Origin of the sequence: Rivibacter subsaxonicus, from assembly GCF_004217215.1 — a bacterium.
Lineage (GTDB): Bacteria > Pseudomonadota > Gammaproteobacteria > Burkholderiales > Burkholderiaceae_C > Rivibacter > Rivibacter subsaxonicus.
On sequence record NZ_SHKP01000005.1, the window covers coordinates 517543 to 738535 of the forward strand.

The 220993-nt window shown below is 70.1% G+C and carries 213 protein-coding genes, 1 tRNA gene and 1 riboswitch (2 of these 215 running past the window's edge); of the genes, 103 read left to right on the forward strand and 111 right to left on the reverse strand.

The genetic code is table 11. The features are described from left to right. From EV670_RS08355 to EV670_RS08365, 3 genes are all read right to left on the reverse strand, one after another. On the reverse strand, window positions 1-27 hold the 5' end (the start) of the coding sequence (locus EV670_RS08355) for a DUF1269 domain-containing protein (RefSeq protein ID WP_130431378.1). It extends 489 nt beyond the left edge of the window; only the first 27 of its 516 coding nucleotides appear in the window; its start codon is at window positions 25-27; its stop codon lies beyond the left edge, outside the window. A gap of 180 nt (window positions 28-207) precedes the next feature. Next, entirely contained in the window at window positions 208-693 is a 486-nt protein-coding gene (locus EV670_RS08360) for a MerR family transcriptional regulator (RefSeq protein ID WP_242616882.1), read from the reverse strand. Further along, window positions 693-989, reverse strand: coding sequence for an SCP2 sterol-binding domain-containing protein (locus EV670_RS08365; RefSeq protein WP_130431379.1), 297 nt, complete (start codon window positions 987-989; stop codon window positions 693-695). Before EV670_RS08365 ends, EV670_RS08360 begins: the two co-directional genes overlap by 1 nt. A gap of 142 nt (window positions 990-1131) precedes the next feature. On the opposite strand from EV670_RS08365, the gene EV670_RS08370 reads away from it, so the two are divergent. From EV670_RS08370 to EV670_RS08405, 8 genes are all read left to right on the forward strand, one after another. Beyond that, a complete protein-coding gene (locus EV670_RS08370; RefSeq protein ID WP_130431380.1) occupies window positions 1132-2013 on the forward strand; it encodes an SDR family oxidoreductase in 882 nt (293 codons plus the stop codon). Beyond that, entirely contained in the window at window positions 2013-3623 is a 1611-nt protein-coding gene (locus tag EV670_RS08375; RefSeq protein ID WP_130431381.1) for an acyl-CoA carboxylase subunit beta, read from the forward strand. The genes EV670_RS08370 and EV670_RS08375 overlap by 1 nt, the downstream gene beginning before the upstream one ends. 33 nt (window positions 3624-3656) lie before the next feature. Further along, window positions 3657-4811, forward strand: coding sequence for an acyl-CoA dehydrogenase family protein (locus tag EV670_RS08380; protein ID WP_130431382.1), 1155 nt, complete (start codon window positions 3657-3659; stop codon window positions 4809-4811). A gap of 177 nt (window positions 4812-4988) precedes the next feature. Continuing rightward, window positions 4989-5795, forward strand: a complete 807-nt coding sequence (locus EV670_RS08385) for an enoyl-CoA hydratase/isomerase family protein (RefSeq protein ID WP_130431383.1) — start codon at window positions 4989-4991, stop codon at window positions 5793-5795. Beyond that, window positions 5792-7720, forward strand: a complete 1929-nt coding sequence (locus EV670_RS08390) for an acetyl/propionyl/methylcrotonyl-CoA carboxylase subunit alpha (protein ID WP_130431384.1) — start codon at window positions 5792-5794, stop codon at window positions 7718-7720. The genes EV670_RS08385 and EV670_RS08390 overlap by 4 nt, the downstream gene beginning before the upstream one ends. Beyond that, the gene (locus tag EV670_RS08395; RefSeq protein WP_130431385.1) at window positions 7721-8596 is read left to right on the forward strand and encodes a beta-keto acid cleavage family enzyme; all 876 of its coding nucleotides are present in this window, start codon (window positions 7721-7723) and stop codon (window positions 8594-8596) included. Next, window positions 8593-9396 carry a crotonase/enoyl-CoA hydratase family protein gene (locus EV670_RS08400; RefSeq protein WP_130431386.1) on the forward strand — a complete coding sequence of 268 codons (804 nt, stop codon included), beginning with the start codon at window positions 8593-8595 and terminating at the stop codon, window positions 9394-9396. Before EV670_RS08395 ends, EV670_RS08400 begins: the two co-directional genes overlap by 4 nt. A gap of 68 nt (window positions 9397-9464) precedes the next feature. Continuing rightward, window positions 9465-10781, forward strand: a complete 1317-nt coding sequence (locus EV670_RS08405; RefSeq protein ID WP_130431387.1) for an MFS transporter — start codon at window positions 9465-9467, stop codon at window positions 10779-10781. 24 nt (window positions 10782-10805) lie between these two features. Here the strand turns inward: EV670_RS08405 and gatB are convergent, their stop codons facing one another. From gatB to gatC, 3 genes are read right to left on the reverse strand one after another with little or no spacing between them, the layout of a single operon-like run. After that, entirely contained in the window at window positions 10806-12281 is a 1476-nt protein-coding gene (gene gatB, locus EV670_RS08410) for an Asp-tRNA(Asn)/Glu-tRNA(Gln) amidotransferase subunit GatB (RefSeq protein ID WP_130431388.1), read from the reverse strand. A 2-nt stretch (window positions 12282-12283) separates the two neighbouring features. Further along, window positions 12284-13819 (reverse strand): Asp-tRNA(Asn)/Glu-tRNA(Gln) amidotransferase subunit GatA, encoded by a 1536-nt coding sequence (gatA, locus tag EV670_RS08415; protein ID WP_130431389.1) that lies wholly within the window; start codon window positions 13817-13819, stop codon window positions 12284-12286. 16 nt (window positions 13820-13835) lie between these two features. Then, window positions 13836-14135, reverse strand: coding sequence for an Asp-tRNA(Asn)/Glu-tRNA(Gln) amidotransferase subunit GatC (gene gatC, locus EV670_RS08420; RefSeq protein ID WP_130431390.1), 300 nt, complete (start codon window positions 14133-14135; stop codon window positions 13836-13838). A gap of 296 nt (window positions 14136-14431) precedes the next feature. Here gatC and EV670_RS08425 point away from each other — a divergent pair, with 296 nt between their 5' ends. From EV670_RS08425 to EV670_RS08450, 6 genes are all read left to right on the forward strand, one after another. Next, a complete protein-coding gene (locus tag EV670_RS08425) occupies window positions 14432-15475 on the forward strand; it encodes a rod shape-determining protein (protein ID WP_130431391.1) in 1044 nt (347 codons plus the stop codon). 107 nt (window positions 15476-15582) lie between these two features. Continuing rightward, window positions 15583-16557, forward strand: coding sequence for a rod shape-determining protein MreC (gene mreC / locus EV670_RS08430; protein ID WP_130431392.1), 975 nt, complete (start codon window positions 15583-15585; stop codon window positions 16555-16557). 100 nt (window positions 16558-16657) lie between these two features. Continuing rightward, entirely contained in the window at window positions 16658-17179 is a 522-nt protein-coding gene (mreD, locus tag EV670_RS08435) for a rod shape-determining protein MreD (protein ID WP_130431393.1), read from the forward strand. Window positions 17180-17235: 56 nt separating this feature from the next. Beyond that, window positions 17236-19365: a penicillin-binding protein 2 gene (mrdA, locus tag EV670_RS08440; RefSeq protein WP_130431394.1), complete on the forward strand. Its 2130-nt coding sequence runs from the start codon at window positions 17236-17238 to the stop codon at window positions 19363-19365. After that, a complete protein-coding gene (rodA, locus tag EV670_RS08445; protein ID WP_130431395.1) occupies window positions 19362-20522 on the forward strand; it encodes a rod shape-determining protein RodA in 1161 nt (386 codons plus the stop codon). The genes mrdA and rodA overlap by 4 nt, the downstream gene beginning before the upstream one ends. A 122-nt stretch (window positions 20523-20644) precedes the next feature. After that, a complete protein-coding gene (locus EV670_RS08450) occupies window positions 20645-21151 on the forward strand; it encodes a peptidase associated/transthyretin-like domain-containing protein (protein ID WP_130431396.1) in 507 nt (168 codons plus the stop codon). Window positions 21152-21157: 6 nt separating this feature from the next. Here EV670_RS08450 and EV670_RS08455 read toward each other — a convergent pair whose 3' ends face one another. From EV670_RS08455 to EV670_RS08465, 3 genes are all read right to left on the reverse strand, one after another. Then, window positions 21158-22255, reverse strand: coding sequence for a patatin-like phospholipase family protein (locus tag EV670_RS08455; RefSeq protein WP_130431397.1), 1098 nt, complete (start codon window positions 22253-22255; stop codon window positions 21158-21160). A gap of 116 nt (window positions 22256-22371) precedes the next feature. Continuing rightward, on the reverse strand, window positions 22372-23886 hold the full coding sequence (locus EV670_RS08460) for a sensor histidine kinase (protein ID WP_130431398.1): 1515 nt from the start codon (window positions 23884-23886) through the stop codon (window positions 22372-22374). 148 nt (window positions 23887-24034) lie between these two features. Beyond that, window positions 24035-24706: a response regulator gene (locus EV670_RS08465; RefSeq protein ID WP_130431399.1), complete on the reverse strand. Its 672-nt coding sequence runs from the start codon at window positions 24704-24706 to the stop codon at window positions 24035-24037. A gap of 139 nt (window positions 24707-24845) precedes the next feature. On the opposite strand from EV670_RS08465, the gene recA reads away from it, so the two are divergent. The 3 genes from recA to EV670_RS08480 all read left to right on the forward strand — a co-directional run bounded on the left by recA (window position 24846) and on the right by EV670_RS08480 (window position 27179). Continuing rightward, window positions 24846-25877 carry a recombinase RecA gene (gene recA, locus EV670_RS08470; RefSeq protein ID WP_130431400.1) on the forward strand — a complete coding sequence of 344 codons (1032 nt, stop codon included), beginning with the start codon at window positions 24846-24848 and terminating at the stop codon, window positions 25875-25877. A gap of 5 nt (window positions 25878-25882) precedes the next feature. Beyond that, window positions 25883-26305 (forward strand): nuclear transport factor 2 family protein, encoded by a 423-nt coding sequence (locus EV670_RS08475; RefSeq protein ID WP_130431401.1) that lies wholly within the window; start codon window positions 25883-25885, stop codon window positions 26303-26305. A gap of 355 nt (window positions 26306-26660) precedes the next feature. Continuing rightward, window positions 26661-27179 carry a regulatory protein RecX gene (locus EV670_RS08480; RefSeq protein ID WP_130431402.1) on the forward strand — a complete coding sequence of 173 codons (519 nt, stop codon included), beginning with the start codon at window positions 26661-26663 and terminating at the stop codon, window positions 27177-27179. Window positions 27180-27188: 9 nt separating this feature from the next. Here EV670_RS08480 and argC read toward each other — a convergent pair whose 3' ends face one another. Further along, window positions 27189-28124 carry an N-acetyl-gamma-glutamyl-phosphate reductase gene (gene argC / locus EV670_RS08485; RefSeq protein ID WP_130431403.1) on the reverse strand — a complete coding sequence of 312 codons (936 nt, stop codon included), beginning with the start codon at window positions 28122-28124 and terminating at the stop codon, window positions 27189-27191. 151 nt (window positions 28125-28275) lie between these two features. On the opposite strand from argC, the gene EV670_RS08490 reads away from it, so the two are divergent. The 13 genes from EV670_RS08490 (at window position 28276) to EV670_RS08550 (ending at window position 39974) form a co-directional block, all read left to right on the forward strand. Then, on the forward strand, window positions 28276-28884 hold the full coding sequence (locus tag EV670_RS08490; protein WP_130431404.1) for a DUF2889 domain-containing protein: 609 nt from the start codon (window positions 28276-28278) through the stop codon (window positions 28882-28884). Between the two features lie 65 nt (window positions 28885-28949). Then, the gene (sucC, locus tag EV670_RS08495) at window positions 28950-30110 is read left to right on the forward strand and encodes an ADP-forming succinate--CoA ligase subunit beta (RefSeq protein WP_130431405.1); all 1161 of its coding nucleotides are present in this window, start codon (window positions 28950-28952) and stop codon (window positions 30108-30110) included. Window positions 30111-30127: 17 nt separating this feature from the next. Continuing rightward, window positions 30128-31021: a succinate--CoA ligase subunit alpha gene (sucD, locus tag EV670_RS08500; RefSeq protein WP_130431406.1), complete on the forward strand. Its 894-nt coding sequence runs from the start codon at window positions 30128-30130 to the stop codon at window positions 31019-31021. A 138-nt stretch (window positions 31022-31159) separates the two neighbouring features. After that, window positions 31160-31876: a TerC family protein gene (locus EV670_RS08505; protein ID WP_130431407.1), complete on the forward strand. Its 717-nt coding sequence runs from the start codon at window positions 31160-31162 to the stop codon at window positions 31874-31876. 20 nt (window positions 31877-31896) lie between these two features. Then, a complete protein-coding gene (locus tag EV670_RS08510; RefSeq protein ID WP_130431408.1) occupies window positions 31897-33009 on the forward strand; it encodes a serine/threonine-protein kinase in 1113 nt (370 codons plus the stop codon). Window positions 33010-33058: 49 nt separating this feature from the next. Further along, on the forward strand, window positions 33059-33865 hold the full coding sequence (locus tag EV670_RS08515; protein ID WP_242616883.1) for a Stp1/IreP family PP2C-type Ser/Thr phosphatase: 807 nt from the start codon (window positions 33059-33061) through the stop codon (window positions 33863-33865). Window positions 33866-33935: 70 nt separating this feature from the next. Beyond that, window positions 33936-34616, forward strand: coding sequence for an FHA domain-containing protein (locus EV670_RS08520; protein ID WP_130431409.1), 681 nt, complete (start codon window positions 33936-33938; stop codon window positions 34614-34616). A 216-nt stretch (window positions 34617-34832) separates the two neighbouring features. Next, on the forward strand, window positions 34833-35633 hold the full coding sequence (locus EV670_RS08525) for an MBL fold metallo-hydrolase (RefSeq protein WP_130431410.1): 801 nt from the start codon (window positions 34833-34835) through the stop codon (window positions 35631-35633). 43 nt (window positions 35634-35676) lie between these two features. Then, the gene (locus tag EV670_RS08530) at window positions 35677-35862 is read left to right on the forward strand and encodes a hypothetical protein (RefSeq protein ID WP_130431411.1); all 186 of its coding nucleotides are present in this window, start codon (window positions 35677-35679) and stop codon (window positions 35860-35862) included. A 185-nt stretch (window positions 35863-36047) separates the two neighbouring features. Then, on the forward strand, window positions 36048-36554 hold the full coding sequence (locus EV670_RS08535) for a pilin (RefSeq protein ID WP_130431412.1): 507 nt from the start codon (window positions 36048-36050) through the stop codon (window positions 36552-36554). A 278-nt stretch (window positions 36555-36832) separates the two neighbouring features. After that, window positions 36833-37339: a pilin gene (locus EV670_RS08540; RefSeq protein WP_130431413.1), complete on the forward strand. Its 507-nt coding sequence runs from the start codon at window positions 36833-36835 to the stop codon at window positions 37337-37339. Between the two features lie 261 nt (window positions 37340-37600). Next, a complete protein-coding gene (locus EV670_RS08545) occupies window positions 37601-38107 on the forward strand; it encodes a pilin (RefSeq protein WP_130431414.1) in 507 nt (168 codons plus the stop codon). A 145-nt stretch (window positions 38108-38252) separates the two neighbouring features. Beyond that, on the forward strand, window positions 38253-39974 hold the full coding sequence (locus EV670_RS08550) for a PglL family O-oligosaccharyltransferase (protein ID WP_130431415.1): 1722 nt from the start codon (window positions 38253-38255) through the stop codon (window positions 39972-39974). A gap of 15 nt (window positions 39975-39989) precedes the next feature. On the opposite strand, the gene EV670_RS08555 is transcribed toward EV670_RS08550, so the two are convergent. Genes EV670_RS08555 through moaC form a run of 3 tightly spaced genes read right to left on the reverse strand, consistent with a single transcriptional unit; the run spans window position 39990 to window position 41148 of the window. Next, window positions 39990-40358 carry a HepT-like ribonuclease domain-containing protein gene (locus EV670_RS08555; RefSeq protein WP_207225030.1) on the reverse strand — a complete coding sequence of 123 codons (369 nt, stop codon included), beginning with the start codon at window positions 40356-40358 and terminating at the stop codon, window positions 39990-39992. Beyond that, entirely contained in the window at window positions 40321-40629 is a 309-nt protein-coding gene (locus tag EV670_RS08560) for a nucleotidyltransferase family protein (protein ID WP_130431417.1), read from the reverse strand. The genes EV670_RS08555 and EV670_RS08560 overlap by 38 nt, the downstream gene beginning before the upstream one ends. Before the next feature lie 12 nt (window positions 40630-40641). Then, a complete protein-coding gene (moaC, locus tag EV670_RS08565) occupies window positions 40642-41148 on the reverse strand; it encodes a cyclic pyranopterin monophosphate synthase MoaC (protein WP_130431418.1) in 507 nt (168 codons plus the stop codon). A gap of 166 nt (window positions 41149-41314) precedes the next feature. Here moaC and tfpZ point away from each other — a divergent pair, with 166 nt between their 5' ends. Further along, a complete protein-coding gene (tfpZ, locus tag EV670_RS08570) occupies window positions 41315-42124 on the forward strand; it encodes a TfpX/TfpZ family type IV pilin accessory protein (protein WP_130431419.1) in 810 nt (269 codons plus the stop codon). After that, window positions 42111-43832: a M48 family metalloprotease gene (locus EV670_RS08575; protein WP_130431420.1), complete on the forward strand. Its 1722-nt coding sequence runs from the start codon at window positions 42111-42113 to the stop codon at window positions 43830-43832. Before tfpZ ends, EV670_RS08575 begins: the two co-directional genes overlap by 14 nt. Before the next feature lie 39 nt (window positions 43833-43871). On the opposite strand, the gene EV670_RS08580 is transcribed toward EV670_RS08575, so the two are convergent. Continuing rightward, window positions 43872-44225, reverse strand: coding sequence for a phage holin family protein (locus tag EV670_RS08580; RefSeq protein WP_130431705.1), 354 nt, complete (start codon window positions 44223-44225; stop codon window positions 43872-43874). A 273-nt stretch (window positions 44226-44498) separates the two neighbouring features. On the opposite strand from EV670_RS08580, the gene EV670_RS08585 reads away from it, so the two are divergent. Continuing rightward, on the forward strand, window positions 44499-45464 hold the full coding sequence (locus EV670_RS08585; RefSeq protein WP_130431421.1) for a TerC family protein: 966 nt from the start codon (window positions 44499-44501) through the stop codon (window positions 45462-45464). A 69-nt stretch (window positions 45465-45533) separates the two neighbouring features. Here EV670_RS08585 and EV670_RS08590 read toward each other — a convergent pair whose 3' ends face one another. Together EV670_RS08590 and EV670_RS08595 are read right to left on the reverse strand one after the other, a co-directional pair. Then, window positions 45534-45959, reverse strand: a complete 426-nt coding sequence (locus EV670_RS08590; RefSeq protein WP_130431422.1) for an organic hydroperoxide resistance protein — start codon at window positions 45957-45959, stop codon at window positions 45534-45536. A gap of 77 nt (window positions 45960-46036) precedes the next feature. Beyond that, complete coding sequence (locus tag EV670_RS08595) at window positions 46037-46570, reverse strand: MarR family winged helix-turn-helix transcriptional regulator (protein WP_130431423.1); 534 nt, start codon at window positions 46568-46570, stop codon at window positions 46037-46039. A gap of 291 nt (window positions 46571-46861) precedes the next feature. Between EV670_RS08595 and EV670_RS08600 the strand changes: the two genes are divergently transcribed. Next, window positions 46862-47296 carry an SWIB/MDM2 domain-containing protein gene (locus tag EV670_RS08600; protein WP_130431424.1) on the forward strand — a complete coding sequence of 145 codons (435 nt, stop codon included), beginning with the start codon at window positions 46862-46864 and terminating at the stop codon, window positions 47294-47296. A 147-nt stretch (window positions 47297-47443) separates the two neighbouring features. Here EV670_RS08600 and EV670_RS08605 read toward each other — a convergent pair whose 3' ends face one another. The 4 genes from EV670_RS08605 to uvrA all read right to left on the reverse strand — a co-directional run bounded on the left by EV670_RS08605 (window position 47444) and on the right by uvrA (window position 58104). Continuing rightward, window positions 47444-48322, reverse strand: coding sequence for an amidohydrolase family protein (locus EV670_RS08605; protein WP_423213576.1), 879 nt, complete (start codon window positions 48320-48322; stop codon window positions 47444-47446). After that, window positions 48322-48930 carry a 2-hydroxychromene-2-carboxylate isomerase gene (locus EV670_RS08610; RefSeq protein ID WP_130431426.1) on the reverse strand — a complete coding sequence of 203 codons (609 nt, stop codon included), beginning with the start codon at window positions 48928-48930 and terminating at the stop codon, window positions 48322-48324. Before EV670_RS08610 ends, EV670_RS08605 begins: the two co-directional genes overlap by 1 nt. Window positions 48931-48978: 48 nt before the next feature. After that, window positions 48979-55041: a CHAT domain-containing protein gene (locus EV670_RS08615; RefSeq protein WP_130431427.1), complete on the reverse strand. Its 6063-nt coding sequence runs from the start codon at window positions 55039-55041 to the stop codon at window positions 48979-48981. 99 nt (window positions 55042-55140) lie between these two features. Next, window positions 55141-58104, reverse strand: a complete 2964-nt coding sequence (uvrA, locus tag EV670_RS08620) for an excinuclease ABC subunit UvrA (RefSeq protein ID WP_130431428.1) — start codon at window positions 58102-58104, stop codon at window positions 55141-55143. A gap of 147 nt (window positions 58105-58251) precedes the next feature. Between uvrA and EV670_RS08625 the strand changes: the two genes are divergently transcribed. The 10 genes from EV670_RS08625 (at window position 58252) to EV670_RS08665 (ending at window position 70646) form a co-directional block, all read left to right on the forward strand. After that, window positions 58252-58662 carry a hypothetical protein gene (locus tag EV670_RS08625; protein WP_130431429.1) on the forward strand — a complete coding sequence of 137 codons (411 nt, stop codon included), beginning with the start codon at window positions 58252-58254 and terminating at the stop codon, window positions 58660-58662. 114 nt (window positions 58663-58776) lie between these two features. Next, complete coding sequence (locus EV670_RS18740) at window positions 58777-62367, forward strand: hypothetical protein (RefSeq protein WP_207225032.1); 3591 nt, start codon at window positions 58777-58779, stop codon at window positions 62365-62367. A gap of 85 nt (window positions 62368-62452) precedes the next feature. Next, a complete protein-coding gene (locus tag EV670_RS08630; protein ID WP_130431430.1) occupies window positions 62453-63376 on the forward strand; it encodes a MipA/OmpV family protein in 924 nt (307 codons plus the stop codon). 139 nt (window positions 63377-63515) lie between these two features. Beyond that, window positions 63516-64391, forward strand: coding sequence for a branched-chain amino acid ABC transporter permease (locus tag EV670_RS08635; RefSeq protein WP_130431431.1), 876 nt, complete (start codon window positions 63516-63518; stop codon window positions 64389-64391). Between the two features lie 12 nt (window positions 64392-64403). After that, window positions 64404-65480, forward strand: a complete 1077-nt coding sequence (locus EV670_RS08640) for a branched-chain amino acid ABC transporter permease (RefSeq protein WP_130431432.1) — start codon at window positions 64404-64406, stop codon at window positions 65478-65480. After that, entirely contained in the window at window positions 65477-66295 is an 819-nt protein-coding gene (locus tag EV670_RS08645; RefSeq protein WP_130431433.1) for an ABC transporter ATP-binding protein, read from the forward strand. The genes EV670_RS08640 and EV670_RS08645 overlap by 4 nt, the downstream gene beginning before the upstream one ends. Then, window positions 66292-67068, forward strand: coding sequence for an ABC transporter ATP-binding protein (locus tag EV670_RS08650; protein ID WP_130431434.1), 777 nt, complete (start codon window positions 66292-66294; stop codon window positions 67066-67068). The genes EV670_RS08645 and EV670_RS08650 overlap by 4 nt, the downstream gene beginning before the upstream one ends. A gap of 88 nt (window positions 67069-67156) precedes the next feature. Beyond that, entirely contained in the window at window positions 67157-69016 is a 1860-nt protein-coding gene (locus tag EV670_RS08655; protein WP_130431435.1) for an AMP-dependent synthetase/ligase, read from the forward strand. Between the two features lie 30 nt (window positions 69017-69046). Continuing rightward, complete coding sequence (locus tag EV670_RS08660) at window positions 69047-70222, forward strand: ABC transporter substrate-binding protein (protein ID WP_130431436.1); 1176 nt, start codon at window positions 69047-69049, stop codon at window positions 70220-70222. Between the two features lie 157 nt (window positions 70223-70379). Further along, window positions 70380-70646: a hypothetical protein gene (locus EV670_RS08665; RefSeq protein WP_130431437.1), complete on the forward strand. Its 267-nt coding sequence runs from the start codon at window positions 70380-70382 to the stop codon at window positions 70644-70646. A gap of 21 nt (window positions 70647-70667) precedes the next feature. Here EV670_RS08665 and EV670_RS08670 read toward each other — a convergent pair whose 3' ends face one another. The 4 genes from EV670_RS08670 to EV670_RS08685 all read right to left on the reverse strand — a co-directional run bounded on the left by EV670_RS08670 (window position 70668) and on the right by EV670_RS08685 (window position 74147). Continuing rightward, window positions 70668-71525 (reverse strand): Tll0287-like domain-containing protein, encoded by an 858-nt coding sequence (locus tag EV670_RS08670; protein ID WP_165393273.1) that lies wholly within the window; start codon window positions 71523-71525, stop codon window positions 70668-70670. A 179-nt stretch (window positions 71526-71704) separates the two neighbouring features. Further along, window positions 71705-72607, reverse strand: a complete 903-nt coding sequence (locus EV670_RS08675; RefSeq protein ID WP_130431439.1) for a bile acid:sodium symporter family protein — start codon at window positions 72605-72607, stop codon at window positions 71705-71707. A gap of 119 nt (window positions 72608-72726) precedes the next feature. Next, window positions 72727-73197 carry a thioesterase family protein gene (locus EV670_RS08680; RefSeq protein ID WP_130431440.1) on the reverse strand — a complete coding sequence of 157 codons (471 nt, stop codon included), beginning with the start codon at window positions 73195-73197 and terminating at the stop codon, window positions 72727-72729. Between the two features lie 2 nt (window positions 73198-73199). After that, window positions 73200-74147 carry a crotonase/enoyl-CoA hydratase family protein gene (locus EV670_RS08685; protein ID WP_130431441.1) on the reverse strand — a complete coding sequence of 316 codons (948 nt, stop codon included), beginning with the start codon at window positions 74145-74147 and terminating at the stop codon, window positions 73200-73202. Between the two features lie 118 nt (window positions 74148-74265). Here EV670_RS08685 and EV670_RS08690 point away from each other — a divergent pair, with 118 nt between their 5' ends. The 4 genes from EV670_RS08690 to EV670_RS08705 all read left to right on the forward strand — a co-directional run bounded on the left by EV670_RS08690 (window position 74266) and on the right by EV670_RS08705 (window position 77500). Then, window positions 74266-74838 (forward strand): NnrU family protein, encoded by a 573-nt coding sequence (locus tag EV670_RS08690; RefSeq protein ID WP_130431442.1) that lies wholly within the window; start codon window positions 74266-74268, stop codon window positions 74836-74838. Further along, complete coding sequence (locus EV670_RS08695) at window positions 74838-75464, forward strand: DNA-3-methyladenine glycosylase I (RefSeq protein WP_130431443.1); 627 nt, start codon at window positions 74838-74840, stop codon at window positions 75462-75464. The genes EV670_RS08690 and EV670_RS08695 overlap by 1 nt, the downstream gene beginning before the upstream one ends. Window positions 75465-75595: 131 nt before the next feature. After that, window positions 75596-75922, forward strand: a complete 327-nt coding sequence (locus EV670_RS08700) for a hypothetical protein (RefSeq protein ID WP_130431444.1) — start codon at window positions 75596-75598, stop codon at window positions 75920-75922. A 63-nt stretch (window positions 75923-75985) separates the two neighbouring features. Beyond that, on the forward strand, window positions 75986-77500 hold the full coding sequence (locus tag EV670_RS08705; RefSeq protein WP_130431445.1) for a hypothetical protein: 1515 nt from the start codon (window positions 75986-75988) through the stop codon (window positions 77498-77500). 25 nt (window positions 77501-77525) lie between these two features. Here EV670_RS08705 and EV670_RS08710 read toward each other — a convergent pair whose 3' ends face one another. Beyond that, window positions 77526-77765 (reverse strand): hypothetical protein, encoded by a 240-nt coding sequence (locus tag EV670_RS08710; RefSeq protein WP_130431446.1) that lies wholly within the window; start codon window positions 77763-77765, stop codon window positions 77526-77528. Between the two features lie 90 nt (window positions 77766-77855). Here EV670_RS08710 and EV670_RS08715 point away from each other — a divergent pair, with 90 nt between their 5' ends. Next, entirely contained in the window at window positions 77856-79379 is a 1524-nt protein-coding gene (locus tag EV670_RS08715; protein ID WP_130431447.1) for an MFS transporter, read from the forward strand. Between the two features lie 10 nt (window positions 79380-79389). Further along, window positions 79390-80331 carry a M48 family metallopeptidase gene (locus EV670_RS08720; protein WP_130431448.1) on the forward strand — a complete coding sequence of 314 codons (942 nt, stop codon included), beginning with the start codon at window positions 79390-79392 and terminating at the stop codon, window positions 80329-80331. Between the two features lie 6 nt (window positions 80332-80337). Here EV670_RS08720 and EV670_RS08725 read toward each other — a convergent pair whose 3' ends face one another. From EV670_RS08725 to EV670_RS08740, 4 genes are read right to left on the reverse strand one after another with little or no spacing between them, the layout of a single operon-like run. Continuing rightward, entirely contained in the window at window positions 80338-82116 is a 1779-nt protein-coding gene (locus EV670_RS08725; RefSeq protein ID WP_130431449.1) for an ATP-binding response regulator, read from the reverse strand. Next, window positions 82113-82775, reverse strand: coding sequence for an alpha/beta hydrolase (locus tag EV670_RS08730; RefSeq protein WP_130431450.1), 663 nt, complete (start codon window positions 82773-82775; stop codon window positions 82113-82115). Before EV670_RS08730 ends, EV670_RS08725 begins: the two co-directional genes overlap by 4 nt. Before the next feature lie 19 nt (window positions 82776-82794). Next, a complete protein-coding gene (locus EV670_RS08735) occupies window positions 82795-84075 on the reverse strand; it encodes a serine hydrolase domain-containing protein (RefSeq protein WP_165393274.1) in 1281 nt (426 codons plus the stop codon). Between the two features lie 8 nt (window positions 84076-84083). Next, window positions 84084-84890, reverse strand: a complete 807-nt coding sequence (locus tag EV670_RS08740) for an exodeoxyribonuclease III (RefSeq protein WP_130431452.1) — start codon at window positions 84888-84890, stop codon at window positions 84084-84086. A gap of 41 nt (window positions 84891-84931) precedes the next feature. Between EV670_RS08740 and pyrE the strand changes: the two genes are divergently transcribed. Both pyrE and EV670_RS08750 read left to right on the forward strand, forming a co-directional pair. Next, complete coding sequence (gene pyrE / locus EV670_RS08745; protein WP_130431453.1) at window positions 84932-85645, forward strand: orotate phosphoribosyltransferase; 714 nt, start codon at window positions 84932-84934, stop codon at window positions 85643-85645. Between the two features lie 41 nt (window positions 85646-85686). Further along, window positions 85687-86469 (forward strand): hypothetical protein, encoded by a 783-nt coding sequence (locus tag EV670_RS08750; RefSeq protein WP_207225033.1) that lies wholly within the window; start codon window positions 85687-85689, stop codon window positions 86467-86469. Between the two features lie 27 nt (window positions 86470-86496). Here EV670_RS08750 and EV670_RS08755 read toward each other — a convergent pair whose 3' ends face one another. Then, window positions 86497-87453 (reverse strand): CysB family HTH-type transcriptional regulator, encoded by a 957-nt coding sequence (locus tag EV670_RS08755; RefSeq protein WP_130431454.1) that lies wholly within the window; start codon window positions 87451-87453, stop codon window positions 86497-86499. Between the two features lie 143 nt (window positions 87454-87596). On the opposite strand from EV670_RS08755, the gene EV670_RS08760 reads away from it, so the two are divergent. From EV670_RS08760 to EV670_RS08775, 4 genes are read left to right on the forward strand one after another with little or no spacing between them, the layout of a single operon-like run. Further along, window positions 87597-88373 (forward strand): hypothetical protein, encoded by a 777-nt coding sequence (locus EV670_RS08760; RefSeq protein ID WP_130431455.1) that lies wholly within the window; start codon window positions 87597-87599, stop codon window positions 88371-88373. Window positions 88374-88411: 38 nt separating this feature from the next. Further along, window positions 88412-90040, forward strand: a complete 1629-nt coding sequence (locus tag EV670_RS08765; protein ID WP_130431456.1) for a thioredoxin fold domain-containing protein — start codon at window positions 88412-88414, stop codon at window positions 90038-90040. A 10-nt stretch (window positions 90041-90050) separates the two neighbouring features. After that, a complete protein-coding gene (locus EV670_RS08770) occupies window positions 90051-90530 on the forward strand; it encodes a MaoC family dehydratase (RefSeq protein WP_130431457.1) in 480 nt (159 codons plus the stop codon). Next, entirely contained in the window at window positions 90527-91042 is a 516-nt protein-coding gene (locus EV670_RS08775) for a flavin reductase family protein (RefSeq protein ID WP_130431458.1), read from the forward strand. Before EV670_RS08770 ends, EV670_RS08775 begins: the two co-directional genes overlap by 4 nt. A gap of 52 nt (window positions 91043-91094) precedes the next feature. Here EV670_RS08775 and EV670_RS08780 read toward each other — a convergent pair whose 3' ends face one another. From EV670_RS08780 to EV670_RS08795, 4 genes are all read right to left on the reverse strand, one after another. Further along, window positions 91095-91682: a PEP-CTERM sorting domain-containing protein gene (locus EV670_RS08780; RefSeq protein WP_165393275.1), complete on the reverse strand. Its 588-nt coding sequence runs from the start codon at window positions 91680-91682 to the stop codon at window positions 91095-91097. Window positions 91683-91831: 149 nt separating this feature from the next. After that, on the reverse strand, window positions 91832-93652 hold the full coding sequence (locus EV670_RS08785; RefSeq protein ID WP_130431460.1) for an ABC transporter substrate-binding protein: 1821 nt from the start codon (window positions 93650-93652) through the stop codon (window positions 91832-91834). Next, window positions 93649-95475 carry an ABC transporter substrate-binding protein gene (locus EV670_RS08790; RefSeq protein WP_242616885.1) on the reverse strand — a complete coding sequence of 609 codons (1827 nt, stop codon included), beginning with the start codon at window positions 95473-95475 and terminating at the stop codon, window positions 93649-93651. Before EV670_RS08790 ends, EV670_RS08785 begins: the two co-directional genes overlap by 4 nt. Then, window positions 95472-97286 (reverse strand): ABC transporter substrate-binding protein, encoded by a 1815-nt coding sequence (locus EV670_RS08795; protein ID WP_130431461.1) that lies wholly within the window; start codon window positions 97284-97286, stop codon window positions 95472-95474. Before EV670_RS08795 ends, EV670_RS08790 begins: the two co-directional genes overlap by 4 nt. 255 nt (window positions 97287-97541) lie before the next feature. On the opposite strand from EV670_RS08795, the gene EV670_RS08800 reads away from it, so the two are divergent. The 7 genes from EV670_RS08800 to EV670_RS08825 all read left to right on the forward strand — a co-directional run bounded on the left by EV670_RS08800 (window position 97542) and on the right by EV670_RS08825 (window position 107554). Beyond that, window positions 97542-98480 (forward strand): ABC transporter permease, encoded by a 939-nt coding sequence (locus EV670_RS08800; RefSeq protein ID WP_130431462.1) that lies wholly within the window; start codon window positions 97542-97544, stop codon window positions 98478-98480. After that, window positions 98477-99538 (forward strand): ABC transporter permease, encoded by a 1062-nt coding sequence (locus EV670_RS08805; RefSeq protein WP_130431463.1) that lies wholly within the window; start codon window positions 98477-98479, stop codon window positions 99536-99538. The genes EV670_RS08800 and EV670_RS08805 overlap by 4 nt, the downstream gene beginning before the upstream one ends. Window positions 99539-99543: 5 nt before the next feature. Further along, window positions 99544-101244 (forward strand): ABC transporter ATP-binding protein, encoded by a 1701-nt coding sequence (locus EV670_RS08810; protein ID WP_130431464.1) that lies wholly within the window; start codon window positions 99544-99546, stop codon window positions 101242-101244. 372 nt (window positions 101245-101616) lie between these two features. Continuing rightward, the gene (locus tag EV670_RS18670) at window positions 101617-101781 is read left to right on the forward strand and encodes a hypothetical protein (RefSeq protein WP_165393276.1); all 165 of its coding nucleotides are present in this window, start codon (window positions 101617-101619) and stop codon (window positions 101779-101781) included. Window positions 101782-102008: 227 nt separating this feature from the next. Next, window positions 102009-103298: a solute carrier family 23 protein gene (locus tag EV670_RS08815; RefSeq protein ID WP_130431465.1), complete on the forward strand. Its 1290-nt coding sequence runs from the start codon at window positions 102009-102011 to the stop codon at window positions 103296-103298. A 15-nt stretch (window positions 103299-103313) separates the two neighbouring features. Beyond that, the gene (locus EV670_RS08820) at window positions 103314-105452 is read left to right on the forward strand and encodes a GGDEF domain-containing protein (RefSeq protein WP_130431466.1); all 2139 of its coding nucleotides are present in this window, start codon (window positions 103314-103316) and stop codon (window positions 105450-105452) included. Further along, window positions 105449-107554 (forward strand): GGDEF domain-containing protein, encoded by a 2106-nt coding sequence (locus tag EV670_RS08825; protein ID WP_130431467.1) that lies wholly within the window; start codon window positions 105449-105451, stop codon window positions 107552-107554. The genes EV670_RS08820 and EV670_RS08825 overlap by 4 nt, the downstream gene beginning before the upstream one ends. 86 nt (window positions 107555-107640) lie before the next feature. Here EV670_RS08825 and EV670_RS08830 read toward each other — a convergent pair whose 3' ends face one another. Then, complete coding sequence (locus EV670_RS08830) at window positions 107641-108612, reverse strand: Bug family tripartite tricarboxylate transporter substrate binding protein (RefSeq protein WP_130431468.1); 972 nt, start codon at window positions 108610-108612, stop codon at window positions 107641-107643. Between the two features lie 130 nt (window positions 108613-108742). Here EV670_RS08830 and EV670_RS08835 point away from each other — a divergent pair, with 130 nt between their 5' ends. The 3 genes from EV670_RS08835 to cspE all read left to right on the forward strand — a co-directional run bounded on the left by EV670_RS08835 (window position 108743) and on the right by cspE (window position 111195). Then, a complete protein-coding gene (locus tag EV670_RS08835; RefSeq protein WP_130431469.1) occupies window positions 108743-109726 on the forward strand; it encodes a Bug family tripartite tricarboxylate transporter substrate binding protein in 984 nt (327 codons plus the stop codon). A gap of 19 nt (window positions 109727-109745) precedes the next feature. Next, on the forward strand, window positions 109746-110789 hold the full coding sequence (locus tag EV670_RS08840) for a DUF697 domain-containing protein (RefSeq protein WP_130431470.1): 1044 nt from the start codon (window positions 109746-109748) through the stop codon (window positions 110787-110789). 196 nt (window positions 110790-110985) lie between these two features. Beyond that, on the forward strand, window positions 110986-111195 hold the full coding sequence (gene cspE, locus EV670_RS08845; RefSeq protein ID WP_130431471.1) for a transcription antiterminator/RNA stability regulator CspE: 210 nt from the start codon (window positions 110986-110988) through the stop codon (window positions 111193-111195). 64 nt (window positions 111196-111259) lie between these two features. Here the strand turns inward: cspE and EV670_RS08850 are convergent, their stop codons facing one another. Both EV670_RS08850 and EV670_RS08855 read right to left on the reverse strand, forming a co-directional pair. After that, complete coding sequence (locus EV670_RS08850) at window positions 111260-111484, reverse strand: hypothetical protein (protein ID WP_242616886.1); 225 nt, start codon at window positions 111482-111484, stop codon at window positions 111260-111262. Between the two features lie 106 nt (window positions 111485-111590). Then, complete coding sequence (locus tag EV670_RS08855; protein WP_130431707.1) at window positions 111591-112013, reverse strand: Lrp/AsnC family transcriptional regulator; 423 nt, start codon at window positions 112011-112013, stop codon at window positions 111591-111593. Between the two features lie 221 nt (window positions 112014-112234). On the opposite strand from EV670_RS08855, the gene EV670_RS08860 reads away from it, so the two are divergent. Both EV670_RS08860 and EV670_RS08865 read left to right on the forward strand, forming a co-directional pair. Next, a complete protein-coding gene (locus EV670_RS08860) occupies window positions 112235-113296 on the forward strand; it encodes an ornithine cyclodeaminase (protein WP_130431473.1) in 1062 nt (353 codons plus the stop codon). Window positions 113297-113447: 151 nt separating this feature from the next. Further along, window positions 113448-113891 carry a CBS domain-containing protein gene (locus tag EV670_RS08865; RefSeq protein WP_130431474.1) on the forward strand — a complete coding sequence of 148 codons (444 nt, stop codon included), beginning with the start codon at window positions 113448-113450 and terminating at the stop codon, window positions 113889-113891. Window positions 113892-113941: 50 nt separating this feature from the next. Here EV670_RS08865 and EV670_RS08870 read toward each other — a convergent pair whose 3' ends face one another. From EV670_RS08870 to EV670_RS08900, 7 genes are all read right to left on the reverse strand, one after another. Beyond that, window positions 113942-114148: a DUF6494 family protein gene (locus EV670_RS08870; protein WP_130431708.1), complete on the reverse strand. Its 207-nt coding sequence runs from the start codon at window positions 114146-114148 to the stop codon at window positions 113942-113944. 30 nt (window positions 114149-114178) lie between these two features. Then, window positions 114179-114658, reverse strand: coding sequence for an aminoacyl-tRNA deacylase (locus tag EV670_RS08875; RefSeq protein WP_130431475.1), 480 nt, complete (start codon window positions 114656-114658; stop codon window positions 114179-114181). A 118-nt stretch (window positions 114659-114776) separates the two neighbouring features. Continuing rightward, window positions 114777-115661 carry a 2-hydroxy-3-oxopropionate reductase gene (glxR, locus tag EV670_RS08880; RefSeq protein ID WP_130431476.1) on the reverse strand — a complete coding sequence of 295 codons (885 nt, stop codon included), beginning with the start codon at window positions 115659-115661 and terminating at the stop codon, window positions 114777-114779. A gap of 22 nt (window positions 115662-115683) precedes the next feature. Next, window positions 115684-116472 (reverse strand): HpcH/HpaI aldolase family protein, encoded by a 789-nt coding sequence (locus tag EV670_RS08885; RefSeq protein WP_130431477.1) that lies wholly within the window; start codon window positions 116470-116472, stop codon window positions 115684-115686. Between the two features lie 22 nt (window positions 116473-116494). After that, window positions 116495-117454 carry a 2-hydroxyacid dehydrogenase gene (locus EV670_RS08890; protein WP_130431478.1) on the reverse strand — a complete coding sequence of 320 codons (960 nt, stop codon included), beginning with the start codon at window positions 117452-117454 and terminating at the stop codon, window positions 116495-116497. Beyond that, window positions 117451-118416, reverse strand: a complete 966-nt coding sequence (locus tag EV670_RS08895) for a Bug family tripartite tricarboxylate transporter substrate binding protein (RefSeq protein ID WP_130431479.1) — start codon at window positions 118414-118416, stop codon at window positions 117451-117453. Before EV670_RS08895 ends, EV670_RS08890 begins: the two co-directional genes overlap by 4 nt. Window positions 118417-118536: 120 nt before the next feature. Further along, window positions 118537-119301 carry a FadR/GntR family transcriptional regulator gene (locus EV670_RS08900; RefSeq protein ID WP_130431480.1) on the reverse strand — a complete coding sequence of 255 codons (765 nt, stop codon included), beginning with the start codon at window positions 119299-119301 and terminating at the stop codon, window positions 118537-118539. Window positions 119302-119482: 181 nt separating this feature from the next. Between EV670_RS08900 and EV670_RS08905 the strand changes: the two genes are divergently transcribed. Together EV670_RS08905 and garD are read left to right on the forward strand one after the other, a co-directional pair. Then, on the forward strand, window positions 119483-120454 hold the full coding sequence (locus EV670_RS08905; RefSeq protein WP_130431481.1) for a Bug family tripartite tricarboxylate transporter substrate binding protein: 972 nt from the start codon (window positions 119483-119485) through the stop codon (window positions 120452-120454). Between the two features lie 20 nt (window positions 120455-120474). After that, window positions 120475-122067 carry a galactarate dehydratase gene (garD, locus tag EV670_RS08910; protein WP_130431482.1) on the forward strand — a complete coding sequence of 531 codons (1593 nt, stop codon included), beginning with the start codon at window positions 120475-120477 and terminating at the stop codon, window positions 122065-122067. A 33-nt stretch (window positions 122068-122100) separates the two neighbouring features. Here garD and gudD read toward each other — a convergent pair whose 3' ends face one another. From gudD to EV670_RS08930, 4 genes are all read right to left on the reverse strand, one after another. Beyond that, window positions 122101-123444 (reverse strand): glucarate dehydratase, encoded by a 1344-nt coding sequence (gene gudD / locus EV670_RS08915; RefSeq protein ID WP_130431483.1) that lies wholly within the window; start codon window positions 123442-123444, stop codon window positions 122101-122103. A 31-nt stretch (window positions 123445-123475) separates the two neighbouring features. Next, on the reverse strand, window positions 123476-124450 hold the full coding sequence (locus tag EV670_RS08920) for a Bug family tripartite tricarboxylate transporter substrate binding protein (protein WP_130431484.1): 975 nt from the start codon (window positions 124448-124450) through the stop codon (window positions 123476-123478). 115 nt (window positions 124451-124565) lie between these two features. Beyond that, complete coding sequence (locus EV670_RS08925; protein WP_130431485.1) at window positions 124566-125609, reverse strand: LacI family DNA-binding transcriptional regulator; 1044 nt, start codon at window positions 125607-125609, stop codon at window positions 124566-124568. Window positions 125610-125652: 43 nt separating this feature from the next. Beyond that, window positions 125653-128136 carry a DEAD/DEAH box helicase gene (locus EV670_RS08930; RefSeq protein WP_130431486.1) on the reverse strand — a complete coding sequence of 828 codons (2484 nt, stop codon included), beginning with the start codon at window positions 128134-128136 and terminating at the stop codon, window positions 125653-125655. Window positions 128137-128219: 83 nt separating this feature from the next. On the opposite strand from EV670_RS08930, the gene EV670_RS18745 reads away from it, so the two are divergent. Next, a complete protein-coding gene (locus EV670_RS18745) occupies window positions 128220-129146 on the forward strand; it encodes a hypothetical protein (protein WP_207225050.1) in 927 nt (308 codons plus the stop codon). Between the two features lie 312 nt (window positions 129147-129458). After that, complete coding sequence (locus EV670_RS08940; RefSeq protein WP_130431487.1) at window positions 129459-130307, forward strand: PA4780 family RIO1-like protein kinase; 849 nt, start codon at window positions 129459-129461, stop codon at window positions 130305-130307. A 15-nt stretch (window positions 130308-130322) separates the two neighbouring features. Here EV670_RS08940 and EV670_RS08945 read toward each other — a convergent pair whose 3' ends face one another. The 3 genes from EV670_RS08945 to EV670_RS08955 all read right to left on the reverse strand — a co-directional run bounded on the left by EV670_RS08945 (window position 130323) and on the right by EV670_RS08955 (window position 132220). Next, window positions 130323-130631 carry a cupin domain-containing protein gene (locus EV670_RS08945; protein WP_130431488.1) on the reverse strand — a complete coding sequence of 103 codons (309 nt, stop codon included), beginning with the start codon at window positions 130629-130631 and terminating at the stop codon, window positions 130323-130325. 72 nt (window positions 130632-130703) lie between these two features. Continuing rightward, window positions 130704-131780 carry a 5'-methylthioadenosine/S-adenosylhomocysteine nucleosidase gene (locus tag EV670_RS08950; protein ID WP_130431489.1) on the reverse strand — a complete coding sequence of 359 codons (1077 nt, stop codon included), beginning with the start codon at window positions 131778-131780 and terminating at the stop codon, window positions 130704-130706. Window positions 131781-131839: 59 nt separating this feature from the next. Next, window positions 131840-132220, reverse strand: coding sequence for a phosphopantetheine adenylyltransferase (locus EV670_RS08955; RefSeq protein ID WP_130431490.1), 381 nt, complete (start codon window positions 132218-132220; stop codon window positions 131840-131842). Window positions 132221-132343: 123 nt separating this feature from the next. On the opposite strand from EV670_RS08955, the gene EV670_RS08960 reads away from it, so the two are divergent. The 3 genes from EV670_RS08960 (at window position 132344) to EV670_RS08970 (ending at window position 134198) form a co-directional block, all read left to right on the forward strand. Beyond that, complete coding sequence (locus tag EV670_RS08960; RefSeq protein ID WP_130431491.1) at window positions 132344-132754, forward strand: OsmC family protein; 411 nt, start codon at window positions 132344-132346, stop codon at window positions 132752-132754. A gap of 381 nt (window positions 132755-133135) precedes the next feature. Then, window positions 133136-133438 carry a hypothetical protein gene (locus EV670_RS18995; protein ID WP_207225034.1) on the forward strand — a complete coding sequence of 101 codons (303 nt, stop codon included), beginning with the start codon at window positions 133136-133138 and terminating at the stop codon, window positions 133436-133438. A gap of 397 nt (window positions 133439-133835) precedes the next feature. Then, window positions 133836-134198, forward strand: a complete 363-nt coding sequence (locus EV670_RS08970) for a hypothetical protein (protein WP_165393277.1) — start codon at window positions 133836-133838, stop codon at window positions 134196-134198. 201 nt (window positions 134199-134399) lie between these two features. Here the strand turns inward: EV670_RS08970 and EV670_RS08975 are convergent, their stop codons facing one another. Both EV670_RS08975 and EV670_RS08980 read right to left on the reverse strand, forming a co-directional pair. Next, complete coding sequence (locus tag EV670_RS08975) at window positions 134400-134825, reverse strand: DUF1330 domain-containing protein (RefSeq protein ID WP_130431493.1); 426 nt, start codon at window positions 134823-134825, stop codon at window positions 134400-134402. 130 nt (window positions 134826-134955) lie between these two features. Beyond that, the gene (locus tag EV670_RS08980) at window positions 134956-136206 is read right to left on the reverse strand and encodes a threonine/serine exporter family protein (protein ID WP_165393278.1); all 1251 of its coding nucleotides are present in this window, start codon (window positions 136204-136206) and stop codon (window positions 134956-134958) included. 182 nt (window positions 136207-136388) lie between these two features. Here EV670_RS08980 and EV670_RS08985 point away from each other — a divergent pair, with 182 nt between their 5' ends. Beyond that, complete coding sequence (locus EV670_RS08985; protein WP_207225035.1) at window positions 136389-137498, forward strand: ATP-binding protein; 1110 nt, start codon at window positions 136389-136391, stop codon at window positions 137496-137498. A gap of 19 nt (window positions 137499-137517) precedes the next feature. Here the strand turns inward: EV670_RS08985 and EV670_RS08990 are convergent, their stop codons facing one another. The 10 genes from EV670_RS08990 to EV670_RS09035 all read right to left on the reverse strand — a co-directional run bounded on the left by EV670_RS08990 (window position 137518) and on the right by EV670_RS09035 (window position 151064). Continuing rightward, the gene (locus EV670_RS08990; protein ID WP_130431496.1) at window positions 137518-138615 is read right to left on the reverse strand and encodes an alkene reductase; all 1098 of its coding nucleotides are present in this window, start codon (window positions 138613-138615) and stop codon (window positions 137518-137520) included. Between the two features lie 156 nt (window positions 138616-138771). Then, window positions 138772-140595: an OPT/YSL family transporter gene (locus tag EV670_RS08995; RefSeq protein ID WP_130431497.1), complete on the reverse strand. Its 1824-nt coding sequence runs from the start codon at window positions 140593-140595 to the stop codon at window positions 138772-138774. 109 nt (window positions 140596-140704) lie between these two features. Beyond that, window positions 140705-142591, reverse strand: a complete 1887-nt coding sequence (locus tag EV670_RS09000; protein WP_130431498.1) for an ATP-binding cassette domain-containing protein — start codon at window positions 142589-142591, stop codon at window positions 140705-140707. Between the two features lie 28 nt (window positions 142592-142619). Continuing rightward, window positions 142620-143570, reverse strand: a complete 951-nt coding sequence (gene gshB, locus EV670_RS09005; RefSeq protein ID WP_130431499.1) for a glutathione synthase — start codon at window positions 143568-143570, stop codon at window positions 142620-142622. A gap of 20 nt (window positions 143571-143590) precedes the next feature. Beyond that, a complete protein-coding gene (locus tag EV670_RS09010; RefSeq protein WP_130431500.1) occupies window positions 143591-144766 on the reverse strand; it encodes a benzoate/H(+) symporter BenE family transporter in 1176 nt (391 codons plus the stop codon). A 6-nt stretch (window positions 144767-144772) separates the two neighbouring features. After that, window positions 144773-146698 carry a potassium transporter Kup gene (locus EV670_RS09015; RefSeq protein WP_130431501.1) on the reverse strand — a complete coding sequence of 642 codons (1926 nt, stop codon included), beginning with the start codon at window positions 146696-146698 and terminating at the stop codon, window positions 144773-144775. 164 nt (window positions 146699-146862) lie between these two features. Further along, window positions 146863-148158 (reverse strand): glutamate--cysteine ligase, encoded by a 1296-nt coding sequence (gshA, locus tag EV670_RS09020; RefSeq protein WP_130431502.1) that lies wholly within the window; start codon window positions 148156-148158, stop codon window positions 146863-146865. A 159-nt stretch (window positions 148159-148317) separates the two neighbouring features. Further along, window positions 148318-149841 carry an ammonium transporter gene (gene amt, locus EV670_RS09025; RefSeq protein WP_130431709.1) on the reverse strand — a complete coding sequence of 508 codons (1524 nt, stop codon included), beginning with the start codon at window positions 149839-149841 and terminating at the stop codon, window positions 148318-148320. Window positions 149842-149868: 27 nt separating this feature from the next. After that, window positions 149869-150207, reverse strand: a complete 339-nt coding sequence (locus EV670_RS09030) for a P-II family nitrogen regulator (RefSeq protein ID WP_130431503.1) — start codon at window positions 150205-150207, stop codon at window positions 149869-149871. 74 nt (window positions 150208-150281) lie between these two features. Further along, the gene (locus EV670_RS09035) at window positions 150282-151064 is read right to left on the reverse strand and encodes a TorF family putative porin (protein WP_165393279.1); all 783 of its coding nucleotides are present in this window, start codon (window positions 151062-151064) and stop codon (window positions 150282-150284) included. 232 nt (window positions 151065-151296) lie between these two features. Here EV670_RS09035 and EV670_RS09040 point away from each other — a divergent pair, with 232 nt between their 5' ends. The 3 genes from EV670_RS09040 (at window position 151297) to EV670_RS09050 (ending at window position 154121) form a co-directional block, all read left to right on the forward strand. Beyond that, the gene (locus tag EV670_RS09040) at window positions 151297-152811 is read left to right on the forward strand and encodes a YifB family Mg chelatase-like AAA ATPase (RefSeq protein WP_130431505.1); all 1515 of its coding nucleotides are present in this window, start codon (window positions 151297-151299) and stop codon (window positions 152809-152811) included. Between the two features lie 99 nt (window positions 152812-152910). Beyond that, entirely contained in the window at window positions 152911-153411 is a 501-nt protein-coding gene (locus EV670_RS09045) for a PEP-CTERM sorting domain-containing protein (protein ID WP_130431506.1), read from the forward strand. 182 nt (window positions 153412-153593) lie between these two features. Further along, window positions 153594-154121: a hypothetical protein gene (locus EV670_RS09050; protein WP_130431507.1), complete on the forward strand. Its 528-nt coding sequence runs from the start codon at window positions 153594-153596 to the stop codon at window positions 154119-154121. Here EV670_RS09050 and EV670_RS09055 read toward each other — a convergent pair. The 3 genes from EV670_RS09055 to metH all read right to left on the reverse strand — a co-directional run bounded on the left by EV670_RS09055 (window position 154049) and on the right by metH (window position 160391). Next, on the reverse strand, window positions 154049-155593 hold the full coding sequence (locus EV670_RS09055; protein WP_130431508.1) for a DUF1501 domain-containing protein: 1545 nt from the start codon (window positions 155591-155593) through the stop codon (window positions 154049-154051). The genes EV670_RS09050 and EV670_RS09055 overlap by 73 nt on opposite strands. A gap of 8 nt (window positions 155594-155601) precedes the next feature. Then, a complete protein-coding gene (locus tag EV670_RS09060; RefSeq protein WP_130431509.1) occupies window positions 155602-157356 on the reverse strand; it encodes a DUF1800 domain-containing protein in 1755 nt (584 codons plus the stop codon). A 266-nt stretch (window positions 157357-157622) separates the two neighbouring features. Beyond that, window positions 157623-160391: a methionine synthase gene (metH, locus tag EV670_RS09065; RefSeq protein WP_130431510.1), complete on the reverse strand. Its 2769-nt coding sequence runs from the start codon at window positions 160389-160391 to the stop codon at window positions 157623-157625. An 84-nt stretch (window positions 160392-160475) separates the two neighbouring features. Continuing rightward, a riboswitch (S-adenosyl-L-homocysteine riboswitch) is annotated at window positions 160476-160586 on the reverse strand. Window positions 160587-160677: 91 nt separating this feature from the next. Between metH and EV670_RS09070 the strand changes: the two genes are divergently transcribed. After that, the gene (locus EV670_RS09070; protein WP_165393280.1) at window positions 160678-161166 is read left to right on the forward strand and encodes an OmpA family protein; all 489 of its coding nucleotides are present in this window, start codon (window positions 160678-160680) and stop codon (window positions 161164-161166) included. Between the two features lie 12 nt (window positions 161167-161178). On the opposite strand, the gene EV670_RS09075 is transcribed toward EV670_RS09070, so the two are convergent. From EV670_RS09075 to EV670_RS09085, 3 genes are all read right to left on the reverse strand, one after another. Next, complete coding sequence (locus EV670_RS09075) at window positions 161179-162234, reverse strand: homocysteine S-methyltransferase family protein (RefSeq protein WP_130431512.1); 1056 nt, start codon at window positions 162232-162234, stop codon at window positions 161179-161181. Between the two features lie 44 nt (window positions 162235-162278). Next, entirely contained in the window at window positions 162279-162596 is a 318-nt protein-coding gene (locus EV670_RS09080; RefSeq protein ID WP_130431513.1) for a BTH_I0359 family protein, read from the reverse strand. An 82-nt stretch (window positions 162597-162678) separates the two neighbouring features. Next, on the reverse strand, window positions 162679-163746 hold the full coding sequence (locus EV670_RS09085; protein ID WP_165393281.1) for a DUF3108 domain-containing protein: 1068 nt from the start codon (window positions 163744-163746) through the stop codon (window positions 162679-162681). Between the two features lie 100 nt (window positions 163747-163846). Between EV670_RS09085 and EV670_RS09090 the strand changes: the two genes are divergently transcribed. The 7 genes from EV670_RS09090 to glcF all read left to right on the forward strand — a co-directional run bounded on the left by EV670_RS09090 (window position 163847) and on the right by glcF (window position 171537). After that, window positions 163847-164836 carry a fumarylacetoacetate hydrolase family protein gene (locus EV670_RS09090; RefSeq protein WP_130431515.1) on the forward strand — a complete coding sequence of 330 codons (990 nt, stop codon included), beginning with the start codon at window positions 163847-163849 and terminating at the stop codon, window positions 164834-164836. 85 nt (window positions 164837-164921) lie between these two features. Then, complete coding sequence (locus EV670_RS09095; RefSeq protein WP_130431516.1) at window positions 164922-165671, forward strand: PhaM family polyhydroxyalkanoate granule multifunctional regulatory protein; 750 nt, start codon at window positions 164922-164924, stop codon at window positions 165669-165671. Between the two features lie 38 nt (window positions 165672-165709). Continuing rightward, window positions 165710-166909 (forward strand): FIST signal transduction protein, encoded by a 1200-nt coding sequence (locus EV670_RS09100; RefSeq protein ID WP_130431517.1) that lies wholly within the window; start codon window positions 165710-165712, stop codon window positions 166907-166909. 5 nt (window positions 166910-166914) lie between these two features. Continuing rightward, window positions 166915-167487, forward strand: coding sequence for a hypothetical protein (locus tag EV670_RS09105; RefSeq protein ID WP_165393282.1), 573 nt, complete (start codon window positions 166915-166917; stop codon window positions 167485-167487). Window positions 167488-167603: 116 nt separating this feature from the next. After that, on the forward strand, window positions 167604-169121 hold the full coding sequence (locus EV670_RS09110; protein ID WP_130431519.1) for an FAD-linked oxidase C-terminal domain-containing protein: 1518 nt from the start codon (window positions 167604-167606) through the stop codon (window positions 169119-169121). A 34-nt stretch (window positions 169122-169155) separates the two neighbouring features. Further along, window positions 169156-170286: a glycolate oxidase subunit GlcE gene (gene glcE, locus EV670_RS09115; protein WP_423213577.1), complete on the forward strand. Its 1131-nt coding sequence runs from the start codon at window positions 169156-169158 to the stop codon at window positions 170284-170286. A 3-nt stretch (window positions 170287-170289) separates the two neighbouring features. Beyond that, complete coding sequence (gene glcF / locus EV670_RS09120) at window positions 170290-171537, forward strand: glycolate oxidase subunit GlcF (RefSeq protein ID WP_130431521.1); 1248 nt, start codon at window positions 170290-170292, stop codon at window positions 171535-171537. A gap of 5 nt (window positions 171538-171542) precedes the next feature. On the opposite strand, the gene EV670_RS09125 is transcribed toward glcF, so the two are convergent. From EV670_RS09125 to EV670_RS09140, 4 genes are all read right to left on the reverse strand, one after another. Next, window positions 171543-171821: a hypothetical protein gene (locus EV670_RS09125; protein WP_130431522.1), complete on the reverse strand. Its 279-nt coding sequence runs from the start codon at window positions 171819-171821 to the stop codon at window positions 171543-171545. Between the two features lie 16 nt (window positions 171822-171837). Next, a complete protein-coding gene (locus EV670_RS09130) occupies window positions 171838-172083 on the reverse strand; it encodes a hypothetical protein (RefSeq protein ID WP_130431523.1) in 246 nt (81 codons plus the stop codon). Between the two features lie 31 nt (window positions 172084-172114). Continuing rightward, window positions 172115-172372 (reverse strand): translation initiation factor IF-1, encoded by a 258-nt coding sequence (infA, locus tag EV670_RS09135; protein ID WP_130431524.1) that lies wholly within the window; start codon window positions 172370-172372, stop codon window positions 172115-172117. A 234-nt stretch (window positions 172373-172606) separates the two neighbouring features. Then, a complete protein-coding gene (locus EV670_RS09140) occupies window positions 172607-173584 on the reverse strand; it encodes a DMT family transporter (protein WP_130431525.1) in 978 nt (325 codons plus the stop codon). 126 nt (window positions 173585-173710) lie between these two features. Here EV670_RS09140 and EV670_RS09145 point away from each other — a divergent pair, with 126 nt between their 5' ends. Then, window positions 173711-174748 carry an RNA methyltransferase gene (locus tag EV670_RS09145; protein WP_130431526.1) on the forward strand — a complete coding sequence of 346 codons (1038 nt, stop codon included), beginning with the start codon at window positions 173711-173713 and terminating at the stop codon, window positions 174746-174748. A 58-nt stretch (window positions 174749-174806) separates the two neighbouring features. Here EV670_RS09145 and EV670_RS09150 read toward each other — a convergent pair whose 3' ends face one another. Together EV670_RS09150 and EV670_RS09155 are read right to left on the reverse strand one after the other, a co-directional pair. Continuing rightward, complete coding sequence (locus EV670_RS09150) at window positions 174807-175187, reverse strand: hypothetical protein (RefSeq protein WP_130431527.1); 381 nt, start codon at window positions 175185-175187, stop codon at window positions 174807-174809. A gap of 141 nt (window positions 175188-175328) precedes the next feature. Further along, window positions 175329-175694: a translation initiation factor Sui1 gene (locus EV670_RS09155; RefSeq protein WP_130431528.1), complete on the reverse strand. Its 366-nt coding sequence runs from the start codon at window positions 175692-175694 to the stop codon at window positions 175329-175331. An 83-nt stretch (window positions 175695-175777) separates the two neighbouring features. Here EV670_RS09155 and EV670_RS09160 point away from each other — a divergent pair, with 83 nt between their 5' ends. Continuing rightward, window positions 175778-176884, forward strand: coding sequence for a DUF2855 family protein (locus EV670_RS09160; RefSeq protein WP_130431529.1), 1107 nt, complete (start codon window positions 175778-175780; stop codon window positions 176882-176884). 50 nt (window positions 176885-176934) lie between these two features. Here EV670_RS09160 and EV670_RS09165 read toward each other — a convergent pair whose 3' ends face one another. From EV670_RS09165 to glpD, 9 genes are all read right to left on the reverse strand, one after another. Further along, the gene (locus EV670_RS09165) at window positions 176935-177573 is read right to left on the reverse strand and encodes a ProQ/FINO family protein (protein WP_130431530.1); all 639 of its coding nucleotides are present in this window, start codon (window positions 177571-177573) and stop codon (window positions 176935-176937) included. Window positions 177574-177641: 68 nt separating this feature from the next. Further along, window positions 177642-178628, reverse strand: a complete 987-nt coding sequence (locus EV670_RS09170; protein ID WP_130431531.1) for a Bug family tripartite tricarboxylate transporter substrate binding protein — start codon at window positions 178626-178628, stop codon at window positions 177642-177644. Window positions 178629-178737: 109 nt separating this feature from the next. Next, window positions 178738-180471 carry an ABC transporter substrate-binding protein gene (locus EV670_RS09175; RefSeq protein WP_130431532.1) on the reverse strand — a complete coding sequence of 578 codons (1734 nt, stop codon included), beginning with the start codon at window positions 180469-180471 and terminating at the stop codon, window positions 178738-178740. 111 nt (window positions 180472-180582) lie between these two features. Continuing rightward, a complete protein-coding gene (locus EV670_RS09180; RefSeq protein WP_130431533.1) occupies window positions 180583-180891 on the reverse strand; it encodes a DUF2160 domain-containing protein in 309 nt (102 codons plus the stop codon). An 11-nt stretch (window positions 180892-180902) separates the two neighbouring features. Beyond that, window positions 180903-181736: a carbohydrate ABC transporter permease gene (locus tag EV670_RS09185; RefSeq protein WP_130431534.1), complete on the reverse strand. Its 834-nt coding sequence runs from the start codon at window positions 181734-181736 to the stop codon at window positions 180903-180905. Beyond that, window positions 181729-182610 (reverse strand): carbohydrate ABC transporter permease, encoded by an 882-nt coding sequence (locus EV670_RS09190; protein WP_130431535.1) that lies wholly within the window; start codon window positions 182608-182610, stop codon window positions 181729-181731. Before EV670_RS09190 ends, EV670_RS09185 begins: the two co-directional genes overlap by 8 nt. 106 nt (window positions 182611-182716) lie before the next feature. After that, entirely contained in the window at window positions 182717-183787 is a 1071-nt protein-coding gene (locus tag EV670_RS09195) for an ABC transporter ATP-binding protein (protein WP_130431536.1), read from the reverse strand. Window position 183788: 1 nt separating this feature from the next. After that, on the reverse strand, window positions 183789-184865 hold the full coding sequence (locus EV670_RS09200; protein WP_130431537.1) for an ABC transporter ATP-binding protein: 1077 nt from the start codon (window positions 184863-184865) through the stop codon (window positions 183789-183791). Further along, complete coding sequence (gene glpD, locus EV670_RS09205) at window positions 184865-186490, reverse strand: glycerol-3-phosphate dehydrogenase (protein WP_130431538.1); 1626 nt, start codon at window positions 186488-186490, stop codon at window positions 184865-184867. The genes EV670_RS09200 and glpD overlap by 1 nt, the downstream gene beginning before the upstream one ends. 131 nt (window positions 186491-186621) lie before the next feature. Here glpD and EV670_RS09210 point away from each other — a divergent pair, with 131 nt between their 5' ends. Beyond that, window positions 186622-187386, forward strand: coding sequence for a DeoR/GlpR family DNA-binding transcription regulator (locus EV670_RS09210; protein WP_130431539.1), 765 nt, complete (start codon window positions 186622-186624; stop codon window positions 187384-187386). A 17-nt stretch (window positions 187387-187403) separates the two neighbouring features. Continuing rightward, entirely contained in the window at window positions 187404-188891 is a 1488-nt protein-coding gene (glpK, locus tag EV670_RS09215) for a glycerol kinase GlpK (RefSeq protein WP_130431540.1), read from the forward strand. Window positions 188892-188904: 13 nt separating this feature from the next. Here the strand turns inward: glpK and EV670_RS09220 are convergent, their stop codons facing one another. Next, window positions 188905-190941, reverse strand: coding sequence for a S9 family peptidase (locus EV670_RS09220; protein ID WP_130431541.1), 2037 nt, complete (start codon window positions 190939-190941; stop codon window positions 188905-188907). 79 nt (window positions 190942-191020) lie between these two features. Between EV670_RS09220 and EV670_RS09225 the strand changes: the two genes are divergently transcribed. Then, the gene (locus EV670_RS09225) at window positions 191021-191917 is read left to right on the forward strand and encodes an EamA family transporter (protein WP_130431542.1); all 897 of its coding nucleotides are present in this window, start codon (window positions 191021-191023) and stop codon (window positions 191915-191917) included. A 7-nt stretch (window positions 191918-191924) separates the two neighbouring features. Next, window positions 191925-192572, forward strand: a complete 648-nt coding sequence (locus EV670_RS09230; protein ID WP_130431543.1) for a glutathione S-transferase family protein — start codon at window positions 191925-191927, stop codon at window positions 192570-192572. 7 nt (window positions 192573-192579) lie between these two features. Here the strand turns inward: EV670_RS09230 and EV670_RS09235 are convergent, their stop codons facing one another. From EV670_RS09235 to EV670_RS09245, 3 genes are read right to left on the reverse strand one after another with little or no spacing between them, the layout of a single operon-like run. Continuing rightward, on the reverse strand, window positions 192580-192999 hold the full coding sequence (locus EV670_RS09235; protein ID WP_130431544.1) for a VOC family protein: 420 nt from the start codon (window positions 192997-192999) through the stop codon (window positions 192580-192582). Window positions 193000-193013: 14 nt separating this feature from the next. Beyond that, the gene (locus EV670_RS09240) at window positions 193014-194240 is read right to left on the reverse strand and encodes an amino acid aminotransferase (protein ID WP_130431710.1); all 1227 of its coding nucleotides are present in this window, start codon (window positions 194238-194240) and stop codon (window positions 193014-193016) included. Between the two features lie 11 nt (window positions 194241-194251). Then, window positions 194252-194737, reverse strand: a complete 486-nt coding sequence (locus tag EV670_RS09245) for a glutathione peroxidase (protein ID WP_130431545.1) — start codon at window positions 194735-194737, stop codon at window positions 194252-194254. 145 nt (window positions 194738-194882) lie between these two features. Between EV670_RS09245 and EV670_RS09250 the strand changes: the two genes are divergently transcribed. Then, complete coding sequence (locus tag EV670_RS09250) at window positions 194883-195782, forward strand: response regulator (protein WP_165393283.1); 900 nt, start codon at window positions 194883-194885, stop codon at window positions 195780-195782. Window positions 195783-195789: 7 nt separating this feature from the next. On the opposite strand, the gene EV670_RS09255 is transcribed toward EV670_RS09250, so the two are convergent. Continuing rightward, complete coding sequence (locus EV670_RS09255; protein WP_130431547.1) at window positions 195790-196809, reverse strand: ABC transporter substrate-binding protein; 1020 nt, start codon at window positions 196807-196809, stop codon at window positions 195790-195792. A 38-nt stretch (window positions 196810-196847) separates the two neighbouring features. Between EV670_RS09255 and EV670_RS09260 the strand changes: the two genes are divergently transcribed. Beyond that, complete coding sequence (locus EV670_RS09260; RefSeq protein ID WP_130431548.1) at window positions 196848-197273, forward strand: DUF1801 domain-containing protein; 426 nt, start codon at window positions 196848-196850, stop codon at window positions 197271-197273. On the opposite strand, the gene EV670_RS09265 is transcribed toward EV670_RS09260, so the two are convergent. From EV670_RS09265 to EV670_RS09275, 3 genes are all read right to left on the reverse strand, one after another. Next, a complete protein-coding gene (locus tag EV670_RS09265) occupies window positions 197270-198058 on the reverse strand; it encodes an ABC transporter permease (protein ID WP_130431549.1) in 789 nt (262 codons plus the stop codon). The two genes, EV670_RS09260 and EV670_RS09265, sit on opposite strands and share 4 nt — an antisense overlap. After that, window positions 198051-198800 carry an ABC transporter ATP-binding protein gene (locus EV670_RS09270; protein WP_130431550.1) on the reverse strand — a complete coding sequence of 250 codons (750 nt, stop codon included), beginning with the start codon at window positions 198798-198800 and terminating at the stop codon, window positions 198051-198053. Before EV670_RS09270 ends, EV670_RS09265 begins: the two co-directional genes overlap by 8 nt. Window positions 198801-198852: 52 nt before the next feature. Continuing rightward, window positions 198853-198928, reverse strand: a tRNA-Arg gene (locus EV670_RS09275). Window positions 198929-199103: 175 nt separating this feature from the next. Here EV670_RS09275 and EV670_RS09280 point away from each other — a divergent pair. After that, window positions 199104-199991 (forward strand): c-type cytochrome, encoded by an 888-nt coding sequence (locus EV670_RS09280; RefSeq protein WP_130431551.1) that lies wholly within the window; start codon window positions 199104-199106, stop codon window positions 199989-199991. A 77-nt stretch (window positions 199992-200068) separates the two neighbouring features. Continuing rightward, window positions 200069-200899 carry a hypothetical protein gene (locus tag EV670_RS09285; RefSeq protein WP_242616888.1) on the forward strand — a complete coding sequence of 277 codons (831 nt, stop codon included), beginning with the start codon at window positions 200069-200071 and terminating at the stop codon, window positions 200897-200899. 4 nt (window positions 200900-200903) lie between these two features. Here the strand turns inward: EV670_RS09285 and EV670_RS09290 are convergent, their stop codons facing one another. The 4 genes from EV670_RS09290 to purU form a co-directional block, all read right to left on the reverse strand. Beyond that, window positions 200904-201458, reverse strand: coding sequence for a DUF2946 family protein (locus tag EV670_RS09290; RefSeq protein ID WP_130431552.1), 555 nt, complete (start codon window positions 201456-201458; stop codon window positions 200904-200906). A 104-nt stretch (window positions 201459-201562) separates the two neighbouring features. After that, a complete protein-coding gene (locus EV670_RS09295) occupies window positions 201563-202582 on the reverse strand; it encodes a YheT family hydrolase (RefSeq protein WP_130431553.1) in 1020 nt (339 codons plus the stop codon). Between the two features lie 25 nt (window positions 202583-202607). Next, on the reverse strand, window positions 202608-203048 hold the full coding sequence (locus EV670_RS09300) for a YybH family protein (protein WP_130431554.1): 441 nt from the start codon (window positions 203046-203048) through the stop codon (window positions 202608-202610). A 19-nt stretch (window positions 203049-203067) separates the two neighbouring features. Then, window positions 203068-203955 carry a formyltetrahydrofolate deformylase gene (gene purU, locus EV670_RS09305; RefSeq protein ID WP_130431555.1) on the reverse strand — a complete coding sequence of 296 codons (888 nt, stop codon included), beginning with the start codon at window positions 203953-203955 and terminating at the stop codon, window positions 203068-203070. Window positions 203956-204004: 49 nt separating this feature from the next. On the opposite strand from purU, the gene EV670_RS09310 reads away from it, so the two are divergent. After that, window positions 204005-204610 carry a sigma-70 family RNA polymerase sigma factor gene (locus EV670_RS09310; RefSeq protein ID WP_130431556.1) on the forward strand — a complete coding sequence of 202 codons (606 nt, stop codon included), beginning with the start codon at window positions 204005-204007 and terminating at the stop codon, window positions 204608-204610. 82 nt (window positions 204611-204692) lie between these two features. Continuing rightward, window positions 204693-205403: an anti-sigma factor gene (locus EV670_RS09315; RefSeq protein WP_130431557.1), complete on the forward strand. Its 711-nt coding sequence runs from the start codon at window positions 204693-204695 to the stop codon at window positions 205401-205403. Between the two features lie 123 nt (window positions 205404-205526). Here EV670_RS09315 and waaF read toward each other — a convergent pair whose 3' ends face one another. The 3 genes from waaF to EV670_RS09330 are packed head-to-tail and all read right to left on the reverse strand — an operon-like array spanning window position 205527 to window position 207749. Beyond that, complete coding sequence (gene waaF, locus EV670_RS09320) at window positions 205527-206594, reverse strand: lipopolysaccharide heptosyltransferase II (RefSeq protein WP_130431558.1); 1068 nt, start codon at window positions 206592-206594, stop codon at window positions 205527-205529. 10 nt (window positions 206595-206604) lie between these two features. Further along, on the reverse strand, window positions 206605-206820 hold the full coding sequence (locus tag EV670_RS09325) for a zinc-finger domain-containing protein (RefSeq protein WP_130431559.1): 216 nt from the start codon (window positions 206818-206820) through the stop codon (window positions 206605-206607). Window positions 206821-206825: 5 nt separating this feature from the next. Next, window positions 206826-207749, reverse strand: a complete 924-nt coding sequence (locus EV670_RS09330) for a branched-chain amino acid transaminase (RefSeq protein ID WP_130431560.1) — start codon at window positions 207747-207749, stop codon at window positions 206826-206828. Between EV670_RS09330 and EV670_RS09335 the strand changes: the two genes are divergently transcribed. Further along, window positions 207742-208578: a PEP-CTERM sorting domain-containing protein gene (locus EV670_RS09335; RefSeq protein WP_130431561.1), complete on the forward strand. Its 837-nt coding sequence runs from the start codon at window positions 207742-207744 to the stop codon at window positions 208576-208578. The two genes, EV670_RS09330 and EV670_RS09335, sit on opposite strands and share 8 nt — an antisense overlap. Before the next feature lie 46 nt (window positions 208579-208624). Here the strand turns inward: EV670_RS09335 and EV670_RS09340 are convergent, their stop codons facing one another. The 12 genes from EV670_RS09340 to alr form a co-directional block, all read right to left on the reverse strand. Beyond that, a complete protein-coding gene (locus EV670_RS09340; protein ID WP_207225036.1) occupies window positions 208625-209023 on the reverse strand; it encodes a hypothetical protein in 399 nt (132 codons plus the stop codon). After that, window positions 209013-209816 carry a metallophosphoesterase family protein gene (locus EV670_RS09345; RefSeq protein WP_130431562.1) on the reverse strand — a complete coding sequence of 268 codons (804 nt, stop codon included), beginning with the start codon at window positions 209814-209816 and terminating at the stop codon, window positions 209013-209015. Before EV670_RS09345 ends, EV670_RS09340 begins: the two co-directional genes overlap by 11 nt. Window positions 209817-209819: 3 nt before the next feature. Beyond that, a complete protein-coding gene (locus EV670_RS09350) occupies window positions 209820-210164 on the reverse strand; it encodes an antibiotic biosynthesis monooxygenase family protein (RefSeq protein WP_130431563.1) in 345 nt (114 codons plus the stop codon). A 73-nt stretch (window positions 210165-210237) separates the two neighbouring features. Beyond that, window positions 210238-211869: a choice-of-anchor I family protein gene (locus EV670_RS09355; RefSeq protein ID WP_242616889.1), complete on the reverse strand. Its 1632-nt coding sequence runs from the start codon at window positions 211867-211869 to the stop codon at window positions 210238-210240. Between the two features lie 165 nt (window positions 211870-212034). Further along, the gene (locus EV670_RS09360; protein ID WP_130431564.1) at window positions 212035-212292 is read right to left on the reverse strand and encodes an SHOCT domain-containing protein; all 258 of its coding nucleotides are present in this window, start codon (window positions 212290-212292) and stop codon (window positions 212035-212037) included. Window positions 212293-212399: 107 nt separating this feature from the next. Then, window positions 212400-213923 carry a BCCT family transporter gene (locus tag EV670_RS09365; protein WP_130431565.1) on the reverse strand — a complete coding sequence of 508 codons (1524 nt, stop codon included), beginning with the start codon at window positions 213921-213923 and terminating at the stop codon, window positions 212400-212402. A gap of 59 nt (window positions 213924-213982) precedes the next feature. Beyond that, window positions 213983-215344: a DNA repair protein RadA gene (gene radA, locus EV670_RS09370; protein ID WP_130431566.1), complete on the reverse strand. Its 1362-nt coding sequence runs from the start codon at window positions 215342-215344 to the stop codon at window positions 213983-213985. Window positions 215345-215371: 27 nt separating this feature from the next. After that, window positions 215372-215785 carry an alternative ribosome rescue aminoacyl-tRNA hydrolase ArfB gene (gene arfB, locus EV670_RS09375; protein ID WP_130431567.1) on the reverse strand — a complete coding sequence of 138 codons (414 nt, stop codon included), beginning with the start codon at window positions 215783-215785 and terminating at the stop codon, window positions 215372-215374. Window positions 215786-215798: 13 nt separating this feature from the next. Next, window positions 215799-216332: a hypothetical protein gene (locus EV670_RS09380; protein ID WP_130431568.1), complete on the reverse strand. Its 534-nt coding sequence runs from the start codon at window positions 216330-216332 to the stop codon at window positions 215799-215801. Window positions 216333-216348: 16 nt separating this feature from the next. Next, entirely contained in the window at window positions 216349-216600 is a 252-nt protein-coding gene (locus EV670_RS09385) for a GlsB/YeaQ/YmgE family stress response membrane protein (RefSeq protein ID WP_130431569.1), read from the reverse strand. Window positions 216601-216644: 44 nt separating this feature from the next. Continuing rightward, window positions 216645-217049, reverse strand: coding sequence for a DUF2177 family protein (locus EV670_RS09390; protein ID WP_130431570.1), 405 nt, complete (start codon window positions 217047-217049; stop codon window positions 216645-216647). A 51-nt stretch (window positions 217050-217100) separates the two neighbouring features. After that, complete coding sequence (alr, locus tag EV670_RS09395) at window positions 217101-218216, reverse strand: alanine racemase (RefSeq protein WP_130431571.1); 1116 nt, start codon at window positions 218214-218216, stop codon at window positions 217101-217103. A 252-nt stretch (window positions 218217-218468) separates the two neighbouring features. Between alr and lplT the strand changes: the two genes are divergently transcribed. From lplT to EV670_RS09410, 3 genes are all read left to right on the forward strand, one after another. Further along, a complete protein-coding gene (gene lplT, locus EV670_RS09400) occupies window positions 218469-219746 on the forward strand; it encodes a lysophospholipid transporter LplT (RefSeq protein ID WP_130431572.1) in 1278 nt (425 codons plus the stop codon). A gap of 20 nt (window positions 219747-219766) precedes the next feature. Then, on the forward strand, window positions 219767-220657 hold the full coding sequence (locus EV670_RS09405; RefSeq protein WP_130431573.1) for a DMT family transporter: 891 nt from the start codon (window positions 219767-219769) through the stop codon (window positions 220655-220657). Between the two features lie 244 nt (window positions 220658-220901). Beyond that, a protein-coding gene (locus EV670_RS09410; protein ID WP_130431574.1) for a hypothetical protein crosses the window boundary here: on the forward strand, window positions 220902-220993 show its start. Its footprint extends 334 nt past the window's final position; 92 of the gene's 426 nt are visible here — the first part of the coding sequence; it begins with the start codon at window positions 220902-220904; its stop codon lies beyond the right edge, outside the window.

A 220993-nucleotide genomic window follows, 5' to 3' on the forward strand; every position in this document is an offset into this window, starting at 1 on the left:
TATCAGCCAGTAGACGCGTCTGCGCATGGTCACCTCCTTAAGGGTTGTGCGAGGACGGATCCCAACAGCCGATGCTGTACACCCATTCCGCGCCCGAGGCAAGCCGTGATCTGAAGCGCACCAAGGCGCCGGAGAGCATGCGGTGCTCGTCGGTCATCCGGGACGAAGGGAAGCCCCGGATCGCGAGAGGGGGTCCTCGATGCAGCGTCAGCCGTCCTTGCCGGCGCGCGCGCGTGCCTTCAGGTGTTGCTTGACGGTGGCGTTGATCACCCGCAGCTCGGCCAGCGTGGCCTCGATCTGGGCCTTGCGTTGCTCGAGTTCGGCGATCGCCGCGTCGGTCTTGTCGGCCACGAACTGCAGCTGCTGCACGCGGCCCTCGCCGTGGTCGCCGTAGAGGTCGAGGTACTGCTTGATCTCGGCCAGCGAGGAGCCGATCGCCTTCGCGCGCAGGATCAGCAGCAGGCGCGCGCGATCGCGTCGCGTGTAGACGCGGGTGCCGTTGACGCGGCGCGGCGCCAGCAGTCCCTTGTCCTCGTAGAAGCGGATCGCGCGCAGCGAGATGCCGAGCTCCTCGCACAGCTCGCCGATGCCGAACAGCTCGTCGCCGCCGCGCTCGTGGTGGGCGGCGACGAAGGCGCGCGCGTTCCGGGCGTCGGCCGGCATCGAGAGTCTGAGCTGCGGCAGCGCTGCCATTACACGAGACGCTGCAACTTGAGCGCCACGCTCATGTCGCCCGAGACCTTGAACTTGCCCATCATGAAGCCGGTCGCCGGCTCCAGATCGCCGGTCAGCAGGGCCGAGAGATTCTCGGTCGTGATGGCCACGGTGCAGTCGGCGTCGCGGCTGTCGTTGCTCACGGTGTTGGGCGTGGACCTGCCGTCCAGGTAGACGCAGCCGTCGGCACCGCAGTCGAACTTGAGGGTGGCGTTCAGGCCCGAGTCGGCGCCGGCCTTGGCGCGCAGCGCTTCGGTGCATTCTTGAAAGTTCATGCAGAGTTCTCCAGGGTAGGCAACATTCGCGGCCGATCCTAGGCGGCGCGCATGCCGCAAGCATCCGCGTATTCACCAATGAGGCAGTCGATTGACGTATACGTCACCCTAAAGCCTAATGCGGCGTCCGGAGGTTCGTCATATGTCCACCCCTTCTCGCTATGCCAGCGTGCTGCGGCCCGGCCTGTTCGCCGGCCAGTTGCACTGGGTCACCGGTGGCGGCAGCGGCATCGGCCGCTGCGTCGCGCACGAGCTTGCAGCGCTCGGCGCCACGGTCCTCATCAGCGGCCGCACGCAGGAAAAGCTTGATCGTGTCGCCGCCGAGATCCGCGAGGACGGCGGCACGGCTCATTGCCGCGCCTTCGACATCCGCGACGAGGAGCAGGTCAAGGCCGCGGTGGCCTCGGTGGTGGCCGAGCTCGGGCCGGTACACGGGCTGGTCAACAACGCTGGCGGCCAGTTCCCGGCGCCGTTGCAGGCCATCAGCAAGCGCGGCTTCGACGCGGTGGTCAGCAACAACCTGACCGGCGGCTTCCTGATGATGCGCGAAGTCTTCCTGCAATCGATGCAGCAGCACGGTGGCGCGATCGTCAACATGACGGCCGACTTTCGCAACGGCATGCCCGGCATGGGTCACTCGGGCGCGGCGCGGGCCGGCATGAGCAACCTGACGCAGACCGCGGCCTTCGAATGGGCCAGCAGCGGCGTGCGCGTCAACGCGGTCGCGCCGGGCTGGATCGCCAGCAGCGGCATGGACACCTACGGCGGCGCGATGAAGGCGATCATCCCGAAGCTGCGCCAGCATGTGCCGCTGCGCCGCATGGGCGTCGAGGCCGAGGTCAGCGCGGCGATCTGCTTTTTGCTGTCGCCCGGTGCGGCCTTCATCACCGGCGTCACGCTGGCGATCGACGGCGGCGCGCCGCTTGGCGATCCGATCTTCCCGAGCATCGACCACGAGCGCTCGAAGCCCTTCGACGGCTTCCACCGCGCGGTCGAGCCCGAGGTGCTGAAGGGAGCCAACTGATGCCGGTGCTGGCCTCCCGCATCGATGCCAGGGGTGAACGCTTCAAGGCCAACGCCGCCAAGATGGGCGAGCGGCTGGCGCAGGTGCGCGCGCTCGAGGCCAAGGTGGTGGCCGAAGGCGAATCCAAGCGCGCGAAGTTCGAGGCTCGCGGCCAGCTGCTGCCACGCGAGCGCGTGGCGCGGCTGATCGACCGCGGCAGCGACTTCCTCGAGATCTCGACGCTGGCCGGCCTCGGCATGCACGACGACGACGGCAAGAAGAGCGTGATGGGCGGTGGCAGCATCGTCGGCATCGGCATCGTTGCCGGCAAGCGGGTGCTGGTCTCGGCCAGCGACAGTGCCATCAAGGGCGGCACGGTGGCGCCGATGGGGCTGAAGAAGGCGCTGCGCGCGCAGGAGATCGCGCGCGAGAACAAGCTGCCACTGGTCTACCTGGTCGAGTCGGGCGGCGCGAACCTGATGTACCAGAGCGAGATCTTCATCGAGGGCGGGCGCAGCTTTGCCAACCAGGCGCGACTGTCGGCGGCCGGCATTCCGCAACTGGCGGTGGTGCATGGTTCATCCACCGCCGGCGGTGCCTACCTGCCGGGGCTGTCGGACACCGTGATCCTGGTACGCGGCCGCTCCAGCATCTTTCTCGCCGGTCCGCCGCTGGTGAAGGCCGCAATCGGCGAGGACGCGAGCGAAGAGGAACTCGGTGGCGCCGAGACCCACGCCACGGTCACCGGCCTTGGCGAGCATCTCTGCGAGAACGACGCGCATGCCATTGCGCTGGCGCGCGAGGTGATCGACAAGCTGCGCTGGGATGTGGTGCCGGAGGGCGGCGTCTTCGACGAGCCGAAGTTCGCGGCCGAAGAACTGCTCGGCATCGTCCCGGCCGACGATCGCGAACCGTACGACGTGCGCGAAGTCATCGCGCGCCTGGTCGACGGCTCCGACTTTCTCGAGTTCAAGCCCGGCTACGGCAGCGACACGGTCTGCGGCCACGCCCGCGTGCATGGCCAACTGGTCGGCCTGATCGGCAACAACGGCCCGATCCAGCCCAACGGCTCGACCAAGGCCGCGCAGTTCATCCAGCAGTGCGACCAGAGCGGCACGCCGCTGGTCTTTTTGCAGAACACCACCGGCTACATGGTCGGCGCCGTCGCCGAGCGAGCCGGTGCGATCAAGCATGGCAGCAAGATGATCCAGGCGGTGGCCAACGCCCGGGTGCCCAAGTTCACCTTCCTGATCGGCGGCTCTTTTGGCGCCGGCAACTACGGCATGTGCGGGCGCGGCTTCGACCCGCGCTTCATCTTTGCCTGGCCCTCGGCGCGCACCTCGGTGATGGGCGGCGCGCAGGCCGCCAAGGTGATGGACATCGTCGGCCGCGGCAAGCTCGAGCGTTCCGGCATGCCGGTCAACGAGGAAGCGCTGCAGGCGATGAGCGACCAGCTGCGGCTGCGGCTCGACAAGGAAAGCGACGTGCTGTTCGGCACCGCGCGCCTGTGGGACGACGGCGTGATCGACCCGCGCGACACGCGCCGCATCCTCGGCCTGTGCCTGGCGATCACGGCCGAGGCCGCTGCACGCACGCTGCGCCCCAGCACCTTCGGTGTCGCGCGCTTCTGAACGGCAGCAACAACCAATCAATCGGAGACCTCGATGAACTTCACCGCCGAACACCGCGCCCTCGCCGACACCGTGATGAAGTTCGTCGAGAAGGAGATCAACCCCTTCGTGCCCGAGTGGGAGGCGGCCGAGGAGTTCCCGAGCCACGCGATCTTCAAGAAGCTCGGCAACCTCGGCCTGCTCGGCCTCAAGTACCCGGAGGAACTCGGCGGCGCCGGGCTCGATTTCAGCTACTCGATGGTGATGGCCGAGGCGCTCGGCGTAGCGCATTGCGGTGGCGTGCCGATGGCGATCGGCGTCCACACCGACATGTGCACCCCGGCGCTGGCGCGCTTCGGCTCGCCCGAGCTGCAGAAGGAGTTCCTCGCGCCCTCGATCGCCGGCGACGTGGTCGGCTGTCTCGGCGTCAGCGAGCCCGGCGGCGGCTCCGACGTCGCGGCGGTCAAGACCACCGCGCGCAAGGAAGGCGGCGACTACGTCATCAACGGCTCCAAGATGTGGATCACCAATGGCCTGAAGGCCGACTGGTGCTGCCTGCTCGCCAACACTGGCGACGGCCCGGTCCACAAGAACAAGAGCCTGATCATCGTGCCGATGGATGCCCCCGGCATCACCAAGCAGAAGATCAGGAAGATCGGCATGAACAGCTCGGATACCGCGCAGCTGTTCTTCGACAACGTGCGCGTGCCGCAGCGCAACCTGATCGGCCAGGAAGGCATGGGCTTCACCTTCCAGATGCTGCAGTTCCAGGAGGAGCGGCTGTGGGGCGCGGCGTCATCGCTCAAGGCGCTCGACCGGCTGATCGACCTGACCATCGACTACACCCGCCAGCGCCACACCTTCGGCCGGCCGATCCTCGACAACCAGGCGGTTCACTTCAAGCTGGCCGAGCTGCGCTGCGAGGTCGAGGCGTTGCGCGCGCTGACCTACCGCGCGGTCGAGATGTACGTCAGCGGCAAGGACGTCACCAAGCTCGCCTCGATGGCAAAGCTCAAGTGCGGCAAGCTCAGCCGCGAGGTGCCCGATGCCTGCCTGCAGTTCTGGGGCGGCATGGGCTTCACCTGGGACAACCCGATCTCGCAGGCCTACCGCGACTCGCGTCTCGTGAGCATCGGCGGTGGGGCGGACGAGATCATGCTGGGGATCATCTGCAAGCTCGAGGGGACCTTGCCGAAGGCGGTGAAGTGAGGCTGGGCATGCGGATCGCAGCGCGTGATCGGGCCGCCGGGGCGCTCTGCTGCGCTCATGTCCCCCGCCGGCCTGCGGCCGGCTCCTCCTTTACTTCGCTCCGCAGAACGCCCCACCGTCCCGATCTGGAGCCGACGTGGGCCGCGCGACCCGATCAGAAGCCGGCGGAGCACTGAGATGAGTCCGTTCGAGACGATCGCTGTCGCCGGTGACGCCGGCGTGCTGCACCTGACGCTGAACCGCCCCGCGCAGCGCAACGCGATGTCGCTGCAGATGGTGCAGGAGCTGCGCGCCTCGCTCGCAGCGGCCGAAGCCGATGCGGCGGTGCGCGTGATCGTGCTACGCGGCGCCGGTGGCCACTTCTGCGCCGGTGGTGACATCGGCGACATGGCGGCCGCGCGCGGGCGCGTCGGTGAAACAGGCGCTGACCCGATGGCCGATGTGAGCCGCGCCTTCGGCGAACTGTGCGTCGCCTTCGCGTCGACGCCGAAGGCGCTGGTCGCAGTGCTCGAGGGCACGGTGATGGGCGGCGGCTTCGGACTGGCCTGCGTGGCCGACGTCGCGATTGCCGACGAGAGCGCGAGCTTTCGCCTGCCCGAAACCTCGCTCGGCGTCGTGCCGGCGCAGATTGCGCCCTTCCTGGTCGAGCGGCTCGGCTACTCCGAGGCCAAGCGGCTGGCGGTCAGCGGCGGCCGGCTCGATGCGCGCGAGGCGCTGGCGCTGCGTCTGGTGCACGAGGTGCATCCGAGCGGCGAAGCGCTCGACGTCGCGCTGGAGCGGGTTCTGCACGGCATCCTGCAATGCGCACCGGGCGCGATCGCGGCGACCAAGGCGCTGATCGCCAAGGCGCGGCTGCAGAGCCCGGGCTCGCTGGTCGACGAGGCCGCTCAGGTCTTCTCGCGTGCGGTGCTCGGGCCGGAAGGCACGGAGGGCACGCTGGCCTTCATGCAGAAGCGCAAGGCGAGCTGGATGCCGGGCTCATGAAGAAGATCCTGATCGCCAACCGCGGGGAGATCGCCTGCCGGGTCATGCGCACCGCGCGCGCTCTCGGCTATCGAACGGTCGCTGTGTTCAGCGACGCCGATGCCGCCGCGCCGCATGTGGCGCTGGCCGACGAAGCGGTGCGCATCGGCCCGGCACCGGCAGCCGAGTCCTACCTCTCGTTCGAGGCCGTGCTCGGCGCCGCGCGCGCCACCGGTGCCGATGCACTGCACCCGGGCTATGGCTTCCTCAGCGAGAACGCGGCCTTCGCGCAGGCCTGCCTTGACGCCGGCGTCGTGTTCATCGGACCGCCGGCGTCGGCGATCGAGGCGATGGGCGACAAGGCGCGCGCCAAGCGCCGCATGATCGAGGCCGGTGTGCCTTGCGCCCCCGGCTATCTCGACGCCGATGCGGGCGACGAGCAACTGATCGCCGCGGCGCGCCAGCTCGGTCTGCCGCTGCTGGTGAAGGCGGTGGCCGGCGGCGGCGGGCGCGGAATGCGGCTGGTGCGGCATGAGGTCGAACTGCCCGCCGCGATCGCCGGCGCCCGCCGTGAGGCGCTGAGCGCCTTTGGCGACGGCACGTTGATGCTCGAGCGGCTGATCGAGGGCGGCCGTCACATCGAGATCCAGGTCTTTGCCGACGCGCATGGCCACGCAGTGCACCTCGGCGAGCGCGACTGCACCGCGCAGCGCCGGCGCCAGAAGGTGATCGAGGAGGCACCGTCGCCGATCGTCGACGCCGCGATGCGCGCGCGCATGGGCGCCGATGCGGTGGCAGCCGCGCTGGCGGTGGGCTATGTCGGCGCCGGCACGGTCGAGTTCATCGTCGATGCGGATCGTCGCCACTACTTCCTCGAGATGAACACCCGGCTGCAGGTCGAGCACCCGGTCACCGAGTGCATCACCGGCTTCAACCTGGTCGAGTGGCAGCTGCGCATCGCCGCCGGCGAGCCGCTGACGGCCTGGCTGCCGCGGCTGCAGGAGGACGTTCGATTCGAGGGCCACGCGATCGAGGCGCGGCTCTACGCCGAGGACCCGTATGGCGGCTTCCGACCGCAGACCGGCCGCATCGCCCACTGGCGGCCCGGGCGCGCGCTGCAGCTCGGCGTGCGCATCGACAGCGGCATCTGCGAGGGCGGCGAGATCACGCCCTTCTACGACCCGATGGTCGCCAAGATCATTGCTCACGGCCGCACGCGCGAGGACGCGATCCGCCGGTTGACGGCGGCACTCGATGACGCGCCGCTGCTTGGCGTCGTCAACAACGGCCGCTTCCTGCGCGAGCTGATCAACCACGAGGCCTTCGCCGGTGCCGCGATGCACACCGCGCTGATCGACCAGTGGGCCGAACAGGGCGAGCCGCTGCTGCAACGGCCGCTGCCAAGCGACGAGGACTGGGCGCTGGCCGCTGCCGCGCGCGCCTTGCGCGACGGCGCCGGCGCGCGGCCGGCGAGCCTGGTCGGCTTTGGCATCGAGCTGCAGTGCGGCGACGAGCGACGCACGCTGCGGGTCGGGGCCGGTGGCATCCGCCTGCTGTCGATGGCGGATGGGCAGGTGCGCTACGAGCTGGACGGCGTGCAACGCCAGGCGACCCTCGTCGACGATGGCGAGCAGCTCCACGTGGTGCGCGACGCGGCGGTGTTCACGTTCAGCGAGCCGTCGCCCTTCCCCAGCAGCGGCAACGCCGCCGACCCCGCGCGCGCGCTGGCGCCGGTCGCCGGCCTCGTGGCGCAGGTGCTGGTCGCCGTCGGTGACCGTGTCGTCACCGGCCAGCCGCTTGCCTGTGTGGAGGCGATGAAGATGGAGATGTGGATCAACGCCGCCGCAGCCGGCACGGTGCGAGCGGTGCATGCCAAGGCGCGCGCGCAGGTCGCCGCGGCCGAACTGCTGGTCGAACTCGATATCGAAGAAGCGAAGGAGTCCTGAATGGACAAGGCCATCCTCACCTGCGCGCTGACCGGCGTGCTGACCAACCCCAAGCAGCACCCGGTGCCTGTGACTCCGGCGCAGATGGCCGCCGAGGCGCGCGCCGCCTTCGAGGCCGGCGCGTCGATCATGCATGTGCACCTGCGCATGCAGGAAGAAGGCTACGGTCACATGCCGAGCTGGGACCCGGAGGTCGCGGCGAGCGTCGTCGATGCGATCCGCGCCGCCTGCCCCGGCGTGATCATCAACCTGACGACCGGCGTGATCGGCAAGGACATCTCTGGCCCGGCCGCCTGCATCCGCCGCGTGCGACCCGAGATCGCTGCCTGCAACGCGGGTACGCTGAACTATCTGAAGATCAAGGACGACGGCCAATGGGCCTGGCCGCCGATGGTCTTCGACAATCCGGTCGCCAAGGTGCAGGCCTTCCTCGACGTGATGAACGAAGTCGGCACGAAGCCCGAGTTCGAGTGTTTCGACGTCGGCATCGTGCGCTCGGTCGGCATGTACCAGAAGGCCGGCATGGTGACCCACCCGGAGTACAACTTCGTGATGGGCGTGGCCTCCGGCATGCCGGCCGACGCCGATCTGCTAGCGCTGCTGCCGCGCTGGATCGAGCCCGGCTCCACGTGGCAGACCACCCTGATCGGCCGCGCCGAGATCTGGCCGGTGCACCAGCGCACCGCCGAACTCGGCGGCATGCTGCGCACCGGACTCGAGGACACCTTCTACCTGCCCGGCGGCGCGCGTGCACCCGGCAACGGCGAACTGATCGAGGCGCTGGCCGACTGCGCTCGCAAGGCCGGGCGCGCGGTGGCGAGCCCGGCCGAGGCGCGCGCGATGCTGGGCCTTGCGGCATCGGAGTCGCGGCAATGACGAGCAACGTCCTGTTCGAGCGCGGCGCGCGGGTCGCGGTCATCACGATCGATCGGCCCGCCGTGCGCAACGCGGTCGACGGCCCCACCGCGCTGGCGCTGGAGCGCGCCTTCCTCGACTTCGATGCCGACGCCACGCTCGACGTGGCGGTGCTCGCCGGCGCTGCCGGCAGCTTCTGCGCCGGTGCCGACCTGCGGGCGATCGCCGAAAGCCTCGACGCACCCGGCTCGCGCGCCAACCCGCTCAACGAAGACTTGGCGCAGACCGCGCCGATGGGCTGCACGCGGCTGGCCCTCTCGAAGCCCGTGATCGCCGCGATCGAGGGCCACGCGGTGGCCGGCGGCCTCGAACTGGCGCTGTGGTGCGACCTGCGCGTCGCCGCCGAGGACGCGGTGCTCGGCGTCTTCTGCCGACGCTGGGGCGTGCCGCTGATCGACGGCGGCACGGTGCGGCTGCCGCGCCTGATCGGCGAAAGCCGCGCGCTCGACCTGATCCTCACCGGCCGCGCGGTCAACGCCGCCGAGGCGCTGCACATCGGCCTCGTCAACCGCATCGTGCCGCGCGGCATGGCGCTGGAGGCGGCGATCGAACTCGCGCTGCAGATCGCGGCGCATCCGCAAACCTGCCTGCGCAACGACCGCGCCAGCGCGCTGGCCCAAGCCGGGCTGCCATGGCGCGAGGCGATGCGCCAGGAGTTCGAGCTCGGCCGGCAGACGCTGGCCGCTGGCCAGGTGCAGGCCGGTGGGGCGGCCTTCCTGCGCCGGCGGGCGCGCGGCGACGACCGGGAGGACGGCGCGTAAGCCCGGCCGTCGGCCGTCACGCGGGCGTGGAACACTCGCGGCTCCACAGCCGCGCACCCGGATCCGCCATGGCCCTCTTTCCCCAGGAAGCGCTCAACGAAGGGGTCGCCAAGCGCGAGGTCTTCGGCTGGGCGATGTACGACTTCGCGAACTCGGGATACACGACGGTCGTGCTGACCGCGGTGTTCAGCGCCTACTTCGTCGGCGTGGTCGCCGGCGGTGCCGACTGGGGCACGCTGGCCTGGACGCTGCTGATGGCCGCCGCCAACGCGATCGTGATGCTGAGTTCGCCGGCGCTCGGCGCCCATGCCGACCTGCACGGCGCCAAGAAGAAGCTCCTGGTCTTCACCACCATCGCCTGCGTGCTCGGCACCGCGGCACTGGCGCTGGTCGGCCCGGGCCAGTTGGCGCTGGCCACGGCGGCGGTGCTGGTGGCGACGGTGGCCTACTCCTACGGCGAATCGCTGATTGCGGCCTTCCTGCCCGAACTCGCGCGGCCCGAGTCGCTCGGCCGCGTTTCCGGCTGGGGCTGGAGCTTCGGCTACTTCGGCGGCATGCTCGCGCTCGGCATCAGCCTGGCCTGGGTGCTGGCGGCGCAGGCGCGCGGCGAGACCGCGGCGCAGTTCGTGCCGGTGACGATGCTGATCACCGCCGCAATCTATGGCGGTGCCTCGCTCGTGACCTTTGCGTTGCTCAAGGAGCGCGCGCAGCCGCAGGTGGTGGCCGGCGGTGCGGCCGTCGGCGGCATGACGGCCGCGCTGCAAAGACTCGCGCAGACCTGGCACGAGGCGCGCCGCTATCGCGACTTCAGCTGGTTCCTGGCCTGCTGCGTCAGCTACCAGGCCGGCATCGCGGTGGTGATCACGCTGGCCGCGGTCTATGCCGAGCAGGCGATGGGCTTCAAGCAGGCCGAGACGATGATGCTGATCTTCCTGGTCAACATCGCGGCAGCGCTCGGGGCCTTCGCCTTCGGCTACTGGCAGGACCGCATCGGCCACAAGCCGGCGCTGTCGTTCACGCTGGCCGGCTGGGTGCTGATGGTGGTGCTCGCCGCCGCGGCGCGCGGGCCGGCGCTGTTCTGGGTCGCGGCGGTCGTGGCCGGCCTGTGCATGGGCTCGAGCCAGTCGGCCGGTCGCGCGCTGGCCGGCACCTTCGCACCCGAGGCGCAGCGCGCCGAGTTCTTCGGCCTGTGGGGCTTCTCGGTGCGGCTGGCAGCCATCATCGGCCCGCTGACCTACGGCCTGATCACCTGGCTCACCGCCGGCAACCATCGCGTCGCGATCCTCAGCACCGCCGCGTTCTTCATCGTCGGCTGGGTCTTGCTGCAGAAGGTCGACGTGGACCGCGGCGAGCGCAGCGCGCGCGCCGCGGCGGTGGCGGCGTAGCCGTCACGCGCCGCTGCTGCGCGATCAGCCGAGCTTCTTCTTCAGCAGCTCGTTGGCCTGGGCCGGATTGGCCTTGCCCTTGCTCGCCTTCATCACCTGGCCGACCAGCGCGTTGAAGGCCTTTTCCTTGCCGGCGCGATATTCCTCGACCGACTTCGGGTTGGCGGCCAGCACCTCGTCGACGATGGCCTCCAAGGCGCCGCTGTCGTTCATCTGCTTGAGACCAAGTCGCTCGATGAGCGCGTCGACCTCGCCGCCCGCGCTCCAAAGCGCCTCGAAGACCTGGCGCGCGCCGTTGTTCGACAGCGTGCCGTCCTGGATGCGCCCGATCAGCGCCGCCAGCGTGGCCGGCTTCACCGGCGCCGCCTCGATGCCGCGCTCCTCGGCGTTGAGCCGGCGCGAGACCTCGCCCATCAGCCAGTTGGCGACCAGTTTCGGTTGCTTGCAGGTATCGCGCGCGGCCTCGTAGTAGCGCGCAAAGGCCACGCTCTGCGTGACCATCGCCGCGTCGTAGGCGGCCAGGCCGTCCTCGCGCTCGAAGCGCGCCGCCATCACCGCCGGCAACTCCGGCATCTCCGACTTCACGCGCTCGACCCAGCTCGGTGCGATCACCAGCGGCGGCAGGTCGGGGTCGGGGAAGTAGCGGTAGTCGTGCGCGTCTTCCTTGCTGCGCATCGCGCGCGTCTCGCCGGCGTCGGGATCGAACAGCACCGTCGCCTGCTCGATCGCGTGGCCGTCCTCGATGCGGTCGATCTGCCACTGGATCTCGGCCTCGATCGCCTGCTGCAGGAAGCGAAAGCTGTTGAGGTTCTTGATCTCGCGCCGGGTGCCGTAGGGCGCGCCGGGTCGGCGCACCGAGACGTTGGCGTCGCAGCGGAAGCTGCCTTCCTGCATGTTGCCGTCGCAGATGCCGAGCCACACCACCAGCGCGTGCAGCGCCTTAGCGTACTCCACCGCCTCGGCGCTGGAGCGCATGTCGGGCTCGGAGACGATCTCGAGCAGCGGCGTGCCGGCGCGGTTGAGGTCGATGCCGCTGACCGGGCCGTGATGGCCGTGGACGCCATGACCACCATCCAGCCCTTCGTGGATCGACTTGCCGGCGTCTTCCTCGAGGTGCGCGCGGGTCAGCCGCACCTTGCGCGCGACGCCGTCGAGCAGGAAGTCCACATGCCCGCCCTGCACCACCGGCAGCTCGTATTGGCTGATCTGGTAGCCCTTGGGCAGGTCGGGATAGAAGTAGTTCTTGCGCGCGAAGATCGACAGCGGCGCGATAGCTCCGCCGACCGCGAGGCCAAGGCGAATGGCGCGCTCTACCGCGCCGCGGTTCATCACCGGCAGCGCACCCGGCAGCGCCAGGTCGACCGCGCAGGCTTGCGTGTTGGGCGCGGCGCCAAAGGCGGTCGACGCGCCGCTGAAGATCTTCGACGCGGTCGAGAGCTGGGTGTGCGTCTCGAGGCCGATCACGACCTCGTAGCCGCGGATGAGCTTGGGCTGACTCATGTTCAGAATCCCTCCGGCGCGCGGAGGTGGAAATCGGTCGCCTGCTGGAAGGCATGTGCCGCGTGCAGCAGCTGCGCCTCCTGCCAGTAGTTGCCGATCAGCTGCAGGCCCACGGGCAGACCGGAAGGACTGCCCTTCTCGGCGTTCTGCATGCCGGCCCCGCCAAAGCCGGCCGGCACGCTCATGCCGGGCAGCCCGGCCAGGCTGGCCGGCAGCGTGAAGATGTCGGCCAGGTACTCGGCCACCGGATCGGTCTGCGAGCCGATCGCGCGCGCCACCGTCGGCGCCACCGGGCCGGCGATCAGGTCGCAATGCTCGAAGGCGGCCTGGAAGTCGTCGGCGATCATGCGGCGCAGCTTCTGCGCCTGCAGGTAGTAGGCGTCGTAGTAGCCGTGGCTCAGCACGTAGGTGCCGATCATGATGCGGCGCTTGACCTCGGCGCCGAAGCCCTCGCTGCGGCTCTTGCGATAGAGCTCGAGCAGGTCCTCGGCATCCTTGGCGCGATGGCCGTAGCGCACGCCGTCGAAGCGGCTCAGGTTCGAACTCGCCTCGGCCGGCGCGATGATGTAGTAGACCGGGATCGAGAGTTCGGTGCGCGGCAGGCTGACGTCGACCAGCGTAGCGCCGAGTTGCTCGTACTGCGCCAGCGCGGCCTTGACGGCGGCATCCACATCCGCCGCGACACCGGTACCGAAGAACTCGCGCGGCACGCCGACGCGCAGGCCCTCGAGCGGCCGCGACTCGGTCGCACCTGCGCGCGGCGTACGCAGCGCGGCCGCGAAGTCCGGCACCGGCTGCTCGGCGCTGGTCGAGTCGCGCTCGTCATAGCCGCTCATCGCCTGCAGCAGCAGCGCGCAATCCTCGGCGCTGCGCGCGATCGGCCCGGCCTGGTCGAGGCTGGAGGCGAAGGCGATCATCCCGTAGCGCGAGCAGCGGCCATAGGTCGGCTTGATGCCGGTGACTCCGGTCAGCGCGGCCGGCTGGCGCACCGAGCCGCCGGTGTCGGTGCCGGTGGCCGCGGGCAGCAGGCGCGCGGCCACCGCCGTCGCCGAGCCGCCCGAGGAGCCGCCGGGGATGCGCGTCGTATCCCACGGGTTGTGCACGGCACCGAAGGCCGAGTTCTCGTTGGCGCCGCCCATCGCGAACTCGTCGCAGTTGAGCTTGCCGACGCAGACGGTGCCGGCGGCCTTGAGCTTGGCCACGACGGTCGCGTCGAAGGGCGAGCGGTAGCCGCCGCTCTGGCCGACCAGGATCTTCGACGCCGCGGTGCTCGTGAAGTCGGTGCTGACGAAGATGTCCTTGTGCGCCAGCGGCACGCCGTCGAGCGTGCCGAGCGACTGGCCGGCGGTGCGGCGTGCGTCGGCGGCGCGCGCCTGCGTCAGCGCCTGATCGCGGTCGACGACCAGGAAGGCACCGAGCGATTGATTCGCGTCGATACGGCCCAGCAGGTGCGTCGTCAGCTCGGCACTCGAAAAGCGCTTCGCTTCGAGGCCGGTGGCAATCTCGGCGACGCCGAGTTCGTGAAGTTGCTTGCTCATGGGTCTGGAGACGGCCTTACTCGATCACGCGCGGCACGAGGTAGAGACCCTCCTCGACGGCGGGCGCGCTGCGCTGGTTGAGCTCGCGCTGGTTGGTCTCGGTCACGGCGTCGCCGCGCAGCCGCAGCTCGACCTCGCCGATCGCCGACAGCGGCGTGTAGAGCGGGGTCACGCCGGTGGTGTCGACCGCGCGCATCTTCTCGACGATGTCGAAGAAGCCGTTGAGCTGGCTGAGCATCGCAGCCTGTTCGGCCGGGCTCAGTTCGAGCCGGGCCAGCAGCGCGATGCGGCTCACGTCGGAGGGGGTCAGGGCCATGGTCGGGGAGGGTTCTGGAGCATCGGCGTGGCGGGCTTCGCGAAAGGCGCGAAACAGTTCGCTACAGACGCGTGCAAAGCCTGTGGCGGCGCGGGTTTGGCAGGGTTCGTCGGGTATTATCTCCGGCGATTCGAGGCTGGCTTGTCCACAGGTTGCTCGTGCTGTGCCATACCGGCGGCGGCGTGCCTCGTACGAGACCGGCTTTACCACCCCCTACACCCGGCGCCGCCAGCGCCGTCGCAGCTGTTGCGCAAGCGCGCAGTTCCGGCCCCGCAGGCGCCTCGAATTCACCCGTCATGTTCGGATCCTTCCGCCGCTACTTCTCGACCGATCTCGCGATCGACCTCGGCACCGCCAACACGCTGATCTACGTCCGCGGCAAGGGCATCGTCCTCGACGAGCCCTCGGTCGTGGCGATCCGCCACGAGGGTGGCCCCAACGGCAAGAAGACGATCCAGGCGGTCGGCGCCGAGGCCAAGGCGATGCTCGGCAAGGTGCCCGGCAACATCGAGGCGATCCGCCCGATGAAGGACGGCGTGATCGCCGACTTCACCGTCACCGAGCAGATGCTCAAGCAGTTCATCAAGATGGTGCACCCGCGCTCGGTGCTCAAGCCGAGCCCGCGCATCATCATCTGCGTGCCCTGCGGCTCGACCCAGGTCGAGCGGCGCGCGATCCGCGAGTCGGCGCTGGGTGCCGGTGCCTCCGAGGTGTACCTGATCGAGGAGCCGATGGCCGCCGCGATCGGCGCCGGCCTGCCGGTCAGCGAGGCCTCGGGCTCGATGGTCGTGGACATCGGCGGCGGCACCACCGAGGTCGGCGTCATCTCGCTCGGCGGCATGGTCTACAAGGGCTCGGTCCGCGTCGGCGGCGACAAGTTCGACGAGGCCATCATCAACTACATCCGGCGCAACTACGGCATGCTGATCGGCGAGCCCACCGCCGAGTCGATCAAGAAGAACATCGGCAGCGCCTTCCCGGGCTCCGAGGTCAAGGAAATGGAAGTCAAGGGCCGCAACCTCAGCGAGGGCGTGCCGCGCAGCTTCACGATCAGCAGCAACGAGATCCTCGAGGCGCTGACCGACCCGCTCAACCAGATCGTCTCCAGCGTGAAGAACGCGCTCGAGCAGACCCCGCCCGAACTCGGCGCCGACATCGCCGAGCGCGGCATGATGCTCACCGGCGGCGGCGCGCTGCTGCGCGACCTCGACCGCCTGCTGGCCGAGGAAACCGGCTTGCCGGTGCTGGTGGCCGAGGACCCGCTGACCTGCGTGGTGCGCGGTTGCGGCATGGCGCTGGAGCGCATGGAGCGCCTCGGCGCGATCTTCACTTCCGAGTGAGTCGCCAGCTGCTCGATCCGGGCCGGCGCGTCGCGGACGTGGCCGGCCTTGTCATATCCGGCACTCGTCCCGAACTCCCCTCCCCCATCGTCTAGCGCGAGTTGTTCATGCCGCTGGGCACCCTGGATCGCACCCCGCCACCCTTCTTCAAGCAGGGCCCGTCGGCGCTGACCAAGCTGGTCTTCTTCGCGGCGCTGGCGCTGTTCCTGATGGTGGCCGACACCCGCTTTCGGCTCACCGGGCCGCTGCGCGCGACCGTCGCGACGGTGCTGCATCCGGTCGAGCTGGCGCTGCTGGCGCCGGTGCGCGGCTGGATTGCGGCGAGCGAGTATCTGGGCGGCCTGCAGCAGGCGCGCGAGCGCGAGGACCGCGCATTGCAGCAGCAGGCCGGCGTGGCCGAACGCGCGCTGCGCACCGAACAGCTGGCCGCCGAGAACGAGCGCCTGCGCGAGCTGCTCGAGCTGCGCAACGCGCTCAAGGTGCGTGGCACCGCGGCCGAGCTGCTCTACGAGGCCTCCGACCCCTACTCGCGCAAGATCGTCATTGACCGCGGCGCCAAGGACGGCATCGTCACCGCCTCGCCGGTGGTCGACGCGGCCGGCGTGCTGGGCCAGGTCACGCGGGTCTATCCGCTGATGTCGGAGGTCACGCTGCTGACCGACAAGGACGCCGCGGTGCCGGTGCTCAACACCCGCACCCAGGTCCGGGCGGCGGCCTTCGGCGATCCCGGCTCGGTGGCTGCCGGCGCCGGCATGGAGTTGCGCTTCATGGCCAGCAATGCCGACCTGCAGGCCGGCGACGCGCTGGCCACCTCGGGCATCGATGGCGTCTACCCGCCGGGTCTGCCGGTCGGCCGCATCGTCGGCGTCGACCGGCGTGCCGGCTCGACCTTCGCCAAGGTCAGCGTGGTGCCGGTGGCGCGGCCCGACAGCGTGCGCCATGTGCTGGTACTCGAGCCGATGGCGCAGCAACTGCCACCACGGCCGGAGGAGGCTGCCACCAGCGCGCCACCGCCGCGCCGGCCGGCGCGCGGCGCGAGCCGTCCGGGGCAATCCGACCGCGACCTGGGGGCACGCCGATGATCATGCAGACCCTTTGGCCCCCACGCTCGCGGGGCTCGCTGCCCCCCAAGGGGGCGCGGTCCGGCTTGGGGCGGACCGGCGCCGGTCCGGGGGGCGCGTCATGATCATGCCGCGCGGTTCGGACCAGCTCCTGCTGCCGGTCAACCCGGTCTTCATGTGGGCGTCGTTGCTGGTGGCCTTCGGGCTCAACCTGCTGCCGCTCGGGCGGCTGGCGGCGATGCCCGACTTCCTGGCCCTGGTGCTGGTGTTCTGGAACGTGCACCAGCCGCGCCGCGTCGGCATCGGCGTGGCCTTCGTCTTCGGCCTGTTCATGGACGTGCACGAGGGCGCGCTGCTCGGCCAGCACGCGCTGGCCTACACGCTGCTGAGCTTCTTCGCGACCACCATCCATCGCCGCGTGCTGTGGTTCAGCCTGCCGGCGCAGGCGCTGCAGATCCTGCCGCTGTTCTTCGCCGCGCATGCGGTTTCGACGCTGGTGCGGCTGGCCACCGGCGGCACCTTCCCCGGCTGGAACCTTTTGCTGGCGCCGCTGCTCGAAGCGCTGATGTGGCCGCTGGTATCGCTGGCCCTCCTGGCGCCTCAGCGCCGCCCCCCCGACCCCGACCAGAACCGACCCATTTGACGGGCTGTGGCCGCCGCACGACCGCTGTCGCGCCGCCTGCCGCATGATTGCCGCGCATGACCGAACTCAAGAACCTAGAGCGTGAAATCGGCAAGTTCCGCTTCCGGCTGTTCGTCGCGGCCGGCGCGGTGCTGCTCGGCTTTTCGCTGCTGGTCGCGCGCCTGGTCTGGCTTCAGGTCGTGCGCCACGACGATCTTTCGACGCAGGCCGAGAACAACCGCATCGCGGTGCTGCCGATCGTTCCCAACCGCGGCCTGATCCTCGACCGCAACGGCGTCGTGCTGGCCAACAACTACTCGGCCTACACGCTGGAGATCACGCCCAGCAAGACCGAGGACCTCGAGCAGACCATCGACCAGCTGGCCGAGCTGGTCGAGATCACGTCGCGCGACCGCAAGCGCTTCAAGCGCCTGATGGACGACGGCAAGAGCTTCGAGTCGCTGCCGATCCGTACCAAGCTCAGCGACGAGGAGGTCGCGCGCTTCACCGCGCAGCAGTTCCGCTTTCCGGGCGTCGAGATCAAGGCCCGGCTGTTCCGCTACTACCCCTACGGCGAGCTCGCCAGCCACGTGCTGGGCTATATCGGCCGCATCAACCAGGCCGAGAAGGAAGCGATCGACGAGACCGACGACGCCGCCAACTACAAGGGCACCGAGTACATCGGCAAGCTCGGCATCGAGCAGAAGTACGAGGATGAACTGCACGGCCTGACCGGCTTCGAGGAGGTCGAGACCAGCGCCGGCGGGCGTGCGGTGCGCCGCCTGCGCGCCACCTCGGCGACTCCCGGCAACACGGTCAAGCTGTCGATCGACATCAAGCTGCAGGCGCTGATCGAGGAGATGTTCGGCGATCGTCGCGGCGCGCTGGTCGCGCTCGATCCGCGCACCGGCGAGGTGCTGGCCTTCGTCAGCAAGCCCACCTTCGACCCCAACCTCTTCGTCGACGGCATCGACGTCGAAAGCTGGAAGGAGCTCAACGAGAGCATCGACAAGCCGCTGCTGAACCGGGCCTTGCGCGGCACCTACCCGCCGGGCTCGACCTTCAAGCCCTTCATGGCGATCGCCGCGCTCAACAGCGGCAAGCGAACGCCGAGCCAGACGATCATGGACAACGGCTCGTTCTGGTTCGGCAACCACAAGTTCCGCAGCCACGGCGACGGTGGCCTCGGCGTGGTCGACATGTACCGCTCGATCGTCAAGTCGAGCAACGTCTACTACTACCAGCTCGCCGCCGACATGGGCGTCGACCTGATGCACGACGAGCTCGATCCCTTCGGCTTCGGGCGCCGCACCGGCATCGACCTCAACGGCGAGGTGACCGGCGTGCTGCCTTCCACCGCCTGGAAGAAGAAGGCCTACAAGAAGCCCGAGCTGCAGCGGTGGTACGCCGGCGAGACCATCTCGCTCGGCATCGGCCAGGGCTACAACAACTTCACGATGCTGCAGCTGGCCTACGCGATGGCCACGCTGGCCTCCGGCGGCCAGCGTTTCGAGCCGCGCGTGGTGCGCGAGATCGAGAACGTGGTCACGCGCGAGCGCCGCATCGTGGCCAGCAGCGCGATCGAATCGATTCCGCTCAAGCCCGAGCATGTCAGCGTGGTGCGCAAGGCGCTCCACGGCGTGACGCAGGAAGGCACCGCCGCGCGCGTCTTCGCCGGCGCGCCGTACCAGAGCGGCGGCAAGACCGGCACCGCGCAGGCGGTCGGCGTGCGGGCCGACGCCAAGTACGACAAGAACAAGATCGGCGAGTACCTGCGCGACCACTCGCTCTACACCGCCGTGGCGCCGGTCGACGATCCGCAGGTGGCGCTGGCGGTGATCGTCGAGAACGCCGGCTTCGGCGCCGAGGCGGCGGCGCCGATCGCGCGTCGCGTGCTCGACTACCTGCTCGCCGGGCGCTACCCGAGCGCCGAGGACATCGCGCTGGTGCGCGAGGGCAAGGGTGCAGCGCCGACCGGCGTCTCGCGCCTCGTGGCCGAGATGCCGCTGCCGCCGGTCGGCGGCGCCGGCAGTGGCGCGACCGCGGTGGCCGAGGCGGGCAGCGCGGAGGCAGCGCCCGCGGCCGCGTCGGCGCCGGTGGCGCCGGCTGCATCTGCGCCGCCGGCCGCCGCCAAGCCGGCCCCGCCGCGTGCCTCGGCCCCGGCGCGGGTCGCGGTGCATGTCCCGACCGGCGGGGCTCCGCGATGAGCAGCAGCATCGTCTTCGAGAAGCCCTCGCTGTGGCAGCGCATCGCGCCGATGTTCGACTTCGACGGTCCGCTGCTGCTGGCGGTGGCGCTGCTGGCCGCGGCCGGCCTGCTGACGATGTATTCGGCCGGCTTCGACCACGGCACCCGCTTCGTCGACCATGGCCGCAACATGCTGCTGGCCGGTGGCGTGATGTTCATGGTGGCCCAGCTCTCGCCGCAGCAGTTGCAGCGGCTGGCGGTGCCGCTCTACGTGGCGGGCGTGGCGCTGCTGGTCGCGGTGGCGCTGTTCGGCATCACCAAGAAGGGCGCCACGCGCTGGCTCAACCTCGGCGTGGTGGTGCTGCAGCCGAGTGAGATGCTGAAGATCGCGATGCCGCTGATGCTGGCCTGGTGGTTCCAGCACCGCGAGGGCCAGTTGCGCCCGCTCGACTTCCTGGTGGCCTTCCTGCTGCTGGCGCTGCCGGTCGGCCTGATCGTCAAGCAGCCCGACCTCGGCACCGCGATCCTGGTGCTGGCCGGTGGCATCTACGTGATGTTCTTTGCCGGGCTGAGCTGGAAGCTGGTGCTGCCGGTGGTGGCGATCGGCGCCGTCGCGGTGGTGGCGCTGATCATCTTCGGCGGCGCGGCCTGCGAGAGCGGCGTGCAGTGGCCCGGCCTGCACACCTACCAGAAGCAACGCATCTGCACCCTGCTCGACCCCACCGCCGACCCGCTCGGCAAGGGCTTCCACATCCTGCAGGGGATGATCGCGATCGGCTCGGGCGGCGTCACCGGCAAGGGCTTCATGAACGGCACCCAGACCCACCTGGAGTTCATTCCCGAGCGCACCACCGACTTCATCTTCGCCGCCTTCGGCGAGGAGTTCGGCCTGATGGGCGCGATCGCTCTGCTGATCGGCTTCACCTTCCTGATCTTCCGCGGCCTGATGATCGCCGCCGAGGCGCCGACGCTGTTCTCGCGCCTGCTCGGCGGCGCGGTGACGCTGAGCTTCTTCACCTACGCGATGGTCAACATGGGCATGGTCAGCGGCATCCTGCCGGTGGTCGGGATCCCGCTGCCCTTCATCAGCTATGGCGGCACGGCGATGGTGACGTTGGGGCTGGGCCTGGGCATCCTGATGTCGATCGCGCGCTCAAGGCGGCTGATGCAGAGCTGAGCAGGAACGCACGTTTGGCCGTCGGTGGCCGACCACAAGACCACGGCGGGACCTTTGCCGACTCCTAGGATGCGTGCCGCACCTCGCGTGCGACACAAACAAACATCAGGGAGAGTTCTTCAGTGAAGCGTTTTGCGATCACCGCGCTGGCCGCGGTCTGCCTCAGCGGCTGTGCCTCGATCTTCAACGGCAGCACGCAGCCGGTCAGCTTCAAGAGCGAGCCGGCCGGCGCATCGATCAGCGTTGTCAACCGCGCCGGCGTGAACGTCGGCAGCGGCAGCACGCCGGTCACGCTCGAACTGCGGCGCGGTGCGGGCTACTTCAAGCCCGAGGTCTACAAGGTGCGCTTCGAGAAGCCCGGCTTCGCGGCCCAGGAGATCACGATTACCGGCTCGATGAGCGGCTGGTACATCGGCAACATCGTCTTTGGCGGCCTGATCGGCATGCTCGCGGTCGATCCGGTCACCGGGGCGATGTACAAGTTCGAACCGGAAGAACTCTCGGCCACGCTGCAGCCGGAGCCGGCCAAGGCCGCCCAGGCCGGTGCCAGCCTGACCGTCGTCTCGACCCTCGACCTGACACCCGAGCAGCTCAAGCGCGCGCAGCCGCTGTTGGCAGCCGCCCGCTGAGCCTCCTCAGCCCGGCCGCGCTGCGTCCTGGTCGACGCGGCGTCGCCGCTGCTTGGCGAGGAAGGTCTTCTCCACGTCCAGCGTCGACTTCACGCCGATGTCCTCGCGGTGCCGCTCCAGCCAGCGATCGGCGGCCTTGCGGCCGAGGTTGAACAGCTCTTCGAGGAAGGCGGCATCGGTGTTGAACTTGCTGCTGGCGTTGTAGGGCGCCAGGCCCTCGTCGTCGCCGATCATGTGCAGCCGCAGGTCCTTGTAGCGGCCGGGGTCGAGCCGGCCCTCGCGCACCAGGCGCGAGACGAAGGCGATCGCGCGCATCTCGCCGACCAGGCTCGCGTTGAAGGTGATCTCGCTGAGGCGGTCGATGATCTCGACGCTGCGGGTCGGCTTGCCCAGCCGCTGCAGCGGATTGATCTTGACCAGCAGCACGTCCAGCGAATCGGTCTGGTAGATCAGCGGAAAGATCGCCGGGTTGCCGGTGTAGCCGCCGTCCCAGTAGGGCTCGCCGTCGATCTCCACCGCCTGGAAGATGAACGGCAGGCAGGCCGAGGCCAGCAGCGCGTCGATGCTGAGTTCCTTGCCGGTGAACACGCGTGCCTGCCCGGTATGCACGCTGGTGGCGGCGATGAACAGCGGGATCGCGCAGTCGTGCAGCGCGTCCTCGTCCACGTGGCGCTTGAGCACCTCGCGCAGCGGGTTGAGGTTGAGCGGGTTGAACTCGTAGGGGCTGAAGGCGCGAAAGAAGCTCGAGACCCACTGGTAGCTCGGCAACTTGTCGAAGTTGAAGTTGGTCGACGTGGCGCTGGTCTGCGTGAGGCTGTAGGGCGAGAAGATCTGGCCACCGAGGCTGACCTCGCGCCAGAAGTCCTTGAGCGCGCGGCGCGCGCCGTCGCGCCCGCCGCGATGCCAGCCGGTGGCCAGCACGCCTGCGTTGAGCGCGCCGGCGCTGGTGCCGGAGATCGCGCTGAAGCTCAGGCTCTCGTCATCGAGCAGGCGATCGAGCACGCCCCAGGTGAAGGCGCCGTGCGAGCCACCGCCCTGCAGTGCGAGGTCGATCGAACGCGGCGGCGCCGGCGGCGCGGCGGGGTGTTCGGGCAGGGTGGACATCGGCGACTCCGGTGGCAGGGCCAGCATGATTCGCGCTGACCTAGGGTTTCCACCAGTCTATGGGCTATGCCCGGCGCCGGTGGCGACAACACCTTCCGGCCCTAGGGGTTTTGCTTCTACAGCGGATGCACCTCGTTCGGATCGATCTCGAGTTCGCGCAGGTCGGACTTATCGGGCGGCGCGGCCTGGAAGCGCAGCGTGAACAGCGCTCCGGGGCCGCCGGCGCCGGCCGCCTTGTTCGCGTCCTCGAGGCTGAGACTTGCGTCGTGGCGCTGGGCGATCTCGCGCACGATCGTGAGGCCGAGCCCGGAGCCGTCGACGTTGGTGCCGAGCGCCCGGTAGAAGGGCTGGAACACGAGCTCGCGCTCGGCCGCGGGAATGCCGGGGCCGGAGTCCTCGACCTGCAGCACGACCACCTGGCCGAAGGGATCGCCGATCACGCGCACCGTCACCGTGCCGCCGCGCGGCGTGTACTGCAGCGCGTTGTCGACCAGGTTGCGGATCAGCTCGCGCAGCAGCAGCGCATGGCCGAGCACGATGGCCGGGCGACCCTGCGGCCCTTCGTAGCCGAGGTCGATGCGGTGCTCGAGCGCGCGCGGCACGAAGTCGCGCACCGTTTCGGTCGCCAGGCGTGCCAGGTCGACCGGCTCGGCGCTGCTGGCGAGCTGCCGATCCTCGGCGCGCGCCATCGCCAGCAGCTGGTTCACCATGTGGGCCGCGCGCTGGCTGGACAGCGCGATCTGCTGCAGCGAGCGCTTGAGCGCCTCGGGCTCGCGCTCGCCGAGGTCGATCTCGCGCTGGGCCAGCTCGGCCTGCATGCGCAGCCCGGCCAGCGGGGTCTTGAGCTGGTGCGCGGCGTCGGCCAGGAAGCGCTTCTGGCTCGCGAAGGAATCGTCGAGCCGCGCCAGCAGGTCGTTGATCGCGCGCACCAGCGGCGCCACCTCTTCGGGCGCCTGGCGCTCGTCGATCGGGCTCAGGTCGTCGGCCGCGCGGCGGCGGATGCGGTGCTGCAGCTCGCCCAGCGGCGCGATGCCGCGCGCCAGTGCCAGCCACACCAGCAGCACCGCCACCGGCAGGATCACGAACTGCGGCAGCATCACGCCCTTGATGATCTCGGTGGCCAGCTGCGAGCGCTTGCCAAGCGTCTCGGCCACCTGCACCAGCGGCGCCTGCTCGGCGCTCACGCCCGGCAGGTCGGCCCACAGGTAGGCCACGCGCACCGGCTCGCCGTGCAACTCGTCGTCGCGAAAGCGGAGTTCGCCGGGCGCCGCGGGCGCCTCGTCCGTCGGTACCGGCAGCGAGCGGTCGCCGCTCAGGAATTCGCCGCGCGTGCCGAGCACCTGGTAGAAGATGCTGTCGACCTCGTCGGCGTGCAGCAGCGCGGCCGCCGCCGGCGCCAGTGTGAAGCCGGCCGCGCCGGCGGGCGCCACCTTGTCGACCACGACCTGGCGCGCCACGGCGCGCGTGGTCTCGCCGAGCAGGCGGTCATAGGGACGGTTGGCGATGCCCTGCGCCACCAGCCAGGTGAGCGCCACGCTCATCGGCCACAGCAGCAGTAGCGGGGCGAGCATCCAGTCGAGGATCTCGCCGAACAGGGAGCGCTGTTCGCGGGCTTGGCGGCGATGCGGCATGGGTGCGGGTCGCTCAGGGCTCAGCGACGGGCGTCTCTCACGACGCGGCCTCCGCAGCCGTGTGGCATGCAGAGCTCGAGGGGTCGGCCGCTGGCGCCGCTCGCGCTACGTCGATCCCCGCCAAGGCGGGGCCCCTCGCCGAGTGCGCTCACGGCGCGATCTTCTCCAGGCAATAGCCCAGCCCGCGCACGGTGGCGATGCGCACCGGGCCATGCTCGATCTTCTTGCGCAGCCGGTGGATGTAGACCTCGATCGCGTTGTTGCTGACCTCGTCGCCCCACTCGCAGAGCTTCTCGACCAGCTGGTCCTTGCTGACCAGGCGGCCGGAGCGCTGCAGCAACACCTCGAGCAGCGAGAGCTCGCGCGCCGAGAGTTCGATCATCTGCTCGTTGAGGTAGGCCACGCGGCCGGTGGCGTCGAAGCTCAGCGGCCCGTGCTTGATCAGCGTGGCGGCGGTGCCCAGCCCGCGGCGGGTGAGCGCGCGCACCCGCGCCTCCAGCTCGGCCAGCGCGAAGGGCTTGGCCATGTAGTCGTCGGCGCCGAGGTCGAGGCCCTTGACGCGCTGCTCCACGCTGTCGGCCGCGGTGAGGATCAGCACCGGCAGGCTCGAGCCGCGCGCGCGCAGGTTGCGCAGCACCTCCAGGCCGCTGAGCTTGGGCAGGCCCAGGTCGAGGATCACCAGGTCGAACTCGTGATCGGCGAGCGCGGCGTCGGCCTCCGAACCGGAGGCCACGTGGTCGACCGCGTAGCCGCCCTTGCGCAAGGTGCGCAGCAGGCCGTCGGCCAGCACCTGGTCGTCTTCTGCGATGAGGATGCGCATGGCCGGTCCGTCTCCTCTTGTTTGTCGGCGATTGTAGGGAGCCGCCCGAATGGTGGGCTAAAACCACTGTACAAACATCCAGCTTCGGCCATAATCGGCAGCAACGAGACCCGCCCGCGAAAGCCCTGGAGACACGCACATGGACGCCCCCGTCAAAGCCCTGAACACCGAAAAAGCCAAGGCCCTGGCGGCCGCCCTCGCCCAGATTGAAAAGCAGTTCGGCAAGGGCACGATCATGCGGCTCGGCGAGGGCGAGGTGATCGACGACATCGAGGTCGTCTCCACCGGCTCGCTGGGTCTTGATGTCGCGCTCGGCGTCGGCGGCCTGCCGCGCGGCCGGGTGATCGAGATCTACGGCCCCGAGTCATCGGGCAAGACCACGCTGACGCTGCAAGTCATCTCAGAGATGCAAAAGCTGGCCGGCACCTGCGCCTTCATCGACGCCGAGCACGCGCTCGACTCGCAGTACGCGCAGAAGCTCGGCGTCAACCTGCAGGAACTGCTGATCTCGCAGCCCGACACCGGCGAGCAGGCGCTCGAGATCGTCGACGCGCTGGTGCGCTCGGGCTCGGTCGACCTGATCGTCATCGACTCGGTCGCCGCGCTCACGCCCAAGGCCGAGCTCGAAGGCGAAATGGGCGACAGCCTGCCCGGCCTGCAGGCGCGCCTGATGAGCCAGGCGCTGCGCAAGCTGACCGCGACGATCAAGAAGTCGAACTGCATGGTGATCTTCATCAACCAGATCCGCATGAAGATCGGCGTCATGTTCGGCTCGCCCGAAACCACCACCGGTGGCAACGCGCTCAAGTTCTACGCCTCGGTGCGGCTCGACATTCGTCGCATCGGCAGCATCAAGAAAGGCGAAGAGGTCATCGGCAACGAGACCAAGGTCAAGGTCGTCAAGAACAAGGTCGCGCCGCCGTTCAAGACCGCCGAGTTCGACATCCTGTTCGGCGAAGGCGTCTCGCGCGAGGGCGAGATCATCGACATGGGCGTGATCGCCAAGGTGGTCGAGAAGTCGGGCGCCTGGTACGCCTACAACGGCGAGAAGATCGGCCAGGGCAAGGACAACAGCCGCGAGTTTCTGCGCGAGAACCCCGACATCGCGCACGAGATCGAGAACAAGGTCCGCGAGTCGCTCGGCATCTCGCTGCTGCCGCCGCGGGCCTAGCACGAGTGAGCCTGGCGCGGCAAGACGGCGTCCGCCGGCTCTGGCAGGCCTTCGAGGCGCGCGACTGGGCCGCGGCCCAGGCCCTGTTCGCGCCCGATGCCGTGTGCGACTGGTGGACCAGCGGCGAGCGCTTCACCGGCGCCGCCGCGATCGTCGGCGTCAACGCGGCCTATCCCGAGGGCTGGCACATCGAGTTGCTGGCGGTCGACGAACTGGTCGATGGCCGAATCCACAGCCTGGTGCGCGTCGATCAGGACGCCCAGAGCTTCTATGCCAACTCGTTCTTCGGCTTCGATGCCGAAGGGCGGATCACGGCTGTCGAGGAGTTCTGGGCGACCTTCGAGACACCGCCCACGTGGCGCGACGGTTTGCCTGGCCGCACGCGGTTGCCGCCGCGGCCGGCGACACTGCGCCCGACAAGTAGTTAGACGTCATGAATCCTCCGCTCTCCCGTGAACGCCGCACCCGGCTCGCCTCGTATCGAGTTCTCGCGATGGTGGTAGCTGTTCTCGGATTTGTCATCGCGCTGGAAGTGTCAGAAGGCTCAACGGATCGAGAGATGTGGGTCCTGGTTGCTCTCGCTTTCTGGGGCGTCGCTGCGATCGTCGGAATCTTGTTTGTGCCAAGGTGGTTGGCATATGTTTATAGAACAACGTGTAAGCCCAAATAGTGCGTGCGTCCCCACGCCTGGTCTGAGGTCTAACAGGTTGCTCGAGCCGACCCGCTTCGCAATTCCGCCGTCGCGGTCGGCTCAGCGCCGGCGTTGAAGGCCCCGACGCCCCGATGGCGCGCGCTGCGCAATCACTCAAGGCCAAGGCACTGGGCCTGATCGCCCAGCGCGAGCACAGCCGCGTCGAGCTGCGGCGCAAGCTGCGCATCTGGATCGAGCGGCGGCAACGTGCGCTCGCCGAAGCCGGTGCAGTGCCGGGCGCGACTGAGGCGTCCGCGGCAGCGCCGGACGTGGCCGAGATCGAGCCCCTGCTCGACTGGCTCGTGCAGCGCGACCTGCTCAGCGTCGAGCGTTTCGTCGAAACCCGAATCAATGTTCGCGCCGCCCGCTTCGGCAACCTGCGCATCCGCCAGGAGTTGGCGCAGCATGGCGTCGAACTCGATGCCGAAGCCGCGCAGGCGCTCAAGGCCAGCGAGTTCGAGCGTGCGCGCGCGGTGTGGGCGAAGCGCTTCGATGGACCGCCGATCAACGCGGCGGCGCGTGCGAAGCAGCAGCGATTCCTCGCTGCGCGCGGCTTCAGCGCTGACGTAGTACGCCGAGTGCTCGGCGGCCGCTCGGGCGACGACGACTGAAGGCGCCGGTCAGCGCCCCAGCATCAGCCTCATGTTCTGGACCGCGGCGCCGGAAGCGCCCTTGCCCAGGTTGTCCAGGCGCGCCACCAGCAGGGCCTGGCCGCGCGCGGCGTTGCCGTAGACGCGCAGCTCGAGCCGGTTGCTGTCGTTGAGCGCCTCCGGTTCCAGCTTGCCGGCTTCGGCCGCCAGCTCCGATCCGGGCACCACGCGCACGAACTCGGCACCGGCGTAGCGCGCGGCCAGCGCCGCCTCCAGGTCGCCGGGCTGCGGCCGGCCGTTGAGCAGGTCCAGATGCAGGCTCACCTGGACCAGCATGCCCTGACGGAAGTTGCCGACGCTGGGCACGAAGATCGGCCGCCGCGAGAGGCCACCGTAGCGCTGGATCTCGGGCACATGCTTGTGCTCCAGGCCGAGGCCGTAGAGCTCGAAGGGAGGCGCGCTGCCCTCCTCGTAGGCCTCGATCATCGAGCGCCCGCCGCCCGAGTAGCCGCTGACCGCGTGCACCGCCACCGGGTAGTCGGCCGGCAGCAGGCCGGCGTCGACCAGCGGGCGCAGCAGCGCGATCGCGCCGGTCGGATAGCAGCCGGGGTTCGACACGCGCCGCGCGGCCGCCACCGAGCGGGCCTGGTCAGGCGCGAGCTCGGGAAAGCCATAGACCCAGTCCGGCGCGACCCGGTGCGCGGTGCTGGCGTCGACGATCTTCGGCCCGCCGCCCGGAAGCGAATCGGCCAGCGCCGCCGATTCGCGCGCCGCGTCGTCGTGCAGGCACAGCACCACAAGGTCGACGCCGGCCATCAGCTCGCGCTTGGCGCCGGCGTCCTTGCGCCGCGTGGGGTCGATGCTGACCAGCTCGATGCCGGCTTCGCCCTGCAGGCGCTCGCGGATGCCCAGGCCGGTGGTGCCGGCTTCGCCGTCGATGAACACTCGAGCAGTTCTGGAATTCATGGCAGCTGGCCGGTTGACTAGGCAGGGAAGAGCCGAATGCTAGCGCCGACGCGCCCGATTGGTGCGGTGCACCATGCTAAAGTTTGCATCCTTCTGGCTGCCGCCCCATCCCGAGGCACCGCAGCCGCTCGACCGTCCGCCGGTCTGCCCCATGGCCCTGCCGCCCGCCGCGCCCACCCGAAGCCTCAAGCACCGCCGCAGCATCGACGTGCAGATCTTTGCGCGTGACGATGGCCTGTGGGAGGTCGACGCGCGGCTCATCGACGTCAAGACGCGCGACCTGCCGATGGCCGCCGGCCTGCGTCCGGCCGGCACGCCGCTGCACGAGATGCTGCTGCGGCTGGTGATCGACACCCGGCTCAACATCCTCGCGGCCGGCGCCCAGACCTTCTGGATGCCCTACCCCGGCCACTGCGACGCCTACGAGCGGCCCGACGGCAGCGACATCTACGCCCGGCTGGTGGGCCTGAACCTGCTCAAGGGCTTCCGCGCCGCGGTCAAGGAACGGCTCGGTGGCGCCCAGGGCTGCACCCACATCACCGAGATGAGCCAGGTGCTGCCGACCGCGGTGATCCAGGCCTTTGCCGGCGAGGTGCTCGACACCCGCGAAGGCAGCGCCGACGGCACGCCGCCGTTCCAGATCGACCGCTGCCACGCCCTGCGCAGCGACGGCGAGGCGGTGCGCCTGCACTATCCCAAGTGGTACCGCGCCCGCCCGGCCGAAGGCTCGGCGCAAAATCCGCCCCCTGTCGCGCTCTGAGTCACGGCCCGGCCGGCTCGAAGCGCACCCGAATCCTCTCTTTCTTCGTCAGCGAAAGTCCACCCATGAAGATCCACGAATACCAAGGCAAGGAGATCCTGCGCCAGTTCGGCGTGCCGGTGCCGCGCGGCATCCCCGCCTTCACCGTGCAGGAGGCCGTCGAGGCCGCACAGAAGCTCGGCGGCCCGGTCTGGGTGGTCAAGGCGCAGATCCACGCCGGCGGCCGCGGCAAGGGCGGTGGCGTCAAGCTCGGCAAGAGCATCGACGAGCTCAAGAGCCTGGCCGGCCAGATCCTCGGCATGCAGCTGGTGACGCACCAGACCGGCGCGGCCGGCCAGAAGGTCCGCCGCCTCTACATCGAGGAAGGCGCCGATATCAAGAAGGAGTACTACGTCTCGCTGGTCACCGACCGCGCGTCGCAAAAGGTCGCCTTCATCGCCTCCAGCGAAGGCGGCATGGACATCGAGGAAGTGGCCCACAGCACGCCCGAGAAGATCATCACCGAGGTGATCGATCCGCTGACCGGCCTCGGCGAGGCGCAGGCGCGCAAGATCGCCACGGCGATCGGCCTGCCCGAGGGCTCGCACGCGCAGGCGGTCGACCTGTTCCAGAAGCTCTACAAGTGCTACATGGACACCGACGCCTCTCTGGTCGAGATCAACCCGCTCAACTGCGACAGCAAGGGCAATCTGATCGCGCTCGACGCCAAGTTCAACTTCGACGCCAACGCGCTGTTTCGCCATCCGGAGATCGTGGCCTACCGCGATCTCGACGAGGAAGATCCGGCCGAGATCGAGGCCAGCAAGTTCGACCTCGCCTACATCCAGCTCGACGGCAACATCGGCTGCCTGGTCAACGGCGCCGGGCTGGCGATGGCGACGATGGACACCATCAAGCTGTTCGGCGGCGAGCCGGCGAACTTTCTCGATGTCGGTGGCGGCGCCACCGCCGAGAAGGTCACCGAGGCCTTCAAGATCATGCTGAAGAACCCCGAGGTGCGCGGCATCCTGGTCAACATCTTCGGCGGCATCATGAAATGCGACACCATCGCCGAGGGCGTGATCAGCGCCTGCAAGGCGGTCAATCTCTCCGTGCCGCTGGTGGTCCGCATGAAGGGCACCAACGAGGACCTGGGCAAGAAGATGCTGGCCGACAGCGGCCTGCCCATCATCAGCGCCGACACCATGGCCGAGGCCGCGACGAAGATCGTCGCCGCCGTCAAGTAAGCCCAGGAGAACAAGACATGTCGATCTACATCAACAAGGACACCCGCGTCATCACGCAGGGCATCACCGGCAAGACCGGCCAGTTCCACACCCGCGGCTGCCGCGACTACGCCAACGGCAAGAACTGCTTCGTCGCCGGCGTCAACCCGAAGAAGGCCGGCGAGGACTTCGAGGGCATCCCGATCTACGCCTCGGTCAAGGAAGCCGCGGGCCAGACCGGCGCGACGGTCAGCGTGATCTACGTGCCGCCGGCCGGCGCCGCCGCGGCGATCTGGGAGGCGGTCGAGGCCGACCTCGACCTGGCGATCTGCATCACCGAGGGCATCCCGGTCCGCGACATGCTCGAGGTGCGCAACCGCATGAAGGCCAAGGAGGCCGCCGGCGGCAAGAAGACGCTGCTGCTCGGCCCCAACTGCCCTGGCCTGATCACGCCCGACGAGATCAAGATCGGCATCATGCCCGGCCACATCCACCGCAAGGGCCGCATCGGCGTGGTCTCGCGCTCGGGCACGCTGACCTACGAGGCGGTGGCGCAGCTCACCGAGATCGGCCTCGGCCAGAGCTCGGCCGTCGGCATCGGCGGCGACCCGATCAACGGCCTCAAGCACATCGACGTGATGAAGGCCTTCAACGACGATCCGGACACCGACGCGGTGATCATGATCGGCGAGATCGGCGGCCCCGACGAGGCCGAGGCCGCGATGTGGTGCAAGGCGAACATGAAGAAGCCGATCGTCGGCTTCATCGCCGGCGTCACCGCGCCGGCCGGCAAACGCATGGGACACGCCGGCGCGCTGATCAGCGGCGGCGCCGACACCGCCGACGCCAAGCTCGAGATCATGGAAGCCTGCGGCTTCACCGTCACCCGCAATCCCTCGGAGATGGGCAAGCTGCTCAAGGGTCTGCTGTAATCCGGCGCCCGGTCCGCCAGCAACGGAGGCCGCGCGAGCGGCCTTTTTGCTTGCCGCCTCTGTAATTCCACGCACCCGGCGCACGCCGGCCGCTTCTACACTGGCGCGCTCAGCCTGCAACGAACAAGAGAAACCTCCATGGAACAGTTCATGGCACCCGAGTTCTGGGTCGCGGTCGGTCAGATCATCATGATCGACATCCTGCTCGGCGGCGACAACGCGGTCGTCATCGCCCTGGCCTGCCGCAAGCTGCCGCCGGACCTGCGCACCAAGGGCATCCTGTGGGGCACGGCCGGCGCGATCATCCTGCGCGTGATCCTGATCTTCTTCGCGCTGACGCTGCTGAAGATTCCCTACCTCAAGCTGGTCGGCGGCATCCTGCTGATCTGGATCGGCATCAAGCTGATGGTGCCCGACGACGAGGGCGGCCACGCCAACATCGCCGGCAGCGACCGGCTCTGGGGCGCGATCAAGACCATCATCATTGCCGACCTCGTGATGAGCGTTGATAACGTGATCGCGATCGCCGGCGCGGCCGAGGCGGCCGGTGGCGAGCACCAGATGCCGCTGGTGATCTTCGGCCTGCTGGTCAGCATCCCGATCATCGTCTGGGGCAGCCAGCTGGTGATCAAGCTGATGGACCGCTTCCCGTTCATCATCACCGCGGGCGCCATGCTGCTCGGCTGGATCGCCGGCACGATGTCGGTGACCGACCCCGCGCTGGCGCGCTTCTTCGAGCCGACCGACACCCTCAAGTACGCCTTCGGGATTGGCGGCGCGCTGCTGGTGCTGGCGCTCGGCAAGCTGATCGCCGCCCGCCGCCCGGCCAGCGCAGATCCGGCGACCCCGGTCTGAGCGCGGGCACCGCCGGACCGATGCTGACCTACATCGCGATCGCCGGCCTCGCCCTGGGTTGCGCCGGCGTTCTGGTCTGGTGGTTGCAGCGCCGCCAGGCCCGGCGCCTGCCGCCGGTACCCGGCGCGACCGGCTACGCCTCGACCACCTACGCCGACACCCAGCTGGGCGAGGGCCGCGGCGACACCATCCTCGACATGGCGCTGGCCACCGCGCCCGGCAAGCGCCTCGGCCGCTACCGCATCGAGCGCGAACTCGGCCGCGGCGCGATGGGCAGCGTGATGCTCGGCATCGCCGACGACAGCGGCCAGCCGGTGGCGCTCAAGACGATGGCGCTGTCGCGCGAGTTCCACGGCGAGGCGCTGGCCGAGGCGCGCACCCGCTTCTTCCGCGAAGCCGAGATGGCCGGCCGCCTGCGCCACGAGGGCATCGTGCGCGTCTACGAGGCGGGCGAGGACGGCGGCCTGGCCTTCATCGCGATGGAACTGCTCTCGGGCCAGGATCTCAGCGCCAACGCCCAGCCGGCCACGCTGCTGCCGGTGGCGCAGGTCGTGAGCTGCATGGCCCGGGTGGCCGATGCGCTCGACTTCGCGCACCGCCAGGGCGTGACCCACCGCGACGTCAAGCCGGCCAACATCATGGTCGACTTCGCGCGTGACTCGGTCAAGCTGACCGACTTCGGCATCGCCCACATCGCCGACGCCACCAACACCCGCACCGGGCTCGTGCTAGGCACGCCGAGCTTCATGTCGCCCGAGCAGATGGCCGGCGAGCGCGTCGACGGCCGCAGCGACCTCTATTCGCTCGGCGTCACGCTGTTCCAGCTGCTCACCGGCCGCCTGCCCTTCGAAGGCGGCTCGATGGCGTCGCTGGTGCGAGCGATCGCCAGCGAAACCCCGCCCGACGTGCGCGAACTGCGCCCGGAACTGCCCGCCATGCTGGCCGATGTCGTTGCGCTGGCGCTGCAGAAGCGTCCCGAGACCCGCTACACCACCGGCCGCGAGCTCGCCGCCGACCTACGCGCCGTGCTGGCCGGCCTGGGCGCGAACCTGGAGTCCCCGCCCCACGACCCGGGGCCGGCCGGTGTGGAATTCGACGCGCCGCCGCCACCGACGCCCGGGCACAATCGCTAGCCACCGAGCCCAGGCCGCACCAAGACGCGCCGTCGCCAAGACCACACCCATGTCCGCTGCCGCACTGCCCCTGCTGCGCTTCGAGTTCTTCTGTGCCACCGACACCGGCCGCTCGCGCAACAACAACGAAGACTCGGTCGCCGTCGACGAGACGGCGTTGCTCGCGGTGCTGGCCGATGGCATGGGCGGCTACAACGCCGGCGAGGTCGCCAGCGGCATGGCCACCTCCTTCATCAAGGCCGAACTCGGCCGCTGGCTGACCGAGGCCACCGCCCAGGCCACCGACGCCGACGTGCGTCGCGCGATGGACATCTGCGTGGAGAACGCCAATCGCGCGATCTTCAACGCCGCCAACTCCAATCCGCAGTACGCCGGCATGGGCACCACGCTGCTGCTCGCGGTGATGCGCGAAAGCCGGGTGCTGGTCGGCCACGTGGGCGACTCGCGCGTCTACCGCTGGCGCGACGACGAACTGGTGCAGATCACGCGCGACCACTCGCTGCTGCAGGAGCAGATCGACGCCGGCCTGCTGAGCCCCGAGCAGGCGGCGATGTCGCAGCACCGCAACCTGGTCACGCGCGCGGTCGGCGTCGAAGACACCGTGCTGCTCGAGACGCACCTGCACGAGATGCGCGGCGGCGACACCCTGTTGCTTTGCTCCGACGGTCTCTCGGACATGCTGAGCGACCCGCAGATGGCCCAGCTGTTGCTCGACCACGACGCTTTGCCCGAGGCAGCGCAGGCCCTCGTCGATGCGGCCAACGATGCGGGTGGGCGGGATAACATATCGGTGATCCTGGTGCGCGCCCACGCCAACTCGTCGTCGGCGCGTGGCTGGTGGCCCTTTCGTCGCTGAGGCGGTGCGAGGCGCCCGGTCGGTGCGGGCTTAGAACAGCAGAGACAACAGCAGAGGCAGGGACAGGCGCATGGGCAAGCTGGTCGTTTCACTCGACGGGGTCGTCATCAAGGAAGTCCAGATCACCAAGGACAAGACGACGCTCGGCCGCCGGCCCTACAACGACATCGTGATCGACAACCTCGCCGTCAGCGGCGAGCACGCCGTGCTGCAGATGGTGGGCGGCGATGTCTTCATCGAAGACATCAACAGCACCAACGGCACCTACATCAACGGCAAGGCGATCAAGAAGCAGCTGCTGCAGCACAACGACACGGTCGAGATCGGCAAGTACAAGATCAAGTACCTGACCGGCGAGCACACCGACTACGAGAAGACCATGATCATCAAGCCCGGCGCCTTCGGCACCGCGGCTGCTGCAGGGGCTCCGGCCTTTGCGAACACCAGCACCGGCGGGGCCTCCGGCTTCGGCAGCCTCGGCGGCGCGCCGAGCACGGCGGCGATCAAGGTGCTCAACGGCGCCGCGGCCGGGCGCGAAGTGGCGCTGACCAAGGTCGTCACCACCGTCGGCAAGCCCGGCGTGCAGGTCGCGTCGATCACCAAGCGCCCGGGCGGCTACGTCTTTGCCCACGTCGAAGGCAGCGCGCGGCCCACGGTCAACGGCAGCCCGGTGCAGGGCGAGCCGGTCTACCTCAAGAGCGGCGACGTGATCGAGCTGGCCGGCACCCAGATGCAGTTCGTGCAGGGCTGAGTGCCGCGGCTCCAAGCCCGCCTGCGCGGGCTTGGACGGCACGAAGGACGCGAGCTCTGCGAGCGGCATGAAGGCCGCTGAACGGCCGACGCCGTCGGTAGCACCTCACGAATCAACCCTCGGCTGCGGGGGCCAGCGTCGGCTATCCGCACACCGTGTGACAGACGGCACGCCGGCTCACGCTGAGCGCTGCCGCGCGGTGGCACCATGGGCGCAATGAGTTCCGCTCTCCGCATCCAGGTGCTTGGCTGCTCCGGCTCGATTGCCGCCGGCTGCCGCACCACCGCCTTCCTGCTCGACGAGCACACCCTGATCGACGCCGGCACCGGCGTCGGCGACCTGACGCTCGAGCAGATGGTGGCGATCGACGACATCCTCGTCTCGCACTCGCACCTCGACCACGTGCTCGCGATCCCGCTGCTGGCCGACTCGGTGATGCGTCGGCGCCTGCAGCAGCCCGAGCGCGGGCCGATCCGCGTGCATGCCCTGCCGGCCACGCTGCACGCGCTGCGCACGCACCTGTTCAACGGCGACCTGTGGCCCGACTTCACCGCGCTGCCGAGCCGCGACTGGCCGATCCTGAGCCTGCACGAAATCGCTGTCGGCCAGCGCCTGACGCTGGGCCGTGGCGAGCGTGCCCGCACGGTGCGCGTGCTGCCGGCGGCGCACACCGTGCCGGCGGTCGGCTTCGCGGTCGAGACGACCACGGGCCTCTGGGTCTACACCGGCGACACCGGCCCCAACCCTGCGCTATGGACGGCGCTGTCCGGCCAGCGCATCGCGCACCTGGTCATCGAGACCGCCTTTGCCGACGAGGAGCGTGCGCTCGCCGAAGTCTCGGGCCACCACGCGCCCGGCACGCTGGCCGCCGAACTGAAGCGCCTCGATGGCGCGGTGACCGTGCACATCACCCATCCCAAGCCGGGCGAGGCCGAGGCCGTGATCGCGCAGATCCACGCGGTCGAACGCAGGCATCACGTGGCACTGCTGCAAGCGGGGCAGGTGTTCAGCCTGTGAGTCCGCGCTCGCTCGAGCGGATTGCCCGGAAGAGGTCCGTCCGATGAAACAGACTCCTGCGTCCCCGCTCCTCGCCCGCGCCTTGCGCGCACTCGAAAATGCCCGCCGCATCGGCGGTGCCGTCCATGCCGACACGGTGCTGATCGACCTCGAGCGCAAGCTCGTGGCGGCGGCCTTTGGCAAGGCGGTCGCGGCGAGCGGGGCCGGCAAGGCGCGCGCCAGGCGCTGAACGCCCGACCCGCCGTGTCAGGCGCGCCGCCGCGGTGACGCTCGGCGCCACGGTGAGTGACCAAATGTGTCGCTGATGTTCCCGTCGGGCCCCGGCAGCGTGCAATAGCTCACGCCGCGTGCTGGCACGGCGCCTGCGCTTGAGCAGGCGGCAGTCCCGCCAGGTGCAGCACAGAGCAGAGCAACATGAAGACAACGCAGAAGGGATTCACCCTCATCGAGTTGATGATCGTCGTCGCGATCATCGGCATCCTGGCCTCGGTCGCCCTGCCGGCCTATCAGGACTACACGGTGCGCGCGCGCGTGTCGGAAGGCCTGGTCGTCGCCACGGCCGCCAAGCTCAACGTGTCGGAGGTGCTGTCCACGGGCAATCCCAACTCCGATGCGCTCGGCTATCGCCTGGGCTTCACGTCGCCGCTGGCTTCGCGCAATGTTGCTGCCATCGCCATCGCCCGGGCCACCGGCCAGGTCACCATCACGATGACTGCCAACGCGGGCAACGGCACGCTGACGCTGATGCCCTACACCGGCGCCGCCCTGCCCGGCACCGCCTTGCCGGTCGGCACCGCCGCGTTCACGCCGCCGACCGATTCGGCCAAGTGGCGCTGTTCGGCTGCGGGCGTCACGACGCTGGCCACCGGCCAGACTGTTGGCACCCTGCCCGCCCGCTTCGCGCCGGCCGAATGCAAGTAGGCAGTTCGCTGCACTGAACAAGGAAAGAGCGCTTCGGCGCTCTTTTTCGTTGGCGCTCAATCAAGGCGCGAGTGGTGCCGGCGGCCGACGCGAAGCGTCACACGCCCGGCAGGCCGGCAGGCCGGCACAGTCCAAAGTGACCAATCGTGTCGACTGAAACTCAGTGCCGGTGCCCGCGCCGTGTCAAAGCTCACGCCGGCCTGGTGGCATGGAGCCTGCGACTGAAGGACTGTCCATCCCGGCAACCGCTCACCACCAAATCCACAGGAGAGAGCCACATGAAGACCATGCAGAAGGGTTTCACCCTCATCGAACTGATGATCGTCGTCGCGATCATCGGCATCCTGGCCGCCGTCGCGCTGCCGGCTTACCAGGACTACACGGTGCGCGCTCGCGTGTCGGAAGGTCTGGTCGGTGCCTCGTCGGCCAAGATCAACGTGTCTGACGTGCTGGCCTCGGGCAACCCGACCGCTGACGCGCTGGGCTACAACATGGGCTGGACCTCGCCGACCGCTTCGCGCAACGTCACCAGCGTGGCCATTGCCGCGGCGACCGGTGAGATCACCGTCACCACGACCGCCAACGCCGGCAACGGTACCCTGCGCATCATGCCGTACACCGGCGCCGGCCTGCCCGGCACGGCCCTGCCGGTCGGCACCGCCACCTTCACGCCGCCGGCTGACTCGGCCAAGTGGCGCTGCGCCGCCGCCGGCGTCACGACGCTGGCTACCGGCCAAGCCGCTGGCACCCTGCCGGCCCGCTTCGCCCCGGCCGAGTGCAAGTAAGCAGTTCACTGCACCCGAGAAAGAAAGAGCGCTTCGGCGCTCTTTTTTTTGGCCACCAGCAACTGCGCGAGCGACGCTTCGCGTCACCTCCTTGTCAGTTTTGTGGGCCAGGCGGACGCAAAGTGACCAAAGCCGTCGATTGACAAAATGAGGTTACACGGGCGGTGTGGCAAAGCTCACACGCTGCCGCTGGCACGGTGCCTGCACGGGAACGTCCAACGGCACCGCTTGCCGTCTACCGCATTCACAGGAGAGAGCCACATGAAGACCATGCAGAAGGGTTTCACCCTCATCGAACTGATGATCGTTGTCGCGATCATCGGCATCCTGGCCGCCGTCGCGCTGCCGGCCTACCAGGACTACACGGTGCGCGCTCGCGTGTCGGAAGGTCTGGTCGGTGCCTCGTCGGCCAAGATCAACGTGTCTGACGTGCTGGCCTCGGGCAACCCGACCGCCGATGCGCTGGGCTACAACATGGGCTGGACCTCGCCGACCGCTTCGCGCAACGTCACCAGCGTGACCATTGCCGCGGCGACCGGTGAGATCACCGTGACCACGACCGCCAACGCCGGCAACGGTACGCTGAGCATCATGCCGTACACCGGCGCCGGCCTGCCCGGCACGGCCCTGCCGGTCGGCACCGCCACCTTCACGCCGCCGGCTGACTCGGCCAAGTGGCGTTGCGCCGCCGCCGGCGTCACGACGCTGGCCGTCGGCCAAGCCGCTGGCAGCCTGCCGGCCCGCTTCGCGCCGGCCGAGTGCAAGTAAGCAGTTCACTGCACCCAAGAAAGAAAGAGCGCTTCGGCGCTCTTTTTTTTGGCCCGCGCAGCTCCGCGCGGGCATCGGGCCGTGAGCGCTCGGCGACACTTCGCCGCTCCGGCTTCGAAGCCTCACCTTGCATTCACGCTCGTTGATGAACGTCGACCTGCTGGCGGCGCTCGTGGTTGCCGTGCCGCTGCTGCTCGCACCGGCCTCGGTGCCCGACGCCGTCTTCTTCAACCAGGTCGCCGCGCTTGGCCTGTGGGGCCTTTGGTGCGCATACGCCGCGCCGCGTGGCGCGCCGGCCGGCTGGCCGTTGCGCTGCGCGCTGGGCGCGCTGCTGCTCCTTGCCGCCTCGGCACTGGTGCCGCGCATCCTGGCCGGACGCTCGCCGACCGATGGCCTGCTCCTGCTGGCCGCCTGCGTGGTGACGTTGACGGGCGCCCGTCAGGCGCACGACGCTGCCGCCTGGACCGCGTGGTCGCGCGGCTGGTGGATCGCCGGCCTGGGTTGCGTGCTGGTGGCACTGGTGCAGTACTTCGCGCCCTCGCTCGCCGATGGCTGGCTGATCGCCGCCAACAGCTCGCCCGGCCGTGCGGTCGGCAACATGCGCCAGCCCAACCACCTCTCGACCGCACTGCTGTGCGCCACGGTGATGACGGCCTCGCTGTGGCAGGCCGGGCGGCTGCGAGCGGGCTGGGGCGGCGGCTCGATCGCGCTGATGGTGTTTGCGCTGGCGCTCACGGCCTCGCGTACCGGCATGCTCTCGCTGGCCCTGCTGGTGGCGTGGGCGGCGCTCGACCGCACGCTGCCGCGCGCCCTGCGGCGCACGCTGGCCGCGACGCCGCTGATCTACGCCGCGTCCTGGGGCGTGACCGCGCTCTATGCGGAGTGGCGCCACGCGGCCTTCTTCGGCGCCGAGCGGCTGGCGCAGCAGGGCGGCGACATCAGCAGCTCGCGCGTCGCGATCTGGAAGAACACGCTGGAGCTGATCGCCCAGCAGCCGTGGGCCGGTGTCGGTTATGGCAACTTCAACATCGCGTGGACGCTGACGCCCTTTCCCGACCGCCCGATCGCCTTCTTCGACCACACCCACAACGCGCCGCTGCAACTGGCGGTGGAGATCGGCGTTCCGGCCACGCTGCTGGTGCTGTGCCTGCTCGGCGCGGCGCTGTGGGGGGCGCGCGACGCGCTCGATCGAGCGATGCCGGCCGCCACCGGCAGCGCGGCAGCGGCGGCGCCGACCTACCCCGGCCGCGCCGCGCTGGCGATGCTGGCGGTTCTCGCTGCGCACAGCCTGCTCGAGTACCCGCTCTGGTACGCCTATTTCCTGTTGCCCGCGGCCTGGGCCTTTGGCGTGGTGCTCGGCCTGGGCGCGAACGAGCCCCGCGAGCCTCCGTTGTTGCCGCACGCTCGCAGTCTGGCGCTGCGCCTGGCCGGTGTGCTGATGGTGGCCGGCGCGCTCTACGCTGTCTGGGATCACGCGCGAGTCGCGGCCATCTTTGCGCCCGGCCCCGGCGCCGGGTCGCTGCGGGAGCGCATCGAGCAGGGCCGGCGCAGCCCGCTGTTCGGCCACCACGCCGACTACGCGGCGGTGACCACCGAGCCGCGCGACCCGAGCCCGGCCACCTTCGACCGCCCGCTGCACCAGCTGGTGGATGTGCGCCTGCTTCAGGCCTACGCCGAGGCGCTGCACGCCGCCGGCCGCGAAGCCGAGGCGCTCTACGCCGCGCAGCGCCTGCGCGAGTTCAGGCGGGCCGATGCGCAGGAATGGTTTGCCGGCTGCGGCGACGCGGAGCCGGGCTGGCAGTGCGAGACGAGGCCGGTCGAGGGGCTGGACTGGCGGGCGATGGAGGCGCAGGCCGCTGCGCGGTGAAGGCAGTCACCAGCGTCACGCGGCCGGCAGCAACGCCTCGACCTGCTTGGTGAGAGGCCCTACTTGCTGTTCGACCTTGGCCCAGATCAGCGCGTGATCGAGATCGCGGTACCGATGAATGACCACGTTTCTAAAGTCGACCACCCGCGGCAGTTCGGCAATGCTTGAGGCAGTTGCAGGGTCGAGCCGCCGAAGCTGGGCGAATGCCTCTCCGATGATCTCGAACTGGCGCTCGATGGCCGACCGAAGCATTTCGTCCTCAAGATATGCGGCGAAGTCCTTGCCGAGGGTGAATCGCTGAATGCGGCGCAGCGCTTCGCGGGCATCCCACAGCAGCTTCGGTGCATCAGCGTGCATAGAGGTTGCGACGCTCTTGATCCACACGCGCCCGAAAGTACGGATTCTCCAGACTCCGTTCGGTAACGAGGTCCACCTCGCGCCCGAACAACCGCTCGAGCGCCTCCTTGAGTTCGAAGTAGCTGTTGGAATAAGACACGGGCTCGCGGTCATCGAGCGTGACCACGAAATCAAGGTCGCTCGTCGAGGGGTCGAAATCCTCACGGGCCGCCGAGCCAAATACATCGAGCCGACGGACGCCATGGCGCCGACACAGTTCGGCAACCCGCTTGCGCTGACGTTCGAGTTCCGCGTACATGATCAAAGCAGTCTATCGAAGCGGCCCTGCGCGCCAAATCCCCGACTTGCCGCCGCGCTTCTCGAGCAACCGCACGCCCTCGATCACCATGCCGCGGTCGGCGGCCTTGCACATGTCGTAGACGGTGAGCAGCGCGACCTGCACCGCGGTCAGCGCCTCCATCTCGACGCCGGTGGCACCGACGGTTTCGGCGGTCACCTCGCAGCGCAGCGTGGCTGCGGCCTCGTCGAGCGAGAAGTCGGCCGCCACCCGCGTCAGCGGCAAAGGATGGCACAGCGGGATCAGCTCGGCACAGCGCTTGGCGCCCTGGATCGCGGCGATGCGGGCAATGCCGATCACGTCGCCCTTCTTCGCCTGGCCCTGCGCGATCAGCGCCAGCGTGGCCGGCTGCATGCGGATGAAGCCCTCGGCCACCGCCACGCGGTGCGTGGCCGGCTTGGCCGAGACATCGACCATGTGGGCCTGGCCGTGGGCGTCGAAGTGGGTCAGCACGGGGCTGGGTTGGGGCGAATCGGGCATGGCAGCAATATCCGGAAACAAGCGCGCTGGCATGATAGGCGCCGTCGTCGTGGAACCCGGCGCGAGGCCGGGACTCCACCACTCATTGGCGTCGGCGCGCGGCAGCGCCGTCGCCGCTCGTCACCCACCAGAACATCGCCGCGCGCGAGAGCCTCGTTGGCCGCCCATGGACCAAGCCCTTTCCCCCGTTCCCGAGACCATCCCCCCTTCCAGCCGCGGCTTCGATGCCCGCAGTCGCCTGCGCGCCGCGCTGATCCATCTGAGCCTGTCGGTACTGGTGGCGTCGCTGGCTGGCGCGCTGGTCTTCGGCGTCTGGTACCCGTCGCCGTACCGCGAAATCTCCGGCGGCCGCGAACTCTTCACGCTGCTGATCAGCGTCGATATCGTGCTCGGTCCGCTGCTGACCTTTGCCGTGTTCAACCGCCGCAAGCCGCGGCGCGAGCTGGTGCGCGACCTGTCGATCATCGTTGTGCTGCAGCTCGCCGCGCTCGGCTACGGCATCTGGACCACCGCCCAGGCGCGGCCGGCGGTGCTGGCGATCGAGGGCCAGCGGCTGGTGACGGTGCGGCCCGCCGACCTGGCGCCCGAAGAGCTGGCTCGCGCGCCCGAGGGTCTGCGCTCGCTGCCCTGGTTCGGCATGCTGCACGTGGGTACCGAGCGGCCTGCCGGCGAGGACACGCTGACGGCGGTCAAGTTGGCGCTCGACGGCAAGGACTACGGGCAGCGGCCGGAGGCCTGGCGGCCGGAGGCGGTATTCCGCCAGCAGGTTGCCGAGCGCGCCGCGCCGCTCGCCGAGCTGCAGAAGCACTACCCCGAGCGCCGCGCCGAACTCGACGCCGCAGTGGCCGCCACCGGCCGCAGCGCCGAGCAGCTTGGCTACCTGCCGTTGCGGGCGCGCCAGACCAGCTGGGTCGCGTTGATCGACAAGCAGACCGGCGAGATCGCGGGCTATGCCCCCTTCGATGGATTCTTCTGAGCGGTCGGCGCCGCGGCGCGCCACGCGCCTGCAGCGCGCGCTAGCCAGCCTGGTCGCGGCCAGTCTGCTGCTCGGCATGCCGGGCGCCGCGGTGCAGGCGCAGGCGCCGGCGCGCACGGTCAATGTTGCCGCCAACCAGCTTCCAGCCCTCGGCGACAGCGCCTCCGAGGATGTCTCGCTGAGCCTCGAGCGCAAGGTCGGCGACCGCATCATGCGCGAGATCTGGCGCGACCCCGACTACCTCGACGACCCGGTGCTGCAGGAGTACCTGCAGGGCATGTGGCAGCAGCTATTCGACAGTGCGCGCGCGCGGGGCGACATCAGTCCCGACATCGACGATCGTTTCGCGTGGACGCCGTTCCTGGTGCGCGACAAGTCGGTCAACGCCTTCGCGCTGCCCGGCGGCTATGTCGGCGTGCACCTCGGGCTGATCGCGATGACCACCTCGCCCGACGAGCTGGCCTCGGTGCTGGCGCACGAGATGTCGCACGTGACGCAGCGCCACATCGCGCGCGGCGTCGGCGCCAGCAAGACCTCCTCGCTGATCGCGCTGGCCGGGCTGATCCTCGGCGTGATCGCGGCCAGCCGCAACCCGGACGTTGCCGGCGCGCTGATCACCGGCGGCCAGGCCGCCTCGGCCCAGGGCCAGCTCAACTATTCGCGCGACATGGAGCGCGAGGCAGACCGCGTCGGCTACGGCGTGCTGACCGGCGCCGGCTACTCGCCCTCGGGCATGGCGGCGATGTTCGAGAAGATGCAGCTCGCCTCGCGCCTCAACGACAACCAGGGCTTCCCGTACCTGCGCACACACCCGCTGACGACCGAGCGCATCGGCGAGGCGCGCACGCGCCTCGGCGTCGACCTCGGTGCCTACCGGCCGCCGCCGCGTCCGCTGCTGCATGCGGCGATGCAGGCGCGCGCGCGGGTGCTGGCCGATGCGCGCAGCGGCTATCTGCAGAAGCTGCAGGACTACGACAGCGCGGCGTCGCAGATCGCCTCGCCGACCAGCGCCGACAAGCTCGGCGCTGCCTATGCCGGTGCGATGGCGTCGATCCTGCTCAAGGACGCGGCGCGGGCCGAGGCCGCCGTCGCCGTCGCGCGGCCGCTGGCGGCCGGCGACGCGGGTGCCAAGCGCGCGGTCGACCTGCTCGCCGCCGAGGCCGCGCTGCTGCGGGGCGACGCCAGCGGCCTGGCGCGTTCCGCCGAGTACCTCGAAGCCGCCGGCCGGTCCCAGGGCGGGCGCGAATCGCGCGCGGTGCTGATGCTTTCCGCCCAGCGGGCCCTGGCGTCCGGCGCGCCGACCAGCGCGCAGAAGGCGGCGAGTGACCAGTTGCAGACCTGGGTCGCGCTGCACCCGAACGACGCGCTGGCCTGGCAGCAGCTGAGCCAGCTCTGGCAGCGCCAGGGCGAGAAGCTGCGTTCGGTGCGTGCCGAGGCCGAGTCGCGCGCCGCGATCGGCGACATCACCGGCGCGATCGATCGCCTGCGCTCGGGCCAGAAGCTGGCGCGCGGGCCGGCCGCGGGCGACTTCATCGAGGCTTCGGTGATCGATGCCCGGCTGCGCCAGCTGCGTGCGCAGCGCCGCACCGAATGGGAAGAGGACTATCAGGCGGGCGCGCGGCGCATTCCGCCCGACGACCTGTGCTCCGACCTGCCGCCGCCGCGCGAGGGTGCACCGGTGACGCCGGGATGCCAGTGGGGCCGGTAGCCGCGCCAGCGCAAGCCTGAACGCCTGCGGGCGTGATCGTCAGCCTCGCTTGTCGGTCGCCGCCAGCAGGTGGTTGATCACAAGGCTCAACGCGCTGTAGATCAGCGAGCCGACCAGCGCGGCCCAGAAGCTGGTGGTCTCGAAGCCGTCGAGCATCTTGCCGGCCCAGTAGAACATCAGCGCGTTGATCACGAACAGGAACAGCCCGAGCGTGACCAGCGTGATCGGCAGCGTCAGCAGCACGAAGATCGGCCGCACGACCGCGTTGAGCAGGCCGAGCACCAGCGCCGCGATCAGCGCGGCGGTGTAGCTCGTGACCTGCACGCCGCTGTAGAGCTTGGCCACCAGCAGCAGTGCGCCGGCGAGCAGCGCCCATCGAAGAAGTGTTTTCAGCATGGCGCGCAGCATAAGGCGCGTCCGCGGGGCCGCGCCAGGTGCGAACGCGGCAAGTCCCCAAGACTCCAGAGCCTTTGCCGTGTCGGCGACAATCGCGGCGTCGAAAGGGGAGTAGCACGCCACGCCCGTGGCCGCGGCCCCCCGTCAGTACGGAGTGCAGCGCCCGCTGCGCTCCCGGGACCGCAAGAAGCCACTCCTCCCGGAGCCGGCCTCCTCGCAAGACCTTTCGGCGCCTCGTTGCCTTCTCAACCTCTCCCTCACGGAGTGAGCATGAACACGATTGCGCCGGATTGGCTCTGGTATTTCTTTGTCGCGTCGGTCCTGGCCGCGCTTTTCGTCGACTTCGTCGTGCTGCGCAAGCAGGGTGCGCGCGAGGTCAGCACCGGCGCGGCCATCCGCTGGTCGCTGGTCTGGGTCGCGCTCAGCCTGGCCTTCAATGTGCTGTTCTGGTGGGCAGTGAAGGACAGCACCGGCGACGTGCAGCTCGCCAACACCAAGGCGCTCGAGTTCCTGACCGGCTACCTGATCGAGAAATCGCTGGCGGTCGACAACATCTTCGTCTTCCTGATGATCTTCACGTACTTCGCGGTGCCGCCGGCGCACCAGAAGCGCGTGCTGATGATCGGCATCATCGGCGCGATCGTGCTGCGCACCGGCATGATCCTGCTCGGCGGCTGGCTGATCGCGCAGTTCCACTGGGTGCTCTACCTGTTCGGCGCCTTCCTGCTCGCCACCGGCCTCAAGATGTGGTGGGCGGCCGGCAAGGAGCCTGATCTCGAGAGCAACCCGGCGCTGCGGCTGCTGCGCCGGGTGCTGCCGGTGAGCCGCGATTTCGACGGCGAGAAGTTCTTCACCGTGCAGAACGGGCGCCGCATCGCCACCCCGCTGCTGATGGTGGTGGCGCTGGTCGGCATCACCGACGTGATCTTCGCGGTCGACTCGATCCCGGCGATCTTCGCGATCACCGACGATCCCTTCATCGTGCTGACCAGCAACATCTTCGCGATCCTCGGCCTGCGCGCGATGTACTTCCTGCTGGCCGCGATGGCCGCTAAGTTCCACCTCCTGAGCTACGGGCTGGCGGTGATCCTGGTGTTCATCGGCAGCAAGATGCTGCTGATCGACCTGGTCAAGATCCCGGTGCTGCTCTCGCTCGGCGTGGTGGTTGCGATCCTTGCGATCACGATGATCTGGAGCGTGCGGACCGCGCCGCGCCTCAAGGCAACGCCGGGCTGAGCCAGGCGAAGTCGCCAAACGCAAAGGGCTGCCCGCGGGCAGCCCTTTCTCAATGGCGCGGGCGCGTTCTCAGATCACGCTCAGCCGCACGTCGATGTTGCCGCGCGTGGCGTTCGAGTATGGGCAGACCTGGTGCGCCGCCGCCACCAGCGCCTCGGCCTCGGCCCTGGCCATGCCGGGAACGTGGACCGCTAGATCGACCTCGATGCCGAAGCCCTGCGGGATCTGGCCGATGCCGACCTTGCTGTCGATGCGCGTGTCGGGCGGCAGCACGACCTTCTTCTGGCCGGCGATGAAGCGCATCGCGCCGATGAAGCAGGCGGCGTAGCCGGCCGCGAACAGCTGCTCGGGGTTGGTGCCTTCGCCGCCGGCGCCGCCCATTTCCCTGGGCACGGTCAGCTTGATGTCCAGGTGCTTGTCGGAGCTGACGGCGCGCCCGTCACGGCCGCCGGTGGCGGTGGCTTCGGCGCGGTAGAGGACTTTCTCGATCGACATGGTGCTTTCCTTCAGGGGGATGGGTGCGAGCGCGGTGCCCGCGGGTGGAACCTGGGTAGATATGGAGATCGGAAGCGTCAGCCGGCCGTCGCGGCGGCATCGGCCGGCGTGGCCTCGTCGTTGGCCGCGAGTTGCAGCCGCAAGTGGTGCAGGGTCGCGGTGAGCGCCCGCAGTTCATCGAGCGCGCAACCGGTGGAGGCCGCCATCTGGGCCGGCACGCCCTGCGCGCGACGCCGCAGCATGCGGCCGGCGCCGGTGAGCCGCACCTGCACGCGGCGCTCGTCGTCGGTGGCGCGCAGGCGCTGTAGCAGTTGTTGCGCCTCGAGCCGCTTGAGCAGCGGCGTCAGCGTGCCCGAATCGAGCCCGAGCCGGGCGCCGAGCGCCGACACGTTGGGGCCGTCCTCCTCCCACAGCGCCAGCATCACCAGGTACTGCGGATAGGTCAGGCCGAGCGGCTCGAGCAGCGGCCGGTAGCGCTTGGTCATCGCGAGCGAGGCGCCGTAGAGCGCGAAGCAGAGCTGCGCGTCGAGCGTCAGGGCGGCGACGGCGCTGCGCGCGGCGGGCTTCGTGGCGGCGCCCTGGCGGCTGCGGGAACGGGTTGGTGAGCTCATGGCCGGCATGGTAAATCGCCGGCGCAATTTAGATTGCACGCAATTGAATTGCCTACAATGATGAAAGGGACATCGCGCGACGGGCAGTGCAAACCCGCGCGGTTGATGCCTTGCCGCCACGTTTGCGGTCGCGAAGCCGCATGAATGCGCGTTTTCCCAGAGGAGAAAGCTTCTTTTTTGCTATGGCGCGCAGTACCATTCGCGCCGCAGGGTCGTAGAGAGAACGAAAGCTCATGCGGCTGTCGCCCGTGACCCGGCACATCAGTCAAATCATTGATGGAGAGAGTTCACATGGCAACTGCGAAGAAGGTGGCCCCGGCCAAGAAACCGGCGGCGAAGAAGGCGGCTCCGGCCAAGAAGGCGGCGCCTGCCAAGAAGGCAGCCCCGGCGAAGAAGCCGGCGGCGAAGAAGGCGGCTCCGGCCAAGAAGGCCGCGCCCGCCAAGAAGGCGGCGGTGAAGAAGGCTCCGGCCAAGAAGCGCACGCCGAACGCGGCCTTCATGAAGGCCCTGACCCCGAGCGCCACGTTGGCGGCGGTGATCGGCTCCGCGCCGATGCCGCGTACCGAGGTGACGAAGAAGGTCTGGGACTACATCAAGAAGAACAAGCTTCAGGACAGCGTCAACAAGCGCATGATCAATGCGGACGCCAAGCTGAAGGAGATCTTCAAGAAGGCCCAGGTCTCGATGTTCGAGATGACCAAGCTGATCAGCGCTCACCTCAAGTGAGATGCGGCGTCCCTCGCGGACGCTGTTCAGGAAGGCCCGGCTTGCCGGGCCTTTTCTTTTGTACGTCATGGTTGCCCGCGCAAGATGGGCAGGCGCCGGGCCGCCCCAGGCCCGGCCTGGCCCCCTCGGAGCGGCAAGCGTGGGGGTCTACGTCAAGCCGAACAGCGACTGCGCATTGCCCCAGGCGATGCGCTGCGCCTGCTCCGGCGGCAGCGCGCCGAGCCAGGTCCGGGCCTCCTGCATCAGCGACTCGTAGCTGTCCCAGCGCGCATTGACCCAGGTGTCGGAGCCGACCAGGAAGCGCTGCGAATGGCCCTGGAACAGCGCCCGCCACTCGGGCGCCGGCTGGCCAGCGGCGTCGGTGAGGCCAGGCCGGTAGCTCAGCTCGCCGAGCAGTGTCGGGTGGCGCTCGAGCAGCGCGCGCACGCGTGCCACCGGCACGCCGCCGATGCCGGTGTGGGCCCAGATCAGGCGCGCGCGCGGGCCGTGCGCCATCAGCTTCTCGATCGCGACGTCGTCGCAATGGGCCAGCACCGCGAGGCCGCGCTCCTGCGCCAGCGCCATCAGCGTGCGCGGCGTCGGGTGGTCGGCGAAGGCGCTCTCGTAGAGATGGAACTCGCCAAGGCCGCGGTAGGGGCCGGCCGCGGTACCGCGCTCCAGTTCGCTCTCGACCATCGCCACGATCGACCGATCCTGGTGCCAGCTCGCGTAGTCGGCGCGGTTGCGATACAGGCGAATGAAGGGCACCAGCTGCACGCCGGCTGCGGCGCGCGCCTCGCGCGCGGCCGCCAGCGCCAGCGTGCCGTCGTTGGGCCGGCTGTTGGCCAGCGCGCCACGCACGCCGGACCGCTTGAGGCGCGCCAGCACCTCCGGCAGCGGATAGGGCTGTTGCGCCTCGTCGTTGTAGTGCAGGTGGGCATCGAAGATCGGGCCGCGCCACGGCTCCGATGCGGCCTGCGCCGGGCGACCCAGCGCCAGCGCCGCGGCGCCGCACAGGCCACGGCGAAGCAGCGTGCGGCGGGCGATCACGGCTTGCCTTGCGTCAGCCGGCGCTGCAGAAAGTCGAGCCGGTCCTGGCCCCAGAAGATCTCGCCGTCGACGACGTAGCTCGGCACGCCGAAGACGCCGGCGTCGATCGCGGCCTGGGTGTCGGCCTCGTAGCGCTCGTGCACCGCCTGGCTGTGCGAGTCGGCCAGGCGCCGCGCCGGCAGCTCGCGCTCGGCCAGCAGCGCGGCCAGCGTCTCCTCGCCCGAAATGTTGCGTTCCTCGACCCAGACCGCGCGCTGGATCGCATCGGCGATGCGCATCGCCGCCTCGCTGCCGTCGTGCAGGTCGACCGCGATGATCAGCCGCGCCGCATCGTCGCCGGAGACCGGAAAGTACTTCGGTTGCACGTTGATCGGCGTGTGCAGGTACTCGGCATAGCGCTTGATCTCGAGCAGCCGGTAGGCCTGGCGCTGCGGCGCGCGGCGTGCCAGCGGCAGCCCGCCGGAGACCGGGAACACGGCGCCGAGATCGACCGGCAGCACCCGGATCGTCGCCCCCGCCTTGCGCGCGATGTCCCAGAAGCGCAGGTGGCCGAGGTAGACCCAGGGCGAAGCGGGCGCCAGGTAGTAGTCGATGGTGATGGCCAAGCTGCGACTCCGGTTGCGGGCTCGCGGCAGTCTACGGCGCCACCGGCTTCAGCGTGCGGCGCGGGTGCGCGGTGCCAGCGCCTCGAGTGCCGCCTGCGCGATCGCGCGCAGACGTGCGCCGAGCTCGAGGTCGGCCTCGGCTCCGTCGACGTCCGCGCTCGGTGCGAAGTCGCGCATCAGCGTGAAGCGATGCTCGAGGCTGTCGAGCTCGACCGGCGACGGCCAGCGCACCAGCGCGCGCCTGAGCAGCGGCACCACTTCGTCGAAGGGCTGCAGTGAGATCGAACGGTCGAGCGTGCGCGCCAGCAGCGTGGTGGCGGCGACCATCTCCATGCGGTTGGTGTGATGCCAGAAGGTCGCGGCGCTGTCGCCGCTGCCGAGTTCGTCGAGCAATGCGCCCGCCTCTCGCAGCCAGGCCTGGACGTCGCCGGGCAGCGCGAAGTTCGGCGTCGCGGCGGCGTCGGCGATGGCTTGCGCGTCGTCCTCGACCCCGAAGGCCAGTGCATCGATCGCGATCGCGGGGTCGTCGTCGGCCAGCGTCGCGAGCGCCGCCGCCAGCAGCGCGTTGGACAGCGCGAAGCTGCGTCGTTGCGCATCTTCGTGGCGCAGAACCTTTTGCCGATAGCCCAGGGCGAACAGACGCGCGGCCCACTGCAGCTCGGCGGCCGCCTTCTCGCCGAGCAACTTGGCGGCCTCCGATTCGCCGCGCAGCTTGGCAGCCGCCTTCTTGCCGCGCAGCGCGGCGGCGTCGCCGCGCAGCACGAGGCCGCCTTCCAAGCAGCGGCGCTCCGAGCCCGAGGTCGAGCGCCCCTGGTCCTCGTCGCTCAGCGGCCATTGCAGATCGCGGTCGCCGGCGATGCTGTCGAGCTTGCGGATGATGCCCTCGGCCGCGGTGCGCGCGGCCGGGGCGTCCTCGCCGCCGGCGCGCGCCATCGCGTTGACCAGCAGCTCGAGCTGGCCGATCTGCACCTGCGAGTAGGCACGCCGGGCGCCAAGCTGGAACCAGCGCGCCGCCTGCTTGTGGTCGCCGAGTTCGCGATAGGCCTGGCCGAGCGCGGCGCGCACGCGCGAGCGGTCGAGCCAGCTCTTGCGCTGCTCGTCGGCGCCGATCTGCGCCAGCAACTCGTCGAGCTGGGCCAGCAGCACCGCGGCCGGCTTGTCGCCCGCCACCGAGGTGACCTGCAGGATGCGGTCGGCGAACTCGCTGGAGGTCATGCACAGGTGGGCGTCGCGCAGGCGCGATGTGCGCCCCGGCACCTCCGCCACGCGCTCGGTCTGCACGTTCATGGTCCAGGCCGGATCGCCGTAGCACTGGTAGGCGCCCCAGGTGTTGCTCTGCATGCCGGTCAGCGTGTGGACCGTCTCGCGCGCGGCGCGCACGGCGTCACCGAAGGGCGTGCCCTCGAGCAGCTGGCGGTAGAAGTTCTGCGCGAACAGCAGCGCCGCGCCGTCCTCGACCTGCCAGCCGGCAGCGACCACCGCGCGTGCGCCCATCTTGATGAAGGCCAGCGCCAGGCTCGAGGCCAGCTTCGGGTAGCTGCGACCGGCGACGACCGCCTCGCTGTCGCCGTCGCGGCCCGAGTAGCAGCAGTTGATGAACACCACCTCGGGCACCGGGTTGAGCTGCTCGACGTCGGCCGCGGTCAGCACCTGCTGGTCGCTGAGCACCATGCCGGTCTTGCTGAGCGCGCGCGCGTCGCTGCCCTCGCCGCTGCGGCCGACCCACTGGTCGACCACGCCGTGGCCGCACAGGTGGATCAGCCGATAGGGCTTCTCGAGCAGCGCGAAGCGCACCTGCTCGAAGGTGGTCGCGGCGCCCAGCAGCACCGTCTGGCGCCAGGCGCGCTGGTCCTCGGCCAGCATGTCGCGCACCGCCTCGGCCTCGAGTTGCGCCCCGGGCAGCTCGCTGAAGCGCAGCGGCTTGGCCATGGCGTCGACCCAGCCGGCGGTGCTCGGCGCGCCGACGATCAGCGCGTCGAAGTCGGCAGGCGCCTGCGGAATGCGACGGAAGTCGGCGGCGGTGCGCTGGCGCACCATGCCCGCGTGCACGGCAAAGGGCCGCGGCCGGTCGCCGTCCTCGCGTCCGCGCAGCGGCGGGCTGAGCAGCTCCCACGGATAGCGCGCGGTGCGGTCGTTGACCACCAGCACCGTGTTGTCGAGGTTGGCTAGGCGCTCCTTGAGCTCGATCGGCAGCAGCATCTGGAACAGCACCCCGCCCAGGCGCGGATCGGCCGGATCGGAGATGCGGTCGCCGGCCTGCGCCTTGCCGTCGCAGATGCGGTCGACGAAGCGGGTCAGGCTGTCGACGTCGGACTGGACGCGCGTGGCTTCGACCCGCGCGCGTTCGCCGATCAGCTCGAAGCTCAGGCCGCCGAGCGCCTCCTGCTTGATGACGAGGCGCTGCCAGATCGAGTCGCGCCGCGCCGGGCGGTAGCCGCGCAGGCTGCCGTCGCGCTCCTCCAGCAGTTCGGGCGACCAGCGCAGCCGCTCCTGCCACTCGGGGCGCTTGAGCAGGCGCCGCAGCTCGTAGGCGGCATCGAGCGCGGTGGTCTCCTCCATCTCGATGATCTCGATCTCGCGGATGCGCACGCCCTCGGCGCGCGCGCGAAAGCGACCCTGCAGCAGTTGCGCGGCGCGCCAGGCGCCGTAGAGCAGGCCGCCGAGGCTGTCGCGCACCGTGACCGCCTGCACATGGGTGCCGACCAGCACCGCCGACAGCCGCAGGTCGACCGGCCCGCGCTCGGCGACGAAGGGATCGCGGTTCACATGCTCGAAGGCAAAGCGCAGCACGCCGCGGGTGACGGTGTCGGCCAGCGCGCCGGGCGTGAGTTCGCCGACCTGACCGAGGCCGAGCACGACCGCGCCCGGATAGTCGGGCTCGTGGGCGTCGCGCACCGGCGGGCGCAGGTAGTGGCCGGTGCGGCTGGCGCCGGCGAACAGGCCGAGGTCGATCGCCAGCTGCAGCTGGCCGTCGAGCTTCTCGTCGACCCGCTTGGCCGCGCCCGACAGCGACTCCTCCTGGTAGTGGCCGACCAGCAGCGGGAAGCGCGCGTAGTCGAGCCCGGCGTGCACCACGCGTACCTGGATCGGATCGAGCGCCGGGCGCTCGCTGTCGCGGCGGCCGAGGTCGCGGCCGAAGAACAGCGCCTGCAGCGCGGCATCGCTCTCCGGCAGCAGCGCCGGCCGCGGCGCGCGCCAGACCCGGCCGGCCGTGTCGGCACCGCGCTTGGCCGGCCGCTGTTGCGGCAGGCGCTGGGTGCGGCCGACGCGCAGCAACTCGAAGTAGGCGGCAAAGCTCGGCTTGTGGTCGGCTAGCGTGCCGTGCTCGCAGGGCGCGTACCAGGTGCGCTCGGGCCGCAGCGTCGAACTCCACGGCACCGTGCCGTCGCCGGCGAACTCGGTGACGAACTCGACGCCGGGTCCGGGCGTGCCGCTGGACTCGCTGCTCTGGCTGATCCACGGGCTGGCGGCCGGCTGCATCCGCACCACGGTGTTGCCGCAGCCGGCGACGTAGAGCACGCTGGGGTCGTCGCAGAGGGCTTCGTAGGTGGGCGCGAAGGCGCGCATGAACTTCGCCACGTTCTCGAGCGCGTCGACCGCCGGTGGCGTGGTGGTGCCGTCGGTGGCCTGCACCTTCTGCCAGCTGGTGGCGACGAAGAGATCGCCGAAGGCCGGGTCCTGGGCCTGCGGCAGCATGGCGATCAGGCCTTCGTAGCGGGCGCCGTAGCGCGCGAGATCGTCATCGCCGACCTTGCGCGCGGCCTTGGCCAGCGTCGAGGCCAGGCCATGCTGGCGCAGCAGCAGTTGGGCCGGCGAGTAGGAGCCCTTGTTCGGCGTGCCGAGCATCACCAGGCGGCTGCCGCGCGCCTTGAGCTGCGGCCAGAGCTTCTTGCCGGCGTCGGTGTTGAACAGCGCCTGGCGCGCCACCAGGCCACCCATTGAATGCACCAGCAGGTGAACCGGCAGCTGGTGCGCGCGCGCCCACTGGTCGATGTTGTGCAGCAGGCCGAGCAGGCGCTCGCCGCTGTCCGGGATCGGCAGCCGCCAGTCGAAGGCGAAGGCGAGCACGTTGAACTGGTCCTGCGCCGCCGCGAGCAGGTTCTCGTAGCTCAGCGCCATCAGGCCGGTGGCCTGAAGCTGGCGCGACGAGGCGAGGTCGAGCGCGGTGAGATCGCCGCCGAGCATGCCGCCCATCGACAGCCAGACCGGCGACTTGCCCGGGTCGCCGAGTTCGCTGCCCATGATGCCGGGCAGCACCAGCAGCACCGGCTTGCGCTCGGCGCCCGGCGCGACGAAATGCGCCGGCGGTGATGTGGCATCGAAGTCGGCCGCCGCGGTGCAGGCCAGGCTGCGGCTGAGCGGGTCGGACTTGAACAGTTGCAGGAAGCCGCGCGTGCGGGCCTCGTCCTTGTCGATCGGCACGAAGCCGTCGTCGCGTCCGGCCAGTGCCGTCATCAGCGCGGTGCGGGTCAGGCTCCTGGTCTCGAAGTAGCCGAAGTGCGTGACCGAGGCGCCCGCCACGCGCAGGCTCAGCGCCGGATCGGCGCGCAGCAGGCCGCCGAACATCGAGCGCGTGTGGACCACGAAGTCGTGGTCGTGCAGGCCGAAGAAGACGTCGCCGAGCATGCTCAGCACGCCGCCCCAGCCCTTGTCCTCGGTGTCGCCGGCGATCACGCGCAGCACGTCGGTGGCGCGGCCGTGGCGCGGGTCGCCCGCGCTGCCGCTGGCCTGCGCCAGTGCGCGGCAGCGGTCGAGCGCGCGCGTCAGTGGCGAGCCGGGAATCATCGCCTCCAGCCCGGGCAGCGTGGCGGCGTCGGCGCGCTCGGCCACCAGCGCCTTGACGAGGCCGGCAAAGTTGTCGAACCAGAAAGTGCCGAGGCCGCCCAGCGCGAGCTGGATCGAACGCAGCATCAGCGACAGGTAGAGGTCGGTGCGGCGATCGGCCAGCAGCGTGCCGCGCGCCGGGCAGGCCACGCGCACGAAGCGGCCCGGCGTCAGCTGCATCTTCTTCAGCGCCGCGACCAGCTCGTCGACCCGATCCAGGTCGGGATGCTCGGCGTAGGCATCGACCAGCAGTTGCCCGATCTCGGCCCCGGCGCCGCCGCCGAGCGCGCCGCGCAGGCTCAGCAACTCGCCGACCAGGCCACCGCGCGAATGCGAGACCACGTCGAGCGCCACGCCCGCCGGCAGCGCGTCGGCCAGCGCCGCGCTCAGCTCGATGACGTTGTCGAGCGGGCTGCGCGTCAGGCTGCGGTGCTCCCAGGCGAGGATCGCGCCATGGGTGGCGGCGAGCTGCTTCCAGTCGGCCGGTCGGCGCCGCTCGATGCGCTGGCGCGCGGCGGGGTCGGCGTCGAGCTCTTGCGCTTCGAGTTCGTCGTCGCGCTCCTCGGTTTCGTTCCCGGCCGGCGCCGCCGCCCAGAGCTTGCCGAAGCTGCCTTCGGTGCTCGAGGCGGTGCCGTGCAGGAACAGCAGCGCGCGCTGCGGCGCCGTCGGTGACAGCGCCGGCGTGCCCTCGGCCAGCGGCCGCCAGCCGAGTTCGCTCCAGCACAGCAGGCAGCCGCCGTTGTCGCCGACGCCGTCGTCGAGCGTGGCGTGCTCGTAGGCCGCGCACAGCTTGGCCGCCAGCGTGGCCTCGAGCTTGCCCGGCTTCTTGCCGCCGCCGATGCCACCGATCCAGCGCTTGACGAAGCCGCCGAGCGAGATCGCGGTGTCGTAGATCTTGTCGAGCGTGGTCGGCTCGGTCAGCTCGCTGATCGTGTAGCGGTCGATCGGCGTGCGTTCGCCCTCGCCGCCGCGGCTGACCTGACCCTCGTGCGCGATCTCGAAGGGCAGCACCACGCGTGCCGCGGTGTTGCCGTCGCCGGAACGCGTGGCCTGCAACTGGCCGTGGCGCCGCGCGTAGTCGACCGGGTCGGTGTAGAAGACCGAGCCATCGGCGAACTGCACCGCGAGTACCTTGCGCGCACCTTGCAGGTCCTCGGGGCTGAAGCTGGTGGCGGCGCCGCCATCGCCGCGGCTGGCACGCTTGACGACCACCGTGTCGCGCTGGCGATCACGGGCCCAGAGTTCGAACGGCGTCGGCTCCGGCTTCTGCGGCCGCGGTGCATTCATGCGCGTCTCCTCGATGCGCTCTGGCTGGCGCACCGAGACCCGATGTAGCCGTGCCGTCGCGGGGCGTCAATCCTGCGCCCCGAGCGGCGGGCAGCGAGTTCAGCTCGCCAGCAACGGCCGCAGGTAATGCCCGGTGTGGCTGGCCGGATCGGCCGCGATGTCTTCCGGCGTGCCGACCGCTACCACCATGCCGCCGCCGGCGCCGCCTTCGGGGCCCATGTCGATCAGCCAGTCGGCGGTCTTGATGACGTCGAGGTTGTGCTCGATGACGACGATGGTGTTGCCGGCGTCGCGCAGTTGGTGGAGCACGCGCAGCAGCAGCTGGATGTCGGCGAAGTGCAGGCCGGTGGTGGGCTCGTCGAGGATGTAGAGGGTGCGGCCGGTGTCGCGCTTGCTCAGTTCGAGCGCGAGCTTGACGCGCTGCGCCTCGCCGCCGCTGAGCGTGGTGGCACTCTGGCCGAGCGTGATGTAGCCCAGGCCGACGTCGAGCAGGGTCTGCAGCTTGCGCGCCAGCGTGGGCACCGCGCTGAAGAAGGCGGTCGCGTCCTCGACCGTCATGTCGAGCACGCTGGAAATGCTGCGGCCCTTGTAGAGGATCTCGAGCGTCTCGCGGTTGTAGCGCTTGCCGTGGCAGACGTCGCAGGGAACGTAGACGTCGGGCAGGAAGTGCATCTCGACCTTCAGCACGCCGTCGCCCTGGCAGGCCTCGCAACGGCCGCCGGCGACGTTGAAGGAAAAGCGTCCCGGGCCGTAGCCGCGCTCGCGCGCCGTCGGCACCTCGGCAAAGAGCTCGCGGATCGGCGTGAACAGGCCGGTGTAGGTCGCCGGGTTGCTGCGCGGCGTGCGCCCGATCGGGCTCTGGTCGACGTTGATGACCTTGTCGAAATGCTCGAGGCCTTCGATGCTGTCGTGCGGCGCCGGCTCGGCGTGGCTCTGGTAGAGCTTCTTGGCGACCGCGGTGTAGAGCGTGTCGTTGACCAGCGTGCTCTTGCCCGAGCCCGAGACGCCGGTCACGCAGGTGAACAGCCCGACCGGGATCTCGACGCTGACGCCCTTGAGGTTGTTGCCGCTGGCGTTGACGATCTGCAGGCTGCGCGGGTCGGTCTGGGTCGCCAGGCTGTTGCGCACCCGCGGCACCGCGATGCCGAGCCGGCGCGAGAGGTAGGCGCCGGTCAGGCTGTCCTCGCTGGCAGCGACCTCGTCGAAGCTGCCCTGCGCGATGACGCGGCCGCCGTGCACGCCGGCGCCGGGGCCCATGTCGATCACGTGGTCGGCGGCGCGGATCATGTCTTCGTCGTGCTCGACCACCAGCACGCTGTTGCCGAGGTCGCGCAGGTGGCGCAGGGTGCCGATCAGGCGATCGTTGTCGCGCTGGTGCAGGCCGATGCTGGGCTCGTCGAGAACGTACATCACGCCGGTCAGGCCACTGCCGATCTGGCTGGCCAGGCGGATGCGCTGCGCCTCGCCGCCGCTGAGCGTGTCGGCGCTGCGGTCGAGGCTCAGGTAGCTCAGGCCGACGTCGTTGAGGAAGGACAGCCGCGACGCGATCTCGCGCGCCACCTTGTCGGCGATCTCGGCCTTGGCGCCTTCGAGCTTGAGGCTCTTGAAGTAGTCGAGCGCCTCGCGCAGCGTGGCGTGCGAGATCGCGTAGATCGGCCGCGCCTCGCCGGTCACCGCATCGACCAGCTTGACGTTGCGCGCCTCGCGCCGCAGCCGGGTGCCGCTGCAGTCGGGGCAGGGTTTGTTGGCCTGGTAGCGCGCCAGGTCCTCGCGCACCGCGACCGAGTCGGTCTCGCGCCAGCGCCGCTCGTAGTTCGGGATGATCCCTTCGAAGGCATGCCAGCGCTTGACGCTGCGCTTCTTGCCCGAGGCGCCCTCGGCGCTGTAGATGAACGCGATCTCGACGCTGCCCGAGCCATGCAGCAGCACCTGCTGGTGCTCCGCGCTCAGTTGCTCGAAGGGCGCGTCGATGTCGAAGCCGTAGTGCTTGGCCACGCTTTCGAGCATCGAGAAGGTGTAGGCGTTGCGCCGGTCCCAGCCCTTGACGGCGCCGCTGGCCAGGCTCAGCGAGGGGAAGGCGACGACCCGCTCGGGGTCGAAGGCGGTGACCTCGCCGAGGCCGTCGCAGCTGGTGCAGGCGCCGACCGGCGAGTTGAACGAGAACAGCCGCGGCTCGAGCTCGGCGATCGAGTAGCTGCAGATGGCGCAGGCGAACTTGCTCGAGAACAGCTGCTCGCGGCCGCGTGCCAGCGGCGCGCCGTCTTCGGCGTCGGCGGGCGGGAGTTCCCAGGCGATCGCGCGGCCGTCGGCGATGCGTAGCGCAGCCTCGAAGCTCTCGGCCAGGCGCTGCTTGGCGTCGGCGCGCACCTTGAGCCGGTCGATGACGACGTCGATGTCGTGCTTCTCGGCCTTCTTCAGCTTGGGCAGCTCGGCCGCCTCGACCACCTCGCCGCCGACCCGGAAACGCACGTAGCCGCGCGCCTGCATGTCCTCGAACAGCTCGACGAACTCGCCCTTGCGATCGCGCACCACCGGCGCCAGGATCATCAGCCGGGTGTCCTCGGGCAGCGCCAGCACCGCGTCGACCATCTGGCTCACGCTCGAGGCGCTGAGCGGGATGTGGTGGTCGGGGCAGAACGGCGTGCCGGCGCGCGCGTAGAGCAGGCGCAGGTAGTCGTGGATCTCGGTGACGGTGCCGACCGTCGAGCGCGGGTTGTGGCTGGTGGCCTTCTGCTCGATGCTGATCGCCGGCGACAGGCCCTCGATCAGGTCGACGTCGGGCTTGTCCATCAGCTGCAGGAACTGGCGCGCGTAGGCCGACAGGCTCTCGACGTAGCGCCGCTGGCCCTCGGCATACAGCGTGTCGAAGGCCAGGCTCGACTTGCCCGAGCCCGACAGGCCGGTGATCACCACCAGCGAGTGCTTCGGGATGTCGAGGTCGATGTTCTTGAGGTTGTGGGTGCGCGCGCCGCGCACCCGGATCTGCGGGGCCTCGCCGCTGCGGGCACCGGCGGGGCGCACCGGGACGTCTTCGGTGGCGGGCGGAGGGGTGCGGCGGTCCATGGTGTTTCTTGGGGCGGCCGGGCGCGGAGCGCGGCGCAAGGGCAACCGGTCATCATAACCAGCCGGGTGCGCGCGGCCGCTGTCGCCAGCACGCCACCATCGGGGCCGGGCGTGGCGTTCCGTGGTCAGAATCGGGCGATGGACCCGATGAGCCCGACCCCCACGCCCCGGCGCCGCGCCGGACCCTGGCTGGCCCTGCACGCCGGCATGCTGCTGCTGGCTGGCTGTGGCGGCGGGATCGACGAGTGGTTCAGCCAGAGCGAGAACGAGCCGCCGACCATCGCGCTGGCGGCGGCACCGACGCCGGTGGCGCCCGGCCAGATGCTGGTCCTGGTGGCGGCGGCCAGCGACGACGAGGGCATCGACGAGGTCGCCTTCTTCCGGGTCGAGGCCGATGGCGCGCTGACCCGCCTTGGCGCCGACGGCGAGGCGCCGTTCCTCTGGACCCAGGAAGTCGCCAGCGGCGCGACCGGCACGCTGCGTTACCAGGCGCGGGCCACCGACACCGACGGCAAGAGCACCGACAGCCTGATCGTCGAGGTCGAGGTCAGCGAGTGATCGGCAGCGGCTGGCGGCGTTGCGCCGCGGCCTCAGTGCCAGGCTTGGGATAGCGCGCCACCGGGGCGCTCGCAAGAGTGGGCTCGAGTCCGCCTGCGCGGACGAGGAGAGCGCATGGACGACGCGCTGCGCGCGCACGAGGCAGAGCGCCTGCGGGTTCGACGCCAGCTGGCCGGCACGCCGGCCGACGCGCCCACCGTCGGCTTGGCCATGTCGGGCGGTGGCATCCGCAGCGCCACCTTCTGCCTCGGCCTGCTGCGCGGCCTGGCCCAGCGCGGCCAGCTGACCCGCATCGACTACCTCTCCACCGTCTCCGGCGGCGGCTACATGGGCGCGATGTTCGGTCGCCTCGTCACCGCGGTCGGCATCGTGCGCGCGCAGGAGCTGCTGGCACGCCACGACTCGCCGGTGCTGGCCTGGCTGCGCCGCAACGGCCGCTATCTCACGCCCTCGGGCTCGCGCGACCTCGGCATCGCGGTCGTCAGCTACCTGCGTGCCTTCTTCGCGATCCATGGCGAGTTCATGATCGTCTGCCTGCCGTTCGCGCTGTTCGTGATGGCGCCGCACATCTGGCAGGCGACCACCGGTGCGCGCTTCGGATTCGCGCAGTGGCAGTCCTGGCAGGTGCTCTGGTGGCCGGCGGCGCTCGGCCTGTGGTTGCTGCTCGCACCCGGCCTGATGGCTGGCTACTGGGTCGCGCGCGACACCGCCGACCCCGGTCGCAGGCGCGTGCTGATGCCGCTGCGCGACCTCGTGTTCGTGGCGCTGCTGGGGCTGGCGCTGGTGCTGGTCTGGGCCGCGGCACGGCCGCCGCTGCCCGGCCTGCAGGCGCCGCTGACCGTGCCGGCGCTGGTGCTGGTGGCGATCTCCTCGTGCGCGATCGGCATGGTCGGGGCCCAGCTCCGGCTGCGCTTCAGCGACGACACCCGCTCGCTGGCGGTGGCGCGGCTGCGCAACCGCCTGACGCATGCGCTGCGCCTGGTGGCGCTGGTGGCCGCCGCGATGTTGCTGTTCGGCGCGCTCGATCGCGCCAGCTGGTGGTTGCTCGAGTCGCTGGCCTCTGGCGATCCGTGGGTCTGGGGCGGCGTCGGCTTCGGCGGCGCGGTGGTGCTGCTGATGCGCGCGCTGGCCCAGCCACTGCTGCAGCTCTCGCAGCGCACCCAGCCGAGCTCGCTGAAGGCCTGGGTGCCGCGGCTCGTCAACCTGCTCGGCCTGGTCGGCGTGGCGATGCTGGTCTGCAGCTGGCTGGTGCTGGCGCAGTTGCTGGTGTTCCATCCGCAGCCCTTCGCCGGGCTCGAGGCCTTCGGCCCCGGCGCGCGGGCGGTGATGCTGCTGGCGCTGTGCGCGGTCTGGATCGGCCTGAGTGCGGGCAACGAGCAGATGGCCAATGCCTCCTCGCTGCACAGCTTCTACCGTGCGCGGCTGACCCGGGCCTATCTCGCGGTCGGCAACACCGGCCGACCGATCGCGCGCGCGGCGGCGGCGGTGCCGGCGGGCCTCGATGCCGAGGCCGCGCGCCAGGCGCGGCGCCAGCACCACGACCTGCTCGACGTGACCGCGGTCGTCGAGGGCGACGACACCGGCCTCACCAGCTACAGGCCGGAGGCGGCCGGCGGCCCGATCCACCTGATCAACACCTGCCTCAACCAGACCCGCGACGACGCCTCCGGGCTGTTCAACGCCGACCGCAAGGGCACGCTGGTCACCGCCAGCTGGTACGGCTTCGAGGTCGGCGCCGAGCAGGTGGTGCCGGTGCCGGTGCAACCGGTCGAGGGCGCTGCCGGCAAGGACACCGGCACCCTCGGGCGCTGGATCGCGGTCTCGGGGGCCGCCGCCGCGCCCGGCGCCGGGGCCTACACCTCGCGCGGCTGGGCCCTGCTGCTGTACTTCCTCGGCGTGCGGCTCGGCTACTGGCTGCGCTCGCCGCAGCCGGCCTCGATCACCGGCCTGCGGCGCTGGCTGTGGCGCCATGCAATCAAGCCGGTGATGCTGTGGTCGGAAGGCACCGCCACCTACTTCGGCGCCACGCGGCCCTGGTGGTACCTCTCCGACGGCGGCCATTTCGAGAACACCGCGGTCTATGCGCTGCTCAAGCGCCGGCTCGACTTCATGATCCTCGCCGACTGCGGCGCCGATGCCGACTACGAGTTCGGCGATCTCGAGAACCTGGTGCGCAAGGCGCGCATCGACCTCGGTGCCGAGATCGAGTTCTACACGCGCCAGGACGCGGCGCGCCTGTTCACGCTGGCCGGCGCCTCGCTGACCGTGCTGTCGCCGGAGGACATGGCCGACAACCACTCCTCGCGCGGCGTGCTGCTGGCGCGCATCCGCTACGGCGCGCACGGCGGCCTGCCGGCCGCCGAGGGCACCCTGCTCGTCATCAAGCCCAACCTGCACGACGCGCTCGACGTCGACCTGCTGGCCTACGCCCAGCGGCGACCGGGCTTCCCGCACGAGACCACCGGCGACCAGAGCTTCGACGAGGCGCAGTGGGAGAGCTACCACCGTCTCGGCGAAGACTTCGGCCGCGAGCTGCACCCTGCCTGGCTGAGCCAGATCCCGGGCTGGACGCGCCACGAGCGCCACCCGCCGATCGTCGCGGCGCGCCTGCGTGGCCAGGGTGCAGCCCCCGAGGCGGTCACGCGCGACCCGCTCTGGAAGCGCTCGGCGCGCGCCACCGTGGTCGGCGCCTCACTCGGGCTGGGTGCCTCCGGCACGCTGCTGATCTCGCTGTGGCAGGTGCAGGAGGCGCTGCTGGCCAGCCAGAAGAGCGAGCGCGAGGAGGTGCGCCGGCTGTTCAGCGATTCGTCCAAGGCCTTTGGCGAAATCGAGGGCACCTGCCCGCGCATCACCGAGCAGGATTCGACCCGCCTGCAGCAACTGCAGACGGTGCAGGGTGCGGGCTCGCTGGCACCGATCGAGCGCGACGGCATCGGCCGCCTGCTCAAGCGGGTCGCGGCCGACGACTGCCCGGTTCGCCTCCAGGCCTGCAGCCAGGACCCGCTGCGCCACACCTGGCGCACGCTGTGCGCCAACCTCGAGCGCAGCGCCGGGCCACGCTCGGCCGGCGCCTTCGACTACTGGGCGCCGCCGCGCGCCGCCGGCATCGGCGTCGCCGATCTCGTCGGCCATGCGCTGGCGCTGCTGCAGGGCGGGCCGATGCCGCCGGCGTCGGGCGCGCGGGCCCAGGCCGCCGCCGCCGCGGCGCTGGTGCTGCCGGCGATGGCCGACGCGAACGGCGAGGACGCCGCCGCCGTGCTGGCCGACCTGCAACTGCCGGCGATCGGCCGCATCGTCGAGCACTGCCCGCGCGGCGCCGAGGCCGCTTCGCTCAACATCCGCGCCTATGACGAGCCGATGCGCGAGCTGGCGCGGCGGCTGCGCGATCCGCTGCTGGTGCCGGCGGCGCAGGCGCTGACCGTGCCCTCGGCCGAGAACGTCACGACCACCGCGCTGGTGCAGGGCACACGGCGGCCGGTGCCATGGCCGCAGGCGACGCTGCTGGTGCGCCGCAGCGACCGCGAGCGGCAGCCGGCCTGCATCGACGCGCTGCAGAGCTACCTGACGATCACGCTGACCGGGCTGCGGCGGGTGCCGACCGAGGTCTGGCTGCGCGAGCTGCCCGACGACCCGCTGCAGCGCAGCCGCGTCTTCGAGCTGTGGCTGCCGCCGACCCCGGGCTGGGGCGCCCCGATCGGGGCCTGAGGCAGGCGCGCCGAAGCGGCGCCGAGGCCGCCGGCGGCGGCCTCGTGTACAAGGCGCACCCGTGTGCCTTCCGCTTCTTCGCCGCATGCCGACCCGCCGTCTCCTCGCCCGCCTCGATCGCGCGCCCCGCGCCGCCTGCACGCTGGTACCGCTCGCGCTGGCCTGCACCCTGCTGTCGCCGGCCCGGGCCCAGGGGCCGAGCGCCAGCACCGCCACCGACGTGGCCAGCGACCGCCCGGGCGAGGTCGCGCTGCCGGTATGGGAGGCCGGCGTGGTGGTCGGCGTCGGCTCGGTGCCCGACTACCCGGCCTCCGACCACAGCCGCACGCGCGCGCTGGTGCTGCCGGTGTTCGTCTACCGCAGCCCGGTGCTGCGGGTCGAGGATGGCCGCATCCGCGGGCGCATCGTCAGCAGCGCCAACTTCGAGCTCGACCTCAGCGCGGCCGGCGCCTTCAACGCGCGCAACAACGAGGCGCGCGAGGGCATGCCGGCGCTCGACTACTTGTTCGAGCTCGGCCCGCAGGCGGTCTACCGCTGGGACCTGCGCGAGCGCGAACGCGTCAGCGCGCACCTCAAGGCGCGTGCCGTGTTCTCGACCGACTTCTCCTCGGTGCGCTATCGCGGCATCGTGGTCGAGCCGCAGCTGCGCTGGTCGCTCGGCCGGGTGGCCGGCAGCGCCTTCAATCTCGGCGTCTCGGCCTCGGCCAACTTTGCCGGCGAGCGCCTGCACGACTACTTCTACGAGGTCGCGCCGCAGTACGCACGTGCCGATCGCCCGGCCTACGACGCGCGCGGCGGCTACCTCGGCAGCGAACTCGGCCTGAGCCTGAACCGGCCGCTGACCGACCGCCTGCTGCTGCTGATGGGCGGCCGGCTCGGCTTCCACGCCGGCGCGGCCAACGAGGCGAGTCCGCTGTTCCGGCAGAAGACCACCTCGACGATCGGCATCAGCCTGCTGTGGACGCCGTGGCGCAGCGAGGCGACGGTCAGCGAGCGACCGGGGTCCTAGCGCGCTTGCGGTCGGATTGCGCGGTCGCGGGCGGCGCCGCGCATGCGGCCGACCCTCTCCCGGGATAGTCCCCGGTAGCTTCTGCCGGCGGCGCGGCTACAAACGACGCCGCGGCCCGTCCAGGGCCTGGAGGGCTCGTTTGCAGGTTCTGCAGTTGCTCATCAGCGGAGTCGCCCAAGGCTGCATCTACGGCCTGATCGCACTTGGCTTCGTGCTGATCTACAAGGCGACCGAGACCGTCAGCTTCGCCCAAGGCGACCTGATGATGGTCGGCGCCTTCATCGCGCTGGGCGTGATGAGCATGCTGGGCCTGCCGTTCTGGGTCGCGGTGCCGGCCGCGATCGCCGGCATGGCGGTGATCGGCTTCGGCGCCGAGCGGCTCGTGATCCGGCCCATCCTCGGCCAGCCGGCCTTCGCGATCGTGATGGTGACGATCGGCATCGGCTATGTCGCGCGCGGCCTGATCACGATGATCCCGGCGATCGGCACCGAGACCCACGCGCTCGAGGTGCCCTACAAGAACATCACCCTCAACGCCGGCGGCCTGGTGCTCGCGGCCGAGCAGCTGGTGGTGATCGCGGTCACCGCGCTGCTGTGCGCCGCGCTGTATCTTGGATTTCGCTACACCCGGGTCGGCGTCGCGATGCAGGCGGCCTCGCAGAACCAGCTCGCGGCCTACTACATGGGCATCCCGGTCAAGCGCCTGAACTCGATGGTGTGGGCGCTGGCGGCGGCGGTGGCGGCGATCGCCGGCCTGCTGCTGGCGCCGATCACCTTCGTTCACGCCAACATGGGCCTGGTCGGGCTGAAGGCCTTTCCGGCCGCGGTGGTCGGCGGCTTCGGCAGCCTGCCGGGCGCGATCGTCGGCGGCCTGGTGATCGGCTGCGTCGAGTCCTTTGCCGGCTTCTACCTGCCCGAGGGCTTCAAGGACGTGGCGGCCTACGTGGTGGTGCTGCTGATGCTGGTGCTCAAGCCGAACGGGCTGTTCGGCGAACGGCTGCGCAAGAAGGTGTAGGCCGGGGGCTCGATGCGCTTCATCTTCAAGACTTCCTACGACCAGGACATCGACCTCGCCAGGCATGGCGGCCACAGGTTCTGGTACGGGCTGCTGCTGCTGGTGCTGTTCACGGCGCCGCTGTGGGTGCCGGAGTACTGGCTGTCGCAACTCGGCTTCATCCTGATCTACGGCATCGTCGGCCTCGGACTGATGCTGCTGGCCGGCTTCACCGGGCTGTTCTCGATCGGCCACGCGGCCTTCCTCGGCGTCGGCGCCTACACCGAGGCGGTGCTGGCCGCGCGCGGCTGGCCCTTTCCGCTGTCGATCCTGATGGCGATGGGCCTGTCGGCCGCGGTCGGCGTCGTGGTCGGCCTGCCGGCGCTGCGCGTCAAGGGCATCTACCTCGGCATCGCGACGCTGGCCTTCGGCTTCATCGTCGAGGAGGTGCTGGCGCGCTGGGAGTCGGTCACCGGCGGCAATGCCGGGCTCTCGGTCAAGCCGGTCGACATCTTCGGCTGGCAGCCCGGCTCGGGCGCCGGTTTCTATCTGGTGTGCCTGGTGCTCGCGGTGCTGGCGACGCTGATGGTGCTGAACATCCTGCGCTCGCCGACCGGGCGTGCGTTTGTGGCGATCCGCGATTCCGAGATCTCGGCCCAGAGCATGGGCATTCACCTGGCGCGCTACAAGAGCCTGAGCTTCGCGCTGTCGGCGGCGCTGGCCGGCCTCGGCGGCGCGCTCTACGCGCACAAGATCAGCTTCCTTTCGCCCGACCAGTTCAACATCCTGCAGTCGATTGACCTGCTGCTGATGGTGGTGATCGGCGGCCTCGGCTCGGTGCATGGCGCCTTCCTCGGCGCCGCGTTCCTGATCGCGATGCCGCAGCTGATCTCGCTCGGCAAGGACTTCCTGCCGCCGGTGATCGGCCAGGCGGCCGGGCTGCAGGGCCTGGTCTACGGCCTGGTGCTGATCGGCTTCGTGCTGTTCGAGCCCTACGGCCTTTACGGCCGCTGGCTCAAGGTGCGCACCTGGCTGCAGCTGGCGCCGTTCTACCGGCGCGGGCTGTTCAAGCGGCAGAAGTCCTTCCAGAAATCGGAGCGCCTGAAATGAGCGGCGAGACGCTTCTTTGCGCCCGCAACCTCAGCGTCCAGTTCGGCGGCGTGAAGGCCGTCAGCGACGTCAGCTTCGACGTGCAGCGCGGCGAGGTGTTCACGCTGATCGGTCCCAACGGCGCCGGCAAGACCACGGTCTTCAACCTGATCAGCCGCATCTACACGCCGACCGCCGGCGAGATCCTGTTCGAGGGCCGTGCGCTGTCGGGCGTGGCGCCGCACCAGGTGGCCGCACTCGGCATTGCGCGCACCTTCCAGAACATCGAGCTGTTCGAGCACGCGACGGTGTTGCAGAACCTGCTGATCGGGCGCCATCGGCACCTGGATCACCCGCTATGGAAGGAGCTGCTGTTCACGCCGAGCGTGCGCGCCTCCGAGCGCGCGACGCGCGAGAAGGTCGAGCAGGTGATCGACTTCCTCGACCTGCAGCACTACCGCGACACGATGGTCGCCGGCCTCGCCTATGGCGTGCGCAAGGTGGTCGAACTGGCCCGTGCGCTGTGCACCGAGCCGAAGCTGCTGCTGCTCGACGAGCCATCCTCCGGCCTCAACGTCGAGGAGACCGGCGACATGGCCTTCTGGATCCAGGACATCCGCGACGATCTCGGCATCACGGTGCTGATGGTCGAGCACGACATGAGCCTGGTCTCGCGCGTGAGTGACCGGGTGCTGGCGATGAGCCAGGGCCAGGTGCTGGCACTCGGCACGCCGGCCGAGGTGCAAGCGCATCCGGGCGTGATCGAGGCCTACCTCGGATCGGCAGGCGACCTTTCGTCGTTGCGGCGCAAGCCGGCGATCGAGGAGGCTGCATGAGCGCGAACGTGGTGCTCGCACTGACCAACGTCGAGAGCGCCTACGGCCCGATCAAGGCGATCCGGGGCGTCAGCCTGAAGGTGCGCCAGGGCGAGATCGCCACCGTGCTCGGCAGCAACGGCGCCGGCAAGAGCACGATCCTGAAGACCATCTCCGGAATCATCGATCCGCGCAAGGGCACGGTCGAGTTCCGCGGCGAGGACATCACCGCGAAAGATCCGGCGCTGATCGTGCAGAAGGGCCTGTCGCACGTGCCCGAGGGGCGCGAGGTGTTTCCGCTGCTCTCGGTGCACGACAACCTGATGATGGGCGCCTATACCCGGCACGACCGCGACGCGGTGGCGCGCGACGTCGAGGCCGTGTACGGCTACTTCCCGATCCTGCGCGAGCGGCGCGCGCAGGACGCTGGCCTGCTCTCCGGCGGCCAGCAGCAGATGCTGTCGATCTCGCGCGCGCTGATGGCGGCGCCGGCCCTGATGCTGCTCGACGAGCCGAGCCTCGGCCTGTCGCCGCTGCTGACGCGCGAGATCTTCGAGATCGTCGTGCGCATCAACCGCGAGCGCGGCACCACGCTGCTAGTGGTCGAGCAGAACGCCAACATGGCACTCAACGTGGCCGACTACGGCTACGTGCTCGAGAACGGCCGCATCGTGATGGAGGATTCCTGCGACCGCCTGCGCGAGAAGGACGACATCAAGGAGTTCTATCTCGGGGTCAAGGAAACCGGGGCGCGTGGCGAGCGGCGCTGGAAGAAGAAGAAGACGTGGAGGTGAGGATGAGCCCACTGCACGGCCGCCCGAAAGTGGGCTCGCTCCCCCTCGGGGGGGCGGGCGCGTAGCGCCCTTGGGGGCACCACCAATCATGAGCAATCTCTGGGACCTGAGCCACATCCAGCCGCGCGCCGACATCGTGATTCCGGGCGAGACGATCCCCGCGCTCTTCCTCAACGCGGTGACCGCGCGTGGCGACCGGATCTTCATGCGCGAGAAGAAGCTCGGCATCTGGCGCGCCTGGAGCTGGAACGACACGCTGGCCGCGGTGCGCGAGACCGCCATGGGTCTGGCCTCGCTCGGCCTGGAACCCGGCGACTGCGCCTCGATCCTGTCCAACACCGTGGTCGACTGGGTCATCGCCGACCTCGGCGTGCTCTGCGCCGGCGGCGTCAGCAACGGCATCTACCCGACCGACGCCGCCAACCAGGTCGAGTACCTCTGCGCCGACTCGTCGACCCGGGTGCTGTTCGTCGAGGACGAGGAGCAACTCGACAAGGCGCTCGAGGTGCGCGAGCGGCTGCCGCTGCTCAGGCACATCGTCGTCTTCGACATGGAAGGTCTGCACCGCTTCAACGATCCGATGGTGATGAGCCTGAAGGCGCTGCGCGAGCGCGGCCGCGCCTACGACGCCGCGCACCCGGGCGAGTTCGAGCGGCGCGTCGCCTGCCGCGGGCCGCGCGACCTGGCGATCCTGATCTACACCTCCGGCACCACCGGCCGGCCCAAGGGCGCGATGCACTCGCACCACGGCTTGATCCACACGGTGCGCGGCTACAACCTGATCTTCAGCCAGGACGAGCGCGACGAGCGCATGTGCTTCCTGCCGCTGTGCCACGTGGCCGAGCGGCTCGGCGGCGAGTACTTCGCGATCTACACCGGCTCGATCCTCAACTTCGTCGAGAACCCCGACACGGTGCCCGAGAACGTGCGCGAGATCGCGCCCACGGTCTTCACCGCGGTGCCGCGAGTCTGGGAGAAGTTCTATTCGGCGGTGGCGATCGCGGTGGCCGAGGCCGGGCGCGGCCAGCAACTGCTCTACCGCTGGGCGCTTGGCGTCGGCGAGGAGGTCGCCGCGCGCGTGCTCGCAGGCGAGCCGGTGCCGCAGACGCTGCGCGCGCGCTTCATGCTGGCGCGCTGGCTGGCGCTGGACAACGTGCGCAAGCTGATCGGCATCCACCGCGCGCGCTTCCTGGTCACCGGCGCGGCGCCGATCTCGCCGGAGCTGGTGCGCTGGTACATGGCGCTCGGGTTGCCGATGCTCGAGGTCTGGGGCCAGACCGAGAACTGCGGCGCCGCCACCGGCATGCCGCCCGGGCGCATCAAGCCGGGCTCGATCGGCCAGGCCGGCGCCTACAACGAGGTCCGGGTCGACCTCGCCACCGGCGAGCTGCTGATCCGCGGCGACAACGTCTTCATGGGCTACCTGAACCAGCCCGAGAAGACCGCCGAGACCATCGACGCCGAGGGCTGGCTGCACACCGGGGACGTGGGGTCGGTCGATGAAGACGGGTATTTCCGCATCACCGACCGCATGCGCGACATCATCATCACCGCCGGGGGCAAGAACATCACGCCCAGCGAGTTCGAGAACGAGCTCAAGTTCTCGCCCTACATCACCGACGCGGTGGTCATCGGCGACAAGCGGGCCTACCTGACGGTGCTGATCATGATCGACCAGGAGAACGTCGAGAAGTACGCGCAGGACCACGACGTGCCCTTCTCCAACTACGCCAGCCTGACCCGCACGCGCGAGGTGCAGGAACTGATCCAGACCGAGATCGACCGCGCCAACAAGAAGTTCGCGCGGGTCGAGCAGATCAAGTCCTTCCGCCTGCTCGACACCCAGCTCAGCGCCGAGGACGAGGAACTCACGCCGACGATGAAGCTCAAGCGCTCGCTGGTGCAGAGGAAGTACGCCGCGCTGATCGAGTCGATGTACGGCACCTGATCACCCACAACACCTACCGAGGAGACCGCCATGAAGAAACTCAAGCTGTGTTCCATCGTCGCGGCGCTCGGCGCCGTGGCTGCCGCCGGCCCGGCCGTCGCCCAGAGCCAGGGCGTGGCCAAGGAAGAAATCACGATCGGCTCGATCCAGGATCTTTCGGGCCCGATCGCCGGCTTCGGCAAGCAGGTGCGCCTGGGCATGATGCTGCGCGTCGACGAGGTCAACCAGCAGGGTGGCGTCAACGGCCGCAAGCTCAAGCTGCTGGTCGAGGACTCGGCCTACGACCCCAAGCGCGCGGTGCTGGCGGCGCAGAAGCTGGTCAACCAGGACAAGATCTTCGCGATGGTCGGTCACATCGGCACCGCGCAGAACCTGGCGGCGATGCCGGTGCAGTTCGAGAAGAACGTCATCAACTTCTTCCCGGTTACCGCGGCGCGCGAGATGTTCGACCCCTTCCACCGGCTCAAGTACAGCTTCGCCGCGCCCTACTACGACCAGATCAGAACCGCGCTGCCCAAGCTCGCCAAGGACAAGGGCGCCAAGAAGATCTGCGCGGTGCACCAGGACGACGAGTTCGGGCTCGAGGTGCTGCGCGGCGCCGAGGCCGGGCTCAAGAGCATGGGCGCCGAACTGGCCGAGAAGACCAGCTACAAGCGCGGCGCGACCGACTTCTCGAGCCAGGTCGCCAAGATGAAGGCCGCCAACTGCGACTTCGTCGTGCTCGGCACCATCATCCGCGAGACCATCGGCGTGATCGGCGAGAGCCGCAAGACCGGCTTCTCGCCCACCTTCCTCGGTTCGAGCGCGGCCTACACCGACCTCATCCACAAGCTCGGCGGCCCGGCGATGAACGGCCTCTACGCCACGATGACGGTGCAGAACCCCTACCTCGACGAGGCCTCGCAGCCGATCCGCTTCTGGGCCACCAAGTACAAGACCGCGTTCAACGAGGACCCGACCGTGTTCTCGGTCTACGGCTACAACGTCATCGACTCCTTCGTGCGCGCCGCCACCAAGGCCGGTCCGGGCCTGAGCACGGACAGCTTCATCAAGGCGATGGACACGATGGTGATTCCGCCCGACATCTTCGGCAGCGCCGAGGGCCGCTTCGGTCCGAAGCAGCGGCTGGGCAGCGATGCCTCGCGGCTGTCGCAGATCACCGACGGCAAGTGGAAGGTGGTCTCCGAGTACATGAAGCCGCAGTAAGGCGCGGCCATGTCGAGGCAAAGGCCGCCCACGGGCGGCCTTTCGCGTTGCGGGACCAGCGCGCCTGCCCCTCCGACGAGGGGATCGCTCCAAAGGTGGATGCGCCGCGGGCGTCGAGCGACGATGCTTCAGGCCAAGCCAACAGCAGGAGTACGGCGTGAACTTCCAGCAATGCGATGTGGACGGATTCAGGATCTACGCCGGTGCGCTGGACACCCCGCACGGCGGCTACATCGCCGCCGTCGAAGTGCACCGGGTGAACCCTCCGCGCAGCGCGCCGTCGATGGCCGACCATGCCGAGCGCATCTTCAGCAACGATCTGCTCTCGGGCGGTCACCGCTTTGCCGAACCCGAGCTGGCCTTGCGCCATGCGCTGCAGATCGGCCGCCAGGTGGTCCGGCTGGCGGACGCCGCCGCCGACTGACGCTGCGGATCTGGGCGCCGATCAGCGGCGCCGGCGCAGCGCCAGCACCACCAGCGCCAGGCCGCTGGCCACCGCCACCGCGATGGCGACCCAAGCCTGCGGTGGCAGGCTTGCCGAAAGCGCACTGCCCGTGTCCGGCATCGGCACCGACACGCTGATGATGCCGGCGGGCTTTCCCGCCACGTAACCGTAGCCACCGCCGCCGTTGAACTGCGCGTTGGTACGCATGAACTCGGGCGCCGCCTCGGCGTTCCCGTGGCACTTCAGGCAGCTGGGCTGCGCCATCACCGCGCGTGCATAGAGCAGCTGGCCCGACTTCACGCTCCAGTACTCGAGCTGGCGCTTCGCGTCGTTGCCAGGGAGGGCGTCGATCGCGTCCATGGCTTCGCGCTCGAAGGCACCGGGCGCGTTGTTCGGGTTGAGCACGCTGCGCGCGGTCAGGCGGTAGCGCGACTTGCTGCCGGAGGCGGCGATCACGTCAGCGACCTCGCGCTGGATCAGCGCCGGGTTCTTCCAGTGGTAGGCCTCCATACGCTCCATGGCACCGCGCTCGGAGGCGCGATCCTCGCTGCGCAGCCCCTGCAGCACCGCGGCGTCGCCGGAAGCCCCGGCGTAGACCGAGCGGGTCAGGAACGCGCCCGGAATCGTCGTCCCGGCGCCGGTGGTGCGCACATGCACCCCGCCGTACTGCGAGGCCCAGCGGCCTACGTTCTCGGCCATGTCGGCCACGGTGCGGCCCTCGCTGACGGTGCGCTGAAGCACGATGGACTGGGCGGTCCACCACGCGCCCAGACCGAGCGCGACCAGAAACAGCGCGAGCAGCGCGACAAAGCCAAGGCCACGCGCGCGCGGCGCGGCCGACTGCTTGGCAGCAGGCATTGGGTGCATTTGGGTCCCCCTGGCGGGCCGAGGGCCCGCGTTGTTTGTCGTGATCAAGGCAGCGGTGCGCCCGGAGCGCACCGCCGATTCAGTGTCGCCGAGGCGATGCCGGATCGGGCCGATCGAGGGATCCGGCGGCGACTGGTCCGTGGCGCCGCCGCATCATCGGCTCGCCAGCCTCAGGACTGCGCGCGCAGTGTCGACACCGGCTGCGCCTCGGGCGCCTCGGCGTAGCGCCGCAACGCAAAGGCAAACAGCAGGCCGCCGCCGTACATCAGCACGCCGTACACCGCGCCCGGCACGGCGAGCGCGTCATCCTTGAGCACGCTGCTGGCGATGACCAGCGCCAGCGTGGCGTTCTGCACCGCGGACTCGATGCCCAGCGTCACCGACTGCTTGCGCGACAGGCGCGCAAGCCGGGCCGCGAGGAAACCACAGGCCAGCATGGCGAGGTTCAGCGTGATCGCAAAGATGGCGAGGCTGCCGAAGTTCTCGCGCAGCAGGGTCCAGTTCTTGGCCACTGCCGCCAGCACGATGAGGATGAACAGCACCGTTGCCAGGCGTGTCGCGAGCGGCTCCCATTTCAGCGCTGCCGCGGGCCGGAGGTGACGTGCCGTCATGCCGAGCGCGACGGGCACGCCCAGCATGAGAAAGATCTGGCCCATCATCGCGCCGACCGGCACCGTCACGGCCTGCGCGCTGCCGGCAAAGTGCTGCAACGACCAGGCCACGATCAGCGGCAGCGTGAAGATCGTCAGCACGCTGGCGACCGCGGTGAAGCTCAGCGCCAGTGCCACGTCGCCACGGGCGATGTAGGTCAGCAGGTTGGAGGTGGTGCCGGTCGGGCAGGCGGCCAGGATCATGAAGCCGACCGCGAAGGCGCCGGTCAGGCCGATGGTCTTGATCAGCAGAAGGCACACCAGCGGCAGCAGCACGAAGTGGCACAGCATGCCGACCAGCAGCGCGCGCGGCTGGCGGACGATGCGCTGGAAGTCCGCCGGCGTCAGCCCCAGCCCGAGCGAAAACATGATGAAGGCCAGGATGGCCGGCAGCAAAACGCCTGAAACGATGTCGCCTTGCATGGCTGGTGTCTCCTCGCGCCTTGTGGTGGCGCTGTGCTTGCGGGCCGCCAGGCGGCGAAGGTTTCGGTTGGTTCGTCGGCAGCGCCGACGGGCCGAGCATCATCGCCGCGACACGGCGATCAGCTGACGATGTAAACCCCGGCACCGGTGCTCAGGCGCTGGCCTTCGGCGTCGTGAAACTCCATGCGCGTCGATGCGACCCGGCTGCCCAGCCGCAGCACCTCGGCCTGTGCCGTGAAGTGCGGGCCGTGCCCGGGCCGCAGGTAGTCGATGCGCAGGTCGATCGTGCCGAGTTTGGCAAAGCGGTGCAGGCGTTGCTCGACGGGTTCGTCGAGGTGGCGCGCGCCGATCGCCGCCATCACCGCCAGCCCTCCCATCGCGTCGAGCGTGGCGCTGATCACGCCACCGTGCAGTCGCTGGTGCGCGAAATGGCCGACCAGCTCGGGCCGCATCTCGATGCGTGCGCGGACCAGCTGCGGCTCGATCGACTCGATCTTGAGTCCGAGCACGCGGTTGAAGACGATGCGCTCCTCGAACAGCAGTTTCAGGCGCGCGATGAACTCGGGCTCGAAGGCGGTGTCGGCACCCATGCTCAGGCCTTTCCGGGCTTGCGCTGCTTCGATGACCACTGCGACCTGGCGCCAGCCTTGGGTGCCGCCATGAACGCGCTGCCGTCGTCGCCCGGCTTCAGTTCCGGCAGCGGCCGGCCCGAGTCGCGCCATTCGACCGCCGCCGCGAAGCCGTGCTCCTGTGCGTAGCGCTGGAACCAGCGGCCCTCGGGCGAGTGGCGCGTGATGCCGTCGAACAGCGTCGCCAGGCGCTGCGTGTTCTCGAGCCCCATCGCGTCGACCGCTTGGTTGATCATCATCTTCTGCATCATCAGCTGGTTGATCGGCACGCCGGCGATGCGATCGGCCCAGCGCGCGACGCAGGCGTCGAGTTCCTTCGCCGGCACCGCCTCCAGCGCCAACCCGATCGCCGCGGCGGTGCGACCGTCGATCAGGTCGCCGGTGAACAGCATGCGCTTGGCCAGCATCGGACCCAGCCGGTAGACCCACATCGCGGTGGTCGGGCAGCCCCAGACACGCGCCGGCATGTAGCCGATCTGCGCGTCATCGGCCATCAGGACCAGGTCGCAGCACAACGCGATGTCGCTGCCGCCGGCGGCGGCGTAGCCATGCACCTTGGCGATGGTCGGCTTGTGGCTGCGCCACAGGCTCATGAAGTCCTCGGTGTTCTGCTTCATGAAGCGGTAGTCGCGCAGCGGGTCCCAGGGCAAGGGTTGGTTGGCCGGATGCTCGCCCTCGGCGTAGTCCTTGAGGTCGTAGCCGGCGCAGAAGGCCTTGCCGGCACCCTGCAGCACGATCAGGTGCACCGCGTCGTCGGCGTTGGCGCGCTCGACCGCGGCGCGGATCTCGCCCGGCATCGCGTCGTTGATCGCGTTGAGCCGCTCGGGGCGGTCCAGCGTGATCGTCGCGATGCGGTCGTCCACCGCATAGCGCAGCGTCGAGAACGCGGGTTCGGGTTTGCGGCCGGCCATGGCTCGTCCTCCTGGTCGCGCATTCAGCCAGCGGCGGCGCCCGCGTGTCAACGTCAACCCGCTGCCGCGCGCGCGAGCCAGCGGCTAGCATCCGCCCACCGCCACCACGGACCCCGCCATGAGCCTCCTGATCCTTGGCCTGCTGCTCTTCCTCGGCATGCATTCGGTGCGTGTCCTTGCCGAGCCGCTGCGCAGCGCGCGCATCGCCAGCATGGGCGAGCGCGGCTGGAAGGGCCTCTACACGGTCGTCTCGATCGTCGGCCTGGTGCTGATCTGCTGGGGCTACGTGCTGGCGCGCCAGCAACCGCTGGTGCTGTGGAGCCCGCCGCTGTGGACGCGCCACGTGGCCGGTCTGCTGATGCTGGTGTCGTTCATCCTGCTGACGGCGGCCGAGGTGCCGGGCAACGCGATCAAGCACCGGTTGCAGCACCCGATGCTGCTCGGCACCAAGGTCTGGGCCTTCGCCCACCTGCTGGCCAACGGCACGCTGGCCGATCTACTGCTGTTCGGCAGCTTCCTGGTCTGGGCGATCCTCGCCTTCCGCAGCGCGCGCCGGCGCGGCGAGGCGCGCGGGCGGGCACCGACGATGGGCGGCACGATGACCGTGATCGTCGTCGGCATCGGCCTCTGGCTGGTGTTCGCCTTCTGGGCGCATCGCTTCCTGATCGGCGTCAGCCCCTTCGGCTCCTGATGCACGGGCTGTTCGAGGCCGAGGACGGCCGCCACCGCTGCGCCTGGTGCCAGGCCACGCCGCTCTACCGCGCCTATCACGACGACGAATGGGGCTTTCCGGTTGCCGATGACCGGCGGCTGTTCGAGAAGCTCTGCCTCGAGGGCTTCCAGTCGGGCCTGAGCTGGCTGACGATCCTCAACAAGCGCGAGAACTTCCGGCGTGCCTTCGACGATTTCGACGCAGAGCGCGTGGCCGGCTACGGCGAGGCCGAGGTCGCGCGGCTGCTGGCCGACGCCGGCATCGTGCGCCACCGCGGCAAGATCGAGTCGACCATCAACAACGCACGTCGGCTGCTCGAACTGCGCGCCGAGTTCGGCTCGCTGGCGGCCTACGTCTGGCGCCACGAGCCCGAGGCCGCATCGCGCCCGGCCGAGCCGTCGTGGGACTGGCTGCGCGCCAACCCGACCGCGCCGGCCTCCGTGGCGATGAGCAAGGATCTCAAGAAGCGAGGCTTCAGCTTTGTCGGCCCGACCACGGTCTACGCCTTCATGCAGGCGATGGGCCTGGTCAACGACCACGTGGCGGGCTGCACGATGCGGGCTGGCGCGCTCGCGGCGCGCGCCGCCTTCACGCCACCGGGCTAGGGCCCTCCGAGGTGGGAGCGCCGGCGTCCCCCGGCATGGGGCACGCCTCGGTGCGACGGCCGACCGGTCGGCGGCGCCGAACATCCTCTCCAGCGGCCCGCTCCGGGCCGCGGCAAGGGATGGAGGCCGAATTGAACAAGAGCAGCAGCACCCCTCAGGGCCTGGCGAAGCACTGGCGCCGGTGGCGCCAGCCTCGCAGCCAGGAGCGCGCGACGCGCGGCGAGGATTTCATCGGCCCGCTCCTCCAACCGGTCTGGCCGGGCTGGGTCGACGTCGCCCAGGCGCCGCGCCGCCGGCGCGAGCCGCAGCGCAGCGATCCGCCGCGCCGCGCGCATGCTGGCGGCTGCGGCTGGTTCGAATCGAGCCACGAGTTGCGCGGCGGACTCGAGGTGCGCGAAGAGATGTTGCTCGAACTGCCAGGGCCTGATGAACTGGACCGGACGCTTCGATTCGTCTGACCGCGCCGTGCCGCGCTCCCGGACAATGGCCTCGATCAGCAAGACCACGCCGAGGAGCCTCGCATGTCGAGCACGCCCGCCGATCCCGACCACGGGCTCGACTTCCGCCGCGACCCGCGCAACGGCAAGCGCAACACGACGCCCTTCGCCAAGGCGGTGTTCGGCGCCACGCTGCACGCGCTCGGCGCACAGGGCGCGTCCGCGGCGCTCGAGGCTGAACGCGACTGGCGCCGGCACTATCCCCGCCACCTGCTGGCGCTGACCGAGGCCCAGTTGCGCGCCGATGGCGCGGGCGCGCTGGCGGCGGCCGGCGCCGGGCTCGACGCGGCCTGGAGCGGCATCGGCTTCGAGCGCGGTGGCCGGACGCTGGCCCTGGCCGAGGCGATGCGTGCGCCGGTGGCCGCCTCACTGCACACCCATGTCGTGCGCGGCCAGGGCGCTGCCGCCGTCGAGCGCTGGCGCCTGCCGTTGCGCGGCCGCTGGCTCGAAGGCGCCGAACTAGAAGACCAGATCGACCGCTGGCTCGAGGCCGGCGTCATCGAGCCCGGCCATGCACGGGCCCTGCGGCGCGTGATGGCGCATCCAGAGTGGTTCGATCTTTCCGACCGCCATGTGGCCTTGCTCGGCGCCGGCTCCGAGGCCGGGCCGCTGCAATGGCTGGCACGCTGGCGCGCCAACATCGTGGCACTCGACCTGCCGCGGCCGGCCGTGTGGCAGCGCATCGAGGCCGTGGTCCGGGCCGGCAACGCGCGCCTGCTGCTGCCCTTGCGCGACGGTGGTGGCAGCGCCGACTGGAGCGAACTCGCCGGCTGCGACCTGCTGCGCGCCACGCCCGAGGTCGGCGCCTGGCTGTGCTCGCTCGGCGTGCCGCTCGACCTGGCCGCGATCGCCTACGCCGACGGCGCCACCCATGTGCGCGTGAGCCTGGCGATGGACGCGGTGATGCAGGTCGTCTGCGAGGCACAGCCCGCCAGCAGCCGCATGTTCATGGCGACGCCGACCGACATCTTCGCGGTGCCGGCCCGGGTTGCCGAAGCGGCGATGCGTGCCTTCGCCGAACGTCGCCCCGGCACCCGCGCCGCCGACGCGGTGCTCGGGGCCCTCAGCGGCGGCAGCTTGCTGCAGCCGCACGTGGGCGGCTTGCTCGATGCAGGCGGCGGCGAGCGCGCCGGCATCATCGACGCGCTGGTGCTGCAGCAGGGCCCGAACTACGCACTGGCCAAGCGGCTGCAGCAATGGCGCGCGCTGCTCGCGTGGCAGCGCGGCGAGCGGGTCAGCTTCAACGTCACGCCCTCGACCACCACGACCTCGGTCGTCAAGCACCCGGCGTTGAAGGCCGGCTTCGCCGGCGCGCACCACTACGCGGTCGAGGTCTTCGAGCCGGCCACCACCAACGCCATCAGTGCCGCGCTGTGGGTGCATGACCTGCGCCACGACGAGCCGGCGCCGGCCGGTCACCCGCTGCTGCGGCTGGCCGCCAACGCCAACCACGGCGGGCTGTGGCGCGTGGGCTACCTGCCGCGCAGCGCGCTGCCGCTGGCGGCGGTGCGAGGACTGCTGGGCGGCACGCCGGCCTGAGTGCGGCCGCCGCCCGCCGTGCGAGCTAGATGCCGAGCATCTTCTTCGCCTCGCCGAGCGACTTCATCGAGGCGTCGTGGTTGCCGGCCTTGTGCTGGGCCTCGCCGTCGGCGCGCAGCTTCTGCACCTGCGCCTTCTGCTCGGCGTTGAGTTGCGGGTTGGTCGCGAGCTTGGCGTCGATCGCCTTCATCTCGTTGGGGCAGTTGTGGGCCAGGGCCACGGTGGCGCCCAGCGCCAACATGAGCGTGACGAGCAGCTTGTGCATGGCTTCTCCTGTGGTTGAAAACAAGGCGCGCGCATCGTAGGCCTCGGCAGAGCCCATGATGGCCTGCGGGCTTTCTAGAATGGGCCGCAGATGAGCGCCTCTTCCCAAGCTGCCGGCGACAACGCCCGCAACACCGCCGACAAGCCCACCCCCGCCTACCGCCGCAAGCTGTTCTGGGTCGCGCTGCTGTATTTCTCCGAAGGCCTGCCGCTCGGCGTCTTCTACGACCTGTTCCCGGTCTACTTTCGCCAGCAGGGCGTGAGCCTGGCCGACATCGGCCTGCTGTCGTTGCTTGGCCTGGCCTGGACCGTCAAGTTCCTGTGGGCGCCGGCGGTCGACTGGGCGCGCCACCACCGGCGCTGGATTGCCGCCGCCAACCTCGGCATGGCGGCGGTGATGTGCGCCTTCGCGCTCGGCGGCACCGGCTTCGGCACCTGGGTCTGGTGGGCGATCGGCTGCTTCACGCTGCTGTCGGCCACCAATGACATCGCCACCGACGGCTACACGATCGAGCTGCTCGACCGCCATGAGTACGGCATGGCCAACGGTTTCCGGATCGGCTTCTACCGCGCCGGCATGCTGGCCGCCGGGGTGCTGCTGATCGTCTCCGGCTGGTATGGCTGGACCTGGGCCTGGGCGCTTGGCGCCGCGGTGTTCGTGGTCAACGGCTCCGCCGCGCTGCTGGCGCCGCGCGAGAAGCCGCGCGCCGGCGCCGCGCCCGGCCTGCTGCGCGACGAATGGACGCTGCTCAAGCAGCAGCCGGCCTTCCTGCTGGCGCTCGGCCTGGTGCTCGGCGGCCTGCTGTGGCCGGTGCTCGGCCCGCTGGCGAAGGCGCTCGGCTGGAGCGCGGTGCAGACGGTCAGCGGCAGCTGGTGGTTCAAGGGCGCGCTGCCGGTCGGGTTGATGTTCGCCGGCGCCGCGTTGCTGGTGCGCGCGGCCCAGGGTCCGCGCGCCGACGAACTCCGCCAGGGACCGGTGTTCGGCGCCTGGGTCGAGTTGCTCGCGCGGCCCGGCATGGTTGCGGTGCTGGTGTTCATCCTCACCTTCAAGCTCGGCGACGCGGCGATGGGCTTCATGGTCAAGCCCTTCTGGGTCGACGCCGGCTTCACCGCGGCGCAGATCGGCGTGGTCAGCGTCAACCTCGGGCTCGGCCTGTCGATCGCCGGCGGCCTGATCGGCGGCTGGTATGTCGACCGGGTCGGCATCTTCAAGGGCCTGTGGGTGCTCGGCCTGTGGCAGGCGCTGTCGAACCTCGGCTACGCGGCCGCCGCTTCGGTGGTGCCGCTGGTGCCGGCGGGAACCGAAGTCGCTTTACAGCATCAACTCATCGTCTACAGCGCGAGTGCGCTCGAGAGTTTCACCGGCGGCCTCGGCACCGGGGCCTTCCTCGCCTTCCTGATGGCGATCACGAGCAAGCAGCGCGCGACGACGGAGTACGCGATCCTGTCCAGCATCTTTGCCTTCAGCCGCGCCGTGGCCGGCTGGGCCGGTGGCATCGGCGCGCAGGAGATGGGATACGCGAACTACTTTTTCCTGACCTTCTGGCTGTCGTTCCCGGCCTACTTCCTGCTGCCAGCGGTGAAGCGGATGCTGGAGCGACCGCCGCAAGCCTGAATCCCGATCGATGCCTCCGCTGTTTCGCCACCACTGCCGCTTCTGCCTCGCGCTGTCCTGTCTTGCCACCGATGCCGGTGCGCCACCGAGCCCGACCCGGCGGCGGCTGCTCGGCGCGCTCGGTGCCGCGCCGCTGGCGGCTCTTGCGCAGCCGCAGCAACCGCCCCACGAGGGCGTGCGCGGCGAGGTCGGCAAGAACTCGGTCTTCACCAACTTCGTCTCGGCCGAGCAGGTCGAGCGCGCGGCGGCGCCGCAGTACTCGCAGCTGCTGCAGCAGGCGAGCCAGAAGGGCGCGCTGGCGCCGGAGAACCATCCGCAGCTGCTGCGGCTGCGCGCGATCTCCAGGCAGATCATTCCGCACACGGCGCAATGGAACCCGCGCGCCGCCGGCTGGCGCTGGGAGGTCAACCTGATCGGCTCGCAGCAGGTCAACGCCTTCTGCATGCCGGGCGGCAAGATCGCCTTCTTCAGCGGCATCCTGCAGCAGCTGCAGCTCGACGACGACGAGGTCGCGACGATCATGGGCCACGAGATGGCGCATGCGCTGCGCGAGCATGCGCGCGAGCGCATCGGCAAGAGCACGGCGACCGGCCTCGGCCTGTCGCTCGGCGCCCAGCTGCTCGGCTTGGGTTCGGCCGGCGACCTGGCGGCCAACATCGGCACCCAGCTGCTGACCCTGGTCTACAGCCGCAGCGACGAGACCGAGGCCGACCTGGTCGGCATGGAGCTCGCGGCGCGCTCGGGCTACGACCCGAAGGCCGGCCTCAGCCTGTGGCAGAAGATGGCGCAGGCGGCCAAGGGCGCGCCGCCGGCGTGGCTGTCGACGCACCCGTCGAACAGCGCGCGCATCGACGACATCCGCGCCCGGCTGCCCAAGGTCGAGCCGCTCTATGCGAAGGCGCCGAAGCCAGCACAGCGCTTCGCGCCGATGGCCAAGTCCGCGGCGCGTTGACCGGGCTCAGGCGTCGAGCGCGTCCACCATGGCCGCGCGCAACAGGTCGGCATCGACCGGCTTGTGCAGCAGGCGCAGGTTGGTGTCGTGCGCCTGGCGCAGCCGCGCCGGCGCGATGTCGCCGCTGATCAGCAGCGCCGGCAGGTCCGGCCACAGCTGGCGCAGGCGGTGGATGCAGTCGATGCCGCTTTCATCGTCCTGCAGGCGCAGGTCGGCCAGCACGATGTCGGGCTGCGAACGGTGCGCCGCCGCCAACGCCTCGGCGCCGTCGGCGGCGAGGCTGACGACGCAACCGTGGCTCTCAAGCAGCGCATGCATGCCGCTGCGCACCGTCAGCTCGTCGTCGATCACCAGCACCCGGCAGCCGCGCAGGGCCTCGGCGCTCGGCGGCGCCGGACGCGGCGCGGCCTCGGCCGCGGCCACCACCGGCAGTTGCAGGGTCACCGTGGTGCCGCTGCCGAAGATCGACTTCAGCGCGAGCTCGATGCCGAGCAGGTCGGCCAGTCGGCGCACGATCGACAGGCCGAGGCCGAGCCCGCGCTCGCGGTCGCGGCCGGGGTTGCCGAGCTGGTAGAACTCCTCGAAGACGCGCGCCTGCTCGTGCTCGGGGATGCCGCGCCCGGTGTCGGCGATGCTGAGCTCCAGGCGCTCGCCGATCGGCCGCAGCCTCACGGTGACCTGCCCGCGTTCGGTGTACTTGAGCGCGTTGTCGATCAGGTTGCGCACGATGCGCTCGAGCAGCAGCGGGTCGGTGCAGACATGCTGCCCGCCCTCGATGTCCAGCTCGAGCCCGAGGCCGCGCGCGCGTGCCACCGGCTGCATGTCGCGGCACAGGCGCTGCACGAAATCGCCGAGCGCGAAGTTCAGCGACTCGGCCCGCACGACGCCGGCGTCGAGCCGCGAGACGTCGAGCAGCGCGTCGAGCTGCGAGCCGAGCACGCGCAGCGCGCCGTCCATGTGCTGCGCGATCTCGCGGCTGCGCTCGTCGAGCGGGCGCATCAGCAGCGCGGCGCCGAACAGCGACAGCGTGTGCATCGGCTGGCGCAGGTCGTGGCTGGCGGCGGCCAGGAAGTGGGTCTTGGCGCGGTTGGCGGCCTCGGCCCGCGCCAGCGCGGCGCCGAGCTCGCGCGTCAGACGCTGCTGCTCGTGGCGGGCGGCGATGGCTTGCACATGCTGCTGCCAGGCGCGGCGCCCCATCGCCAGCAGCGACAGCGCGAACAAGCCAACCAGGATCGCGACGACGATGCCCAGGCCGCGCATCTCGGGCGTGCTGCCGGCCGGGCCGACCAGCGCCCAGACCAGGACCAGCGAACCCACGCTCGGCACCAGATAGGCCAGCAGCATCGGGCGATAGCCGAGGTTGGTCGAGACGACGCCGGCGCTGACGAACATCAGCACGATCGTCACGACCGCGAGTTCGACGGTGTGCAGCCAGGGCGCGAAGACCACCGCGCTGCCGAGCACGAGGCCATTGACCACGCTCATCGCGAGCGCGACGCGCATCCGCGTCGCCTCGCTCGCCGGGCCCGGCCGCGCCAGCCGCGGCAGCACCACGCTGCGCAGCGCGAGCACCAGGCAGACCAGCACCAGCCAGCCCAGCGCCCAGCCGCGCGGCACCTCGCGCGAGGCGACCGCCGCGATTGCGAGCGCGCTGAGGAAGATCGGCGCCGCCACCACCGGGCTTTGGCGCGCCAGGTGTGTCAGCAGGGCCTGGCGCGGGGTCTGCAGTGCGATCTCGTCGGCTGCCGGTGCCGGTGCGGGCATCGGGGGAACGATGAGGCTCATTTCAGGATTTGCAGCAGCCATTGGTTCAGATCGTTGATCTCGTCCATGCAGACCGAGTGTTCCATCGGGTAGTCGTGCCACTCCACCTCGTGGCCGAGTGCACGCAGCGCGTCGCGCGAGGCCTCGGCGCGGGCCAGCGGGATGATCCCGTCGAAGCGGCCGTGGCCGAGGAAGATCGGCACCTCGGCGTTGGCCGCACTGCGTTCGGCCGCAGTGCTCGCCGCCAGCGGCAGGTAGCCCGAGAGGCCGACCAGGCCGGCCAGTCGCTCGCCGTGGCGCAGCCCGGTCAGCAGCGTCATCGCACAACCTTGCGAGAAGCCCATCAGCACGATGCGCGAGGCCGGGATGCCGCGCGCGACCTCGGCCTCGATCAGTGCCGCGACCAGCGCCTGCGAGGCGCGCAGGCCGGCCTCGTCCTCGCGCCGCACGAGGTCGGTGCCGAGGATGTCGTACCAGGCACGCATGCGCATGCCGCCGTTGATCGTGACCGGCTGCACCGGCGCGTGCGGGAAGACGAAGCGCACCGGGGCGACCGCGGCGAGGTCGAGTTCGCGCGCGATCGGCACGAAGTCGTTGCCGTCGGCGCCGAGGCCGTGCAGCACGATGAGGCTGGCGGTCGGATCGGGTGCGGTTTCGAGCTGCAGGGCTTCGAGTGGCATGGGACTTCCGTGTCGTGATTCAGGTACGCAGCGCCGCCGCGATCGCGGCAAAGGCGGCGCGATCGGCGTGCTGCGTGAACAGGGTGGTCGAGACCGGGTGCGAGGAGAACTTGGCGACCACCAGTTCGGCAGCCGGATTCACGTGCAGGTGCTGGCCGTGGATGCCCTTGGCCTCGAAGCTGCCGTCGGCGTCGTGCGGCACCCACCACTGGTTGCGGTAGGAGTAGCCGAAGCGCTCGATGTAGCCGCTGGCCTTGAACTTCTCGCGGTCGCCGCCGCGGCGGATGTCCTCGATCAGTGCGGTGGGCACGATCTGTCGCCCGTTCCAGCGGCCTCCGGCAGCGAGCATCGCGCCGGTGCGGCCCAGGTCGCGCAGGGCGAGGTTGAGGCCGCCACCGCCGACCGCGGTGCCGGCCGGATCGACGCCGAAGGCGCCGTCCTCTTCCATGCCCAGCGGTTGCCAGAGCTGGCGCGAGAGCAACTCGGCCAGCGGCGTGCCGGTGGCGCGCGCGACCAGCCAGGCCAGCACCTCGGTGTGCGCGGTCTTGTAGTGGAAGCCGGCGCCATGCTCGCCCTCGGGCGCGAGCATCGGCAGGAAGGCGTCGAGGCTGCGCGGCCCGGCGTAGCCCGCCGGCGGCGCGAACAGGCCACCGGCAAAGGCGTAGCCGAAGACCTCGCTGCTCGGGTCGGTATAGATCTCGCGATAGCGGATGCCGGCGGTCATGTCGAGCACCTGGCGCACCGTGGCTGCGGTCCAGGCGCCGGCGCTGGAGGTGGCGTTCAGCTCCGGGATCAGCGCGCCGATCGGCGCCTCGGGATCAAGCTGGCCGGCCTCGATCGCGAGCTGCGCGAGAAGGCCGACGAATGACTTGCTGACCGACCAGGCCAGGTGCAGATCCTGCGGCTGCATGCCGCCGGCGTAATGCTCGAGCACGACGCGGCCGCGATGCAGCACGAGCAGCCCGTCGCCGTAGGTCTGCGTGAACCAGTCGCCGATGCTCTGGCGTGCGCCGCCCGGCGCCTCGTAGCGATGCGCCAGCAGATCCCGCGGTGCCGGCTCCAGCGCGCTCGGTGTGCCGCGGCCGCGCCAGACGCGCAGCGTCGGCGCGAGTTCGCGCATGTGGCGGTAGGCCCAGCGCGCGTTCGGGTAGTCGCGGTAGTTGGCGAGCGTGATGCGCTTGTCGGGTGGCGGCGGCAGGCCCTGCATCAGGCCGAGCGCGAGCGGCTCGACGCTGGCCGGGTCGGGCAATTCCGGGATCGCCATGCCGCCGAAGGGCGGCAGGTCCTGATCGTCAGTCATCATCGGCTTCAGAGCGACAGCTCGTAGTCGATCACCAGCGGCGCGTGGTCGGAGAAGCGCTGGGTCTTGTAGACCGACACCGTGCGTGCGGTCGCCGCCAGTGCCGGCGTCGCGATCTGGTAGTCGAGCCGCCACCCGACGTTGTTGGCGTAGGCATTGCCGCGGTTGCTCCACCAAGTGTAGGCCTCGCCACCGTCGTCGGGGCGCAGCGTGCGGTGCACGTCGATCAGGCCGAGCTCGCCGCGGCCGGCGCCGATCACGCCGCTCAACCAAGCTCGCTCCTCGGGCAGGAAGCCCGAGTTCTTCTGGTTGCCCTTCCAGTTCTTGAGGTCGATCTCGCGGTGCGCGATGTTGATGTCGCCCATCAGGATGAACTCGCGCTTGGCTCTGATCAGCTTCTGCAGGTGCGGCCGGAGCAGGTCGAGGAAGCGGTACTTCGCGGCCTGGCGCTCCTCGCCCGAGGAGCCGCTCGGGAAGTAGGCGCTGATGATCGAGAGCTTGCGCGCCGGCGTGTCGAAGCGCATCTCGACGTAGCGGCCCTCGTCGTCGAACTCGCCGCCATCGAAGCCGTGCACCACCTTGCTCGGTTCGTGCCGCGTGTAGAGGCCGACGCCGGCGTAGCCCTTCTTCTGCGCGTGATGGAAATGTCCCTTCAGTTCGCCGATGGCATCGAAGCGGCCGGCCACGTCCTCGGCCCCGGCGCGCACTTCCTGCACCCCCATACAATCGATTTCAGCGCCGGCCGCCCAGTCGAGCCAGCCCTTGGTGGCCGCCGAGCGAACACCGTTCAGATTGAGCGAGACGACCCGAAACACATGATTCCCTTCGTTGCCGCCCCGAGGGCGACCGGTCTGCAATGAGTGCCGCCGCTGCCCCCACCGACCCGCTCGCACTCGACTTCGTCGCCTTCGCGGTCGAGGCCGGCGTGTTGCGATTCGGGGAGTTCAAGACCAAGGCCGGACGCCTGAGTCCGTACTTCTTCAATGCCGGCCTGTTCGACGACGGTGCCAAGCTCGGCCGCCTCGCCGAATTCTATGCACGCCGACTGCTCGCCTCGGGGCTCGAGTTCGACCTGTTGTTTGGTCCGGCCTACAAGGGAATTACCCTCGCCGCGGCCGTGTCGATCGAACTGGCGCGGCTCGGCCGCAATCTGCCCTATGCGTACAACCGCAAGGAAGCCAAGGATCATGGCGAGGGCGGCACCCTGGTCGGCGCGCCGCTGGCCGGCAAGCGGGTGCTGATCATCGACGACGTGATCTCGGCCGGGACCTCGGTTCGTGAATCCATCACGATGATCAGGGCGGCCGGTGCCACGCCGGTTGGCGTGACGATCGCGCTCGACCGCCAGGAGCGCGCAACCGAGCGTGCCGCCAACGGCGAGATGGCAGACGCGGAGCACTCGGCCGTGCAACAGGTGCAACGCGAGCTCGGCCTGCAGGTGGTTTCGATTGCCACCTTGCGGGACCTGTTGCACTATCTGTCGGCGCAGCCCGACACCGGCCCGTTGAAGGAAGGGTTGGCGGCGCACCTGCCGCGCGTGCAGGCCTATCGAGAACGCTACGGCGTCTGAGTGGCCGCCGCCGCCGTCCAGAGGAAGACTTGGGAGAGCTTGTGGGGATCATTCGCAGCCCGCTGCAGCGCGGGGTGTTCGCGGCGCGCGAGATCGCGTCGAGCCGCGCGCTGGTGGCCACCATCTGCGCGCTGGCTGGCCAGGGTCTGGCGATGGCCCAGCTGCAGGAGCCGGCCGCGCCGATCTTCAGTTGCGTCAATGCCCAGGGCAAGCGGCTCACTTCCGACCGCCCGATTCCGGAATGCCTCGACCGCGAACAACGCGTGCTCAACCGCGACGGCTCGCTGCGCCAGGTGATGCCGGCCAGTCCGACCGCCGACGAGCGTGCGGCGCTCGAAGAGGCCGAGCGCCGCAAGCTGGCCGCGGCCGCGGCCAAGCGCGACGCGATCCGGCGCGATCGCAACCTTCTCGGCCGCTATCCGAACGAGGCGGCGCACCAGAAGGCGCGGTCGGCGGCGCTCGACGACGTGCGCCAGGCCGCCAAGTCTTCCGAAAGCCGACTCGCCGAACTGCGGGCCGAACGCAAGCCGCTGATGGACGAGGCCGAGTTCTACACGGGTCGCTCGCTGCCGCTCAAGCTCAAGCGCCAGATCGACGCGGTCGATGCGGCACTGGCGGCGCAGGAGGAAACGGTCGCCAACCAGCAGGTCGAGGTCAGCCGCATCAACGCGCTCTACGACGCCGAGCTGGCGCATCTGCGCAAGCTCTGGGCCGGCGCCCAGCCCGGCTCGCTGGCCTACAGCCCGGCGGCGCAGACAGCGGCCGCGACCGCGGCGGCGGCTGCGGCGGCCGCAGCCGCCGCGTCGACGCCTCCAAGGCGCTGACGAGCCCGTGGCCGCGCCGCGGCCCGCTCAGATCTCGTAGTCCTCGCCCGGCGCCGACTCCAGCGCCTGCTGGACCACTTCAGGTGTCAGTGGCGAGGCGAAGGTGCCGATGAAGTCGAAGGCATAGCCGCGCAGGTAGGCCCCGCGCCGGATCGCCAGTCGCGTGAGGTTGACCGCGAACAGATGCCGCGCGTCGAGCGCGACCAAGCCGCGGTCGCGCTCGGCGTCGAAGGCGATCGAGGCCACGATGCCCACGCCGAGGCCGAGCTCGACGTAGGTCTTGATGACGTCGGCGTCCATTGCGCTCAGCACCACGTCCGGCACCAGGCCGGCCTTGGCGAAGCCTTCGTCGATGTGGCTGCGCCCGGTGTAGCCGCCGTCGTAGGTGATCAGCGGGAACTGCGCCAGGCGTTGCAGCGTCAGCGCGCTGCCGCGCTCGGCGTCGACCGCCAGCGCATGGTCGCGCGGCACCACCACCGCGTGTGTCCACGCGTAGCAGGGCAGCGCCACCAGCTGCGGGTAATGGGCCAGCGCCTCGGTCGCGATGCCAATGTCGGCGCTGCCCTCCAGCAGCATCTGCGCCACCTGCTGCGGCGAGCCCTGATGCAGTTGCAGCCGCACCTCGGGGTGGCTGAGGCGGAAGTCGCGCACCGCCTGCGGCAGTGCATAGCGCGCCTGCGAGTGTGTGGCGGCGATCGAGAGCGGCCCGGCCGCGCGGTGGGCGTGGTCAGCGCTGGCACGCCGCAGGTTCTCGGACTCGAGCATCAGGCGCTCGATGATCGGCAGCAGCGCGCGCCCGGGCTCGGTCAGGCCGGTCAGGCGCTTGCCGGCGCGCACGAACAGCGGCACGCCGAGCTCGTCCTCGAGTTCGCGGATCTGGCGGCTGACGCCGGGCTGCGAGGTGTGCAGCGCGTTGGCGACCTCGGTCAGGTTGCAGCCGCGCCGCACCGCTTCGCGCACCGAGCGCAGCTGTTGAAAGTTCATTGCCTGACGCGAAACATCGTGTGCTTATCCGAATTCCGCATGATCCCCAGGTCAAGGCCGCGATGGAACGACGCGATCGTTCCATGCATAGACGCTCCCGGCATATCGCCACCGTCCGACGCCGCTCGCGCTACGCTTGGCCCATGACTTCGACCGCCGAGAACCCGCCGCTGCCGCGCCCCTGGGCTCGGCGGCTGCGCAGCGTCTACCGCTCGGCCGGCTGGCCGCTGCGCGACGGGCTCGAGGTCGAACTGCTCGCCGCCGGCCTGATCGAGGCGCGCGTCGACGCCGCCCAGCGCGAGACGCTGCACCTGACCACGGCCGGCTTGCAACTGCTGGCGGCCTCGCTGCGCCGCAACCGGGCGGTCTACGACGCCCATGAACAGCTGGCGCAGCAGGTCGCGCGGACCATGCAGCGCGACGGCCGGGTGGTCTGGCGCGAACTCTCGCTGCGCGCCCCGCTGCCGGCCGAACTCGGCGGCGGCTGGGCGATGGTGCGGCCCGACGTGTTCTCGGTGCGCCACACCACCGTCGAGACCTACCTGGTGCCGATCGCGCACGAGGTCAAGGTCCGGCGCGCCGATCTGCTGGCCGATCTCAAGCGGCCGGCCAAGCGCAGCGCCTACCTCGCGCTGGCGGCCGAATGCAGCTACGTCATCAAGGCCGGCATCGCCGAGCCCGACGAGCTGCCGGCCGAATGCGGCGTGATCCTGGCGCATCCAGACGCCGACGGCAGTGGCTGGGCCCGGCTGGAGGGCGTGCGCGCCGCGCCGCGCCGCGCGATGCAGTTGCCGTTCCCGGTCTGGATGGCGCTGGCTCGGGCCGTGCCGCTCGAGGCCGAAGAAGGGCCGCAGTCCGATCTTGGCAACCCCGTCGCCGATCCTCTGGTCGACCCGCTGCAGGGGCAAGGCCCAACCTGAGAAACTGCGGGTCTGGCACACCACCCGCTGCATCCTCGATGATCTTCAGTCGCTCCTCCGCTGCCGGCCTCGCGCTGCTCGGCCTGCTCGCCGGCTGCTCCAGGCCCTCTGATCCGCCCGCGGCGCCCGTCACCGCCGCCGCTCCAGTTGCGAGCAGCGTGGCCTGGCTCAAGGCCGGCACCGATGCCGAGGTCGACGCCGCCTTTGCCCGCGCCGCGGCCGAGGGCAAGCCGGTCTTCCTGTACTGGGGCGCCACCTGGTGCCCGCCGTGCAACCAAGTCAAGGCGACGATCTTTCCGCGCGCCGACTTCATCGAACGCAGCCAGGGCTTCGTGCCGGTCTACGTCGACGGTGACCTGCCCGGCGCACAGAAGCTCGGCGAGCGCTTCAAGGTGCGCGGCTACCCGACGATGGTCCTGTTCCGCCCCGACGGCAGCGAGCTGACGCGGCTGCCGGGCGAGGTCGACGCCGGCAAGTACCTGCAGGTGCTGGCGCTGGGCCTGTCGGAGGCGCAGCCGGTCAAGGCGGCATTGGCGCGCGCGCTGAGCCAGCCGGCCTCGCTCAAGGCCGAGGATTGGCGCCAGCTCGCCTTCTACAGCTGGGACACCGACGAGCAGCAGTTATTGAGCCCGGGCCGCAAGGCTGCGACGCTGCAGCAACTTGCCGCGGCGTCGGCGGCGGCGCCGCCCGAGGTCGCGACGCGGCTGCGGCTGCAGGCGCTGGTCGCGGCGGCCGAGCCGGGTGCCGCCAAGCTTGAGGACCCGGCGGCGGCGCGTGCGCAGCTCGTGGCACTGCTCGGCGATGCGGCCGCGAGCCGCGAGCAGCAGGACATCCTCGCCAACAGCCCCGACGAACTGGTGGCGGTACTCGGCCCGGCTGGCAGTACGGAGCGCACCGAGTTGCAGGCCGCCCTCGACGCGGCGCTGGTGCGCCTCAACGCGGACACCGGGCTGTCGCAGGGCGACCGCATGAACGCGCTGGTCGGCCGCGTCGAGCTGGCACGCCTGGCCGGCGCCAAGGCCGCACTGCCGGTGCCGCTGATCGAGCAGCTTCGCGCCGACGTGGCGCGTGCCGATCGCGAGGTCACGAGCGAGGACGAGCGCCAGTCGGTGATCCCCTCGGCCGCCCATGCACTGGCCCAGGCCGGGCTGTTCGACGAGTCCGACAAGCTGCTCGAGGCCGAGCTGAAGCGTTCGCACAGCCCCTACTACGCGATGCTGCAACTGGCCTCCAACGCCAGGAAACGCGGCGACGCGCAGGCCGCGCTCGGCTGGTACGAGCGTGCCTTCAACGAGTCCAGGGGTCCGGCCACGCGCGTGCAATGGGGCGCCGGCTACGTCAATGCGCTGCTCGAGTTGGCGCCGCAGGACAGCGCCCGCATCGAGCGGGCCGCCGCCGGCGTCTACGGCGAACTGCGCGGCCAGCCCGACGCCTTCTATGCCCGTACCGCGCGCTCCGTCGAGCGCATGAACGGCAAGCTGGCCGGCTGGGCGCAGGCCTCGAAGCCTGCGCGCGCCGAGCGCGCAGGCGTCATCAAGCGTCTGCATGGCAGCCTCGACGAGCTGTGCCACGGGCTGCCGGAGGCCGATGTCCAGCGCACGACCTGCGGCGAACTCGGCCGCACGCTGCTGGCGGCACCCAAGCCGGCCAAGAGCACCGCGACCTGAGCGCAGCCGGATGAGCCATTCCGCCAAACGATTCGCCTGGGAAGATTTCGCGCCCGGCAGCGTGCGCGAGTTCGGTGGCCACACGCTGACGCGCGAAGAGATCACGCGCTTCGCTGCCGAGTTCGATCCCCAGCCCTTTCACCTCGACGAGGAGGCCGCGAAGGCCTCGCTGTTCGGCGGCCTTGCCGCGAGCGGCTGGCACACCTGCGCGCTGGTGATGCGCATGATGTGCGACAACTACCTGCTCGACTCGACCAGCCTCGGCTCGCCCGGCATCGACAAGCTGCGCTGGCTTCGGCCGGTCAAGGTCGGCGACACGCTGCACGTGCGCATGCACGTGCTCGAGGCGCGGCCGATGGCCAGCAAGCCGCACGTTGGGCTGGTGCTCAGCCAGTGGGAGGTGCTGAACCAGCGCGACGAGCCGGTGCTGACGATGGAGGGCTGGGGCATGTTCGGGCGCCGCGACGTGGCGCCGCCGGCAACGCCATGAACCCGCCCCGGCGCGCGGTCGCGCCGAGCTTCACGCCGCAGGAGTTCCGCGCCGCGCTCGGCATGTTCGCCACCGGCGTGACGATCGTCACCGCGCGCACCGACGACGGCCGTCGGGTCGGCCTGACCGCCAACTCCTTCAACTCCGTCTCGCTGGCGCCGCCGCTGGTGCTCTGGAGCCTGGCCAGCGCGGCCGGCTCGATGCCGGCGTTTGCGCGCGGCTCCCACTACGCGATCCACATCCTGGCCTCCGACCAGCGCACGCTGGCCGAGCGCTTTGCCAGCAAGGCGGTGGTCGACCGCTTCGGCGGCGTGGCCTGGCGCGAGGGCGAGCATGGCGTGCCGTTGCTCGACGGCGTGGCAGCGGTCTTCGAGTGCTTCAACCGCAGCCAGTACGAGGAAGGCGACCACGTGATCTTCGTCGGCGAGGTCGAGCGTTGCCGCATCGACGCGGCTGCCACGCCGCTGATCTTTCACGGCGGACGCTACTTCAGCGAGATGCCGCTGGCATGAATGAAAAAGGCCCGCCGAAGCGGGCCTTGAATGCTGCCCCGAAGGGCGCCGCTCAGGCGCGATCCTTGCGGCGCCTGGCCACGAAACCCACCGCGCCAAGGCCGGCCAGCATCAGCACGACGCTGCCAGGCTCCGGTACCGCCGTGACGCTGCTGACGATGTAGTCGGAGTTGTTGCCGTAGCGGCTCTGGCTGAGCGCGGTGAACTGGATCTTGTCCACCCAAAGCTTGCCGAAGGGGTCGGCGATCTGCCACAGGCCGGCGCCGGGCTGCGCGGCCGGCGACAGGTTCAGGTACGAACCCGGCCCGGACAGCACGCCGGTCGTGGTGCCGGTCGCGGTGAAGGTCCACTGCCCGACCTGCTGGCCACCGAGGAAGGCCGTGAACTGCGCCTTCTCGTGCGGGTCGCCGAACTCGGGGCCGTCATAGAGCACCCCCAGCGAGAAAGCGCTGATGAGCACCGGCCCGGCGAAGGATGCGGTCAGCGTCTCGCCGACATCGATCTCGTCGCCGGTCGCGCCGCCCTGGACGGCCCAGCCGCTGATGCCCTGCTTGCTGACCCAGGTCGCGGCCCCGGGTGCGCCGGTGTAGGTTTGGGCCGCGGCCAGTCCGCAACCCATGACCAGGGATGCGGCGGCCACGATGCGAAGAAGTTGTTGTCGAGCCATGGCTCCTCCTGTGAATCCAAGCCCCTGTCGAGGCAATGGATCACAGGCTAGGGATCAGCGATCGGCCGGGCCATCCCCGGACTGGACGCTTCCCCGCGGTCGGGGACGACTTGAATGAGGGGTCAGTGCGTGACCGGGCGCTGGCTCTCGTCGATGTCGACGTACTGCCACCAGTCCAGCCAGAACGGCGGTCGGCGGTAGCCGGTGACCCAGGGGTAGCTCAGGTCGGTCAGGATGCGGTGCACATGCACGCGGTACGGCGCGTAGGCGACGAAGAGCTTGGTGGCCTCGTCGAAGAGGGCCTGGCGCTGCGGGCCGTCGGGCAGCTGCTTGAGCTCCTCGTAGACCTTGTCGAGCGCCGCCAGCCGGAAGCGGGCCAGGTTGCCCTTGCCGCTCGCCGGGCCGTAGATCCGCTCGAGGGTGCTCTGGCCATCCGGCGTGTCGCTCGACGACGCGACGCGCCAGATCATGAACTTGCCGTTGCGCACGGCCTTGAGGTTCTCCGGCCATTGCGCGGTCTTGAGCACCGAGCGCAGGCCGAGCGCGTCCATGTTCTTCTTCCACAGTTCGTCGAGCTGGCGAGTCTGCTGGTCGGACTGGCTCGCCAGTTCGAGCAGCAAAGGCGCGCCGTCGGGCTGCTCGCGCCAGCCGTCGCCGTCGCGATCGACATAGCCGTAGACGTCGAGCAGGGCCTTGGCGCGAGCCAGATCGAACTCGCCCATCTCGGTGCGCAGGTCGGCGCGGTAGCCGGTGGTGCCCGGCGGCACGATCGACTGCGCAGCGATCGCCTGGTCACGCCGGGCGAGCCGGATCTCGCGCGCGATGTCGGTGCCGAGCACCATTGCCCGGCGCAGCGCCACCTTCTCGGGTGCGTAGCCGCCGACCAGCGGGTTCTCCATGTTGAAGACCGTCAGCGTCACGTCGGCCGCCGGCACGCGGTACTTCTGGATGCCGCGCTTCTTCAGGTTGGGCGCCAGCTGCCCGCCGGGCACGGCGAGGTTGGCGAACTCATTGGGCAGGCGCTCCAGGAGGTCGTGCTCGCCGTTCTGGAACGACAGCCAGCGCGGCTGCGACTCCTCGATCACCGCGATCTCGACCCGGTCGATCATCGGCAACCGACGGCCCCTGAGCCGTGCCAGCAGCGCCTGGCCCTCGGCGTCCTCGGCACCGGGCTCGGCGTCGTAGAACTCCTCCCTGTAGCCGGGATTGCGCTCGAGCACCATGCGCGAACTGCGCCGCCATTCCTTGAGCACGAAAGGCCCGGTACCGACCGGGTGTTCCATGATCTTGTCGCCATAGGCCTCGACGACCTCGCGCGCGAGCGCACCGAAGCGGTCGCGGCTGGCCCAGATGGCGAGGTGGCGCGGGCGCGACTCATGCAGCTTCACGCGCAGCGTGTAGCGGTCGATGGCCTTGAGGCCTTCGACCTCGCGGTCATAGTCGAAGCGCCCTGTCTTCAGCGCCTCCTCGCGCAGTTCGCGCAGGCCGATGAAGCCCTCGTCGTCGAGCAACTGCTGGTGCGGGCTCTTGAGCTTGGGGTCGAAGATGCGCTTGATCGAGTAGACGTAGTCCTGCGCCGTCAGCTCGCGCCGCTGGCCCTTGAACGCCGGGTCGTCGGCGAAGTAGATGCCCGGCTTGAGGTGGAAGGTGAAGCTGCGGAAGTCGTCCGCGATCTCAGGCATCTCGCGTACCGTCAGCGGTCGCAGCTTGTAGGGCCGCGCCAGGTGGTCGTAGGTCAGCAGGGTCTCGAACACATGCGCGGTCACGATGCGCGAATAGACGTCGCTGATCTGGGCCGGGTCGAAGCCGGTCTCGGCCACCAGAAAGGCGTAGCGCAGCGTCTTCGACGCGCCCGGCGCCGGCGGCGCGTCGGCCGCCGACACGGCGAGGCTGGTGGCGAGCAGCGCGCCGCCGAGCCATGCGCGCAGACGGCCGGTCTTCATTGCGCGGACTTCGCCTGCAGCGCCGGGTCGATGTCGACGTACTGCCACCAGTCCAGCCACACCGGCGGGCGCCGGTAGCCGACCAGCCAGGGGAAGGCCAGGTCGGTGTAGATGCGGTGCACGCCGAAGCGGTAGGGCGCGTAGGCCACCAGCAGCTTGTTGGCCTCGTCGAAGCCGGCCTGGCGCTCGGGGCCGTCGGGCATCAGCTTGAGCCGTTCGTAGATCGCGTCGAAGGCCGGCAGCCTGATCCGCGCGAGGTTGCCCTTGCCGACCGAAGGCCCGTAGGCGCGCTCGAGCGCGCTCTGGCCGTCGGGTCCGGCGGCGCTCGAGCCGACGCGCCAGATCATGAAGTTGCCGGCGCGCGCCGCCTTCAGGTTCTCGGGCCACTGCGCGGTCTTGAGCGTGGCGCGCAGGCCGAGCGCGTCCATGTTCTTCTTCCACAGCTCGTCGAGCTGGCGGCTCTGCTGGTCGGACTGGGTGTTGAGCATCAGCAGCAGCGGCTTGCCATCCGGCAGCTCGCGCCAGCCGTCGCCGTCACGATCGACATAGCCGTAGAGGTCGAGCAGGGCCTTGGCGCGGGCCGGGCTGTACTCGCTGGACTCGGTCCTGAGCTCGGCCCTGAATCCGCTGGTGCCCGGCGTGTTGATGGCCTGCGCCGGAATGGCCTGGTCGCGCCGGGCCAACCGGATCTCGCGCTGCTGGTCGTTGCCGAGCACCATCGCGCGGCGCAGCGCGACGCGCTCCGGCGTGTAGCCGCCGACCAGCGGATCGTCCATGTTGAACACGGTCAGCGTGATGTCGGAGCCGAGCACGCTGAGTTGCTGCACTCCGCGCTTGCGCAGGTTGGGCGCCAGCTTGCCGCCGGGGATCGCCTGGCCGGCGAACTCCTCGGGCAGGCGTTCGAGCAGGTCCTGTTCCTCGTTGAGAAAGGCGAGCCAGCGCGGCTGGGCCTCTTCGATCACCGAGACCTCGACCCGATCGACCATCGGCAGCCGCCGGCCGCGCAGGCGCGCCAGCAGCGCCTGGCCTTCGGCATCGTCGGCATTCGGTTCGGCGTCGTAGACCTCGTCGCGGAAGCCGGGATTGCGCTCGAGCACCATGCGCGAGCTGCGCCGCCACTCCTTGAGCATGAAGGGTCCGGTGCCGACCGGGTGCTCCATGATCTGCTCGCCGTAGGCCTCGACCACTTCGCGCGCTACCGCGCCGTAGAGGTCGCGCCCGGCCCAGGTGATCAGGTGGCGCGGGCGCGACTCGCGCAGCCGTACCTGCAGCGTGTAGCGGTCGAGCGCCCTGATGCCCTCGACCTCGCGGTCGTAGTCGAAGGGCTTGCCGCCCTTCAGCGCGGCCTCGCGCAGTTCGCGCAGGCCGATGATGCCCTCGTCCTCGAGGCTGGACTGGGCCGGCGACTTGAGCTTGGGGTCGTAGATGCGCTTGATCGAATAGACGTAGTCCTGCGCCACCAGCTCGCGGCGCTGGCCCTTGAAGGCCGGGTCGTCGGCGAAGTAGATGCCGGGCCGCAGGCGGAAGGTGAAGCTGCGGAAATCCTCCGAGATCTCCGGCATCTCGCGCGCTGTCGACGGCCGCAGCTTGTAGGGCCGGGCCAGGTGATCGTAGGCCAGCGGCGTCTCGAAGATGTGGGCGGTGACGATGCGCGAATAGATGTCGCTGATCTGGGCCGGGTCGAAGCCGGTCTCGGCCTTCGGGAAGGCGTAGCGCAGGGTCCTGGGCGGCTCGGTGCCGGCGACCGGCTGGGCTGCCGACGCGACAAGACTTGCGCTCAGCAGCGCGCCGCCGAGCAGCGCACGCAGCAGGGCGCCGGTCATTGCACTGCCTTCGACTGCAGCGCCGGATCGACGTCGACGTACTTCCAGAACTCGCGCACGAAGATGTTGCGGTGGTAGCCGAGCACCCACGGGTGGGCGAGGTCGGTCCAGACCTGATGCACATGGGCCTTGATCGGCATGTAGGCGATCAGCAGCTTGCTTGCCTCGTCCATCGCGGCCTGGCGCTCGGGGCTGTTGGGCAGCGCCTTCTGGCGGCGATAGGCGGCGTTGAAGGCGTCAAGGTTGAAGCGCGACTTGTTGGCCTGACCCTTGGCGCCGCCGTCGCCGAGCGCGAGGAAGGTGTCGCCGTCAGGGTCGTTGGCACTCCAGCCCACGCCCCACATCATCAGCTTGCCGGCGGTCGAGGCCTTGAGGTTCTCCGGCCACTTGGCGATCTTGAACTCCATGCGGATGCCGATCGCATCCATGTTCTTCTTCCACAGCTCGACCAACTGGCGCGACTGGTTGTCGGGCTGCGAGGCGTACTCGATCAGCAGCGGCTTGCCGTCGGGCTGCTCGCGCCAGCCATCGCCGTCGCGGTCGACGTAGCCGTAGAGGTCGAGCAGTGCCTTGGCGCGGGCCGGGTCGTACTCGCTCATCTCGCTGCGAAACGCCGGATCGAAGCCCCATGTGCCGGGGGCAATCACGCCCTGCGACTGCGTCGCCTGGCCGCGGCGTGCCAGGCGGATCTCCTTGTCGACATCGACCGCGAGCGAAATCGCGCGCCGCAGCGCCACCTTGTCGGCGCTATAGCCGCCGACCAGCGGATCCTCCATGTTGAAGTAGCTGATCGACACGTCGGCACGCGCGTAGCGCACCATCGTGATCGATTGCTTCTTCAGGTTGGGTGCGAGCTGGTTGTTCGGCATCGCGATCGTCGCGAAGTCGGCTGGCACCTGCTCGATGATGTCGTGCTCGGCATTCAGAAAGGCCAGCCAGCGCGGCTGGTTCTCTTCGATGATGCTGATCTCGACCCGGTCGATCATCGGCAGCTTGCGACCCTTGAACCTTGCCTGCGCGGCCTGCGCCAGCGGGTCGCCGGGCGGCGGATCCTCGTCGTAGAACTCGTCGCGGAAGCCCGAGTTCTTCTCGAGCACGATGCGCGAGGCACGCCGCCACTCGGCCAGACGGAACGGACCGGTGCCGACCGGATGCTCGGTGATCTTGTCGCCGTAGGCCTCGACCACCTCGCGCGCCACCGCGCCGGTGAACGAGCCGTCGGACAGCAGCATCGCAAAGCGCGGCCGCGGCTCGGCCAGCTTGAACTGCAGCGTGTAGCGGTCGAGCGCGCGTACGCCCTCGACCTCGCGGTCGTAGGGGAACGGCTCCTTGCTCTTGAGCACCTCGCGCCGCACTTCCGACAGGCCGAGCAGCTTGGCGTTCTCGAGCAGGTAGAGGTTGGGGCTCTTCCAGCGCGGGTCGTAGAAGCGCTTGATCGAGTAGACGTAGTCCTGTGCGGTCAGCTCGCGTCGCTGGCCCTTGAAGGCCGGGTCGTCGGCGAAGTAGGTGCCGGGCTTCAGGCGCACGGTCCAGGTCTTGTAGTCGTCGGCATGCTCGGGCATCGAGGCCGCGGTGTTGGGCCGCATGCGCGCCGGGCGCGCCAGAAACTCGTACTGGTAGGGCGCCTCGAAGACGTTGACGGCGACGGTGCGCGAGTACAGGTCGCTGATCTGCGCAGGGTCGAAGCCGGTCTCGGCGACGCGGAACGCGTAGCGCAGCACCTTCTGGGCCGGTGGCGCCGGCGTGGTCTGGGCCGCGGCGCTGCCGATGGCGAGCACAGCTGCAAGTGGCAGCAGGAAACGGAGTCGCATGATCGTGTCGGGGGGACGGCGCGCGCTTGTGACGCGCGCCGCCACGCAAGCCTGGGAGGCGGGCAGGGATGCCGCGGGCGCCAGTCTAGCGGCGCCGGCCGGCAGGCGGCACAGGGTTTGCTGTAGAGCAGCGACCCTAGCGCAAACCTCGCTCAGGTCGGGCAAATGCCCAGCGGCGCGACGCCGGACGGCCCCTACACTCGCGCATCCCAAAAGGAGGGGCCGGCAGCGCACGGACCCCGAAAGCCACAGCCCATGACCGCGTATCTCATCAGGCGGCTCTGGCAGATGATCCCGACGTTGATCGGCGTGATCCTGCTGGTGTTCCTGCTCTTCAAGTTCTTCGGCGGCGACCCGGCCGAAATCCTCGGCGGTCTCAATTCGAGCCCCGAACAGATCGAGGCAATCCGCGACCAGCTCGGCCTGAACCAGCCCTGGTGGATTCAGCTCTGGATCTTCGTCAAGCAGATCGTGACCTTCGACTGGGGTCGCAGCTGGGCCACCAACGAGTCGGTCGCCAACCTGTTCGCGACCCGCCTGCCGGCGACGCTGACGGTGATGACGCCGATCCTGCTGCTCGAGGTGCTGCTGGCGATCCCCTTCGCGCTGGCCGTCGCCTACGTGCGCGGCTCGCTGACCGATCGCACGATCATGGTGCTGACGACGGTGGCGCTGTCGATCAGCTTCCTGGTCTACGTGATCGTCGGCCAGTACGTCTTTGCCTTCCGCCTCGGCTGGTTCCCGGTGCAGGGCTGGAGCGACAGCCTCTGGACCAACCTCACGCGCTACGCGCCGCTGCCGGTGCTGCTGGCGGTGGCGGTCAGCCTGGCGCCACAGACCCGGCTCTACCGCACCTTCTTCCTCGACGAGATCGGCCATGACTACGTGCGCACCGCACGCGCCAAGGGCCTGGGCGAGCGCACCATCATGCTCAAGCATGTGCTGCGCAACGCGCTGATCCCGATCCTCACCAACGTCGCGGTGCTGCTGCCGGGCATCTTCGTCGGCAGCTTCCTGATCGAGACTTTCTTCTCGATTCCGGGCCTCGGCCGCGAGGTGCTGCTTGCGGTCAACCGCAGCGACTATCCGGTGATCCAGGCCGTGACCATCTACCTGGCGGTGATCACGATGCTGATCAACCTGCTGACCGACCTGCTCTACAAGGTCGTCGATCCGCGAGTGGTTCTGAAATGAGCGCCGTGCTGTCTCCCCTGCCCGCCACGGCGGCCGTCAAGCCGGTGCAGCGCTCCGAGGGCGTCTGGCACGCCGCCTGGCGCCGCTTCAAGGGTGACCGTGTCGGCATGGCGTCGATGGTCATCGTGTCCGCCTTCCTGCTGCTGATCCTGCTGGCCGCGCTCGGCATCGTCGCCGGCAACTGGCAGGCCGAGATCGGCGTGCCGAACGCGCCGCCCACCTTCCTCGGGCCGCGCGCGGCCGAGGCGATCGGCGCGATCGAGGCGCCCAAGGGCCCGTCGGTCGACCTGTCGTCGGTCGACCCGCTGGCGCCCAAGTACGCCGAATGGGCCGAGCGTGCCAAGCAGTACAAGACCAGCGAGGCGCCGCGCGCCGAGACCCTGCCCTTCGGTGCCGACCGACTCGGGCGCGACGTGCTGGCCAAGGCGGTCAAGGGCACCGAGATCTCGGTCTTCGTCGGCCTGCTCGCCGCATTGGTGGCGACCGCGATCGGCACGCTGCTCGGTGCCAACGCCGGCTTCTTCGGCGGCCGCGTCGGCGACCTGCTCGAGTGGGTCTACAACGTCTTCACCTCGGTGCCGAGCATCCTGCTGATCTTTGCCTTCGCCGCGGTGTTCGGGCGCGGCATCGGCACGGTGGTGATCATCCTCGGCCTGACCGGCTGGACCGGCGTCTACCGCCTGGTGCGCGCCGAGTTCATGAAGCACACCTCGCGCGAGTACGTGCGCGCCGCCGAGGCGATCGGCGCCGGCAATGCCTCGCGCATGTTCCGCCACATCCTGCCGAACGTGAGCCACGTGATCCTGGTCCAGTTGTCGATCCTCACGGTCGCCTTCATCAAGGCCGAGGTGATCCTGTCCTTCCTCGGTCTCGGCGTGCCGGTCGACCAGGTCAGCTGGGGAACCATGCTGGCCGAGGCCCAGAGCGAGCTGATCCTCGGCCACTGGTGGCAGCTGGTGGCGGCGACCGCCTTCATGGCGCTGTTCGTCACCGCCTTCTCGCTGATGACCGATGCCTGGCGCGACGCGCTGGATCCCAAGCTGCGCGGCGCGGAGTAATCACGATGTTGTTGAACGTAGAGAACCTGCGCGTCCGCTTCCGCCTCGGCCGCGGCAACGAGATCAGCTGGTCCGAGGCCGTCGGCCGCGGCGAGACCGGCGTCAGCTTTGCGATCGAGGAAAACCAGACCATGGCGCTGGTCGGCGAGTCGGGCTCGGGCAAGAGCGTGACCGCCATGTCGATCCTCAACCTGCTGCCCGACAACGCCGAGCGCACCGGCGCGATCAGCTTCCTCGGCCGCAACCTGCTGACGGCGAGCGCCGACGAGCTGCGCGCGCTGCGCGGCAAGGACATCGCCTGCGTGTTTCAGGACCCGATGAGCTCGCTCAACCCGGTGTTCACGATCGGCGACCAGCTCGCCGAGCCGCTGATGCTGCACCTGGGCCTGAGCCGTCGCCAGGCGCGCGAGCGCTCGCTGGCGTTGCTCAACGAGGTCGGCCTGCCCGATCCGAGCCGCCGGCTCGACGCCTACCCGCATGAGCTCTCCGGTGGCCAGCAACAGCGCGTGATGATCGCGATGGCGATCGCCTGCGAACCCAAGCTGCTGATCGCCGACGAGCCGACCACCGCGCTCGACGTCACGATCCAGCGCCAGATCCTCGAGCTGCTGGCCGGCCTCAAGCAGCGCCACCGGATGAGCATGCTGTTCATCAGCCACGACCTCGGCGTGGTCGGCGAGATTGCCGACCGCGTGGTCGTGATGCGCCAGGGCACCGTGCGCGAACAGGCCGACGTGGCGCGCATCTTCAGCGCGCCGCAGGACGCCTACACCCGCGCCCTGCTGGCCTGCCGCCCGAGCATCGAGCACAACCCGACGCGGTTGATGGTGATCGACGAACACATCAAGGGCGCGGCGGCGGCAGCCGCGCCGCCGCCGCGGGTCAAGGATGCGAACGCGCCGGTGGTGCTCGAGGTCAAGGGCCTGAAGAAGCATTTCTGGATGCGCTCCAGGGTCTTCGGCCGCAAGCCCTTCCACGCGGTCAAGGGCGTGGATTTCAAGCTGCGGCGCGGCCACACGCTGGGCATCGTCGGCGAGTCGGGTTCCGGCAAGACCACCACCGGCCTGGCGCTGCTGCGCTTGCACGAACCGGCCGGCGGCGGCACCGAGGGCGACGTGCAGTTCGACGGCCAGAACCTGCTGGCGCTGCCACGCAGCGCGCTGCTGCCCTATCGCAAGCGGCTGCAGGTGGTGTTCCAGAACCCCTACGCTTCGCTCAACCCGCGCTTCACGATCGGCCAGACGCTCCTCGAGCCGATGAACATCCACGCCATCGGAGCCGGCGCGCAACAGCGCGAGGCCAAGGCGCGTGGTCTGCTCACTAAGGTCGGCCTCGACGCCAGCGCCTGGGGCAAGTACCCGCATGAGTTCTCCGGCGGCCAGCGCCAGCGCATCGCGATCGCGCGCTGCCTGACGCTCGACCCCGAGGTGCTGGTGCTCGACGAGGCGGTCAGCGCGCTCGACGTCTCGGTCCAGGCCCAGGTGCTCAACCTGCTCAAGGACCTTCAGGACGAACTCGGCCTGGCCTATGTCTTCATCAGCCACGACCTCGCGGTGGTCCGCTTCATCAGCGACGAGGTGCTGGTGATGAAGGACGGCGAGGTGGTCGAGCATGCCGCCACCGAGGCGCTGATGGCCGCCCCGCGCGAGCCCTACACGCAGCGGCTGATGGGGGCCATCCCGCGCGGCTACCGCGCGGCCGCCTGATCCGGCGCGCGGCCACCGCGCGGTCGCGGTGGCCTGGAGCGGTCACCGGCTGAAACAGCGTTTGGCAAGAAGCGACCGCTTACGCCGTCGGGACTGACAAAGCCTGTCAGTGCTGTAACCGGTGCCGGTCCGCGATGCGGCCGCGGGCGCGACAGGTCGTGAACAAGTTCATGAACTGCCGCGCCCGGTCGCCGGCCGTGCCGGTGGCACGCTCGATGCACATGCATTGCCCATGAGCCGCGTCCAGCCTCCCGTCCGTTGCAGCCGCTTGGCCTGCCAGCCCCAGTTGGGCGGGCTGTCCTCGATGCTGCGGCCGGCGGCGCGCTGGCGCCAGCGGTTGGCCGCGCGCAGCGAAGCTCAGGGCGCTGCGAAATGAGCCCGACCCTGCCACGCATCGCGGCCGCTCGGCCGGCACCGTCGGTGCTGCAGCCCACGCTGCGGCGCCCGGTGCTGGTTTCGGCCGCGCCGGCGCGCGGCCAGCTTTGCCTGCCCTTCGGCCCGCTGCCGACGGGGCCCCACAAGTTGCGGACTGGTTGACGTCCAAGGGGGAGCGGGCGGGTCGGGGCGGTTGAGAGCGAGACCCCGGCCACCTCCGTCCCGCTCCCCTGTCTTTTTTTGGCGTCTCTCCCCAGCGTCCGAAGCGCTTGCGTGAGTTCCTGCGCGTGACACCGCAGGCCCCGGCTTTCTACACTCGTTGCGGCCGTCAGTGCTGCGCAGCAGCACGGTGCTGCCGTGCCCCTGCAACAACCAGCCGAGGCCCCTCCATGAGTGTTCTTCCGCAATGGCGACTGGCTGATCCGGCCCGCGGCAACGCGGTGGTCGCGCCGGACGAGCGCCTGCCGTGGCCGCAGACCACGGCGATGGGCCTGCAGCACGTGATCGCGATGTTCGGCGCTACCGTGCTGGCGCCGATCCTGATGGGCTTCGACCCCAACGTGGCGATCCTGATGTCGGGCATCGGCACGCTGATCTTCTTCTTCATCGTCGGTGGCCAAGTGCCGAGCTACCTCGGCTCGAGCTTCGCCTTCATCGGCGTCGTGCTCGCCGCCACCGGCTACGCTGGCTCCGGGCCCAACGCCAATCTGCCGGTCGCGCTCGGCGGCATCGTCGTCTGCGGCCTGGTGGTCGCGGCGATCGGCCTGCTGGTCAATGCGGTGGGCACGCGCTGGATCGAGTCGCTGATGCCGCCGGTCGTCACCGGCGCGGTGGTGGCGGTGATCGGCCTCAACCTGGCCCAGGTGCCGATCAAGAACATGGCGCCGACGCCCTTCGACGCCTGGATGCAGGCGGTCACCTTCGTCTGCGTCGGCCTGGTCGCGGTCGCCACGCGCGGCATGCTGCAGCGGCTGTTGATTCTGGTCGGCCTGGTGCTGGCGGCCCTGGTCTACGCGCTGCTCACCAACGGCCTCGGCCTGGGCAAGCCGATCGACCTGGCGCCGCTGGCCGCCGCGGCGTGGTTCGGCCTGCCGAGCTTCGCGACGCCGGTGTTCAAGCTCGACGCGATCCTGCTGATCGCGCCGGTGGCGGTGATCCTGGTGGCCGAGAACCTGGGCCACATCAAGGCGGTCAGCGCCATGACCGGGCGCGACCTCGACCGCTTCATGGGTCGCGCCTTCCTCGGCGACGGCGTGGCGACCATCGTCAGCGGCTCGGTCGGCGGCACCGGCGTGACCACCTATGCCGAGAACATCGGCGTGATGGCCGCGACCAGGATCTACTCGACCGCGGCCTTCGTGGTCGCGGCGCTGTTTGCAATCGTGCTCGGCTTCAGCCCCAAGTTCGGCGTGCTGATCCAGACCATCCCGCTGGCGGTGATGGGCGGCGTCAGCATCGTGGTCTTCGGCCTGATCGCGGTGGCCGGCGCCCGCATCTGGGTCGAGAACAAGGTCGACTTCTCCGACAACCTCAACCTCATCGTCGCCGGCGTCACGCTGATCCTCGGCACCGGCGACTACACGCTGCGGCTCGGCGGCTTCACGCTCGGCGGCATCGGCACCGCGACCTTCGGCGCGATCGGGCTGCATGCGCTGCTGCGCGCGGCGCGGCGTCGCTGAGGCGGACGGACGGCGATGACGCGAAGGATCCCGCAGTCGGTCCGGGCCCTGCTGGTGGCGTGCGCGCTGCTTGGCGGCGCTGCGGCCGCGGCGGCTACCGCGCCCGCGCCCGCCACGGCCGCTGCTTCGGCCACCGCGCATGCGCGCGGGCTCGCAACGCAGGAGCGCATCCTCGCCTTCGAACAGGCCGGCCGGGCCCGACCCAAGGAGGTTGCCGGCCAGCTGCGCCAGCTGCTGGCGACGATGCTGGCCGACGATCCGCGGCGCTCCGAGGCACTGCAGGTGCTGGGGCTGATGTTTGCCCTCGGTGGCGATGCCACCGCCGCGCGTGGCGTGGCCGACGAGCTGGCGCGACTGGGCAGCGACGATCCGACCGGCCTCGCGCTGCCGGCCGCCGACCTGGTGCGTGGCGGCGCCACTGCGGCCGCGGGCGAGCCGCTGCGCCAGGCCGACCGGCTCATCGCCAGCGCGCTCGACCGCCTGCCGGCCGACGTGCCGGGCCGGGTGCGGCTGCGCTTCCTCGCCAAGCACGCCGACATCAAGGGCGACATGGGCGAGTTCGACGCCGCGCTGCAGCTGCACCAGGAAGCGCTGCGGCTGGCCGACGCCGAAGGCGCCGACTGGCAGCGGGTCGACCAGCGCGCCGCGCTGGCCTACCTGTGCTTCCGCATCGGCCAGCGCGATCGCGGCCGCCAGCTCATCGACGAGGCTCGTGCGATGGGCGAGTTGATCGGCGACCATCTGAGCCTGTCGACGGTTCACAACATCGACGGCATGCTGCTGCAGGGGGTCGGCGATCCGGTGCTGGAGCTGCGCGCGATGGAGCGCGCGCTCGAGCAGGCGCGCCTGGCGCAGGCGCCGCGGGCCGAGCTGGTGATGCTCGGCAACATGGCCGACTACCACCTGCAGCGCGGCCACTACGAGCTGGCGCTGCGCACCGCGCGCAGCGTGCTGCCGATGGCGCGCGCCGCGCGCAGCACCGACGCCGAGGTCGCGGCGCTGGCCAACATGGGCCTCGCGCTGATCTCGCTGCACCGCAAGGGCGAAGGCATGCGCTACGTGCGCGAATCGCTCGCGATCGACGAGCGGCGCGGCGCCGTCAGCAGCATGAAGGACATGCACGGGGAACTCGGCCGCTACCTCGAGCAGGCTGGCGAGCTGCGCGATGCCTACGCCGCCTACCAGCGCTACCGGGCCCTCGCCGACGAGGTGCTGCGACGCGACCAGCAGCAGGTCGTGCTCGAGCTGCAGGAGCGCTTCGACGACGAGAACCGCACCCGCGCGCTGGCGCTGCTGCGCAGCGACAACGCGCTCAATGCCGAGCAGCTGCGTACCCGCCAGCTGCAGCAGCGGCTGTGGGCGGCGGCGGCGCTGGCCGCGGCCGCATCGATGCTGCTCGCGCTGTGGGCGGTACGTCGCCTGCGCCGTGCCAACCAGAAGCTCGAGCAGGGCAACCGCCTGCTGCAGCAGCAGAGCGAACGCGATGCGCTGACCGGCCTGGCCAACCGCCACCAGGTGCGCCAGCGGCTGGAGAGCGAGTCCGACGCGCAGGGCCTGCAGGCCAGCCTGTTCATGATCGACCTCGACCACTTCAAGGTCGTCAACGACCGCCTCGGTCACGCCAGCGGCGACAAGGTGCTCGAAGCCATCGCGCGCCGGCTCGAACCGGTGGTGCGCGAGCGCGACCTGGTGGCGCGCTGGGGCGGCGAGGAGTTCGTCGTCATCGCCTGGGGCCTGCCGGCCGAGGCCGGACGCGCGCTGGCGCGGCGGCTGCTGGCTGCGATCTGCGCCGAGGACATCGTCGTCGATGGTCGCGCGCTGCGCGTGACGGCGTCCATCGGGCATGCCAGCTTCCCGCTCGCGCCGGCGGCCGAGCCGACGCCGTGGCCGGTGGCGATCGAGCTGGTCGATGCCGCGCTCTACCTGGCCAAGGCACGCGGGCGCAACGTGGCGGTCGGCATCGAGGCACTCGCCGATCCGGCGCGCGACGCCGGCCCGCAGGCGTTGCTGGCGCTGGCGCAGGAACTCGAGGCCGCGTGGCGTGAAGCTCGCATCAGCCTCGCCTTCGATGCCGGCCCCGAGGCCGGACGCGATGCGGCGCCGGCGCCCTCCGCCATCGAGTCGCGCCTGTCGGCGCTGGAGTCGCGCGAATGATCGGTGCGTGGCGCTCGGGCCTTGGCTGGCGCCTGGCGGCGCTGTGCCTGGTCGCGCTCGGCGCCTGGCTGCCCGCCCACGCCGCCGGGCCCGACTGGCAGCAGCGCCTGGACCACTGGGTGCGCGCCGGCTTCGACCACCCCGACGATGCCCTGGCGGCGCTCCAGCGCGACGAGCTCTGGCTCGACACGCCCGAGTGGGCGCGCCTGGCCGCGCAGGGCAGCGTGCTTGCGCGCGACGGCCAGGGCGACCGCGACGCGCGCGCACTGGCCATCGCCGAGCGTCTGCGCGGTGCCGCCGAGCGCGGCGACCAGCGCCTGATCATGGCCGGCGCCAAGCTGGTCGACGCGATCCGTTTCGAGCGCCAGGGCCGCTTCGAGATGGCCGCGCCGCACGCGCTGGCGGCGCTCGAGGAGTTCACCGCGGCCTGCGTGCGCGACGATGGCCAACCGACCCCCGAGGGTTGCGACCACCGTATCGCGTGGCGGGCGCGCCAGATCCTGTCGCTGAACGCCTTGCGGCTGGGCGTGCGGGTCGATGCGCAGGCGCAGCTGGAGGCCGCGATGCGCGTGGCGCGACAGGCCGGCGACACCTATCGCGAGGCGCTGTCGCTGGCGCTGCTGGCCGGCCTGCAGGCCCAGGGCGGCGAGCTCGAGCGCGCCGTGGTCAATCTGGAGCAGGCGCGCCAGCTGGCGCGCGGCCTGCCGGGTGCCGATGACCTGCTGGTGCGCCTGAAGATCAGCGAGGCGCGACTGGCGAGCGCGCGCGGCAAGTCGCGCGAGAGCATCGAGCACCTGCTGCAGGCGCGCACCCGCGCCGAGAACGCCGGCCTCGAGCGCACCCAGGCGATGGTGCAGGCCAACCTCAGCGACGAATGGATCCGTGCCGGCCGCCCCGAGGAGGCGCTGGTGGCGGCCGAGTTCGCGCTGCCGGTGGCGCTGGCCCACCAGGAGTCGCGCAGCGAGCGCGTGGTCCGCCACAACATCGTGCTGGCGCGGCTGGCGCTCGGCCAACTGGAGCCGGCGCGGCGCGAACTGGAGAACGTGCTCGCGCTGTGGCACGCCAGCGGCGCCCCGGGCGACGAGGCGATCGCCCTGCGCGAGTTCGCCGACGCCCTGGCCGCGGCCGGCGACGCCAAGACGGCGCTCGCGCTCTACCACCGCGAACGCGAACTCAGCGCCGAGATCGCTCGCCTCAATCGCGACAGCGTGCTGCGCGAACTGCGCACGAGCAACGACCAGGCTGCCAAGCAGCGCGAGATCGAGCTGCTGCGCAAGGAGGCCGAGGTGCAGGAAGCCCAGCTCGCCAACCGCGGCCTGCTGCAATCGCTGTGGGCGCTGGCCGCCTTCGGCATGCTGCTGGCGTTGCTGGGGCTGGGGCTGCTGGTGGGCCGCGTGCGGCGCGCGCGCGCGCGGCTGGTGCGGCGCCGGGCGCGCCTGCGTACGCAGAGCGAGCGCGACGCGCTCACCGGTCTCGCCAACCGCCACTACGCGCTGGGGCAGGTGCGCGTTCGTGGCCTGATGCAGCAGTACGCGGGCGCGCTGCTGGTGCTCGACATCGACCACTTCAAGCGCATCAATGACGATCATGGCCACGCCGTCGGCGACGCCGTGCTGGTCGAGGTGGCGGCGCGACTGGCCGACGTGCTGCGCGACGAAGACCTCGCGGTGCGCTGGGGCGGCGAGGAGTTCCTGGTGATCGCGCCGACCCTGCCGGCCGCGCGCACCGCCTTGCTGGCCGAACGCATTCGCCGCTCGGTGGGGCGCACGGCCGTGCGCTTCGGCGCCGGCGCGATCGAGGTCACCGTCTCGGTCGGCCATGCCCATTTCCCGCTGCGCCGGCGCAGCAGCGGCGTGCAGGACGCGCCACCACTGGGCTGGGAGCGCGCGTTGAACCTGGTCGACCTGCTGCTCTACGCGGCCAAGGCGCGCGGGCGCAACAGCACGGTCGGCATCGAGAGCATCGAGGCCACCGACGAAGCGGCGCTGGTGGCGATCGAGCGCGAATTTGGCGCCGCCTGTCTCGACGGCCGGGTCCAGCTGTCGGCGACCGGTCCGGCCGCGCGCGGCATCGGGGCGGTGCCGACGCCGGCGATGGCCTGAGAGGGCCGGGCTCGGCGCCCGCCGAGCCGTCCCCAAGGTCGCGAGCGCCCCTCGGGGGCAGCGAACCTCGTGAACGCTGGGCCGTATCAGGCCGGTCGCATCAGGCCCAGGCGCTCGATCAGCACCTTCTCGCGCGCCATCGTCTCGCGCGCGAAGCGGGTGTAGCCGGCCGGGTCCATCGGCATCAGCTGCTGGTCGTAGCGGGCCAGCGCCTCGACGTGGTTGGGCTGCTCCATCGCCTTCTTCACCACGCCGTAGATGCGCTGTACCAGCTTCGGATCCATGCCCTTCGGCCCGCCCAGTCCGTAGGGCGAGGCCTGCACGATCGGCAGCCCGAGCTCCTTGAGCGTGGGCGCGTCGGGAAACTTCGCCAGTCGCTGCTCGCCCCAGGTGTTGAGCAGGCGCAGCTTGCCGGAGTTCACGTGCGGCGCAAAGCCGGTCGAGTCGGCCGCCGCCATCAACTGACCACCGAGGATCGCCTGCATCAGGTCGGCGCTGCCCTTGTAGGGAATGTGGTTCAGCTCGAGGTTCAGGCGCTGCGCGATGTCTTCCATCGTCAGGTGCGGGCTGGTCAGCACGCCGGTCGAGCCGTAGCTGAGCTTGCCCGGGTTGGCGCGCGCCCAGCCGACGAAGTGGGTCCAGGTCTTCAGCGGCGAGTCGGCCGGCACCACCACGCCGAAGGCGTAGCCGGTGATGCCGATGAGGTAGCTGATATCGGTGGCCGGATCCCAGGCGATCTTCTGCGTGAACGGCAGGCGGAACACGCCGAGCGGGATCTGCGCCAGCGTGTGGCCGTCGGGCGGTGCGAGTTGCAACTGCTGGGCCGGCAGCGTGCCGCCGGCGCCGGGGCGGTTGTCGACCAGGACTTGCTGGCCGGTCGCCTTGGCGATGTTCTCGGCCAGGACGCGCATCGTCAGGTCGGTCGGTCCGCCGGCCGGGAACGCGATCATCAGCTTGACCGGCTGCTTCGGCCACTGGGCCTGGGCGTGCAGCGCGGGCGTGGCGAGCGCAACGGGCGAAGCGCCGGCCAGCTTGATCAGCGTGCGACGTCGAAGCATGGATGTCTCCTCGTGAGTGGTGCGGCAGCATCCACCGCGTGCCGGCGCGCCGCATCGGGGATTGGCCTGAGCCGGCGCCGGGCGTCACCCCGCACACTGCGGGCATCACCGCCGCCGAGGAGAGTCGCTCATGTGGACCCGTCGCAACGCCCTGTGCCTGCTGCTGCTGGCTTTCGCCGCCGGCGCCCACGCCCAGTCGGGCTGGCCGAGCAAACCGATCCGGCTCGTGGTGCCCTTCGCGGCCGGTGGCACGACCGACATCCTCGCGCGTTCGCTCGCCCCCGAACTGCAGAAGGCGCTCGGCCAGCCGGTGGTGGTCGACAACAAGCCCGGTGCCGGCGGCAACCTCGGCGCCGCCGAGGTCGCCCGTGCCGCGCCCGATGGCCACACGCTGCTGATGGGCACCGTCGGCACCCAGTCGATCAACGCCGCGCTGTATCCCAAGCTGCCCTACGACCCGGTGAAGGACTTCGCGCCGATCACGCTGGTGGCCGGCGTGCCCAACGTGCTGGTGATGAACCCGGCCCGGGCCGAGGCGCTGGGCATCAAGGACGTGCCGAGCCTGATCGCCTACGCGAAGAAGAATCCCGGCAAGCTCAACATGGCGAGCTCGGGCAACGGCACCTCGATCCACCTCTCGGGCGAGCTGTTCAAGAGCAGCACCGGCACCTTCATGCTGCACTTTCCCTACCGCGGCTCGGGGCCGGCGCTGATCGACCTGATCGGCGGCACCATGGACCTGATGTTCGACAACCTGCCCTCCTCGATGCCGCACATCAAGGCCGGCAAGCTCAAACCGCTGGCGGTGACCAGCGCGGTGCGCTCGAGCGCCCTGCCCGACACGCCAACCATCGCCGAGGCCGGCCCGGTCAAGGGCTTCGAGGCGAGCAGCTGGTTCGGCCTGCTGGCGCCGGCCGGCACGCCGCCCGAGATCGTCAACCGCCTGCAGCAGGAAACCGCCAAGGCCCTGGCCAGCCCGGCGCTGCGCGAGCGGCTGCAGGCCCAGGGCGCGATTCCCGGCGGCGGCACGCCGGCCGAGTTCGCCAAGCAGATCGCGGCCGAGTCCAAGAAGTGGGCCGAGGTGGTGCGCGTTTCCGGCGCCCAGGTCGACTAGGGCCGATGCGGCGTCAACGATGAACCGGACGCTGCGCCGCCTGCTGCTGGCCGTCACGCTGCTGGCGCTGCTGTTCGCGCTGGTGCTGCTGGCGGCGGCGATCGCCCAGCTCGGCGATCTGGCGGCGCGGCTGCATCCGGGCTTCGGCGTCGTGGTCTGGTGCGTACTCGGCGGCGGCTTCGCGCTGTTGCTGGCGACGCCGGTCTGGCTGTTCTTCCGCCTGCCACCCCCGCTGGTGCCGCCCGAACATGCCGACGGTCCGGAGCACGCCGCCTACTTGCAGGCCTTGCGTGCGCGGCTGCGGAGCAATCCGATCCTGGAGGGCCGGCCGCTCGACAGCGACGCCGAGCTGGAGGACGCGCTGGCGCTGCTGGCGCGCGAGGCCGATCGCGTCACCCGCGAGGCCGCGCGGATCGTCTTCATCGCTACCGCGGTGATGCAGAACGGCCGGCTCGACGGGCTGATGGTCTTTGCCGCCCAGTGCCGGCTGGTGTGGCAGATCGCCACGCTCTACCTGCAGCGGCCGACGCCGCGACAGATGCTCTACCTCTATTCCAACGTCGCCGTGACCGCGCTGGCCGCGAGCGCGATCGACGAGATCGACTTCTCGCAGATCGTCACGCCGATCGTGCTGGCCGCGGCGCCCTCGGCCGGCGGCGCAGTGCCGGGGCTGCAGGGGCTCAGCGCGCTGCTCGTCAACTGCCTCGCGCATGGCAGCGCCAACGCGGTGCTGACGCTGCGCGTCGGCGCCGTGGCGCGGCGCTACTGCGGCGCCACCGTCCGTCCCGACCGTGCCGATGTGCGCCGCAGCGCCAGCCTCGAGGCGCTGCAGCATGTGGGCCGGATCGTGCGCGAGAACGGCAGCCAGGTGGCGCGCAGCGTGTGGAAGTCGGTCACCGGCGTGGCTGGCGGCGGCTTCGACAGCGCGGTCGAGGGCACGCGGCGGCTCGGTTCGTCGATCGCCGGGCGTTTCCGGCGCTCGCCGCGGGAGGCGCCCGGGCAGGAGCCGGATCCGGCTGAGGTCGCAGCGAAAGGGCCCTCCGCTGGCGTTGACAGGCCCTAGAGAGGCGCCGCAACTCCTCGCGCGCCATCGCGGCTAAACTCACCGGGTAGGAATACCCAAGAACGTCGGCAAGAAAGAGCGGCCCGCGCCCGGCCTCACGGCCCCGGCCCGGATCGAGATTCCCCTCGGTGATGGCTTGCGTGTCTCTGCACTGCGTCGGCATGTGCTGCGCATCACTGATAGAGGAAATTTTGATATGACCACCCAGACCGGCATCGTGAAATGGTTCAACGAAGGCAAGGGCTTCGGCTTCATCGCCCCTGACGACGGCGGCAAGGACCTGTTCGCGCACTTCAGCGAGATCCAGGCCGACGGCTTCAAGGTCCTGACCGAGAACCAGCGTGTCGAGTTCGTCGTCACGCAGGGCCAGAAGGGCCCGCAGGCCTCGAAGATCCGCGCGCTGTAATCCAGTCCGCACCAGAAAAAAACCGCAGCTTGCTGCGGTTTTTTCGTTTCCGGGGCTGTTCGTCTCAGCCGACGCCGGAGGTGAGCTGCGAACACACGTTGCGCCCGACCGTGGTCAGGCGCAAGCCGCCGCCGTTCCACTCGAGCCAGTCGAGCGTCACGTAGTCTTCGATGTCGTCTTCGGCAATCTGGTCGGCATGGCGCAGCTTGAGCAACTCGACGGTGGCGAGCAGGCCTTCGCGCAGGGCGACGCGGCGTACGGCGGTGAGGTCTCTCTGGGGCAGTGCCATGCGGACTCCGCTGGGAAGATCACTGACCATAGCACCGCCGGTGCGTCATGCTGGTGAGCTTGCGTGAGCGTCGCGCGGATGCTGCGGCACTTTTCGCACCGCCCGCCTACAGCTTGTGCGTCGACAGCAACAGGCTGGTCTCGGAACTGGCGATGCCGTCGACCAGCCTGATGCGGCTGAGCACGCGGTCGAAGGCCTCGAGACTGTCGGCGCGCAACTCGGCCACGATGTCCCAGCGCCCGTTGGTGGTGTGCAGTGCCTCCACCGCCGGGTCGCCGCGCAGGGTCTGAAGCACCGCGTCGGCCTTGTTGCCCTCGACCGCGATCGTGGTCAGCGCGCGGATGCGCCAAGCCTGCGCCTGCGGCTTCAGGCGCACCGTGAAGCCGACGATGGTGCCGTCGGCCAGCAGCTTGGCGAGCCGGTTCTGCACCGTGCCGCGCGCCACCTTGAGGGTCTTGGCGAGCGAGGCCACGGAGGCCCGCGCGTCCTCTCGCAACAGCGCGATCAGTTGCAGGTCCACATCGTCCATATCGATCATTTTGCTCTCGATCGCTGGCGAATTGATCTCCGCCTTGAAAGATTTGGTCTCTTTGTTGGCTTTTCTTTGACCATGAGCCTCGGGACAATGGCTGCAGGTTGTCGAAGTTCTCCCTCAGGCGTGCCACGAGCGCGACCTGTCAGGGGCACTTCAACAGCCCTGAACGCACGGCCCGCAGATGGCAGCCGTGCCCAGCCATTCAGGAGAAGAACGTGGTTGACTACATCGGCGTGTCCGACATCCAGCGCCTGGTGCGCGAAGCGGGGGCCGCGGCCTTCATGACCCAGCTCGCCGGCGAGATCGAGGCCGACTACAAGCGCTGGAACGAGTTCGAGAAGTCGGCGCGCCTCGCGAGCCACTCGGACGTCGGCGTGATCGAGCTGATGCCAACCTCCGACGGCCGGCTCTACAGCTTCAAGTACGTCAACGGCCACCCGAAGAACACGGCCGAGAAGCTGCTCACCGTGACCGCCTTCGGCGTGCTGGCCGACGTCGCCACCGGCTACCCGCTGCTGCTGAGCGAGCTCACCGTCACCACCGCGTTGCGCACCGCCGCCACCTCGGCGCTGGCCGCGCGCACGCTGGCACGCAAGAACAGCCGCGTGATGGCGCTCATCGGCAACGGCGCGCAGAGCGAGTTCCAGGCCATCGCCTTCCACGCGATGTGCGGCATCCGCGAGCTGCGTCTGTACGACGTCGATGCGCGGGCCACCGACAAGCTGCAGCGCAACCTGCGCGCCCTGCCCGAGCTGGCCGACCTGCGCATCATCAAGGCGGCCTCGACGGCCGAAGCGGTCAAGGGTGCCGACATCGTGACCACGGTCACCGCCGACAAGCGCAACGCGGTCATCCTGACGCCCGAGATGATCGAGCCCGGCATGCACATCAACGGCGTCGGCGGCGACTGCCCCGGCAAGACCGAGCTGCATGGCGACATCCTGCGCCGTGCCGACGCGCGCGTGATCGTCGAGTACACGCCGCAGTCGCGCGTCGAGGGCGAGATCCAGCAGATGCCGGCCGACTTCCCGGTCACCGAACTGGCCGACGTGCTGCAGGGCAAGGCGGTGGGGCGCGGCTCGGACGCCCAGGTGACGATTTTCGACTCGGTCGGCTTCGCGCTCGAGGACTATTCCGCGCTGCGCTACCTGCACCAGCTGGTGCAGGGCCGCAACCCGCGTCGCATCGACCTGGTGCCGGCGCTCGACGACCCGAAGGACCTGTTCGGGCTGGTCGCTTCGCAGCCGGGCGGCACCAGGCTGCGGCGCGTCGCCTGAGGGCGTAGCAGGGAGTGATCGAAGGAGCGGGGCCGGCAGGCCCCGTTTGCGTTGGCGCGCAGCCGGCAGCCAGTGCCGATACCCGCGTGCGCGTCGCGGCGGGCATTGATCTTCGATCGTCGCGGGTTCAAATTCGGCGCTGGGAATTGCCATGACCAGCGTGACCGACATCCTGCGGGCCAAGCCCGACCCGACCGTCTACACCATCGGGCCGGCGGCCGCGGTGTTCGACGCGGTCGGGCTGATGGTCGCCAGGAACATCGGCGCGCTGGTGGTCGTCGAACAGGACCAGGTGGTCGGTATCGTCACCGAGCGCGAGGTCGCGCGCCAGGTGATCGTCGACGCCGTTCCGGCCAGGCAGCTGGCGGTGCGCGCCATCATGCAGGCTCCGGTGATGATCGTTTCACCCCAGCGGACCAGCGAAGAATGCATGGCGCTGATGACCGAGCACCGCCTGCGCCACCTGCCGGTCATCGACGACGGCGGCCGGCTGTGCGGCCTGGTCTCGATCGGCGACCTGGTCAAGGACATCATCTCCGAGCAGAAGTTCATCATCGAGCAGCTCGAGCGCTACATCGCCGGCCAGCGCGCGTGAACGCGCCCGGTGCGGCCCGCGCCCGCACGCACCCGACGTGGCGCTGCCGCCTACTGCAGTCTGATCTCGCCGTCGAACTCGCGCTTCAGCCCGAGCCCGGCGATCTCCAGCCGCACGCTGGCCGCCAGCGTCTCGGTGCCGCTGATGGCGCCGCTGGCGATCGCGGCCGCGATGGCCTGCTCGATCTCGCGCTGCGAGCCGACGCCGACCATCTTCAGGAACTTGCGGATGCTCAGGTTGAGCGCTTCTTCGTCCATCGCGATCTCCGCCATGCCGGTGGTCCCGGATCAGTGATGCGCTGAGCGGCAGAAGCTGCCGTGACGGGCCGGGCTCATCAGCGCGTGGAACTGCTCGTGCGACATGCGCAGCAGGCGCACATGGTCGCCACCCTCCATGTAGACCACGGGCATGGCCTCGAGCTCCTCGTCGATGATGGTCTCGATGCCCCAGGCCATGCCGACCGGCGGCACGGCGCCGCGCTGGCAGTCGTCGAACAGCGTGGCGATGCGATCCTCGTCGGCCAGGTGCAGTTCCTTGCGTCCGAGCAGGTGGGCCAGCTCGCCGAGCATGACCATCCTGTCGGCCGGCACGACCGCCATCAGGCAGCCTGAGTCGTCCTCGAGGATGACCGGCTTGGCGAGTTGGTGCGGTTGCACGCGCCCGGTGCGGGCGGTCTCCGCGCTGCTGTGGCTGGGGGCGTGCGCCAGAACCTCGTAGCTCGCGCCACGCTGCTCGAGGTAGCTCGACAGACGCGAAGGAATCGACATGAGGGCCTCCTTGCGCGGGACGGCGCCGCGGCCGGTCGCCAGGCCACCGTGCCCGTCGACTTCCAGTTTGGTCGATGGCGGCGCGGATCGCCAGCCGGATCCGAGCTTCCCGAATCCTTCAGTCCGGCATGACCTTGTGGTTGGCCATCAGCTCCAGCGCCCGCACCAGCGCCGAGTGGTCGAGCTGACCCTCGCCGTTGGCGGCGCAGGCGTTCATCAGCTGCGCCGCCCCGGCGGTCTGCGGCAGGGCGACGCCGAGCGCGCGCGCGCCGGCCAGCGCCAGGTTCAGGTCCTTCTGGTGCAGCCCGATGCGGAATCCCGGCGCGAAGCTCCGCTTGATCATCCGCTCGCCATGCACCTCGAGGATGCGGCTGGCGGCGAAGCCGCCCATCAGCGCCGCGCGCACCTTGGCCGGGTCGGCCCCGGCCTTGCTGGCAAAGACCAGCGCCTCGCCGACCGCGGCGATGTTGAGCGCGACGATGATCTGGTTGGCGACCTTGCAGGTCTGGCCGTCACCGTTGCCGCCGACCAGGGTGATGTTCTTGCCCATCAGCTCGAACAGCGGCCTGACCCGCTCGAAGGCGGCCTCGGGCCCGCCGACCATGATGGTCAGGCTGGCGGCCTTGGCGCCGACCTCGCCGCCCGAGACCGGGGCGTCGAGGTAGTCGCAGCCGAGCGCGTTGATCTTCTGCGCGAAGGCCTTGGTCTCGATCGGGGAGATCGAGCTCATGTCGACCACGGTCTTGCCCGGGCTCAGGCCGGCCGCGACGCCGGCGTCGCCGAACAGCACCGCTTCGACATCGGGGGTGTCGGGCACCATCGTGAAGATGATGTCGGCGGCCTCGGCCACGGCCTGGTTGCTGGCGCAGGCGGTGGCGCCGGCCTCGGTGATGGCTGCCGGCAACTGGCTGCGGCTGTGGACGAAGAGCTGGTGCCCGGCCTTGATCAGGTGGCCGCACATCGGTGCGCCCATGATGCCGAGGCCGATGAATCCGAGTTTCATGGCGAGGTCCTGTGCAGTGGAATCAGTAGCCGCCGCTGGCGGCGGGGGTGGGTCGGGTGCGCATCTTGGCGACCACCTGCTGCGCGCCGGCGGCCATCAGCCGCGCGTCGGAGCTGACGGTGACGAACTGGAAGCCCTTGGCGATGCGCTCGAGCGCCTTCTCCGGGGTTCCGTTGTGGATGCCGGCGACGATGCCATGTGCCTTGGCGCGCTCGAGGATGTGGTCGATTGCCTCGGCCGCCTTCGGGTCGACGTCGTCGAAGGTCGGGGTGCAGCCCAGCGCGAGCGAGAGGTCCGAGGGGCCGATGTAGATCGCATCCAACCCCTCGACCGAGAGGATGGCGTCGAGGTTGTCGAGCGCCTGGGCGGTCTCGATCATCGCGAAGCTGACGATGGTGTCGTTGGCGTGCTGCGGGTAGTCGGCCCCGCCGTAGAGCAGCGCCCGCACCGGGCCGAAGCTGCGCGTGCCGCGCGGCGCGTAGTGCGTGTAGGCGACCAGCTTCTGCGCGTCCTCGCGCGTGTTGACCATCGGGCAGATCACACCGTAGGCGCCGGCGTCCAGCGTCTTCATCAGGATGCCGGGTTCGAGCCAGGGCACGCGCACCACCGGCACCGTCGGCGTGGTCGAGATCGCCTGCAGCATCGGGATCAGCGCCTGGTAGTCGACCACGCCATGCTGCAGGTCGATGGTCAGCGAATCCCAGCCCTGGTGGGCCATGGTCTCGGCCGAGAAGCTGTTCGGGATCGCGAGCCAGCCGTTGAGCGCGGCGCCGCCGCTCTTCCACAACTCGCGCAGGCGGTTCTGTCTCATGGTGTGTGTGTCCGTTCAGGTTTCAGGGCAGCGGCGCCGCGCTCAGCAGCGCGCGGCCCGCGAAGAAGGCGGCGAGGTTGTCGACGACGCGATCGGCCATCGCCTGGCGCGTCTCGCGCGTGGCGCTGGCCACGTGCGGCAGCAGCACGACGTTTTCGAGTTCGAACAGCGCTGGCGGCACGTTCGGCTCGCTGTCGAAGACGTCGAGCCCGGCGCCGGCGATGCGCCTTTCGACCAGCGCCTTCACGAGCGCGGCCTCGTCGACCACCGAGCCGCGCGCGACGTTGATCAGGAAGCCGTCGGGCCCGAGCGCGTCGAGCACCTCGGTGTTGACGAGATGGCGCGTGCCGGCGCCGCCGGCAGTGATCACGATCAGGTAGTCGGCCCAGCGCGCCAGCTCGACGAGCGCGGGCTCGTGCCGCCACGGCGCGTCGGCCACCGGCCGGCGCGAGTGGTAGCGGATGTCCATCTCGAAGCCGGTCGCGCGCTTGGCAATCGTCTGGCCGATGCGCCCGAGCCCGACGATGCCGAGCCTGGCGCGGCTGACCTTGCGGCCGAGCGGGAAACTCGCCTGCCCCGGCACCGCCCACGCGCCGCGCCGCACGAAGCGGTCGGCCTCGCTGACGCGCCGGGCGACGTCGAGCATCAGCGCGATGCCGAGGTCGGCGACGCAGTCATTGAGCACGTCCGGCGTGTAGCCGACCGCGATGCCGCGCGCCCTGGCGGCGGCGAGGTCGAGCCGGTCGAGGCCGACGCCAAAGCTCGAGATCATCTTGAGATTGGGCAACTGCGCGATGCGCTCGGCGCTCGCGCCGTAGACGGCCGAGGTCACCAGCGCGTCGAACGTGCCGCCCTGCGCCGCGAGAAAGGCGCCCGAATCGGCCTGCTCGACCAGGCTCGCCAGCTCGTAGTCGGCGCGCAGCCGTGCCTCGAGCGCCGGCATCATCCTGCCGGCCAGCAGCACGCGAGGCCCGGACTTCATTCGATCTTGACGCCGCCCTGCGCGACCACGGTCGCCCAGTTCTTGCGCTCGCGCTCGAAGAAGCTGCTCATCTCGGCCGGCGACATCGTGTAGACCTCGGCGCCCTGTGAGACCAGGCGCTCGCGAACCTCGGGCGAGCGGATGATGCGCGTCAGTTCGGCCGAAACCTTCGCGACCACGGCCGGCGGCGTGTTCGCCGGCATCAGCACGCCTTGCCAGGTGCCGGACTCGAAGCCCTTGACGCCCTGCTCGGCGATCGTCGGCACGTTGGCGAGCAGCGGCACCCGCGTGGCCTTGGACACGCCCAGCACCTTGAGCTTGCCGGACTGCACATGCGGCAGGGTCGCGAGCATGCCGTTCATCAGCACCTGCGTCTGGCCGCCGACGGTGTCGCCGATCGCCTGCGCGCCGCCCTTGTACGGGATGTACTGCCACTCGGCCTTGGTTGCCTTCTCGACCGCCACACCCGCCAGGTGCGGTGCGCTGCCGATCGCGGTGACCGCGAAGTTGAGCTTCTGCTTGTGCGACAGCGCGACCAGTTCCTGCAGGTTGCTCGCCGTCACCGAGGGATGCACGACGAGCAGGTGCGGCGAGTAGGCAAGCATCGCGACGGGCTTCAGGTCCTTGCTCGGGTCGAACGGCAGCTTGGCGTAGACCGAGGCGGTGATCGCGAGCGCGCCGACATCGCACAGCAGCAGCGTGTGGCCGTCATTGGCCTTGGCGACCGCGTCGGTGCCGGTGTTGCCGTTGGCGCCGGCCTTGTTCTCGACGATGACGGTTTGCTTGAGCGCATCGGACAGCGGGCCCGAGATCGCCCGCGCGATGATGTCCGACGAGCCGCCGGGCGAGTACGGCACGATGATGCGGATGGGCTTGTTCGGCCAGTTCTCGGCGGATGCCGGCAGGGCGATGGCGCACAGCAGGGTCAGGACGAGGCGCCGGGGCAGAAGCTTGCGGGTCATGGGTGTCTCGGTGAATGTGGGTCGGTGCGGGATCGGGCCATGATCTCGGTCATGTTGTATGTCATCGTACAACATGACTTGAGTATTTCAAGCACAAAGCTCCGCCTCGCGCCCCTAGCTTCAGGTCGTGGCGTCGGCCGCCCCGGCGGCGGCGCTCGCCCGGCGCCGGCGCTCCCGGCTGTTGGCCAGGTGGGTCCGCATCGCCGCCCGCGCCGCCTCGGCGTCCTGGTTGACGATCGCGTCGTAGATGCTCTCGTGCTCGCCGTTCACGCGTCGCAGGTAGCCGCGCCGCTCCTCGCTGAGCGGCTCGACGGCGGCCGGGGCGGCGGCGGCTTCGAGGCGCGCGCGCGGGATGATCATCGTGCCCAGGCTGGCCATCAGCTCGGCGAAATGCTCGTTCTGGGTGGCGCGTGCGATCTCGAGATGGAACTGGAAATCAGGCCCGACGGCGTCGCGCCCGGCCTCGGTCGCGGCGGCAAAGGCGTCCAGCGCATGGCGCATGTTCCTGAGGTTCTCCGCGCTGCGCCGCCCCGCGGCCAGCCCGGCGGCCTCGGTCTCGACGCCGATGCGCAGCTCCAGCACCGCGATCACGTCGCGCAGCGTCGCGAACTGCTCGGGCGCTATGCGAAAGCTCGCCGAATCGCCGAGGCCGACGACGAAGGTGCCGATCCCGTGGCGCGTGCTCACGAGACCCGAGGCCTGCAGCTTGGAGATGGCCTCGCGCACCACGGTCCGGCTGACGCCGAACTCCTGCATGATCGCCGCCTCGGTCGGCAGCTTGTCGCCCGCCGCCAGCCGGCCGTCGCGTATGCGGTCGCCGAGCGCGTCCACCAGTTCCAGGGCCAGGGTGCGCGGGCGGCGTCGAGCGACTAGTACGGCGTCCATGTTCGGGTTTTCCCTTTGAGGCCGGCGATTGACAAGCAGGCGGTCATCGCCAAGTATAGTTGTACGACAACTGACGACAAGTCCAAACACGGGCCAAGCTTGCGATCCGCGATCGGGGCCCGATTCTGAACCGCGCCTGCCCTGCCTCGCCCCGCGCAGCCGCCACATCGGGAACCCTCCAATGCTCACTCGCCGTGCCCTGGTCGCCGCCGCGACCCTCTTCGCCGCCTCCGGCCTCGCCCTGGCCCAGGACGCCTGGCCGAGCAAGCCGATCCGGCTCGTCGTGCCCTTCGCGCCCGGCGGCACCTCGGACGTGCTGGCGCGCGCCATCGCCGAACGCCTGCAAGGCGCGCTCAAGCAGACCGTCGTGGTCGAGAACAAGGCCGGCGCCGGCGGCGTGATCGGTGCCGACAGCGTCGCCAAGTCGGCGCCTGACGGCTACACGCTGCTGCTCGGCACCATCGCCAGCCACGCGATCAACCCGGCGTTGATGCCCAAGATGCCCTACGACGCGAGCAAGGACTTCGCGCCGATCATCCTGCTCGGCACGATCCCGAACGTGCTGCTGACCGGCGCCAGCCAGCCCTACAAGTCGGTCAAGGACGTGATCGCCGCGGCCAAGGCCAAGCCCGACACGATCACCTTCGCCTCGGCCGGCCAGGGCAGCTCGCAGCACATGTCGGGCGAGACCTTCAAGCTGCTGGCCGGCGCCGACCTCGCGCACGTGCCCTACAAGGGCAGCGCGCCGGCGATCCAGGATCTGATCGGCGGCCAGGTGCCGCTGAGCTTCGAGACCGTGACCGTGGCACTGCCGCACATCCAGTCGGGCAAGGTGCGCGCGCTGGCGGTGACCTCGGCCAAGCGCAGCCCGGCGCTGCCCGAGGTGCCGACGCTGCAGGAGGCCGGCGTCGCCGGCTTCGACGTGTCGAGCTGGCAGGCGCTCTACGCGCCGGCCGGCACGCCGGCGCCGATCGTGCAGCGGCTGAACGCGGAGGTCGAGAAGATCATCGCCCAGCCCGACATCAAGGCCAGGTTCGAGACGCTCGGGCTGCAGCATCAGCCGAACACGCCGGCCGACTTCGCCACCTTCGGCAAGAGCGAGATCGCCAAGTGGACCAAGGTGGTCAAGGACGGCAACGTCCGGCCCGAGTGAGCCGCCACGGAGGAACGCGCATGGATGCCGTCGCCAGCCCACCGCGGCCGCCGCTCTACATCAGGATGAACGAGCGCGACAACGTCGCGATCGTCGCCAACGACGGCGGCCTGCCGGCCGGCACGGTGTTCGCCGACGGACTCAGGCTGGTCGAGAAGGTGCCGCAAGGCCACAAGGTGGCACTGGTGGACCTGGCAGCCGGCGAGGCGGTGCGGCGCTACGACGTCGTGATCGGGCGCGCGGCGCGCGCCATCCCGGCCGGCAGCTGGGTGCACGAGCGGCTGCTGGAGATGCCCGAGGCGCGCTCGCTCGACGGCCTGCCGATCGCGACGGTGAGGCCGCCTTCGCTGCCGCCGCTCGAGGGCTACAGCTTCGAGGGCTACCGCAACGCCGACGGCTCGGTCGGCACCCGCAACATCCTGGCCATCACCACCACCGTGCAGTGCGTCGCCGGCGTCGTCGACTTCGCGGTCCGGCGCATCAAGGCCGAGCTGCTGCCGCGCTTCCCCAACGTCGACGACGTCATCGGGCTCGAGCACAGCTACGGCTGCGGCGTGGCGATCGACGCGCCGGACGCGATCGTGCCGATCCGCACGCTGCGCAACATCACGCTGAACCCGAACTTCGGCAACGAGGTCATGGTCGTCAGCCTGGGCTGCGAAAAGCTGCAGCCCGAGCGGCTGCTGCCGCCCGGCAGCTTCACGATCGTCGACGAACGCAACGTCGCCGACGTCGGCGAGAGTGCAGACGCCAAGCTCGACGTGGTCTGCCTGCAGGACGAGGCGCATGTGGGCTTCATGTCGATGATCGACTCGATCATGGCGACCGCCGAGGAGCACCTGGAGCGGCTCGATGCGCGCCGGCGCCAGACCGTGCCGGCCAGCGAGCTGGTGGTCGGCGTGCAGTGCGGCGGCAGCGACGCGTTCTCGGGCGTCACCGCGAACCCCGCGGTCGGCTTCTGCACCGACCTGCTGGTGCGCGCGGGTGCGACCGTGATGTTCTCCGAGGTGACCGAGGTGCGCGACGGCATCGACCAGCTGACCTCGCGCGCGGTCGACGCCGAGGTCGCCGCGGCGATGATCCGCGAGATGGCCTGGTACGACGACTACCTCAAGCGCGGCAGCGTCGACCGCAGCGCCAACACGACGCCGGGCAACAAGAAGGGCGGGCTGTCGAACATCGTCGAGAAGGCGATGGGCTCGATCGTCAAGTCAGGCAGCGCGCCGATCTCCGGGGTGCTGGCGCCGGGCGAGAAGCTCAGGCAGCGCGGCCTGATCTACGCCGCCACGCCGGCCAGCGACTTCATCTGCGGCACGCTGCAGCTCGCCGCCGGCATGAACCTGCATGTGTTCACCACCGGCCGCGGCACGCCCTATGGCCTGGCGCAGGTGCCGGTGATCAAGGTCGCCACGCGCAGCGACCTGGCGCGGCGCTGGCACGACCTGATGGACCTCAACGCCGGCCGCATCGCCGACGGCGAGGCGACGATCGAGGAGCTTGGCTGGGAGCTGTTCCGGCTGATGCTCGAGGTCGCCAGCGGCCGCAGGACCTGGGCCGAGCAGTGGAAGCTGCACAACGCCCTGGTGCTGTTCAACCCGGCGCCGGTGACCTGAGGATCAGCGCCGGTCGCGGCCGGCGCCCGCCCCTCAACGGACCATGCACGGGCGCTTCGGGTCGAAGCGCCAGTTCGGGATCAGGTGCTGCATCGCGACCGCGTCGTCGCGCGCGCCCAGGCCATTCTCGAGGTAGAGCCGGTGCGCCTTCTCGACCTCGACCATGTCGAGCTCGACGCCGAGGCCGGGCTTCTTGGGCACCTGCACATGGCCGCCCTCGATCAGCAGCGGCTCCTTCGTCAGGCGCTGCCCGTCCTGCCAGATCCAGTGGGTGTCGATCGCGGTGACGCGGCCGGGCGCGGCGGCGCCGACGTGGGTGAACATCGCCAGCGAAACATCGAAGTGGTTGTTCGAGTGCGAGCCCCAGGTCAGGCCCCAGTCGCGGCAGGTCTGGGCCACGCGCACCGAGCCGGCCATGGTCCAGAAGTGGGGGTCGGCGAGCGGGATGTCGACCGACTGCAGCGACAGCGCATGCGTCAGCTGGCGCCAGTCGGTGGCGATCATGTTCGTCGCGGTCGGCAGGCCGGTGGCGCGGCGGAACTCGGCCATCACCTCGCGGCCGGAGAAGCCCTCTTCGGCGCCGCAGGGGTCCTCGGCATAGGCGACCACGCCGTGCAGGTCGCGCATCAGGCGGATTGCATCCTTCAGCAGCCAGCCGCCGTTGGGGTCGAGCGTGACGCGCGCCTGCGGAAAACGTTCGTGCAGCGCCCGAACCGCCTCGACCTCGGCCTCGCCGGCCAGCACGCCGCCCTTGAGCTTGAAGTCGTTGAAGCCGTAGCGCGCACGCGCCGCCTCGGCCAGCCGCACCACCGCCTGCGGCGTCATCGCCGGCTCGTGACGCAGGCGTTGCCAGTCGTCGGCATCGGACGCTTCGTCGGCCGGCGTGGCGTAGGGCAGGCCGGTCTTGCCGCGCTCGCCGACGAAGAACAGGTAGCCGAGCATCTCGACCGAGTCGCGCTGCTGGCCCTCGCCGAGCAGCGCCGCGACCGGCAGTTCCAGATGCTGGCCGAGCAGGTCGAGCAGCGCCGACTCGACGGCGGTGACGACGTGGATCGTCGTGCGCAGGTCGAAGGTCTGCAGCCCGCGCCCGCCGGCGTCGCGGTCAGCAAAGCGCTCGCGCACCTGGCGCAGCACGCGCTGCACGTCGCCCACCGGCTGGCCGACGACGAGGCCGCGCGCGTCCTCCAGCGTCTGGCGGATCTTCTCGCCGCCCGGCACCTCGCCGACGCCGCGGTGGCCCGCGCTGTCGTCGAGGATCACGAGGTTGCGGGTGAAAAAGGGGCCGTGGGCGCCGCTGAGGTTCATCAGCATCGAGTCGCGGCCGGCGACGGGGATCACCTGCATCGCGGTGACAACGGGCGTGGAATGCAGCGCCATGGTGCGGCTCCTACTACGAGCGTGAGACTTCTCAGTCGGCGGTGATCTTGCGGGTCTCGATCACGTTCTTCCAGCGCGCGTACTCGGCCTGCTGGAAGGCGGCGAACTGCTCCGGCGTGTTGGCCACCACCTCGATGCCGATCTCGGCAAACTTCTGCTTGATCGCCGGGTCGTTGAGCGCGGCGACCAGCGCGCCGTGCAGCTTGCTCTTGATGTCGGCCGGCAGCCCCTTGGGTGCCGCCACCGCCTGCCAGGAGTAGACGTCGACGCCCTTGACGCCGCTCTCCACCAGAGTGGGCACGTTGGGCAGCACCGCCGAGCGCTTGTCGCCGGTGACGGCGAGCGCGCGCAGCTTGCCGCTGGCGATGTGCTGCAGCACCGCGTTGACGTTCTGGAACGAGGCGTCGACCTGGCCGCCGAGCAGATCCTGGATCGCCGGCGCGCCGCCCTTGTAGGGAACGTGGGTGCCGCTGGTGCCGGTCTGCAGCCAGAACAGCTCGGCCGTCAGGTGGTCGGACGAACCGTTGCCGGAGGAGGCCAGCGTCATCTTGCCTGGGTCCTTTTTCGCGGCGGCGATCACGTCGGCCACGCTTTTCAGCGGCGAGGCCGCCGGCACCACCAGCACGTTGGGCGCCTGCACCGCGACCGTCAGCAACTCGAAGTCCTTCAGCGCGTCGTAGGGCATCGGCTTGATCAGGTGCGGCGCGATCACGAAGGGGCCGAGCGACGAGACCATCAGCGTGTAGCCGTCGGGCGCAGCGCGCTTGACCTGGCCCGCGCCGATGGTGCCGGTGGCGCCGGCCTTGTTGTCGACGATGAAGCTCTGGCCGAGCTTCTCCTGCAGCTTGGGTGCGAGCACGCGCGCCAGCGAGTCGGTCGATCCGCCCGGCGGGAAGGGCACGACGATCGTCACCGGCTTGTCCGGCCAGGTGTTGGCTTGGGCCCGGGCCGGCGAAACGGCCAGCGTGGCCAGCGTCAGGCACAGGATGGTCAGCAGCTTGTTCATCAGGGGCGTCTCCTCTTGTTCGATGGGGAGCAGCGCGACGATGGTAGCGCTACCTAAACAATGGTAGCGCTACCTTTCTGGAAGGCAAACACGCGTTGATCAGTGAAAACCCTGATCAGCTGCTGGCGCGCTGGATGACCTGGAAGCCCAGGTCGAGCACCTTCTGCTCGACCGGCCGGCCCTCGGCGCGATCGACGATGCAGCGCGCGGCGCGCTGGCCGATCGCGGTGCCGTCGATGCGCACCGTGCTCAGCGCCGGGTGGGTGTCGCCGGCGAAGGCCAGGTCGCCGAAGCCGACCACCGCGAGACGCCCGGGCACCTCGATGCCGCGCGCCGCGGCCTCGGTCAGCACGCCCAGCGCGAGCAGGTCGGAGCTGCAGAACACCGCGTCGGTGGCGGGCGCCAATTGGAGCAGGCGCGCCAGTCCGGCGCGTCCGCTGCCGAGCGTGGTCGGCGCCGGCACCAGGTGCACCGGCAGTTCGGCGGGCTCGGCGATCAGCCCGAGCCGCAGCGCCTCGTCGACGAAGCCGCGGTTGCGGCGCAGCGCGCGCTCGTCGTCGCCGCTCAGCAGCGCCAAGCGGCGCCGGCCGCGCGCGTGCAGGTGCTGCACCACGGCGGCCGCGGCCTGCGTGTGCGAGAAGCCGACCAGCATGTCGATCGGCGTCGGCGTCAGGTCCCAGGTCTCGACCACCGGGATGCCGCTGGCCAGCAGCCGGCGCCGGCCCTCGGCCGAATGCATGATGCCGGTCAACACGATGCCGTCGGGCCGGCGGCCGATGATGGCTTCGAGCAGCGCGTCCTCGCGCGAGTCGGCGTAGCCGCTCTGGCCCAGCATCAGCTGGTAGCCGGCATCGGCCAGCGCCGAAGTGAGCGACTGCACCATTTCCATGAACACCGGCCCGGCGATGGTCGGCACCACCGCCGCGACCAGCCGGCTGCGGGCCGAGGCCAGGCCGCCGGCCAGCCGGTTCGGCACATAGCCGGTGCGTGCGACCGCCTCGTGCACCCGCGCCAGCGTCTCGGGCGAGACCTGGGCCGGCGTGTTGAGTGCGCGCGAGGCGGTGATCGGCGAGACGCCGGCCAGCCGCGCCACGTCGCCGAGCGTGATGCCGCCGCTGCCGCGGCGCTGGCGACGGGTCGAGGGCGGCGCGCTGTCCATGCGATCAGTTTAGCGTGGCGATGACACCGCTACCATCGACGCCTCATGCCAGCGGCGCCAGCAGGCCCTGCAGATCCTCGGCGCTGAACTTGATGGCGGCCGCACCGTCGACGCCCAGCACGCCCTCGGCCAGCGCCGCCTTGCGCGCCTGCAGCGCGAGCATCTTTTCCTCGATGCTGCCCTCGACCACCAGCTTGTAGACGAACACCGGCTGGTCCTGGCCGATGCGGTGCGCGCGGTCGGTGGCCTGCTGCTCGACCGCCGGGTTCCACCAGGGGTCGATATGGATCACGGTGTCGGCCGCGGTCAGGTTCAGACCGACGCCGCCGGCCTTGAGGCTGAGCAGCAGCAGCGGCATCTCCTGCGCCTGAAAGCGTTTGACCACCTCGCCGCGCTCGCGCACCGGCGTGTCGCCGGTCAGCACAAGGTGCGGTAGCTCGAGCGCCGTCAGCTCGGCCTGCACCAGCGCCAGCATCTCGGTGAACTGCGAGAACACCAGCACCCGCCGGCCCTCGGCCACCAGCTCGGGCAGCATCTCGCGCAGCAGTTCGATCTTGGCGCGCTCCATGGTCGGCGAGGTCTTCGTGCCCTTCAGCAGATGCGGGTCGCAGCAGACCTGGCGCAGCTTCAGCAGCGCATCGAGGATGGCGATCTGCGCACCATCGAAGCTCTGGCGCGCGAGCACGCGCCGCACCTTCTCGTCGGCCGCGACGCGCACGCTCTCGTAGAGCGCGCGCTGCTCGCCCTGCAGTTGCACGCGGCGTATCACCTCGGTCTTGGGCGGCAGCTCGGTCGCCACGTCCTGCTTGCGCCGGCGCAGGATGAAGGGCCGCACCCGCTGTGCCAGCAGTTGCGCGCGCAGCGTCTCGCCGTCGGTCTCGATCGGCTTGCGCCACTGGCGCGCAAAGCTTCTCGCGTCGCCGAGGAAGCCCGGCATCAGCAGGTCGAAGTGCGCCCACAGCTCGCCGAGGTGGTTTTCGAGCGGGGTGCCGGTGACGCACAGCCGGTGTCGCGCCTCGAGCCGGCGCAGCGCACCGGCCGCACGGCTGCCAGCGTTCTTGACCAGTTGCGCCTCGTCGAGGATCAGCAGGTGCCAGGGCTGCTTGCGCAGCGCGTTGATGTCGCGCCACAGCAGCGGGTAGGTCGTGAAGACCACGTCGTGGCCGGCCATCTTCTCGAAGTCACGCGCGCGCGCCACGCCGTGCAGCGTGAGCACGCGCAGTGCGGGCGCGATGCGCGCCGCCTCGGCCTGCCAGTTGGCGATCAGCGAGGTCGGCAGCACCACCAGCGCAGGCCGATCCAGGCGCCCGGCCTGCTGCTCGACCAGCAGATGGGCCAGCACCTGCGCGGTCTTGCCCAGGCCCATGTCGTCGGCCAGGATGCCGGCCAGATGGTGCTCGCGCAGGTACTGCAGCCAGGCCAGGCCCTGCAACTGATAGGGCCGCAGTGTCAGGCCGAGGCCGGCCGGTGCCGCCACCGGTGGCGGGCTGCCGGCGGCGCGCAGGCGCGCGGCCAGCGTCGCGAGGCCGGCATCGCCCTGCAGCTGCCAGGCGCCATGCACGCCGGCTCGTTTGGCCTGCGTCTCGGCCAGTCCCTCGCGCAGCGCCTCGATGCGATGCGCCTCCCAGGTCGAGAGCTGCAGCGGCCCCTGCAGGTTCACGCCACGCTTTGGATCGGTCAGCAGGTCGACCATCGCACCGACGATGGCCTTGAGCGGCGCCGCGCGCGCCTCGATGCGCCTGCCGCCCGGTGCGCGCAGCAGGATCAGCGCCTCGTCGTCGATCGCGGCGATCTCGTGCGCCTTGAGCCAGCGCGCGTCGCGCTTGAGCAGGTCGGCCAGCAGCGGCGCCAAGTCGAGCGTCTCGCCCTCGACCTCGATGCCCAGGCTCAGCAGCCACGAACCACCTTCACGGCTGGTTTGCTTCAGGGCCGCCAGCTCCTGGGCGCGCGGACCGAGCGGCTCGGCGAGTTCGCGGCCCTGTTCGGCGCCGGTGGCGGGATCGATCACCAGCTGCCAGCGATCGACCGCCACGCTCAGGTGCGCAAAGCCCGGCTGCACCACGACCTGCCAGCCGGCGGCCTGCAGGCGCGGCACCTGCTCGGCCCAGAAGTCGCCAAAGTGCGATTCCTCGGGCAGCGACCACAGATCCTCGAAGCCGAGCGCGGCACCGGGCGTGCGCCACTGCAGCGCCTGCGGCGGCAGCGGGCGCAGGTCCGAGCCCCAGAGCGCGTCGCGCGCGTCGGCCTCGGCGCCGGCGTCGCGCTGCAGCAGCTCGCGCTGGTCCCAGGCGCCGCGCAGCAGCTCGGTCTGCGGCGCGCGGGTGCCCAGCAGCTTGTTCGGCGCCGGCGTCTCCCAGCGCATCTCGCTGGCGGTGACGTAGGTCCAGGCGATGCGCGCCACCGTGAGCTGCGCGCCGCGTGGGCCGAAGCCGGGGGCGGCGCGCATGCCGAGCAGGCCGTCGCCTCGGGTCAATGTCTGCAGGCTGATGCGCGGGCGAAAGTGGCCGGGGACCGGAGCGAGGGACATCGGTCGATTCTCGCGGCGGCGCGAGGGGTGGACATTTGCCCCGATGCGCTCAAGATGCGGCGCTCGCACCGAGGATCGCGTCGATGGCCACCAAGCCCCAACGGGTCGGCATCCTTGCCCTGGTGCTCGCGCTCGTGCTGGTTCCGACGCCGAGCGTGGCGATCGCGCCGGTGGTGCTGGTGCTGGTCAAGCAGATCGCCCAGCAGGCGGCGACCTCGATGGTCAAGGACATGCTGCTGTCGAGCCTGAGCGGCATGGGCTGCAAGGGCATTGCGCTGTCCAACGCGATCGCGGCCTTCGACGTGCGCGCCGGCGCTGGCGGCATGGGCGGAGTGCTGGGCGCGCTCGGCGGCGGCCTGCCCAAGCTGCCCACGGGCCTGCCAGGCCTGCCCGGCCTGCCGGGCACGTCGCCGGGTCTGCCAGGAATGGGCGGGATGCCGGGCCTGCCCGCCGGCCTCGGCGCGCTGCCCAACATGCCGGCCGGCGCCGGGCTGGTGCTGGGCGGCCTGCCGTCCCTGCCGGGCGGTGTTCCACCCGAGATGGCGGCCAAGCTCGCCGCGATGGTGCCCGGTGGCGGCGCTGGCATGCCGGCAGGCATGACGCTCGATCCGGAACAGATGGCGATGATGGCGCGCATGCAGCAGGCCATGAGCCAGCCGCTCTCTCCGCCCGAGACGCTGGCCACGATCGACGAACTGTTCGAGCTGGGCTTCCTGCCCAAATCGATGCAGGCCGAACTCAAGGAATGCATGGTGCTGGTGCCCGCCGCGATCCCCGCGCTCGGCATGGGCATGGGCATGCTCAGGCCGGTGATCCCGCAGCTGCGCCAGGCACGCGAGGAACTGCACGCGCTCTCGCCGGCCGAGCAGGACGAGGTGGCCGCGATGCTGGCGCAGGAACTCAGGGAACTGCCCGCCGACCAGCGCGCGGCGCTGATGGAGACCATCGAGTCCGGCTTCTTCCCGCCGGCCGTCGGCGCCGGCGTGAAGGCGCGGGTCGGGGCGAACTAGGGCCTGTTAACGCTACCGGAGGGCTCGCGTGACCCAGGAAACAAAGGCCATCAAGGCGCAAAGCGCAGCCGGGGTCGGCCCCCGGCGAGCTTTGCAACGCCGAGGGCCGCAGTTTCCTGGGATCACCCTTCGGGCCCGGGCCGCGCAGGCCGCAGGGCGGCGTTGCTCGGTCGTTGCGTGCACGAGCACGCGGCCTCCCTCGCGCCTACCCCTGCGGCCAGCGCGGCCCGGGCGCGAGCCCTCCGGTAGCGTTAACAGGCACTAGACGCGCGCGCAAGTTCGGCGTCTGCGGCTGCAGCGAAAATGCAGCCAATGAAAGCACCCAAGCGATTGCAGACGTTGATCGAAGAAGGCCTGATCGACAGCGTGGTGCGCCAGCTGATGAGCGGCAAGGAGGCCAAGGTCTACGTCGTGCGCTGCGGCGACGACGCCCGCTGCGCCAAGGTCTACAAGGACGCGACCGAACGCAGCTTTCGGCAGGCGGTGGACTACACCGAGAACCGCAAGGTCAAGAACACGCGCCAGGCCCGCGCGATGGCCAAGGGCACCCGCTATGGCCGCGAGGCGCAGGAGGCGGCCTGGCAGAGCGCCGAGGTCGACGCGCTCTACCGCCTGGCCGCCGCCGGCGTGCGCGTGCCCCGGCCCTACAACTTTCTGGACGGCGTGCTGCTGATGGAACTGGTGGCCGACGCCCATGGCGACGCCGCGCCGCGCCTCAACGACGTGCAGTTCACGCCCGAAGAAGCCCGCGTCCACCACGCCACGCTGCTGGTCGAGGTGGTGCGCATGCTGTGCGCCGGCGTCGTGCACGGCGACCTGTCGGAGTTCAACATCCTGCTCGCGGCCGACGGCCCGGTGATCATCGACCTGCCGCAGGCGGTCGACGCCGCCGGCAACAACCACGCCCAGCGCATGTTGCTGCGCGACGTGGCCAACCTGCGCGGCTTCTTCGGCCGCTTTGCGCCCGAGTTGCTGCTCACCGAGTACGGCCCCGAGATCTGGGACCTCTATGAGCGCGGCCTGCTGCAACCCGAGGTGGCGCTCAGCGGCCGCTTCGAAGCCAAGCGGGGCACGGTCGACGTGGGCGACGTGCTGCGCGTGATCGACGATGCGCGCGCCGAAGAAGCGGCGCGGCTGATGCGCTTGGCGCAGCCGAGCTGAGGCTGGCTCGCGCCCTCAGGCGCGCGTTGGATCCGTCGCGTGGCGGCGGGCCGCCCAGAAGGTGGTGCCTTCGCTGCCGTAGCGCTCGGCATGCGGCGCTTCGCGCTCGATCTCGAAGCGGTCGCCCGGCCGCAGATGCCGCGTGTGCTCGCCCTCCGTGAGCCACATCTCGCCGGCCACCACCAGCGCCTTGACGGCGAAGGGGTGGGTGTGGGTCGGCAACTCGGTGAGCGGCTTCCAGTCGCGCACCAGCACCTCGTCGTAGCCCTCGGCGCGAGCGGCGGCGGCGAAGTCCTCGAAGCTGCCTGGTTGGGCGGTAGTCATGGCGGCCTCCGTGAGTGGGAGCGTGACAGCGGCAAGGCTAGCGCAGAAGCGCAGGCCATGCTGCCGTTGCCGCTACTTCCGCGCCAGCCCGCGGGCCGGCGACGGCCGCCGCTGCGCCGCGCCCCAGGCCTCCAGGAAGGCCAGCGTCACCTCCGCCTCGTTGGCTTCGGCCAGGCCGCTGGCGAACAGCGCGCCCACGTCGGCATCGAAGCCTTCGCCGCCGGCCAGGTCGCTCAGCGAGCGAAAGGCGATGTAGGGCACGCCGTTGGCATGCGCCACATGGGCCAGTGCGGCGGTTTCCATCTCGAAGCTCTGGGCCTGCAGCACCTCGTGCAGGTAGGCGCGGTACTGCGGGTTGGCCAGGAACACCGTGGCCGAGACCCCGCGCCCGCCGACCAGCAGCCGTGGCTGCTGCTTCACGCACAGCGCCTCGTCGAGCGTGCCGTCGGCACGCCGCGCCCTGGGGCCGCAACGCTCGAGCCTGGGTGCCAGCGTGCGCGCCACCGCCAGCATCCGCGCATCGACCGGGTAGTCGAACATGAAGCCGCCGGCCGGCGCGTTGGCGTTGTTGAGCACGTAGTTCTGGCGCATGAAGAGGCCGGTCTCGACCGGCTCGCCGCTGGGCGCGCGCAGCACGAAGGGCGGCAGCGGCTGCCCATCGGCGCCGGTGGCGAGTTTCAGGCCGAGGCAGCCCAGGTCGCGCGGCGATCCGCAGGGCGCGGGCAGCGTGGAGTTCGCGTTCCAGAACACCTCCATCGGCATCGCCCAGCGGTCCGGCACCGTCACGTCGCCCACATGGTTGGCCGGGTTCACGCCGCCGGCGATGCCGCTCATCACCAGGCGCTCGATGCGGAAGTGGTCGAGCAACTGCTGCGTCACCATCGTCGCGTTGACCATGCTGACGCCGCTGAGCACGATCACCACCCGGTTGCCGCGCAGCGTGCCGGTGGTGAAACGCTTGCCGTTGATCGTGTGCGTGCGCGGGTTGCGCGTCTGCTCGACCAGGATGTCGGCCTCGGCGCCGAAGGCCGAGACGATGCCGATGCGGGGCGTGCAGTCGGTGAGGCAGCGGGGGGACGCGTTCGCGGACTGCGAGGCAAGCGCGAGGAGAAGGGCCGTGGCGGCGAGGGGCTTGTGCAGTGCGCGCATTCGGTCGCCTCGTGTGGACGGAGGTCTCAGCTCAACCGACGTGGCCGGCCGGGGAACTGCTAGCCATCGCTTCTTCCCAGAACGTATGCCGCAGCTCCGACTGCCAGACACACGAGCGCGACCACGTCAGCCGTGACCACCCGCCCCAGCGCTGCGTTGTAGCCGCCGGACGACCAGGCCAGCCACAGGAACGACGCGACGCTCAGGAATCCACCGATCAGCGCCAACGGCTGAAGCGATGGCACAAAGGCAGCCAACAGGAAGAACGCACCGAGCAGGCCGAACAGCACCGCTCGATGTCGCATCAGGATGGCCAGGTTCGGATCGTCGAAGCGCAGCCCGTAAAGCGCGGCCAGACGTTCGGCGCCAAGCACACCCGAAAGCGGCAGGAGGTGAATCACGGCTACCGCGATGAGCATTGCAGTGACGAGGTATCTCATCGGGACCTTCCGGATCGCTGGCTTGGCATTATTGGCGACGGTGCCGCCGCAGACGCCGGTGAGCGCCGCCTCGGCAAGTCGCGGCCCTGGCGACAATGCACCACCGCCTCACCGGAGCCTGCCATGACGATCGAAGTTGTACGCGACCGGTCGCAGAAGATGAAGCACAGCGTGCATGTGCGACAGCACGCGCTCGCCGTCGACGAGCCGGCCGGCAACGGCGGCGAGGACCTGGGCGTGACGCCGCACGAGCTGTACGACAGCGCGCTCGGCGCCTGCAAGGCCTTGACCACGCTCTGGTACGCGCGACGCAAGCAGATCCCGGTCGAGGACATCCGCGTGACGGTCGAACGCGACGACAGCGAGGAGCGCAGCGGCACCTACCGGTTGCGCGTGATGCTCGAGCTCGGCGGTGCGCTGAGCGAGGCGCAGCGCCAGGAGCTGCTGAACGTGGCCGCCAAGTGCCCGGTCCACAAGCTGATGACGCAGGTGAAGACCGAGGTCGTCACCGAGCTGACGCCGCCAGCGGAGTAGGCCGCGATGCAATCAACTTGGCAGCCTGGCGAACCGCCACCTGCGCCGAGTTCATGACGCTGACGACGTCGAGCACGATCACCACCCGGTTGCCAAGCAGCGTGCCGTAGTGAAGCGTTTGCCGTTGATCGTTTGGACGAAAGTCTCAGATCGACCCTGAAGAGAGATCCACTGTCCTGATCTTGCCGCCCCAGAGCTGCCGGTCCAACCCACACAAAGGCAGCCGATTGACGTCTCGACGCACGGCCTGAGACCGTGCGGAACCACCATTTTCCGGAGACCTTCGCGCAAGCCACTGGCCGGTAGCCCCAGCGGGCGCCGGATGGCGCCCCGCACCACTGCGAGCGCCGCCGCCCCGAGCAGATCACGCCGTACCGGTTGATGGCCGGCCAGGAAGGTCGCCGCCTGGAGGTGCCACGTAATAGCCCGGCGGCCGACTGGTGGGCGAGGTCTGCGATCAGGACGCGATGCGCAGCATCGACCGATGCCTCGGTCGACAAGGGCGGCACAAGCTCCGAACTGGTGGCCGATGCTGGCATCACGATGAGCGAGATCACCGCCGCCAGCGCGGAGCAGTTCGACGGCATCGGCCAAGTCAACGCCGCCATCATCCAACTCGACCAGATGACGCAGCAGAACGCTTCGCTGGCCGAGGTGTTCCGTCTGCAGCCAGAGGCGGCCTGAAGCCGCGAAGTCGGAGCCTACGCAGGAATGTACGACCCTGGGATTTTCCCTGAGTTTGACCCGACTTGAAACTCGGGGCTGCCGGGCCTAATTTCCGCCGCATCGGGGCATGTGCAGACCCGTGAGCCGCGGAGAAAGGAGCCGATCATGTCCTCACGAACTCGCACGGTGCCGGCAGGGCACGTGGCGCTGGCACGCCGCAGGAGCCGAGGCCGCAGCGGGCTGCCTTCATTGAGCGAGAAGCAGACCCAGGCCTACCTTGCTGCTCGCGATGTGCTTCGCCGCATACAGCGGACCAGCGCGCTCTTTGCGCCGCGATCGAACGGTGGAAACGGTGGCTGCGATCGGAACCCCGCCAATGACCACTGAGAATGCGGCTGCTCGCAGGGAGTCGTCGATGGAGCCGGCCGCGCCAGCTGTCGACGCATCCATCTTCACCCTGCTCGGCGGCACGACGATCCCGGACCGAGCGGCGATCGTGCGCGCCGAGTGCCGAGAAGGCTCCCGTGTCGAACTGCGCAGGCGCGACGCGAGCAGTTCGCACATCGACGTCTGGCTGGAGTGCAGGCCGCGCCTGCCGCTCATGAGGGCCTGGAAGATGATCGGGCATGTTCCCGAGGGGACGGCGGCGGCGTTGTTGCCGCTGGCCGACGAAAGGTCGACCGTCATCGCACACGGCACGGTGAGGACCGTGTATGCGCCAACAGGGCGAAACGAGGCCGTCGTGACCGTTGAAATCAGACCGCAGACGCAAGGCTGACGAACGGAACCGGCCTGTGGCCAGAGACGGCTTGTGGCCGAGCACTGCCCACCACGACCGGCAGGTGGCTGGCTGCTCATCTCGTGAGTGGGCTCCCCGGCGCCGGGGATCGCGGAGTTGGCCGGCGCAGGTCGATGCATCGGCGACATTCATGACACCGGCGACGTTGCCGCAGAGTTCTGCCACGCTCCCTGCGAGTCGTCAGCCCCGCATCTGCAAGAGGATGGTGCGCTCGAGACCCGCATAACGATGGACGAGCGCCTCGCGATACGCTGCGTTGGCCATCATGGAAAGGAAGTGCTGGCGGCTCGGGTAGCGGACCAGCAGGCACTTGTCCCAGTCCTGGGTGGCGTCGCCGATGAAGGTCTTGTCGACCTGCCCCTCCCATACAACCTCGGCGTGGCTCACGTCACCCACCGTTTCGACGAATGCCGTCTGGTACCTGCGGTAGGCGTCTGCGCCCGAGCAGGGCGCATGGGGCGACCCTGCAGGGTAGTTCGCATGCTCGCGGAACTTCAGAAGATTGAGCATCACCACCGGGCCGTCGGGGCCGGCATCGCGCAATTCGCGCACCTGATCGGCCGTAGGGTCGATGGACGGATCGAAGTTGGCGGGAGGAAAGGTCATGGGGCGGCCCTGACTGATGCGACGCGGTGCACGCGCGGGCCACATTGTGGATGCGAGCAGGATCTCAGCGATTTTGTGGCCTGCCTGTAAGCGGCCGGCCGGCAACGACTGCAGGTGGCCGGTTCCGGCTCTACGGAACCCCTGCTTCTCCTCGCCGCCTTCCCACCACCGCCGGCCCAATTCCGTTCGCCAGCAACGTCCCCACCACCAGCGCCGCCCCGGTCACCACCGTCGCGGCCAGGATGCCGAGGCCGGTCACGGTGTCCTGTTCCATCAGCGCGTGCAGGCCTCTAAAGCCCACGCTGCCGGGCACCAGCGTGATCAGGCCGGGCACCTGCACCAGGATGCCGGGCTTGCCGCTGAAGCGCTGGTACACATGGCCCGCCATCGCCACGCCGAAGGCGCCGGCAAAGGCACCGGCCACCGGGCCGAGTTCGTTGCCCACGTAGTGGCTGATGCCCCAGGCCAGCAGGCAGGCGACGATCACCACGTGCACCGATCTCAGCGGCGCCTGCAGCACCGCCAGCAGCCCGAGGCCGAGCACCGCGATGTTGGGCCACATGGCCCAGTCCGGCAGCGGCGCGCCGGTGCCGGTGGGCGCGACCGGCATGAACTCGGCGGCGAGCACGCTGCCCATGGCCACGCCGGCGCCCATCATCAGCATCAGCATGAAGGCGCCGGCCAGGCGGCCGGTGCCGGCAATCAGGTTCTGGGTGGCGAGTTCGCTCATCGCGATGGTCATCGTGAAGCCGGGCAGCATCAGCACGATGCCGGCCAGCACCGTGACGAAGGGCGATTGCTGCGGCAGCAGCACGCAAAGCGCGTAGGTGCACAGCGCGGCCAGGCCGCACAGCAGCACCGGCAGCACCGGCCCGAGCGAGGGCTTGCCGCCCAGGCGCTGGTAGGCCGCGACGAACAGCGCGCCGACGATGCCGCCGCTGAGCATCTCGGCCCAGCTGCCGCGCAGCAACAGCGCCACCGAGGCCGACAGCAAGAAGCCGCAGGCCACGAAGCGCCAGCCGCGCCAGATCGGTGGCGCGGCCATGATCTGCTGCAACTTCGCCTCGCCCTGCGCCAGCTCGGCCGGGCCGCGCAGTTCGCGCAGCATGGCCTCGAGCTTGATCAGCCGCACCATGTTGTAGTCGTAGGGCGGCAGCCGGATCAGGCGCACCGCCTGCGGCATCCCTTCGGCCTCGGCGGTGAGGCTCAGCATCGTCGGCAGCGCGAAGCACTGCACCCGCAAGCCCATGCGCGCGCCAACCAGCGCCAGGTCGCGCTCGAGGTCCTGCGCCGGCGCGCCGCTGACGTGCAGCGCCTGCGCCAGTGCCTGCAGGAAGTCGACCAGGCGATCGGGCGGTGTGTTGTCGGAGACGAGGCCCATGAAAGACGCACGCCGCGAAGGCATCGCGGCGTGCATCAGATTATCGTGGGCAAGGGCTGGCTCGTCGTGCTGCTGTCGGAGTGGATCTGGTCGCTGAGCTTGTACCTTGAAAATCCTCAGTGATATTCACGAATTTCAAGGTAGCATTGCCCATGCTCGAACGTAAAGCGCTAGAAGCGGCGGTGCTTGCCGCCCTTGCACGGAGCCCTGCGGTGGCGCTGGTGGGGCCGCGCCAGGTTGGCAAGACCACGCTGGCGCGCAAGCTGTTGGGCGCCGGCTCGCCCAACTGGTTCGATCTGGAGGACCCGCAGGTCGAAGCCCAGTTGCGCACGCCGATGGTGGCGCTGAAGGATCTGAGTGGTCTGGTCGTGATCGACGAAGTGCAGCACGCGCCGGATCTGTTCAAGGTGCTGCGCGTACTGATCGATCGCGACAGCAACCCGGCCCGATTCCTGCTGTTGGGCAGTGCGTCGCCGGCACTGCTGCGGCAGTCGAGCGAGTCGCTCGCCGGGCGGCTCGAAGTGATCGAGGCCGGCGGCTTCACGCTCGACGAGGCCGGCGTCGACAGCGCCGCCGCGCTGTGGTGGCGCGGCGGGTTCCCGCGCTCGTTCACCGCGGCGGACGACGAGGCCAGCCGCATCTGGCGGCGCGAGTTCATCCGCACGGTAGTCGAACGCGACCTGCCGCAACTAGGCCTGAACGTCGCGGCGCCCGCGCTCTACCGCTTCTGGGCCATGCTGGCGCACTACCACGGTCAGACTTGGAATGCCGCCGACCCGGCGCGCTCGCTGGGCGTCAACGAGGGCACGGTCCGGCGCTACCTCGACTGGCTCACGCAGGCCTTTCTGGTGCGCCAGTTGCAGCCGTGGTTTGCCAACCTCGGCAAGCGGCAGGTCAAGGCGCCGAAGATCTACCTGCGCGACTCGGGCCTGCTGCACGAACTGCTGGGCATCGCAGATCCGGCGGCCTTGGCGCGGCACCCGAAGTCCGGCGCCTCGTGGGAGGGCTTCGCGCTCGATCAGGTGCTGCGCATCGCGCGCCCCGACGAGGCCTACTTCTGGGCCACCCACGCCGGCGCCGAACTCGACCTGCTGATGTTCAAGGACGGCCGACGCGTCGGCGTCGAGTTCAAGCGCAGCGACGCTCCTGCACTCACGCCGTCGATGCGCATCGCGTCGCAGGATCTGGCGCTGGACGCGCTCTACGTGGTCTACCCGGGTGACCGGCGCTATGTGCTGGCGCCGCGCGTGGAGGCTGTGCCGCTTTCGGCGCTGGTAGCTCCACCGGCGTGACGCCGGCGGAGGTCGACGATCAGGCCGTCGCCGCCACGGCGTCCAGGCTCGGGTAGTCGGTGTAGCCCTTGGCGCCGCCGCCGTAGAGCGTCTTCGGATCGAGCGGGTTGAGCGGCGCGTTCTCGCGCAGGCGGCGCGTGAAGTCGGGGTTGGCGATGAAAGCCTTGCCGAAGGCGACCACGTCGGCCGCTCCGCTGCTCACCGCGTCGAGCGCCATCTGGCGGTCGTAGCCGTTGTTGACCATCCACGGCGCCTTGGCGCGCGTGCGCAGCGCGGCGTAGTCGAAGGGCAGGCTGCGGTCGCCGCCGGTCATGCCCTCGATCACGTGCAGGTAGGCCAGCTGCAGCGGCGCCAGTTGCTCGGCGGCCAGGTTGAACAGCGGCTGCGCATTGGGCTCCTGGGCGTCGTTGACCGGCGCGCCGGGCGACAGGCGCAGCCCGGTGCGGGCGCCGCCGATCTCGCCGGTCACGGCCTGCATCACCTCGCGCAGGAAGCGCACGCGGTTCTCGATCGGTCCGCCGTAGGCGTCGGTGCGCAGGTTGGTGCCGCTGCGCAGGAACTGGTCGACCAGGTAGCCGTTGGCGCCATGCACCTCGACGCCGTCGAAGCCGGCCTCGATCGCGCGGCCGGCGGCGACGCGGTATTGCTCGACGATCTGCGCGATCTCCTCGAGCAGCAGCGCGCGCGGCTCGCTGACCGGCTCGAAGCCGGCCGCGGTGAAGGTCTTGGTGTTGGCGCGCACCGCGCTCGGCGCCAGCGGCGCGCGGCCGTCGAGCAGCGAGGTGTGCGAGATGCGGCCCACGTGCCAGAGCTGGATCACGATCTTGCCGCCCACGGCGTGCACCGTTTGCGTGACGCGCTTCCAGGCCTCGACCTGCTCGGGCGTGTGGATGCCGGGGGTGTCGAGGTAGCCATGCGCCATCGCGTCGATCGGGCTGGCCTCGGTGATGATCAGGCCGGCGCCGTTCCTGGGATGGGCGCGCTGTGCGTAGTACTCGGCGGTCAGCGCGGTGGCCCTGAGCCCGACACCGGCGCGGTTGCGCGTGAGCGGCGCCATCACGGCGCGGTTGGCTAGCTCGATGTCGCCGAGGCGGACAGGGTCGAAGAGGGTGGGCATGGGTTGTGTCCGGTGGGCAGCGCTGAAGGATTGAACGCATCCTAGGCAGCGTTCGATTCGCCCGCTCCTGCACGTTGATTCGCTTTGTGCTTGCGCTTGCGGTTTGGCAATGGAAGAAGGCGGCCGAGGCCGCCCTTCACAAGCCAGCGCGGAGGCTCAGCCCAGCACCGTCGCCATCAGTCCGACGATGCCCAGGCCGAGTGCCGCCAGCGCGTCGCCGGCGATCAGGCCGCCGCCGATCAGCGAGGTCGAGCTCATGTCGCTCGGCAACTCGTCGTCGGGCTTGGCGTTCTTCTGGCGCCGCTCGTTGAGCGTGGCCACCGCGCTCGAGATCACGCCGCCGATCGCGAACCAGGCCGAGGTCGCCAGGCTCAGGAAGCAGCCGAAGGAGAAGGCGTAGGGCGAGGGCAGCAGCACCGCGTCGAGCACGAAGTCGGTGTTGGCCTGGGCCCTGCCGCGTGCCTTCCAGCGCTGGTAGCCGGTGCGCGAGAACAGCCACTTGCGCGCCGCCTGGAACACGAAGCCGAGCGCGATGCCGACCCAGATCGCGGTGCGCTGGTGCGGCTGGTCGTCGGTGAGGCTGCGCAGCGCGCCGACGAACTTGTAGGTCATCGCGCTCGACCACTGCGCCGGCTGCTCGGCCGCGCTCATCACGGTCTGGTCGAGCTTGAGCACCGGGTAGGCGGTCATGAACAGATGGGCGAAGCCGACGCTGAGGATCGCGCCGACGATGATGCCCATCACCTGGAAACGGAACTGGATCGTGCGCGGCGTGCCCAGGCGCCAGCCGGTGCTGCGGTCCTGCTGCATGTCGCCGCCGACGCTGCAGGCGATCAGCAGGATCGCGCCGGCCATCAGGCCCACGCCAGGGTCCTTGAGGCCGAGTGCGGCCATCAGCACGACGCTGACGACGAAGGCCGAGCTGATCGGGTTGCTGTCCGAGATGCCGAGCGAGATGCCGTTGACCATCGCGAACACGAAGACCAGCGCCACCGCGAAGGCCATGAAGAACACCGGCTGCTGCAGGATGTCGGCGCCGATCCAGACCACCGCGGCGCCGAAGAACAGCACCCAGGCGATGAGCCGGCCCATCGAGGTCTTCTTCCAGGCCTCCTGCGGCTCGGCCGCGACCTCGGGCGAGCGGATGCGGCGCACCGCCTCGATGCCGATCTGGGCCAGGTCGATGATCGCCGCGCCGAGGATCAGGCCGAGGCCGATCAGGAAGGTGATCTTGCGGAAGGGCTGGCCCTCGGCCAGCCAGTCGATCGAGACGAAATACGGGATCAGCGCGCTGCCGAGCAGGCCGGCGACGATGGCCGGGATGCCGATGCGGGCGCCGACCAGCATGCCGGCGCCGAGCGTGGAGGTCGACAGCTCGATGACGCCGATGAAGGCCAGCTTGGCGGCGCCGAGACCGCCGGCGATGCCTAGGCCCATGCCGGTGCCGAGCTTGACGATCGAGCGCCTGAGCAGCACCGGGTCGGTCAGTGCGCGCAGGATGTTGGCGACCGCCAGGCCAGAGGGGAAGGTGAGCTGCAGCCGGTCGACCAGGATCGGCGTGTAGAGCATGCCGACGCCGGCGCCGAACATGCCGATCGCGCCGAAGAACAGCATCAGCTCCCACAGCGGCGGCTGCGGCAGGCCCATCCAGATCATGGCCTGGATCAGCACGCCCATCGCGCTCATGCCGGCCACCGAGGCGGCCGCGGTCTGCATGTAGTTGGCGCCGTGCTTGCCCTCGGGGCCGTAGCCCAGCGTGACGGTCGAGCCGAGGATGCCGGCCAGCACCTGGCCGCCGACGAAGAAGCCGATCGAGAAGTTCATGTAGGAGGCGGTGACGCCTCCCAGCGGGCCGAGGATGAAGATACCGAGCAGGGCCAGCAGCGTGTAGTACTGCCAGCTGCCGATCGGCGGCAGCCAGGCCCAGCGTTGCGCTTGTGGCGCGGTGCCGGCGGTGGCGGTGAGGGTGGTGGAGTTCATGGGCGGCGAAGGTACCCGAAGGCTCCCGCCGGCAGTAGGCGGCAGACCCGAGGCGGCGCCGCCTCCGGCGGCCGCCGCGTGAACGATCTCGCTCGTCAGGCGCTCGCCGTCATCTTGCCGACAGCAACTCCCAGCGCTCCAGCAGCGCCATCAGCTCGGCCTCGATGGTCTCGAGCCGGGCTTGCGTGGGGCCGACGCGCTCGGGCGCCTCGGTGTAGAGCGCGCTGCTGGCGAGCAGCTCGGCCAGCTCGCGCTGCTCGGCCTCGAGCGCCTCGATGCGCGAGGGCATCTCGTCGAGCTCGCGCTGCTCCTTGTAGCTGAGCTTGGCGCGCGGCTTCGCTGCAGGCGCCGGCGCGGCGACCGGCGTCGGCGGTGCCTTGGCCGGCGCCGCGGCATTGCCGCGCTCGGCGGCAGCGGCGATGGCCGCCATGCGCTTGGACTGGATCAGCCAGTCCTCGACACCGCCCTCGAACTCGCGCCAGCGGCCTTCACCCTCGCTGACGATGGTGCTGGTCACGACGTTGTCGAGGAAGCGCCGGTCGTGGCTGACCAGGAACACGGTGCCGGGGTAGTTGGCGAGCAGTTCCTCGAGCAGTTCGAGCGTGTCGATGTCGAGGTCGTTGGTCGGTTCGTCGAGCACCAGCACGTTGGCCGGCCGCGCGAACAGCCGCGCCAGCAGCAGGCGGTTGCGCTCGCCGCCGGACAGGCTCTTGACCGGCGAGTTGGCGCGCTGCGGTGCGAACAGGAAGTCGCTCAGGTAGCTCATCACATGCTTGCGCGCGCCGGCGATCTCGACCCACTCGCTGCCGGGGCTGATGGTGTCGGCCAGAGTGGCCTCGAGGTCGAGCACCTCGCGCATCTGGTCGAAGTAGGCGACCTGCAGCGTGGTGCCGGTGCGCACGGTGCCGCTGTCGGGCGCCAGCGTGCCGAGGATCAGCTTGAGCAGCGTGGTCTTGCCGGCGCCGTTGGGGCCGATCAGGCCGACCTTGTCGCCGCGCAGGATGGTGGCGCTGAAGTCGCGCACGACGACCTTGTCGCCGAAGCGCTTGGAGACGGTGTCGAGCTCGGCCACGATCTTGCCGCTGCGGCTGCCGGCATCGACCTCGAGCGCGACCCGGCCGATCACGTCGCGGCGAGCCACGCGCGCCGCACGCAGTGCTTCCAGACGCTTGATGCGCGCGACGCTGCGCGTGCGGCGGGCCTCGACGCCCTGGCGCACCCAGACCTCTTCCTGGGCCAGCAGCTTGTCGGCTCGTGCGTTGGCCAGCTGCTCGTCCATCAGCTCGCGCGCCTTGGTGGCCTCGTAGGTGCTGAAGCTGCCCGGGTAGCTGCGCAGGATGCCGCGATCGAGTTCGATGATGCGGGTGCTGACCGCGTCGAGGAAGGCACGGTCGTGGGTGATCAGCAGCACGCTGCCGCCGAAGCTCTTGAGCAGTTCCTCGAGCCAGCGGATCGCGTCGAGGTCGAGATGGTTGGTCGGCTCGTCGAGCAGCAGCACGTCGGGGTTGGCGACCAGCGCCTGGGCCAGCGCGACGCGCTTCTTCATGCCGCCCGAGAGCGGACCGACCTTCAGCTCGGGGTCGAGGTCGAGGCGGTGCAGGGTCTCGTCGACGCGCTGCTCCCAGGTCCAGCCGTCGAGCGCCTCGATGCGGGTCTGGATCGCGTCGAGGTCGTCGTGTTCGTCGTGCAGCTCGTAGCGCGCGCGCAGGGTCTTCACCTCGTCGAGGCCGGCGCTGACCGCGTCGAAGACGGTGGCGTCGGCGTCGAGCACCGGTTCCTGCGCGACGAGCGCCAGGCGCAGGCCCTGCTGCAGTTGCAGGCGGCCGTCGTCGAGCTTGTCGATGCCGGCGATGATCTTCAGCAGCGAACTCTTGCCGGTGCCGTTGCGGCCGATCAGGCCGATGCGTTCATTGGTCTCCAGGGAGAAATCGGTGTGGTCGAGCAGCGGCACATGGCCGAAGGCGAGCTGGGCGTTGGAGAGCGTGAGGAGAGCCATGCCGCGATTGTCCCCGCTCGACGCAGGTTCACCGCAGCGACGCCTCCAGCACGTCGATGAAGCGCGCTGCGACGTCGAAGCCGGCCTGCTGGGTGATCTCCTGGAAGCAGGTCGGGCTGGTGACGTTGATCTCGGTGAGGCTGTCGCCGATCACGTCGAGCCCGACCAGCATCAGGCCGCGCGCGGCCAGCACCGGGCCGAGCGTGCCGGCGATCTCGCGGTCGCGCTCGGTGAGCGGCTGCGCCACGCCCTTGCCGCCGGCCGCAAGGTTGCCGCGCACCTCGCCGTCCTGCGGAATGCGGGCCAGCGAGAAGGGCACCGGCTCGCCGCCGATGACGAGGATGCGCTTGTCGCCGGCGCTGATCTGCGGCAGGAAGCGCTGCACCATGATGGTCTGCGCGCCGTTCTTGTTGAGCGTCTCGATGATCGAGCCGAGGTTCAGGCCATCGTCGCGCACGCGGAAGATGCCCATGCCGCCCATGCCGTCGAGCGGCTTCAAGATGATGTCGCGCTGCTCGGCATGGAAGGCGCGCACGTCGGCGGCGCTGCGCGTGACCAGGGTCGGTGCGATGAATTGCGGGAACTCGAGGATCGCGAGCTTCTCGGAGTGGTCGCGCAGCGCGCGCGGCTTGTTGAAGACACGCGCGCCCTCGCGCTCGGCCTGCTCGAGCAGGTGGGTCGCATAGAAGAACTCGCTGTCGAAGGGCGGGTCCTTGCGCATCAGCACCGCGTCGGTGTCGGCCAGCGCCAGTGCGGGCAGCTCGGCCTCGACCACGTACCAGTCGTCGAGCGTGCCGCTGAGGCGGATCTGGCGCGCGCTGGCGCTGATGCGGCCGCCGCGCTGCCAGCGCAGCTCGCGCGGCTCGCAGGCCAGCAGCGTGTGACCACGCCGCTGCGCCTCGCGCATCATCGCGAAGGTCGAGTCCTTGTAGGGCTTGAACGAATCGAGCGGGTCGGCGACGAACAGCAGCTGGGCCATGGCGATCTCTCAGGCAAATGTCAGGCGCGATGCGGACGCCGCCACTGTTGCACAAGCAGCGCAACCCCGCCGGCGACCAGGCCCCAGAAGGCCGCGCCGATGCCGGCGACGCTCAGGCCCGAGAGCGTGACGAGGAAGGTGATGATCGCGGCGTCGCGGCTGTGCTCGTCGCGCAGCGCGCTCGCGAGGCCGCCGGCGATGGTGCCGAGCAGCGCGAGCCCGGCGACCGCGATCACCAGCTCGCGCGGGAAGGCGGCGATGAGCCCGGCCACCGCGGCGCCGGCCAGCCCGAGCAGCAGGTAGAGGAGGCCGGCCACGCCCGAGGCCACGTAGCGCCGGGCCGGGTCTTCATGCGCCTCGCGACCGGTGCAGATGGCGGCGGTGATCGCGGCCAGGTTGAAGCTGTAGCCGCCGAAGGGCGCCAGCAGCAGCGTGGCGATGCCCGTGGCGGTGATCGGCGGCGAGACCGGGATGTCATAGCCGGCCGCGCGCTGCACGGCGACGCCGGGCAGGTTCTGCGAGGCCATCGTCACCAGGAACAGCGGCAACGCCAGGCCGATCAGCGCCTGCGCGCTGAAGACCGGCGTGGTCCAGACCGGCGCGGTCCAGGCCAGCCGCAGGGCGCCGGTGTCGATGCGGCCCTGCAGCGCCGCCACCGCGATGCCGGCCGCGAGCACGCCGGGCACCGCGTAGCGTGGCCAGGCGCGGCGGCCGACGAGGTAGGCCAGCGCCATCACCAGCACCAGGGTCGGTGCGCCGCGCACCGCGCCGACCGCGTCGAGCCCGAAGCGGGCCAGCACGCCGGCCAGCAGCGCCGCCGCGAGCGCGGCCGGGATGCGGTCCATCAGGCGCTCGAAGAGCCGGGTCGTGCCGGCCAGCGTGATCAGCGCGCCGCAAACCAGGAAGGCGCCGATCGCCTCCGGCATCGAGATGCCCTGGCTGCCGGCGATCAGCGCCGCGCCCGGCGTCGACCATGCAGTCAGCACCGGCTTGCGATAGGCCAGCGAGAGCCCGAGGCTGGTGATGCCCATGCCGAGGCCGAGCGCCCAGAGCCAGGAGGCGGTCTGCGCCGGCGTCGCGCCGAGCGTGCGGGTGGCCTCGAAGATCAGCGCCACCGAACTGGTGTAGCCCACCAGCACCGCGACGAAGCCGGCGACGACGGCGCTCAGCGAGAGGTCGCGCCAGAGTCGCGTCATCGGGCTTCAGATCTCGACTTTGGAGCCCAGCTCGACGATGCGGTTGGTCGGCAGGTTCAGGAAGTCGGCCGCCGCCGCGGCGTTGCGGTGCATGCTGGCGAACAGCTTCTCGCGCCACATCGGCATGCCCTCGCCGATGGTCGGGATGACGATGTCGCGGCTGAGGAAGTAGCTGGTCTCCATGTCGTCGAGGTGCACGCCGCGGCTCTCGAGCAGCTTGAGCGCCTCGGGCACGTCGGGCTCGTTCTTGAAGCCGAAGTGCAGCGTGACCTGCCAGCAGCAGTGGCCGAGCGACTCGACCTCGACCCGGCGGTCGAAGGGGATCCACGGCACCTCGTGATGGCGCACGGTGACGAACAGGTTCTGCGCGTGCAGCACCTTGTTGTGCTTGAGGTTGTGCAGCAGCGCGTTAGGCGTGCTGCCCTTCTCGGCCGACAGGAACACGGCGGTGCCCTCCACCCGCGCCGGCGGGCTGATGAAGACCGCGCCGAGGAAGCTGTCGAGGTCGATCGCGTCTTCGCGCAGGCGCGTGCTCATCTGCTTGCGGCCCTGCTTCCAGGTCATCATCAGCGTGAACATCACCGCGCCGATCAGCAGCGGGAACCAGCCGCCCTCGAGGATCTTGGCGGCGTTGGCGGCAAAGAACAGCGCGTCGACGACGAAGAAGAAGCCGGTCGCGGCGATGCACAGCGCCCACGGGTACTTCCAGCTGTAGCGGATCACGAAGAAGGTCATCGTCGTCGTGATCAGCATGTCGGTCGTGACCGCGATGCCGTAGGCCGAGGCCAGCTTGCTGCTCGATCCGAAGCTCACCACCGCCAGCACGATGCAGACATAGAGGCCCCAGTTGACGAAGGGCACGTAGATCTGGCCGGTGTCGCGCACCGAGGTGTGGGTCACGCGCAGGCGCGGGAAGTAGCCGAGCTGGATCGCCTGCTTGGTGACCGAGAACGCGGCCGAGATCAGGGCCTGCGAGGCGATTACCGTGGCCGCGGTGGCCAGCACGATCAGCGGGATCAGGGCCCAGCCCGGCGCCATCTCGAAGAAGGGGTTGCGCACGTTCTCCGGCTTGACCAGCAGCATCGCGCCCTGGCCGAAGTAGTTGATCACCAGCGCCGGCATCGCCAGTGCGAACCAGGCCAGGCGGATCGGGCGCTTGCCGAAGTGACCCATGTCGGCATAGAGCGCCTCGGCGCCGGTAACGCACAGCACGATCGCGGCGAGCGAAACGAAGGCGGTGCCTGGGTTGCTCCAGATGAAGCTCAGTGCGTAGTGCGGGCTCAACGCCGCCAGCACCGCCGGGTTGGTCGCGATGTGGGGAATGCCGAGTGCGGCCAGCGCGAGAAACCAGATCGCGCAGATCGGGCCGAAGAACTTGCCGACCAGGCCGGTGCCGAAGCGCTGCGCGGCGAACAGCACCGTCAGCACCAGCAGCGTGACCGGCACCACGAAGCGGTGCAGGCCGGGGGCGGCGACTTCGAGGCCCTCGACCGCCGACAGCACCGAGATCGCCGGCGTGATGACGCCGTCACCGAAGAAGATCGCGGTGCCGAAGATGCCCAGCGTCAGCAGCCAGCGGCGCAGCTCGGGCTTGTGGCGCACCGCGGTCGAGGCCAGCGCCAGCATCGCGATCAGCCCGCCTTCGCCGTTGTTGTCGGCGCGCAGGATCAGCACCACGTACTTGAGCGAGACGATCACCGTCAGCGTCCAGAACACCAGCGACAGGATGCCGAGGATGCTGTCCGGCGTCATCGCCACATGGCCGTGGGCGAAGACCTCCTTCAGTGCGTAGAGCGGGCTGGTGCCGATGTCGCCGTAGACGACGCCGATCGCGCCAAGGGTCAGTGCGGCCAGCTTGGCGCCGGTCGGCGGGGTGGTGGAGGGGGCTGACACGGGAGGGGCGCGCTGGCGGACGCTGGCAAAGGGCGCCATTGTGCTCCGCCGGCCCGCCGGCGCCATCCCCGCATGTTGCAGTGCACCAACTGGCTGCGCGATGAACGATGACGCTCGTTGCTGCGCAACGTTGCATGAACAATGAATCGGCGCCTGTGGCGCCATGTCATGGCGCTCAGCGCCAGGCGTCATCGTTCATCAACTCACTCGTACACCTCGGCCTCGGGGTCGGTCGCCTCGAGCTCGTAGCTGGCCGCCAGCATCGCCAGCCGGCCGATCACGCCGTACATGTAGAAGCGGTTCGGTGCGCTGGCGCCGGGCTTGTCGCCCGGGCGCGGCAGGTGGTTGCTTTCGGCAAAGGCCAGCGGCACGAAGCTGGCGCCGGGCGAGTTGAGGTTCTCGTCGATGCCGCGCTCGGCGTGCACGCGGTAGAAGCCGCCGACCACGTATCGGTCGATCATGTAGACCACCGGCTCGGCGACCGCGTCGTTGACGCGCTCGTAGGTCGGCACGCCCTCCTGGATGATCACCTCGGACAGCTCCTGGCCGTCCTTGATGGTGCTCATCTTGTTGCGGGTGCGGCGGTTGAGCTCGTCGAGATCCTTGGCGTCGCGCACCGTCATGATGCCCATGCCGTAGGTGCCGGCGTCGGCCTTGACGATCACGAAGGGCTTCTCGTTGATGCCGTATTCCTTGTACTTGCGGCGGATCTTGCCGAGCAGCGCGTCGGCGTGCGTCTGCACGCACTCGATGCCCGAGCCGTCGGCGAAGTTGACCTTGCCGCAGCTGGCGAACATCGGGTTGATCAGCCACGGGTCCATGCCGAGCAGCTTGGCGAACTTCTTGGCCACTTCCTCGTAGGACTCGAAATGCTGGCTCTTGCGACGCACCGCCCAGCCGGCGTGCAGCGGCGGCAGCAGGTACTGCTCGTGCAGGCCTTCGAGCACCTTCGGGATGCCGGCGCTGAGGTCGTTGTTGAGCAGGATCGTGCAGGGATCGAAATCCTTGAGCCCGAGCCGGCGCTTGCCGCGTACCAGCGGCTCGACGGTCAGCGTGCTGCCGTCGGGCAGGTTGAGCGTGGTGGGCTCGGTTACCGCCGGGTCGAGCGAGCCCAGGCGCACGTTGAGCCCGGCCGCGCCGAAGATCTGGATCAGGCGCTGGACGTTGGTCAGGTAGAAGGTGTTGCGGGTGTGGTTCTCGGGGATCAGCAGCAGGTTCTTGGCCTCGGGACAGATCTTCTCGATCGCTGCCATCGCCGCCTGCACCGCCAGCGGCAGCATCTCGGGCGTGAGGTTGTTGAAGCCGCCCGGGTAGAGGTTGGTGTCGACCGGCGCCAGCTTGAAACCGGCGTTGCGCACGTCGACCGAGCTGTAGAACGGTGGCGTGTGCTCCATCCATTCGAGCCGGAACCAGCGCTCGATGGCTGGCATCGACTCGAGGATGCGTTGCTCGAGCTCGTTGATCGGGCCGTTCAGTGCGGTGATGAGGTGCGGGACCATGGCGAACTCGGGCGGTGGCGGGGGATCGATCGATTCTAGGTAGTGTGACCAGATCGGGGCTCGCTGGCACTTCCCAAGCCCGCCCCAATGAAAAGAGCCGCCCTGGGGCGGCTCATGTGTTGCCGGGTGAGCTGGCGCTCACCCGGGCGTTGCGCGCGATCAGTTGTGATACGCGGTCTCGCCGTGCGAGGTGATGTCGAGGCCTTCGCGCTCGGCTTCCTCGTTGACGCGCAGGCCGATCACGAGGTCGGTGATCTTGAAGGCGACCACCGCGACCACCGCCGACCAGACGATCGTCACCACCACTGCCTTGAACTGGACCCAGACCTGCGCGGCGATCGAGTAGTCGGCCGCGGTGACCATCGTCGCCGTGACCCAGTCGGCCACGTAGCCGGGGCCACCGAGTGCGGGCGAGTTGAAGACACCGGTCAGCAGCGCACCGACGATGCCGCCGACGCCGTGGATGCCGAACACGTCGAGCGAGTCGTCGACCCGCAGCATCTTCTTCAGGCCGGTCACACCCCACAGGCAGGCAAAGCCGGCGACCAGGCCGATCACCAGCGCACCGCCGATGCCGACGTTGCCGCAGGCCGGGGTGATGGCGACCAGGCCGGCCACCGCACCGGAGGCGGCGCCGAGCATCGAGGCCTTGCCCTTGATCAGCGCCTCGCCGATGCACCAGGCCAGGACCGCGGCGGAGGTCGCGAGCAGGGTGTTGATGAAGGCCAGTGCCGCGAAGCCGTTGGCTTCGAGTGCCGAGCCGGCGTTGAAGCCGAACCAGCCGACCCACAGCAGCGAGGCACCGACCATCGTCAGCGTCAGCGAGTGCGGCGTGAAGGCTTCCTTGCCGTAGCCGATGCGCTTGCCGATCATGTAGGCGCCGACCAGGCCGGCGACCGCGGCGTTGATGTGCACCACCGTGCCGCCGGCGAAGTCGAGTGCGCCGGTCTGCCAGATGAAGCCGGCCTTGGCGGTCATCGCATCAGCCACTTCCTTGGAGGCGTAGGCATCCGGGCCCATCCAGAACCAGACCATGTGGGCGATCGGCGCGTAGCTGAAGGTGAACCACAGGGTCATGAACAGCAGCACCGCGCTGAACTTGATGCGCTCGGCGAAGGCGCCGAGGATCAGGCAGCAGGTGATAGCCGCGAAGGTCGCCTGGAAGCAGGCGAACATGATCTCGGGGATGTAGACGCCCTTGCTGAAGGTCGCCGCGTTGGCGAAGGTGCCGGCCGCGTTGTCCCAGATGCCGGCCATCAGCAGCCGGTCGAAGCCGCCGATGAATGCGTTGCCCTCGGTGAAGGCCAGGCTGTAGCCGTAGACGAACCACAGCACGACGATCAGCGAGAAGGTGACGAACACCTGCATCAGCACCGACAGCATGTTCTTGCTGCGCACCAGGCCGCCGTAGAACAGCGCCAGGCCGGGCACGCTCATCATGATGACGAGCAGGGTGGCGACGATCATCCAGGCGGTGTCGCCCTTGTTGGGCACCGGCGCGGCGGCCGGCGCGGCTTCGGCTGCCGAGGCTGCTTCGGCCACCGGCGCGGCGACGGCCGAGGCGGCTTCCGCGACCGCGGCGACTGCCGCCGGGGCCGAGGCGGCGTCCTGCGCGATCGCGCCGCCGGCCAGGCCGATCAACGCGAAGGCACCCAGCGCCAGGGAGGCAATGAGTTTTTTCATCATGGTTGTCTCTTTATGGGTGGCTGATCAGAGGGCGTCCTTGCCGGTCTCGCCGGTGCGGATGCGGATCACCTGCTCGAGGTCGCTGACGAAGATCTTGCCGTCGCCGATCTTGCCGGTGCGGGCCGAGGCCTCGATGGCTTCGATCACGCGATCGACGATCGCGTCGTCGACCGCCGCTTCGATCTTGACCTTGGGCAGGAAGTCGACCACGTACTCGGCGCCACGGTAGAGCTCCGTGTGGCCCTTCTGGCGGCCGAAGCCCTTGACCTCGGTCACCGTGACGCCCTGGACGCCGATCGCGCTCAGGGCCTCACGCACTTCATCAAGCTTGAAGGGCTTGACGACGGCGGTCACCATCTTCATGTCATCTCTCCTTGGATAAAACTGGTCAGTTCATGCCGCGTGCAGCGCGTGCGACCGTGGGCCATGCGAGCCCGTCAGAACGTCTTGCCGAGCGAGGCCACGACGCCGGTCTTGCCGCCGCCCTTGGTGAATCCCGACTCGGCGGTGGTGAAGAGGTCTTTCTCGCTGGTGCCGACCACCGCGAGGCCGAGGAGCCACCCGCTCAGGTCCTTGGTGACGCCGAGCTTGTAGTCCGAGACGCTGTCGTCGATCAGGCCTACCTGCGTGCCGTCCTTGATCGACTGGTAGCCGTAGTGGGCGCTGATAGCCCAGCCGTCGGCGAGCGGGAAGCTGCCGCTGAGGTCGAGGTACCAGGAACCCTTGGTGTCGACATCGGCATAGCTCGGCGGCTTGCCGATCGCAAAGAAGTGCGTGGTCGCGATGTACCACTTGGCCGAGATCGGGCCGTAGGAGCCTCCGACGTAGAGCTCGCCATTGCTGATCTTGGTGCTGTCGAGCGCGCCGGACTTCGGATAGAAGTAGTAGATGTAGCCGAGGTCGAGGCCGAAGTCGCCGAGGGCCATCTTGTAGCCGCCGTAGAAGTCCATCTCGAGGCTGGCGCCGTTGAACAGCGCCTGCTCGACGTTGGAGTTCCAGTTGCCGAGATAGAAGCCCGAGCTGTGCGCGACGTCGAAGCCGCCCTGGAAGGCCGGCCCGTAACCGGTCTGGGTGAAGCCGCGGAAGCGGTAGTCGCTGTAGAGGCCGGCATTGCCGGTGACGCTCCAGTCGGGCGTCGGCGCGGCGGCAGTCTGCGCGAGCGCCGACAGCGAACTCAGGGCCAGTGCGGCGGCCAGCGCGACGTGTGTTCTCTTGATCAAGGCTTCTCCCGGGTAGTTCTTTAGGCGTGGACAGGGTGTCGCCCCGGCTTCTGCACGATCCATGCCAATGCGCTGTTTCGGGGCCTGATGCCGCGTGACGGGGCGCAATGCGAACGAGATGCCCCGTGCGGGTGCGTCTTCACGACCGCAAGGCTCGTCGACGCACGCCAACGGTGCGGCCCCACCCGCCGGTGGGATGGCTGCGGCCGGGCGGGCTGCAGAAGATCGCCGCATGTCGCTTGCGATCGTCCACAGCCGTGCGCTCGACGGCCTCCATGCACCGGAGGTCAGCGTCGAGGTGCATCTGGCCAACGGCTTGCCCAGCTTCACGCTGGTCGGCCTCGCCGAAACCGAGGTCAAGGAGGCGCGCGAGCGGGTCCGCTCCGCGCTGGCCACCAGCGGCTTCGAGTTCCCGAGCAACAAGCGCATCACCGTCAATCTGGCGCCGGCCGACCTGCCCAAGGAGGGCGGCCGGTTCGACCTGCCGATCGCGCTCGGCATCCTCGCCGCCAGCGGCCAGATCGACGCCGCCGCGCTCGAAGGCTTCGAGTTCGCCGGCGAGCTGTCGCTGGCCGGCGAACTGCGGCCGGTACGCGGTGCACTGGCGATGGCGCTGGCCTTGCGTCGCAACGGCCCGGCGCGGCAACCGGTGCTGCCGGCGGCCAGCGCGGGCGAGGCGGCGCTGGTGAGCGGGCTGCGGCCGCTTGCGGCGAGCCACCTGCTCGAGGTCGTGGCGGCCTTCCTGCCAGGCGACTCGGCACGCCCGCTGCCGCTGGCGTCGGCGCCCGCGACCGAAGCCGGGGCCGAACTGCCCGACCTGCGCGAGGTGCGCGGCCAGCAGGGCGCCAAGCGGGCGCTCGAGATCGCCGCCGCCGGGGGTCACAGCCTGCTGCTCGTCGGCCCGCCCGGCACCGGCAAGTCGATGCTGGCGCAGCGCCTGGCCGGACTGCTGCCGCCGCTCGACGAGGACGAGGCGCTGGAGTCGGCCGCGGTGCTGAGCCTGGCCGGACCTTTCGATGCGCGACGCTGGCGCCGGCGCGTGGTGCGCTCACCGCACCACAGCGCCTCGGCGGTGGCGCTGGTCGGCGGCGGCTCGCCGCCACGGCCGGGCGAGATCTCGCTGGCCCACCACGGCGTACTGTTCCTCGACGAGCTGGTTGAGTTGCCGCGCGCCGCGCTCGAGGCGCTGCGCGAGCCGCTCGAGACCGGTCGCATCACGATCTCGCGCGCTGCGCGCACGCTCGAGTTCCCGGCGCGCTTCCAGCTGGTCGCGGCGATGAACCCCTGCCCGTGCGGACATGCGGGTTCGCCTCTGCACCACTGCCGTTGCAGTCCCGACGTGATGGCGCGCTACCAGGGACGGCTGTCGGGGCCGCTGCTCGATCGACTCGACCTGCAGGTCGAGGTGCCGGCGTTGCCGCCGCGACTGCTGGCGGCTGCGCCCGACGGCGAGACGAGCGCAGCGGTGGCGCTTCGGGTGCAGCGCGCGCAGCAACGCCAGCGTGCGCGCCAGGCCGGGCTCAACGCCGCGCTGACCGGCGTCGCGCTCGATCGGCATGCTGCGCTCGACGCCACCGGCAGCCAGTTCCTGCAGACCGCGGCGACGCGGCTAGGTTGGTCGGCGCGCGCCTATCACCGCGTGCTGCGCGTGGCGCGCACGATTGCCGACCTGGCGGGCCGCGACGCGATCTCGGTGTCCGATCTGGCCGAGGCGGTGCAGTTGCGACGTGGCCTGGCGACGAACTGAAGACCAGGCCCGGGCGGACATAGGGGTGCCGCCCGCCAGGGGATTGGACAGGCGAGGTCGCGGCACTATTGTTTGGCGGCCAGTCCACAGGAGCAGATCATGCCCAGCCTGATCCATCGACTTTGCGTCGTCGCCCTGCTGATGTTGACGGCGCTGAGCGCCCGGGCCGTCGATACGCTGTTCGTGCGGGAGGAACTTGGCCTGTCCTTCTTGCCGACGTCCACGAGCTTCCTGCTGCCGCTCGACGGAGCGTCGAGTGTGTACGCGAACGTGGACGATGACTTGTTCTCGCTCGCCTACACCGGGGGCTACTTCGTCATGAAGGCGCTGGCCGACAACGAGGTCTGCGCTTGTTTGCCTTATGGCCTCGACATCTACCGCGCCGGGGGCGCGTACATCACGCCAGCACACCTGGACGCCACGACCAGCCTCGACTTCGTACCCTGGTTCGAGTTCCCGACGAGCGCCGGCGAGGAAGTGCGCATCAAGATTGCCGCCGTACCCGAGCCCTCGGTGCTGGCGATGCTGGCAGCCGGCTTGGCCCTGCTGTGGGCCGCGGCCGCCAGAAGGGGACGCGCGCTGCGACAACGGATCGACTAGCCGCCTCAGGCTGTCGTCTTCCTGCAGGCAACCGCGACGGCGGTCGCCTGCGTCGCATGCTTGGCCCAGTCGTCGATGCGGTGTGTGATTTGTCACGCCGACGGTGTCGCGCCGGCCGCCTCTAGGGATGGCTGCGAAAAGTGCGGTGGCTACCGTGACAAGAGCATTACAAGGATCGCGCCATGTCACACGCCCCTCTCCGCCGTCTGCTCCTCGTCATGGTCTTCCTGGCCGCCGCGGGCGGTGCACATGCCACGCAGGCCATCGTGGTGCAGGAGGAGTTCGGCTTCTCCTTCCTGGCCGGCGAGAGCTGGTTGTTGAGACTCAACGGCGCGAGCCAGCGTTATGACCACTTCTTCAACATAGCCTTCAGCGACGGTGCGTTCGTGCTGACCGCGTTGAAGAACAACAACGTCGCGAGCGAGCCCTCGCTGCCCTACGGCCTGGATGTCTACTGGGCCGGCCGGCCACGCATCACGCCCGACGAGGAACACTCCACCAGCCTGGTGTTCATTCCATCGCAGATGTTTCCCGACCAGCGCGGCGAGTCACTGCGCATCGTGCTGCACAGTCCGGTGCCCGAGCCACGGCAGCTGAGCCTGCTGGCGGCGGGGATCCTGACGTTGCTGCTCGTCGCTCAGGCCAGGAAGCCGAGATTGCGCCGGCTGGCGTCGAAGTTGACCAGGTTCGGCAGCAACTCCAGCAACTGAGCATCGCTCAGGCCGAACCAGCGGCCGAGTGTGGCGGCGTACTGGTCGACCGAGGTCTCGGGCAGCATCGCGCCGTTGCCGATCTGGTTCGGGCTCGAGAACACGCCCCTGGCGTCGGCCGTGCCGAGTTGCGGGAAGTTGCCGTAGAGATCGCCACCCTTGACCGCGCCGCCCATCACCAGATGGTGTGAACCCCAGCCGTGGTCGGTGCCATCGCCGTTGCTGGTGAAGGTGCGGCCGAAGTCGGAGGCGGTGAAGGTGGTCACGCTGTTGGCCATGCCCATCGCCGTCAGCGTGCCGTTGAAGTAGGCCAGCGCGTGCGAGATGCGGGCCATCAGGTCGGCCTGGCTGCGGTTCTGGAAGTCGTGGGTGTCGAAGCCACCCATGCTGACGAAGAAGACCTGGCGATTGACGCCGAGCGAGCCGCGGGCGCCGATCGTGCGCGCCACCACCTGGAACTGCTGGGCCAGGCTGTTGAAGGCCTTGGCGCCAGTGAGCGGGTTGTCGTACTGCAGCAGCGGATCGGCGCCGGCGCTGTAGTTGCCGGTGGCGGGGGCGGTGCCATAAGGCGCGCCGCCGGCCGCCGGCAGGCTGGCGCCGAGCTGGGCCTCGGCGCTGATCGAACGGGCCACGACGCCGGCATGGTCCTGTTCGAGCAGATGGCTCGAGCGTGAGCTGCTCATGATCGAGCGCATCTTGTCGAAGCCGACCGTCGAGCCGAACAGCGTGGTGCCGGTGCCGCCGATGCGGATCGCGCCGTTGCTCGACACCTGGTACTGCAGCACGTCGCGGCCGGCCAGCCAGACCGAGTTGCCGGAGGCCGAGATCGCGCTGAACACCGACTTGCCGTGGTTGCTGGCCAGCAGGTCGGCCATGCGGCCGCCCCAGCCGTTGACCGCGCCTTCGGGGGCGAAGGCCTGCCAGGTCGACTGCTGGTCGTTGTGCGAGAAGAGCTTGGGCGGCTTCGCGAAGCTGCTGTTGCCGTAGTCGGCCTTGCTGGTCGGGCGGATCAGCGGTCCGACGTTGGGCAGCACCGCCAGTCGCCCACTGTTGAAGAGGTCGCGCACGCCGCTCATCAGCGGATGCACGGCAAAGCTGCGGCCCTGGTTGTTGAGCACGTTGATCGGCAGGACGCCGCCCAGCCGCGCCGGGCTGCCGAGGGCGGCCGCGGTGTCGGCCGCGGTGCCGGCGGTGCGCAGCGCGATCGGATCGGGCATCTGGTTGCGCACCGTCGAATAGGCGCTCCACGAGGCGCTGTCGGTCGGCAGCACCATGTTGTAGGCGTCGTTGCCGCCGAACAGGAACAGGCAGACCAGTGCCCGGTAGTCGCCGGTGCCGCTGGTCTGGGCCGCGGCGCTGCCGAGTGTTGCCAGGTTGAGTGCGAAGGGCGCGGCCGCGCTACCCACCATCGACAGCGCGCCGGCATGGCGCAGGAACTCGCGGCGCGAGGCGTTGCTGAGCTTGTTCTTCATCGCTGCGCTCACTTCTGCACGAGGAATTCGGGGGACACCAGCGCCAGGTAGACGGCGAGCCGCACCCGGTTGAGCTTGGCGGCGTCGATCTGGGCCTGGTTGCTGCCGCTGCTGTTGAGCACCGGGATCGCGACCGACACGACCGCCGCCTCGATCTCGGTCTTGAGCGCCGCGTTCATCTGGCTCGCCATCAGCTTGCGGTTGACCAGCTCGACCAGTTCGGCCGGCTTGTCGGCCAGCGGCAGCTCGGCGCCGTAGTTCGGCTGGATGTCGTTGCGCCTGAGCGTGGCGCCGTAGCTGCCGACGCCGCTCTGCACCGCGGCGCGCATGTAGTTGGCGTAGCCGGCGACGCTGCTCTCGTGCGTGATCTGCATCTCGGGCACTGCCAGTCCCTGCGCGCCCGACAGCGTGCTCGGCGGCACGTAGCCCGGGCGGTAGAAGTTGAAGACCGAGGGCGAGCGCATCGCGCTCTGGCCGAGCTGGGTGCCGGCATCGTCGGTGCTGGCGAGCAGGAACTTGCCGCTGTCGGACACCGCGCCGTAGGCGCGCAGGAAGGCGCTCAGGCGCAGCACCGGCTCGCGCAGCTTGCCGGCCTTGGGATCGGTCAGCGCGGCCGCGCTGCGCGCCTCGGGGTCGAGCAGCACCGCGCGCACCACGGCCTTGAGGTCGCCGCGGGTGCCGCTGCCGTTGTCGGCGAAGACGGCGCTGACGCGCGCCACGTAGGCCGGGCTCGGGTTGCTCGTCACCAGGCGCTGGATCAGCTGCTTGCCGATGAAGGGGCCGACGTTGGGATGCGCGGCCAGCGTGTCGAGCGCCACCTTCAGGCTCGCGGCCGGGTCGGCGCCCGACTGCGCGGCGATCGTCTTGCCGAGGAACTTCTTCTCCGACACCGAGTGGAACTTCGCGTAGCCCTGCATCGGCTGCCACTGGCGGTCGACGTCCTGCGCGCTCGAGCTGCCGTAGAAGCGGTTGTCCGAGGTGTCCGGGCCGTACCAGCTCCAGCCGGTGAAGACCTTGGCCAGGCCGCTGATGTCCTCGGCCGTGTAGGTGTCGAGCGGCTTGCCGCTGGCATCAAGCTTGGGCGTGCCGTCGGCATTGAGCTGCACCAGGCCGATCGAGAACAGCTGCATCACCTCGCGGGCGAAGTTCTCGTCGGGCACGCGGCCGCTGCTCGCGTTCTCCTTCTGGTTGCGCAGGTGGCTCAGGTACAGGCCCATCATCGGGTGGCGCGCGACGCCTTCGAGCAGCTCGCGATAGTTGCCGAAGGCATGCTGGCCGAGCATGTCCATGTAGCCGGCGACGCCGCGCGTGTTGTCGGACACCGTGCTGTCGTTCATCGAGATCACGAAGATCTGGCTCAGCGCGAACGCCACCCGCTGGCGCAACTGGTCTTCGCCGCCGATGGCCTGGCGGTAGAAGCTGTTGAGCACCTCGTTGGGGCCGGCGCTGCGGGTCGCGTCGAGCGCCTTGAGCTCGGCGTTGGCGGCGTCCCAGTTCAATCGATGCGAGCTCTGCGGCCTGGCGAACTGCTCGTTGAGCCAGCTGCCGTAGCCGAGCGCCACGACGCGGTCGACCTCGGTCTCGGTCGGGCCGAAAGTCGACTGGGCGAGGAAGCGACCGGCATCCTGGCGGGTCGGCGGTGGCAGGCTGGCCTCGGGCGTGGCGCCGGAGTCGCCGCCGCCGCTGCCGCCACAGGCCGCGAGCAGGGCCGCGGCGCCGATCGCCAGCGCCGCAAGGCGGGCGCGTTGTGCTGATCCGAACATGGGTCTCCCGGGCATTGGCTGGTTGGGGCGCGTCTTCCGGCACGGCCGGTAACACGCTTGGGGCTCAGCCCCACGGGGCAGCTTTCATGCCGGCCAGGCAGCGGCCCAAGCAGCCCATATGACGTGACGAATGTCACGAATGAAGCCTGGCCAAAGGGGTCGAGCTGGCGGCCTGCGTCAGCCTCCGGCGCCACGGGGCGCGTCGATTGGCATCTAGGTAAGGATCTGCAACCTGTGGCGCGGGACGCTTCGCGCCCCGCGTCGGGTCACAGCAGCGGCGCCAGCGCTCGCCGCGCGTCGTCGAGCGACAGCCCGCAGCGCCGCGCCCAGTCCTCGAGCTGGTCGCCGCCGATCTTGCCGACGTTGAAGTAGGCCGCCTGCGGATGTGCGAGGTAGAAGCCGCTGACGCTGGCGGCCGGCGTCATCGCCATGCTCTCGGTCAGGCCCATGCCGATCTCCTCGCCGGCCAGCACGCGGAACAGGTCCCGCTTGACCAGGTGATCGGGGCAGGCCGGATAGCCGGGCGCGGGACGGATGCCGCGGTACTGCTCGGCGATCAGCTGCTCGTTGGAGAGCTGCTCGGCGGCGGCGTAGCCCCACAGCTCGGTGCGCACTCTTCTGTGCAGGGCCTCCGCAAAGGCCTCGGCCAGGCGGTCGGCCAGCGCCTTCAGCATGATCGACGAGTAGTCGTCGTGGGCGGCCTCGAACTGGGCCACCTTCTTGTCGATGCCGATGCCGGCGGTCACCGCGAACAGACCCACGTGGTCGGGTACGGTGCCGGCCGGCGCGACGAAATCGGCCAGGCAGCGGTTGGGGCGCCGCACACCGTCGACCACCGGACGCTCGCTCTGCATGCGCAGCCCGCGCCAGTGCATCAGAACCTCGCTGCGCGACTCGTCGGCGTAGATCGCGATGTCGTCGTCGCCGACCTGCGCCGCCGGGTACAGCGCCATCACGCCGTTGGCCGTGAGCCAGCGGCCCTCGACGATCTTCTTCAGCATCGCCTGGCCGTCGGCCAGCACCTTGCGTGCGGCCTCGCCGACCACCGCGTCCTGCAGGATCGCCGGATTGGGGCCGGCCAGGTCCCAGGTCTGGAAGAACGGGCCCCAGTCGATGAAGGCCGCCAGTTCGCCAAGATCCTGGTTGCGGAACACGCGACGGCCGATGAACCTCGGCTTCGCCGGCGTGTGGCCCGACCAGTCGATCTGCGTCTTGTTGGCACGCGCCTGCGCCAGCGTGACCAGCGGTGTGGCCTTCTTGTTGGCGTGCAGCGCGCGCACCTTCTCGTAGTCGAGCGCGAGTTCGCTCAGGAAGCCATCGGCGCGCTCCTCGCTGAGCAGGTCGGAGCAGACGCCGACGCTGCGCGAGGCGTCCGGCACGTAGACCACCGGGCCTTCGTAGTGCGGAGAGATCTTGACCGCGGTATGCACGCGGCTGGTCGTCGCGCCGCCGATCAGCAGCGGGATCTTCTTGATGCGGAACCAGTCGTCGCGCTGCATCTCCGCGGCCACATGCTGCATCTCCTCGAGGCTCGGCGTGATCAGGCCACTCAGGCCGATGATGTCGGCGCCCTCGACCTTGGCGCGCGCGAGGATCTCCTCGCAGCGCACCATCACGCCCATGTTGACGACCTCGAAGTTGTTGCACTGGAGCACGACGGTGACGATGTTCTTGCCGATGTCGTGCACGTCGCCCTTGACGGTGGCGATCACGATCTTGCCCTTGGCGCGCGCCTCGCCGCCGGCCTCGACCATCGCCGCCTTCTCGGCCTCGATGTAGGGCAGCAGGTGCGCCACCGCCTGCTTCATCACGCGCGCCGACTTCACGACCTGCGGCAGGAACATCTTGCCGGCGCCGAACAGGTCGCCGACCACGTTCATGCCGGCCATCAACGGCCCCTCGATCACGTGCAGCGGGCGACCGCCGTCGCGGCTGATCTGCTGCCAGACCTCCTCCGTGTCCTCGGTGATGAAGTCGGTGATGCCATGCACCAGCGCGTGCGAGAGCCGCTCGGCCACCGGCAGCGCGCGCCAGGCCAGGCGCGCGCTGTCGTCCTTGGCGCTGCCCTTGACCGCATCGGCGATCTCGAGCAGGCGCTCGGTCGGCGTGCGCGCCGGCTCGCCGTCCTTGAGACTGGGCTGGCGGTTGAGCACCACGTCCTCGACCCGCTCGCGCAGCTCGGCGTCGAGATCGTCGTAGACGCCGACCATGCCGGCGTTGACGATGCCCATGTCCATGCCGGCCTGGATCGCGTGGTACAGGAAGACCGTGTGGATCGCCTCGCGCACCGGCTCGTTGCCGCGGAACGAGAAGCTCACGTTGCTGACCCCGCCCGAGACCTTGGCTCCGGCCAGGTTCTGCTTGATCCAGCGCGTGGCGTTGATGAAGTCGACCGCGTAGTTGTCGTGCTCCTCGATGCCGGTGGCGATCGCGAAGATGTTGGGGTCGAAGATGATGTCCTCGGGCGCGAAGCCCACTTCATCCACCAGGATCTTGTAGGCGCGCGCGCAGATCTCGGTCTTGCGGGCAAAGGTGTCGGCCTGGCCCTGCTCGTCGAAGGCCATGACCACCGTCGCCGCGCCGTAGCGGCGGATCAGGTTGGCCTGGCGCCTGAACTCGGCCTCGCCTTCCTTCATCGAGATCGAGTTGACGATGCCCTTGCCCTGGATGCAGCGCAGCCCGGCCTCGATCACGCTCCACTTGGAGCTGTCGATCATGATCGGCACGCGCGCGATCTCGGGCTCGCCGGCGATCAGGTTCAGGAAGCGAACCATCGCCGCCTGGCTGTCCAGCATGGCCTCGTCCATGTTGATGTCGATCACCTGGGCGCCGTTCTCGACCTGCTGGCGCGCCACCGCCAGCGCGTCCTCGAAGCGGCCCTCGAGGATCATCCGCGCGAAGGCCTTCGACCCGGTGACGTTGGTGCGCTCGCCGATGTTGAGGAACAGCGTGCCGGCGCCGATGGCCACCGGCTCCAGGCCCGAGAGGCGCAGCGGGGGGATGATGTCGGCGACGGGGGCGGAGAGCGGATTCATGCGGAACAGACGACCGGGCGGCAACTCAGGGTCCCACGACGCGCGCCGGCTGCTGCGGTCACCCGCGGCACGTCCGCGGGACGCGTGGGGTGAGCGCCGTTGCTGCGGTCGCTTGTCTTGGAGGACGGTACGACCGGGTCCCGAGCCTGGCAGGCGGTGATGGCTTCACTACCTGTCGCAACGCTCCTCGGGAGCCCGCATTTTAGGCCGTCCGGGGACTTACAAAGCCTCACGGGAATTGCTCGATGCGCGCTAACCTGTGCCGATGACGAGATTGCCAAGCTCATTGTTCCTGCTGCTCGTGGCCGCGCTGGTCGTCGGCTGCGCCACGCCGCCCGCACCCTCGCCGGGAGCACCGACCGCGCCCACGCGGCCCGCCGCCAGCGGCCTGTCGCCGGCACTCGAGGCCCAGCGGCTGCGCCTGACCGATGCGCTTGCCGGAACGCCGGTGCTGGTGGTGGCGACCGATGCCGGCCAGTTGCTGGTCGAGGTTCCGCTGAAATTCGCCTTCGACGCCGGCCGGGCGACCGTCAAGCCGCCGCTGGCGGCGGTGCTCGATCAACTGGCCACAGGCTACAAGCCGCAGGCGCAGCTGACCGAGTTGCGCATCAACGCGCCGGCCGACGACAAGGCGGCCACCGCCTTGGCGCTGCAGCGCGCGCAGGGGGTGCGCGATCACCTGGCCACCCGTGGCGTGCCGGCCAATCGCGTCGTGGGCCTGGGCCGCGTCGAGCGGCCGGTGGTCGAGATCCTGATCAGCGACCGGCCGCGCTGAGCGGCCGTCGGCTCAGGCCGTTGCCTCGGCCAGCGCGCTGATCCAGCGCTCCTGCCGCGCGCGCGGCCGGTAGCCGCCGACCCGCTGCGCGATCGCCGCGATGTGCTCGGGCGTGGTGCCGCAGCAGCCACCGGCGATGTTGAGGAAGCCGCTCTTTGCGAAGTCTTCCATCAGCCCGGCGGTGACCGGCGGCGTCTCGTCAAAGCCGGTGTCGCTCATCGGGTTGGGCAGGCCGGCGTTGGGGTAGCAGCTGATGAAGCAGTCGGGCGCGGCCTTGACCAGCTCCTCGAGGTAGGGCCGCATCAGCGCGGCGCCGAGCGCGCAGTTCAGGCCCACCGCGATCGGCTTGGCGTGGCGCACCGAATGCCAGAACGCGGTCACGGTCTGGCCGCTGAGGATGCGGCCCGAGGCGTCGGTCACGGTGCCAGAGATGATCACCGGCAGCCGCTCGCCGGTGTTCTCGAACAGCTCGTCGATCGCGAAGATCGCGGCCTTGGCGTTGAGCGTGTCGAAGATGGTCTCGACCAGGAACACGTCGGCCCCGCCCTCGAGCAGCGCCTTGCCCTGCTCGTAGTAGGCCGCGCGCAGGGTCTCGAAATCGACGTTGCGCGCGCCCGGGTCGTTGACGTCGGGGCTGATGCTGGCGGTGCGCGGGGTCGGGCCGAAGGCGCCGGCGACGAAGCGCGGCTTGTCTGGCGTGCTGAACTTGACGCAGGCCGCCTTGGCCAGCTTCGCGGCCGCTACGTTCATCTCGTAGGCCTCGGCCTCGAGCCCGTAGTCCTCCTGCGCCACGGTGGTGGCGCCGAAGGTGTTGGTCTCGATCAGGTCGGCGCCGGCCGCGAGGTAGGCCTCGTGGATCGACGTGATGACATCGGGCCGCGTGAACTGCAGCAGCTCGTTGTTGCCCTTGAGATCCTTGGCATGGTCGGCGAAGCGCGTACCGCGATAGTCGGCCTCGCCGAGCTTGAAGCGCTGGATCATCGTACCCATCGCGCCGTCCAGGATCAGGATGCGCGCGCGCAACAGCGCGGGCAGTTCGGCGGCACGGGTGTAGGCGAGGGACTTCATCGGCCGATTGTAGAAAGCCGGGCCTTGCCCCTGCCGCGAATGGTCTAGTGGAGGATGACGGGCTGTTGCGCCAGCGGGCTGTAGCGTCCGAGCCAGGCGTCGATCTCGTCGGTCGACGGCGACGTCTCGACCAGTGCCTCGACGCTGAGCTTGAACTCCTGCGCCATTGCGCCCTCGAGAAAGAGCTGCTTGCCGGCCAGCTTGTCGACGATCTCGTAGCCGCCGCGGCGCAGCGCGGGCTCGAGCAGGCCGCCCGGCACCGCGAGCGAAAGCCCGTCGCCGGGGGCGTCGCGGGTCGGATCGTCGGCATCGACGTCGATCTGGACGACGGCGAAGTTGTCGGAGTTGTAGAGCATCAACATGAGGTTCCCCTGCGCTGCATTGCCTGTCAGATGCGGGCGGGGCGCCGAGGTTCAAGCCATTTCGCTGCCGGCGGCGCGGGCGCTACTCGGCCGACTGCCAGAGCAGCTCGAAGGGTTCGCTGTTGCCATCGCTCAGGCGCGCCTTCAGCGGCAGGTGGTGGTGGCCCGGGTGCAGCCAGAACTCGGCCCGCGTGCCGTGCGGCGAGTCGGACTCGCGCAGGAACTTGAGCGCCTGCACGGTCTCGCCGCCTTCGGTGCGGATGCCCTCGGTGCCTTCGTAGCGCAGCGACCAGTGCGCCTCGTCGCCGCGCGCGCCCACCACGTGCACCAGCACATGGTCGCCCACCGCCGGCGGCCGGCCCCAGGCCTCGGCGATGGCCGCCAGCTGCACCATCACGCTGAGCCGGTCCTGCGTGCCCCGGTGCAGCGGCACCGCGTTGGTCGAGCCCGAGAACGTGACCTCGCCGCTGCCATCGCCGGCGCGCTGGAAGTTGGCGGCCTGTTCGCTGCGCCGCAGCCGCTTGTCGGTAAAGCGCAGCGGCGCCAGCCCGGCCGCTTCAAGGCTGCCACGGCTGTTCTGGGTGATCAGCGTGCCGACGATCGGCACCTTGCCTTCGAGCCGGAGGCTGTAGCCCTGTGCCTCCGGCCGCCAGACCAGGCTGCCGCTGCCGCTGACGCCGCCCCGGCTGAGCCGGTAGCTGATGGTGGCCGCGGGTGGCATGCGGGTGCGGTAGACCGGCGGTGGCGCCGCGGGCTCTGGCTCGGCGGCACTCGCGGCGGCCGGCGCGGCGGGTGCCGAGGCCGCCTCCGGCGCTGCCGGTGGCTCGACCGCCGCGGTCGTGACGGCGCCGCCGGCCCTCGGGTCGAGCTTGGCGTTGACCTTCACCGCCTGCGTCGTGCGGCTTGCAGGCAGTGCCGATGCTGCCGGCGCTGCCGGAGGCGCGGGCAACTCGAGCTGCGCGGCCGGCTGCACGACCGGTGGCGATGGGCCGGTGCTCCCCGGCGTCGACAGCAGATCGAGCGCCGCCGCCGGCTTCGGATTCGAGGCTGGAGGCGTCGCGGCGGGCCTGGTCCGCGCCAGCATCCAGAAATGAACACTCAACACGATGGTGGCGATCGCCGACAGCGCGAGGCGGGTGCGCGTCTTCATCGACGCCATTGTCATCAGCTTTGGCTTGGCACGTGGCGCCGCCGCGATCCCTACACTGCGCAGCTTCGGCGCCCGCCGCGCATCCTGATTCGCACGCCCCATGAAACTCGCCACCTACAAGGACGGCTCGCGCGACGGCCAGCTGGTCGTCGTCTCGCGCGACCTCTCGCTCGCCCACTACGCCACCGGCAGCGCGACCCGGCTCCAGCAGTTGCTCGACGACTGGAACTTCATCGCGCCGCAGCTGCAGGAGCTTTCTCAGACCCTCAACCACGGCAAGGCGCGCCACGCCTTCCCCTTCGACCCGGCCATGTGCATGGCGCCGTTGCCGCGCGCCTACCAGTGGGCCGATGGCTCGGCCTACCTCAATCACGTGGAGCTGGTGCGCAAGGCGCGCGGGGCCGAGGTGCCGGCCAGCTTCTACAGCGATCCGCTGATGTACCAGGGCGGCAGCGACGACTTCCTCGGTCCGCGCGACGAGGCGGTCTTCGGCTCCGAGGAGCAGGGCATCGACTTCGAGGCCGAGATCGCGGTGATCACCGGCGACGTGGCCATGGGCGCCACGCCCGACCAGGCGCTCGAGGGCGTTCGCCTGCTGATGCTGGCCAACGACTGGAGCCTGCGCCAGCTGATCCCGGCCGAGCTGGCCAAGGGCTTCGGCTTCTTCCAGAGCAAGCCGGCGACCGCCTTCAGCCCGGTGGCCGTGACCGCCGACGAGCTCGGCGAGGCCTGGCGGGGCGGGCGCCTGCACCTGCCGCTGCGTTCGGACTGGAACGGCCGCCAGGTCGGGCTGTGCGAGGCCGGACCGGAGATGACGTTCCACTTCGGCCAGCTGATCGCCCACGTCGCGAAGACGCGCAACGTGCGCGCCGGCAGCATCGTCGGCTCCGGCACGGTGAGCAACAAGGACTGGAGCCGGGGCTACAGCTGCATCGCCGAGAAGCGCTGCATCGAGACCATCGAGGGCGGCGCGCCGGTCACCGAGTTCATGCGATTCGGCGACACGATCCGCATCGAGATGACCGCCCGGGACGGCCAGAGCGTGTTCGGCGCCATCGAGCAGCGCGTGGCGCCGACCGAGGGGGGTTGAATCCGGCGTGCCGGCCGCGGGAGCCGGTGCTAGAGTGAATCAGGGCCGTCGCAACGGTCCCTCACAACACCAGGAGATCCGCACCATGGCCGCCAGCGCCCCCGACTTCGCGAAGATGGTTCCCGGCTTCGACTTCCTGCAGGGGCTGGTCAAGAACGCCGGCTCGGTGCTGCCCAACATCGGCCAGTGGGTGGCGCCGACGCTGAACCCCGAGGAGCTCGAGAAGCGCATCGAGGAACTGCGCACGGTGCAGTTCTGGCTCGAGCAGAACGCGCGCATGCTCGGCGCCACGATCCAGGCGCTCGAGGTGCAGCGCATGACGCTGTCGACGCTCAAGACCATGAACGTGCAGGTGGCCGACCTGCGCGAGGCGATGAAGATCCGGCTGCCCGAGACGGAGCCGGCCCCTGCGCCCGAGCCCGCGGCGGCACCGGCCGCCAAGCCGCGCGCGAGCAGCCGCCAGAAGAAGGCGGCGCCCGCCGCCCTGCCCGGCAGCGTGGTCGACCCGATGCAGTGGTGGGGCGCGCTGACCAAGCAGTTCGGCACCCTGGCCACGCAGGCAATGAAGGACGCCGCCAGCGACTCGGCCAAGAACCTGGCCAACAGCCTCGTCAAGCAAAGCTTCAGTGCCGCCGAGCAGACGCTCAAGGCCGGCGTTAACGTCGGCATGGCGCCGGCGCGCAAGGCGGCCGAGGTGGCCGGCGCCGTGCGCACCAACGTGGCTCGCGGCGCGGCCGAGGCCAAGCGCCAGCGCACGACCGTGGCTGCCGGCAAGAGTGCCAAGGCGGCCGCCCGCAAGCCGGCCCGCAAGCGCGCGACGAGCAGCGCCGGCTGAAGCCGCAGCGCCCTAGTGCAGTACCGGGCCCCGACACCATGACCACGCTCGTCGCTCCACGCTTTGCCGCCGCGCATGCGATGCACCCCGACTGGCGCATGGCGCTGTCGCTGGTGCTGGCCCAGCTCGATCCGCTGGCGCCGCCCGCGCCGACGCTTGGCTGGTGCTATCTCGCCGACCATCACGCGCCGCATGCCGACGAGTTGCTGGTCGCGCTGCGCGAGCGCTGGCCCGGTTGCGCCTGGGTCGGCGCGGTCGGTGTCGGGGTCTGCGCGAGCGGGGTCGAGTACTTCGACGAGCCGGGGCTGGTGCTGATGCTCAGCGACCTGCCCGCGGCCCAGTTCCGCTTGTTCTCCGGGCGCGAACCCCTGGCGGCACAGGTCGGCTTCACGGCGCATGCGGCGCAGGTCCATGCCGACCCGGGCACCCAGGACCTGGCCGAGCTGGTGGCAGAGCTTGCCGAACGCACCGACGGCGGCTACCTGTTCGGCGGCCTGGCCTCGAGCCGCACGCGTGTCGTGACGCTGGCCGACGGCGTCTTCGAGGGCGGGCTCTCGGGCGTGGCCTTCGGCGCCGACGTCGCGATGCTGTCGCGCGTGACGCAGGGCTGCCAGCCGGTCGGGCCGGCGCGGCGCGTGACGGAGGTCGAACGCAACGTGGTGTTCGCGCTCGACGGCCAGCCCGCGCTCGACCTGCTGTTCGCCGACCTCGGCGTCAGCGAGGAGCATCCGCGCGAGGCGCTGGGCGCGCTGCGCCACACCCTGGTCGGCGTCTCCGATGGCGACGCGCGGGCGATCACGCATCCGGGCCAGTTCGGCACCGACGTTCGGGTGCGGCACCTGGTCGGCATCGACCCGGGCCGGCGCGGCATCGCGATCGCCGACCACGCCGAGCCCGGCCAGCAGATCGCCTTCTGCCGGCGCGACGTCGAGGCGGCACGGCGCGACCTGGTGCGCATCGCCGCCGAGATCCGCAGCGAGCTGGAGCCGGAGGAACTGGGCTATGACGCCGACCAGTCCGGCGGCGCCGGCGCGCGCCGCATCGTCGGTGCGCTCTATGCGAGCTGCACCGGTCGCGGAGGTCCGCACTTCGGCGCGCCCTCGGCCGAGATGCAGATCCTGCGCCACGCACTCGGTGGCGACGTTCCGCTGGCGGGCTTCTTCGCCGCCGGCGAGATCGGCCATCGCCATCTCTACGGCTACACCGGCGTGCTGACGGTGTTCACGGCGCCCGCCTGAGCCGCTTGGACAAACTCATGCGCGCGTGCTCGCCGGCTGCCTGCTTGCTGTCGATGCTCGGCGCGGCAACGGTGGTTGCCGCGCAGGAGCCGGCGCCGCGCGAGATCGTGCAGCAGCGCCTGCCCGACGGTCGCGTGATCTTCACCGACCGACCGCTGCCCAACGCGAAGATCGAACGCAGCTGGCAGGTCACGCCCGATGACCCGGGCGCCGAGGCGCGCCGGGCTGCCGCGCAGCGTGACGCCGCGGCGGTGACCGAGCGCATCGCGCGCCAGACCGAGGCCGAACGCGAGCGACAAGCCGAACGCCAGATTGCCGCCGATCGCGCCGCGGCCGCGCGCGCCGAGCGCGAGGCGGCCGAGGCGAGGCTGCGTGCGGCGGAGCAGGCCTCGGCCGACATCGGCAACCGCAACATCCTCTGGTGGCCGTGGCCGAGGCCACCCCACCTGCGCCCGCCAGCAAGGCCGCAGCCGCAGCCGGTGCCGCCGCGCAAGCTCGAGCAGCCGGTGCCCGGCCCGTCGACCGGTGGCCCGCGCGGCCCACGCCAGCCGGTTGTGCCATCCGAGCCGAGCCGCTGATTGGGTGCCCGCAAGGCAAAGCCGCTTCGCTGGCGGCGGACCCAACGGCCGACCGCCAAACCCTTAAGCTCCGTCTTGTGGCGCCGATGCCGGTGGCCTGCGGGAGATTCCTTCTGATGAACGCGCCTGAAGCGCTGGCTGTCAAGAGCAGCCAGCCAACCGAGCCGACCCAGCGCCAGCGGCGCCAGGACGAGCTGGTCGCCGCGCTGGCGCCGCTGCTGCCGCCACACGCACTGCTGTGGCAGCGCGAGGACACCGTTCCCTACGAGTGCGATGGCCTGACCGCCTACCGCGAGACGCCACTGGCGGTGGCCTTGCCCGAGACCGAAGCCCAGGTCGGCGCGGTGCTGCGCGCCTGCCACGCGCTGCAGGTGCCGGTGGTGGCGCGTGGTGCCGGCACCGGGCTGTCGGGCGGCGCGATGCCGCATGCTCTGGGGCTGACGCTGTCGCTCGCCAAGTTCAACAAGATCCTCAAGGTCGACGCGCTGGCGCGCACCGCGGTGGTCCAGGGCGGCGTGCGCAACCTGGCGATCAGCGAGGCCGCGGCGCCGCATGGCCTCTACTACGCGCCCGACCCGAGCAGCCAGATCGCCTGCACCATCGGCGGCAACGTGGCCGAGAACTCGGGCGGCGTGCATTGCCTGAAGTACGGCCTCACGGTCCACAACGTGCTCAAGCTGCGCGGCTTCACGGTCGAGGGCGAGCCCTTCACGCTCGGTGCCGATGCGCTCGACGCGCCCGGTCTCGACCTGCTCGCGGTCTTCATCGGCAGCGAGGGCATGCTCGGCGTGGTCACCGAGGTCACCGTCAAGCTGCTGCCGAAGCCGACGCTGGCGCGCTGCATCATGGCCAGCTTCGACGACGTGCGCGCCGCCGGCGACGCGGTGGCCGGCGTCATCGGTGCCGGCATCATCCCGGCCGGGCTCGAGATGATGGACAAGCCGATGACGGCCGCGGTCGAGGACTTCGTCCACGCCGGCTACGACCTCGAGGCCGCGGCGATCCTGCTCTGCGAAAGCGATGGCACGCCGGAGGAGGTGGAGGAGGAAATCGGCCGCATGGTCGAGGTGCTCCAGGCCAACGGCGCGAGCCGCATCGAGGTCAGCCAGAGCGAGGCGCAGCGGCTGAAGTTCTGGTCCGGCCGCAAGAACGCCTTCCCCGCCAGCGGTCGCATCAGCCCCGACTACATGTGCATGGACTCGACCATCCCGCGCAAGCGTCTGGCCGACATCCTGATCGCCATTCACGAGATGGAACAGAAGTACGGCCTGCGCTGCTGCAACGTCTTTCACGCCGGCGACGGCAACCTGCATCCGCTGATCCTGTTCGACGCTGCCGATCCCGAGCAACTGCACCGGGCCGAGCTGTTCGGCGCCGACATCCTCGAGACCAGCGTCGCGCTCGGCGGCACCGTGACCGGCGAGCATGGCGTCGGCGTCGAGAAGCTCAACTCGATGTGCGTGCAGTTCGCGCCCGGCGAGCGCGAGCAGATGCTCGCGCTCAAGCGCGCCTTCGACCCGCTGGAGCTGCTGAACCCGGGCAAGGTGATTCCGACGCTGCATCGCTGCGCCGAGTACGGAAAGATGCATGTCAGGCGCGGCCTGTTGCCGCATCCCGACCTGCCGCGCTTCTGATCAGGTTTCTGCCCTCATGAACGCACCCCAGGATCTGCGTCCAGACGCCGAGCTCGAAGCCCTGGTCGAGCGCATTCGCGCCGCGCATGCCGATGCCTCGCCACTGGCGATCGTCGGCCATGGCAGCAAGGACTTCGTCGGTGGCGCGATCGTCGGCGAGCCGCTTTGCACCACCGCGCTGAGCGGCATCAGCAGCTACGAGCCGACCGAGCTGGTCGTCACCGCGCGCGCCGGCACGCCGCTGGCCGAGCTGGAGGCGGCGCTGGCCGAACGCGGCCAGTGCCTGCCCTTCGAGCCGCCGCGCTTCGGCACCGATGCGGGCCGCAGCGGCACCGTCGGCGGCATGGTCGCGGCCGGATTGGCCGGGCCGAGCCGGGCCGCGGTCGGCGGCGTGCGCGACTACGTGCTGGGTGCCGTGCTGCTCAACGGCTGCGCCGAACTGCTGAGCTTTGGCGGCCAGGTCATCAAGAACGTCGCCGGCTACGACGTCTCGCGCCTGCTGGCCGGCTCGATGGGCGAGCTGGGCCTGATCTGCGAGGTCTCGCTGAAGGTGCTGCCGACGGCACCGGCCCAGGCCACGCTGCGCTTCGAGTGCGACGAGGCGACCGCGCTGCGCCAGCTCAACGTCTTCGGCGGCAAGCCGCTGCCGATCAACGCCAGCGCCTGGTGGAACGGCACGCTGCTGCTGCGACTGCGCGGCGCGCGCGCCGCGGTCGACGCGGCGCTGAACGCACTCGGCGGCGAGCTGATCGACGAGTCGGTGGCGCAGCCCTTCTGGCGGGGCCTGCGCGACCAGCGCGACGAGTTCTTCGTCAAGGTCGAGCGCCAGGTCGACGCCGGCGCGCCCAACGGCGTGCCGCTCACGCTGTGGCGCGTCTCGGTGCCGCAGACCGCGCCCGTGCTGCCGCTGCCGGGCGAGCAGCTGATCGAATGGGGCGGCGCGCAGCGCTGGTGGTGCACGCCGGCACCGGCCAGCGTGGTGCGCGAGATGGCGCGCGATCGCGGCGGCCATGCCACGCTGTGGCGCGAGGGCGGCGAGCATCCGCGCCGCAGCGCCGCCGAGGTGCACGCGCCGCTGGCGCCGCCACTCGATCGCATCCATCGCCAGCTCAAGGCCGCCTTCGATCCGGCCGGCATCTTCAACCGCGGGCGCTTGTTGCCCTGATTCATGCAGACCCAACTCGCCCCGCAGTACCAGGACACCGACGATGGCCGCGCGGCCGAGGCGATCCTTCGCAAGTGCGTGCACTGCGGCTTCTGCACCGCGACCTGCCCGACCTACCAGCTGCTCGGCGACGAGCTCGACGGCCCGCGCGGGCGCATCTACCTGATCAAGCAGGTGCTCGAGGGCCAGACGCCCACCCGCAGCACCCAGCTCCACCTCGATCGCTGCCTGACCTGCCGCAACTGCGAGACGACCTGCCCCTCGGGCGTGCAGTACGGCGAACTGGTCGAGATCGGTCGCCGCGTGGTCGATGCCCAGGTCGAGCGGCCGACCGGCGAACGCGCCCTGCGCTGGGCGCTGAAGGAGGGCATGAACTCGCCGCTGTTCGCGCCTGCAATGAAGCTCGGCCAGCTGTTCCGGCCGCTGGTGCCGGCGGCGCTCAAGTCCAAGGTGCCGGCCGCGAGCGGTCCGCGCGCCCACGACTGGCCGGTGCGCTCGCACCCGCGCAAGATGCTGATGCTGATGGGCTGCGTGCAACCCTCGATGCTGCCCAACATCAACAGCGCCACCGCGCGCGTGCTCGACGCCGCCGGCATCCAGACCATCGTCGCCGACGAGGCCGGCTGCTGCGGCGCGCTGCGCACCCACCTCAACGATCGCGACGGCGGCCTCATCGACATGCGCCGCAACATCGACGCCTGGTGGCCGCTGGTCGAGGGTATCGGCGCCCACGGCAAGGTCGAGGGGCTGGTGATGAACGCCTCGGGCTGCGGGCTGATGGTGCGCGAGTACGGTCACGCGCTGGCGCACGACCCGGCCTACGCGGCCAAGGCGGCGCGCATCAGCGAGCTGACGCGCGACGTCTCGGAACTGCTGCCGGAGCTGGTGCCGAAGCTGAAGTCACGCCTGCGCAGCGGCAGCAAGCCGCGCCTGGCCTATCACCCGCCGTGCACGCTGCAGCATGGCCAGCAACTGCGCGGTGGCGTCGAGGCCGGCCTGCGTGAGCTGGGCTTCGAGATCGAGCTGGCGGCCGGCGAGAGCCACCTCTGCTGCGGCTCGGCCGGTACCTACTCGGTGCTGCAGCCGGTGCTGGCGACGCAGCTGCGCGAACGCAAGCTGCAGGCGCTGGCCAAGGTCGAGGCGCAGGCCATCGTCTCGGCCAACATCGGCTGCATCCAGCACCTGCAAAGCGGCACCACGACGCCGGTGCGGCACTGGATCGAGGTGCTCGACGAGGCGCTGCGGGCCTGAGGCCGTCAGGCGGTAGCCGTGTCGCTGACGTCGTAGTCACCGCGCAGGCGGTCGACGATCAGCCGGAACTCGTCGTAGCACTGTGGCCAGTGCACGAAGCCGGTGGCGAAGCTCTCGATGTTCCAGTTGCGGCCCTGGTGGTCGCGCTCGTGGGCGCGCAGCGGGCCGACCCGGATCGCAAACCCGGCGTCCTGCTCGATCGCGGCCTTGAGCGCCGGCACCCAGCACAGGCGCCGCTGCACCATCAGCGTCAGCACCTCGGGCGTCAGCGCTTCCTTGTGCATCGAAGCGCCCAGTGGTTCAGCCGAGCCGCTCGGGCTCGGACAGTGCCAACTGGCGGCAGACCTTGCTGCCCAAGGCCGTCAGTCGCAGGTCACTGCCGCGCCAGCGCAGCCAGTCGAGGGCAATGTAGTCGGCGATCACGCCGTCGCCGATGAGGTCGGCGCGACGCGCTCGCAGTTGATCGACGGCGCCCGGCAGCGCCGCGCGCAGGCGTTCGCGGCGCGAGCTGTAGCCGTGCAGGCGCCGATCGGCAGCGGTGGCCATTCCCGGCGCGAGGGCGGGGCGGCGCGCGCGATCAGTACGAACGACGTGGCGCGGACGAAGGCCCGCGCTGCTCGATGTGACGGAAGGTGATGCGACCCTTGCTCAGGTCGTAGGGCGAGAGTTCGAGCGACACCTGGTCGCCGGCGAGGATGCGGATGTGGTGCTTCTTCATGCGGCCGGCGGTATAGGCCACCAGCGAATGCCCGTTCTCCAGGCGCACGCGAAAGCGCGAGTCGGGCAGCACTTCATCCACCACGCCGCGCATCTCGATCAGTTCTTCCTTGGCCATTGCGGCGTCTCCAAAAAGGGGTTGGGCGACCAAAGAAAAAGCCCACTGGCATCCCGTCAGTTCGGGGCCGTGGGCTTCGTTCTACCGGACATCGGCCAAACGGCACGACGACGGGATCGCTGCAGCGAAGGTGACGGGTTCCAGTTCCGCCCAATCATGCGGTCGGTTCTCGCTGCGGTGCAGTAATTGTATCAGAGATCGGGGAGATGCGTTGGTGCGGCGCCACGGAGTCGCTCAGGGTGTGCCCTCGGTCGCCGCCGGAACCGGCCTGGAACGCAGGGCCCACAGCACGCCGGCGACCAGGAAGGCCACGCCGAGCAGGGTCATCGGCTCCGGCGCCGAGCCGCGCAGCACGAAGGCGTAGGCCAGCGCGGCCAGCGTCTCGAAGACGATCAACTGGCCCGCGAGTGCCGGTGGTAGGCGCTGGCTGGCCTCGTTCCAGCAAAGCGTGCCGAGCCATGAGGCGAGCAGGCCGATCGCGAGCATCAGGCCGATGAAGACCTCCGGCCGCGGGCCGAAGGGCATGGCGAAGTCGCTGCCGCTGGCGGTCATGAACGCCCACAGCAGCACGTAGCCGGCCAGCGCCAGCGGCAGCGTGGCCAGGCCCTGGGCGGTGGCCCAGGTGCGCGGGCTGCGGTCGGGGTGGGCGCGCAGCCAGTCGGCGTTGCGGATCGGGTACCACGTCCAGCAGGCCACCGCGACCAGCGCGAGCGCCGCGCCGCTGGCGTAGCGGCCGAGGTCGACGCCCGCGTCGGCGCGCAGCGCGGTCAGTTCGACGTGATTGACGAGGCCGATGCCGGTGCCGATCAGCAGCAGCGAGGGCGCCAGCCGCGCCCACGGCAGGCGGCCATCACGCTGGCGCACCACCGCCGAGCCACGCAGGTTGGAGCTGACCGCGATCACCACCGGCAGCGTGCCGATGATCATCGTCGGCAGTGGTCCGCCAGCGCGCTGGATCGCCGCCGCCAGGCACAGGTAGTACAGCAGGTTGCCGATCGCGGCCAGTTTGAGCGCCTCGATCCAGTCGGCGCGCGTCAGTTGCGCCAGCCGCGCGCGGTCGAGCCAGCCCAGCGGCAGCGCGATCAGGCCGAAGGCGAGGTAGCGCCCGACCGACTGCAGCGCGGCCGGGTACTCGGCCAGCAGCAGCGGGCTGACGAACACCAGTCCCCACAGCAGGCCGGCGACGAGGGCGTAGAAGGTTCCGATCCACATCGGTCCGATCATCCCCGAAGCCGGATTCGACGGCGGACCTCGACGGCGTGCCCTACGCGTGCCGGTCGAGCCTGCCTACACTCGCCGCTCCGACTTCGTCTGCTCCCGTCCCGTCGCCGTTCGTCCATGCACATCGAGCAAGTCCGCCAACGCCTGCGCGCCCACGGCGCCAAGCCCTGCCACGAGCAGCGGCTGCTGCGCGAGTGGTCGCTCGGCCTGATCGCCGGCGGCAATCGGCGCCACCGCGGCTTCCGCCTGCCGGACCAGCTCGATGCCGAATGGGCGCTGCTGGGCGCCGAGTTGCAGGCGGGCGCGCGCGTGGCATCGGCGCATCCGGCCGCAGACGGCTCCGAGCGACTGCTCGTCGAACTGGCCGATGGTCAGACGGTCGAGAGCGTGCTGCTGCCGCGCGACGGCCTGTGCGTTTCGACCCAGGTCGGCTGCGCGGTCGGCTGCGTGTTCTGCATGACCGGCCGCGAGGGCCTGCTGCGCCAGGTCAGCAGTGTCGAGATCGTGGCCCAGGTGGCGCTGGCGCGCCAGCGGCGGGCGGTGAAGAAGGTGGTGTTCATGGGCATGGGCGAGCCCGCCCACAACCTCGACAACGTGCTCGAGGCGATCGAGCTGCTCGGCGTCGAGGGTGGCATCGGCCACAAGAACCTGGTGTTCTCGACGGTCGGCGACCGGCGCGTCTTCGAGCGCCTGCCGCTGGGCCGCGTGAAGCCGGCACTTGCGCTGTCGCTGCATTCGACGAAGGCCGAGCTGCGGGCCCGACTGCTGCCGCGCGCGCCACGCATCGACCCGTCCGAACTGGTCGCATTGGGCGAGCGCTACGCGCGCGCGACCGGCTACCCGATCCAGTACCAGTGGACGCTGCTCGATGGCATCAACGACGGCGACGACGAAGTCGACGGCATCGTGCACCTGCTGCGCGGCAAGTACGCGTTGATGAACATGATCCCGTACAACAGCGTCGGCGGTCTCGACTTCAGGCGCCCCTCGAGCGAGCGGGCGGCGACGCTGGTGCGCGCGCTGCATCGGCGCGGTGTGCTCGCCAAGCTGCGCGATTCGGCGGGGCAGGACGTGGAAGGCGGTTGCGGGCAGTTGCGGGCGCGGGCGCCGAGCGGGGCGGCAAGGCTGATCGAGATCCGGGCGACGCCCAATTGAAACGCCCCGCCTGGGGCGGGGCGGTCGAGGTCCTGCAGGCGCTTGCCTGCCGGCGTGGTCAGGACTTGGTGGCGGTGGCCTGCGCCGCCGCGCGCGCTGTGTCACGCTCCTTGCGCGCCGCCGCCATCTGGGCGTCGTAGGCGGGCCGGGTTGCTGCGCGCGCCTTGCTGCGCGCATCGCGCCGGGCGACCATCGGATCCTTGCCCTGCGCCTTCGCGTCCTTCACCGCGGCGTCGACCGCTGCGTTGACCTTGGCGTCGCGCTCCTTGCGCGCGGCGGTCGTTGCCTCGCGGTAGACCTGGTTGGCGTCGCGCTTCTCGGTGCGCATCTGGACGATCGGGTCGGTGCTCTGGGTCGCGGCGGGCGCGGCGGTCTGTGCCTGGGCCAGGCCGCTCAGGGCCGCCAGCAGGGCGAGGGTGGTGATGGTCGTCGTCTTCATCGTGGATACCTTCTGTGGTTGCAGATTGGTGATGCGTCGGATGCGGGCACGCTGGCTTGCGACTGCGAAGCGCGCAAGCCAGTGCCCCTGACCCAGTCTATAGCGCGGTGGCTGGCGCCAGCCTGTCTGCTCGGGCCCTCATCAGCCGCCGGCGCGCTTGACCACCCAGCCCGCGCGCGTCATGTGCGCCACGAGCTTCTCGGCATGGTCGCCCTGCACCTCGATCACGCCGTCGCGCGCGGTGCCGCCGGAGCCGCACAGGGCCTTGAGTTCGCGGCCGAGCTTGTCGAGCGCAGCGGCCTCCAGCGACAGGCCCTTGACCACGGTGACGCACTTGCCGTTGCGGCCCTTGGTTTCACGCGAGACGCGCACGATGCCGTCGCCGGCAGGCACCGCCTTGGCTTGGCTGCAACTGCACCGGGCCAGCGGCTGGCGGCAGCCGGGGCACATGCGTCCGGAGTCGGTCGAGTAGACGAGGCCGCCGCTGCGCTGCTGGTCGTGTTTCATGACCCTGCATTGTGTCGCGTGCGTGATAGCTGGTCACCGAGGACGCGCGCAGCCTACAGTGCTCGCCGAAGGAGACGACCAGCATGAGCGCACAGAGTTTCATCGTCCGCCGCGGCCAGCTGCACGAGGCGCGCTTCATCGACGACGAGGCCGCTAGCGTCGCGCTGCGGCCCGGCCAGGTGCGGCTGCGCATCGACGCCTTCGCGCTCACCTCCAACAACATCACCTACGCCGCCTTCGGCGAGACCATGCGCTACTGGGACTTCTTTCCCTGCGCAGTGCCCGATCACGGCCGCATCCCGGTCTGGGGCTTTGCCGACGTGGTCGAGAGCGGCGTCGAGGGCGTGGCCGTCGGCGAGCGCTTCTACGGCTACTTTCCCGTGAGCCGCTTTGTCGTGCTCGAACCGGAGAAGGTCGGGGCCAGCGGCTTCAGCGATGGCGCGCCGCATCGGCGCGAACTGCACGCGGTCTACAACCGCTACGCGCGCTGCAGCGCCGACCCCGGCTACCGGCCCGAACTGGAAGCCGAGATCGCGCTGCTGCGGCCGCTGTTCACGACCTCGTTCCTGATCGACGACTTCCTCGCCGACAACGACTTCTTCGGCGCGAGCACGGTGCTGCTGTCGAGCGCCTCGAGCAAGACCGCCTACGGCACCGCGTTCTGCCTGTCGCAGCGGCGCGGCACGCCGGGCGCGCCGCGCATCGTCGGCCTCACCTCGGCCGCGAACCGGGCCTTCACCGCGGGCCTGGGCTGCTACGACGAGGTCGTCGACTACGACGCCATCACCTCGCTGCCGGCCGGCACGCCGACCGTCTATGTCGACATGAGCGGCAGCGCCCCGGTGCGCAGCCAGGTGCACGCGCACTTCGACCAGCAGCTCAGGTACAGCTGCTCGGTCGGCGGCACCCACTGGGACGAACTCGGCGGTGGCAAGGGCCTGGCCGGCCCGCGGCCGGTGCTGTTCTTCGCCCCGGCGCAGATCAAGAAGCGCCATGGCGACTGGGGCCCGGCCGAGCTGGGCCGGCGCATCGAGGCGGCCTGGCTCGCCTTCCTGAAGCCGGCCACCGATTCAGCCTCGCCGTGGTTGACGGTCGAGCGCGGCGCGGGACCGGGAGCGGTCGAACAGGTCTATCGCGAATTGCTCGGCGGCGGCACCCGGCCCCAGACGGGGCATGTGCTGAGTCTGTAGCGCTTGCGCGGCCCGGGCGCGAGCCCTCCGGCAGCGCAAACGGGCCCTACCTAGCGCCGTTCGCGCGGCGGCCGCGGCCGGTCGGGACGCTGGCCGCCGGGGCTGCGGCGGTCCTGGTGTTCGCGCGCGTCGCGTCGCTGCGGCGGCGCCTGGCGCGCCCACTCCTCGGCCTCGGCGCGCGCGATCGCGAGCAGGCCATCGAGTTCCTCGACGGCGACGCCCTTGAGCGCACAGAAATTGGCCGGCGTCAGCGTCGTGGTCTGGAAGTCGCGCAACAGGCCGGCGCGGTTGCGCCGCTGCTGCTCCTCGAGCTCGCGGCGCGACTCGTGCACCGCACGCCGACGCGTGAGCTCCTCGGCGGCGAGCTGGCGGTGCTCGGCGCTGAGCTCGCCGGCGGGCGCGCCGTCGAGGTCGAAGCGCTGCGTGTTCTTGCTCAGCGCGATCAGGTAGGCGGTGCTGCCGGTGTGCCGGCGTAGGAAGGCCGACAGCGCCTGCTTGCTGAACACGCCGGGCGCGCGCTCCTGGATGTCGGCCTGGATGCGCAGCTTCAGCGGCTTTGGCGTGCCCGAGAACAGCGCCGGAAAGCGCTGCTTGAGCTGGGCGGCGCAATCGGCCGGCGACAGCTCCCTGGCGGCGGCGGGCACGTCGGGTGCGGGAGCCTCGGTGGGCGGCGGCGGGGTCGAGGTCATGAAGCGGACAACAAGGGATCAGGGGGCGGATTGTGCCCAGTGGCTGTCGCCGCGCACCGGGCCTCGCTTCATTGCGGCTGGAAGCCGCTGGTGCGGATGATCTCGGCCCAGGTCTTCGCGTAGGCGCGTTCGCGCGCGATCAACTGGTCCTGCGGCATGAAGCCGACCGCCAGGCCCATGCCGCCCAGGCGCTCGCGCACATCGGGCTGCGCGACCACCTTGGCCAGCGCGGCCGAGAAGCGATCGAGCTCGGCCCTGGGCGTGCCGGCCGGCGCAAAGAAGGCGTAGTAGGGCACGTCCTCGAAGCCCTTGATGCCGAGCTCGCCCAGCGTCGGCACCTCGGGCAGCGCCGGCTGGCGCTTGTCGCCGAGCACCGCGACGATGCGCAGCTTGCCGGCGCGGTGGTTCTCGATGAAGTCGGGCACCGAGGCCACGCCGGCGGCGATCTGGTTGCCGAGCATGTCGGTGATCATCGGCGCGCTGCCGCGATAGGGCGCGGCCACCAGGTCGAGCTGGTACTTGTCGCCCAGCACCTTGACCAGGAACTCGGGTACCGAGGCCGGGGCCGGCACGCCGACCACGCCCTTGCCGGCGCCCTCCTTCTTCACCCACGCCACGTAGTCGGGCAGGCTCTTCGCGGGCGTGCCACCCGAGAGGCCGAAGGCATTGACGAAGGTCGCGAAGCCCGCCACCGGCACGAAGTCGCGGGCCGGGTCGAAGCCCGGGTTCTTCATCACCAGCGGCAGGATCGAGATCGTGTGGTCGTGCGAGAGAAAGACGGTGCTGCCGTCGGCCGGCGCCACCTTCAGTGCCTGGGCCGCGATCTGGCCGCCGGCACCGGGCTTGTTCTCGACGATCACGGTGCTGCCGAGCTCGTCCTTCAGCTTGTCGGCCAGCACCCGCGCGATCGCGTCGGTGCCGCCGCCGGCCGGAAAGCCGACCAGGATCTTGAGCGCCCTGTCGGCGGCGAGGGCCGGGCCTGCGCCGACCACGAGTGCCAGCGAGCAGGCAAGGGACTGCAGCAGGCGGCGGCGATTGCCGAGGAGACGGGGCATCGGGAACTCCGGTAGGTTGCACGCGGTGGACGCGCCGCAAGCTACCAGAGCCATCGGCCTCGTCAAGGGCGGCGTGACGCCACGCCGCCCTCGACGAGCAAGGCCTTCTTCAGCGCACCCGGCCCTCGCGCCAGGCGGTGAGCAGCTTGTCGTAGGCGATGGTCTCGCCCTTGGGCTTCTCGTTGGCGAGCTTCTTCCACGGCGCCGCGCTGTCGCTCAGGTACTTGGCCGGATCGCCCTTGGGGTTGAGCTTGGGCGGGCAGTTGGCCATGCCGGCGCGCTCCAGGCGGGCCATCACCGCGTCCATCTCGTCGGCCAGCGTGTCCATCGCGGCCTGCGGCGTCTTCTCGCCGGTCACCGCCTGCGCCACGTTCTTCCACCAGAGCTGCGCCAGCTTCGGGTAGTCGGGCACGTTGGTGCCGGTCGGCGTCCAGGCCACGCGCGCCGGGCTGCGATAGAACTCGACCAGGCCACCGAGCTTGGGCGCGAGATCGGTCATCGCCTGCGAGCGGATGTCGCTCTCGCGGATCGGCGTCAGTCCGACGATGGTCTTCTTCAGCGAGGTGCTCTTGGCGGTGATGAACTGCGCGTAGAGCCAGGCCGCGGCGACCTTGTTGGGATCGTGGTCCTTGAAGAAGGTCCACGAGCCCACGTCCTGGTAGCCGTTCTGCATGCCCTGCTTCCAGTAGGGGCCGTTGGGGCCGGGCGCCATGCGCCACTTGGGCGTGCCGTCGGCGTTGACCACCGGCAGCCCGGGCTTGGTCATGTCGGCGGTGAAGGCGGTGTACCAGAAGATCTGCTGCGCGATCTGGCCCTGTGCCGGCACCGGGCCGGCCTCGCCGAAGGTCATGCCGGTGGCGTCCTTGGGCGCGTACTTCTTCATCCAGTCCACGTACTTGGTCAGCGCGAACACCGCCGCCGGCGAGTTGGTCGCGCCGCCACGCGACACCGAGGCGCCGACCGGCGTGCACTTGTCGGCCGCGACGCGGATGCCCCACTCGTCGACCGGCAGACCGTTGGGGATGCCCTTGTCGGCGGTGCCGGCCATCGACAGCCAGGCGTCGGTGAAGCGCCAGCCGAGCGACGGGTCCTTCTTGCCGTAGTCCATGTGACCATAGATCGGCTTGCCGTCGATCGTCTTGACGTCGTTGGTGAAGAACTCGGCGATGTCCTCGTAGGCGCTCCAGTTCAGTGGCACGCCGAGTTCGTAGCCGTACTTGGTCTTGAACTTGTCCTTGAGATCCTGTCTCGCGAACAGGTCGGCGCGGAACCAGTAGAGGTTGGCGAACTGCTGGTCGGGCAGCTGGTAGAGCTTGCCGTTGGGCGCTGTGGTGAAGCTGGTGCCGATGAAGTCCTTCAGGTCCAGCCCGGGGTTGGTGTACTCCTTGCCGGCGCCTGCCATGTAGTCGGTCAGCGGCAGGATCTTGCCGTAGCGGTAATGGGTGCCGATCAGGTCGGAGTCGCTGATCCAGCCGTCGTAGATGCTCTTGCCCGACTGCATCGAGGTCTGCAGCTTCTCGACCACGTCGCCTTCCTGGATCAGGTCGTGCTTGACCTTGATGCCGGTGATCTCGGAGAAGGCCTTGGCCAGGGTCTTGGATTCGTACTCGTGGGTGGTGATGGTCTCGGAGACCACCGAGATCTCCTTGACGCCCTTGGCCTGCAGCTTCTTGGCGGCCTCGATGAACCACTTCATCTCGGCCATCTGCTGGTCCTTGTTGAGGGTCGAGGGCTGGAACTCGGCGTCGATCCACTTCTTGGCCTCGGCCTCGCCGGCCCAGGCACTGTGCCCGGCCAGGAACGCGGTGGCCGCGATGGCCAGTGCGGTGCGGTGCAGCTTCATCCTTGTGTCTCCTCAGGCTGTTCTTCCCCGTCTGCGGTGTGGATGCATCGGCCCCGGGGAAGTGGGTGGGCCGCATCTCTCCGTCTGGAATCGGTGTTGCCGCGTGGCTCGTCAACCCTTTCTCATGACGAGCGCCAGCACGGCCATCGAGAACAGGAAGCTGATCCAGATGCTCGGCTCCTGCTCGAGCGAAAACCATTGCGCGAACTTGCCGGCCAGGCCGATGAACACGAGATTGATGTAGGCCGCGAGCAGCAGTCCGATGAACAGCCGGTCACCGCGGGTGGTGGCGATCGGCAGCCAGCCCTTGCGGGTGGTGGTCGGCGACTTCATCTCCCACACAGTCATGCCGACGAGCATCAGCGCGATGCACGTGAAGAACACGGCCACCGGGAGGGTCCAGACCATCCAGTCGAACATTGCATTCGCTCCTAGACGCGGCCCATCGCAAAGCCCTTGGCGATGTAGTGCCGCACGAACCAGATCACGATCGCGCCAGGCACGATGGTCAGCACGCCGGCCGCGGCGAGCACCGCCCAGTCCATGCCGGAGGCGCTGACGGTGCGCGTCATCGTCGCGACGATCGGCTTGGCGTTGACGCTGGTCAGCGTGCGCGCCAGCAGCAGCTCGACCCAGCTGAACATGAAGGCGAAGAAGGCCGCGACGCCGACGCCGGCCTTGATCAGCGGCAGGAACAGCGTGAGGAAGAAGCGCGGAAAGCTGTAGCCGTCGATGTAGGCGGTCTCGTCGATCTCGCGCGGCACGCCGCTCATGAAGCCCTCGAGGATCCAGACCGCCAGCGGCACGTTGAAGACCAGGTGCGCCAGCGCCACCGCGAGGTGCGTGTCCATCAGCCCGAGCGTGGTGTAGAGCTGGAAGAAGGGCAGCAGGAACACCGCCGGCGGCGTCATGCGGTTGGTCAGCAGCCAGAAGAACACATGCTTGTCGCCGATGAAGCGGTAGCGCGAAAAGGCATACGCCGCCGGCAGCGCGACGGTCAGCGAGATCACCGTGTTGATCGCCACGTAGATCAGCGAGTTGATGTAGCCCGAGTACCAGGACGGGTCGGTGAAGATCGTGCGGTAGTTCTGCCAGGTGAAATTGATGGGCCACAGCGAGAAGCTCGACAGGATCTCCTCGTTGCTCTTGAAGCTCATGTTGAGCATCCAGTAGATCGGCACCAGCGCGAAGATCAGGTACAGCGTCAGGAACACCGTCCGCTTCTGCAGCCAGCGTTCACGCTCGTGGTGGCGAACTTCACTCATGGCCGGCCTCGCCATCGGTGGTGCCGACCCGCTGCATCCAGTTGTAGAGGATGAAGCACAGCAGCAGGATGATCAGGAAGTAGATCAGCGAGAAGGCCGCCGCCGGCCCGAGGTCGAACTGGCCGACCGCCTTCTGCGTCAGGTACTGGCTGAGGAAGGTGGTCGCGTTGCCGGGCCCGCCGCCGGTCAGCACGAAAGGCTCGGTGTAGATCATGAAGCTGTCCATGAAGCGCAGCAGCACCGCGATCATCAGCACGCCGCGCAGCTTGGGCAGCTGGATGTAGGTGAACACCGCCCACTGGCTGGCGCCGTCGATGCGCGCGGCCTGGTAGTAGGCGTCGGGGATCGCGCGCAGCCCGGCGTAGCAGAGCAGCGCCACCAGCGGCGTCCAGTGCCAGACGTCCATCGCCAGCACCGTGAGCCAGGCATGCGTCGCGTTGCCGGTGTAGCTGTAGTCGAAGCCCAGCCGCGCCAGCGTGGCGCCGAGCAGGCCGATGTCGGTGCGGCCGAAGATCTGCCAGATGGTGCCGACCACGTTCCACGGGATCAGCAGCGACAGCGCGACCGTGACCAGCACCAGCGAGGCTCTCCAGCCCTGGGCCGGCATCGCCAGCGCGAGCGCGATGCCGAGCGGGATCTCGATCAGCAGCACCGAGAACGAGAAGCCGAGCTGGCGCAGCAGCGCCGCGTGCAACTCCTCGTCGCGCATCACCGACGCGAACCACTCGGTGCCGACGAAGACACGGCGCTCGGGCGAGATGATGTCCTGCACCGAGTAGTTCACCACCGTCATCAGCGGCAGGATCGCCGAGAAGGCGACGCTGATCATCACCGGCAGGATCAGCCACCAGGCCTTGTTGTTGAAGGGCTTCATGCTGCCATCGCCTCCGGTCGCGGGAGTGCCGCGTTGCAGCGAGCGGTCGGCGCTGCGATCGCATTCGCGCTTCGATCCCCGCTGCGCGGGGCCCCTCTTCCGCGGCTCATGCGATCAGCTCCTCATCCCGGTAGAAGCATGTGTGCTCGCCCACCACCTGCAGCCAGACGCTGCTGCCAACCGTCGGCGCGGCCAGTTCGGGTGCCAGCCGGGCCTTGATCGCGTGCTCGCCGATGCGCGCGCCGAGCAGCGTGTAGGTGCCGATGTCCTGCGCCTGCACCACCTGCACCGGCAGCGCGCCGGTGCTGCCGGGCGCGGCCAGCCGGACGTACTCGGGGCGCACGCCGAGCTTGATCTCGCCATCCGCGATGGCTCGCGGCAGCGGCAAGCGGTGGCCGGCGATCTCGAGCGCGCCGGCACTGACGCGCGCCGGCAAAAAGTTCATGCCGGGCGAGCCGATGAAGTGGCCGACGAAGCTGTGCGCCGGGCGCTCGAACAGATCGCTCGCCGAGCCGATCTGCACCGCGCGACCGCGCGTCATCACCACCACCTGGTCGGCGAAGGTCAGCGCCTCGACCTGGTCGTGCGTGACGTAGATCAGCGTCAGCTTCAGCTCGTGGTGGATCTGCTTGAGCTTGCGCCGCAGCTGCCACTTGAGGTGCGGGTCGATCACCGTCAGCGGCTCGTCGAACAACACCGCCGAGACGTCCTCGCGCACGAGGCCGCGGCCGAGCGAGATCTTCTGCTTGGCATCGGCGGCCAGGCCGGCGGCGCGCTGGTCGAGCTGGGCGCTGAGCTCTAGCATCTCGGCCACGCGGCCGACGCGGGCCGCGATCTTGTCCGGCGCCACCTTGCGGTTGCGCAGCGGAAACGCCAGGTTCTGCGCCACGGTCATCGTGTCGTAGATGACCGGGAACTGGAACACCTGGGCGATGTTGCGCTGCTGCGGGCTCTCCGACGTGACATCGCGACCGTCGAAGCTGACCGTGCCCTGCGAGGGCCGCAGCAGGCCCGAGACGATGTTGAGCAGCGTGGTCTTGCCGCAGCCCGAGGGGCCGAGCAGCGCGTAGGCGCCGCCGTCCTCGAAGCGCATCTTCAGCGGCAGCAGCGCGTAGTCGCTGTCGGCCTTCGGGTCGGGCCGGTAGGCGTGCGCGAGGTCGAGGTCGATGCGGGCCATCTCAGTGCTTTCGCTCGGGAGCGAGCAGCAGATCGCCGCCGGCGTCGAAGACATAGGCCTGGGCCGGGTCCAGGTGCAGCGTGATCGCCGCGCCCAGATCGAAGTAATGCACCCCGGTCAGTTGCGCCACCACATCGCCGACCGTGGTGGCTGCGTGGACGAAGGTGTCGGAGCCCGAGATCTCGGCCAGTTCGACTTGGCCGACGAGCGCGGTGTCGCCCGGCCGCGCCTGCGCGCGCAGCGCCGCGGCGCGCACGCCGACCGTGAGTTCGCGCGATGCGCCTGGCGGCAACGCCAGCGGCAGCAGCAGCCCACCCTGCAGCCGCACGCCTCCCTCCAACGCCTCGGCTGCGATCAGGTTCATCGGCGGATCGCTGAAGGCACGCGCCACGCGCAGCGATTCCGGCCGATGGAAGACCTCGGTCGTCGGCCCGTACTGCAGCAGCTCGCCGGCATCGAGCACCGCGGTGTAGCCGCCCAGCAGCAGCGCCTCGCCGGGTTCGGTGGTGGCGTAGACCACGGTCGAGTCGCCGGCCGCGAACAGCGCGGCGAGTTCCTCGCGCAACTCCTCGCGCAGCTTGTAGTCGAGGTTGACCAGCGGCTCGTCGAGCAGCATCAGCGGTGCGTCCTTGGCCAGTGCGCGTGCCAGCGCCACGCGCTGCTGCTGGCCGCCCGAGAGCTCGGCCGGCAGCCGCTCGAGGAAGGCGTCGATGTGCAGCTTGCGCGCCAGTTCCTCGACCCGCGCCCGCACCGCCGCCGCGTCGAGTCCGCCGCGCAGCTTCAGCGGCGAGGCGATGTTGTCGGCCACGCTCAGCGAGGGGTAGTTGATGAACTGCTGGTAGACCATCGAGATGTTGCGCTCGCGCACCGGCTTGCCGGTGACGTCGACGCCATCGACGCGCACCTTGCCGTGGCTGGGCCGGTCGAGCCCGGCCATCACGCGCATCAGCGAGGTCTTGCCGGCCTGCGTCGCGCCGAGCAGCACCGTCACCGCGCGCGGCTGCAGCGCCAGGTCGAGCGGGTACAGATGCTCGGCGGCGCCGACCTTCTGGCTGATCTGTTCGAGCACCAGTTGCATCAGGCGGTCTCGGTGAGTTGAACGGCTGCGGCGTCGAGCCAGGCACCGACGCGCGCGCGTTCGCCGGCGTTCAGGTGCAGCCCGAGCTTGGAGCGGCGCCACAGAACGTCGTCGGCGCGCGTGGCCCATTCCTCGCGCTGCAGGTACTGCAGTTCGGCCTCGAAGACGCCGGGCACGATCTCGGCGCCCAGGCCGGCCGGCGCCATCGCGCTGCCGATGACGCGATCGACGCGGCTGCCATAGGCGCGCGCCAGCCGGCGTGCCAGCGTCGGCGGCAGCCAGGCATGGCGCCGCCGAAGCTCGAGCAGGAAGCGTTCGAAATCGGCATCGGGGCGCCGCGGCGCGCCGATCCAGGCCGACAGATCGCCGCCGGGCAGGAAGGAGCCCTCGGTCCAGGCCGCGCGCCGCTCGCCGAGCTGGCGACCGATCTCGTCGGCGGCGTCCTCGGCCAGCTTGCGGAAGGTCGTGATCTTGCCGCCCCAGACGGTGAGCAGCGGCGCCTGGGCGCCGGCGCCGTCTCCGACGCCGCCCTGCGCTTCGAGCAGGTAGTCGCGTGTCACTGCGCTCGGGTCGCCCGAGGCGTCGTCGAGCAGCGGGCGCACGCCGGAGTAGCTCCAGACCACGTCGGCCGGGCGCAGCGGCTGGCGGAAGTAGCGGCTGGCCTGCTCGCAGAGGTAGGCGATCTCGTCGGCATCGATGCGCGCGGCACCGGGATCGTCGCCCTCGATCTCGACATCGGTGGTGCCGATCAGCGTGAAATCGCCCTCGTAGGGGATCGCGAAGATGATCCGGCGGTCCGGGTTCTGGAAGATGTAGGCGTGGTCATGCGCGAAGCAGCGCGGCACCACGATGTGGCTGCCCTTGACCAGGCGCAGGCTGCGCGTGGCCAGCGCCTCGCCGGCCACCGGCCTTGCCGTGCCGCGCAGGAAGCCCTCGGCCCAGGGGCCGGCGGCGTTGACCAGCGCGCGGGCGCGCACCGAGAGCACGGCGCCGTCCTCGGTCGCCAGCGTCGCCTGCCAGCCGTCGGCCATGCGCTGCGCGGCGCTGCAGCGGGTGCGCGTCAGCACCCGCGCGCCGCGCGCGGCGGCGTCGATCGCGTTGAGCACCACCAGCCGCGCATCGTCGACCCAGCCGTCGCTGTAGACGAAGCCGCGGCTGAACTCGGGCTTGAGCGGCGCGCCGGCCTCGTGCGTGCGCAGGTCGATGCCGCGCGAGCCGGGCAGCACCTCGCGCCGCGCCAGGTGGTCGTAGAGGAACAGGCCGATGCGCACCATCCAGGCCGGGCGCATCGCGGCGTCGTGCGGCATCACGAAGCGCAGCGGCCACATGATGTGCGGCGCGCTCTTGAGCAGCACCTCGCGCTCGGCCAGCGCCTTGCGCACCAGCGAGAACTCGTAGTACTCGAGGTAGCGCAGGCCACCGTGGATCAGCTTGGTCGATGACGAGGAGGTGTGCGAGGCGAGGTCGTCGCGCTCGCACAGCAGCACGCGATAACCGCGGCCGGCGAGGTCGCGCGCGATGCCGCAGCCGTTGATGCCGCCGCCGACCACCAGCACGTCGCAATCCGGCACCGGCGCGCCGGGCGCAGCGGTGGCAGCGGACAGATCCGTCGACAAGGGGTTCACGGGGCGCGGGCTCCTGCGAGATCGGCGTTCGTTTTACGCCGGCAGGTGCGCTTGGACATCGTCGTTTTCCCGCGTTTTGTTTCGTTTGTGTTCGTTTAGGCTGGCAACGCGCAATCAGCCCCGCCTCGCCCATGACGCCCAACCCCCGCCAGGTCCAGCTGCTCGAGGCCCTGCGTGCCCAGGGCTCGCTCACCGTCGAGGCGCTGGCCGAGCGCTTCGGCGTGACGCTGCAGACGGTGCGCCGCGACGTGCAGCGGCTGGCCGAGGCCGGGCTGGCGGTGCGCTTTCACGGCGGTGTGCGCACGCCCGGCTCGACCACCGAGAACATCGCCTACCGCCAGCGCCAGGCGCTGCAGGCCGAGGGCAAGTCGCGCATCGCGCGCGCGATCGCCGCGCGCGTGCCGCAGGGTTGCTCGCTGATCCTCAACATCGGCACCACCACCGAGGCGGTGGCGCGCGAGCTGCTGCACCACCGCGGGCTGCGCGTCATCACCAACAACCTCAACGTCGCGGCGATCCTCTGCGACAACCCCGACTGCGAGCTGATCGTCGCCGGCGGCGTTGTGCGCGCGCGCGACCGCGGCATCGTCGGCGAGGCGACGGTGGACTTCATCCGCCAGTTCAAGGTCGACATCGGCCTGATCGGCATCTCCGGCATCGAACCCGACGGCACGCTGCGCGACTACGATTACCGCGAGGTCAAGGTGGCGCGCGCGATCCTCGAGCACAGCCGCGAGGTCTGGCTGGCAACCGACGCCAGCAAGTTCAACCGGCCGGCGATGGTGGAACTGGGCCATGTGCGCCAGCTCGATCGCCTGTTCACCGACGCGCCGCCGCCACCGCCCTTTGCGCTGCTGCTCGAGGAAGCCGGCGTGGAGTGCGTCGTTGCCGGTTGAACGAGGAGAAGGTCCAGATGAGCTACCTGCTCGCCCTCGATCAGGGCACTTCGAGTTCACGCAGCATCGTCTTCGACCGCGCCGGTCGGGTGGTCGCGCTCGCGCAGCGCGAGATCCGCCAGATCTACCCGCAGCCGGGTTGGGTCGAGCACGACCCGCGTGAACTGTGGAGCACCCAGCTCGAGACCGCCCGCGAGGTGCTGGCCAAGGCCGGGCTGAAGGCCGGCGAGGTGGCGGCGCTGGGCATCACCAACCAGCGCGAGACCACGGTGGTCTGGAACCGGGCCAGCGGCGAGCCGATCCACAACGCGATCGTCTGGCAGGACCGGCGCGCCGAGCCGACCTGCGCCGCGCTGCGCGCCCAGGGGCTGGAGCCGCTGGTGCGGCGCAAGACCGGGCTGATCATCGACGCCTACTTCTCGGGCACCAAGCTCAAGTGGATCCTCGACCACGTGCCCGGTGCGCGCGATGCGGCGCGGCGCGGCGAGCTCGCCTTCGGAACCGTTGACAGCTGGCTGCTGTGGCGACTCACCGGCGGCCGCGTCCATGCCACCGACGTCAGCAACGCCTCGCGCACGATGTTGCTCGACGTGCACCGCAACGAGTGGGACGAAGAACTGCTGGCCGCGCTGGACATCCCGCGCGAGCTGCTGCCGCAGGTGCGGCCCTCGGCCCATCTCTACGGTCACAGCGAGTCCGCGCTGCTCGGCGCGCCGGTGGCGATCGGCGGCATCGCCGGCGACCAGCAGGCGGCGCTGTTCGGCCAGGCTTGCTTCAGCGCCGGCCTGGCCAAGAACACCTACGGCACCGGCTGCTTCATGCTGATGCACACCGGCACCGAGTTCCGCTCCTCGGCCAACGGCCTGATCACCACCAGCGCGGCGCAGCCCACCGCACGGCCCGAGTTCGCGCTCGAAGGCAGCGTCTTCATCGGCGGCGCGGTGGTGCAGTGGCTGCGCGACGGGCTGCGCGCGATCAAGGGCAGCGGCGAGGTGCAGGCGCTTGCCGAGAGCGTGCCCGATGCCGGCGGCGTGGTCTTCGTGCCGGCCTTCACCGGCCTCGGCGCGCCCTACTGGCGGCCCGAGGCGAGCGGCGCGATCGTCGGCCTCACGCGCGGCAGCACCGTGGCCCACATCGCGCGCGCCGCGCTCGAGAGCATCGCCTTCCAGAGCGCGGCGCTGCTGCAGGCGATGAGCCGCGACCTCGGTGCCGAGGCCGCAGTGACCGAGCTGCGCGTCGACGGCGGCGCCTGCGTCAACGACATGCTGATGCAGTTCCAGGCCGACCTGCTCGGCATCCCGGTGGTGCGCCCGCAGGTGATCGAGACCACCGCGCTCGGCGCCGCCTACCTGGCGGGCCTGGCCTGCGGCGTCTACGCGGGGCTCGACGAACTCAGCCGCAACTGGCGCGTCGAGCGCCGTTTCCTGCCGACGCTGCCGCGCGAGCGCGCGGCCGAGCTGATGGAACGCTGGGAGCGCGCGGTCAGGCAGGCGGTGGCGGGCTGAGCTGCGGCACCTGCTACTTGGAGGCGACGGCGGGCGCCACCTCGCCGATGTTGCGCGCTAGGAACTTCTCGACCCGACCCCAGAAGTCGCGCTTGTTTTCCATCGAACCCCAGCCGTGGCCCTCGTCGCCGTAGGCGACCCACTCGACGTCCTTGTTGTGTCGGATGACGGCGTCGCGGAACGCGGTGCCATGCTTGATCGGCACACGGCGGTCGACGCCGCCGTAGGCCAGCAGCAGCGGCTGGTTGATCTTGTCGGCCTGCTTCAGCGGCGAGGTGGCGGCAAAGCGTGCGGCGTCGGCCTTGGGGTCGCCAAGCATCACCGGCAAACCGTATCGCTTCGCCTCCTCCGAAAAGTCGCTCCAGTGCAGCGAGAACATGAACTCGGGATCCGTCACCCCGACCCAGTTGATGCCGCAGCGGTAGAGATCGGGCTCACGCACCAGTCCCATCAGCGCCGCATAACCGCCGTAGCTGGCGCCGGCGATGCAGATGCGCTTGGGGTCGACGCCGGCCTCCTTGATGGCCCAGTGGGTGGCATCGGTCACGTCGTCCTGCATCGCCAGGCCCCATTGCTTGAAGCCGGCCTCCAGGTGTCTGAGGCCGAAGCCGTCGCCACCACGGAACTCGGGCTCGATCACGATGTAGCCGCGCGAGGCTAGGAACTGCGCATCCGCGTCCCAGCCCCAGACATTGCCGCGCACATGCGGGCCGCCGTGCACCAGCACCACCGCCGGCTGCGGCTGTGTGCTCTTCCCAGCCGGCTTGGTGATGTAGATCGGCAGCGACATGCCATCGCGCGCCTTGATGCGAACGAAGTCCTGGGTCGCCATCTGCTTTGCATCGATCCACGGACGAGCGCCACCCACGTACTCGAGCTTGCGGGTCTGGGTGTCGAACAGCAGGTACAGCGCAGGCTGGCGATCGGAGTGGGCTCGCACCAGCAGGCGCGGTGCGTCCGTGCAGCGGGTGCAGATGATCCGGTTGACCGTGGTCGGCAGCAGCTTGTCGACCTCCTGCTGCGCGGCCTTGAGTTGCGGATCGAACCAGTGCGTGCCGGCGGCATCGGTCGCGTAGTGGATCGCGATGACGCGGCCGCTGCCATGGTCGACCTGGTAGTCGCGTCCGTAGTCGAAGCCGGCGATCGTGAAGACCGGGCCGGGCACGATCTTGCGGGTCGGCACGTCGTAGCGGAACAGCGAACGCGTGGAGGCCGCGCCGGCGCCGGCGGTCACGTAGAGCTCGTTGCCGTCGACCCACAGCGGCGTCAGCTTCTGGCTGAGCCTGGATTCGTACTCGTCGAGCAGAGTCCACTTGTCGTTGCCGGTCTCGCGCCAGTACAGGCGCGCCTTGCCGCCGGACTGGGCCACCGCGACGCGCGCGTCGCCGCGGCTGTCGAAGACCCAGTAGGTGATGCGTGTGTCCGGTACCGGCCCGAGAATGCGTTTGACGCCACTGCGCGTATCGAGGCGAAAGGGCACGCTGCCGACGAAGTCGCCCACGTTGTCCCGTCGCGCCTCGGCGACGATCACGTCGTCGCTGCCGTCGCTCGGGACCGCCTCGATGGCGTAACTCGAGGGCAGCACCTTGCTGACGATGTGCGAGGACTGGTCGGACACGCCGTAGGTGCGCCGCTCGATCAGCTTGCGGCCGTCGGCGCCATCGCGGTCGATCGCCCAGAGGCCTCGGGCGCCGCTCAAGTTCGCGGCTGCCTTGTCATTCTCTGCGGCGGTGTAGATCAGGCGCCGGTCGTTGAGCCATTGAAAGTAGCCGATGTCGGCATCGCTGAAGTTGGCCACCAGCTTGGGCGCCGCGTTGCGCTGCTCGAGGTCGATCACGCCCAGGCCGACACGACCCGTCGCCAGGCCGACGCCGACCGCCAGGTAGCGCCCCGAGGGCGACAGCGCCGCCTGGGCAAAGGTCGGTGCCTTGAAGAAGTCGTCGATCGAGGGTGGCGCCGCCTGTGCCGACGTGCAGAGCAGGGCCAGTACGGCCAGGCCACCGGCGACCAGGCGCGACCAGAGCGCGCCCGCCGGACGATTTGTTTGCATGCTGTCTCCCTGACGAGCTTGTTTGTGATGTCGCCGAACTCTAGACGAGCGCTGTCGCGCCGGGCCGACAATGGGCGTGATGCCCTTCTCGCACCTGCTGCTCGCCCTGGCCGTGGTCGCCGTCTGGGGCACGAACTTCGTCGTCATCAAGCTCGGCCTGGCCGAGTTGCCGCCGTTCCTGTTCGCGGTGCTGCGCTTCGCGCTGTCGGCCTTTCCATTCCTGCTCTTCGTCCGCAAGCCGGCGGTCGCCTGGTGGCGGCTCGCGGCCTTCGGCGTGCTGCTCGGCGCCGGCCAGTTCGGCCTGCTGTTCCTGGCGATGCGCGCGGACATCTCGCCCGGCCTCGCTTCGCTGGTGATCCAGACCCAGGTCTTCTTCACGATCGCGCTGGTCGCGCTGACCACCGGCGAGCGCTTCAAGCCGCTGCAGTTCGGCGCGCTGGCGCTGGCGGTGGCCGGCATGGGCGTGATCGCGCTCAACCTGGAGGCCAGCGTGACCGCCTGGGGCCTGGCGCTGGTGCTGGCCGCGGCGCTGTGCTGGGCGCTTGGCAACCTGGTGGTGCGCGGCGCCGGACGCGGCGTCGACATGCTCGGCTTCATGGTCTGGTCGAGCGTCTTCGCGGTGCCGCCGCTGCTGCTGATGAGTCTTGTCTTCGACGGCTGGCCCGCCATGCGCGATGGCGTGCTCCATGCCTCGACCGGCACCTGGCTCGCGGTGGCCTGGCAGGCGGTGGGCAACACGCTGTTCGGCTACGGCGCCTGGGGCTGGCTGCTCAACCGTCACCCGGCCGCGACCATCACGCCGATGGCGCTGCTGGTGCCGGTGTTCGGCTTCAGCGCCTCGGCCTGGTGGCTCGGCGAGAGCCTGCCGGCCTGGAAGCTCGGCGCCGCGGCACTGGTGATGACCGGCCTGCTGCTCAACCTGCTGGCGGCACGCACGCGCGCCGCCTCTTCCGCCCTGCCCTCCGTGAGTCGATGAGAAAACGATGATCCAGTTGCACTACCACCCCAGCACCGCCAGCATGGCGCCGCACATCGTGCTCGAGGAGCTTGGCGTGCCCTACCAGCGCCTGTTCGTCGACAAGGACGCCGGCGCGCTCGACAGCGCGGCCTACCGCGCGCTCAATCCGAACGGCAAGATCCCGGTGCTGGTCGACGGCGAACTGGTGCTCTACGAGAGTGCCGCGATCTGCCTGCACCTGGCCGACACTCATGCCGACGCCGGCCTGCTGCCGCCCGTGGGCAGCGCCGAGCGCGCGCAGGCCTACCAGTGGCTGGTCTGGCTGACCAACACGCTGCAGGCCACGCTGATCCAGTGCTTCTATCCCGAGCGCCAGACCGAGGCCACCGACGCGGTGGCGATCGCCGCCATCAAATCGCGCGCCACGGCGCGGGTCGGCGAGTTGCTCGGGCAGATCGAGGCCGAACTGGAGCGCCACGGCGGGCCGTGGCTGCTGGGCGCCAACTACTCGGTCGTCGACATCTACGCCTTCATGCTGTGTCGCTGGACGCGCAACTTCGCCCGCCCGGCGCGCAGCCGGCCGGCGATCCATGCCTGGCAGCAGCGCGTGCTGGCGCGCCCGGCGGTGCAGCGGATGTTCGCCAACGAGGGCCTCTCGGAGCCCTGGTTCTGAGGTCGTACTAGCCGGCCAGCGACTCGTCCCAGCACGCAGCCTCGATCTTGTGGCCGTCGAGGTCGCGCACGAAGCAGCCGTAGTAGGGCGCGCCGTAGTGCGGGCGCGGGCCGGGGGCGCCCTCGCCCTGCGCGCCGGCGGCGAGCGCGGCGACCCAGAAGGCGTCGACCTGGGCGGGGTCGACAGCGACGAAGCCGACGTGGCTGCCGTTGCCCACCGTGGCGGGCCGGCCGTCGATCGGCCGCTGGACCCAGAACTCCGGATAGGCCTTGCCCCAGCAGCAGGCGTCCTCGTGCTCCATCAGGCGCGTGCAGCCGAGCGTGGCGAGCACCGCGTCGTAGAAGACCACCGCTTCGGCGTAGCGGTTGGTGCCGAGCGAGACGTGAGATAGCGCGCTCGGGTTGCCGGTGTCGATCTCTTCACTCATCGCGCGCTCCCGTGTCAGTCCTTCAGCATCACCGTCGCCAGCGCCGCGGCGACCGCGTCGACGTTGTTCGGGTTCAGCCCGGCCGCGCACATCCGGCCCGATCGCACCAGGTAGACCGCGTGCTCCTCGCGCAGGCGGTCGACCTGTGTGGCCGACAGCCCGGTGTAGCTGAACATGCCGCGCTGGGTGATGAAGTAGTCGATGTTGCGCGTGTCGCCGGCCGCGCGCAGGCGCTCGCCGAGCCCGGAATGCAGGCGCTGGCGCAGCGCGGCGATGCGCACCCGCATCGCGTCGAGCTCGGCCGCCCACTGCGCGCGCAGCGCCGGCGTCTGCAGCACGCGCGCGACGAGCTGGCCGCCATGGGTCGGCGGGCTCGAGTAGTTGCGACGGATCGTCGCCCGCAGCTGGCCCAGCGCCAGCTCGGCCTGCGCCGCGTCCGGGCAGACCACGCTCAGCGCGCCACAGCGCTCGCCGTAAAGCGAGAAGCTCTTCGAGAAGGAACTGGCGACGAAGAAGCTGATCGGCGTGCCGGCCGTCCGATCGGCCGCCAGCGCGCGGATCGCCCAGGCGTCCTCCTCGATGCCGTCGCCGAAGCCCTGGTAGGCGATGTCGACGTAGGGAATCAGCCCGCGTCGCGCAATCACCGGGATCAGCCGCGCCCACTGCGCGTGCGTGAGATCGACGCCGCTCGGGTTGTGGCAGCAGGCATGCAGCAGCACGATGCTGCGCGCCGGCAACTGCTCGATGGCGGCGAGCATCGCCTCGAAGTCCAGGCCGCCGGTCGCCGCGTCGTAGTAGGGATAGGTTCCGACCTTGAAGCCGGCGCCCTCGAACATCGCGCGGTGGTTGTCCCAGGTCGGGTCGCTGACCCAGACCGCGCTGTCGGGAAACCAGCGCTTGAGGAAATCGGCGCCGACCTTGAGGCCGCCGGAGCCGCCGATGGTCTGCAGCGTGGCAATGCGGCCGCTCTTGACCGCCTCGTGCTCGGCGCCGAACAGCAGGTGCTGTACCGCCTGCCGGTAGTTGGCGGCGCCCTCCATCGGCTGGTAGGGCCGCACGCCGGCGGCCTGCAGTTGCTGCGCCTCGGCGGCGCGCACCGCGGCCATCACCGGCAGCTTGCCCTCGTCGTCGAAGTAGATGCCGATGCTGAGGTTGATCTTGTCGGTGCGCGGGTCGCGGCCGAAGGCCTCGTTGAGCGTGAGGATCGGGTCGCCGGCGTAGGGCTCGATGTGCTGGAACATGCTGATCTCGTTCACGCCGCGAGCGCGGCCTCGATGTCCTTGACGAGCGACTCGGGCTTGTCGGTCGGCGCGTAGCGCGCGATCACCTCGCCGTCGCGGCCGACCAGGAACTTGGTGAAGTTCCACTTGATGCCCTGGGTGCCGAGGATGCCCTTCTTCTCGCTGGTCAGCCACTTCCAGAGCGGGTGCGCGCCGGCGCCGTTGACCTCGACCTTGGCCATCATCGGAAAGCTCACGCCATAGTTGAGCTGGCAGAACGAGGCGATCTCGTCGTTGTTGCCGGGGTCCTGCTGGCCGAATTGGTTGCTAGGAAAGCCGATCACGGTCAGGCCCTTCTCGCCGTAGCTCTTCCAGAGCTTCTCCAGGCCCTCGAACTGCGGCGTGAAGCCGCAGGCGCTGGCGGTGTTGACGATCAGCAGCACGCGCCCGCGGGCGTCGGCGAGCCTGATCGGCTTGCCGGCGATGTCATGGGCTTCGAAGTCGTAGACGGTCGTCATGGCCTGTTTCGGCCCGCGCGGGCCGCTCGTTCGGGGTAGATGCCGCAATGCTAGCGGCACGGATCGAGGCATCCGTCACGCACCGACAAAGCTGTCGCTCCAAGGTGGGATTGCCGCTGTCTTGCGCGCGGCTGACGATCCGGTCATGAGTTCATCAGTACCCACTACCCCGGCCGGTGCCAGCCCGCGCAAGACCGAAGCGGTCGCACTGGTCGGCTTCGGCAGTTTCGAGCGGCAATCGCTCGAGGCCTACTTCCGCATGCTCGTCCGCGACGTGCCGGCCTTCGAGCTGGCGTCGCGCCCGCTGGCGCAGGTGCGCTGGATCGTCGCCAACGCCGACGACCAGGACGCCGTGCAGCAGGTCTGGGCCGCCGGCCGCCTGGCGAGCACCGTGTTCATCGGCGCGCGAGCGCCCGACGGCGCCGGCATGCTGTTGCCGCGCCCGATCGATCCGCTGGCCGTGCAGCGCGCGTTGCGCACGCTGCTGGGCGCGTCGCTGCCGGCGGCAAGGCCGGCAGCACAAGCGCCGGCCATGTCACGCCCGGTCGTCGCCGAGCCGGTGCCCGCGCCTGCGGTCGATGCGACGGCTCCGGCGCACGAGGTGCTGGTGGTCGACGACAGCGAGGTCGCGCGCCAGTACCTGCGGGTGCAGCTCGAGCGCCTCGGCTGCCGCGTCGACGTCGCGGCCAGCACCCACGAGGCGCGCGCCCGGCTCGCCGTGCGCTCCTATGCCGCGGTGTTCGTCGATCTCGCGCTCGACGCCGGCGATGCCAACGAGCTCGGTGGCCTGGTGCTGTGCCACGAACTGCACCACCGTGCCGGCCCGCGTCCGCGGGTCGTCGTGGTCACCGGGCGCAGCAGCGGCACCGACCGCGTGCGCGCCTCGCTGGCTGGCTGCGACAGCTATCGCGTCAAGCCGGTGACGGCGGCGGCACTCGGCGAGGAACTGGCCCGCATCGGCACGCCGGCAGCCGCCACGCCGGCGCCGCTCGTGCTTCCGCGGGCGGTCGCGGACCGCCTCGGCACGCCCCCACGCTCGGCCTGAGCCGCCTTCAGCGCCCGGCGCCCAGTTGCCGGGCGAGCGCCACGCCGACGCCCTGGTTGACGAAGGCGGTCGTCGCCACCTTGCTCAGGTCGACCTCGCCCGGCTTGTAGAGCCCGGCCCTGAGCATCTTGGCGTGGAAGTCGGCGATGCGCTCCGGCCGCATCGCGCCGATGCCCAGCGTCTGCGCGTCGCCCGAGTCGACGATGCCGAGCTGCTTCATCAGCGCCGCAGAGGCGTCGATCGTGGCCTGCGGCATGTCGGGGTTGTCGCGCCGGATCAGCGCGTCGGCCTTGCTGCGATCGCCGTGCAGGTAGTTGACCCAGCCGATGATCGAGGCCTCGACGAAGCGCTTCACCAGCGCCGGGTTCTTCTGCACCGTCTCGACCCGTGCCTCGATCGTGGTCGAGTAGGTGCTGTAGCCATGGTCGGCCAGCAGCCAGGTCTGCGGCTCGAAGCCGCCCTGGCTGCGGATCGAGATCGGCTCCTCGACCGCGTAGCCCTGCTGGATGCTCCTCTTGTTGGCGAGGAAGGGGCCGAGGTTGTAGGCGTAGGGCCGCAGCTGCTCGTCGCGAAAACCATGCTCGGCCTTGAGCCAGGCCCACCAGGAGAACTGCGCGTCCTTGGCGATCCACGCCACCGGTGCGGTGTTGAGTTCGGCGAAGGTCCGATAAGCGCCCGGATGCGAGAACAGCGCCTGCGGGTCCTTCTGGAACATCGCCGCCACCACCACCACCGGTACGCCGTTCTTGACGTTGTCGAAGCTGTGCAGCAGGTTGCCGGTCATCAGGAAGTCGATCCTGCCGGCCGGGAGCAACGGGCGGTTGTTGACCTGCGGGCCGCCGGGGCGGATCGTCACGTCGAGCCCGGCCTTGGCGTAGGTGCCGTCGGCGATCGCCTGGTAGAAGCCACCGTGCGCGGCCTGGGCCTTCCAGTTGGTGCCGAAGACCACCTTGTCGGCGGCGCCGGCCAGCGGCGCGGCGAGTGCCAGCAGGCCGGCGATGAACAGGTGATGGATCGTGGTGCGCATCGGCTCATCATAGAGTCGGGGTCGAACCGGAGAAGCCCATGGGATACGAAGCCAAGACGCAGCCGACGACCGAGGATGCGCATGCCTTCATCGGCCGCATCGAGAACGAATCCAAGCGCGAGGACAGCGCCACGCTGCTGCGCCTGATGCAGACCGCCAGCGGCAGCGCGCCGGTGATGTGGGGCGAGGCGATCGTCGGCTTCGGCCGCGCGCGCATCGACTACGCCGACGGCAGCCAGGGCGAGAGCCTGCTGATCGGCTTTGCGCCGCGCCAGCGCGAGTTCGCGCTCTACCTCGACTGCGGGCTCGAGGACGCCGCGGCCGCGCTGCGCGGCAAGGGCAAGTTCAAGGAAGGCAAGGGCTGCCTCTACCTCAAGCGCCTGGCCGACGTGCAGTTGCCGGCGCTGGAGAAGGCGCTCGACGCGGCGGTGCGATCGCAGGCCGAACGGCGGCTGCCCGACTAGCCGCGCTCGCTGTCGTGCCAGCGCCCGAGCACGCGCCGGGCGAGCGCCTGCATCGCGAGATGGATGCCGATGCCGGTGAGCGACACCAGCACCAGTGCCGCGAACATCTTCGGGATCTCGGTTCTGAAGCTCGCCTCCAGGATGCGCGAGGCCAGCCCCGTTTCGCGGCCGGCGGCTCCGGCGGTGAACTCGGCCACCACCGCGCCGATCAGCGCCAGGCCACCGGCGATCTTGAGCCCGGCCATGAAGTAGGGCAGCGCGCTCGGCACCAGCAGGTAGCGCAGCGTCTGCCAGCGCGTGGCGCGGTACAGCCGCAGCAGTTCGCGCAGATTGGCGTCGGCGCTGCGCAGCCCCTGCAGCGTGTTGGCCATGATCGGGAAGAAGGCGACGATGAAGGCGCAGACCAGCAGCGCCGCGGTGGTGCTGTCGACCAGGATCAGGATCAGCGGCGCGATCGCGACGATCGGCGTCACCTGCAGCACCACCGCCAACGGCGCCAGGCTCGCCTCGGCGCGCCGGCTGAGCGCGAAAAGCACCGCCAGCAGCACGCCGCCGACCACCGCGAGCGCGAGCGCGGCGAGGGTGATCTTCACGGTGAACCACCAGCTCGGCAGCAGCGAGCCGAAGTTCTCGAACAGCGTGCGCGCCACCAGCAACGGGCCCGGCAGCAGATAGGGCGGAATCTCCCACCAGCGCACCGCGGCCTCCCACGCGGCGAGCATCGCCAGCGTGCTGAGCAGCGGCGTCAGCCAGCGTCCGCGGTGATCGATCGCCGGCTCAGCCATCGCTGGCCCTCAGCAGTGCCTGCGAGACCCGGATGCAGGCTTCGGCAAAGGCGGGGGTGGCGCGGAATGCCGCGTGGCGCGGGTACGGCGCATCGAGGCCGATGATCTCGCTGACGCGCCCCGGCCGCGGTGCCATCACGACGATGCGCTGGCTCAGGAACACCGCCTCGGCCACGCTGTGGGTGACGAAGACGGCGGTGAAGGCATCGCGCTGCCACAGCGCGAGCAGGTCCTCGTTGAGGCGGAAGCGGGTGATCTCGTCGAGCGCGGCGAAGGGCTCGTCGAGCAGCAGCAGCGCCGGTCGCGTGATCAGCGCGCGGGCGATCGAGGCGCGCATCTGCATGCCGCCAGAGAGCTCGCGCGGGAAGGCGTTGCCGAAGTCCTGCAGCCCGACAGCGGCCAGCGCGGGCGCGACGGCGGTGTCGATCTCGGCCTGCCGGCGCCGCTGCAGTTGCAAGGGCAGCGCGACGTTGGCGGCGACCCGCGCCCACGGCATCAGGGTCGGTTGCTGGAAGACGAAGCCGGTGTTGCCGACCGCATCGTCGGCGCGTTCGACGCGGCCGGCGGTCGGCGTCTCGAGGCCGGCCAGCAGGCGCAGCAAGGTGCTCTTGCCGCAGCCGGAGCTGCCGAGCAGGCTGGTGAAACTGCCGCGGGCGATCGCCAGATCGAGCCCCTGCAATGCCAGCGTACCGCCCGCGAAGCGCTTGTCGACCTGGTGCAGCGCAAGCAGCGGCGGCGTCATCGGTCGGGGTGGCTCGTGAACCGGGCCGCGCGTGCTGGCGGCTCGTCGAAGGTGGCGCGCCCGGCTGGGATCGAACCAGCAACCCCTGCCTTCGGAGGGCAGTACTCTATCCATTGAGCTACGGGCGCTCGGGGCCGCAAGTGTAGCCGAGGCCCCACCGGCGATCGCGGCCAGGCGCCGGCGGCTCCGTATAATCCGCAGGCTTTGCGTGGCCTGGCCATGCGCAAGAAGACGTGCCGCGCCGCGGCCAGCCATCCAGCCCCCGAACAGACTCGGCGCCCGCCGGCGCCCGACGAGGAAGTCATGAGCGACGCCACGCCGCACGATCCGCATCACGCGCACCACGAACCCAACCACGAAGGTCCGATCCGCACGCCCAAGCAGCTGATCCTGGCGGTGTTGTTCTCGTTCCTGGTGCCGATCTTCGGCATCGTGCTGCTCGTCAACTACGTCTACCACCAGAGCTCGGCACCGGCCGGCTCCGACGCGCTCGGCCCGGAGGCCGTCGCCGCGCGCATCCAGCCGGTGGGGCAGGTGGTGGTCAAGGACCTGTCGGATGCCGGAGCCCTCAAGACCGGCGAGCAGGCCTTCAACGCGCAGTGCGCGGCCTGCCACGCCGCGGGGCTGGCGGGCGCGCCCAAGCTCGGCGATGCCGCGGCCTGGGGCCCGCGCATCAAGACCGGCTACGAGGCGCTGCTGACGTCGGCCCTCAAGGGCAAGGGCGCGATGGGCGCCCAGGGGGGCGGCGACCTGAGCGATCTCGAGATCGGACGCGCCGTGGTCCACATGGCCAATGCCGGCGGCGCCAAGTTCGAAGAGCCCAAGGCCCCGGCCGCTGCCGGCGCTGCCGCCCCGGCGGCAACCGCGGCCCCGGTGGCTGCGCCGGTCGCTGCTGCTCCGGCACCCGCGGCCACGCCGGTGGCAGCCGCCGCCGCGCCGGCAGCCAAGGCCGACGCGACGCCCGCGCTCTACACCCAGAACTGCGCGGTCTGCCATGCCGCCGGCGTGGCCGGTGCGCCGAAGCTCGGTGACAAGGCCGCGTGGACGCCGCGCCTGGCCACCGGCGTCGATGGCCTGACCGCCAGTGCGATCAAGGGCAAGGGCGCGATGCCGCCCAAGGGTGGCGCGGTCGCCGCCAGCGATGCCGATATCAAGGCGGTCGTCGCCTACATGGTGGGCACCGTCAAGTAAGGTTGCCGCGATCGGCAACAGAAGAGGGGGCCGCGGCCCCCTTTTTCGTGGTCGCGACCCGAGCAGGAGCTTCATCGATGGAACCGCAGCAGCAGCAACGACAGACAACCCGATCCAGGCCCGCCGCCGGCCTGGCGCTCCTCGCCGCTGCCGCCTTGCTGGCACCACCGAGCGCGAGCGCGCAATCGGCCGACGCCGAACTGCTCAACCGCAGCAACAACCCGCTGGCCCCGTTCGCGGCGCTGAACGTGCAGAACCAGTACTCGCCGTACCTGCATGAGAGCAGCGCCGAGATCAACGACTTCTTCGTCCGCGGACTGTTGCCGGTGGCGCCGAACGGCTTGATCGGCGTGCCGCAGGTGCTGGGCCTCACGCTGCCGTTCAGCTCGCGCCCGGCACCGGGCGGTGGCAGCACGGTGGGCCCGGGCGACCTGAGCCTGTCCGACCTGTTCGTGCTGCACGCGCAGGGACTGCAGCTCGGCATCGGGCCGATGCTGACGCTGCCGACCGCCTCCAGCGACGAGCTCGGCGCCGGCAAGTGGCAGGCCGGCGTCGACGCGGTCGCGCTCGCCGTCAGCCCGGCACGTCTGCTCGGCGCGCGCCTGCAATGGCAGCGCTCCTTCGCCGGCGACGGCGAGCGCCAGGACGTCGACGCCATCGCGCTGCAGCCGCTGGCCTACTTCAATTTCGATCGTGGCTGGTACCTGCGCTCGACCGCGGCCTGGCGCTTCGATCTGCGCAACGGCGACTACGTGATTCCGGTCGGCTTCGGCGGCGGCAAGGCGATCAAGGCCGGCACCAGCGTGCTGAACTTCTACATGGAGCCGCAGTGGTCCGTGGCGCACCAGGGGCAGGCCTTGCCCAGGTTCACCATCACCGCCGGCTTGAATCTCAGCGTCGGCAACTGAGGCTCTAGACCGCCGGCGCCCCGGTCCCGGTGCGCTGCGGGCTGAGCACGTAGCCGAAGCGCGCCGGCATCTGCGCGAAGTCCATCTGCTGCGGCGTCCACAGGCCGAGCGTCACGGCGTCGGCGGCGGTGTCCATGTCGAGCGAGCGCACCAGCCCGAAGCCGCGCTCGGTGGCGAGGAACAGGCGGCCATGCTCGTCGAGCCAGCTGCTCTGGACTTGCAGCACCGCCAGTCCGGTGTGGGTCTCGAGCGCGAAGCTGGCGTCGTCCCGGCGCGCGACGCCCACCAGCAGCGGGGCCGCTTCAAGCTCGACATAGACGCGCTGCGGTCCGTTCTGGAAGTACCAGCAGCCGTCGGCATCGGCCTCGTAGTTGCGGTGGATGAACTCGCACAGCTTCTCGTGGCGCAGGCGGCTGCCCTTGACCTGCGGAAAGGAGCCGGCGGCCTGGACCCGGTCGTCGCGCATGTACCAGTCGCCGCGCGCGTCGAGGCCAAGCCAGCCGCGGCAGGCCGGCACGTTGGGCCACTTCTTCAGTGCTGCCTTGACGATCTCGTCCATCGCGGGCGATTGTGCGCCGCGCGGCGCAGCCGACTCATGCCGTCGCAGAGCTCGCGTCCTTCGGGCCGTCCAAGCCCTAACTCTCGGGCTTGGAGCCGCGGCCCTCAGTCGCCGACGTGGGTCCGCATCCAGCCCATCACCGCCTGCGGCAGGCGCATCACATGGCCCGGAAAGCCGCCGGCCGCGAAGCCCACATGGCCTCCATGCGCCGGCTGCCACAGCGTGACATGGCGACCGACCTCGTGCTGCGCCGGCAGGCAGGAGGCCGGCACGAAGGGATCGTTGCGCGCATTGAGCACCAGCGCCGGCACCCGGATCGCATGCAGGTGCGGCTTGGCCGAGCCGCGCGCCCAGTAGTCGTCGGTGTTCTTGAAGCCGTGCAGCGGCGCGGTGAAGACGTTGTCGAACTCGTAGAGATCGGCGGCGGCGAGCAGCCGCTCGCGGCTGAACAGCCCCGGATGCTGGGCCAGCTTGGCCAGCGCCTTGGGCTTCATCGAGCGCAGGAACATGCGGGTGTAGACCTGCCGGTTGAAGCCGCGCGAGATGGCGTGGCCGCCGGCCGCGAGGTCGATCGGCGAGCTGATCGAGGCCACCGCATGCACGGTCTGCGAGGCCTGCTCGCCGGCCTCCTCGGCCCAGCGCAGCAGCGCGTTGCCGCCGAGCGAGACGCCGACCGCCACCACACGCCGGCCGGCACGCTGGCGCAGCCGCGCGAGGACCCAGCCGATCTCCTCGTAGTCGCCCGAGTGGTAGGCGCGCGGGCCGAGGTTGAGCTCGCCCGAGCAGCCGCGGAAATGAGGCACCACGATGCGCCAGCCCTGTTGTCGCGCCCAGTGGGCGAAGGCCTGCGCGTAATGGCTGCCCGAGGAGCCCTCGAGGCCGTGGAACAGCACCAGCACCGGTGTCTGGCTGCCGGCGGTCCAGTCGCCGCCGAAGTCGACGTCGATGAAGTCGGCGTCGGGCGTGGCCCAGCGTTCGCGGGTCCAGGTCGGCGTCGGGCCATGGAAGCGGCGCGACATCAGCGCCGGCCAGATGGTCTGCGCGTTGCCGCCCGGCAGCCAGCGCGGCGCGCTGAGGCGGGCTTCGGGGGATTCGGTTGCTTGGGTAGGAAGGACGGCCGACATCGGTGCAGACAACAACAACAACGCCTCAATGCAGCGTGGACGGCGCCTCGCTGATTTCCTGGAGCTCGCGCGCCGAGCCCGGACTCGCATGGTGCAGCACCATGCGCCAGCCGAGCGGGGTCTTGAGGTAAACGTTGGTGACGATCGCGTAAGCCTGTTGCGGCCCTTCCTCGCTCATGATGCGCACCCGTTCCAGCACGTGATGGACCGCGCTGCTGTTGGTAAGGAGCTTGCGCACCTTGTCGGGATGCACGTCGACCGCGCCGTTGGCGAAGATCGCCTCGAAGGCCGCGCGGATCGCCGCCGCGCCCACCATGCGCGGCCCGCCGGGATGCACGCAGGCGATCTCCTCGTCGTCGGACCAGACCGACATCAGAAGGTCGGCGTCACCCTTCTGCATCGCCTCGTAGAAGCTGGCCTCGATGTCGTCGGGCGTCGAGGGCGGAGCCTTTGGTGTCGTGGGCATCGGGGCAGGCAGATGGGGTTCAGCGGAAGACGACCGTGCGCTGGCCGTTGAGCAGCACGCGGTGCTCCACGTGCCACTTGACGGCGCGCGCCAGCACCACGCTTTCGACATCGCGGCCGATCGCGGTGAAGTCCTCGGGCGACAGCGTGTGGTCCACCCGCGCCACGTCCTGCTCGATGATCGGGCCTTCGTCGAGCTCGGGCGTCACGTAGTGCGCGGTGGCACCGATCAGCTTGACGCCGCGCGCATGCGCCTGCTCGTAGGGCCGCGCGCCCTTGAAGCTGGGCAGGAAGCTGTGGTGGATGTTGATCGCGCGCCCGGCCAGGAAGCCGCAGAACTCGCTCGAGAGGATCTGCATGTAGCGCGCCAGCACGACCAGGTCGACCTCGTGGCGCTCCACCAATGCCTCGATCTGGCGTTCCTGGGCGCGCTTGGTCTCGGCGCTCGATCCGGTCGTCAGCGGCAGGTGGTGGAACGGCAGGCCGTAGCCCTCGACCAGGCTCCGAAAGTCGGGATGGTTGCTCACCACGCCCGCCACCTCGACCGAAAGCGTGCCGCTGTGCCAGCGGAACAGCAGGTCGTTGAGGCAATGGCCATGCTTGCTGACCAGCACCAGCAGGCGCGGCTTGCGGGCACAGGCGTGCAGTTGCAGGTCCATGTCGAAGCGGCGGCGCAGCTCGGCCAGCAGCGGCTGCAGGGCCGTCACGCCGGCGACGCTCGGCGGCGCCTCGAAATGCACCCGCATGAAGAACAGGCCGCTGGCGTCGGCGCTTTGCAGGTCGCCGAACTGCTGCGAGTCGATGATGTTGCAGCCGGCCTCCAGCAGCAGGCCCGAGACGGCGTGGACGATGCCGCGGGTGTCGCGGCACGACAGCGTGAGGATGAACTCGGGAGCGGCTTGCGACATCAGGCGGCCATTGTACGAAGGGCGTCATCGCGTCCATAGAATCGCGCCGATGAGCAGCGTCGATCCCGCGCCCGAACTGCAGGCTCTGCTGGCCCGCGTGGCGCTGGGCGACCGGGCCGCGTTTGGCGTGCTGTACCGCACGTGCAGCGCGCATCTGCTGGGCGTGATCCTGCGTATCCAGAACGACCGGGCGCAAGCCGAGGACGTTTTGCAGGAGGTGTTCGTGAACGTGTGGAAGGCGGCCGGAAGCTACAACGCCACGCTGGCCGCGCCGATGGCCTGGCTCGCCAGCGTGGCGCGCCACCGCGCCATCGACAGCCTGCGCCGGCGCAGGGCCGAGCCCGCCACGCTGAGCACCAGCGTCACCGGCGCCGATGGCGAGGAGCAGGACCTGCTCGCACGCTTTGCCTCGGCCGAGCCCGGGCCGCAGCAGTTGCGCGAACAGGCCGACGCGGCGCTGGCGCTGCGCGGCTGCCTGGCACGGCTGTCGGCCGAACAGCAGCAGTGCCTGTCGCTGGCCTACTACCAGGGCCTCTCGCATGGCGAGGTCGCCGAGCATCTGCGGCAGCCACTGGGCACGGTCAAGAGCTGGGTCCGGCGCGCGCTGATCGCGCTGAAGGCCTGCCTCGAGCGCGCTGCCATCGGGGCGGCTTGATCATGATGCCCCCACGCTCACCATGTTCGCTGCCCCCCGAGGGGGCGCCAGTGCGCTTGGGGCGGCCCGGCGCGTACTGACCATGGACTACGCCCGCCCCGAACTCGCCGAACGCCTCGCCAGCGAGTACGTGCTCGGCACGCTGCGCGGTCCGGCGCGACGCCGCTTCGAAGTGCTGCTGCAGGCGCACCCGACGCTGCGCGCTTCGGTGGCGGCGTGGCAGGAACGGCTCGCGCCACTGGCCGTCGCGGCGCCGGCGGTCGAGCCCTCGCCGCAGGTCTGGCACGCGATCGAGCAGCGCCTGTTCGCGGCGGCGGGCGCCGCGGCCGCGGCGCCGCGCCGCTGGTGGCAGCAACTCGGCCTGTGGCAGGGCGCGGCCGGCCTCGCCACCGTGGCCGCGCTGGCGCTCGGCCTCGTCATCAGCCAGCCGCTGCCGGTCGAGCCGCCGATCGTGATCGTGCTGAACGCCAATCCCGACGCCGCCGGTGCTTTACCGTCGTCGATCAAGGCCAGCTTTGTCGCCAGCCTCTCGGCCGATGGCCGCGCGCTGGTCCTCAAGCCGATCGGCGAATTGCCGATCGAGGCCAGCAAGGCGCTCGAGCTGTGGGCGGTGCCGGCCAGCGGCGCGCCGCGCTCGCTCGGTCTGGTGTCCGCGCAACAGGCGACGACCGTGCTGCAGACGAAGCTGCTGAAGGACACCGCGGCCTTCGCCGTGAGCCTGGAGCCCGCCGGCGGATCGAAGACCGGCGCGCCGACCGGGCCGATCCTGTCGGTGGGCAAGCTGCAGACCTGAGCGGCCTTGTGCGTCGCGGCCTTCTGCGGCGGTCAACCAGGTTCCGTTCGCGCTGAGGTATCGAAGCGCTCGCTCCGACGGCTCAGGGCCTTCGATAGCTCAGCCCGAACGGCTCCGGCCGGCCTACGGCCGCTGAGTTGCCGGGCCGTTGAGCGCCTCCGCGCCCACCACCGCCTCTTCCAGCGCCCGCGCGACGCGCTCGGGCGCGATGTCCTGGAGGCAGCGCAGGTGGCCGAAGCGGCACTCGCGCTCGAAGCAGGGCAGGCAGTCCAGGTCGGTGCGGCCGCCGCTGCCGTCCTTGAGCCAGAGCACGCGCGCGTTGGGGCTCAGCGGCGGCGTGTGCGCGGGGCTGGTCGAGCCGAACACCGCGGCCTGCGGCACGCCGAAGGCGGCGGCCACGTGCATCAGGCCCGAGTCGTTGCTGGCCACGCCGCGCGCCTGCTCGATCAGCGCGATTGCCTCGTCGAGCGAGGTCTGGCCGGCCAGCGCCTTGCAGGCGCCCGGCGCCAGCGCGGCGATCTCGTCGGCGATGTCGGCCTCCTTGGCCGAGCCCAGCAGCAGCACCGGCAGCCGGTGCTGGGCGTGAAGCTGGCGCGCCAGCGTCGCGTAGTGCGCGCTCGGCCAGCGCTTGGCCGGGCCGTACTCGGCGCCCGGCGCGAAGACCCAGTACTGCTGCGAACTCAGGCCGAGGCGCGCCAGCGTGGTGGCGCGCAGGGTCGTATCGACCGCGAGCCGTGGCCGCGCGTCGGGCGGCACGGCCCCCTCGCCGGCGAGCGCGCCGTAGAAGGCGACCATCGGCATGCGGTGCGTCGCCGTCTTCGGCGGATTGGGCAGGCGCCGGTTGAGCAGCAGCGGCCGCCCCTCGCCGACGTAGCCGACGCGCCTGGGGATGCGCGCCAGCCACGGCACCAGTGCCGACTTGATCGAGTTGGGCAGCACATAGGCCGCGTCGAAACGACCGCGCAGCTCGGCGGCGGCGGCGCGGCGCGCGGCCCAGTCGAGCTTGCCGTGGGCGAAGGGCCAGGCCACCACTTCGGACACGCCGGGCATCGCGCGGCAGACCGGGGCGATCCACGGCAGCGCCGCCACCGTGACGCGCTCGCCGCGCCGCGCCAGCGCCTCGATCAGCGGCTGCGCCATCACCGCGTCGCCGATCCATTGCGGCGCGACGACGAGGCTGGCGCTGTTCATGGTGGCGAGCTCAGTGCCCGTGACGCGCGCCGCCCTCGAGCCGGTAGACCGTGCCGCAGTACGGGCACTTGCCCTCGCCGGTGGTGCCGACGTCGATGAACACCTTGGGGTGGGCGTTCCACAGCGTCATCTTCGGGTTCGGGCAGAACACCGCGCCGGGGCCGGCGAGGTCCTTCTCGCCGACCATGACGGCCGCCTGCGTGTCTTGGGTGTGGGTGGTGCTCATGGGATTCAGACCAGGCTCAGCCAGTGGGCGTACTTGGGGTTGCGGCCATTGACGATGTCGAAGAACGCGCTCTGGATCTTCTCGGTGATCGGCCCGCGCGAGCCGCGGCCGAGCTCGATGCGATCGAGCTCGCGGATCGGCGTGACCTCGGCCGCGGTGCCGGTGAAGAAGGCCTCGTCGCAGATGTAGACCTCGTCGCGGGTGATGCGCTTCTCGACCAGCTTCAGGCCCAGGTCCTCGCAGATGTGGAAGATCGTGTTGCGGGTGATGCCGTTGAGCGCGCCTGCGCTCAGGTCCGGCGTGTAGACCACGCCACCCTTGATGACGAACAGGTTCTCGCCGGCGCCCTCGCTGACGAAGCCCGAGGCGTCGAGCAGCAGCGCCTCGTCGTAGCCGTCGTCGAGGGCTTCCATGTTGGCCAGGATGCTGTTGGTGTAGTTGCTGACCGCCTTGGCCTGCGTCATCGTGATGTTCACGTGATGGCGGGTGTAGCTGCTGGTCTTGACGCGGATGCCGCGCTGCAGGCCTTCCTCGCCGAGGTAGGCGCCCCAGGCCCAGGCCGCGACCATCAGGTGGATCTTGTTGCCCTTGGGGCTGACGCCGAGCTTCTCGGAGCCGATCCAGGTGAGCGGACGCAGGTAGCAGCTTTCGAGCTGGTTCTCGCGCACCACCTGCTTCTGCGCCGCCTCGACCTGCTCGAGCGAGAACGGGATCTTCATGCGCAGGATCTTGGCGCTGTTGAACAGCCGCTCGGTGTGCTCGCGCAGCCGGAAGATCGCGGTGCCCTTGGCCGTGTTGTAGGCGCGCACGCCCTCGAAGGCGCCGCAGCCGTAGTGCAGCGTGTGCGAGAGAACATGGATCCTGGCGTCGCGCCACTCCACGAGTTCGCCGTCCATCCAGATCTTGCCGTCGCGGTCGTCCATGGACATGGTGGGTCTCGAAGCAGGGATGAAGAACGCGATTTTAGGCGTCGTGCCGCCGCCGACCCCGGCTCCAGGGGGCGCTGTGGCCCGGCGGCCCATGCGCCCTGCGAACACGGGGTGCGTGCACGTTGGCGAGTCGATGCGGGCGGCCGACACTGGCTTGCATTCGCCGGCGCGATTGCCGGCTCTGCATGAGGAGATGGATATGCTCGGTTTCAGGTCTGCAGTGCTCGCGCTCGCTCTTTTCGGCAGTGGGATGGCGCAGGCGGCCGTCACGACGGTGCCGATCGCCGGCGATGTCGGCGCCAGTACCGGCGGGTCCGGCGCCACGTTCTCCGGGCTGGTGAGCTACGACGACAGCACGAGCGTGCTCAGCGTGACGCTGCGCAACGAGTCGCCGTCGAGCCTGGGCGGCTATCTGACGGCGTTTGCCTTCAACGCACCTGCGGCTGCCTCGCTGAGCTTTGCCAGTGCAACGCTGGGCTCGTTCTCCACTTTCCTGACCGGGCCGAACACGGCTCCGTTCAATGGCTTCGAGTACGGCGTCGGTGTCGGCTCGCCCTACAACGGCGGCGGAGCCCCCTCGGCCGGACTCAGCATCGGCGCCGCGGCGACCTGGACCTTCAATGTGAGCGGTGGCCTGTTTGACGCCGATGACTTCCTGAGCGCTGGTGGCGAGAACAAGTCGGCCGTCTTCCTGACTCGCTTCCGCGGTTTCGCCAACGGCGGCAGCGACAAGGTACCCGCGACCGTGGTGCCCGAGCCGGCGAGCTACGCGCTGATGCTGGCAGGCCTCGCCGCGCTCGGCTTCGGGGCGCGCCGACGCCAGCGCTAGGGCACGGCCCTGGTCGTATCCGAGACCCCGCAGCGCGGGGTCTCTTTCATGGCGGGTTCGGCTCCGTCGAGCGCTCCAGCGTCCAGTCGACCAGATAGCCCCCGACGAAGCGCAGCGTCAGCGCATCGCCGCCGGCATCGGCCCAGCGCCAGCGCTCCTCGCCCGGCCCGGCCTCGCACTTGAGACCGAGGCTCCTGGTCAGCGGCAGCACCTTGGCCAGCGTCATGCCCTTGCGCAGCTTGCTGCCCAGCACCGCGGCGCTCTCCACATGACCCTTGGGCCGGTCTGCGGTCTTGCGCAGCACGCGCAGCGCGCGGCTGAACTGCAAGAGCATCCAGAACGCGATCACGGTGCCGGCCAGCACCGCACCCTGCCAGCCGAACTGCGCGGTCGCGAGGCCAAAGAAGACGGCTGCCAGCAACCAGCTCGTCGTGCTACCGACCATCGTTCATTGCTCCAATCTCGTGTTCCATGCGGCCCACACGACCGCTGCGCAGCGCGTCGGCCCAGTCGCCACGACCGTTGTGTTCGGCGCGCCGCGCCGCCGACTCGTGATCGTAGACGGTCGCGCGCAACTGCAGCGACCAGCCGCCCGCGCCGCGCTCGGCCAGCGCCCAGCGCGCGTGCGGACTGCCGCACTCCACCATGTGCGGCAGCGGATGGGCATCGTCGTAGGCCGGCAGGCCGACGCTGCCGGGGTTCAGGACCAGCGGCCCGTCGGCGCACTGCTGCGCGCGCGGCACATGCGAGTGGCCGCAGAGCACCAGCTCGGGGCCGCCGGCCCAGTCGCCCATGCGCTCCCGCAATTCGGCGTCGCTGGCCGCGCGCAGGCCCGGATCGCTGCCGCGCACGAAGCCCGGCGTCACCGTCTCCAGCAGGTAGACCAGGTCGCTGGCCGGCGTGCCGTGGCAGCACCAGACGGCGTCGCTGAAGCGGCGCGTCGGCGGCAGCGCCGCCAGCCAGGCGCGCTGCGCCTCGGTGATCGCGCCGGCCGCGAAGGCGTCGCTCGGGCTCATGCGCTCGGGCGGCTGGGTCAGGAGCTGGCGTTCGTGGTTGCCGGCGATCGTCGGCCAGTCGCGCGCCATCAGCCAGGCCAGCGTCTCGCGCGGCCACAGGGGGCCGCTGGCGATGTCGCCGAGGTTGAGCACGGCATCGACCGACGCACGCTCGATCTCGGCGAAGACCGCCTCGAGCGCCGGCAGGTTGCCGTGGATGTCGGAGACGATCGCCAGCCTCAAGGCTCAGTCCTCGCGCTTGCCGTAGGCGCGCTCGACCTTGGCCACGCGCAGCTCGAAGCCGGCGTACCACTCGCGATGGCCGCGCCGCTGCGCCTCGAGGTGCTCGGCCTGGCGCTTCCAGGCAGCGATGTCTTCCTCGCTGCGCCAGTAGCTGACGGTGATGCCGAATCCGTCGGCGCCGCGCACGCTGTCGATGCCGAGAAAGCCGGGCGAGGTGCTGGCGAGTTCGACCATGCGCGCGGCCGTCACGCCGTAGTCCTCGTCGCCGGCCTCGGTGCGCCGGTTGACGAAGATCACGGCCCAGTACGGCGGCTGCGGGGTCCGGGCGGGCGTCGGCGGCGTGGGCATTGGCGAGCGGCAGGAAACACGGGCCTGCGAGCTTAAGCCCTGCCGTCGGCGGCACCGCCGCCGCGGTCCATCTTCAGTAGCTCAGGTTGATCTGCAGCACCGCGGTCGTGCCGCTGACCTCGTGACCGACCACCAGCAGCGGCTTGCCGTTGGGCGATTGCGCCGCCTGGATCAGCGCCAGCCCCTCCGGCCCGCGGTCGTCGGTGTCGGCGCTGCGGGTGTTGAGGTAGCTCACGAAGCTCGGTGCGCTCGGGATGCTGATGTCGTAGACCATCACGCCGCCGACGCGCTCGAGGCCGATGAAGGCAAAGCTCCGGGCGCCGAAGCGGCCGATCACCACGCCCTCGGGCTCCGGCCCCTTGCTGGCGCTGCGGCTGTCGAGGCTGTTGTTGTCGTGGCTGGCGTTGAAGGCGGCGTTGGGCAGGGCGCTCGTGCGCTGCTCCAACTGGTCGCCGGAATCGAAGACGCGCACCAGGTCGGCATTCCAGATCGAGAACGAGCGGCCGCCGAAGCTGGTGAGCTGGGTGCACTGGCCGAGCGCGTTCTTGCCGCTGTCGTTGCCGTTGGGCGAGGTGGTGATGCGCAGCCGGCCGAGGTTGGAGTCCAGCAGCAGGCGCGCCGCGTCGGCGCCGAAGACCGCCGGGTCGAGGCCGGCGCTGCAGTGCGCACGGACCCGCGTTTCCTCGTTGAAGCCGGGCCAGTCGGCGCGCGCATCGCCCTCGTTGGCGGTGAGCAGGTAGGTCTGGCCGCCGACCATGTAGCTGGCGATCGCGTCCGGCAGGTACATGCCCTTGACCGGCTGCGGGCCGATCTTCAACAGCGGCGTGCCGCTGTTGGTGTCGGTGCCGCCGTCCTCGTCGCTGGCGTCGAGGCCGAAGCCCGCCAGGTTGTGGTCCTTGAGGCCGAGCGGCCTGATCGCGGTCACGCGCGCCGCGGCCACGTCGAGCACCGCCACCGCGTTGTTCTCCTGCAGCGTGATCCAGGCCGTCCGGCCATCGTCGGAGAGCGCGATGTACTCGGGCTCGAGGTCTTGCGCCACGGTCGCGCCGGGACCGTAGATGCGCACGCCGGCCGCGCGCAGCGCATCGATCTGCGTGTTGAAGGCGCCGAAGTCCGCCGTCGCCACCGTCGGCGCGATGGTGCTGCCGCTGCGGTTGAGCGTGACGATGCTGATCGAGCCCTCCGGGTCGGCCGAATCGGGCAGGCCGTAGCTGTTGGGCTCGCCCTCGTTGGCGACCAGCAGCTTGCTGCCGTCGGGCGTGAACACCAGCATGTCGGGCAGCGCGCCCACCGTCACCGAGCCGAGCGCGGCCAGATCGGCGGCGTTGTAGAAGGCCACCTTGCCGGGTGCGGTCTTCGGGCTGGCCTCGACCGCCAGCGCGACCAGGCCGTCATGGACCGCGACGCTGTTGACCGCGGCGCCGAGGCTGGCCACGCTGATCGTGGCGAGCTTGACCGGCGCCGCGGGGTTGGCGAGATCGAGCACGTCGACCGTGCCGTTGGCGCCGTTGACCACGAACAGCCGCTTGCTGCGCGCGTCGAAGGCGGTGATCTCGGCCGCGCCGAGCGCGCCGCCGTCGTAGGCACCGATCTTCTCGAGGCTCAGGCCGACCGGCGTCGGCTCCGGTGGTGTCGGTGCAGCTTCGTCGTCACTGCCGCCGCAGGCGATCAGCGCGAGCGAACCGAGGCCAAGCGCAAGCGCCACGCACGCGCGGCCGATGGCGGGTCGACGACCCGGGACAAACCTACGATTCGATGGCTTCACTGGGTGCCCTCCCCGGCATTCCGGACAAAACCCGGAACGATAGGGATGGCATGTGACGCCGCGGTGAAGGCGCGCCGCGCCGTGGCGCGGCGGCACCGTGCGCGCTCAGCCGTGCAGCAGCTTGGCCTTCTCGACCTCGAACTCGGCCTCGGACAGGATGCCCTGCGTCTTGAGCTCGGCCAGCTTCTTCAGCGTCTCGATCTTCTCCGGCGTCAGGCCACCGGCCGGTGCGGCGGCGGCCGCTGCGGGTGGCATCGCCGCGACCGGCTGTGGTGCCGCCGCCCTCGGCCGGCTGACGGCCTCCGCGGTCTTGACGATCAGCGCGGTTCGGCCCGCGGTCTTGGCGGCTCTGCGAAGAATCATGGTGCGGTACTCCTTGAAGCACGGAAGCAAGACTTGCCCGCGAGGGGAGGCGGGAACGAACCCATCATCGCGGTGGTCCGGCGCTTGTCAAGCAAAGGCCCGCTGCCTCACTTCTGCTGGTCGGCCAGAGCGCGCAGCTTGCGCCGCAGCGCGCGTTCGCGCTGCTGCTCGACGGCCCAGTCCTCGCGCACGCCGCGCCACAGCGCGATCGCCATCAGCACGATGACACCGGCAAAGGGCAGTGCGAAGACGATGGTCGCGGTCTGCACCGCTTCGACGCCGCCCGAGAGCAGCAGGCTGATCGCGATGCCGGCGATCAACGCGCCCCAGGTCGCCTTCACGCGCGCCGGCGGGTCGGGGTCGCCGTCGCGGCTCATGATGCCGAGCACCAGCGTCGCCGAGTCGCCCGAGGTGACGAAGAACACCAGCACCAGCACGGTGGCGACCGCCGACATCAGCATCGACAGCGGCAGTGCGTTGAACATGTGGAACAGCACGGTCGAGATATCGGCGCTGGCCGCGGCGGCCAGCGGCACGCCCTTGAAGATCTCGAGCCAGAGCGCGGTGCCGCCGAAGATCGAGAACCACAGCGCCGCCGCCAGGGTGGGCGCCAGCACGGTGCCGAGCACGAACTGGCGGATCGTGCGGCCGCGCGAGACGCGCGCGATGAACAGGCCGACGAAGGGCGACCACGAGATCCACCAGGCCCAGTAGAAGACGGTCCAGTCGCCGACCCAGCTGCTGTCGGTGAAGGGCGTGGTGCGCAGGCTCATGCGCACGAACTCGCTGAGGTAGGCGCCGAGGGTGGTGCTGAAGGTGTCGATCAGCGCCACCGTCGGCCCGAGCACGAACACCACCAGCGCGAGCGCCAGCGCCACCAGCAGGTTGGCGCTGGAGAGCCACTTGACGCCGCGATCGACGCCCGAGACCGCCGAGCCGATGAACAGCAGCGTGGCGACGACGATGATGCCGATCTGCGAGACCACGCCGGTCGGCAGGCCGAACACATGGTGCAGCCCGCTGCCGATCTGCAGCGCGCCGATGCCGAGCGAGGCCGCCACGCCGAAGGCGGTGGCGACGATCGCCAGGATGTCGATCAGCGGCGCCAGCCGCCGCAGCCAGGGCCACGGCAGCGACGAGGTGGCCGCGCTGACCAGCGCCGGCGCGCCGCGGCGCAGCTGGAAGAAGGCGATCGAGAGCCCGACGATGCTGTAGACCGCCCACGGATGCAGGCCCCAGTGGAAGAAGCTGTAGCGCATCGCCGCGTTGGCCGCCTCCGGCGTGCGCGGCGTGATGCCGGGCGGCGGGTTGCCGAAGTGCGAGAGCGGCTCGCCGACGCCCCAGAACACCAGGCCGATGCCCATGCCGGCGGCGAACAGCATCGCGAACCAGCTGCCGAGCGAGAAGGCGGGCTCGTCGTCCTCGCCGCCGAGCTTGAGGTTGCCGCTCGGGCTGAAGGCCAGCACGAGGGCCAGTACCACCAGGCCCAGCACCACCCACAGGTAGAGCCAGCCGAAATTGGTGGTGACGCCGGCCAGTACCGTCTTGAACACGCTGGCCATGCTGGCCGGCGCGATCAGGCCCCAGAGCACGAAAGCGAGGATGAAGACGACCGAGGCTCGCAGGCGCATGGACCCTCCCGTTCGGTGCGGCGGCACGGCTGCAGGTTAGCCCAGGCGCGTCGCCGCGCCTACAGCCCGCGCATCAGCTCCACCGCCTGCTCGACGCGCTCGACCGCGTGCACCGTAAGCCCCTCGATCGCCTTCTTCGGCGCGTTGGCCTTGGGCACGATGGCGACGCTGAAGCCGAGCTTGGCGGCCTCCTTCAGCCGCTCCTGGCCGCGTGGCGCCGGACGGACTTCTCCGGCCAGGCCGACCTCGCCGAAGGCGACGAAGCCACGCGGCAGCGGCTTGCCGCGCAGGCTGCTCTGGATCGCGAGCAGCACCGACAGGTCCGCCGCCGGCTCGCTGATGCGCACGCCACCGACGGCGTTGACGAACACGTCCTGGTCCATGCAGCTCACGCCCGCGTGCCGATGCAGCACCGCCAGCAGCATCGCGAGGCGGTCGCGCTCGAGGCCGACGCTGAGCCGCCGCGGGCTCGGCCCGCCGCTGTCGACCAACGCCTGGATCTCGACCAGCAGCGGGCGCGTGCCCTCCAGCGTGACCAGCACGCAGGAGCCCGGCACCGGCTCGCCGTGCGTCGAGAGAAAGATCGCGCTCGGATTGGCCACGCCCTTGAGTCCGCGCTCGGTCATCGCGAAGACGCCGATCTCGTTGACCGCGCCGAAGCGGTTCTTGATCGCGCGCACCAGGCGAAAGCTGCTGTGGGTGTCGCCCTCGAAATACAGCACCGTGTCGACGATGTGCTCGAGCACGCGCGGGCCGGCCAGCGCGCCCTCCTTGGTCACGTGGCCGACCAGCACGATGGTGCAGCCACCGGTCTTGGCGGTGCGCGTGAGTTGCGCTGCGCATTCGCGCACCTGGGCCACCGAGCCCGGCGCCGAGGAGAGCTGGTCGGAGTAGAGCGTCTGGATCGAGTCGATCACGCAAAAGGCCGGCTGCTCGGCCTCGATGGTGGCGAGGATCTTCTCGAGGCCGATCTCGGCCAGCACCCGCACTTGGCTACCGCCAAGGCCGAGCCGGCGCGAGCGCAGCGCGACCTGCGCCACGCTTTCCTCGCCGGTGACGTAGAGCACCTTCATCGTCGCCGACAGCGCATCGACGGCCTGCAGCAGCAGCGTGCTCTTGCCGATGCCGGGGTCGCCGCCGATCAGCACCACGCCGCCGGCGACGATGCCGCCACCGAGCACGCGGTCGAGCTCCTCGATGGTGGTCGGGGTGCGCTCGACATCGCCGGCCTCGACCTCGGCCAGCGTGGCCACCGGCTGGCTCTTCGCCAACGACTGGTAGCGGTTCTTCGGCGTCGCCGCGCTTTCGGCGATGCCCTCTTCGAGCGTGTTCCAGGCGCCGCAGCTCGGGCATTTGCCGAGCCACTTCGGGCTGGTGCCACCGCATTCGGTGCAGGTGTAGACGGTCTTTTCCTTGGCCATCGGCCGATTGTGGCGTGCGGGCTGCGGCTACTCGGAAGGGCGTCCGCGATTCGCCTTGGTCTCGCTGCGCTGGCGCTTGTCGTCCACGCGCCGCCGCTGCGAGCCACGCGTCGGCTTGGTCGCGATGCGCTTGCGCGGCGCGGTTGCGACGCTCAGCAGCAGATCGAGCGCGCGTTCGATCGCATCCGCGCGGTTCATCGGCTGGCTGCGATGGCTCTGGGCCTTGATCACCAGCACGCCGGCGTCGCTGATGCGCTGGTCGCCGAGTGCCAGCAGGCGTTCGCGGTGAGCCTCGGTCAGCGGCAACGCGGCGAGATCCAGGCGCAGGTGCACCGCGCTCGAGACCTTGTTGACGTTCTGGCCGCCGGCGCCCTGGGCGCGGATCGCGCTGAACTCGGCGTCGCGCTCGATGAGGGCGCGCAGCCGCTCGGCCGGGGTCATCTGGAAGGCAGGCTCAGATGTCGATCACCAGCGGGTCGGCCGGCGCCTGCAACTGCGGCAGCTGGCGCGCGATCTCCTCGCAGTGGGCGATGTGGCGATCGCAGATGCGCAGGAACAGCCAGCCCGAGATCGCGCCCGAGGCTGCCAGCCCGACCACCGGCGCCAGCTTCGCGGCCTGCTGCGCGCCGATGCGCACGCCGGCCGATTGCAGCACCTGCATCACCACCGCCTGCGTCACGCTGCGGCCGATGATGTAGCTGCCGACCTGGCGTGTCAGCGTCTCGAGCCGCGTGCGCACCGGCGCCGGCAGCCGGGCGATCTGCTCGGGCGACAGGCCGTAGGCGCTGCTGATGGTGCCGAGCGTGCCGGCCAGCAGGTGGCCGTTGACGAAGAGGTCGACGCCGGCCACCGGCATTGCCGAGACGCCGGCCGCCTTGAGCGCGGCCTTGCGCGCCAGGCGCCGGCAGGCCAGCCGCGTCGGCGGCACTGCGGCGGTGCGGGCCGCGGTGGCCGCGCGCCGGCGCGCGATCGTTTCGGCCAGCCCCATCGTGCGCGGCCCTTGCTCAGCCCTTGCCGCTGCGCAACTTGCCGACCACGAACAGCAGCAGCACCGCGCCGAGCACCGAGGCGATCCAGCCCGCCGCCTCACCCTGTGTGTAGAAGCCAAGCATGCCGCCGAGCCAGGTGGCGATCAGCGCGCCACCGATGCCAAGCAAGCAGGTGAGGATCAACCCCATCTTCTGCTCGCCCGGCAGCATGAAGCGCGCCAGCGCGCCGACGATCAGGCCAATCACGATCGTACCGATCCATCCCATCGCAGCCTCCTGGTTGAATGAGCCCTCATCGTAGCGCCGCAGCCTCAGAAGCGCGACGCCGCCCACGCCGCCGCCGTGGCCACCAGCGCGCCGGCCAACGTGCCCCAGGCGATGTCGACCAGCGTCACGCGCAGCGGCCAGTCGCGCAGCGTGGCGAAGTTGCTGAGGTCGTAGGTGGCGTAGCAGAAGAAGCCGAACAGCGCGCCGAGCAGCGCGGCGCGCAGCAGCGAGCCCTCGGCCAATGCCGGCTGCACCGCAAAGATCATCAGGCCGAGCGGAAACAGCAGGTAGAAGGCGAGCGCCGGGCCGATGCGAAAGCCGCTGTCGCGCATCAGGTGGCCGATGCCTTCGCGATAGAAGTCGCGCGCCACCCACCCGAGCCAGACGGCGTCGAGCGCGGCCAGGACGGCGAGGGCGGTGGCGTAGCCGGCAAGCAGGCGGAGGGTCATCGGCGGAAGCGGGCAGTGGCAGGCGCCACGATCATCGCCGCCGGCGCCGACTCATGCAGACGCAGGGACGCTCGCCACCGGCACCCGCGGCGCCAGCGCGCACATCAGCTCGTAGCCGATGGTGCCCGCCGCGTGCGCCACCTCGTCGATCGCCAGCCGCGTGCCGCGCGGGCCCATGCCCCAGAGCGTGACCTCGGCGCCGGGCTGCGCGTTGTGCTGCGCCGCGAAGACCGGCTCGAGGTCGACCGCCAGCATGTCCATCGAAACGCGGCCGAGGGTGCGCGTGCGAATGCCGTCGACCAGCACCGGCGTGCCGGTGCCGGCATGGCGCGGGTAGCCGTCGGCATAACCGCAGGCGACGATGCCGATGCGCAGCGGCTGCTCGGCGACGAAGCTGCTGCCGTAGCCGATGCTGTCGCCCGGCTGCAAGTGCTGCAGCGCCAGCAGCTTCGAGCGCAGCGTCATCGTCGGCTGCAACTGCCAGTGAGCGATGTCGTGCGCCGGATGGTCGGGCGCGCTGCCATAGAGCGCGATGCCGGCCCGAACCCAATCGGAACGCAGGCCGCCGCCCATGTGGCGCAGCGTCGCCGCGCTGTTGGCGAGGCTGCGCTCGCCGGGCAGGTCGCGCGTGAGCTCGTCGAATCGCTGCAGCTGGTGCGCGATGCCGCGTTCGCCGTCGGCATCGGAGAAGTGCGTCATCAGCGAGATCTCGTCGACCTGGGGCAGCGCGTCGAGCCGGGTCCAGGCGGTGCGAAATGCCGTCGGCGCGAAGCCGAGCCGGTTCATGCCGCTGTTGAGCTTGAGGAACACGCGCTGCGGCTGGTGCGTCTTGTGCATTGCCAGCCAGTCGATCTGCTGCTCGCAGTGCACCGTGTGCCACAGGTTGAGGCGCGAGCACAGCTCCAGGTCGCGCGGCTCGAAGACGCCCTCGAGCAGCAGGATCGGGCCGCGCCAGCCCAGGTCGCGCACCCGCTGTGCCTCGGCCAGGTCGAGCAGCGCGAAGCCGTCGGCGCCGCGCAGCGCTTCATAGGCCCGTTCGATGCCGTGGCCGTAGGCGTTGGCCTTGACGACCGCGAACACGCGTGAGTCGGGCGCTGCGGCGCGCGCGCGCGCCAGGTTGTGGCTGAGCGCCTCGGCGTGGATCAGGGCCTGGATCGGGCGGGGCATGCGTGGGCTCTCGTGAACGCGGCGAAACAGGGTCTAGGGTAGCGCGCCAGGCGGTCGCCGCTGTCGCGACTCGGGCCAGTCGGCGTCCAATTCATGCACCATGCGCGGCACTGATCGGCGCGCCGTGACGCAGTGCGCGCCGCATCCTCGTGCAGGGCCGGCACCAGAATGACGCGTGCTATAACCCGCGCCGCATGCCGACACCTCCCTCCGCCCGATGGCTTGCGCTCCGCGCGACATGAAGCACGCCGCATGAAGCGAGGCTTCTACACCATCATGGCGGCGCAGTTCTTCAGCTCGCTCGCCGACAACGCGCTGTTCGTCGCCGCCGTCGAGCTGCTGCGCAGCGGAGGCCAGGCCGAGTGGCAGCGCGCCGCGCTGGTGCCGATGTTCGCGCTGTTCTACGTGATCCTGGCGCCCTTCGTCGGCGCCTTCGCCGACGCCGTGCCCAAGGGCAAGGTGATGTTCTATTCGAACACCATCAAGGTGGTCGGCTGCTTCATGATGCTGTTCGGCGTGCACCCGCTGCTGGCCTACGCGGTGGTCGGCCTCGGCGCCGCGGCCTACTCGCCGGCCAAGTACGGCATCCTCACCGAACTGCTGCCGCCCTCGCAGCTGGTCAAGGCCAACGGCTGGATCGAGGGGCTGACGATCGGCTCGATCATCCTCGGCGTGGTGCTCGGCGGCCAGCTGATGGGCAAGGCGATCTCGCCGCACCTGATGGCGATCGACATCCCGATGCTGAGCACCGGCATCGACACGCCGGCCGAGGCCGCGATTGCCACCGTCGTGGTGTTCTACCTGATCGCCGCGCTGTTCAACCTCTACATCCCGCGCACCGTGGCGCCACTGCAGCCGCTGCTCGGCGCGATCGACCTGGTGCGCGACTTTTCTCAGTGCAACGCGCGGCTGTGGGCCGACAAGCTGGGCCAGATCTCGCTGGCAACCACCACGCTGTTCTGGGGCGTCTCTGGCAACCTGCGCTACATCGTGCTGGCCTGGGCCGCGGCCGCGCTCGGCTACACCACCACGCAGGCGAGCTCGCTGGTCGGCGTGGTCGCGATCGGCACCGCTTTCGGCGCGATCCTGGCCTCGATGGTGATGCGGCTGGACCAGGCGACCAAGGTCATCCCGCTGGGCATCGCGATGGGCCTGCTGGTGATCGCGATGAACTTCATCGGCAACGTCTGGGTCGCGGCGCCGTTCCTCATCGTGCTCGGCGCGCTCGGCGGCTTTCTCGTGGTGCCGATGAACGCGCTGCTGCAGCACCGCGGCCACAACCTGATGGGCGCCGGCCGCTCGATCGCAGTGCAGAACTTCAACGAGCAGGCCTGCATCCTCGGCCTCGGCGCTTTCTATACGGGCATGACGCGCTTCGGCGTCTCGGCCTTCGCCGCGATCACCGTCTTCGGCGTGGTGGTTGCCGGCGTCATGTGGCTGATCGGCCGCTGGCATCAGCGCAACACCGTCGAGCACCGGGTCGAGGTCGACCGGCTGCTGGCGATCGCCCGCAGCGATCCGGGTCACTAGGTCTCCGTTTCCCGTCGCGCATGAGTTCTCACCTGCCGGTGCCGCTGGCGATCGGCGCGCTGCTGATCAACGCCTTCGTCTGGGGCGTCTCCTGGTGGCCGCTGCGCCAGCTGCAGGCCATGGGCCTGCACCCGCTGTGGTCCACGGTGATCGTCTACGCGCTGCCGACGCTGTTCATCGGCCTGCGCTGGCGTGCCAGCTGGCGCCACCTGTTGACGGCGCCCGCGCTCTGGTGGCTGGTGCTGGCCGCGGGCGGCACCAACGCCGCGTTCAACTGGGCGGTCAGCATCGGCGACGTGGTGCGGGTGATCCTGCTGTTCTACCTGATGCCGCTGTGGGCCGTGCTCCTGGCACGACTGCTGCTGCACGAACACCTGACGAAGCTCGCCGGCCTGCGCGTGGCGCTCGGCCTGGCCGGTGCCGCCATCGTGCTGTGGCCGGCCGAGGGCGCGCCGATCGCCGGCTGGGCCGCGCCGAGCCTGGCGGACGGCCTGGCGGTGATCGGCGGCTTCTGCTTCGCGCTCAACAACGTGATGCTCAAGCGCGAGTCGCACCGGCCGCCGTCGGCGCGCGCGCTGGCGATGTTCCTGGGCGGCGGCATGGTCGCCGGCCTGCTCGCGACGGTGCTCGGCGTGCAGGGCAGCGTGCCCTGGCCGCCGGCGCCCAACGTGCAATGGCTGCCGATCGTGCTGGCGCTTGGCGTCGCCTTCCTGTGCGCCAACCTCGCGCTGCAGGCCGGTGCCGGGCGGCTGCGCGCCAACGTCACGTCGGTGGTGATGCTCAGCGAGATCGTGTTCGCGAGCGTGTCGGCGGTGCTGCTCGGCGACCAGGTGTTCACGCGGGCGCTGCTGATCGGCGGTGGCTTGATCCTCGGCGCGGCCTTGTTGGCGGCGCTGGAGGAGCATGAGTAGTGGGACCGTCCGTGCGGTTGTGAGTTTGGAGGCAGTGATCCCGTGGGTTGCCTCACCAGTGGCGTTGCTGATGTCGTGTGACGGCCACGCGCGCGCTCAATACGAGGCAAGACGCGGGGCTCTACTGATGATGGCGGGCGTCAGGTTAGAGAGACTGCTTGCAAGAATTTCGGAAGCACACTCGCCATCGAGAACGACGTTTGCCCCGACTAACCACCCGCTTCACAGCCCCTTCGGAGTAGGCATGCACCGCAAGCTCAAGATCACCGCCGCGGCACTATCCGTGCTCCTTTCCGCCTGCGCCGGCTTGATGGTTCGCCAGCAGGACCTTGATGC

Excerpts from the sequence above, each read along its gene's own strand:
- EV670_RS08360 (WP_242616882.1), bottom strand. The coding sequence starts at position 693 with ATGGCAGCGCTGCCGCAGCTCAGACTCTCGATGCCGGCCGACGCCCGG.
- EV670_RS08365 (WP_130431379.1), bottom strand. The coding sequence starts at position 989 with ATGAACTTTCAAGAATGCACCGAAGCGCTGCGCGCCAAGGCCGGCGCC.
- EV670_RS08370 (WP_130431380.1), top strand. The coding sequence starts at position 1,132 with ATGTCCACCCCTTCTCGCTATGCCAGCGTGCTGCGGCCCGGCCTGTTC.
- EV670_RS08375 (WP_130431381.1), top strand. The coding sequence starts at position 2,013 with ATGCCGGTGCTGGCCTCCCGCATCGATGCCAGGGGTGAACGCTTCAAG.
- EV670_RS08380 (WP_130431382.1), top strand. The coding sequence starts at position 3,657 with ATGAACTTCACCGCCGAACACCGCGCCCTCGCCGACACCGTGATGAAG.
- EV670_RS08385 (WP_130431383.1), top strand. The coding sequence starts at position 4,989 with ATGAGTCCGTTCGAGACGATCGCTGTCGCCGGTGACGCCGGCGTGCTG.
- EV670_RS08390 (WP_130431384.1), top strand. The coding sequence starts at position 5,792 with ATGAAGAAGATCCTGATCGCCAACCGCGGGGAGATCGCCTGCCGGGTC.
- EV670_RS08395 (WP_130431385.1), top strand. The coding sequence starts at position 7,721 with ATGGACAAGGCCATCCTCACCTGCGCGCTGACCGGCGTGCTGACCAAC.
- EV670_RS08400 (WP_130431386.1), top strand. The coding sequence starts at position 8,593 with ATGACGAGCAACGTCCTGTTCGAGCGCGGCGCGCGGGTCGCGGTCATC.
- EV670_RS08405 (WP_130431387.1), top strand. The coding sequence starts at position 9,465 with ATGGCCCTCTTTCCCCAGGAAGCGCTCAACGAAGGGGTCGCCAAGCGC.
- gatB (WP_130431388.1), bottom strand. The coding sequence starts at position 12,281 with ATGAGTCAGCCCAAGCTCATCCGCGGCTACGAGGTCGTGATCGGCCTC.
- gatA (WP_130431389.1), bottom strand. The coding sequence starts at position 13,819 with ATGAGCAAGCAACTTCACGAACTCGGCGTCGCCGAGATTGCCACCGGC.
- gatC (WP_130431390.1), bottom strand. The coding sequence starts at position 14,135 with ATGGCCCTGACCCCCTCCGACGTGAGCCGCATCGCGCTGCTGGCCCGG.
- EV670_RS08425 (WP_130431391.1), top strand. The coding sequence starts at position 14,432 with ATGTTCGGATCCTTCCGCCGCTACTTCTCGACCGATCTCGCGATCGAC.
- mreC (WP_130431392.1), top strand. The coding sequence starts at position 15,583 with ATGCCGCTGGGCACCCTGGATCGCACCCCGCCACCCTTCTTCAAGCAG.
- mreD (WP_130431393.1), top strand. The coding sequence starts at position 16,658 with ATGATCATGCCGCGCGGTTCGGACCAGCTCCTGCTGCCGGTCAACCCG.
- mrdA (WP_130431394.1), top strand. The coding sequence starts at position 17,236 with ATGACCGAACTCAAGAACCTAGAGCGTGAAATCGGCAAGTTCCGCTTC.
- rodA (WP_130431395.1), top strand. The coding sequence starts at position 19,362 with ATGAGCAGCAGCATCGTCTTCGAGAAGCCCTCGCTGTGGCAGCGCATC.
- EV670_RS08455 (WP_130431397.1), bottom strand. The coding sequence starts at position 22,255 with ATGTCCACCCTGCCCGAACACCCCGCCGCGCCGCCGGCGCCGCCGCGT.
- EV670_RS08460 (WP_130431398.1), bottom strand. The coding sequence starts at position 23,886 with ATGCCGCATCGCCGCCAAGCCCGCGAACAGCGCTCCCTGTTCGGCGAG.
- EV670_RS08465 (WP_130431399.1), bottom strand. The coding sequence starts at position 24,706 with ATGCGCATCCTCATCGCAGAAGACGACCAGGTGCTGGCCGACGGCCTG.
- recA (WP_130431400.1), top strand. The coding sequence starts at position 24,846 with ATGGACGCCCCCGTCAAAGCCCTGAACACCGAAAAAGCCAAGGCCCTG.
- EV670_RS08480 (WP_130431402.1), top strand. The coding sequence starts at position 26,661 with ATGGCGCGCGCTGCGCAATCACTCAAGGCCAAGGCACTGGGCCTGATC.
- argC (WP_130431403.1), bottom strand. The coding sequence starts at position 28,124 with ATGAATTCCAGAACTGCTCGAGTGTTCATCGACGGCGAAGCCGGCACC.
- EV670_RS08490 (WP_130431404.1), top strand. The coding sequence starts at position 28,276 with ATGGCCCTGCCGCCCGCCGCGCCCACCCGAAGCCTCAAGCACCGCCGC.
- sucC (WP_130431405.1), top strand. The coding sequence starts at position 28,950 with ATGAAGATCCACGAATACCAAGGCAAGGAGATCCTGCGCCAGTTCGGC.
- sucD (WP_130431406.1), top strand. The coding sequence starts at position 30,128 with ATGTCGATCTACATCAACAAGGACACCCGCGTCATCACGCAGGGCATC.
- EV670_RS08505 (WP_130431407.1), top strand. The coding sequence starts at position 31,160 with ATGGAACAGTTCATGGCACCCGAGTTCTGGGTCGCGGTCGGTCAGATC.
- EV670_RS08510 (WP_130431408.1), top strand. The coding sequence starts at position 31,897 with ATGCTGACCTACATCGCGATCGCCGGCCTCGCCCTGGGTTGCGCCGGC.
- EV670_RS08515 (WP_242616883.1), top strand. The coding sequence starts at position 33,059 with ATGTCCGCTGCCGCACTGCCCCTGCTGCGCTTCGAGTTCTTCTGTGCC.
- EV670_RS08520 (WP_130431409.1), top strand. The coding sequence starts at position 33,936 with ATGGGCAAGCTGGTCGTTTCACTCGACGGGGTCGTCATCAAGGAAGTC.
- EV670_RS08525 (WP_130431410.1), top strand. The coding sequence starts at position 34,833 with ATGAGTTCCGCTCTCCGCATCCAGGTGCTTGGCTGCTCCGGCTCGATT.
- EV670_RS08530 (WP_130431411.1), top strand. The coding sequence starts at position 35,677 with ATGAAACAGACTCCTGCGTCCCCGCTCCTCGCCCGCGCCTTGCGCGCA.
- EV670_RS08535 (WP_130431412.1), top strand. The coding sequence starts at position 36,048 with ATGAAGACAACGCAGAAGGGATTCACCCTCATCGAGTTGATGATCGTC.
- EV670_RS08540 (WP_130431413.1), top strand. The coding sequence starts at position 36,833 with ATGAAGACCATGCAGAAGGGTTTCACCCTCATCGAACTGATGATCGTC.
- EV670_RS08545 (WP_130431414.1), top strand. The coding sequence starts at position 37,601 with ATGAAGACCATGCAGAAGGGTTTCACCCTCATCGAACTGATGATCGTT.
- EV670_RS08550 (WP_130431415.1), top strand. The coding sequence starts at position 38,253 with ATGAACGTCGACCTGCTGGCGGCGCTCGTGGTTGCCGTGCCGCTGCTG.
- EV670_RS08560 (WP_130431417.1), bottom strand. The coding sequence starts at position 40,629 with ATGTACGCGGAACTCGAACGTCAGCGCAAGCGGGTTGCCGAACTGTGT.
- moaC (WP_130431418.1), bottom strand. The coding sequence starts at position 41,148 with ATGCCCGATTCGCCCCAACCCAGCCCCGTGCTGACCCACTTCGACGCC.
- tfpZ (WP_130431419.1), top strand. The coding sequence starts at position 41,315 with ATGGACCAAGCCCTTTCCCCCGTTCCCGAGACCATCCCCCCTTCCAGC.
- EV670_RS08575 (WP_130431420.1), top strand. The coding sequence starts at position 42,111 with ATGGATTCTTCTGAGCGGTCGGCGCCGCGGCGCGCCACGCGCCTGCAG.
- EV670_RS08585 (WP_130431421.1), top strand. The coding sequence starts at position 44,499 with ATGAACACGATTGCGCCGGATTGGCTCTGGTATTTCTTTGTCGCGTCG.
- EV670_RS08590 (WP_130431422.1), bottom strand. The coding sequence starts at position 45,959 with ATGTCGATCGAGAAAGTCCTCTACCGCGCCGAAGCCACCGCCACCGGC.
- EV670_RS08595 (WP_130431423.1), bottom strand. The coding sequence starts at position 46,570 with ATGAGCTCACCAACCCGTTCCCGCAGCCGCCAGGGCGCCGCCACGAAG.
- EV670_RS08600 (WP_130431424.1), top strand. The coding sequence starts at position 46,862 with ATGGCAACTGCGAAGAAGGTGGCCCCGGCCAAGAAACCGGCGGCGAAG.
- EV670_RS08615 (WP_130431427.1), bottom strand. The coding sequence starts at position 55,041 with ATGAATGCACCGCGGCCGCAGAAGCCGGAGCCGACGCCGTTCGAACTC.
- uvrA (WP_130431428.1), bottom strand. The coding sequence starts at position 58,104 with ATGGACCGCCGCACCCCTCCGCCCGCCACCGAAGACGTCCCGGTGCGC.
- EV670_RS08625 (WP_130431429.1), top strand. The coding sequence starts at position 58,252 with ATGAGCCCGACCCCCACGCCCCGGCGCCGCGCCGGACCCTGGCTGGCC.
- EV670_RS18740 (WP_207225032.1), top strand. The coding sequence starts at position 58,777 with ATGGACGACGCGCTGCGCGCGCACGAGGCAGAGCGCCTGCGGGTTCGA.
- EV670_RS08630 (WP_130431430.1), top strand. The coding sequence starts at position 62,453 with ATGCCGACCCGCCGTCTCCTCGCCCGCCTCGATCGCGCGCCCCGCGCC.
- EV670_RS08640 (WP_130431432.1), top strand. The coding sequence starts at position 64,404 with ATGCGCTTCATCTTCAAGACTTCCTACGACCAGGACATCGACCTCGCC.
- EV670_RS08645 (WP_130431433.1), top strand. The coding sequence starts at position 65,477 with ATGAGCGGCGAGACGCTTCTTTGCGCCCGCAACCTCAGCGTCCAGTTC.
- EV670_RS08650 (WP_130431434.1), top strand. The coding sequence starts at position 66,292 with ATGAGCGCGAACGTGGTGCTCGCACTGACCAACGTCGAGAGCGCCTAC.
- EV670_RS08655 (WP_130431435.1), top strand. The coding sequence starts at position 67,157 with ATGAGCAATCTCTGGGACCTGAGCCACATCCAGCCGCGCGCCGACATC.
- EV670_RS08660 (WP_130431436.1), top strand. The coding sequence starts at position 69,047 with ATGAAGAAACTCAAGCTGTGTTCCATCGTCGCGGCGCTCGGCGCCGTG.
- EV670_RS08670 (WP_165393273.1), bottom strand. The coding sequence starts at position 71,525 with ATGCCTGCTGCCAAGCAGTCGGCCGCGCCGCGCGCGCGTGGCCTTGGC.
- EV670_RS08675 (WP_130431439.1), bottom strand. The coding sequence starts at position 72,607 with ATGCAAGGCGACATCGTTTCAGGCGTTTTGCTGCCGGCCATCCTGGCC.
- EV670_RS08680 (WP_130431440.1), bottom strand. The coding sequence starts at position 73,197 with ATGGGTGCCGACACCGCCTTCGAGCCCGAGTTCATCGCGCGCCTGAAA.
- EV670_RS08685 (WP_130431441.1), bottom strand. The coding sequence starts at position 74,147 with ATGGCCGGCCGCAAACCCGAACCCGCGTTCTCGACGCTGCGCTATGCG.
- EV670_RS08690 (WP_130431442.1), top strand. The coding sequence starts at position 74,266 with ATGAGCCTCCTGATCCTTGGCCTGCTGCTCTTCCTCGGCATGCATTCG.
- EV670_RS08695 (WP_130431443.1), top strand. The coding sequence starts at position 74,838 with ATGCACGGGCTGTTCGAGGCCGAGGACGGCCGCCACCGCTGCGCCTGG.
- EV670_RS08705 (WP_130431445.1), top strand. The coding sequence starts at position 75,986 with ATGTCGAGCACGCCCGCCGATCCCGACCACGGGCTCGACTTCCGCCGC.
- EV670_RS08710 (WP_130431446.1), bottom strand. The coding sequence starts at position 77,765 with ATGCACAAGCTGCTCGTCACGCTCATGTTGGCGCTGGGCGCCACCGTG.
- EV670_RS08715 (WP_130431447.1), top strand. The coding sequence starts at position 77,856 with ATGAGCGCCTCTTCCCAAGCTGCCGGCGACAACGCCCGCAACACCGCC.
- EV670_RS08720 (WP_130431448.1), top strand. The coding sequence starts at position 79,390 with ATGCCTCCGCTGTTTCGCCACCACTGCCGCTTCTGCCTCGCGCTGTCC.
- EV670_RS08725 (WP_130431449.1), bottom strand. The coding sequence starts at position 82,116 with ATGAGCCTCATCGTTCCCCCGATGCCCGCACCGGCACCGGCAGCCGAC.
- EV670_RS08730 (WP_130431450.1), bottom strand. The coding sequence starts at position 82,775 with ATGCCACTCGAAGCCCTGCAGCTCGAAACCGCACCCGATCCGACCGCC.
- EV670_RS08735 (WP_165393274.1), bottom strand. The coding sequence starts at position 84,075 with ATGACTGACGATCAGGACCTGCCGCCCTTCGGCGGCATGGCGATCCCG.
- pyrE (WP_130431453.1), top strand. The coding sequence starts at position 84,932 with ATGAGTGCCGCCGCTGCCCCCACCGACCCGCTCGCACTCGACTTCGTC.
- EV670_RS08755 (WP_130431454.1), bottom strand. The coding sequence starts at position 87,453 with ATGAACTTTCAACAGCTGCGCTCGGTGCGCGAAGCGGTGCGGCGCGGC.
- EV670_RS08760 (WP_130431455.1), top strand. The coding sequence starts at position 87,597 with ATGACTTCGACCGCCGAGAACCCGCCGCTGCCGCGCCCCTGGGCTCGG.
- EV670_RS08765 (WP_130431456.1), top strand. The coding sequence starts at position 88,412 with ATGATCTTCAGTCGCTCCTCCGCTGCCGGCCTCGCGCTGCTCGGCCTG.
- EV670_RS08770 (WP_130431457.1), top strand. The coding sequence starts at position 90,051 with ATGAGCCATTCCGCCAAACGATTCGCCTGGGAAGATTTCGCGCCCGGC.
- EV670_RS08775 (WP_130431458.1), top strand. The coding sequence starts at position 90,527 with ATGAACCCGCCCCGGCGCGCGGTCGCGCCGAGCTTCACGCCGCAGGAG.
- EV670_RS08785 (WP_130431460.1), bottom strand. The coding sequence starts at position 93,652 with ATGAAGACCGGCCGTCTGCGCGCATGGCTCGGCGGCGCGCTGCTCGCC.
- EV670_RS08790 (WP_242616885.1), bottom strand. The coding sequence starts at position 95,475 with ATGACCGGCGCCCTGCTGCGTGCGCTGCTCGGCGGCGCGCTGCTGAGC.
- EV670_RS08795 (WP_130431461.1), bottom strand. The coding sequence starts at position 97,286 with ATGCGACTCCGTTTCCTGCTGCCACTTGCAGCTGTGCTCGCCATCGGC.
- EV670_RS08800 (WP_130431462.1), top strand. The coding sequence starts at position 97,542 with ATGACCGCGTATCTCATCAGGCGGCTCTGGCAGATGATCCCGACGTTG.
- EV670_RS08805 (WP_130431463.1), top strand. The coding sequence starts at position 98,477 with ATGAGCGCCGTGCTGTCTCCCCTGCCCGCCACGGCGGCCGTCAAGCCG.
- EV670_RS08810 (WP_130431464.1), top strand. The coding sequence starts at position 99,544 with ATGTTGTTGAACGTAGAGAACCTGCGCGTCCGCTTCCGCCTCGGCCGC.
- EV670_RS18670 (WP_165393276.1), top strand. The coding sequence starts at position 101,617 with ATGAGCCCGACCCTGCCACGCATCGCGGCCGCTCGGCCGGCACCGTCG.
- EV670_RS08815 (WP_130431465.1), top strand. The coding sequence starts at position 102,009 with ATGAGTGTTCTTCCGCAATGGCGACTGGCTGATCCGGCCCGCGGCAAC.
- EV670_RS08820 (WP_130431466.1), top strand. The coding sequence starts at position 103,314 with ATGACGCGAAGGATCCCGCAGTCGGTCCGGGCCCTGCTGGTGGCGTGC.
- EV670_RS08825 (WP_130431467.1), top strand. The coding sequence starts at position 105,449 with ATGATCGGTGCGTGGCGCTCGGGCCTTGGCTGGCGCCTGGCGGCGCTG.
- EV670_RS08830 (WP_130431468.1), bottom strand. The coding sequence starts at position 108,612 with ATGCTTCGACGTCGCACGCTGATCAAGCTGGCCGGCGCTTCGCCCGTT.
- EV670_RS08835 (WP_130431469.1), top strand. The coding sequence starts at position 108,743 with ATGTGGACCCGTCGCAACGCCCTGTGCCTGCTGCTGCTGGCTTTCGCC.
- EV670_RS08840 (WP_130431470.1), top strand. The coding sequence starts at position 109,746 with ATGAACCGGACGCTGCGCCGCCTGCTGCTGGCCGTCACGCTGCTGGCG.
- cspE (WP_130431471.1), top strand. The coding sequence starts at position 110,986 with ATGACCACCCAGACCGGCATCGTGAAATGGTTCAACGAAGGCAAGGGC.
- EV670_RS08850 (WP_242616886.1), bottom strand. The coding sequence starts at position 111,484 with ATGGCACTGCCCCAGAGAGACCTCACCGCCGTACGCCGCGTCGCCCTG.
- EV670_RS08855 (WP_130431707.1), bottom strand. The coding sequence starts at position 112,013 with ATGGACGATGTGGACCTGCAACTGATCGCGCTGTTGCGAGAGGACGCG.
- EV670_RS08865 (WP_130431474.1), top strand. The coding sequence starts at position 113,448 with ATGACCAGCGTGACCGACATCCTGCGGGCCAAGCCCGACCCGACCGTC.
- EV670_RS08870 (WP_130431708.1), bottom strand. The coding sequence starts at position 114,148 with ATGGACGAAGAAGCGCTCAACCTGAGCATCCGCAAGTTCCTGAAGATG.
- EV670_RS08875 (WP_130431475.1), bottom strand. The coding sequence starts at position 114,658 with ATGTCGATTCCTTCGCGTCTGTCGAGCTACCTCGAGCAGCGTGGCGCG.
- glxR (WP_130431476.1), bottom strand. The coding sequence starts at position 115,661 with ATGAAACTCGGATTCATCGGCCTCGGCATCATGGGCGCACCGATGTGC.
- EV670_RS08885 (WP_130431477.1), bottom strand. The coding sequence starts at position 116,472 with ATGAGACAGAACCGCCTGCGCGAGTTGTGGAAGAGCGGCGGCGCCGCG.
- EV670_RS08890 (WP_130431478.1), bottom strand. The coding sequence starts at position 117,454 with ATGAAGTCCGGGCCTCGCGTGCTGCTGGCCGGCAGGATGATGCCGGCG.
- EV670_RS08895 (WP_130431479.1), bottom strand. The coding sequence starts at position 118,416 with ATGACCCGCAAGCTTCTGCCCCGGCGCCTCGTCCTGACCCTGCTGTGC.
- EV670_RS08900 (WP_130431480.1), bottom strand. The coding sequence starts at position 119,301 with ATGGACGCCGTACTAGTCGCTCGACGCCGCCCGCGCACCCTGGCCCTG.
- EV670_RS08905 (WP_130431481.1), top strand. The coding sequence starts at position 119,483 with ATGCTCACTCGCCGTGCCCTGGTCGCCGCCGCGACCCTCTTCGCCGCC.
- garD (WP_130431482.1), top strand. The coding sequence starts at position 120,475 with ATGGATGCCGTCGCCAGCCCACCGCGGCCGCCGCTCTACATCAGGATG.
- gudD (WP_130431483.1), bottom strand. The coding sequence starts at position 123,444 with ATGGCGCTGCATTCCACGCCCGTTGTCACCGCGATGCAGGTGATCCCC.
- EV670_RS08920 (WP_130431484.1), bottom strand. The coding sequence starts at position 124,450 with ATGAACAAGCTGCTGACCATCCTGTGCCTGACGCTGGCCACGCTGGCC.
- EV670_RS08925 (WP_130431485.1), bottom strand. The coding sequence starts at position 125,609 with ATGGACAGCGCGCCGCCCTCGACCCGTCGCCAGCGCCGCGGCAGCGGC.
- EV670_RS08930 (WP_130431486.1), bottom strand. The coding sequence starts at position 128,136 with ATGTCCCTCGCTCCGGTCCCCGGCCACTTTCGCCCGCGCATCAGCCTG.
- EV670_RS18745 (WP_207225050.1), top strand. The coding sequence starts at position 128,220 with ATGGCCACCAAGCCCCAACGGGTCGGCATCCTTGCCCTGGTGCTCGCG.
- EV670_RS08940 (WP_130431487.1), top strand. The coding sequence starts at position 129,459 with ATGAAAGCACCCAAGCGATTGCAGACGTTGATCGAAGAAGGCCTGATC.
- EV670_RS08945 (WP_130431488.1), bottom strand. The coding sequence starts at position 130,631 with ATGACTACCGCCCAACCAGGCAGCTTCGAGGACTTCGCCGCCGCCGCT.
- EV670_RS08950 (WP_130431489.1), bottom strand. The coding sequence starts at position 131,780 with ATGCGCGCACTGCACAAGCCCCTCGCCGCCACGGCCCTTCTCCTCGCG.
- EV670_RS08955 (WP_130431490.1), bottom strand. The coding sequence starts at position 132,220 with ATGAGATACCTCGTCACTGCAATGCTCATCGCGGTAGCCGTGATTCAC.
- EV670_RS08960 (WP_130431491.1), top strand. The coding sequence starts at position 132,344 with ATGACGATCGAAGTTGTACGCGACCGGTCGCAGAAGATGAAGCACAGC.
- EV670_RS18995 (WP_207225034.1), top strand. The coding sequence starts at position 133,136 with ATGGCCGGCCAGGAAGGTCGCCGCCTGGAGGTGCCACGTAATAGCCCG.
- EV670_RS08970 (WP_165393277.1), top strand. The coding sequence starts at position 133,836 with ATGGAGCCGGCCGCGCCAGCTGTCGACGCATCCATCTTCACCCTGCTC.
- EV670_RS08975 (WP_130431493.1), bottom strand. The coding sequence starts at position 134,825 with ATGACCTTTCCTCCCGCCAACTTCGATCCGTCCATCGACCCTACGGCC.
- EV670_RS08980 (WP_165393278.1), bottom strand. The coding sequence starts at position 136,206 with ATGGGCCTCGTCTCCGACAACACACCGCCCGATCGCCTGGTCGACTTC.
- EV670_RS08990 (WP_130431496.1), bottom strand. The coding sequence starts at position 138,615 with ATGCCCACCCTCTTCGACCCTGTCCGCCTCGGCGACATCGAGCTAGCC.
- EV670_RS08995 (WP_130431497.1), bottom strand. The coding sequence starts at position 140,595 with ATGAACTCCACCACCCTCACCGCCACCGCCGGCACCGCGCCACAAGCG.
- EV670_RS09000 (WP_130431498.1), bottom strand. The coding sequence starts at position 142,591 with ATGGCTCTCCTCACGCTCTCCAACGCCCAGCTCGCCTTCGGCCATGTG.
- gshB (WP_130431499.1), bottom strand. The coding sequence starts at position 143,570 with ATGGCCCAGCTGCTGTTCGTCGCCGACCCGCTCGATTCGTTCAAGCCC.
- EV670_RS09010 (WP_130431500.1), bottom strand. The coding sequence starts at position 144,766 with ATGACGCGACTCTGGCGCGACCTCTCGCTGAGCGCCGTCGTCGCCGGC.
- EV670_RS09015 (WP_130431501.1), bottom strand. The coding sequence starts at position 146,698 with ATGGCGCCCTTTGCCAGCGTCCGCCAGCGCGCCCCTCCCGTGTCAGCC.
- gshA (WP_130431502.1), bottom strand. The coding sequence starts at position 148,158 with ATGGTCCCGCACCTCATCACCGCACTGAACGGCCCGATCAACGAGCTC.
- amt (WP_130431709.1), bottom strand. The coding sequence starts at position 149,841 with ATGAAAAAACTCATTGCCTCCCTGGCGCTGGGTGCCTTCGCGTTGATC.
- EV670_RS09030 (WP_130431503.1), bottom strand. The coding sequence starts at position 150,207 with ATGAAGATGGTGACCGCCGTCGTCAAGCCCTTCAAGCTTGATGAAGTG.
- EV670_RS09040 (WP_130431505.1), top strand. The coding sequence starts at position 151,297 with ATGTCGCTTGCGATCGTCCACAGCCGTGCGCTCGACGGCCTCCATGCA.
- EV670_RS09045 (WP_130431506.1), top strand. The coding sequence starts at position 152,911 with ATGCCCAGCCTGATCCATCGACTTTGCGTCGTCGCCCTGCTGATGTTG.
- EV670_RS09050 (WP_130431507.1), top strand. The coding sequence starts at position 153,594 with ATGTCACACGCCCCTCTCCGCCGTCTGCTCCTCGTCATGGTCTTCCTG.
- EV670_RS09055 (WP_130431508.1), bottom strand. The coding sequence starts at position 155,593 with ATGAAGAACAAGCTCAGCAACGCCTCGCGCCGCGAGTTCCTGCGCCAT.
- EV670_RS09060 (WP_130431509.1), bottom strand. The coding sequence starts at position 157,356 with ATGTTCGGATCAGCACAACGCGCCCGCCTTGCGGCGCTGGCGATCGGC.
- metH (WP_130431510.1), bottom strand. The coding sequence starts at position 160,391 with ATGAATCCGCTCTCCGCCCCCGTCGCCGACATCATCCCCCCGCTGCGC.
- EV670_RS09075 (WP_130431512.1), bottom strand. The coding sequence starts at position 162,234 with ATGAAGTCCCTCGCCTACACCCGTGCCGCCGAACTGCCCGCGCTGTTG.
- EV670_RS09080 (WP_130431513.1), bottom strand. The coding sequence starts at position 162,596 with ATGTTGATGCTCTACAACTCCGACAACTTCGCCGTCGTCCAGATCGAC.
- EV670_RS09085 (WP_165393281.1), bottom strand. The coding sequence starts at position 163,746 with ATGAAGACGCGCACCCGCCTCGCGCTGTCGGCGATCGCCACCATCGTG.
- EV670_RS09090 (WP_130431515.1), top strand. The coding sequence starts at position 163,847 with ATGAAACTCGCCACCTACAAGGACGGCTCGCGCGACGGCCAGCTGGTC.
- EV670_RS09095 (WP_130431516.1), top strand. The coding sequence starts at position 164,922 with ATGGCCGCCAGCGCCCCCGACTTCGCGAAGATGGTTCCCGGCTTCGAC.
- EV670_RS09100 (WP_130431517.1), top strand. The coding sequence starts at position 165,710 with ATGACCACGCTCGTCGCTCCACGCTTTGCCGCCGCGCATGCGATGCAC.
- EV670_RS09110 (WP_130431519.1), top strand. The coding sequence starts at position 167,604 with ATGAACGCGCCTGAAGCGCTGGCTGTCAAGAGCAGCCAGCCAACCGAG.
- glcF (WP_130431521.1), top strand. The coding sequence starts at position 170,290 with ATGCAGACCCAACTCGCCCCGCAGTACCAGGACACCGACGATGGCCGC.
- EV670_RS09125 (WP_130431522.1), bottom strand. The coding sequence starts at position 171,821 with ATGCACAAGGAAGCGCTGACGCCCGAGGTGCTGACGCTGATGGTGCAG.
- EV670_RS09130 (WP_130431523.1), bottom strand. The coding sequence starts at position 172,083 with ATGGCCACCGCTGCCGATCGGCGCCTGCACGGCTACAGCTCGCGCCGC.
- infA (WP_130431524.1), bottom strand. The coding sequence starts at position 172,372 with ATGGCCAAGGAAGAACTGATCGAGATGCGCGGCGTGGTGGATGAAGTG.
- EV670_RS09140 (WP_130431525.1), bottom strand. The coding sequence starts at position 173,584 with ATGTGGATCGGAACCTTCTACGCCCTCGTCGCCGGCCTGCTGTGGGGA.
- EV670_RS09145 (WP_130431526.1), top strand. The coding sequence starts at position 173,711 with ATGCACATCGAGCAAGTCCGCCAACGCCTGCGCGCCCACGGCGCCAAG.
- EV670_RS09150 (WP_130431527.1), bottom strand. The coding sequence starts at position 175,187 with ATGAAGACGACGACCATCACCACCCTCGCCCTGCTGGCGGCCCTGAGC.
- EV670_RS09155 (WP_130431528.1), bottom strand. The coding sequence starts at position 175,694 with ATGAAACACGACCAGCAGCGCAGCGGCGGCCTCGTCTACTCGACCGAC.
- EV670_RS09160 (WP_130431529.1), top strand. The coding sequence starts at position 175,778 with ATGAGCGCACAGAGTTTCATCGTCCGCCGCGGCCAGCTGCACGAGGCG.
- EV670_RS09165 (WP_130431530.1), bottom strand. The coding sequence starts at position 177,573 with ATGACCTCGACCCCGCCGCCGCCCACCGAGGCTCCCGCACCCGACGTG.
- EV670_RS09170 (WP_130431531.1), bottom strand. The coding sequence starts at position 178,628 with ATGCCCCGTCTCCTCGGCAATCGCCGCCGCCTGCTGCAGTCCCTTGCC.
- EV670_RS09175 (WP_130431532.1), bottom strand. The coding sequence starts at position 180,471 with ATGAAGCTGCACCGCACCGCACTGGCCATCGCGGCCACCGCGTTCCTG.
- EV670_RS09180 (WP_130431533.1), bottom strand. The coding sequence starts at position 180,891 with ATGTTCGACTGGATGGTCTGGACCCTCCCGGTGGCCGTGTTCTTCACG.
- EV670_RS09185 (WP_130431534.1), bottom strand. The coding sequence starts at position 181,736 with ATGAGTGAAGTTCGCCACCACGAGCGTGAACGCTGGCTGCAGAAGCGG.
- EV670_RS09190 (WP_130431535.1), bottom strand. The coding sequence starts at position 182,610 with ATGAAGCCCTTCAACAACAAGGCCTGGTGGCTGATCCTGCCGGTGATG.
- EV670_RS09195 (WP_130431536.1), bottom strand. The coding sequence starts at position 183,787 with ATGGCCCGCATCGACCTCGACCTCGCGCACGCCTACCGGCCCGACCCG.
- EV670_RS09200 (WP_130431537.1), bottom strand. The coding sequence starts at position 184,865 with ATGCAACTGGTGCTCGAACAGATCAGCCAGAAGGTCGGCGCCGCCGAG.
- EV670_RS09210 (WP_130431539.1), top strand. The coding sequence starts at position 186,622 with ATGACGCCCAACCCCCGCCAGGTCCAGCTGCTCGAGGCCCTGCGTGCC.
- glpK (WP_130431540.1), top strand. The coding sequence starts at position 187,404 with ATGAGCTACCTGCTCGCCCTCGATCAGGGCACTTCGAGTTCACGCAGC.
- EV670_RS09220 (WP_130431541.1), bottom strand. The coding sequence starts at position 190,941 with ATGCAAACAAATCGTCCGGCGGGCGCGCTCTGGTCGCGCCTGGTCGCC.
- EV670_RS09225 (WP_130431542.1), top strand. The coding sequence starts at position 191,021 with ATGCCCTTCTCGCACCTGCTGCTCGCCCTGGCCGTGGTCGCCGTCTGG.
- EV670_RS09230 (WP_130431543.1), top strand. The coding sequence starts at position 191,925 with ATGATCCAGTTGCACTACCACCCCAGCACCGCCAGCATGGCGCCGCAC.
- EV670_RS09235 (WP_130431544.1), bottom strand. The coding sequence starts at position 192,999 with ATGAGTGAAGAGATCGACACCGGCAACCCGAGCGCGCTATCTCACGTC.
- EV670_RS09240 (WP_130431710.1), bottom strand. The coding sequence starts at position 194,240 with ATGTTCCAGCACATCGAGCCCTACGCCGGCGACCCGATCCTCACGCTC.
- EV670_RS09245 (WP_130431545.1), bottom strand. The coding sequence starts at position 194,737 with ATGACGACCGTCTACGACTTCGAAGCCCATGACATCGCCGGCAAGCCG.
- EV670_RS09250 (WP_165393283.1), top strand. The coding sequence starts at position 194,883 with ATGAGTTCATCAGTACCCACTACCCCGGCCGGTGCCAGCCCGCGCAAG.
- EV670_RS09255 (WP_130431547.1), bottom strand. The coding sequence starts at position 196,809 with ATGCGCACCACGATCCATCACCTGTTCATCGCCGGCCTGCTGGCACTC.
- EV670_RS09260 (WP_130431548.1), top strand. The coding sequence starts at position 196,848 with ATGGGATACGAAGCCAAGACGCAGCCGACGACCGAGGATGCGCATGCC.
- EV670_RS09265 (WP_130431549.1), bottom strand. The coding sequence starts at position 198,058 with ATGGCTGAGCCGGCGATCGATCACCGCGGACGCTGGCTGACGCCGCTG.
- EV670_RS09270 (WP_130431550.1), bottom strand. The coding sequence starts at position 198,800 with ATGACGCCGCCGCTGCTTGCGCTGCACCAGGTCGACAAGCGCTTCGCG.
- EV670_RS09280 (WP_130431551.1), top strand. The coding sequence starts at position 199,104 with ATGAGCGACGCCACGCCGCACGATCCGCATCACGCGCACCACGAACCC.
- EV670_RS09285 (WP_242616888.1), top strand. The coding sequence starts at position 200,069 with ATGGAACCGCAGCAGCAGCAACGACAGACAACCCGATCCAGGCCCGCC.
- EV670_RS09290 (WP_130431552.1), bottom strand. The coding sequence starts at position 201,458 with ATGGACGAGATCGTCAAGGCAGCACTGAAGAAGTGGCCCAACGTGCCG.
- EV670_RS09295 (WP_130431553.1), bottom strand. The coding sequence starts at position 202,582 with ATGTCGGCCGTCCTTCCTACCCAAGCAACCGAATCCCCCGAAGCCCGC.
- EV670_RS09300 (WP_130431554.1), bottom strand. The coding sequence starts at position 203,048 with ATGCCCACGACACCAAAGGCTCCGCCCTCGACGCCCGACGACATCGAG.
- purU (WP_130431555.1), bottom strand. The coding sequence starts at position 203,955 with ATGTCGCAAGCCGCTCCCGAGTTCATCCTCACGCTGTCGTGCCGCGAC.
- EV670_RS09310 (WP_130431556.1), top strand. The coding sequence starts at position 204,005 with ATGAGCAGCGTCGATCCCGCGCCCGAACTGCAGGCTCTGCTGGCCCGC.
- EV670_RS09315 (WP_130431557.1), top strand. The coding sequence starts at position 204,693 with ATGGACTACGCCCGCCCCGAACTCGCCGAACGCCTCGCCAGCGAGTAC.
- waaF (WP_130431558.1), bottom strand. The coding sequence starts at position 206,594 with ATGAACAGCGCCAGCCTCGTCGTCGCGCCGCAATGGATCGGCGACGCG.
- EV670_RS09325 (WP_130431559.1), bottom strand. The coding sequence starts at position 206,820 with ATGAGCACCACCCACACCCAAGACACGCAGGCGGCCGTCATGGTCGGC.
- EV670_RS09335 (WP_130431561.1), top strand. The coding sequence starts at position 207,742 with ATGGACATGGTGGGTCTCGAAGCAGGGATGAAGAACGCGATTTTAGGC.
- EV670_RS09330 (WP_130431560.1), bottom strand. The coding sequence starts at position 207,749 with ATGTCCATGGACGACCGCGACGGCAAGATCTGGATGGACGGCGAACTC.
- EV670_RS09340 (WP_207225036.1), bottom strand. The coding sequence starts at position 209,023 with ATGGTCGGTAGCACGACGAGCTGGTTGCTGGCAGCCGTCTTCTTTGGC.
- EV670_RS09350 (WP_130431563.1), bottom strand. The coding sequence starts at position 210,164 with ATGCCCACGCCGCCGACGCCCGCCCGGACCCCGCAGCCGCCGTACTGG.
- EV670_RS09360 (WP_130431564.1), bottom strand. The coding sequence starts at position 212,292 with ATGATTCTTCGCAGAGCCGCCAAGACCGCGGGCCGAACCGCGCTGATC.
- EV670_RS09365 (WP_130431565.1), bottom strand. The coding sequence starts at position 213,923 with ATGCGCCTGCGAGCCTCGGTCGTCTTCATCCTCGCTTTCGTGCTCTGG.
- radA (WP_130431566.1), bottom strand. The coding sequence starts at position 215,344 with ATGGCCAAGGAAAAGACCGTCTACACCTGCACCGAATGCGGTGGCACC.
- arfB (WP_130431567.1), bottom strand. The coding sequence starts at position 215,785 with ATGACCCCGGCCGAGCGGCTGCGCGCCCTCATCGAGCGCGACGCCGAG.
- EV670_RS09380 (WP_130431568.1), bottom strand. The coding sequence starts at position 216,332 with ATGGGGCTGGCCGAAACGATCGCGCGCCGGCGCGCGGCCACCGCGGCC.
- EV670_RS09385 (WP_130431569.1), bottom strand. The coding sequence starts at position 216,600 with ATGGGATGGATCGGTACGATCGTGATTGGCCTGATCGTCGGCGCGCTG.
- EV670_RS09390 (WP_130431570.1), bottom strand. The coding sequence starts at position 217,049 with ATGACCCTCCGCCTGCTTGCCGGCTACGCCACCGCCCTCGCCGTCCTG.
- alr (WP_130431571.1), bottom strand. The coding sequence starts at position 218,216 with ATGCCCCGCCCGATCCAGGCCCTGATCCACGCCGAGGCGCTCAGCCAC.
- lplT (WP_130431572.1), top strand. The coding sequence starts at position 218,469 with ATGAAGCGAGGCTTCTACACCATCATGGCGGCGCAGTTCTTCAGCTCG.
- EV670_RS09405 (WP_130431573.1), top strand. The coding sequence starts at position 219,767 with ATGAGTTCTCACCTGCCGGTGCCGCTGGCGATCGGCGCGCTGCTGATC.